This window comes from Pseudomonas protegens CHA0 (assembly GCF_000397205.1).
Lineage (GTDB): Bacteria > Pseudomonadota > Gammaproteobacteria > Pseudomonadales > Pseudomonadaceae > Aquipseudomonas > Aquipseudomonas protegens.
This window is the reverse complement of sequence record NC_021237.1, coordinates 813116-1039830: the sequence shown is the minus strand read 5'-3', so window position 1 is coordinate 1039830 and position 226715 is coordinate 813116. Positions and strand designations below refer to the sequence as shown.

Genomic DNA, 226715 nt, shown 5'->3' with positions numbered 1-226715 from the left:
TTGCCACTAGCGCCCTGCTCGCTCTGCTCACTGGCTGCGCCACCAGCCACGTCATCGACCCCCGGGGTTATGACGCAACCGGCACCGCCTCCTATTACGGCGCTCGGCACCACGGCAATCGCACTGCCAGTGGCGAGCCCTTCGACCAGAACGGCCTGACCGCCGCCCACCGCGAACTGCCATTCGGCACCCGGGTACAGGTCACCAACCTGGGCAACGACAAGAGCGTCGTGGTACGTATCAACGACCGAGGCCCGCACACCCGAGGCCGCCTGATCGACCTGTCCCGCGCCGCCGCCCAACAACTGCACATGCTGCGCAGCGGAACTGCCAAAGTCCGCGTCCAAGCCCTCAGCGACTGACCCCGGGAGCCCACGCCATTACCGCTTTTGCCGAACTGCCCCTGCTCAGCCTGATCCAGCTCATCAGCGGCCTGGTGATGCTGATCGCCGGCGCCGAACTGCTGGTGCGCGCGGCCATCCGCCTGGCTGCACGCCTGCACATGCGTCCACTGATCATTGGCCTGAGCATCGTCGCCTTCAGCAGCAGCGCGCCACAAATGGCCATCAGCCTGCAGGCGACCCTGGCCGACAACACCGACATTGCCGTGGGCAGCGTGATCGGCAGCAGCATTTTCAACATCCTGGTGACCCTCGGCCTGTCCGCGCTGATCATCCCGCTGCGGGTCTCGCGGCAACTGGTGCGCCTGGACATCCCGCTGATGATCGGCGCCAGCCTGCTGGTGTTCGTGCTGGCCTACAACGAACAACTCAGCCCCAGCGACGGCCTGATCCTGCTGGCAGCCCTGGTGCTGTACCTGGGCCTGCTGTTGCGCCAGTCCCGCCATTCGCACCGCCCCCACTCACCCGCACCAGCCGGCCAGCGCAGTTGGGCACCGCGCATCAGCAGCCTGCTGATGGTCCTGCTCGGCCTCGGCCTGCTGGTCTTCGCCGGGCACTTGCTACTGGGCGCCGCCGTCTCCGTGGCCGACGACCTGGGGCTTTCCGAGCGGGTCATGGGCCTGACCGTGATCGCCGTCAGCACCTCCCTGCCCCAACTCGCCACTTCGCTGCTGGCGGCCCTGCGCGGCCAGCGCGAGATTGCCGTGGGCAACATCATCGGCAGCAACCTGTTCAACCTGCTGGGAGTGCTGGGCTTCACCGCCCTGGTGGCACCGACACCTCTTTCGGTCTCGCCCAATGCCCTGGACTTCGACCTGCCGGTCATGCTCGGCGTGGCCGTGCTGTGCCTGCCGGTGTTCTATTCCGGATACCGCGTGACCCGGGCCGAAGGCCTGCTGTTTCTGGGCTTGTACCTGGCTTACGGGCTGCATGTGGTGTCCTTCACCACCGGCATGCCTCTGGCCGGCAAGCTGGAACACCTGATGCTGTTTTTCGTCCTGCCAGCGCTAGTGGCGTTCCTGCTGTTCAGTTCGCTGCGAGCCTGGCGCCGCCAACACAAGAAGGAAGCACCATGAGCGAGAACAAGAAAAGCGGGTTGCAGATGCGTCGCCAGGTCATGGGCGATGCGTTCGTCGATCGCGCCCTGGGCAACGCCACCGAATTCACCCAGCCCTTGCAGGACTTCGTCAACGAGCATGCCTGGGGCGGTGTATGGAACCGTGAGGGCCTGCCGCTCAAGACCCGCAGCCTGATCACCCTGGCGACCCTGACCGCACTCAAGTGCCCACAGGAACTCAAGGGCCACGTGCGCGGCGCACTGAACAACGGCTGCAGTGTCGAAGAGATTCGTGAAGCGCTGCTGCATTGCGCGGTGTATGCCGGAGTGCCGGCGGCCATCGATGCGTTTCGCGCGGCCCAGGAAGTGATAGACACCTATCAGCAACCGCAGTGAACCTGCTGCCGGCTCCTACGCAATAGCCGTGCAGGAGCCGGCTCGCGGCAAAGCCTAGATCCACCCACCCCACTGCAACAGGAAAATCCCGATATTGGTGGTCACCGCCGCCATCACCGTGGTGATGACGATGATCGCCGCCGCCAGTTCGTGGTTGCCATTGGCCGCCCGGGCCATGACAAAACTGGCCGCCGCGGTGGGGCTGCCAAAGTACAGGAACAGGATCCCCAACTCCGCCCCGCGAAACCCGCACAGCCAGGCCCCCAGGGTCGCCAGGGCCGGCAGGCTGACCATCTTCAGCAAACTGGAACTCATCGCCAGCTCGCCGCTGTTGCGCAAGGCTGCCAGGGACAAGGTGCCGCCAATGCAGATCAGCGCCAGGGGCAGGGTCATCTGCGCCAGGTAGCGCCCCGAAGTTTCCAGCCAGTTGGGAATGCCGATCTGCCAGTAGGCGAACGGTGCGGCCACCAGCACACTGACAATCAGCGGGTTGCTGACAACGCTCTTGAAGATGCTCCAGGGATCGGACTTGATCACCGGGCTGTAGACCGCCAGGACGATGGTCGAGAGGGTGTTGTAGAACAGGATCACCAGGGCTGCGAGCACTGCGCCCAGGGAAATTCCGTAATCGCCGTACATGCTGGCAGCCAGGGCCAGGCCGATGATCGCGTTATTGCCGCGAAACGCGCCCTGGGTATAGATCCCGCGGTCGGCCTTGGGGCAACGCCAGATCGCCCAGCCCCAGGCCAGGCCAAAGCACGCCAGGGTGGCCAAGGAGAAATAGATCAGCACCCCGGGTTTCAACGATGAATGCAGGTCGGCATGGACAATGCCGAGAAACAGCAGCGCCGGCATGGTGACGTTAAACACCAGGGCCGAGGCCGTATGAATGAAGTTGTCGTCGATCCATTCCACCCGTTTGAGCAACAGGCCGAGCAGCAACATGGCAAAGACCGGCGCCGTGATCGTCAGGGTTTCGAGAAAAATAGCCAGCATGGGCGGGTGGACCTTGAGCCTGTCGTTAGGGCGCTAATAATAATTCAATCCGCACGCTGGCGTCTGGAGCCTCGCTTCCATGGGATCTGCCTGCCCCACGCAGTACCCAGCCTGCGGCTCCATTGCGGGGCGAAAGAAAAAATGCTGCAGCGGTGCATTCGCTTCTTGACGGGAAAACGTTTTCCTCTATGCTCGATTTAACTGTATATGCATACAGTTAAATAAGGAAATATCCCCATGACATATCAAGGAGCTAGAAATGTCAGGACTCTCTGCACAGAAGCAGCAACAGCCACAACACGCGGGCAAGATCGTCGCCGACCTGGACCGCCTGTTCAGTGAACAAGGCATCGCCATTTCCGGCGATGGCGACACCCTGGTACTGGTCGCCGATGGCCACCACACCATCAAGTACCACCGCCCGGAAGACCTGCCTCGTTCTGCACAAAAAACCACCAAGGGCCAGCCACAGCTGCGTTTCGAGGGCGGCGAACACACAGCCATCGGCGACAGCACCCTGCTGCGCTTCGTCAAGGATGCACCGGCCATCCCGGCGTGGCAGGTCGAACTGCACCTGCCTAACGGCCTGGCGCTGACCTACGGCCAGGTGGTGGCCCTGGGGGGCGACTTCTATGGCATTCCCGAGCAGCCGATCTGCGAAGGCGCAACCCCCAGTGATCGAGTACAGCGCTTTATCGCGGCGTTCAACTCCCTTGCGGTACTGCCGGCGGCGAAAGACGAAGCCCGGCAGATCCTTGCGGTGATGCAAAAGGAAATCGTCGCCGCCAACCAGGCGATCCGCGACGGCAAGCAGCCCCATGAAGCCTATGACGCCCTGGGCGACACCCTGTCCGAGGAGTGGAACAAGATAACCGGGGGCGGCAGCGTGGTATCCGCCCTGTTCCCCCTGGGGCGCTACCTGAAGCTGGCGGCCAACAACGCCGATCACTTCGGCGAGTGGGCCCTGGCTGCCTACACCGCAGGCCATACCGCAGCGCTGCAGCAAGCGGTACTGGCGGGCAAGAGCGCGGACGACAAGCAACTGGAACTGGCTTACGCAATGAACGCCTTCGCCGACCATTTCCTCACCGATCTGTTCTCCTCCGGCCACGTACGGGTGCCGCGCAAACAGGTGGCGGCAGTCGTCACCCCCAGCGACCTGGGTTCGCTGATTACCCGCTTCATGCATGACGAGGACAGCAAGTTCGGCCTGAATGTCAGCAACGCCCAGGGCGATCGCTGGCACGCCTATGGCGACAAGCGCTACTTCGACAGCGTCGACCATCGCAATCGCCAGCAAGTGAAGATGGCTGTGCAGAGTTCGGCAGACGAAATCTTCGCCAGCTACCTCAGCGGCAACCTCCCCGCACCCGCCAGCTACGCAGCCCTGAAAACCCTGCCGGACCTGAATGCCGCGAAAACCGGCAACTTCTCGCCACTGTTCGTGATGAGTGGCGACAAGGTCCTGCGCCGCAGCGACGTCAACAACCTCAATGACAGCAAGACCATCGACAACTGGTGGGGCTGGAGCACCTACCTGCTGCTGCAGAACTACAGCCCGAACAAGCCGACCGGCTACCTGGAAACCCCCAGCGCGGTTCCGGTGATCCTCGCCGATGGCTGGCAGAGCCACAGCCCCAGCGAACCCAACTGGCTGCCAGGCCACGCGGTGCGCTACGCCCTCAGCGAAACCAACGGGTTGAACGAGTCCTACATCGGCCCCTGGTCGGCCTATGTGGAACTGAGCGACAGCTTCCAGCCAACCCTGAGCATTCCGGCCGGTACCAGCAACAGCAGCGCCACCGGGCGCAATGTGTTCCGCCAGTTCCGTGGTGGTTCACCGGAGCTGGTGGGCTCCATCGACAAGAACGCCAGCCACTTCATCGACAGCAACGCCTGATAAGGAGATCACCATGGCTATCAACCTGAAACTGCAACTGGCCTCCGGCCAGTCTCTCAAGGATGCACCACTGGAGCTGCTGCTCAACGGCGCCCCGATCGCCCGAGCCAGCGTGGATGAACATGGCAACGTGGCCTTCAACGCGAAGCCGGGCAGCGGCCAGTTGGCCGTACGTGTGGACCGTTCGATCCTGCACCAGGGCTGATCGCGGTCTGTAGGAACGGCTCGCTCGCGAAACGGCCCAGCGCCCTTGCACCGGCGGTGCAAGGGCGCTGGGCTTGAGGCTAGCGCTCGGCCCTCCGTCAGGCCGTAAGAGTCTGCTCTTGCAGATGCCCCTGCTCGATACGAACGAGCCGTGGATGGAAGCGCTTGAGGCTGCTGCGATGGCCGACGCTGACAATGCTCAGGCCCGGCAACTGATCGATCAGCGCCTGATACAAGGTGGCTTCGTCCTCTTCGTCCATGGCCGAAGTGGCCTCATCCATGTACAGCCACTGCGGTGCATAGAGCAGGGCCCGGGCAAAGGCCAGGCGCTGCTGCTCGCCCGGCGACAACATGCGCTGCCAGTGATTGCTCTCGTCCAGGCGCGCCACCAGATGGGGCAAGCGGCAGGTTTCCAGGACCTGTGCATAACGCTCCTGGGGGTAGCTGTCGCCAGACTGTGGATAACTCAAGGCTTCGCGCAGGCTGCCAATGGGCAGATAGGGCTTTTGCGGCAGGAACAGGTAACGCCGGTTCGGCAGCAGGATGCTCCCGTGCCCGGCCGGCCACAACCGGCCCATGGCCCGCAGCAAGGTACTCTTGCCGCTGCCGGAACGGCCGCTGAGCATGAGCCGCTCACCTGGATTCACGGTCATTTCGGCGCCGGCCAGCAGATGCCGGCCATCGGCCAGGTCCAGGCCCAGGTCACGTACGCACAATTGTTCGCCCTGATGCTGCACGTCGATAGCCGGGGGCCGTTCTTCGTTATCACTCATGGCCTGGCGGAAACTCAGCAGACGATCACAGGTGGCGCGCCAGGCCGCCAGGTCCGAATACGCACTGATGAACCAGCTGAAGTTCTCCTGAACGTTCCCGAATGCCGAGTTGATCTGCATCAGCTCACCCAGCTCGATCTTGCCGGAAAAGTACCGCGGGGCAGCCACGATAAAGGGGAAAATGATCGCAATCTGGCCATACCCGGCGGTGAAGAAGGTCAGGCGCTTGGAGACCTTCATGATGTCCCAGAAGTTGTGCCAGACCTTGCCGAAACGGCTGCTCAGACGCTGGTTCTCGTTCTTCTCGCCGTCATACAGGGCAATGCTCTCGGCATTCTCCCGTACCCGCACCATGGAAAAACGCAGGTCGGCTTCGAAGCGCTGTTGCTGGTTGTTGAGGCCGATCAGGCGGCGCCCGATCAAGTGGGTCAGCCAGCTGCCGACAGCGGCATAGACCAGCGCGCACCAGAACATGTAGCCGGGAATGGTGTAGCCGAACACCTCGATACTGCCGGACACCCCCCACAGGATGATCGAGAAGGACACCAGGCTGACAATGTTGCGGATCAGCCCCAGGCCCAGGGACAGCGTATTGCTGGTAAAGCTGTTGAGGTCTTCGGAAATCCGCTGGTCCGGGTTGTCGGTGTAGCCGCCCTGCTCCAGCTGGTAGTAGTTCTTGTGGCCCAGCCAGCGGGCAAAGTGCTTCTCGGTGAGCCAGGCCCGCCAGCGGATGGTCAGCATCTGGGTCAGGTACAGGCGGTACACCGCCCCCAGGATCGCCACCGCGGCAATCCCGCAGAAATACAGGATCAAGTGCCAGAACGCCGCTTCGTCCTTTTTCTGCAAGGCGTTGTAGAAGTCCTTGTACCAGCTGTTGATCCACACCGAGATGGCCACGCTGAACAGCGACAGGCCGATCACCGCAACCAGCAACAGCCAGGCCTTGCCCTTTTCCTCACTGCGCCAGTACGGCGTGATCATGGCCCAGACCCGGCGAAAGAATTGCCCGCGCACGGCATCGTTGACCGCGGAGTATTCAGCGTTCTGATTCATCGTTGAGGCTCGATAGGAAGAAGGGCAAGCGTTGAGCCGATCATAGTAGATCGGCTCGCTTTTTCACGACGCCCAGCGGACATTCGTTCAGTCGCGGTTCAGCGACGCACGGGACGCTTCTGCAATTTGCGCTGCAAGGTACGGCGGTGCATGCCCAGGGCCCGGGCAGTGGCGGAGATGTTGCCTTCGTGTTCGGTCAACACGCGCTGAATGTGTTCCCACTGCAAGCGGTCCACCGACATCGGGTTTTCCGGCACCAGGGTGTCGAGATCGGCGTGTTCGGAGAGCAGCGCGGCCAGTACATCGTCGGCATCCGCCGGCTTGCACAGGTAGTTGCAGGCGCCACGCTTGATCGCTTCCACCGCGGTGGCGATGCTCGAATAGCCGGTGAGAATCAGTACCCGCATCTCCGGGTCCAGCTCCAGCAGCTTGGGCAACAGCACCAGCCCGGAGTCGCCATCCATCTTCAAGTCCAGCGCGGCGTAGTCCGGCAGGTCCTGCTGGGCAATGACCAGGCCCTCCTCGGCGGAACCGGCGGTGCTCACGCGAAAACCGCGGCGGCTCATGGCACGGGCCATCACGCGGGTAAAGGTGGCGTCATCATCCACCAGCAACAGGTGCGGCAGTTCCTCGCCTTCGACTTGGATCTCTTCACTCATGGTCGTCTCCTCGGGCGGCACGGGGCAGGCGCAGCTCGGTGAGCGTTCCGCCTTCCTCATGACTGTAGAGTTTCACTGAGCCTCCAGCGCGGGTCACGCTGGCCTTGCTCAAAAACAGGCCCAGGCCGAAGCCTTTGCCCTTGGTGGTAAAAAACGGTTTGCCGATCTGTTCGGCGATGGCCAAGGGTACTCCGGCACCGTGGTCACGAATACTGATGGTGAGGTTTTCCGCGTCCCAGTCCAGGCGTACTTCCAGGCCTTCGGGGCAGGCATCGGCGGCATTGTTCAGCAGATTGAGCAGGGCCTGGGTCAGGTCCGGCGGCGGCGCCAGGCGCGGCACCGGCCCCTCGCCCAACAGATGGAAACGGTAGCTGGCTTCCGGGCGCATCAGGTGCCAACGGTTCAAGGCTTCGTCCAGCCACTGGGTGACTTCCTGCATGTCCACCGCCAGGCGGCGATTGGCCTCGGCCGCGCGCACCAGTTGCTGCAGGGTTTCCTTGCACAGCTTGACCTGGTCCTGGAGCACGCCGAGGTCATCCTGCAGCAGCGGGTCGGAATGGTCCTGGCGCATTTCCTTGAGCAGCACGCTCATGGTCGCCAGGGGCGTGCCCAATTCGTGGGCGGCACCGGCGGCCTGGGTCGCCACTGCCAGCAATTGCTGGTCGCGCAGCCCCTCTTCGCGCCGGATCGCCCGCAGTTCTTCCTGGCGGCGCAGCTCTTCTGCCATGCGTGCAGCGAAGAAGGTGATCACCGCCGCAGCCAGGGCAAAGCTCAGCCACATGCCGTAGACCTGGAGGTTCTCCCGGGCGATGGGGAAGGTCTGCAACGGGTAGAAACGCGCCAGCAACAGGGTATAGAGCGTCAGGGCGATACCCGACAGGACCACCGAGTAGCGCCACGGCAAGGTCACCGCGGCAATGGTCAGGGGCACCAGGTAATAGGAGACGAAGGGGTTGGTGGAACCACCGGAGAAGTACAGCAGGACACTGTGGATAAACAGGTCACAGGCCAGTTGCAGGGCGTATTCCAGCTCCGTCACCGGCCACGAGGTGCGCAGGCGGATCGCGGTGAAAGCGCACAACACCATGGAAAACATCAGGGTCACGCCCAGTTGCAACCAGGGCAGCGGCAGCAGGTCCAGCCAGTAGGCGAGCCCCACCGAACCGGCCTGAGCGGCCAGCACCAGGGTACGGATAAAGGTCAGGCGCCAGAGGTTCTGACGGGTTGCGGACAGCAATTTTACGGGGGCGAGCATGAGCTCTCCTGATGAGCGCTCCAGGGCAATCGCCGGGAGTATAACCAAGCAGCCCCTGGCACAGGCAAAACTGCGGCAAAGCGCCACACTGCCTTGAGCGGCCGCGGACGATCCATGGCGATCATGTGTATCAAAGTTGTAATTGGCCGCAACGAGGAATAAAAACCACAGTCTGAAGGTTTCACCCAGGCTCTGACCTTATCCTGCGGACCGCACTCAAGGAGTTTTCATGCAGCATTTCAGTCGCAGCGTCGCCCTTCTCGCTCTCAGCGCCGGCACCCTCACCAGCCTGCCCGCCCTGGCCGCCGATGAACTGCACTACAACCAGATTTCCCTGCGCGCCGAAGTCAGCCAGGAAGTGGCTCGGGATCTGATGATCGTGACCCTCTACAGCGAATCGCAGAACACCGACCCGGCCAAGCTCGCCGCAGAAATCACCACCACCATGAACAAGGCCCTGGACCAGGCGCGCCAGGTCAAGGACGTGACCCTGCGCCAGGGCAGCCGCAACAGCTACCCGATCTACGACGGCAAGGGCCAGAAGATCACAGGCTGGCGTGAGCGCGCCGAACTGCGCCTGGAAAGCTCCGACTTCGCCGCGCTGTCCAAGCTCACCGGTGAACTGCTGGGCGACCTGAAGATGGGTGGCATGGACTTCGCCATCGCCGACCCGACCCGCAAGGCCAGCGAAGACGCGTTGCTCAAGGATGCGGTCAAGGCCTTCAAGGCCCGTGCGCAACTGGCCACCGAGGCCCTGGGCGGCAAGGGCTACAAGATCGTCAACCTGAACCTCAACAGCAATGGTTATCCACAGCCTTACATGCGCGCGCCGATGATGATGAAGGCCGCCAGCATGGATTCGGCCCCAGTGACACCAGAAGTCGAGGCCGGCACCAGCCAGGTCAGCATGACCGCCGACGGCGCCATCGAAGTGCTGATGCCCTGACCTTTTCCCTCCGTCTTCCAACGGCGATAACCTTCGGCATCAAGGTTATCGCCGTTTTTCGTTACCGGCTATTTCAACCCGGACCCGGGGGAACCCGGCTTTGTGGTGTTAGAGTTATGCCCCCCGGTACGCAGCGGCTCAGATGTTGCTGACGTCCGCCGGGTATACTGCTTCTTTCCTATAAGAGTCTCTTCAATGACCGCAGATCGCATCGGCGAACGCCTGCGTCGCTATCGCCGCGCCGCCAAGAAAACCCTGCGCCAGATCGCCAGCGAATCCGGTCTGACCGCCAGCTTCCTCTCCCAGGCAGAGCGTAATCTCACGGGTGTATCGATCTCTTCCCTGGTCAATATCGCCAAGTCTCTGAACGTTCCGCTGAACGCCCTGTTCGACCAGCCGATCCAGGCGCAACCCGACTCCCACGACGGCAAGCGGGTGCGCTACACCATCGAAGGCCAGCCACTGGCCTACGAGCGCCTGTCCAGCTCCTTTCCCGGAAACCTGATCAACGCGGTCAAGATGAACATACCGGTGGGCTACCAGTCCGAGCTGATTTCCCATGACGGCTCGGAGTTCTCCTACGTGCTTTCAGGACAGATCGTCTACACCATCGAGGGCAGTCAATATCCCCTGAGTGCCGGTGACTCGGTGCACTTCGACGCCACCAAGACTCATTGCCTGGCCAACGTCGGCAATGGCCCGGCAGAAGTCCTGACCGTCACCACCATGGGCCTGTTCGACGACCATTCCGCGGCCTGAGCCCAGCGCACGGCCGTCAGTCGAACCCCTGGGACAAACCTGTGCACAAGGAGAAATGTTAGTCACGCTTAATTTTCGTTGACCACGATTTCAGCATGACTTAATTTCGGCATCGGCGAATCGACTATCAACAACACAACAAAGCGATCGCCGTCGCCGCACAGGGTCCATGGGGCTGCATCCACTCCCCATAAGAAGGCGAGTTTCCATGGCCCACAAGGCCAATCCTCAGATATGCCCTAGAAAAAGAAAAAATGAGGTTTGCATGGATAAGACCTTTCCGCTCCAGGTTTGGCAGACAACTGGTCTGATCCGCGGCACTACGCCGTCACAAACCCGCAGCGACCTCCACAGTGACAACCTCACTGCGAGCCCCGAATTCAGCACCTGCGACGATGTGCCGAGCACGCGCCATCGCCAGCAAAATTGCGGGCATCCGTTCTCCACGGCCTCCCTCACCCAGCCGCCCACCTCCATCCGGTCAGACAAGGCCGGGCGCCTGGGCCAAGCATCACCCGGCACACCAGCCAGCACCGCACCAAGAGTGGGCGCGATGGGCTTCGATTGCCCCGTGAAAAGGCAGCGCATGCACCACAAAACACCGGCGCAAACGATCAAATGCGTCAAGATTTATACAAATGCGTCATTCCTGTACGTTCGTTCCACTCTTTGAGACTTGTGGCAGCCCTGCATCTTGCATTGGGTATGAGGGCTGCATAAGTATCGGCGGGTCGACTCACAAGGTCGCCCTCTACACCAAAAATGACAACAAATCATGAGGCCACCATGTTCAAGAAAGCAGTCCTTCCGTTATTAGTCAGCGCCGGCTTGCTCGCCAGCGCACCCTTCGCCCAAGCGGCGACTAACCTGGTGTTCTGCTCTGAAGGGAGCCCGGCCGGTTTCGACCCTGGCCAGTACACCACCGGAACCGACTTCGACGCCTCAGCCGAAACCCTCTACAACCGCCTCAGCCAGTTCGAACGTGGCGGCACCGCGGTCATTCCGGGCCTGGCCACCAGTTGGGACATCTCGGACGACGGTCTGACCTACACCTTCCACCTGCGCGAAGGCGTCAAGTTCCACACCACGCCGTACTTCACCCCGACCCGTACTTTCAACGCCGACGACGTGCTGTTCACCTTCAACCGCATGATCGACAAGGACATGCCGTTCCGTAAGGCCTACCCCACCGAATACCCGTATTTCACCGACATGGGGATGGACACCAACATCACCAAGGTCGAGAAAGTCGACGACAAGACCGTCAAGTTCACCCTCAAGACCGTGGACGCAGCCTTCATCCAGAACCTGGCCATGAGCTTCGCCTCGATCCAGTCCGCCGAATACGCCGACAAGCTGCTCAAGGAAGGCAAGGCCAGCGACATCAACCAGAAGCCGATCGGCACTGGCCCCTTCGTGTTCAAGAGCTACCAGAAAGACTCGAACATCCGCTACACCGGCAACAAGGACTACTGGAAGCCTGAAGACGTGAAGATCGACAACCTGATCTTCGCCATCACCACCGACCCCTCGGTGCGTATCCAGAAGCTGAAGAAGAACGAATGCCAGGTCACCCTCTTCCCGCGTCCGGCCGACCTCAAGGCCCTCAAGGAAGACAAGACCCTGAAGATGCCTGAACAGGCAGGCTTCAACCTCGGCTACATCGCCTACAACGTGATGCCGGTCCTCAAGGGCCGTACCGATGCCAACCCGCTGGCCGACCTCAAGGTGCGCCAGGCTCTGGACATGGCGGTGAACAAGCCGCAGATCATCGATTCGGTGTACCAGGGCGCCGGCCAGCTGGCGGTCAACGCCATGCCTCCAACCCAGTGGTCCTATGACACCACCATCAAGGACGCCAAGTACGACCCCGAGAAAGCCAAGGAGCTGCTCAAGGAAGCCGGCATCAAGGAAGGCACCCAGATCACCCTGTGGGCCATGCCGGTACAGCGTCCCTACAACCCCAACGCCAAGCTGATGGCCGAAATGCTGCAGTCGGACTGGGCGAAGATCGGCCTGAAAGTGAACATCGTCAGCTACGAGTGGGGCGAGTACATCAAGCGCTCCAAGGGCGGCGAGAACCAGGCGATGATCATCGGCTGGAGCGGCGACAATGGTGACCCCGACAACTGGCTCGGCACCCTGTTCGGTTGCGATGCAATGAACGGCAATAACTTCTCGAAATGGTGCGACAAGCCTTACGACGCCCTGATCAAGCAAGCCAAGGCTACCTCTGATGTAGCCAAGCGCACCGAGCTGTACAAGCAGGCGCAACACATCCTCAAAGATGCAGTACCGATGACACCTATCGCTCACTCGACGGTGTTCCAACCCATGCGCGCCAACGTGCAGGATTTCAAAATCAGCCCCTTTGGCTTGAACTCCTTCTACGGCGTCAGCATCGGCAAATAGGGTTCTGCAACGGCGACGTCCATGACGTCGCCGTTGCTTTACCAGCCCGGCCCGCTGGAGCTCGGTCTCTACTGCGCAACGACCCGCCACTGGCGCACTGTCTTGCGAATTCAGAGCCGATTCCTACAGGCATTTCAGGTTCGACGCAGTTACCGCCCGGCCCTCGACCCTCAAGGTCGGTGCAAGGCGAAGCTGCGTCTGCCAACGGGCACCTGCCGCACGTAGTGGTTTGGCATCAATGGCCTGTACAGGCTCCAGGAAGGAGTCATGGCCCATTGTTCATCACAACAAAAATGGAGAAGTACGGTCATGCGTCATTCCTGGATTTTCCCGGCCCTGCTGGGCAGCGGCCTGTTGGCCGCCAGTTCGTTCGGCACCGCCGCCGAACGCAGCCTGGTGTTCTGTTCCGAAGGCAGCCCGGCGGGCTTTGACACCGCCCAATACACCACTGCTACCGACAACGATGCCGCCGAGCCGCTGTACAACCGCCTGGTGGAGTTCGAAAGAGGTGCCACCAACGTGCTGCCAGCGCTGGCCAAGAGCTGGGACATTTCCGAGGACGGCCTCACCTACAGCTTTCACCTGCGCGAAGGGGTGAAGTTCCATAGCACGCCCTATTTCAAGCCGAGCCGAGACCTCAACGCCGACGACGTACTGTTCACCTTCAACCGCATGCTCGACGCCGAACATCCGTTCCGCAAGGCTTACCCGACGGAGTTTCCCTACTTCAACGGCATGAGCCTGAACAAGAACATCGCCCGGGTCGAAAAGACCGACCCGCTGACCGTAGTCATGACCCTCAATACCGTGGACGCGGCCTTCATCCAGAACCTGGCCATGAGCTTCGCCGCGATCCTTTCCGCCGAATACGCCGAGCAACTGCTCCAGGCCGGCACCCCGAGCCAGATCAACCAGAAACCCATCGGCACCGGGCCCTTCGTGTTCCAGCGTTATCAGAAAGACTCGCAGATCCGCTACAGCGCCAACCCGCACTACTGGGACCCAAGCCGGGTCAAGCTCGACCGGCTGATCTTCGCCATCAACACCGACGCCTCGGTACGGGTACAAAAGCTGCGGGCCGGCGAATGCCAGGTGACCCTGCACCCGCGCCCCGCCGATATCGACACACTGAAAAACGACCCGAAACTGCAAGTCATCGAAAAGCCCGGGTTCAATCTGGGCTACATCGCCTACAACGTGCAGCACAAACCCTTCGACCAGCTCGAAGTGCGCCAGGCGCTGGACATGGCGGTGAACAAGCCAAGCATCCTCAACGCCGTGTACCAGGGTGCCGGGCAACTGGCAGTCAACGCCATGCCACCGACCCAGTGGTCCTACGACGAAACCATCAAGGACGCCGCCTACAACCCGGAAAAAGCCCGGGAGCTGCTCAAGGCCGCCGGGGTCAAGGAAGGCACGCAAATCACCCTCTGGGCCATGCCGGTACAACGCCCCTACAACCCCAACGCCAAGCTGATGGCCGAGATGCTGCAGTCCGACTGGGCGAAGATCGGCCTCAAGGTGAAGATCGTCAGCTACGAGTGGGGCGAGTACATCAAGCGCACCAAGAACGGCGAACACGACATCAGCCTGATCGGCTGGACCGGCGACAACGGTGACCCGGACAACTGGCTGGGCACGCTGTACAGCTGCGACGCCATTGGCGGCAACAACTACTCCATGTGGTGCAACCCGCAGTACGACAAGCTGATCAAGCAGGCCAAGGTCGTCACCGACCGTGAACAGCGCAGCCTGCTGTACAAACAGGCCCAGCAACTGCTCAAGCAACAGGTCCCTATCACACCCGTGGCCCACTCGACGATCAACCAGCCGCTGAGCGCGAAAGTCGAAGGTTTCAAGGTCAGTCCTTTCGGCCGCAACTCCTTTTCGGGTGTCAGCCTAGCCCCATAAGCGATGAGCCAAAACCCTGGGGGCGATTTTCGCCCTCACGCAGACGCTTTGCCTGAATTCGGCGATCAAGCCACATGCAAACGTTTGCGATGCCTTGAATGAGTTCCAAAAACCAGCCGGCCCAAAAAAACCGGCATTTAAAAAAGAAAACAAAGGAGCTTCACCCATGAAACTGAGCAGCAGCGCATTGTTAGCCTTGGCTATCAGTAGCATCACCGCCTCGGCCTATGCGGAGAACGTCAGCCAGGACTTCGTCCCGACTGAACTGAACGCCACCAGTGCCCAGGCTGAGACCAAGGGTTTTATCGAAGGGCAGAGCCTGTCGGGTACCACGCGCAACTGGTACGCCAACGAGCTGAAACGTCGTAACGACCGTTTTTCGTACAACCACAATGGTGTAGAGACCTCGACCCCGCGCCGTATCAACTGGGTCCAGGGCACCATCCTCAACTACACCTCGGGTTTCACTGAAGGCACCGTTGGCGTCAGCACGGAAGTCGCCGCCTACAACGCTATTGCTCTGGATCGTGACCGCAAGGACATCGCCGGCAAGAACAACCGCACCCTGACCCACTCCGACGGCGACGCCGTGGGCCAGTGGAGCAAGCTGGGCCTGGCCAACGTCAAGTTCCGCGTGTCCAACACCACCCTGACCGCCGGCCGGCAGAACTTCAGCACGCCGATCGTCGACGTCATCGGCAACCGTCCGCTGCCTTCGAGCTTTGAAGGGGTGAGCATCCACAGCGAAGAGTTCAACAACCTGTCGTTCGACGCCGGCAGCTTCGACCGGGTATCGCCACGGACCGAACAGAGCCTGTCCAAGTTCAGCTCCGAGTACAACAGCAACGGTGCCGAGACCGATCGCGTAAGCCTGGTCGGCGCCAACTACCAGCCGCTGAAAAGCCTGAAGACCAGCCTCTACGCCTCCAAGGTGGAAGACTTCTGGAACCAGTACTACTTCGGCGCCACCCACGAGCTGGGCGACAGCTCGGTGCTGAGCCTGACCACCGGCCTGAACTATTACAAGACCGTCGATACCGGCAAGAAGAAGATGGGCGAAATCGACAACGACACCTACTCGCTGTCGCTCGGCCTGACCCACCAGGCCCACAGCCTGACCTTCTCGTACCAGGAAATTAACGGTAACGAGTACTTCGACTACCTGCACGAAACCAACGGCATCTACCTGGCCAACTCCCTGCTCTCGGACTTCAACGGCCCGAACGAGAAGTCCTTCCAGATCGCCTACGGCCTGAACATGGCCGAGTACGGCGTGCCCGGCCTCAAGTTCAACATCTACCAGGCCCGTGGCTGGGGCATCGACGGTACCCACTACAACGGCACCGCCTACAGCGGCGTCAAGGCAGACGGTACGGTCTATGGCGTACGCACCATGGACGGCGAGCACCACTACGAATACGGCATCGGTGCTTCCTACGCCGTACAGAGCGGCCCGCTGAAAGCCACCGCGATCCGTGCCACCTACACCACGCACCGCGCCAGCGAGAACCAGGCCGACGGCAACATCAATGAATTCCGACTGGTTACCACCATCCCGTTCAATATTCTCTAACCCACCAGTTGAAGGGCGGATTCATGACGAATCCGCCATTCAAGCTAATCTGGTTCAATCGATTGCAGAGGGTTCCTGATGAAAATGCTTCCCCTGAAAGCGGCCGTTGGCGCCGCCCTGCTGAGCGTCGCCCTGGGCGCCACAGCCAAACCCTTGGTGGTCTGTACCGAAGCCAGCCCGGAAGGCTTCGATATGGTCCAGTACACGACTGCAGTCACGGCCGACGCAGTGGCGGAAACCATCTTCAACCGCCTGGTGGACTTCAAGCCCGGCACCACTGACATCGAGCCGGCCCTGGCCGAATCCTGGGACATCAGCCCCGACGGCCTGCAATACACCTTCCATCTGCGCAAGGGCGTCAAATTCCACAGCACCGACTACTTCACCCCGACGCGCGAGATGAACGCCGACGACGTGCTCTGGAGCTTCCAGCGCCAGCTTGACCCGAAGCACCCCTGGCATGACAAGTCCAGCGTGGGCTTCCCCTATTTCGAAAGCATGGGCTTCAAGGAACTGCTGAAAAGCGTCGAGAAGATCGACGACCACACCGTGGTCTTCACCCTGACCCGCCGCGAAGCCCCTTTCCTCGCCGACGTAGCCATGGCCTTCTCGTCGATCTTCCCGGCCGAATACGCCGACAAGCTGCTCAAGGAAGGCAAGACCTCTGAGCTCAACAGCAAGCCCATCGGCACCGGCCCGTTCATCTTCACCCGCTATGCCAAGGACGCCCAGGTACGCTTCAAGGCCAACCCGGACTACTTCCGCGGCAAGCCGCCGGCCGACCCGCTGGTGCTGGCGATCACCACCGATAACAACGTGCGCCTGCAGAAACTCAAGGCCAACGAATGCCAGATCGCCCTGTACCCCAAGCCCGATGACATTCCCAGCATCAAGGCCGACGCCAACCTCAAGGTCGACGAGCTGGCCGCCATGACCACCGGCTACATCGCCATGAACACCACGCGCAAGTACATGAGCGACGTGCGAGTGCGCAAGGCCATCGACATCGCCTTCGACAAGGAAGCCTACGTCAACAGCCTGTACGGCAAGGGCAACGCCCTGGTGGCCACCGGCCCGTATCCGCCGACCCTGCTGGGCTTCAACAACAGCCTGAAGAACCCGCCCCGGGATCTGGACAAGGCCCGCGCGCTGCTCAAGGAAGCCGGCGTACCGGAGGGTACGGTTATCACCCTGTTCACCCGCAACGGCGGCGGCCCGACCAACCCCAACCCGATGCTCGGCGCACAGATGATGCAGGCCGACCTGGCCAAGGTGGGCCTCAAGCTCGACATCCGCGTGATGGAGTGGGGCGAGATGCTCAAGCGTGCGAAAAACGGCGAACACGATATGGTGTCGGCGGGCTGGGCCGGGGACAACGGCGATCCGGACAACTTCCTGACCCCGAACCTGAGTTGTGACGCGGCGAAAAACGGCGAAAACTACGCCCGCTGGTGCAACAAGACGTTCCAGGATCTGATCGACGAAGCACGCTCCGACGCTGAACCCGCCAAACGCGCCGAGCTCTATGAAAAGGCCATGCTGGTTTTCGAACAGGATCAACCGTGGATCCCCATGGCCTATCCGAAAATGTTCACCGCCATGCGCAAGAACGTCGAGGGTTATCACATTAGCCCCCTGACCACTAACAACTTCGCTACCACCCAAGTGAAGTAATAAGAAACGCCCGCCGTCCTTGACCCCAAGGATGGCGGGAACGCCTAACCGGCTGATTGAGGTACTTCAGAAGATGTTTAGTTTTATTGCCCGCCGTGTGGGGTTGCTGATACCCACATTCTTCGGCATCACCTTGCTGACCTTCGCCTTGATACGCATGATTCCCGGCGACCCCGTGGAAGTCATGATGGGCGAGCGTCGGGTCGACCCTGAGATGCATGCCCAGGCAATGGAACGCCTTGGATTGAACAAGCCGCTGTACGCCCAGTACCTGGACTACATCGGCAAGCTGGCCCACGGCGACCTGGGCGAGTCCCTGCGCACCCGCACCAGCGTCTGGAGCGAATTCACCTCGCTGTTCCCCGCGACCCTGGAACTGTCCATGGCCGCCCTGCTGTTCGCCGGCGTGCTCGGCCTGCTGGCCGGGGTGATCGCCGCCTTGAAGCGAGGGTCGCTGTTCGACCATGGGGTAATGGGGATCTCGCTGGCGGGGTATTCGATGCCGATCTTCTGGTGGGGCCTGATCCTGATCATGTTCTTCTCGGTAAGCCTGGGCTGGACCCCGGTTTCCGGGCGTATCGACCTGCTCTACGACATCGAGCCGAAAACCGGCTTCATGCTCATCGACACCCTGCTGGCCAAAGACACCGACGCCTTCTTCGACGCCCTGCAACACCTGATCCTGCCCGCCATCGTGCTGGGCACCATTCCGCTGGCGGTGATCGCGCGGATGACCCGCTCCTCGATGCTCGAAGTGCTGCGTGAGGACTACATCCGTACCGCCAAGGCCAAGGGCCTGTCGCCGGCTCGGGTGGTGTTCGTCCACGGCCTGCGCAACGCGTTGATTCCGGTGCTGACCGTGGTCGGCCTGCAAGTCGGCACCCTGCTGGCCGGTGCGGTCCTGACCGAAACCATCTTTTCCTGGCCGGGCATCGGCAAGTGGCTGATCGAAGCCATCGGCGCCCGGGACTATCCCGTGGTGCAGAACGGCATCCTGCTGATCGCCTGCCTGGTGATCATGGTCAACTTCGTGGTGGACATCCTCTACGGCTTTGCCAACCCACGCATCCGTCATCAGCGCTGAGATCAAGACTAATGAGCACTTCAACTTCCTCAGTAGCAGTCGATCAAAGCCTGCTCTATCCGTCCGTCTACAAAGAATTCTGGCAGCACTTCTCCCGCAACAAGGGCGCGGTGGCCGGCCTGCTGTTCATGCTGCTGATCGTGTTCTGCGCACTGTTCGCGCCCTGGGTGGCGCCGCACAACCCCAGCGAGCAGTACCGCGACTTCCTGCTGACCCCTCCGGCCTGGCTCGAAGGCGGCCAGATGCAGTTCCTGCTGGGCACCGATGAACTGGGCCGCGACCTGCTCTCGCGCCTGATCCAGGGTTCGCGCCTGTCGCTGCTGATCGGCCTGTCGTCGGTGGTGATGTCGCTGATCCCGGGGATCCTCCTCGGGCTGTTCGCCGGCTTCTTCCCGCGTTTGCTGGGCCCGACCATCATGCGCCTGATGGACATCATGCTGGCCCTGCCCTCGCTGCTGCTGGCCGTGGCCATCGTCGCCATCCTCGGCCCAGGCCTGATCAATACCGTGATCGCCATTGCCGTGGTGTCCCTGCCGTCCTATGTACGCCTGACCCGCGCCGCAGTGATGGGCGAACTCAACCGCGACTACGTGACCGCCGCGCGCCTGGCCGGTGCCGGCCTGCCACGCCTGATGTTCATCACCGTGCTGCCCAACTGCATGGCACCGCTGATCGTCCAGGCCACCCTGAGCTTCTCCTCGGCGATCCTCGACGCCGCCGCCCTGGGCTTCCTCGGCCTGGGCGTGCAACCGCCGACTCCGGAGTGGGGCACCATGCTGGCCTCGGCCCGGGACTACATCGAACGCGCCTGGTGGGTCGTGAGCCTGCCGGGCCTGACCATTTTGCTCAGCGTGCTGGCAATCAACCTGATGGGCGACGGCCTGCGCGATGCGCTGGATCCGAAACTCAAGAACGCCGCCTGAGGAGATTCCCATGTCACTGCTAGAAATCAAGAATCTCAATGTCCGCTTCGGCGACGCCACTGCGGTGCCGGTGGTCGACGGCCTCGACCTCAAGGTCGACAAGGGCGAAGTGCTGGCCATCGTCGGCGAGTCCGGCTCCGGCAAATCGGTGACCATGATGGCCTTGATGGGCCTGATCGAGCACCCCGGCATCGTCACCGCCGATGCCCTAAGCTTCGACGGCCGCGACATGCTCAAGCTCAGCGCGCGCCAGCGCCGGCAGATCGTCGGCAAGGACCTGGCCATGGTCTTCCAGGACCCGATGACCGCGTTGAACCCCAGCTACACCGTGGGCTTCCAGATCGAGGAAGTGCTGCGCCTGCACCTGAAGATGTCCAGCAAGGCCGCACGCAAGCGCGCCATCGAACTGCTGGAAAAGGTCGAGATCCCCGGCGCCGCCAGCCGCATGGACGCCTACCCGCACCAACTGTCCGGCGGCATGAGCCAGCGGGTGGCAATCGCCATGGCGATCGCCGGCGAGCCCAAGCTGCTGATCGCCGACGAACCCACCACCGCCCTGGATGTGACCATCCAGGCGCAGATCATGGACCTGCTGCTGAACCTGCAGAAAGAGCAGAACATGGGCCTGGTGCTGATCACCCACGACCTCGCCGTGGTCGCCGAAACTGCCCAGCGGGTGTGCGTGATGTACGCCGGCCAGGCGGTTGAGGTGGGCCAGGTACCGGAGCTGTTCGACATCCCCGCGCACCCCTACAGCGAAGCGCTGCTGGCGGCGATTCCCGAGCACAGCCTCGGCGCCACTCGCTTGTCGACCCTGCCGGGCATCGTCCCCGGGCGCTACGACCGGCCTCAAGGCTGCCTGCTGTCGCCGCGCTGCCCCTACGTGCAAGACAACTGCCGCGCCCAGCGCCCCGGCCTCGAACCGAAAGCCGCCAGCCTGGTGCGCTGCTTCTACCCGCTGAATCAGGAGGTGGCGTAATGGCCGTCGTTCTTACCGCCCGCGACCTCACCCGTCACTACGAAGTGTCCCGTGGCCTGTTCAAGGGCCACGCCACCGTGCGCGCACTCAACGGCGTGTCCTTCGAGCTGGAAGCCGGCAAGACCCTGGCTGTGGTGGGTGAATCCGGCTGTGGCAAATCCACCCTGGCGCGGGCCCTGACCCTGATCGAGGAACCGTCTTCCGGCTCGCTGAAGATCGCCGGCCAGGAAGTCGCCGGTGCCGACAAGGCCCAGCGCAAGCAACTGCGCAAAGACGTGCAGATGGTGTTCCAGAGCCCTTATGCCTCGCTCAACCCGCGGCAGAAGATCGGTGACCAGCTGGCCGAGCCGCTGCTGATCAACACCAAGCTGTCGGCCGCCGAACGCCGGGAAAAAGTCCAGGCGATGATGAAGCAGGTAGGCCTGCGCCCCGAACATTACCAGCGCTACCCGCACATGTTCTCCGGGGGGCAGCGCCAGCGTATCGCCCTGGCCCGGGCAATGATGCTGCAGCCCAAGGTGCTGGTGGCGGACGAACCGACCTCGGCCCTGGACGTATCGATCCAGGCCCAGGTATTGAACCTGTTCATGGACCTGCAGCAGGAATTCAACACCGCCTACGTGTTCATTTCCCACAACCTGGCAGTGGTGCGCCACGTGGCCGACCAGGTGCTGGTGATGTACCTCGGCCGGCCGGTGGAAATGGGCCCCAAGGAGGACATCTACACCCGCCCCCTGCACCCCTACACCCAGGCCCTGCTGTCGGCGACACCAACCATCCACCCGAACCCGGACAAGCCGAAGATCAAGATCGTCGGCGAGCTGCCCAACCCGCTGAACCCACCACCGGGCTGCGCCTTCCACAAGCGCTGCCCTTATGCCACCGAGCGCTGCAGCACTGAAGAGCCGGCCCTGCGCCAGCTCGACAGCCGCCAGGTGGCCTGCCACTACGCCGAGCAATTCGTGCTGTAGCGGCCATGAAAAAGGCGCTCCCGGATGCCTCCGGGAGCGCCTGAACCTTGTTCGACCCGCCCCCGGCGACGGATTGCGCATCAGTCCGTCGTCGGGGGTTTCTTTTAGCCCTGGCTGTCGCCGTCATCCTCGTCGGTGGTCTGGTCGTCATCGCCGGAACTGCCACCCTGGCCCTCATCGCCCGGCTCCGATTCGGACTTGGCAAGCATCTGCACCGGTGCACTCTGGCTCGAGGAGTAACCCGGCTCGCTCACCTGCATCAGGTTGTGGGCCCAGGCCGCCGAGGTTCCGAGCGACAGCATCACCAGCACTTTGATCAACAGCACAACGCGTTGGAAAATTCTCATAGCCGATTCCATCCTTTCATAGGTGAATCATCAATGGCTGCGCGCCAGCCTTGCGGCGGCCACAGCACTGTCTGAAACCTAGTCGTGATATCCCGGCTTTTCCAGATAGCTCCCTATCGATTCCCGAGCCGCCAAAGCCCTTCCGACTAACGGCGCTCCCTTAAGAACACCACAACCCGTAGGAGCCGGCTTGCCGGCGAAGAAACCCGCAAGCCAGGCACAACAGCGTCCGCCGCCGTCGCTGGCAAGCCGGCGCCTACGAGGCGGCGGCAGGCCAGTCCTGCGCGCAAAAAAAGCCCCGCTGTCTGCACAGCGGGGCTCGGGGGTGGCCGACGAACTTAGTGGTGTTCGCGGGTGGCGCGGAATTTCACGTCCGGCCAGCGCTCTTCCATCAGCGCCAGGTTGACCCGGGTCGGCGCCAGGTAGGTCAGGTGACCGCCGCCGTCCAGGGCCAGGTTTTCCACCGCCTTGTTGGAAAACTCTTCGAGCTTCTTCTTGTCGCTGCATTCGATCCAGCGGGCGGACCACACGGTGATCGGCTCGTAGGAGCACTCAACCTTGTATTCCTCCTTCAGGCGGCTGGCCACCACGTCGAACTGCAGCACACCCACGGCGCCGAGGATGATGTCGTTGCTGCGCTCGGGGAAGAACACCTGGGTCGCGCCTTCTTCGGCCAGCTGTTGCAGGCCCTGGCGCAGTTGCTTGGACTTGAGCGGGTCCTTCAGACGCACACGGCGGAACAGCTCCGGGGCGAAGTGCGGGATACCGGTGAAGCCCAGCGCCTCGCCTTCGGTGAAGGTGTCGCCGATCTGGATGGTGCCGTGGTTGTGCAGGCCGATGATGTCGCCGGCATAGGCCTCTTCCAGTTGCTCACGCTCGGAGGAGAAGAAGGTCAGGGCGTCGCCGATGCGCACGTCCTTGCCAGTGCGCACGTGGCGCATCTTCATGCCTTTCTCGTACTTGCCCGAGCAGATGCGCATGAAGGCGATGCGGTCGCGGTGCTTGGGGTCCATGTTCGCCTGGATCTTGAAGATGAAGCCCGAGAACTTCTCTTCCTGGGGGGCCACGCTGCGCTCGTTGGCAACGCGGGCCAGCGGCAGCGGCGCCCAGTCCACCACGGCGTCGAGCACGTGGTCGACACCGAAGTTGCCCAGCGCGGTCCCGAAGAACACCGGCGTCAGCTGGCCGTCGAGGAACTCCTGCTGGTTGAACTCGTGGCAGGCGCCCTGCACCAGTTCCAGCTGCTCGATGAAGCGCTCGTACTCGTCACCCAGGTGGGCCCGGGCTTCGTCGGAGTCGAGTTTCTCGATGATCTTGGTTTCGGTGCGTTCGTGGCCGTGGCCCGGGGTGTAGACGATGATGTAGTCGCCCGCCAGGTGGTACACACCCTTGAAGTCGCGGTAGCAACCGATCGGCCAGGTGATAGGCGCGGCCTTGATCTTCAGGACCGCTTCGATTTCGTCCAGCAGTTCGATCGGGTCGCGAATGTCCCGGTCGAGTTTGTTGATGAAACTGACGATGGGCGTATCGCGCAGGCGGCAGACGTCCATCAGGGCGATGGTCCGTGGCTCTACGCCCTTACCGCCGTCGAGCACCATCAGCGCCGAGTCCACCGCGGTCAGGGTGCGGTAGGTGTCTTCCGAGAAGTCTTCGTGGCCGGGGGTGTCCAGCAGGTTGATCATGTGTTCGCGATAGGGGAACTGCATGACCGACGTGGTAATGGAAATACCCCGCTGCTTCTCCATCTCCATCCAGTCGGAAGTGGCGTGGCGGTCGGACTTGCGCGATTTGACGGTACCCGCCACCGCAATGGCCTTGCCCATCAGCAACAGCTTCTCGGTGATCGTGGTCTTACCCGCATCCGGGTGGGAAATAATGGCGAAAGTGCGGCGTTTCGCGACTTCGGCGGCCTGTTGGGTCATGGGAAATCGCCTGGCGGTGATCAAAAAAGGGCGCAGATTATAGCCCAGACATAGCCTTGCGGGCCACAGCTCCCCCCGTCGCCCGGGCGACCGGACGGCAGATTAACGGTGGCTAAATGCTGCCAATTATGGAACCTTTTAAAACGTGGAGACGTCCACTCCCCTGTCACGCACTGTCGTCAGGGGCTGAAATATCAGCAAGTTAGCTTGACGAAGCTGCGCTCATGGCCCGTTCACCCGCCGCTCTGCCGGCGCTCGACGAGCTGCTTTTCGCGCGTATTTTCCCGGCAGCCAGGAATGGCCCTGCCACACGGGAAAGTGCCCGCCGACCGACAAAAAGGAGTCCGCCTGTGGCTATTCGCTATGGCAAAGGGCTGATAGGAGGCGCTGCGGTAATCGCCCTCCTGGCCCTGCTGGTCCACTGGATCGGCATCACTACGATCGAACACTACCGCGACGATCTGTTGTTCTACCTGCAAGCTCATCTGTTCCTGGTCCTGGCTTCAATGCTAGCCGCGCTGGTGGTGGGGATCCCCGCCGGCATCGTCCTCAGCCGCCCGAGCATGGTCGGACGCGCCGAACGCTTCATGCAAGTGTTCAACATCGGTAACACCGTCCCTCCCCTGGCCGTCCTGGCCATCGCTCTGGGGATCCTCGGCATCGGCAGTGGCCCGGCCATTTTCGCGCTGTTCCTCGCCTCCCTGCTGCCCATCGTGCGCAACACCTATGAAGGCCTGAAGAACGTCCAGGGCTCCCTCAAGGAGGCCGCGGTCGGCATCGGCATGACGCCACGCCAGGTGCTGTGGAAAGTCGAATTGCCCAATGCCGTGCCGATCATCATCGGCGGCGTGCGGGTGGCCCTGGCGATCAACGTCGGCACCGCGCCCCTGGCCTTCCTGATCGGCGCCAACAGCCTGGGCAGCCTGATTTTCCCCGGCATCGCCCTGAACAATCAGCCGCAACTGCTGCTCGGCGCGGCCTGTACCGCGCTGCTGGCCTTGCTCCTCGATGGCCTGGTGACCCTGGCCAGCCGACTTTGGCTGGAACGTGGTCTGCGCCCGTCTTAAGCCCGTCAGAGCCAAGGAACCGACATGAAGAAATTAAGCCTGATACTCGGCTGCGCCCTGCTTTTCAGCACATTGGCCCACGCCGTGGAAAAACCGCTGATCCGCATCGGCGCCCGGGTCTTCACCGAACAGACCCTGCTGGCGGAGATCACCTCCCAGTACTTGCGCAGCAAGGGCTACGACACCCGCGTCACCGGGGGCCTGGGCAGCAACCTGGCCCGCAGTGCCCAGGAAAGTGGCCAGTTGGACCTGATCTGGGAGTACACCGGAGTCTCGCTGGTGGCCTACAACCACATCGACGAGAAACTCGACAGCGAACAGTCCTACGCCCGGGTGAAAGAACTGGATGCGAAAAAAGGCCTGGTCTGGCTGTCACCGTCCAAGTTCAGCAATACCTATGCCCTGGCGCTGCCAGAGAACGTGGCCAAGGAACATCCGCAGATCAATAGCATCAGCGACCTGACCCAGGCCCTGGCCGAAAACACCAAGGAAAACCGCCTGGTGGCCCTGGACACCGAGTTCGCCAACCGCTCCGACGGCATGGCCGGGATGGTCAAGCTCTATGACATGGCCCTGACCCGCAAGAACACCCGGCAGATGGACGCCGGCCTGGTCTACACCGCCCTGCGCAACGGCCAGGTGTTCGCCGGCCTGGTGTACACCACCGATGGGCGCCTCAATGCCTTCAAGCTCAAACTGCTGGAAGACGACAAGCACTACTTCCCGGACTACACCGCCGCGCCGGTGGTACGCCAGGCCTACCTCGACGCCCACCCGCAACTGGCCGCCGAGCTCAAGCCGCTGGCGGCGCTGTTCGACGACGAAACCATGCGCCAGCTGAACGCGCGGGTCGACGTCGACCATGAAAGCCCATCCGCCGTGGCCGCAGATTTCCTGCGCCAGCACCCGATCAACTAAAGAGGAGAAGACATGGAATTCCTGAACGCCTTTTCCCATCTCGATTGGGCCCAGGTCCTGCACCTGACCTGGCAGCACATCACCCTGGTGGGCATCGCCGTCACCCTGGCCATCGTCTTCGGCGTGCCCCTGGGCGTGCTGATGACCCGCTTCCCGACCCTTGCCGGCCCACTGCAGGCCAGCGCCACCGTGCTGCTGACCATTCCGTCCATCGCCCTGTTCGGCCTGCTGCTGCCGTTCTACTCCAAGTTCGGCCAGGGCCTGGGCCCGCTACCGGCTATCACCGCGGTGTTCCTCTATTCCCTGCTGCCGATCATGCGCAACACCTACCTGGCGCTGACCGGCGTCGAACCGGGCATTCGTGAAGCCGCCCGCGGCATCGGCATGACCTTCGGCCAGCGCCTGCGCATGGTCGAGTTGCCGATCGCGGTGCCGGTGATCCTCGCCGGGGTACGCACCGCCGTGGTGATGAACATCGGCGTCATGACCATCGCCGCCACCATCGGCGCCGGCGGCCTGGGCGTACTCATTCTTGCTTCCATCAGCCGCAGCGACATGTCGATGCTGATCGTCGGCGCCGTGCTGGTCAGTCTCCTGGCCATCTTCGCCGACCTGCTTCTGCAATGGCTGCAACGCTCGCTGACTCCAAAAGGACTCCTGAAATGATCGAACTTCAAAACCTGACCAAGACCTTTCGCAGCAACGGCAAGGATGTCAAAGCCGTCGACTCGGTAAGCCTGACCGTCAATGAAGGCGAGATCTGCGTGTTCCTCGGGCCCTCCGGCTGCGGCAAGAGCACCACGCTGAAAATGATCAACCGCCTGATCATGCCCACCTCGGGCAAGGTGCTGATCAATGGCGAGGACACCACCGATCTCGACGAAGTGACCCTGCGCCGCAACATCGGCTACGTGATCCAGCAGATCGGCCTGTTCCCCAACATGACCATCGAGGAAAACATCGTGGTGGTGCCACGCCTGCTGGGCTGGGACAAGCAGAAATGCCACGACCGGGCCCGCGAGCTGATGAGCATGATCAAGCTCGAACCCAAGCAGTACCTGCATCGCTACCCACGGGAACTGTCCGGTGGCCAGCAACAGCGCATCGGGGTGATCCGCGCCCTGGCGGCGGACGCTCCGCTGCTGCTGATGGACGAGCCCTTCGGCGCGGTGGACCCGATCAACCGCGAGATGATCCAGAACGAATTCTTCGAGATGCAGCGGGCGCTGAACAAGACCGTGATCATGGTCAGCCATGACATCGACGAAGCCATCAAGCTGGGGGACAAGATCGCCATCTTCCGTGCCGGCAAGCTGCTGCAGATCGATCACCCCGACACCCTGCTGGCGCACCCGGCGGACGACTTCGTCAGCAATTTCGTCGGCCAGGACAGCACCTTGAAACGCCTGTTGCTGGTCAAGGCCGAAGACGCCGCGGACAACGCCCCGTCGGTCAGCCCGGAAACCCCGGTAGCCGACGCCCTGGAACTGATGGACGAACACGACCGGCGCTACGTGGTGGTGACCTGTGCCGAGAACAAGGCTCTGGGTTATGTACGTCGTCGCGACCTGCACCGTCAGACCGGCACCTGCGCCCAGTTCCTGCGAGAGTTCAACGCTACAGCCGCCTACGACGAACACCTGCGGATTCTTCTGTCGCGCATGTACGAGTTCAACCGCTCGTGGCTGCCGGTGATGGATGCCGAGCGGGTATTCCTGGGCGAGGTGACTCAGGAATCCATCGCCGCCTACCTGAGCTCCGGGCGTTCGCGGGGGATGAAGACCAATATCGTCTCGCCGGCTGAAACAGTGGTCGCCTGATCAATAAATAGCCAATAACCAACCTGTGGCGAGGGCGCTTGCTCCCTCGGGACCGTGAAGCGGCCCCTCTTTGCAAAAAGAATGGGGCTGCTGCGCATCCGGCGCGAGCAAGCGCCCTCGCCACCAGGTGTTTTTGGCCCACCCACACGCCGGAAAAAAATATCAACAGCCGCCCCGGTCAGAGCTGTCCGGCGCCCTCCTCCGAAACAGCCAAAATCCCCCTCAAACCGCCCTCTCGCCGCTAACGTCGCCGATGTTGACGCTTTCATACTTCCCAGCTACTTGGCACGCAAAAGCGTCGAACGTGCAGGTATTTTTAACACTCGAGAATTCTTCGGGAACATCTGTCCGTCATCTGTGTCGGCTACAAAGAGAGGTGTCGATAACGCACGTCAGACAAGTGCAAAAACGCGACATTTTTTGTTGATCTCAGCCCCCTCACCGCCTAAAGTTCGCGCCGAACGTCCATGCTGGAAACGATCCATCCGGCTCAAGTACTGACGACGAGACAGCAAGGCCAAGGGCAGATTTCCCATGGCCTTTTTGCTTTCGGCGACATGCCTTGGGAAGTAGGCGAACCAAAGTGGGGATACGGAGGACGTTCACAAGGCACTGTCATCAATGACATGTCCTTAAACCCATTGATTACCAACGTTTGCCAGTAGGAGTTCCCAACGCATGTCGATTAACGTCGAAGACTATTTCGCGCGCGAAACCTTTCAGAAAATGAAGTCTTTCGCCGACCAGCAAGAAACCCCGTTCGTGGTCATCGACACCCAGATGATCTCCCAGGCCTACGACGACCTGCGCGCCGGTTTCGAATTCGCCAAGGTCTACTACGCGGTCAAGGCCAACCCGGCCGTCGAGATCATCGACCTGCTGCACGAAAAAGGCTCCAGCTTCGACATCGCTTCGATCTACGAGCTGGACAAGGTGCTGGGCCGCGGCGTCAACCCGGCCAACATCAGCTACGGCAACACCATCAAGAAGTCCAAGGACATCCGCTACTTCTATGACAAGGGCGTGCGCCTGTACGCCACCGACTCCGAGGCCGACCTGCGCAACATCGCCAAGGCCGCACCGGGTTCGAAAGTCTACGTGCGCATTCTCACCGAAGGCTCCACCACCGCCGACTGGCCGCTGTCGCGCAAGTTCGGCTGCCAGACCGACATGGCCATGGACCTGCTGATCCTCGCTCGCGACCTGGGCCTGGTGCCTTACGGTGTGTCGTTCCACGTGGGTTCGCAACAGCGCGACATCAGCGTCTGGGACGCCGCCATTGCCAAGGTCAAGGTGATCTTCGAGCGCCTCAAGGAAGAAGACGGTATCGAGCTGAAGCTGATCAACATGGGTGGCGGCTTCCCGGCCAACTACATCACCCGCACCAACAGCCTGGAAACCTATGCCGAGGAAATCATCCGCTTCCTCAAGGAAGACTTCGGCGACGACCTGCCGGAAATCATCCTCGAGCCAGGCCGTTCGCTGATCGCCAACGCCGGCATCCTGGTCAGCGAAGTAGTACTGGTGGCGCGCAAATCCCGCACCGCCGTCGAGCGCTGGGTGTACACCGACGTGGGCAAGTTCTCCGGCCTGATCGAAACCATGGACGAGTCCATCAAGTTCCCGATCTGGACCGAGAAGAAAGGTGAAGTGGAAGAAGTGGTGATCGCCGGCCCGACCTGCGACAGCGCCGACATCATGTACGAGAACTACAAGTACGGGCTGCCACTGAACCTGGCCATCGGCGACCGCCTGTACTGGCTGTCCACCGGCGCCTACACCACCAGCTACAGCGCGGTGGAATTCAACGGCTTCCCGCCGCTGAAGGCCTTCTACGTTTAAAGACTGCGCTTAGCTGCAAGAAAAAGCCCATGACCTGTCATGGGCTTTTTTGTACCTGAATCACACATCCTTCCTTGTAGGAGCGAGCTTGCTCGCGAAACGCAGACGACTCATTGCCCGGGTCTAGCCCCTTCGCTGGCAAGCCAGCTCCTACAGGTCATTGCGGTGCGTCGCCCAGTTCCACCGCCCGCCGCTGATAGGCCTGGGCCAGCTCGCGAATCTCGGGATGCGTGGCATTGAGCAGCGCGGCGCATGCCACCCGGAGGAAGTTCAGATTGCCGCCGGCCAGGGCGCGCTTCAGCCACTCCACGGCTTCGTCGATACGCCCGGCATCGGCCAGCACTGCCGCATGGCTGAACTGCCCGCGAAAATCCCCGCCTTCGGCCGAGCGCCGGTACCAGTCCCGAGCTGCTTCGAGGTCGGCCTGGCACACCAGCCCTTCTTCCAGGTAGCGCCCCAGCAGGTTCATCGATTTGGCATGGCCAAGGTCCGCCGCTCGACGGTAGCAGGCCAGGGCCAAGGCATGGTTCTGCACCACGCCGCGACCGGTGGCCAACAGGTTGGCGTAGTTGTACAGCCCCCAGTCCAGCCCCGCCTCGGCCGCCAGGCGATAGTGCCCGGCCGCGCGGGCGGCATCCGCCGGGCAACCCCAGCCGTGCTCATGGCAGCGCCCGAGCATGTTGCGCGCCATCAGGTGCCCGCGTTGTGCGGCGATCTCGAACCAGCGCACCGCCAGGGGTTGATCCTGCTGGATGCCGCGACCGTCGAGGAGGATCTGCCCCAGCAGCGCCTGGGCGTCCAGCAGCCCCTCGGAAGCAGCGGCCAGCACCGCCTGGGCGGCGCGGGCCGGGCTCTCCTCAAGCATGGCGCTCAGTTGCGCGCCGTCGAGGAGCTCCTCGCGACGAAGTTGAAAAGTCACGGCTTACACCTCGACCCAGCGACGCAAAAGGTTGTGGTAGGTGCCGGTCAGGCGGACCAGCGAAGGATGGTCGGGCACGTCCCGGGTCAGCTCCTGGATCGCGCCGTCCATCTCGAACAGCAAGGCGCGCTGGCTATCTTCGCGCACCAGGCTCTGGGTCCAGAAGAATGAGGCGTAGCGAGCGCCCCGGGTCACCGGGTTGACCTTGTGCAGGCTGGTGCCTGGATACAGCACCATGTCCCCCGCCGGCAGCTTGACCCGCTGCAGGCCGAAGGTGTCCTGGATCTCCAGCTCGCCGCCTTCGTAATCCTCGGGGTCGCTGAAGAACAGGGTCGACGACAGGTCCGTACGCACCCGCTCCGGGCTGCCCTTGGGCTGGCGCACCGCGTTGTCGATATGAAAATCGAAACTGCCGCCGGCGGTGTAGCAGTTGATCAGCGGCGGAAACACCTTGTGCGGCAAGGCGGCGGACATGAACAGCGGGTTCTGCCACAGGCGATCGAGCATCGCCGCGCCGATCTCCTGGGCCAGCGGGTGACCTTCCGGCAGTTGCAGGTTGTGCTTGGCCTTGGCCGACTGGTAACCGGCGGTGATCTTGCCGTCCGCCCAGTCCGCCTGTTCCAGGGCTTCACGGATGCGCCCGACCTCGTCACGGGTGAACACGCCAGGGATGTGCAGCAACATGGCCAGGTACCTGCAGAGCGAAAGGCCGTCAATGATATTGATTCTTATTGACTGTGTAAAACCCCGGGACGCATGAGAACGTAAAAACCGTAAAGGCAAATTGTAAAGAATGTAAATTAAGTGCGAATAGCAATATTTCGCAATTGATAACAAATGTTTCTTTCCCCTATATTCCGCCGCCTCAAATCCTTGGGGAGGGGAATCACCATGTCACGCCAACAACCACCATCCGCTGTCAGTTCACCACGCCTGCTGGCGTCTGCAATTGGCGTGGCGATCACCGCCGGCTCCGCAGGCCATATGGTCCAGGCGGCTGAAGAGACTCAGCAGAAGACTTCGGGCAAAGCCATTGCCCTGGAAGCCACCAGCATTACCGGTGAGGCCCAGGACAACACCTCCTACCAAGTGGAAAAAGCTTCCTCGCAGAAATACACCGCGCCACTGGTGGATACCCCACGCTCGGTCACGGTGATTCCCCAGCAGGTACTCAAGGACACCGCAGCAACGTCCCTGCAAGACGCGCTGCGCACGGTGCCAGGCATCACCTTCGGCGCTGGCGAAGGCGGCAACCCCCAGGGCGATCGCCCGTTCATCCGTGGTTTTGACGCCCAGGGCGACACTTACCTGGATGGTGTACGCGATACCGGCGGCCAAAGCCGCGAAATCTTCGACATCGAATCGGTCGAGGTCAGCAAAGGCCCGAACTCCTCCTTCGGCGGGCGCGGCTCGGCGGGCGGCAGCCTGAACCTGGTCAGCAAGCAGCCGAAACAGCAGGACTTCCTCAACGGTGGCTTCACCTACGGTTCCGACCAGACCCGTCGCTACACCCTGGACGTCAACCGCCAGTTCCTCGAAGGTGCAGCTTTTCGCCTGAACCTGATGAGCCACGAGCAGAACGTGGCCGGACGCGACGCCGTCAATTACGACCGCTGGGGCGTAGCGCCGTCGCTGACCTTCGGCATGGGCACTCCGACCCGGGTCAACGTCAGCTACTACCACATGGAAAGCGACGACCTGCCGGATTCGGGCATCCCCTATGGCTACAGTTCGAACGGCGCTAAAGCCGCGCACATCCATGACAAACCCACCGACGGTGGCGACAGCAACAACTTCTATGGCCTGAAGGACCGCGACTTCCGCAAGACCCGGGCGGACATCAGCACCTTCTCCGTCGAACATGACCTGAATGACAATATGACGCTGAAAAACACCCTGCGTCATGGCAACACCGGCCAGGACTACATCCTTACCCAGCCGGACGACAGCCAGCACAACGTCAACCAGTTCGGCACCGTGTGGCGTCGGGCCAACTCGCGAGTGTCCACCACCGAGACCACCACCAACCAGACCGATCTGTTTGGCGAGTTCCACGCATTGGGCTTCAAGAACAACTACTCCACCGGCCTTGAGTTCACCGGTGAAGAGACCCGGGTCAGCAGCTACACCGTCACGCCTAACAGCAACCCGACCTGCACCGTTGGCAAGGTCGGCAACAGCGGTGGCAGCTGCACATCCCTGGGCAATCCGACCCCGGACGATGCCTGGACCGGTAGCGCCGTACGCAACTACTACGGCACCAACACCAAAGCCACGACCCGTGCCGCCTACGCCTTCGACACCATCGAACTGGATCCAAAATGGCTGTTGAACCTCGGGGTGCGCTACGACACCTTCGATACCGTGGCCAATACCAACGCCGCCACTGGCCGTTCCAAACTCAAGAGCGACAGCCAGTTCTGGAACTGGCAGGCCGGCCTGGTCTGGAAGCCGGCCGAGAACGGCAGCATCTACGCCTCCTATGCGACATCGGCCAACCCCGCGGGCGGCGTGCTGGATGGTGCTGCCGACAACCCATTGTCGGCAGGCCTGGCCACCAGCGACCTGAAACCGGAGGAAACCGTCAACTACGAGCTGGGCACCAAGTGGGACGTGTTCAACAACCGCCTGTCGCTGACCGGAGCCGTGTTCCGCACCGAGAAGAAGAACACCCGCATTCTGGTTGACTCGCTGACCTACCAGAACGCTGGTGAATCTCGGGTCGACGGGATCGAATTGGGCGCCAGCGGCAAGATCACCGACAAATGGCAAGTCTTCGCCGGTTACAGCTACCTGAAAAGCGAACTGGTGGACGCGGGCCTCAACGGTCGCAATGGCGTAGTCAGCGCCGGCTCCAACAAAGGCAACCAGATGCCGAACACACCGAAAAACACCTTCAGCCTGTGGAGCACCTACGACATCACCTCGAAGCTGACCGTAGGTGGCGGAGCGTTCTACGTTGACGAAGTCTATGGCGATGCGGCCAACACCGTGTACGTGCCGTCCTACACCCGCTACGACGCCATGGCCAGCTACAAGCTGACCAAGAACGTCGACCTGCAGTTGAACGTGCAGAACCTGACCGACAAGACCTACTACGACAAGGCCTACGCGGCGCACTTCGCCAACCAGGCGGCCGGTCGTACCGCGCTGATGAGTGCCAACTTCCACTTCTGATCCAGCGCAAGACCTTCCTGTGGCCACGGCCACAGGCGCCCAAGCCCCACGCATTTCAATGCCTGGGGCTTTTGCATGTAAAAACGAATGCTTCTCGACAACACACGGCATAATGCGCGCCGTGTTTCCTCTCTCTGGACGAACAAGGCGAGTGACGTGTTGAAGAAAACCCTGTTCCAGCTGCACTGGTTCTTCGGCATCAGCGCGGGGCTGATCCTGGCCCTGATGGGCATCACCGGGGCGACCGTGTCGTTCCAGGACGAAATCCTGCGCGCCCTCAATCCATCGGTGCTGCAAGTCGACAAGCTCCCCGCCGGGGTGCTGCCGCCCGCCGAACTGGTGGAAAAAATCCAGGCCGCCGAAGGCAAGACGGTGTCCATGCTCTGGGTCGAGACCGACAGCGGCAACGCCGCGCGGGTGTTCTTCACCCCGCCGCCGGGGGAACGCCGTGGCCAGATGCGCTACTTCGACCCCTATACCGGCGAGTTCATGGGCGACGCCGTCGGCCAGGACTTCTTCGGCTTCATGCTGCAATTGCACCGCTTCCTGGCCATCGGCGACACCGGCCGGCAGATCACTGGCGCCTGCACCCTGATCCTGATCTTCTTCTGCCTGTCCGGGCTGTACCTGCGCTGGCCGCGCCAGGTCGGCAACTGGCGGGTGTGGCTGACCCTGGACTGGGCCAAGAAAGGCCGCGGCTTCAACTGGGACCTGCACGCCGTGTTCGGCACCTGGTGCCTGCTGTTCTACCTGCTGTTCGCCCTCACCGGCCTGTACTGGTCCTACGATTGGTACCGGGAGGGCCTGACCAAGCTGCTCTCCGATGCGCCACACAGCGAACGCCAGCGTGGCGGCCGCGGTGGCCCGCCGCCCAAGGGCCCGGCCCCGGTGACGGACTACAACGCCATGTGGAGCAGCATCTACAGCGCCGCCGGCAAGGACCTCAATGCCTACAACATCCGTATGCCTGCCGTGGCCGGGCAGCCGGCGACCGTGTTCTACCTGCTCAAGAGCTCCCCCCACGAACGGGCGCTGAACCAACTGACCCTGGACCCGGCCACCGGGGTGATCAGCCGTCATGACCGCTACGCCGACAAGAGCCTCAAGTCGCAGTTGCTCACCAGCGTCTACGCACTGCACGTGGGCAGCTACTTCGGCCTGGTGGGGCGCATCCTGCTGACCCTGGCCTCCTTGACCATGCCGCTGTTCTTCGTCACCGGCTGGCTGCTGTACCTGGATCGCCGACGCAAGAAGCGCCAGATCAAGCAGGCCCGCCAGGGCCTGGAAAGTACCGCCCCCGACGGCTCGGCGTGGCTGATCGGCTTCGCCAGCCAGAGCGGCTTTGCCGAGCAGCTGGCCTGGCAGACCGCCGGGCAATTGCAGGCTGCCGGGGTGGCGACCAAGGTCCAGCCGCTGAGCAATCTCAGCGAACAGGACCTGCGTGACGCCCAGCGCGCGCTGTTCGTGGTCAGCACCTTTGGCGACGGCGAAGCACCGGACAGCGCCCGCGGCTTCGAGCGCAAGCTGCTGGGCCGCGAGCTGTCGCTGCAAGGCCTGCAATACGCCGTGCTCGGCCTGGGCGACCGCCAGTACCAGCACTTCTGCGGCTTTGCCCGACGCCTGCACGACTGGCTGTCGAACCAGGGCGGCAGCACCCTGTTCGCCCCCATCGAGGTGGACAGCGGCGACAGCTACGCCCTGCGCCACTGGCAGCAGCAACTGGGCCAGCTCACCGGCCATGCCCCGGTAGACCTGTGGCAGGCCCCGGCCTTCGACAACTGGACCCTGAAGAGCCGTACCCTGCTCAACCCCGACAGCAGCGGCTCCGGGGTCTACCTGCTGCAACTGCTGGCCCCCAGCGCCAGCAGCTGGCTGGCTGGCGACCTGGTGGAAGTCATGCCGCGCAACAGCTCGTGGATGGTCGAATACTTCCTCGACGGCCTGGGGCTTTCCGGCGAGGCCAGGGTCCAGCTCGACGGCCTGGAAGAGAGCCTGGAACAGGCCCTGGGCAGCCGCCAACTACCAGAAAACCGCACCCACCTGGTGGGCCTGCACGCCCAGGCCCTGGTGGATGCCCTGGTGCCCCTGAGCATGCGCGAATACTCCATCGCCTCGATTGCCGCCGACGGTTGCCTGGAGCTGCTGGTACGCCAGGAGCGCCACGCCGACGGCAGCCTGGGGATCGGTTCCGGCTGGCTCACCGAGCATGCTGCGGTGGGTTCGAGCATCAGCCTGCGGGTACGGCGCAACAGCGGCTTCCACCTGCCGGCCGAACCTTGCCCGCTGATTCTGCTGGGCAACGGCACCGGGCTGGCGGGCTTGCGCAGCCTGCTCAAGGCGCGGATCGCCGAGGGCCAGCAACGCAACTGGCTGATCTTTGGCGAGCGCAATGCCGAGCATGATTTCTACTTCAAGGATGAACTGCAGGAATGGCGCACCCGGGGCGACCTGAGCCGCCTGGACCTGGCGTTCTCCCGGGACCAGGCCGAGAAGATCTACGTCCAGGACCGCCTGCGCCAGGCGGCGGACGAGCTGAAAAAATGGCTGGACGATGGCGCCGCGCTCTACATCTGCGGCAGCTTGCAGGGCATGGCGTCGGGGGTGGATCAGGTGCTCATCGAGGTACTGGGCGCAGACCACGTCGAACGCCTGATTGAGCAGGGTCGCTACCGCCGCGACGTTTACTGAGGCGTCAGACGCTTCGCCGGCAAGCCGGCTCCTACATCAATCGTGCTGCACCCTCCGTAGGAGCTGGCTTGCCAGCGAAGGCGCCCGTCAGAACGGCGCAAGGCTCAAGGGCCTCTTCGCCGGCAAGCCGGCTCCTACACCAATCCTGCTACCCCCTCCGTAGGAGCTGGCTTGCCAGCGAAGGCGCCCTTCAGAACAGCGCAAGGCTCAAGGGCCTCTTCGCCGGCAAGCCGGCTCCTACGGGACGGGGCGTTGGCGGGGAGGGTTACGCCGGTTGCAGGTTGTGCTCGTACACCGCCACGCCATCCAGGTCCCGCAGGATCACCTTCAGCTCCGCCGTTTGCCCATCGATCTGCACTTCGCCAAAGAACTGGAAGCCGGCAAAGGGTGAAGTGTTCTGCGCTGGCGGCGCCTTCTGGAACACCACTTCCGGGCCGAAGGTCTTGTCCAGCACATTGGGCCCGAAACTCCCGGCGTTCAGGGGGCCGGCGACAAACTCCCAGAACGGCTCGAAATCCTGGAACGCCGCCCGATCCGGGTGGTAGTGGTGGGCCGCGCAGTAGTGCACGTCCGCCGTCAGCCACACATGGTTGCGCACCTGATGCTTGCGCAAATACGCCAGCAGCTCGGCAATCTCCAGCTCGCGGCCCTGGGCCGGGCCCGGGTCGCCGTTGGCGATCGCCTCCCAGCGCGCCACCCCGGGGCTGACTTCGCCATCGGGCACGCCCAGGCCAATGGGCATGTCCGCCGCCACCACTTTCCACTGGGCCGAGGAGTCCTTGAGCTCACGCTTCAGCCAATCCAGTTGCTCGCGGCCGAGGAAAGGTTTCTCGCCGCCGAGGTTGTCATCGTTGGGGCCGCGATAGCTGCGCATGTCCAGCACGAACACATCCAGCAACGGCCCATAGCTGAGCTTGCGATAGATGCGCCCGCCGCCATCGGCGCTCTGCCGGCGCATGGGCGAATACTCCAGCCAGGCCTGGCGCGCGCGGCCCACCAGGGTCTGGATGTCCTTGACCACGTAACGTTCGTCCAGCTGCTTGCTCGGCGACCAGTTATTGACCACCTCGTGGTCGTCCCACTGCCAGATCTGCGGCACCTCGGCGTTGAAGCGGCGCAGGTTTTCGTCCATCAGGTTGTAGCGGTAGTTGCCCCGGTATTCGTCGAGGGTCTCGGCCACTTTGCTCTTGGCCTCGGTGGTGAGGTTGCGCCAGATGCGCCCGTCTTCCACGGTCAACTGCGCCGGCACCGGGCCGTCGGCGTAGATGGTGTCGCCGCTGTGGATAAAGAAGTCCGGCAGGCGCAGGCGCATTGCCTCGTAGATGCGCATGCCGCCGATATCCGGGTTGATGCCGAAGCCCTGCCCTACCGTGTCGCCGCTCCAGACAAAACGGATGTCCCGGCGTTGCGAAGGCGCACTGCGCAAGTGGCCGAACCAGGGTTCGCTGGCCACGCCGGACTGGGCGTCCTCGAAGGTCACCCGATAGAAGATCGCCTGGTTGGCCGGCAGCCCGGTCAACTCCACCCGCGCCGTGAAGTCGGTGCGGGCATCGGCCAGGGGCGAAACAGAGCGCCGGGGGTTGCTGAACATGCTTCGCGTGTCCCACTCCACCACCATCCGCGCCGGACGATCGCTGCGGCTCCAGATCATCGCCTTATCCCCCAGCAGATCCCCGGACTGCACCCCGTCGGTGAGCTGCGGCCGATCCTTGACCGAAGCGATCACCGCCGGCGCCAGGCTCGGCAGCAACAGCCCCGCCCCGGCGATTTGCATGATCCGACGACGGCCGAGGTTGAACTCGCTCATGGTGACTCCCTGACAATGGTCAAAAAGCACACCTTAGACAGTGGGGATGAAGGGGGTGTGACAAGGAGCTGAAGGCCGTAATGCAGATAGGTCGTTCTCAACCTGCGGCAGCGGCTACACGAAGCCAGGTAATCCCTGTAGCCGCTGCTGAGCCTGCGAAGCTGCGAAAAGGACCGAAGGGCCTTGCTTGGCGATTTCCCGACGAACCTCGGGCAGGTTTGGAATCGCTGCGTCTCCTGCGAGGGAGTGCCGCCCAGAGCGTTCGCAGCCTGCGGCAGCGGCTACAACGGGTGCCGTTGCGGGATTGCGCCGCAACGGATGTGCCGTGGAGGTCAGGCCGCCTTGGCCGGTTCCAGGGCCAGTTCGACGGTCTCTGGTCGTTTCACCAGCGCATAGACCACCGCCGTCAGCAGGCTGCCCGCGACAATCGCCAGCAGGTACAGCAGGGCGTGGTTGATGGCATTCGGGATCAGCATGACGAACAGGCCGCCGTGGGGCGCCATCAGTTTGCAGCCGAAGTACATCGACAAGGCCCCGGTCAGGGCGCCGCCGGCGATGCTCGCCGGGATCACTCGCAACGGGTCCTTGGCGGCAAACGGAATCGCGCCTTCGGAGATAAAGCACAGGCCCAATACCAGGGCGGCCTTGCCGGCTTCGCGTTCGGTCTGGGCAAATTTGCGTCGGGCAATGAAGGTAGCAATGCCCAGGCCAATGGGCGGTACCATGCCCGCCGCCATGGTCGCGGCCATCGGTGCATAGCTCTGGGACGCCAGCAGCCCTACCGAGAACGCATAGGCCGCCTTGTTGATCGGCCCGCCCAGGTCGACGCACATCATGCCGCCCAGCAGTACCCCGAGCAGAATCGCGTTGGTGGTACCCATGCTGTCGAGGAAGTGGGTCAGGGCTTCGAGCATGCCCGCCACGGGTTTGCCCACCACGTAGATCATCACCAGCCCGGTGAACAGGCTGGCCAGCAGCGGGATGATCAGGATAGGTTTCAGCGCCTCCAGGCTTTGCGGCAAGCGCGCATATTTATTGATCGCCTTGGCCGCATAACCGGCGAGGAAGCCGGCGACGATGCCGCCGATAAAACCCGCACCCAGGGTGCTGGCGAGCATGCCACCGATCATTCCCGGCGCCAGGCCTGGGCGGTCGGCGATGGAGTAGGCGATGTAACCCGCCAGCAGCGGCACCATCAGCTTGAAGGCGGTCTCGCCGCCGATCTGCATCAAGGCCGCGGCCAGGGTGCCCTCCTCCTTGAAGGCGGTGATGCCGAAGACGAAGGACAGGGCAATCATCAAACCGCCCGCCACCACCATCGGCAGCATGAACGACACCCCGGTCAGCAGGTGTTTGTAGACCCCGGTCTTCTCCTGCTTGGCCGGTGCCTGGGCGCCTGCTACGGAGGACTCCAGCCGGCCCTCGGCCAGGGCCTTGTTCAGGGTCGCCTCGGACTGTTTCAGGGCCACGCCGGTGCCGCAGCGATAAATGCGCTTGCCGGCAAAACGCTCGGTGGGCACTTCGATGTCCGCCGCCAGCAGCACCACGTCGGCCTCGGCAATGGCTTGGGCGCTCAGCGGATTGCGCGCGCCCACCGAGCCCTGGGTTTCCACTTGCAGGTCGTAGCCCAGGCGCTTGGCGGTTTGCTGCAGGGCCTCGGCGGCCATGAAGGTGTGAGCCACCCCAGTCGGGCAGGCAGTGATCGCTACCAGCCGCGGGGCGCGTTTGCCTGTTTCGAGCACCGGCTCGGCACTGGCCTCGGTGGCGACATGGACCTGGGCCTCTTCGGCACCGCGACGCAGCACTGCATCGACATCCTGCAGGGCCTGGGACGGGCTGCTGCGGTACACCCGCTTGCCGACAAAACGCGACATATCCACAGGCCCGGTGCTGACCACCAGCACCCACTCGGCGGCCTCAATGGTGGCCGCCGAGAGTTGGCGTTCCGGGTGCGCTTCATCGTGCACTTCGACGCTGGTGCTCCAGCCCTGGCGCTGCGCCGCGGCGTCCAGCAGGCGGGCGCAGAGCACGCTGGTGACCATGCCGTTGGGGCAGGCGGTAACTATGGCTAACTTCATGGGCAACCCTCTTATTGTTCTAGGAGGGGATGCACGCGCACCCCCTGCTCCAGCCGGGCCAGTTGCACCCTGTCGCTGATGCCGAAACCGATCTGGGTCACGGCCATGGCGGCAATCGCCGTGGCGGTGCGCAGGGTCTGTTCAAACGGCTGGGCGCTGAGCAGGCCGTGGAGCATGCCCGCCAGCAGCGAGTCGCCGGCGCCTACGGTGCTGACCACACGGACCTTGGGCGGCAAGGCCTGCAGGGACGGCGCGGCGCTGAACCAGTTGACCCCCTCGGCGCCGTGGGAAATCACCACATGCTCGACGCCCTGGGCGTGCAACTGGCGCGCAGCCTCGGCCTGCCCGGCCACTGAAACCACCGGGCTGCCCAGGGCGTCCGCCAGCTCTTCGGTGTTGGGCTTGACCAGCCAGGGGCCTGCCGCCAGACCGGCGCGCAAGGCGGCGCCGCTGGTGTCGAGGGCGACTTTAAGACCGAGGTTTTTCAAACGCAGCAGCAGGGCCTGGAACCATTCGGGGCTGACCCCACGCGGCAGGCTGCCGGCTACCACCACCGCGTCATGCCCGGGAGCGATCTGTTCCAGGCGTTCAAGCAGGGCCTGTTGCGCAGCTTCGCTAACCTCGGGCCCAGGGCCGTTGATGTCGGTAATGCGCCCGTCGCTTTCGGCCAGCTTGATGTTGCTGCGGGTGTCCCCGGGCACACGGATAAAGGCGTCGACAAACCCGCGCTGGGCAAACAACGCGTCAAACGCCTGTGGATTGTTTTCCCCGAGAAAGCCGCTGACGGTCAGTTGATGGCCGAGGTCAGCCAGCACCTGGGCCACATTCACGCCCTTGCCGGCGGCGTGGGTGTACATGGCGTCGCTGCGGTTGACCTGCCCTGTGTCCAGGCGCGCCAGCTGCACCGTCAGGTCCAGCGCCGGGTTGAGGGTCAGGGTAAGAATCTTCGCCATTACATGGCCTCCACTAGGGCGCGCACTTCGTTGGCGCTGCCGACGGCCAGGGCCTGTTGAGCAAGGGTTTGTGCCTGGGCCAGGCGCAGTTCGCGGATCCGCGCCTTGACCTCGGCGATGCTGCGTCCGGAGACGCTGAGTTCATCCACCCCCAGGCCCACCAGCACCGGCACCGCCAGCGGGTCGGCCGCCAGCTCGCCGCAGACCCCGACCCACTTGCCATGGGCGTGGGCGGCACGCACGGTGATGTCGATCAGTTGCAACACTGCCGGGTGCAGGCCATCGGCCTGGGCGGAAAGGGTCGGGTGGCCACGATCGATGGCCAGGGTGTATTGGGTCAGGTCGTTGGTGCCGATGCTGAAGAAGTCCACTTCCTTGGCCAGCACCGGCGCCAGCAGGGCGGCGGACGGCACTTCGATCATGATCCCCAGTTGCAGGTCGGCGACAGGGATTTCCCGGCGCAGGCGCTCGGTCATGTCCCGGGCCTGGCGCCACTCTTCGACGCTGCCGACCATGGGGAACATGATCCGCAGCGGGCGATTGTCCGCCGAGCGCAGCAAGGCGCGCAATTGCGCTTCCATGATCAGTGGCCGCTGCAGGGTCAGGCGGATGCCGCGCACGCCGAGGAAGGGGTTTTCCTCCTTGGCAATGGGCCAGTAAGGCAGCGGTTTGTCGCCGCCCACATCCAGGGTGCGCACCACCAGCGGACGCCCGGCGAGGCCGTCGAGTACACGGCGGTATTCGGCTTCCTGGGTGGCTTCGTCCGGGGCCTGGGGATGGGCCATGAAGATCAGTTCGGTGCGCAGCAGGCCGATGCCCTCGGCGCCGTTTTCCACGGCGGCGGCGACACCGGCGCTTTCGCCGATATTGGCGAACACCTCGACCGCGTGACCATCGGCGGTATGGGCCAGTTGATGGCGTTGTTCGGCGGCCGCCTTGAGCCGTTGCTCGCGGTTGTCGCGCTCTTCGGCCGCCCGTTGCAAGGTCGTGCTATCAGCGTCGACATGCAGGCGACCGCGCTGGCCGTCCAGCAGCAAGGACGTGCCGGACTTGATCAGCAGCACGCTGGCCCCCGCGCCCACCAGGGCCGGAATCCCCAGGGCCCGGGCGACGATGGCGCTGTGGGCGGTGGCGCCGCCGCGGGCGGTGAGAATACCGGCGACCCGGGTCGGATCGAGGCGCGCGACGTCCGAAGGGCCGACTTCATCCATCACCAGGATGTAGGGCTGGTCCGGCTCGGCCGGGGTTTCAATGCCGCACAGTTGCGCCAGCACCCGGCGGCCGATGTCCCGCAGGTCGGCGGCGCGCTCGGCGAGCAAGGCGTCCTGCAGGGCTTCCTGCTGTTTGGCGGCGCTTTCGATCACGGTCATCCACGCCGCTTCGGCGCTTTCGCCCTGCTTGAGGCGGGTGTCCACTTCATCGCTCAGTTCGGGGTCGTCGAGCATTTCCTGGTGGGTGATGAAGATTTCGCGGATGGCCTTGGCCTGGCTGCGCTGGATCAGCCCCTGGATGTCCTCGCGGACCTCGGCCAGGGCCTGCTGCAAGCGCTGGCGCTCGATGGCGGTGGACTCGCCCCGCAGTGGGTAATCGATACTTTGCTGGACCTGGATATGGGCCGGGCCGATGGCGATGCCGGGCGCAGCGGCGATGGCCTGGATCAGGCTGCCGGAGGCCGGGGCGCTGAGCGGCTCGACGACCTCTTGTGGCGCTTGCCGAGGCGTGCTGACAGCCGGCAATGGCTCGACCTCTTCGCCCAGGCCCTCTTCGATGGCTGCCAGTAACGCGGGCAAGGCATCGGCGGCAATGCTGGGTTCAGCGATCAGTTCCAGTACCTGGCCACGCCGGGCCCCGAGGCTCAGCAACTTGCTCAAGCTTTTGACCGAGACCGCAGAATCCTTGCCATCGACGATGCGGATGCGGATCTCGCCTTCAAAGTTTTTTGCCAGTTGCGCCAGCACCTTGGCCGGGCGCGCATGCAGGCCGTGGGCGTTGGCCAGGGCGATGCGGGCGCTGGGCCAGTCCGCAGGCAACTCGCCGCCAAGCACTTCCAGGACTGCGCGGCTGCTGGTGGCGCGGCCCAATTCCTGGCCACGGCCTTCGATCAGCAGCGCACACAGGCGCTCCAGCAGGGCCTGGTGGGCTTCCCCCAGGCTGGCCAGGCAGAACAGGCCGCTGAGGGGCTGGCCCAGGTAGCGGATGGGTTTGTCCGGGGTGACGAACGCCAGCCCCGGGCGCAACACCGTCTGCTCGCTGTGCAGCCACCACAGGCCGTCACCCAGGGGCAGCGCCTCCACCTGTTGCAGCACCGCGGCAAAGCCGTTGCTCACGCACTCGGCCTGGCGCAGCAGGCGAGCACCGCGCCAGACCAGTTCTTCGAAATCTTCCGCCGCCACACCGAGGCCGATCATCTGTGCGTCCAGCGCCAGTTCCTGGGGTGCGCCCTGCAACAACTTGAGCAGGGCCTGGGGAGAGCTGGCGCGGCGCAGGGCCTGGCCCAAGTCGGTTTCACCCAGGGCGCGGGTCAGGAGTTGCAGGAGTCGCAAGTGCTCGTCGGATTTAGCCGCGATGCCGATGGCCAGGTAGACGATCTGCCCGTCTCCCCAATCCACGCCGTCGGGAAACTGCAGCAGGCGCACGCCGGTGGCAAAGACCTGGTCGCGGGTTTCCGGGGTGCCATGGGGAATGGCGATGCCTTGGCCAAGAAAGGTCGAGCCCTGGGCTTCGCGGGCCTGGAGGCCAGCCAGGTAACCCTCGGCCACCAGGCCGTCCGCCACCAGTTTGTCGGCCAGCAAGTGCAGCGCCGCGGACTTATCCACAGCCGACTGGCCCATGGATATCTGCTCTACAGTGAGCTCGAGCATGGCTTCTCCTATTTAGCGCGGCAGGGGGCGGCGCTAGGTATTGTTTTAAGTAAGCAGCGTAGGCGTCTTTACTGCCACAAACGGGACTCGGTACCTGGCAGGGGCGTTTTCCGTTCGGGCTTGGGCCTAGAAAATACGCTTGCTGAAACGTTTAATCTAGCAAGTTTGGTACGTTACTCCATAATCTCGAGCGCTTGAAGTCCTTCTGGTCGATTGCCGGTTCCGACGTTGGTCGCCTGCCCAGATCAGGTAGGATTGGCGAAAATATCGGGGCAAGCACCAAAAACAAGGAAATCCCGGGTTGAAACTCAGTGATATCGCTCGCCTGGCCGGTGTGTCTGTGACCACCGCCAGTTACGTCATCAACGGCAAGGCCGAACAACAACGCATCAGCAACGCCACCGTGGAACGGGTGCGGGCGGTGGTGGAAGAACACGGCTTTACTCCCAACCCCCAGGCGGCCGGCTTGCGCAGCCGGCACACCCGTACCTTGGGTTTCATTCTCCCGGACCTGGAGAACCCCAGCTACGCACGCATCGCCAAGCTGCTGGAGCAAGGCGCCCGGGCCCGAGGGTATCAGCTGCTGATCGCCAGTTCCGACGACGCTCCGGACAGCGAGCGGCAATTGCTCCAGCTGTTCCGCGCCCGGCGTTGCGACGCGCTGTTCGTCGCCAGCTGCCTGCCGCCGGAAGACGACAGCTACCAGCAGTTGCAGGCCCAGGGCCTGCCGATCATCGCCATCGACCGGGTGATGCCGCCCGAGCTGTTCTGCTCGGTGATCAGCGATGACCTGCAAGCCAGCCTGCACCTGACCCAGAGCCTGCTTGAGCCTGAGCCCAAGCAGATCGTGCTGATCGGTGCGCGCCCGGAACTGAGCATCAGCCAGGAGCGCGCCGCCGGTTTCCGCCAGGCCCTCGAGGGTTTCGGCGGCGAGGTGCTGATCGAGCACGGCGAAGCCTTCAGTCGTGATTGCGGCCGCCAGCTGATGGAGGAATTGCTGCAGCGCCTGGGCCATCTGCCAGACGCCCTGGTGACCACCTCCTATGTACTGCTGCAAGGGGTATTCGATGCCTTGCACGACTTCCCGCTGAAATCCCGGCCTCTGCGCCTGGGCACCTTTGGCGATACCCAGTTGCTGGATTTCCTGCCGCTGCCGGTCAATGCCATGGCCCAGCAGCATCAACTGATCGCCGAAAAAGCCCTGCAACTGGCCCTGGCTGCCATTGAAGAGGCGCATTACCAGCCCGGCGTGCAGGCCATCGCGCGGACCTTCAAACAGCGCATCCAACAGGGCTGAACCGTGGAGCTGATCGACAGCCACACCCACCTGGATTTCGCGGATTTCGATGCCGATCGCGGGGCGCTGCTGGCAGACAGCCGCGCCCTGGGCGTCTCGCGAATGGTGGTGCTGGGGGTCTATCAGGCCAATTGGCAGCGGCTCTGGGATCTGGTGCAAAGCGACTCGCAGCTGTACGCGGCCTTTGGCCTGCACCCGGTGTACCTGGACGATCACCGCCCGGAACATATCCAGCAACTGGGTGACTGGCTGACCCGGCTGGCAGGGCACCCGCAAGTGTGCGCGGTGGGCGAGATCGGCCTGGACTACTTTCTTGCGCACCTGGATCGCGAGCGCCAACAGGCACTCTTCGAAGCGCAATTGCAGCTGGCGGCAGATTTCCAGTTGCCCGCCCTGCTTCATGTCCGGCGCAGCCACGCGGCGGTGATCGCCAGCCTGAAGCACTTCAAGCTCAAGCGTGGCGGCATTATCCACGCCTTCGCCGGCAGCCGCGAGGAAGCCCGGGAATACCTCAAGCTGGGGTTCAAGCTGGGTCTGGGGGGCGCCGCGACCTGGCCCCAGGCCCTGCGCCTGCGCAAGGTGATCGCCGAGCTGCCGCTGCACGCCCTGGTGCTGGAAACCGACTCGCCGGACATGGCGCCTGCCATGTTTCCCGGCCAGCGCAACAGCCCGCAGCACCTGCCGGCCATCTGCGCCGCCCTGGCGCAGATCATCGGCATCACGCCCGAGCAACTGGCCAGCGCCAGCACCCGCAACGCCTGCGAGCTGTTCGGCTGGCCTTCAGCCGGCCTGTAGCTGCAACGGTCGGCGCTGGCGCCTGCGGGCAGCCATCATCACCAACAGGTAGCTCACCAGCATCAATGCCGAAACGCTCAGTTGCTGAGCCAGGCTTACCAGCCCGACCCACTCCAGCACCAGCGTCACCAATATCACCATGGCACACAGCACGATCATGGTCGCGCGCAGGGTGGCCAGCGAACCCAGGGACCTGAGGCGCTTGATCTGTTCGGGGCAACTGAGCTTCAGCGGTTTGTGGCAATGGTTGCAGTTGAAGGCTTCCTGCAACGCCATGGCATTGAGTTGCCAGGGTTCGAGTTCAAGGAGGGTCTGGCAATGGGCGCAACGGCCCTGGATTCCAGAAGTGGCAGTCATCAACGTATTTCCTCAGGACCATGCAAGGCACATGGCCAACTGGTCGAACAGCCTGCGGGATCACCGGGGCTGAAAAATCAGACGCGCAGGAAAACAGGAAACACGCGACAAACAAAGCATTCATTTACTACCGATTGTATGCAAAGCAGCGAAGCCCCTGGTTTCCGGGGCCTCGCCGAGAGCCGGTGCACGTTGCTCAGACGCGGAAAGCGCCGATCAATTGCTTCAGTTGCACCACCTGGGCCGACAACTGCCGGCTGGCATCTTCGGTCTGGTGCGCGCCCTCGGCAGTGCGCTCACCGGCACGATTGATCTCGACGATGTTCTGGTCGATGTCGTGGGCCACCGCGGTCTGCTGCTCCACGGCCGCGGCGATTTGCTGGTTCTGGTCGACGATCATGCCTACCGCCCCAAGGATATTTTCCAGCGCCTGCTGGACCTTTTCCGACTGGTCCACCGTACCGTTGGCCATGGCGTGGCTGCTGCCCATGGCCTTGACCGCCGCGCTGACGCCACCGTGGAGCTTGCCGATCATGTCCTCGATCTCCTCGGTGGACTGCTGGGTGCGTTTGGCCAGGGTCCGCACTTCATCGGCCACCACCGCAAAGCCCCGGCCCTGCTCACCGGCGCGCGCCGCCTCGATGGCCGCGTTGAGGGCCAGCAGGTTGGTCTGCTCGGCGATGCTCTTGATCACCTCCAGGACCCGGCTGATGGACTGGCTGTCGCTGGCCAGCTGGTTGATCACCAGCACCGACTGGTCGATCTCGCTGGCCAGCCGGGCGATGCTGCCCTGCTGGGATTCCACCAGCCCGCGGCCGCTGATGGTTTCGTCATTCACGCTGTGGGCGCTGCTGACCGCCGCCGCGGCGCTGCGAGCCACTTCCTGGGAGGTGGCGGACATCTGGTTCATCGCCGTGGCCACTTGCTCGATCTGGGTGCGCTGGCCAGCCACGGCCTGATTGCTCTGGGCCGATACACTCTGCACTTGCCCGGCCTGGCGCTCCACCTCACTGACGGTGTGGCCAACCCGCTCGATCAGGTCGTGGATTTTCAGCACGGTGCCGTTGAACACACTGCCCAGTTCCCCCAGTTCGTCGCGGCTGTGGGCGGTGAAGCTGACGGTCATGTCCCCCGCCGCTACCTTGTCCATCATCGCGCCCAGGCGCCGCAGAGTGGTGCGGGTGGAAGCGTAGAAACCGCCGTACAGGTAGACGATGGAGAGAAACACCAGGGCCAGGGCCGCCACCAGCAGCACCATGTGGCGACGGTTCTGCTCCAGGCGCTTTTGCAACTCGACATCCAGGAATTTCAAGGTGCCTTCATTGAGCTGGTAGGTCTGCGCCATCAGCCCGCTGACCTGGTCGTAGAAGGCCTGCCAGGGCGCATCCAGGGTATCGGCCATCACCACCTGCTCCTCGAACAGCTCGCTGGCCTGCTTGAGGCTGCCCTTGCTGGTCGTGGCCAGCGTGTCGAGAGCATCGTGGGCAGCGCGGCTGGACCCCAGGGCATCCTGCAACTTGAGCCCGTATTCGGCCTGGAGCTTTTCGATCTGCACCAGCAATTCGTCGAAACGCGTGCTGGACGAGGAATTGAGGAACCCCTGGCCCAGGGAGTAGGCGCCCATGGCCCGGCCTTCACCGAGGATCTGGGTAACCTGCGGGGTGACGCTGGTGATCAGCTCGCTGAGCTGGCGAATGTCACCCTGGCCATCGCGGCTCAGGCCCGACTGGCTGGCGATGATCTGGCTGAACAACTGCGCGCTGCCCAGCAACTTGCCGATCAGGCCGCTTTTGTTCAGCAGCGAGCTTTCCACTTGCTGGGTCTTGAAGGCGGCAATCAGTTCATCGCGCTTGGCGTTGAAGACCTCCACCTGCTGTGGGTCCGTGGTTACCGCCTGCAAGGCCTGCAGGCGTTCCAGCACGGATTTCTCCAGGGCCACGATCTTGCCTTCCAGGTCCCCTGCCTTGCCGGACTGACCGAGGCTGGCGTTGATCTGCACCAGGTTATTGAGGGTTTCCAGGTCTCGGCGCAGGGCCAGGCTGCTGCCCAGCAGGTCGAGGCTTTGCAGTTCGACCCGGGTGCCCTGGAATTCGCGGTAGGAGTCGCGCACCAGATAGAAGTTGGTCACCAGCATGGGTAGAAAGAACAGCACGCTGATCAGGCTGAACTTCATGCCGAAGCTCAGGCGGTTCATCAGCGCGACAGCGGGATAGAGCAAGCTCTTCACAAAGAAGTCTCCCTTTTCTTTTATTGTTATTGGCAGGCAGGCGAAGGCAGCAGATAGCCACTATTCGGCGCTCCGTCTGTATAGCTCAATTTCGTGGGAGGTTTTGTAACTTAAAGTTAACCGCCAGCGCGGCATCCAGGGGACGCTCGCGGGCTGTGGCGAGGGAGCTTGCTCCCGATCGACGGCGCAGCCTGCGCTGCGCCAGAAAACCCTCGGTGGGCGGTTGGGGCCAGCCCTTGCTCACCTCAGGCCAGGACGGCCCACAGGGCAAAGCCGGCGTACCAGAGCACCGCCGCCCGCAACAACAGCTCCCAGATACGATCCAGGCTGTTGATACCTTCGGGCCCGACTTCCGGCGGCGGGATTTCCGCGGCCACCAGGCCGACCTTTTCCACCAACTGCGCGGCACCGATATGCCAGTTGAGCAACTCGTGGAGCATCACCCGGCCGACTGCGACAAAGTTGCCCACCAGGGCAAAACTCGCCGCCAGCAGGCGCACCGGCAACCAGTCGAAGGCATGTCGCAACTGCCCCGCGCGTTCGACCAGGGCGGGGTTTTTGCCATGTTCGGCGGCGAGAGCCAACAGGCGATAGCTCAGGGCCGCTACCGGCCCCAGCAGGAAGTACCAGAAGATCACCGCGAAGAAACTCTGGAAGGCCTGCCACAGCAGGTGGCCCTGCACTCGCTCCAGCAGTTGTTCGCCATTTTCGGCGCAGATGCCCAGGTCACGTTCTGCGACATGGGCTGCCGCTTGCAGATCCTCACGCCGCCAGGCGTCACGGAACGGGCCCAGTTCACCCAGCAGGTCGCCGCGACCCAGGGCGTAGATCACCACCAGCAGGTGCACCGGCAGCGCCAGCAAGCCATAGGCGATGGGCTCCAGCACCAGCAGCAACAGCCCGAGCAGCGCCACCGGCAGCAACACCATGACGATCAGCAGCCACCACGGATGCCCGGCCATACGCGGGCTCGACTCCAGACGCGCCAATTCCCCCAGCCACCAGTCATCACGCTGTACCCGCTGGCGCAGGGCCGAGAACTTCTCGATCCACACCGCCAACAGCAACACCAGAAAACTCATTGTCCTTCCCCCTTCTCCAAGGCGGCACGAAAGCGTGCCCAGTCGAATCCCGGGCCCGGGTCGGTCTTGCGCCCGGGCGCGATGTCGCTATGCCCGCAGATCCTTTGTGGCGTGATGTCGCTGAAGGCCCGCCGCAGTTGCCTGCTCAGGCTGATCAACGAGTGATATTGAGCATCGCTGAAAGGCTGATCATCGGTGCCTTCCAGTTCGATGCCCAGGGAAAAGTCGTTGCACGTCTCACGCCCCTGGAAACTCGAGACACCGGCATGCCACGCTCGATCCAGGCAGGAAACGAATTGGGTGACGGCGCCGTCACGCTCGATCAGAAAATGCGCAGAAACACGCAGATCGGCGATCCCGGCAAAATAGGGATGCTCTGTGACATCAAGGCGATTCTGGAAGAGTTCCTGCACCTTGCCGGTGCCGAACTGCCCCGGCGGCAGGCTGATGTTGTGAATCACCAGCAGGGAAATCTCGCCCGCCGGACGTTCATTGAAATTGGGTGACGGGCAATGCCGTACGCCATGACACCACCCCGTGGCAGGGTCCAGCCGCATACCGATTCCTTCAACTAAAGCCTTGGGTGGCCCAGTATGCCGCGTTATCCCCTCGGGTTGCGATCACTTGCCGTGATTGAGTCGCTGCAGGTTGCCGATCACCGATTCCAGGGCGCGGTCGAACAGCAGGGTGTCATCCAGGGCGCGCACTGCGCCGCGCTGGAACTCCAGGGCCAGGCCCATGCGCGTACGCTCCAGCACCTTCATGCCGGTGCGGTTGACGAACACGTATTTGGCCACCGGATGGGGAACAATCGCCGCCAGTTTGCAGCGCAGGGTGTTGTCCTCGTCCTCCAGGAATTCGACCCAGGCCCCAAGCCGCAGTTGGTCCACCCATTGCACGCTGGGGTCGTTGGCCGGCAACGCCAGCGGCGCGACTTCCAGCGGGCCCTCTTCAGCACTGGGCAGGACAATCTCTTCGGCCACCACGATCATGTGTGCAGGGTCTGCTTCCAGGACGGCACCCTGCAGTTGCGGGGCCTGAGCCTCGCGCTCGAATGCCTGCAAGTGCAGGAGCTCCAGCTGGCTGAAGAACTCGCTGGTAGCGAAAGGATCGAAAGCCGCCGCGCTCAAACCCTCGCGCAGGCCCTTGAGCAACCCCGGCACCAGCGCCAGCAAGCGCATGGCAGTATCCGGCTGTTCATGGCGCTGCACGCTCCAGATCAGCTCCAGCAGGGTCTGCTCCGCAGTTTGCCACTCTGGCGAGTCGTCGCCGTGCTTGAGGCAACTGAGCAGCATCACCTGGCTCCAGGCTTCGCGGACAAAATCCACCACCTTCTGCGGCAACACCTTGCCCAGCAGGGCGTCATTCAGGGCCTGCTCTACCCGGCGCCGGGCCAGCTCGGCCCTGGCCCGCCCTTCCTCGGCGTCACGGGTACGCTGCTCCAGCAACTCGGCGCGACGCCGCTCGTCGGCAGTGAAGGCCAGGAAGTCCGCCAGCAGCTCGGAGAAGATCGCCGGGTCATCGCTGAACTCGCTGAGCAGGCGTTGCACCACTTGCTCGATCCGCAGGTACAGACTGTCGCGCTGGTGGTCATCGCAACCGCCCCAGCCCATGGCTGCAGCGGCGATCTCATTGAGCAGGCGCCGAGCCGGGTGATTGCCGCGGCTGAAGAAACTCTTGTCCAGCACCGCCACCTTGAGCATGGGAATCTGCAGGCGGCCAATCAGCGCCTTGAGCGAGTCCGGCAGGTTGCGGTCATCGAGAATGCATTCGAAGAGCATGGCGATCAGGTTGATCACGTCTTCATCGGCCACATCCACCACCCGGGATTTGCCGCTCTTGACGCTGACCCGGGTGAGCAATTGTTCCAACTGGTTGCGCAGGTCGAAATCGTCCTGGGCGCTGGGCGCCGGCACGTATTGCTGCAGGTGCGACAGCAGGCGCATGAGGTCGCGGGTGGAAATCGGCTGGGTTTCGGCACTGGCTTCCAGGGTCGGCGCCACGCTGCCACGCACATGAAACAGCAGGGTCTGCAGGGCGGCGAAAACTTCCTGCACGCTCTCGTCGAGCTGCGACTGGCTGGATTTCGCCGTGCCCCCCTCGGTCGCTGACGCACGGGCCTCGGCCTGGGCTCGATCGGCCGCCCGGCGGGCCGGAGCAGGCATCAGTTCCGGCAGGATCCCGGTGGCGATCAGCAGTTGGTTGGCTTCGGCATAGAGTTGTTCGGCATCGCTGAGCACATAACGCTCGAACAACTTGAGGATGATCAGCTTGACCTTGATTTCCACCCCCAGGCTGCGCCCGGCCTGGAGGAAATACTCGCAGAGCAGCGCCGGCCCCAGGGGGTTGTCCCCATCCACCAGGCGCCGTCCCAGCAGCACACTCAGGCGCTCCGTCAACTGCCCCAGGGCGAAGCCATCACGGTTGAGCACCTTGGCCACCATGGCATCCACCGCGACGGTCTTTTCCAGGTCATCGTGGGACGGATCCAGTGATGGGTCGTAGACCACGGCATGGGGAATGGCCAGGGCCGGGTCATACTGCACCAGGCAGGCAAAAGCCTGGAAGAACGCCTCCAGGAAACCGCGCTCGATGCTCTTGCGCTTCAGCCGCAGGTCGCGCATGGCTTCGAAGAGGGTGTTTTGCTCGACGTTGTTGCGGGCCCGATCGGCCATTTCGAACAGGGTGTCATCAGCGTTATCGAACAGTTCCTGCAAGCCGTGGCGCAATTGCTGGGCGACCTTGTCTCGGACCTGAAGCAGAATCACAGGCAGGCGGGCAAGCGGCGAAGCGGTCGCCTGATCTGTAGCGGCCTTGTGCAAAGGCACTACATTCCCGTCGTTGTGCATCCAAGCCTCCTGGAAAGGTGTTTCTTCGGTTCGAGATCAAGATTCAGTCAAGCCGACGACGCTCACAGCCGGCTCTCAGCGGAGGCGCATGCACTCCACTGCACTTCATTTAGGGGGAAGCCAAAGACACGTCAAAGCTATGACGTCAATTACAAGTCATATTATCTTGTAAAAGTCCCCTCTTGCGCCAGCAGACTCTGTGGCCTCCTCCGAAATAACCCCTAGCGACTCAAGAAAAGTCACTCCTATTCATCAGACAAAGCCATCCAGGACAGGTTCGCCAATGCCTTGCAGGCATTTGCCACCTTGGGTTCGCTGATCCCCTGGCCCTATAATCGGCGCACTTTGTTTGTGGAGCCCGTTATGCCGAATCTACGCCTCGCCGACCTGACCGCCGAAATCGAAGCCAACGTGCGCCGTGCGTTGCTGGAAGACATCGGCAGCGGCGACATCACCGCGCAACTGATCCCGGCCGAACGTCTGGCCAAGGCCACCATCATTACCCGCGAAGCCGCAGTAGTCGCCGGCACCGCCTGGGTCGATGCGGTCTTTCGCCAGCTGGACCCGCGGGTCGCTGTGCACTGGCAAGTGGCCGACGGTGAGCGGGTGGTGCCCAACCAGGTGCTTTTCCACCTCGAAGGCCCAGCCCGCTCGCTGCTCACCGGCGAGCGCAGTGCCCTGAACTTTCTGCAACTGCTGTCCGGCGTGGCCACCCGCGCGCGGTACCTGGCGGACTTTGTCGCCGATACCCAGGTCAAGCTGCTGGATACCCGCAAGACCCTGCCGGGGCTGCGCCTGGCACAGAAGTACGCGGTCACCTGCGGCGGTTGCCACAACCACCGCATCGGCCTGTATGACGCCTTCCTGATCAAGGAAAACCATATCGCTGCCTGCGGCGGTATCGCCCAGGCCATCAGCGCCGCCCACAGGATCGCCCCGGGCAAGCCGGTGGAAGTGGAAGTGGAAAGCCTGGAGGAACTGAAGGAGGCCCTGGCCGCCGGGGCCGACATCATCATGCTCGACGAACTGAGCCTGGACGACATGCGCGAGGCCGTGCGCCTGAACGCCGGCAAGGCCAAGCTGGAAGCCAGTGGCGGGATCAACGAAAGCACCTTGCGCCCGATCGCCGAGACCGGGGTGGATTACATTTCCATCGGTGCCATGACCAAGGACGTGAAAGCGCTGGACCTGTCCATGCGCTTGAGCCTCTGAGCCATGAAAAACGCCAGCCTGGTTCAGGCTGGCGTCGTGCTCAACCGTCGATCTCGTTGAGCTGCAGATAGTCCTCCAGGTCCATGCCCAGCGCTTCAGCAACTTCCTGATGCACCTCCAGGCGCATGGCCTTCAGTTCCTCCGGTGTTTCTGCCACCAGATCGAGCACCAGTTCCCATGGCTCTATGCCGCGGGACTCCGCCTCGTCCTCGAACGCCCATTGCGCCTGCTGCTTCTGCTCTTCCGGGCTCAGGGCGCTGATTTCCTCTTGCAAGGAAGGCGTGGCAGCCAGGTACCTTTCAAGCGCTACGTCGATTCTTGCCTCTTTAGGAATCATCTCGTTCTCTCTGATCGTGGGAATGGAAGATGGATCTGGATCGTTGGGATCTCTCTGCCGCAAAAAACCGTTGTGAACTTCGATTTATCTGGCCTTCAGAACCATTCTGGATCATCTGAAAACAGCATGCTGGTACTCAGACAGGGACCGAATATAGGACCTTTGGTCCACGATTTATATGACCTGATGCACCCATTGGAGAAAAACTCCGGGTTTTCCAAGCCATCGGCAGACGCCAGCCCGGCAGAACCCTCAGAGAACGAGATTTCGCAAATGCAGCCGCAGCGATATTTCATGCCGGTGTTTCACCAGGTTACGGAGCTAGGACCCCACAGCCGTAGCTGTTCCTTTTCTCAAGCAAGCTCCTGTCTGCCCGACATCGATAAGCCTTCTTAGATTATCGAGAATATCGAACTCCTTTACTTCTCCATCCTTGGCTATGAGGATCCCGGCTCTAGTCAGCCATAGATACCCTTCCTTGCTTTGATTAGGGATGACAGTAACTACGAAATTCAATGTCGGACTCTCTGGACGACTCTCCGGCACCTTGGTCTCAGTGAAATTGAAAGTCAGTTCATTATCATCGCCTGGTGAAACGCTTTGCGCGCTGACAACAGGCAGCCGAGCCCTTGAAGCAGCAGGAAACTCAGCGGAATACAACACACTTCCTCCCTGTACCTGCTTGGTTATTCTTAAGAAATATTGCTCCAGGTCTTTGGTATTCGTTGGCGTCGTGCAGTCTTCGCCTTCAGCGGCAAAATATTCCCCCTCAAACTCATAAGAGGGTCCTTTCTCACAGGCTGCAAGGGACAGCGACACTATGCCGGCCAAAGCCAGCTTCCACTTCTTCACACCGGTCACTCCATGATTTGCGGGCGTCATTATGCGCAATGCCCCTGGCTGCTACCAACCGGTTCATGACCCGCACAGGTGTGAACAACTGGGCACTAACCTCGTCCAGACACAAAAACACCGACACCAGATAACCCCGAGCAAACCGCTTAAAACTCGGTACAGGATGCTGAGTACAGGCGCGGAAAGTCTTCGTTGATACAAGTCTCTCTGGCTGCTAAATCCGCATAAACAATGAGGCGCACGTCCACAAACAACTATAGGAGCGTTCAATTGAATAGCACCGGGAACCTCTGAAACTTCCAGGGCACACTTTTGCGGGTGCCTCGTAGTTTCCCGCCTTTCAAGGGTGCTCATTCAAAGCCTGGCGAACTTTGTTGGGAGGGTGGGTTTAGACAGCCATAAACTGCTCTCAACCCGAAATGTGGTGCCGGAGACAGGAATCGAACCTGCGACCTTCGCGTTACGAGTGCGCTGCTCTACCGACTGAGCTACACCGGCGTGGGCTAAAACCTAGCACCAGCGCCCCGGGCCGGCAACCGAGCGGCTTTTATCGCAGATAGCAAAACGCCCCGAACCAGTCGGGGCGTCTGCTTGTTCAGCGTAAGGCTAAAGGGTGATTAAACGCCCGAAGCCTTGGCTGCTGCCACGTCTTTGATGGACAGCTTGATACGGCCGCGGTTGTCCACGTCCAGTACCAGCACTTCCACTTCCTGGCCTTCTTTCAGGATGTCGGTGACTTTCTCAACGCGAGCGTCGCTCAGCATGGAGATGTGCACCAGACCATCCTTGCCCGGCAGGATGTTGACGAAGGCGCCGAAGTCGACGATGCGCTCAACCTTGCCGACGTAGATCTTGCCGATCTCGGCTTCCGCGGTGATGCCCAGAACGCGCTGACGCGCGGCCTCTGCAGCTTCCTTGGTTTCGCCGAAGATCTTGATCGAGCCGTCGTCTTCGATGTCGATCGAAGCCTTGGTTTCTTCACAGATCGCGCGGATGGTGGCGCCGCCTTTACCGATGACGTCACGGATCTTGTCGGTGTCGATCTTCATCGCGATCATGGTCGGAGCGTTGGCCGACAGCTCGGTACGGGACTGACCGATGATCTGGTTCATCTGACCGAGGATGTTCAGGCGAGCTTCCAGGGCCTGGCCCAGGGCGATCTCCATGATCTCTTCGGTGATGCCCTTGATCTTGATGTCCATCTGCAGCGCGGTGACGCCTTTGGCGGTACCGGCTACCTTGAAGTCCATGTCGCCCAGGTGGTCTTCGTCACCCAGGATGTCGGTCAGGACTGCGAACTTCTCGCCTTCCTTGACCAGGCCCATGGCGATACCGGCAACCGGCGCCTTCATTGGTACACCAGCGTCCATCAGCGCCAGTGAAGCACCGCACACGGAAGCCATGGAGCTGGAACCGTTGGACTCGGTGATTTCCGATACTACGCGGATGGTGTAAGGGAACACGTCGGCGGCTGGCAGCATGGCCTGGACCGAACGACGGGCCAGACGGCCGTGACCGATTTCACGACGACCAGCGCCGCCCATGCGACCACACTCGCCCACCGAGAACGGAGGGAAGTTGTAGTGCAGCATGAAGGGGTCTTTCTTTTCGCCTTCCAGGGTGTCCAGCAGCTGTGCGTCACGGGCAGTACCCAGGGTCGCAACCACCAGGGCCTGGGTTTCGCCACGGGTGAACAGGGCCGAACCGTGAGTCTTGGGCAGTACGCCGACTTCGATGTTCAGCGGACGTACGGTGCGGGTGTCGCGGCCGTCGATACGCGGCTTGCCGTTGACGATGTTTTCGCGAACGGTGCGGTATTCGATCTCGCCGAAAGCGGCTTTGACGTCGGACGCCGAAGGCTGGCCTTCTTCACCGGAGAGCTTGGCGACGACCTGGTCTTTCAGCTCGCCCAGGCGAGCGTAACGGTCGGCCTTGACGGTGATGGTGTAAGCCTGGGAGATGGCTTCGCCGAACTCGGCACGGATAGCGCCCAGCAGTTCGGTGGCTTCTGGGGCAGCAGCCCAGTCCCAGGTAGGCTTGGCAGCTTCGGCGGCCAGCTCTTTGACAGCCTTGATCACCGACTGGAATTCGTCGTGGGCGAACAGTACAGCGCCCAGCATCTGGTCTTCGGTCAGCTCTTTGGCTTCCGATTCAACCATCAGTACAGCTTCTTCGGTACCGGCCACGACCATGTCCAGGCTCGAAGCAGCCAGTTGCTCGTAGGTCGGGTTCAGCAGGTAGCCGGTGCTTTCGTGGAATGCCACGCGAGCGGCGCCGATCGGGCCGTCGAAAGGAATGCCGGAAATGGCCAGGGCAGCCGAGGTACCGATCATCGCAGCGATGTCCGGATCGGTCTTCTTGCTGGTGGAAACCACGGTGCAGACTACCTGCACTTCGTTCATGAAGCCTTCTGGGAACAGAGGGCGGATCGGACGGTCGATCAGACGCGAGGTCAGGGTTTCTTTCTCGGAAGGACGGCCTTCGCGCTTGAAGAAACCGCCAGGGATCTTACCGGCAGCGTAAGTCTTTTCCTGGTAGTGAACAGACAGAGGGAAGAAGCCCTTGCCTGGATCGGCTTGCTTGGCGCCAACCACGGTCACCAATACGCTGACGTCGTCGTCAACGGTGACCAATACTGCGCCGGAGGCCTGACGGGCGATACGGCCAGTCTCGAGGGTTACGGTCGACTGACCGAACTGGAATTTTTTGATTACCGGGTTCACGGTGTCCTACCTTCTTTGTGGCTCTTGGGGAAACTTGCTTCTTGCGAAATTCTTGGGCAATGCGGGGAATCGGCCCAGCCTTTATTGTCCAGGTAAAACAGTGCAGCAGATAAAACTTGAGGCTGGAAGCCTGCCATACGCCGGCGGAAAAACCGCTGACGCATGGCAAACAACCAACCTCATAGCGCAATCGCTGATTAGCGACGCAGACCCAGACGACCGATCAGGGTGCTGTAACGGCTCAGGTCCTTGCCTTTCAGGTAGTCCAGCAGCTTACGACGCTGGTTTACCATGCGGATCAGGCCACGACGGGAGTGGTGGTCTTTACCGTTGGCTTTGAAGTGACCTTGCAGTTTGTTGATGTTGGCGGTCAGCAGTGCAACTTGCACTTCTGGCGAACCAGTGTCACCAACAGCTTGCTGGTAGTCGGTTACGATCTGAGCTTTTTCTTCAACGCTGAGTGCCATGTGGGCAATCCTTATATCAGGAAACTGTTCAAGAACAGTTTCAACAGGCCAGGGACAAATCCCTGTATCTATAAATGAGTAGTGACCGTGCCTGTTAACAGCCACCCTCGTCCGGTCATTCTGACCGAATCAGTCGACGCGGCGCGATGCGCCCGTCTTCGCTCACTTCACCGATACCGATGAAGCGACCGTTGTGATCCTGTACCCGCACCATGCCGAACTTCGGTGCATCCGGGGCACGTACCGGCTGGCCGTTGAGCCAGTAGAACGCGCTGTGCTCCGAGAACTGCAGCAGCGGCCAATCCAGCAGACCGCTGTCCGATGGCATCAGGAAGCGGTCTACCGCTTCGTTGCCGCCTTCGGCGTGCACCGCTTCAAGCTCTTCCAGGGTGACCGTCTGGGCCAGGCTGAAAGGTCCGGCCTGGGTCCGTCGCAGTTCTGCAACGTAGGCACCACAGCCGAGCTTTTCACCGATATCTTCCACCAGGGTGCGGATATAGGTGCCTTTGCTGCAGTCCACCGCCAGGCGAGCAGTGTCACCTTCGAAGGCGAGCAATTCCAAGCGCGCAATAGTAACAGAACGCGGTTCGCGCTCCACCACTTCCCCTGCACGAGCCAGTTTGTAGAGTGGCTGGCCATCGCGTTTGAGGGCCGAGTACATCGGCGGTATCTGCTTGATTTCGCCACGAAATTCCGGCAATACCGCCTCGATATCGGCACGACCAACGGTCACTTCGCGGGTCTGCAAAACTTCGCCTTCAGCGTCCGCGGTGGTGGTGGTCTTGCCCAACTGAGCCAGGGTTTCGTAACCCTTGTCGGAATCGAGCAGGTATTGCGAGAACTTGGTGGCCTCGCCAAAGCACAGCGGCAAAACGCCGGTGGCCAGGGGGTCGAGGCTACCGGTGTGGCCGGCCTTCTCGGCATTGAGCAGCCAACGGACCTTCTGCAGCGCCGCGTTGGAGGTGAAGCCCAGCGGCTTGTCCAGGAGGATGATGCCGCTGACGTTACGACGGATACGCTTGACCTGAGCCACCGCTTACTCCTTGGCGTCTTCAGGGGCAGGCGCGTCGCCATGCTGGCTGTCTTCAGCCACGGCACGCTCGATCAGGGCCGACAGGTGCGCCCCGCGGGCCACGCTCTCGTCGTAATGGAAGTGCAGTTGCGGCACGCTGCGCAGCTTCATTTCCTTGGCCAATTGCATGCGCAGGAAACCTGCCGCCGAGTTCAGCACCTTGATGCTCTGGGCGATTTGTTCGGCGTTTTCCTGGCCCATCACGGTGATGAAGATCTTCGCGTGGCCGACGTCGCGGCTGACTTCCACGGCGGTGATGGTCACCAGGCCGACGCGTGGATCCTTGACTTCACGACGGATCAGTTGCGCCAGTTCGCGCTGCATCTGATCACCGATACGTTGGGTACGGCTGTATTCTTTTGCCATGTCTTGTTACCTGTTACTGCCTCACGGTGAAACCCGTGTGGTCTGAAAGCGGCAAACGCCCGGCCTGGCAGAAGCCAGACCGGGCGTTGCGTTTAGAGGCCGCCGAGGGCGCCGTGCATTTGCATGCAAGCGGCCATCAGGGCTCTTGAAGTGCGCGAGTTAGAGGCTGCGAGCAACCTGGACCTTCTCGAAGACTTCGATCTTGTCGCCGACTTTGACGTCGTTGTAGCTCTTCACGCCGATACCGCATTCCATACCGGCACGTACTTCAGAGGCGTCATCCTTGAAGCGGCGCAGGGATTCCAGCTCGCCTTCGAAGATAACGATGTCTTCACGCAGTACGCGGATTGGACGGTTACGGTGCACGACACCTTCGATGACCATGCAACCGGCGATCGCACCAAACTTCGGCGAGCGGAACACGTCGCGAACTTCGGCAACACCCAGGATGTTCTCCCGAACGTCGCTGCCCAGCATACCGGTCAGGGCTTTCTTGACGTCTTCGATGATGTCGTAGATCACGTTGTAGTAACGCATATCCAGACCTTCCTGCTCGACGATCTTCCGTGCGCCGGCATCGGCACGCACGTTGAAGCCGAACAGTACAGCGTTGGAGGCCAGTGCCAGGTTGGCGTCGCTTTCGGTGATACCACCGACGCCGCCGCCCACTACGCGCACTTGCACTTCGTCGTTGCCCAGGCCGTTCAGAGCGCCTTGCAGAGCTTCCAGCGAACCACGGACGTCGGATTTGAGGACGATGTTGAGCGTCTTCTTCTCTTCCTGGCCCATGCTTTCGAAGATGTTTTCCAGCTTGCCGGCGTGAGCACGGGCCAGCTTGACCTCGCGGAACTTGCCTTGACGGAACAAAGCCACTTCACGGGCTTTCTTCTCGTCGGCAACCACGCTCATCTCGTCGCCAGCGTCCGGAGTACCGTCCAGGCCGAGGATCTCGACCGGAATGGAAGGACCGGCTTCCTTGATTGGCTTGCCGTTCTCGTCGAGCATGGCGCGCACGCGGCCATAGTTCGAACCGACCAGCACCATGTCGCCTTGACGCAGCGTACCGTCCTGAACAAGCACGGTAGCTACCGGGCCGCGGCCCTTGTCGAGGCGGGACTCGACCACGACACCGCGGCCCGGGGCCGAAGGAGTCGCCTTGAGTTCCAGGACTTCGGCCTGCAGCAGAACAGCTTCCAGCAGGTCGTCGACACCGGTACCCATTTTCGCGGAGACCGGTACGAATGGAGTATCACCACCCCAGTCTTCCGACGTCACGCCGTGAACCGAAAGCTCACTGCGGATACGGTCCAGGTCTGCGCCCGGCTTGTCGATCTTGTTCACCGCAACCACCAGCGGAACGCCGGCAGCTTGTGCGTGCTGAACGGCTTCAACGGTCTGCGGCATCACACCGTCGTCCGCTGCAACCACCAGGATCACAATGTCGGTGGCCTTGGCACCACGGGCACGCATGGCGGTAAACGCGGCGTGACCAGGGGTGTCGAGGAAAGTGACCATGCCGCGCTCGGTTTCTACGTGGTAGGCACCGATGTGCTGGGTGATGCCGCCGGCCTCGCCCGCGGCCACTTTGGCGCGACGGATGTAGTCCAGCAACGAGGTCTTACCGTGGTCAACGTGGCCCATTACGGTCACGACCGGCGCACGGGCAACCGCTTCACCTTCGAACTTCAGGGACTCGGCCAGGGAATCTTCCAGGGCGGTGTCGCTGACCAGGGTCACTTTGTGGCCCAGTTCTTCAGCAACCAACTGGGCAGTTTCCTGGTCCAGAACCTGGTTGATAGTGGCTGGAGTACCCAGCTTGAACATGAACTTGATGACTTCGGCAGCCTTGACCGACATCTGCTGGGCCAGTTCGCCCACAGTGATGGTCTCGCCGATCTGCACGTCACGTACCACTGGCCCGGTTGGGCTCTGGAAACCGTGAGCATTGCGCTTCTTCAGCTTGGCCTTGCCGCGACCACCACGACGGAAGCCATCGCTTTCTTCGTCGGTGGTACGTGGGGCAACGCGCGGAGCTGGCGCCTTTTCCTTGACCGAAGCACGATGCGGAGCATTTTTGCGCTCGCCATCGCCGCCACGACGGTTGTCGTCGTTGCGGGTCTTGTCCGGACGGCGCTGTTCGTCTTTCTTGCGCGCGTCAGCTGCTGGAGCCGCAGTGGCCACCGGAGCTTCCTGCACAGGCTCGACTACAGGCGCTGGAGCAGGAGCTGCTGCTTGCGCAGCAACCGGCTCGGCAACCGGAGCAGGCTGGCGACGCGCTTCTTCTTCGGCGCGACGCTTGGCTTCTTCTTCAGCCTTCTGACGAGCAGCATTTTCTACTGCGCGACGTTCTTCCAGTTCGCGTTGACGCTCGGCTTCGATTTCTTCCGGGCTGCGCTGTACGAAGACTTTCTTCTTGCGCACTTCAACGCTGATGCTCTTGCTGCCAGCAACCCGCAGGGTGCTGGTGGTCTTGCGCTGCAAAGTAATTTTGCGTGGTTCTTCCACTTTCGCCTTGTGGCTGCTTTTCAGGTGAGTCAGCAACGACTGCTTCTCACTGTCGCTCACATGTTCCTCGGCGGCGGTGTGCGGCAGACCTGCCTCACGCATCTGCTGCAGCAGGCGCTCTACCGGTGTTTTGACCTCATCGGCCAGTTGTTTCACCGTGACTTGCGTCATGCACTTCTCTCCTCAGGCCGCGCCTAATTACTCGAACCAGTGGGCTCGGGCGGCCATGATCAACTTGCCGGCACGATCATCGTCAATGCCGTCGATGTCGAGCAGGTCGTCAATAGACTGCTCGGCCAGGTCTTCGCGGGTAATTACGCCGCGCACCGCCAGTTCCATCGCCAAATCCTTGTCCATACCCTCAAGCGAGAGCAGGTCTTCGGCCGGATGGGCGTCTGCCAGCTTTTCCTCAGTAGCGATGGCTTTAGTCAACAAGCGATCCTTGGCCCGAGCGCGAAGCTCGTTGACGATGTCTTCGTCAAAGCCGTCGATGTTGAGCATTTCTTCCAGCGGTACGTAGGCAATCTCTTCCAGGCTGGTGAAGCCTTCATCAACCAGAACCTGTGCCAGTTCTTCATCGACTTCCAGCTCGTCGATGAAATTGCGCAGGATGTCGCCGGTTTCTGCTTGCTGCTTGGCCTGGATGTCCGATTCGGTCATCACGTTCAGGGTCCAGCCAGTCAGTTGGCTGGCCAGACGCACGTTCTGACCACCACGACCGATGGCTTGAGCCAGATTGTCTGCGCCAACGGCGATGTCCATGGCATGGGCATCTTCGTCGACGATAATTGCCGCGACTTCGGCCGGCGACATGGCGTTGATCACGAACTGCGCCGGGTTCTCATCCCACAGGACGATATCCACACGCTCGCCACCCAACTCACCGGAAACGGCCTGGACGCGCGAACCGCGCATACCAATGCACGCGCCCTGCGGGTCGATGCGCTTGTCCTTGGAGCGAACTGCGATCTTGGCCCGCGAACCCGGATCACGGGAGGCGGCCATTACTTCGATCAGGCCTTCGGCAATTTCCGGCACTTCGATACGGAACAGCTCGATCAGCATTTCCGGCGCGGTACGCGACAGGATCAGCTGCGGGCCGCGGTTCTCGGTGCGGATTTCCTTGAGCAGCGCGCGCAGACGCACGCCAACCCGGAAAGTCTCACGGGAGATGATGTCTTCACGGGCCAGCAACGCCTCGGCGTTGTTACCCAAGTCGACGATCACGTTGTCACGTGTCACTTTTTTCACGGTGCCGGAGATGATTTCCCCCAGGCGCTCGCGATAGGCATCAACTACCTGTGCGCGCTCGGCTTCGCGAACCTTCTGCACGATGACCTGCTTGGCGGTCTGGGCAGCGATGCGGCCGAACTCGATGGATTCGATCTTTTCTTCGATCACATCACCGACTTTGGCGTCGGGATGGGTTTCGCGAGCCTTGCTCAACCAGGTCTCGACCGCTGGATCATCCAGGTCGGCTTCTTCGACCACCGTCCAGCGACGGAAAGTTTCGTAGGAACCGGTGTGGCGATTGATTTCCACACGCAGGTCTACTTCGTCCTCAAAACGCTTCTTGGTAGCAGTGGCCAGAGCCAGCTCCAGCGCTTCAAAAATTACGCTTGCCGGTACACCCTTTTCATTGGATACCGACTCAACAACCAGCAGTACTTCTTTGCTCATCGTACGCCTCGCCTTTCGCAAGCCATTGGATCCGCGGGATCCGCGTCTCAGTCAAAACTGGGAATTATGTTGGCCTTGTCGATCATATCGATCGGCAACAGGAACTCATGGTCATCCACTTGCACCACGACATCCTGTTCCTCCACCCCGCGGAGAAGGCCCTGAAAATTACGCCGACCTTCGAAGGGCGAGCGCAGTTTGATCTTCACTTGCTCACCGACATACTTGGCAAACTGTTCAAGAGTGAACAGTGGGCGTTCCATGCCAGGAGAGGAAACTTCAAGGGTGTATTCAACGGAGATCGGATCTTCTACGTCGAGAACACCACTGATCTGACGGCTGACGATGGCGCAATCGTCCACCAGCACGCCGCCTTCTTTATCGATATAAACGCGCAACAATGAGTGGCGACCCTGAGCCGAAAACTCAATACCCCAGCATTCATAGCCAAGGGCCACGACCACCGGGGCCAACAAGGCCTGCAACTGTTCTAGCTTGCTCGACACCTGAACCCCCTCGTGCATGCTTGTGCAAATAAAAAATGGGCGAAGCGCCCATCCCGGAAACGCCGTTGAATAGCGGCGTTGTAAAGTGTCCAGCTAACAAAAAGCCCCTGAAAAGGGGCTCCGCTAAAACTGGTTGCGGGGGCCGGATTTGAACCGACGACCTTCGGGTTATGAGCCCGACGAGCTACCAGACTGCTCCACCCCGCGACAAAGCTGGGGCGGAAGTATACGACTGATCCCTTTTTGGGTCAATGTAACCTTCCACCTACAAGAAAGCCCGCAACAGCGGGCTCTCCTGATAATTGGTACCGAGAAGGGGACTCGAACCCCTACACCCTATGGGCACAACCACCTCAAGGTTGCGTGTCTACCAATTCCACCACCTCGGCATAGACTACGTTACTGCGTGAAACTCTTCTTACTTCTGCTCTGGAGCTGGAGGTACGTCAGTCGCGCTGTTGGCCGACTTTTGCTCTTGGAGCACCGGGACATCATCAGAAGCCGGTTTTTGCTTTGGTACTTCAAGCACTGCTGGATCTGGCAAACCTACTTGAGTCAGCTGGTGAGCTTTCTCTTTAGCAAAGTAACCTAACCCCAAGCTGGTTATGAAGAAACCGGCGGCAAGTATAGCAGTAAACTTACTAAGAAAGGTAGAGGAACCTTGGCTTCCGAACACAGTATTTGAAGCACCTGCACCGAAAGACGCGCCAGCATCCGCACCTTTACCCTGCTGCAGCAAAACCAGAGCAACTACGCCCAGGGCACCCAGCAGATGAAAAACGACTACGACTGTTTCCAGCATTTTTTCAGTTTCCCGCGGCGCGACAGATCGCACCGAACTCATCTGCATTCAGGGAAGCTCCACCAATGAGCCCCCCATCGATATCCGGCATGCCGAACAGTTCGACCGCATTGGCCGCCTTCACGCTGCCGCCGTATAGAAGCCGCACACCTCGTGCCACTTCAGAATTTTCTGCCGCCAACTGCGCGCGGATAGCTGCGTGCACATCCTGCGCCTGTTGCGGTGTCGCAGTCAGCCCGGTACCAATGGCCCAGACCGGCTCGTAAGCGATAACAGCATTGGCGAACGCACCAACACCCAACTCTTCGATGATGCTGCCCAGCTGACGCCCGACAACCTCTAGAGTCTTCCCGGCTTCGCGCTGCTCGAGGGTCTCCCCTACACACAGAACCGGCTTCAAGCCACAGGCCTGCGCCGCTGCGAACTTACGATTGAGAGTCGCGTCACGCTCACCCATGATCAGGCGGCGCTCGGAGTGCCCAACCAGCACCAGGGAACAACCTGCATCCACCAACTGACTCGGGGCGATCTCGCCCGTCAATGCACCTTGCATGGACTCCACCGCAGAGTTCTGCGCGCCGACCTGAATCGACTTACCCTTCAAGCCATCAATCACTTGATTGATATGCAAGCAAGGCGGGAATACCGCGACATCAACACCGCTTGGCAAGGCCAGATGACGAAGGCCGTTGATCAGCTCAGCGACGCTGGCGCGGGTACCGTGCATCTTCCAGTTACCAGCTACCATAGGGCGACGCATGCTGTACCTCGTCGGTCAAAGTGGGCGCAGATGTTACCCAACCAAAACAACACTGGCAAGCCGAAATCAGGCAGAAACTTCAGCAACCAGTTTCGCCAGCTCTTCGGCGTAAGCGCGAACCTGAGCTTCGTCGTCGCCTTCAACCATCACGCGCACCAGAGGCTCGGTACCCGACTTGCGCAACAGAACCCGACCACGCCCAGCCATAGCGGCCGTGACACGCTCGCAAGCCTCTTTCACCGCAGGATGCTCGACCGGGTTCTCACCGCCGCCAAAGCGCACATTGACCAGCACCTGAGGACACTTGCGCAACCCCTGACGGGACTGGGCCAGGCTTTCACCACGAGCCTTGAGCGCCATCAGCACCTGCAGCGCGGCAATGATCGCATCCCCGGTAGTAGCATGACGGAAGCACACGATGTGCCCGGAGTTTTCGCCACCTACCAGCCAATTGCGCTCCAGCAGCTCGGCGATCACATAACGGTCACCGACGTTGGCCCGGACAAAGGGGATACCCAAGTCCGTCAGGGCCAGCTCCAGCCCCAGGTTGCTCATGAGCGTTCCGACCACGCCGCCTTGCAGCTTGTCACGCTCATGCAGGTCGCGAGCGATGATGAACAGCAGCTCATCACCATCCACGATCGCACCAGTCTGATCGACCATCAGCACCCGGTCACCATCGCCATCAAAGGCGATCCCCAGGTCCGCATGCTCGGCCAGGACAGCCGCCTGCAATTGGCCCATGTGGGTCGAGCCGCAGTTCTCGTTGATGTTCAAGCCATTGGGTTGCGCGGACAGCACAGTGACCTGCGCCCCCAACTCGCGGAACACGCTTGGCGCCACCTTGTAGGTCGCACCATGAGCGCAGTCGAGAACAACTTTCAAACCAGCGAAGCTGGTGCTGGAAGGCACGCTGCTTTTGCAGAATTCGATGTAACGCCCTGAAGCGTCGTTGATCCGCGAAACCTTGCCGAGCTTGCTCGACTCCACCACGGTCATCGGCGCATCCAGCAACTCTTCGATCATCAACTCCACCTCGTCAGGCAACTTGGTGCCCTCACCCGAGAAGAACTTGATGCCGTTGTCATCATGAGGATTGTGCGAGGCACTGATAACGATGCCCGCCTCCGCATGGAAGGTACGCGTCAGGTAAGCAATGGCCGGAGTCGGCATCGGCCCCAGGAGCATCACATCGGCACCGGCTGCAGACAACCCTGCCTCCAGTGCAGACTCGAACATGTACCCGGAGATACGCGTGTCCTTGCCCACCAGCACGCGGCAGGCGCCCATGCTGCGAAATGCCATGCCGGCGGCCCAGCCGAGCTTGAGCATGAAATCAGGAGTGATAGGGAATTCGCCTACACGGCCGCGGATGCCGTCGGTGCCAAAGTATTTTTTAGTCATAAGTACTCCATCATTCTTATTCGGCGGATTCCACTGCCGCAATCATTCGCACCACATCCACGGTCTCGGCGACATCATGGACACGGATAATTTTCGCGCCCTTGGCCACTGCCAGGGCCGCTAGCGCCAGACTGCCGTGCAATCGCTCACCTACGGGACGATTCAAGGCCTGGCCAATCATGCTCTTGCGCGACACCCCAACCAACAACGGGCGCCCAAGGGCATGCAAGGCATCCATATGCTTGAACAGGCTCAGGTTGTGTTGCAGGGTCTTGGCAAAGCCAAAGCCCGGATCGAGCACAATCCGCTCTGGACCGATGCCCACTGACGCACACTGGGCCATGCGCTCAACCAGGAACTCGGCAACCTCTCGGGTCACGTCCTGATAATGCGGGTTGTCCTGCATATCACCAGGCTCACCCAGCATGTGCATCAGACACACCGGCAAGCCAGTGGCCGCCGCCGCATCCAGGGCACCCTCCCGGCGCAATGAACGAACGTCATTGATCAGCCCTGCGCCGAGGCGAGCGGTTTCACGCATCACCGCCGGTGTCGAGGTATCAACAGAAATGATCACATCCAACTCACGGTGGATGCGCTCGACCACAGGCGCGACTCGCTCCAACTCCTCCAGCGGCGATACCGCACGGGCACCCGGGCGAGTGGATTCGCCACCGACATCAATCAGCGTAGCACCGGCCGCAACCATGGCCTCGGCATGCTGCAAAGCCAGATCAAGCTGGCTGAAGCGGCCACCATCAGAGAAGGAGTCGGGAGTTACATTCAAGATGCCCATGACATGCGCACGGGCCAAATCAAGAACCCGGTTGCCGCAAGGCAACCGGGTGGAGGAAGGAACAGAAGTCATTTAAAACCTTAGTGGTCGGCTGCTGGGCCGCCAATGGGTGTTTCCGGACGCTCATTCTGCACTACTGGAGGAGGAGTACCCGAGCCGCCCTCCCAATCACGAGGTTCGCGTGGAGTACGCCCTGCCATGATGTCGTCGATCTGATCGGCGTCGATGGTTTCGTACTTCATCAGGGCGTCTGCCATGGCATCCAGCTTGTCGCGGTTGTCCGTCAGGATCTGCTTGGCGGTGCCGTAGCACTGATCGATGATGCTGCGCACCTCGGAGTCGATCAGTTTCGCCGTTTCCGCAGACAGGCTCGCATGCTGGCTACCCGCGCTGCGCCCCAGGAACACCTCACCCTCTTCTTCGGCATACATCAGCGGACCAAGCTTCTCGGAAAGACCCCATTTGGTCACCATGTTCCGCGCGATCTGGCTGGCACGCATGATGTCGTTGGAGGCGCCGGTGGTCACGCCGTCGAAGCCAAGGGTCATTTCTTCAGCGATACGACCGCCGTAGAGCGAGCAGATCTGGCTGATCAAGGCACGCTTGGAGAGGCTGTAACGATCTTCTTCCGGCAGGAACATGGTGACACCCAAGGCCCGGCCGCGAGGAATGATCGACACCTTGTAGACCGGGTCGTGCTCCGGCACGACACGACCAACAATGGCGTGGCCTGCTTCGTGATAAGCCGTGTTCTGCTTCTCTTTTTCGGACATGACCATGGATTTGCGCTCCGCGCCCATCATGATCTTGTCCTTGGCCAGTTCGAATTCCTTCATCTCAACGATGCGCTTGCCGGTACGCGCCGCAAACAGCGAGGCCTCGTTGACCAGATTCGCCAGGTCGGCACCGGAGAAACCCGGGGTACCGCGGGCGATTACCGCAGGTGCGACGTCGTCGCCCATTGGCACTTTACGCATGTGCACCTTGAGAATCTGTTCGCGACCACGAATGTCCGGCAGGCCAACCACGACCTGACGGTCGAAACGGCCCGGACGCAGCAAGGCCGGGTCCAGTACGTCAGGACGGTTGGTCGCGGCGATCACGATGATGCCGTCGTTCATTTCGAAACCATCCATCTCAACCAGCAACTGGTTGAGGGTCTGCTCACGCTCATCATGACCGCCGCCCATGCCGGCGCCACGGTGACGACCGACGGCGTCGATCTCGTCGATGAAGATGATGCAAGGAGCATGCTTCTTGGCTTGCTCGAACATGTCACGGACGCGGCTGGCACCCACACCGACGAACATCTCGACGAAGTCGGAACCGGAAATGGTGAAGAAAGGCACTTTGGCTTCACCAGCGATGGCTTTGGCCAGCAACGTCTTACCGGTACCTGGTGGGCCCACCATCAACACGCCGCGAGGAATACGACCGCCCAGACGCTGGAACTTGCCTGGGTCACGGAGGAATTCAACCAACTCACCTACTTCTTCCTTGGCCTCGTCGCAACCGGCAACGTCAGCCAAGGTAGTTTTCACCTGATCTTCAGACAGCAAGCGCGCCTTGCTCTTGCCAAAACTCATCGGCCCGCCCTTGCCTCCGGCGCCACCCTGCATCTGGCGCATGAAGAACATGAACACCGCGATGATCACCAGGATCGGGAAGCTGGCCACCAGCAGTTGAGTCCAGATGCTTTGCTGTTCAGGCTGCTTGCCTTCGACCACCACGTGGTTGTCCACCAAGTCGCCGATCAGGCCATTGTCCTGAATGGCAGGACGAATGGTCTTGAAGCTGTCGCCATCGTTGCGCTTGCCGGTAATCACGTAGCCATCAACCGCTACGCGCTCGACCTTGCCATCCTTAACTTGCTGGATGAAGTCGGAATAGTTGAGGGTCTGCGGCTCGTTAGGGCTGGAGAAGTTGTTCATCACCGTCACCAAGACGGCGGCGATGATCAACCACAGGATCAGATTCTTTGCCATGTCGTTCAATTAACTACCCTCTGAAGCAAGCTCCGCTACTGGCGCGCGCTTCGCATGATATTCACCGGCCTAACTTACTACATTACCTACAGCTCTGGCAGGCGCTGTCTGTAACCCTATGTGAAACTTAGACTACACAATATGCGCTTAATCTGACGGGGCGAAATACGAAAATCCTATCACCCCAGTCAAAACTCTTACTTACTCACTACGACCACGGAAGCCGCGCCCCAGCAAGTATTGCTCCCGAGAACGGTCACGGGATGATGACGGTTTGCGCATCTGCACTTTCTCGAACATCTGCCGCACGCTCTTGTGGTACTCATCGAAGCCTTCACCCTGGAAGATCTTGATCAGAAAATCACCACCTGGACGCAAGACCCGGCCAGCAAGATCCAGCGCCAACTCGCACAGGAACATCGCTCGCGGCATATCCACGGCTGCTAACCCACTCATATTGGGGGCCATATCGGAAATCACAAGGTCAACTTCAGAATTTCCAACCGCCTCGAGGATCTGCGCCAGTACTGCATCCTCAGTGAAGTCCCCTTGAATAAAGGTCACATCGGGAATGCTGTCCATTTCCAGGATGTCCGAGGCAATCAGGCGCCCCTGGCCACCAATCAGACGACTGGTCACCTGCGACCAGCCACCCGGGGCGGCCCCCAGGTCGATAACACTCATGCCAGGACGGATAAGGCGGTCCTTTTCCTGAATCTCCAGCAGTTTGTAGCTGGCACGGGAACGGTACCCATCTTTTTGCGCCATTTTGACGAATGGGTCGTTGAAGTGCTCTTTCAGCCAGTTATGGCTAGTTTTGGAACGGGCCACGGGCCACCTCAAAATAAAACGGGTCGTGATTAACTGGGCGGTCCCGGACTCGCTCGGGTAAACTGGCCGCCGCTTTTTACAAGATCAGACGCAGGGGTCAGATTATGCCGCTCACTCAAGAGCAGAAGAAACAGTACAAATCCATTGGCCACCATCTGAAACCAGTATTGACTGTGGCTGACAACGGTTTGACCGAAGGTGTATTAGCCGAACTTGAACGCGCCTTGAGCGATCACGAGCTGATCAAGATCAAGCTCAACATCCTCGAGCGCGAGTCGCGCCTGGAGGCCATTGCCCAATTGTGCAAGGCCGGCAAAGCGGATCTGGTGCAGGTCATCGGCAAGATGGCGCTGATCTACCGCAAGAACGCCAAGGTAAACAAGCAATTGTCGAACGTCCATCGTTTCCACTGACGTCGACTCGGGTCAAGGGTGTGTCTGGCGCACCCTGCCACCCCATCCCGGCACTGGCTGCAACACCAGTACCAGCCCGGAAAAACCCAGGACCAGATAGCTGAACAACTGCCAGCGCTGAGCTTCCGGCAACAAGATGCGTACGACGAAATACATCGCACACGCATACATCGCCATCAATAGCAGTTGCCCCCGAATATCCCGCCACAAGCTCCTCAGCCCTTCGGACTGGATCAATACCAGTATCTGCAGGACCAGGCACGCCGCTGAAAAACCTACCAGCAACGCACTGAGCAGTGACGAGATTTCTTCGATCAGCAAGGGGGCAAGGCCAATCTGCCCCAGGGCGGGCAGCAAGCCGAGATGCAACAACCACAAGCCGCCGACCCACAACATCTGGGCCAGCTGCCAAAGCATGGCGCCCGCGTGCAGCGGGCGCCTTCTTTCAGATGTGACGGACTTCGACAATCTCGTACTCGATAACGCCACCAGGCGTTTTGACCGCCACCACATCCCCCTCTTCCTTGGCAATCAAGGCGCGAGCGATCGGCGAGCCGACGGAAATTTTACCGAGTTTGATGTCAGCCTCGTCCTCACCCACGATCTGGTAGGTGACGCTTTCGTCAGTTTCGACGTTGGCGATTTCTACCGTGGTGCCAAAGATCACCTTGCCGGTATGGGGAATGGTCGTGACATCGATGACCACCGAGTTCTGCAGGCGGCCTTCAATATCGCGGATCCGCGCTTCTACCATGCCCTGCTGTTCGCGAGCGGCATGGTATTCGGCGTTTTCCTTCAGGTCACCCAACTCGCGGGCCGTACCGATGTCCTGGCTGAGCTTCGGACGCACGACCTTGGTCAGGTGAGCATGCTCTTCTTCCAGGGCGCGCGCGCCCTGGACGGTCATTGGGTATTTATTCATGCCTTCAATCCTGCGTGTAGATCCTGCAAGCGACGCACGGTCTTTTCCGGACCGAACTTCAACGCTTCACAGATAGCTTCGCCAGCAGCAATGGTGGTGGTGCAGTAGATCTTGTGCTGCAAGGCGTTACGACGAATGGAATAAGAGTCAGCAATCGACTGACGGCCTTCAGTGGTGTTGATGATCAGAGTGACTTCGTCGTTCTTGATCATATCGACCACATGCGGACGACCTTCAGTCACCTTGTTCACACGACGCACCTTCAGGCCGGCCGCCTCGATCAGCTTGGCGGTGCCCGCAGTAGCGACCACTTCGAAGCCCAAGTTGATCAGATCACGGGCCACGCCTGCAACCAGAGGCTTGTCATCGTCGCGCACGCTGATGAACGCAGTACCGCCGGTCGGCAGCACTTCGCTGGCACCCATCTGGGCCTTGGCAAAGGCTTCGCCGAAGGTGTCGCCCACGCCCATCACTTCACCGGTGGACTTCATCTCTGGGCCGAGGATCGGGTCGACGCCCGGGAACTTGGCAAACGGGAATACCGCTTCCTTGACGCTGTAGAAGTTCGGAATGATTTCCTTGGTGAAGCCCAGCTCTTTCAGGGTCTTACCGGCCATCACACGAGCAGCGATCATCGCCAGGGAGACACCGATGCACTTGGAAACGAACGGCACGGTCCGGGAAGCGCGCGGGTTCACTTCGATGACGTAGATCTGATCGCCTTGCAGGGCCAGCTGCACGTTCATCAGGCCAACCACACCCAGTTCCAGGGCCATTTTCTTGACCTGTTCGCGCATCTCGTCCTGGATGTGCGCCGGCAGCGAGTACGGCGGCAGCGAGCACGCAGAGTCACCGGAGTGAACGCCAGCCTGCTCGATGTGCTGCATGATGGCGCCGATCACTACGTCGGTGCCGTCGCAGACCGCATCCACGTCCATTTCAATGGCGCAGTTGAGGAAGTGGTCCAGCAGCACCGGGCTGTCGTTGGACACTTGCACTGCTTCTCGCAGGTAGCGCTTGAGCTCATCTTCCTCGTAGACGATTTCCATCGCCCGGCCGCCCAGCACGTAGGACGGACGCACCACCAGCGGGTAACCGATCTTGGCGGCGGCACGAATCGCTTCGTCTTCGCTGCGCACGGTAGCGTTTGGTGGTTGACGCAGGTTCAGGCGTTCGACCATCTGCTGGAAGCGCTCACGGTCTTCGGCGCGGTCGATAGCGTCTGGGCTGGTGCCGATGATCGGCACGCCGGCGGCTTCCAGGGCACGAGCCAGTTTCAGCGGAGTCTGGCCGCCGTACTGCACGATCACGCCTTTTGGCTTCTCGACACGGACAATTTCCAGCACGTCTTCCAGGGTCACCGGTTCGAAGTACAGGCGATCCGAAGTGTCGTAGTCGGTAGAAACGGTTTCCGGGTTGCAGTTGACCATGATGGTTTCGTAACCATCGTCGCGCAGCGCCAGGGCGGCGTGTACGCAGCAGTAGTCGAACTCGATGCCCTGGCCGATACGGTTTGGACCACCGCCCAGAATCATGATCTTGTCACGGGTCGAAGGTGCGGCTTCGCACTCTTCTTCATAAGTCGAGTACAGGTACGCGGTGTCGGTGGCGAACTCGGCGGCGCAGGTGTCGACGCGCTTGTAGACCGGGAACACTTCCAGCTTCTGACGATGTGTGCGCAGGTTCTTCTCGGTCACGCCCAGCAGCTTGGCCAGACGCTGGTCGGAGAAGCCTTTGCGCTTGAGGCGGAACATCAGGTCGCGGTCGATGGCCGACAGGCCCAGGGTCTTGACCTTCTCTTCTTCCTTGATCAGGTCTTCGATCTGCACCAGGAACCAAGGATCGATCATGTTCATGCCGAAGATCTGCTCGACGGTCATGCCGGCACGGAAGGCATCAGCCACGTACCAGATACGCTCGGCGCCGGGCACGGTCAGCTCGCGCTTGAGCACGTTCATGCTTTCCGGATTGCTCAGGTCGAGCTTGGGATCCAGGCCGCAAACGCCCACTTCCAGACCGCGCAGGGCTTTCTGCAGGGATTCCTGGAAGGTCCGACCGATGGCCATGACCTCACCCACCGACTTCATCTGGGTGGTCAGGCGCGCGTCGGCCTTGGAGAACTTCTCGAAGGCGAAGCGTGGCAGCTTGGTCACGACGTAGTCGATGGACGGCTCGAAGGACGCCGGGGTCTTGCCGCCGGTAATATCGTTGGACAGCTCGTCCAGGGTGTAGCCGACAGCCAGCTTGGCCGCGACCTTGGCGATCGGGAAACCGGTGGCTTTCGAAGCCAGCGCCGAGGAACGGGATACCCGCGGGTTCATCTCGATCACGACCATGCGGCCTGTGTTCGGGCAGATACCGAACTGCACGTTGGAACCGCCAGTTTCCACACCGATCTCGCGCAGCACCGCCAGGGAGGCGTTACGCAGGATCTGGTATTCCTTGTCGGTCAGGGTCTGTGCCGGAGCCACGGTGATGGAGTCACCGGTGTGCACGCCCATCGGGTCGAAGTTCTCGATGGAGCAGACGATGATGCAGTTGTCCTTCTTATCGCGGACCACCTCCATCTCGTACTCTTTCCAGCCGATCAGGGATTCGTCGATCAGCAGTTCCTTGGTCGGCGACAGGTCCAGACCGCGGGCGCAGATTTCTTCGAACTCTTCGCGGTTGTAGGCGATGCCACCACCGGTGCCACCCATGGTGAAGGATGGACGGATGATGCAAGGGAAGCCCAGCTTGTCGAGGACCGCATTGGCCTCTTCCATGCTGTGGGCAATACCGGAACGCGGGCACGCCAGGCCGATGGACTTCATGGCAGCGTCGAAGCGCGAACGGTCTTCAGCCTTGTCGATGGTGTCGGCGTTGGCGCCGATCATCTCTACGCCGAACTTCTCCAGGACGCCTTCACGCTCCAGGTCCAGGGCGCAGTTCAGCGCAGTCTGGCCGCCCATGGTCGGCAGCAGCGCGTCCGGACGCTCTTTCTCGATGATCTTGGCAACGGTCTGCCACTTGATCGGCTCGATGTAGGTGGCGTCGGCCATGGCCGGGTCGGTCATGATGGTGGCCGGGTTGGAGTTCACCAGGATGACCCGGTAACCCTCTTCGCGCAGGGCCTTGCAAGCCTGGGCGCCGGAGTAGTCGAATTCGCAGGCTTGGCCGATCACGATCGGGCCAGCGCCAAGAATCAGGATGCTTTTAATGTCTGTACGTTTTGGCATGGGTTGTCACTCAAATCCGCAGGTCAGTCGGCAAGCCGTCTTGAACATTCTCTGAGGCGCCCGAGGGGTTCCGCCGGATTTGCCGGGGCCGCCCTCAAGCGCTGCTCGCTACACTTTCAAGGCGAGCGTTTAGCGTCGCTTGGCCATCTCGTTGATGAAGCGGTCGAACAGCGGCGCGACATCGTTCGGGCCCGGGCTGGCTTCCGGGTGGCCCTGGAAGCTGAACGCGCTCTTGTCGGTACGCTCGATACCCTGCAGGGTGCCGTCGAACAGCGACTTGTGGATCGCCCGGACGTTGCCCGGCAGCGTAGCCTCATCCACCGCAAAACCGTGGTTCTGGCTGGTGATCATGACCACGCCGCTGTCCAGATCCTGCACCGGGTGGTTGGCACCGTGGTGGCCGTGGCCCATTTTCAGGGTCTTGGCACCAGAGGCCAGGGCCAGCAGTTGGTGACCCAGGCAGATGCCGAACACCGGAATCTCGGTTTCGAGGATTTCCTTGATCGCCTTGATGGCGTAGTCGCAAGGCTCGGGGTCACCTGGGCCGTTGGACAGGAACACACCGTCAGGCTTGAGAGCCAGCACATCGCTCGCTGGGGTCTGGGCAGGCACCACGGTGACGCGGCAACCGCGCTCCACCAGCATGCGCAGGATATTCAGCTTGACCCCGTAGTCGTAGGCAACCACGTGATACGGCAGCTCGGAAGCCTCGATGGTGGCGTGGCTGTCGGTCTTCAGATCCCAGACAGTCGAACGCCACTCGTAGCTTTCCTTGGTGCTGACGACTTTCGCCAGGTCCATGCCTTTGAGGCCAGGGAAGCCGCGCGCTGCAGCGATCGCCGCTTCTTCGGAAATGTTGTCACCGGCCATGATGCAGCCGTTCTGTGCACCTTTCTCACGCAGGATGCGGGTCAGGCGACGGGTGTCGATACCAGCGATCGCCACCACGTTGTTGGCTTTCAGGTAATCGGACAGGGACAGAGTGTTACGCCAGTTGCTGGCTACCAGCGGCAGGTCACGGATGACCAGGCCGGCCGACCAGACGCGGTCGGACTCGGCATCTTCCGGCGTGGTGCCGGTGTTGCCGATGTGAGGGTAAGTCAGGGTAACGATCTGTTGGGCGTAGGAAGGATCGGTAAGGATTTCCTGATAGCCGGTCATTGCGGTGTTGAACACCACCTCACCAACGGTTTGACCGTCGGCTCCAATGGCTTCGCCACGAAAAATGCTGCCATCAGCAAGGGCGAGTATGGCTGGCTTAGTCAAGAAGACCTCCCGTAAATAGAGCCTGAAAGGGCGATCGCAGGTTGCAAAAAAGCGGAATGACGTATAGACACGTCACCCCGCTTCTTCGTCGAATTATCTGCGCGCTTTTAGTGGACACACTAAAGCTGTAGCTTACAGAAAAAGGCTTTTTCGGTCCACCGCTAATGAGCCCTAAAGGCAGAGGAATGCGACAGAACATCGCCTAGCGGTACGAAGTGGGGTTGAAGGACAGCCTCAACCCCACTTCAGATGCATCTCAACGCAGATCCAGCACATCCTGCATGTCGTATAGGCCGGCCTCGCGCCCGTCCAGCCACAGCGCGGCACGCACCGCGCCCTTGGCGAAGGTCATGCGACTGGAGGCCTTGTGGGTAATCTCCAGGCGCTCGCCCTCAGTGGCAAACAGCACGGTGTGATCCCCCACCACATCGCCACCACGAACCGTGGCGAAGCCGATGGTTTCACGCTCACGGGCGCCGGTATGGCCTTCACGACCATACACCGCGACCTGCTGCAGATCGCGCCCCAGAGCGCTGGCGATCACCTCACCCATGCGCAGGGCGGTGCCCGATGGCGCATCGATCTTGTGTCGGTGATGCGCCTCGATGATCTCGATATCCGCATCATCACCCAGCACCCGAGCCGCCATATCCAGCAGCTTCAGCGACAGGTTGACCCCAACACTGAAGTTGGCAGCGAAGACGATCGGAATCTCCTTGCCCGCCTCGGCCAGCAATTGCTTTTCCTTGGCACCCAAACCCGTAGTACCAATCACCATGGCCTTGCCCGCCTTACGGCAGAAGGCCAGGTTCTTGAGCATCACTTCCGGCAAGGTGAAATCGATCAGCACATCAAACTCATCGACAACCTTCTCCAGGCTATCGGACATCGACACGCCAAGACGCCCCAGGGATGCCAGCTCACCTGCATCCGCGCCCACCAGCGAACTGCCAGGCCGAACGATGGCTGCCGTCAGCCCGGAGAGCGGCGAGCGCAGCTGCACAGCCTCGACCAGGGTCTTGCCCATGCGCCCGGCGGCGCCCATCACTGCTATACGTCGCATGCGTTACTCCTTACAGGTCGCCGAAGAAGCGCTTGACGCCCTCGAACCAGCCGGTAGTTTTCGGCGAGTGAGAATTGTCGTCGTCCAGCGAACCACGCAACTCTTCCAGCAGCTCGCGCTGACGACGACTCAGGTTCACTGGCGTCTCCACCGCAACCCGGCACATCAGGTCGCCGGCACCGCCGCCACGCACGGGAGCAACGCCCTTGCCACGAATCCGGAACTGCTTGCCGGTCTGTGTTCCCTCTGGGATCTTCAGCTTGACCCGACCGTCCAGGGTCGGAATCTCCAGCTCGCCACCCAACGCCGCATCTACGAAGCTGATGGGCACTTCACAGAACAGGTGCTTGCCGTCGCGCTGGAAGATCGCGTGCTCACGCACATTGATCACCACATACAGGTCGCCAGTCGGGCCACCCTGGGTCCCCGCCTCGCCTTCGCCGGACAGGCGAATACGGTCGCCGGTATCGACACCTGCCGGCACTTTCACCGACAGCGTCTTGTACTCTTCGACCCGACCTTCGCCGTGGCACGAATCGCACGGATCGGAAATGATCTTGCCCTGGCCATGGCAGCGCGGGCAGGTCTGCTGCACCGAGAAGAAACCCTGCTGCATGCGCACCTGACCAATACCGCCACAGGTCGGACAAGTGACAGGGGAAGACCCCTTCTTGGCGCCCGAACCATCGCATGGCTTGCAGTTGACCAGTGTCGGCACACGGATATTCACCGTGGTGCCACGCACCGCCTCTTCCAGGTTCAACTCCAGGGTGTAACGCAGGTCGCTGCCGCGTTGCGCACCGCCACGGGAACCGCCGCGACCGCCACCGAAGAAATCACTGAACACGTCACCGAAGATATCGGAGAAGTTCTGCCCGCCGAAGCCGGCACCCCCGCCACCCATGCTCGGGTCGACACCAGCGTGGCCGTACTGGTCATACGCGGCACGCTTGCTGGAATCGGACAGTACTTCGTAGGCCTCGTTGGCCTCCTTGAACATGTCTTCCGACGCTTTGTCGCCGGGATTACGGTCCGGGTGATGCTTCATCGCCAAACGACGGTAAGCCTTTTTCAGCTCCGCATCGCTGGAGCCACGCTCCACACCCAACACTTCGTAATAGTCACGCTTTGCCATAAGTCTTTGCACTCTTAAGGACGTCCGGCAAACCCTCCTGAGCTCTGCCAAACTCGCTGAGCCCCAATACAGGCCCGGACCCAACTCACGTCAATTCAACGATCCTGGTCTTGGAAAGCCAACCCGGTTGCGGGCCGACCATTGCGGTCATCACAGCCGGAAAGCAGGAGCTTCTCCGACCCGACCGCCAGCGCACAAACGGAGCTTGTACGCCGTCAAAATTTCGCTGACTCCAGACACGCCAACGCGGGAGCAAGCTCCCGCGCGGCGACATCCTACCAGTCACCGCCCGAAGGCAGTCAACCGGCCGACCAACAAGCCATTACTTGTGGTCTTTTACTTCTTCGAACTCGGCGTCGACGACATCGTCGGCTTTTTCAGCAGACTCGGCGTGCGGTGCCGCGCCTTCTGCAGGCTGGGCCTGTTCGGCGTACATCTTCTGGGCAACCGGGGCCGAGACTTTCGACAGCTCTTCGACCTTGGCGTCGATGGCAGCCTTGTCGTCGCCCTTGACGGCAGCTTCCAGGGCAACCACGGCGGCTTCGATTGCGGTTTTCTCTTCCGCGGTCACTTTGTCACCGGCGTCAGCCACCATCTTGCGAGTCGAGTGCACCAGCGCATCACCCTGGTTACGGGCGGTGGCCAGTTCTTCGAACTTGCGATCCTCTTCCGAGTTGGCTTCAGCGTCACGGATCATCTGCTGGATCTCTTCATCCGACAGACCCGAGTTGGCCTTGATCACGATCGACTGAGTCTTGCCGGTAGCCTTGTCCTTCGCACCTACGTGCAGGATGCCGTTGGCGTCGATGTCGAAGGTCACTTCGATCTGCGGCACGCCACGTGGAGCTGGTGGAATGTCGGCCAGGTCGAACTTGCCCAGGGACTTGTTCTGCGCGGCCTGCTTGCGCTCGCCCTGCAGTACGTGAATGGTCACTGCGCCCTGGTTGTCGTCGGCAGTCGAGAACACTTGGGATTTCTTGGTAGGAATCGTGGTGTTTTTCTCGATCAGCGCGGTCATCACGCCACCCATGGTTTCGATACCCAGGGTCAGCGGGCTGACGTCCAGCAGCAGTACGTCTTTCACGTCGCCGGCCAGTACCGCACCCTGGATGGCAGCACCCATGGCAACAGCTTCGTCCGGGTTGACGTCCTTGCGGGCTTCCTTACCGAAGAAGTCGGTTACGGTCTTCTGTACCAGCGGCATACGGGTCTGGCCGCCGACCAGGATCACGTCGTTGATCGAACCCACGTCGATACCGGCGTCTTTGAGCGCGATACGGCAAGGCTCGATGGTGCGCTGAACCAGGTCTTCAACCAGCGACTCCAGCTTGGCGCGGGAAATCTTCACGTTCAGGTGCTTAGGACCGGTGGCATCTGCAGTGATGTACGGCAGGTTGACGTCGGTCTGCTGGCTCGAGGACAGCTCGATCTTGGCTTTCTCGGCAGCTTCTTTCAGGCGCTGCATGGCCAGTGGGTCACCCTTGAGGTTCATGCCGCTTTCTTTCTTGAACTCATCAACCAGGTAGTCGATCAAGCGGATGTCGAAGTCTTCACCACCGAGGAAGGTGTCACCGTTGGTGGCCAGCACTTCGAACTGGTGCTCGCCATCGACTTCAGCGATTTCGATCACCGAAACGTCGAAAGTACCACCGCCCAGGTCGTAAACGATCACGGTGTGATCGCCCTTGGCCTTGTCCATACCGTAGGCCAGAGCGGCTGCGGTTGGTTCGTTGATGATACGTTTGACGTCCAGGCCTGCGATGCGGCCGGCGTCTTTGGTCGCCTGGCGCTGGCTGTCGTTGAAGTAGGCCGGAACAGTGATGACCGCTTCGGTCACGGCTTCGCCGAGGTAGTCTTCGGCGGTCTTCTTCATTTTCTTGAGGATTTCAGCCGAGATTTGTGGCGGAGCCATTTTCTGGCCGTTCACTTCAACCCAGGCGTCGTTGTTGTCAGCCTTGACGATCTTGTAAGGGACCATCTGGATGTCTTTCTGCACAACTTCTTCGTCGAAGCGACGACCGATCAGACGCTTTACTGCGTACAGGGTGTTGTGCGGGTTGGTGACAGCCTGACGCTTGGCCGACTGACCTACCAGGATTTCGCCATCGTTGGCGTACGCGATGATCGACGGCGTGGTACGCGCGCCTTCAGCGTTTTCGATAACTTTTACGTTGCCGTTTTCAAGAATGGAGACGCACGAGTTGGTGGTCCCCAAGTCAATACCGATAATCTTGCCCATGTTAACTCTCCCGAAACTTTGGATTTGGATGCCGCAGCTGTGGTGGCAAACTGCGGTAGCACTTAAACGCTTGACTGATAAATGGGGGCTCTACAGCCGTTTTCAAGCCTTTTCGTCAATCGAAGGCGAAACCGGTGCAGGAGCCTTGCTGACCACGACCATGGCCGGGCGCAGCAGGCGACCGTTGAGCTGGTAGCCCTTCTGGAACACTTTCAGAACACTGTTCGGCTCGACATCCGCGCTTTCCTGCATGGCCATGGCCTGATGCTGTTCAGCGTTGAAGGGTTCGCCGTGTGGATCGATGGCTTCCAGCTGATAACGCTTGAGGGTGTCGTGGAACATCTTCAAGGTCAGCTCGATGCCTTCACGCATCGGGCGGATGCTTTCGTCGTCCGGGTTGGACAGCTCCAGGCCACGTTCCAGGCTGTCGATCACCGGCAGCAGGTCGCCGGCAAACTTCTCCAGCGCGAATTTGTGAGCTTTCTCCACGTCCTGCTCAGCGCGGCGGCGGACGTTCTGCAGATCGGCAGCAACACGCAAAGCCTGATCCTGCGCGCCAGCCAGTTGCTCTTCGAGCACTTGTACACGAGCCGCCAGGTCATCACCCGATGCCTCGGGAGCCTGATTGGCGTCTAGATTTTGCGTATCCAGCGTCTGTTCGTCAGCCATGAAATTCTCCTTTCAATATCGTCTGTGAGCCGGGCTCACTCTTCTGCCCAGCTATATGGGGTCGCATTTTCAAGGTTCAAGTCCGCAGCCACAGCAAAAGTCGTTCCGACCCGATAAATCCTGTATGTGGACATTACCGAGCGCACTAAAAAGCCAGAACGACCAAGCAAATCGAGCTAAGGGAAAGCATTGTCAGCTCGAAACAAAACACTGTATAAATAACCAGACATCTAGTTTGGGAGCGGCCTTAATGCTGGTGCACCTGTCCGTACACAATTACGCCATCGTCGAACACCTGGATCTGGAACTCGATCGCGGGATGAGCGTCATTACCGGCGAGACCGGTGCCGGCAAGTCGATCATGCTCGACGCGCTCGGCCTGACCCTGGGTGATCGTGCCGACAGCGGCGTGGTACGCCCCGGAGCCGACAAGGCCGATATCCTCGCCACCTTCGATCTGGCGGATATCCCCGAGGCCCACGCCTGGCTGGCCGAGCGTGACCTGGACACTGACGGCCCGTGCATCCTGCGTCGGGTCATCACGGCAGAAGGACGTTCCCGCGGCTATATCAACGGTACGCCCTGCCCGCTCGGAGACTTGAAAGCCCTGGGCGAACTGCTGATCGATATCCACAGCCAGCATGAACACCAGTCGCTGCTCAAGACCGATACCCATAGGCGCCTACTGGATGAGTACGCCGGCGCAACCGACCTGGCGCGCCAGGTGCAACTGGCTGCGCAGCGCTGGCGCCAGACCCGCCTGGAGCTGGAGCGCCTGTCCAACTCCGGCGACGAGCAGCGCGCTCGCCATCAACTGCTCAGCTACCAGCTCGAAGAACTGGAAAACCTGGGGCTCGGGGAAAATGAACTCGAACAGCTGGAGCAGGAGCACAAGAACCTGACCAATGCCGAAACCCTGCTGGGCATCTGCCGCCAGGTGGTGGAGCAATGCAGCGAAAGTGATTCAGGCAATGTCCTGAACGCCCTGACTGTCAGCCTCAACCGCCTGTCGAGCATCGGCAACTCCTCGGATTCCCTGGGCGAGGCCACCAACCTGCTGGCCAGCGCGCAGATCCAGGTCGAAGAAGCCGTGGGCGAGTTGAATCGTTTCCTTGACCACTTCGACGCTGATCCGGCACGCCTGCAACAACTCGAAGAACGCCTCGACGCCATCTATACCCTGGCGCGCAAGCATCGCATCCAGCCCTTCGAACTCGCTGCCATGCAGCAAACCCTGCTGGATGAAATAGAGACTCTGGACGCCAATGACGAATCCATCGAACGGCTGGGCGAAGAGCTGCAATCCTTCGCTCGTCATTATCAGGAGAAAGCCCAGGAACTGAGTCAGTTGCGCCAGCAGGCCGCGACCAGCCTGGCCAGCGCAGTGGAGCAGGAGATCCAGCGCCTGGGCATGCCCGGAGGGCGCTTCACCATCGAGCTGCGCGCCAACAGCAGCGATGAACTGCTGCCCAACGGCCTGGAGCAGGTGGAACTGCTGGTCAGTGCCAACCCCGGGCAACCCCTCAAGGCCCTGGCGAAAGTCGCGTCCGGCGGTGAGCTGTCACGTATCAGCCTGGCGATCCAAGTCATCACCGCGCAGACCTCGCGGGTTCCCACATTGGTATTCGACGAAGTCGACGTGGGGATTGGCGGCCCGACAGCCGAGATCGTCGGCCAGCTGCTGCGCCGCCTCGGCGAACGCGGCCAGGTATTGACCGTGACACACCTGCCGCAAGTCGCCGCCCAGGGGCATCAGCATCTGTTCGTGCACAAGGTGCGCGGCAGCGATGCCACTCATACCGCAGTATCCAAGCTGGGCAAGAATGAGAGGGTCGAGGAGGTGGCGCGGATGCTCGGCGGCATCGACCTGACCAAGGAGTCTCTGGCCCACGCCAAGAAAATGGTGGTGACCGCCAAGGCCTGAACCTTCAGCGCTTCTTTTATATAGGCACAAAACACGAAGGCGACCCTAGGGTCGCCTTCGATCGTTTCACGACGATAAACGCCGCGTGAGGGGCTTACTTCTTCTTGCGCACGTACAGCACAAGATTGTGATCCACCAACTCGAAACCGTGCTTTTCGACAATCGCCTTCTGAAGCTTTTCGATTTCTTCGTCGAAGAATTCGATCACTTCACCAGACTCCACGTTGACCATATGGTCGTGGTGACCGCCATCCGCCAGCTCGAATACAGCGTGACCGCCATCAAAATTATGGCGTACCACCAGTCCGGCTGCTTCGAATTGAGTCAGTACACGGTAAACCGTGGCCAGACCCACATCCTCACCAGCTTCCATCAGCGCCTTGTAGACATCCTCGGCGCTCATGTGCCGCTGCTCGGTGGAATCGAGCATTTGTAGAATTTTGACTCGTGGCAGAGTCACTTTGAGGCCGGCTTTACGTAGTTCGCTATTTTCAACCATGGTCAGCTTTCTCGCCGATGCTGCTTCGCAGCTTCTCTTAATGCGGGTATGATCGGGGTTTACGTTGTCCCAGCCAAGATAGTGGAAGTCGCCCACCGATGCAAAACACCAAGCTCTTGCTAACCAGTTTCACCTTCGTGGGACTGCTCGCACTCGCCGGTTGTTCATTCCCCGGGGTTTACAAAATCGACATCCAGCAGGGCAATGTCGTCACGCAGGACATGATAGACCAGTTGCGCCCCGGAATGACCCGACGGCAAGTGCGGTTTATCATGGGCAACCCTCTGTTGACCGACACGTTCCATGCCGATCGCTGGGATTATCTCTACAGCCTGCAGCCTGGTGGTGGTGAACGCCAACAGGAACGCGTGAGCCTGATCTTCAACGGCAACGACCAGTTGGTCAGCTTGGCCGGTGACTTCATGCCGGGTGTAAGCCGCGACGAAGCCCTGCTGGGCAAGGACAGCGCCAACACCGTGACAGCGCCTGCCGAGAACGTCGAGAAACCAAAAGCCGAGAAACCAGCCAAGCCTGGCTCGCTGCTCGACCAGATCCAGAAGGACGTAGATGGCGTGAAAACCGTGCCAGTTCCTACGCCTGAACCACTGGATACTTCGCCGGAATAATTTGTGGCGAAATAAAAAAGCCCGGGCATGCCCGGGCTTTTTATTGCCTGTCACCATCAATCACGATTCGCGCTTGCGTGCCTCGGCCGCTTTCGCCGCCCGCAGACGCCGAACCTCTTTCGGATCGGCCAGCAATGGGCGATAGACCTCGATCCGATCCCCCGCCTGAATCACATGCTGTTCAGGGTCACTGACCTGCTTGCCGAAGATCCCCACCGGACAAGCCGCCAGATCCAGTTCGGGAAATTGCTGCCCGATGGCTGAAGCCTGCAAGGCTGCACGCAGCGTCGACCCCTGGGGCACCTGCACACTGATCAACGCCTGGCGATCGACAGCCGCGTAGGCCACCTCAATCGAAATCATCGACTCAGCCATGCAACTGCTTGGCCCGCTGGCAGAAAGCGTCCACCAGAGTATTCGCCGCCTGGTTGAACAGCGGCCCCAAGGTCGCTCGAACCAAGGGCCCCGCATAATCGAAAGACAGATCAAGGCTGATCTTGCAGGCCTTCTCGCCCAGCGGCTTGAACACCCACACGCCATGCAACTGATTGAATGGCCCCTCCTCCAGATTCATCTCGATCGACTGCCCCGGCACCAGATTGTTGCAGGTCACGAAGCGCTGACTCATGCCGCCCTTGGCCACCGCCAGGCTCGCGCGCATCCGCTCTTCGCTGCTTTCCAGCACCTCGGCCGACGAGCACCAGGGCAGAAACTCCGGGTACCGGGCCACGTCATTGACCAGATCGTAAAGGAACTGCGCCGGATAGGGCAGAAGGGCCGAACGTTGAATATGGGTCGTCATGTGAGCTTCATTTCCACAACTGGGCGGCAAACACCACAAGAATGCCGACGGGCGCCACATAGCGCATCAAAAACAAGGCCAGAGCGAACAACAGCGGGCTACGTAACGACAGCTCATCACGAACTGCCTCACGGCCCATCACCCAACCTGCAAATACCACGAAGCACAAACCGCCAAGAGGCAACATGATCCGCGAGGTGAAAAAGTCGATCACACCAAAGAAGTCCAGACCGCCGGCCGCGCCCCATTGGTAGAGATGAAAAACGCCGCCTTCGTTCACGAAAAATTTGGCCTGTTGCCAGATGTTGAAAGAGAACACCGTTCCCAATCCCACGAACCAGCAACTGAACGCCAGCCAGAATGTCACCCAGCCGCGGCGGATTTTAGTCCTCTCGACGAGATAAGCCACCATCGGCTCCAACAAGGAAATGGCCGAACTCCAGGCAGCGATCGCCACCAGGATAAAGAACACTACGCCCATAAGCTGGCCGAACGCCACATTCCCGAAGGCAAACGGCAGGCTGATGAACATCAGCCCCGGCCCTTCGCTGGGGTTCAGCCCGGCGGCAAATACAATGGGGAACAGGGCCATACCAGCCACCAGCGAAACGAAGGTATCCAGCAGCGCCACCCCGACCACGGTGCCAGCCAGGGACGAATGCTTGGGCATGTAGGCGCCGTAGATCATGATCGAGCCCACTCCCACGCTGAGGGAAAAGAACGCGTGCCCCATGGCTGGCAACAGCCCGTCGAGCAAACGCTCCAGGCTGAAGTCGAACATGAAGTGCAGGCCCTGCATGAAATGCCCGGTGGTCATGCTGTAGCCCAGCAGCACCAGCAACATCACGAACAGCAGCGGCATCATGACCCGCAGGCTGCGCTCAAGCCCGGCCACCACACCCTTGGCAATCACCAGCGCCGACAGCAGCATGAACAGCGTGTGCCACAAGGTCAGGCGCCAGGGATCGGCAGTCACTGCAGCGAAATATGCCCCGACCTGGTCCGCCGCAACCCCTTGGAAGTCGCCACGCCCCATATCGATGATGTAGTCCAGGGACCAACCACCCACCACGCTGTAGAAGGAGAGAATCAGCAACGCCGTGATCATTCCGGCAAAGGCGCCCCAGGACCACTTGGCCGAATGCCCGGCCTCCAGGGCCAGCACCTTCAGGGCATTCGCCGGGCTTTGACGCGCACGACGGCCAATCAGGGTTTCCGCCAGCATCACCGGCAACCCGATCAGCGCAATACACGCCAGAAACACCAGAACAAAGGCACCACCACCATAGACGCCGACCATGTAGGGGAATTTCCAGATGCTCCCCAGGCCCACGGCCGAACCAGTTGCAGCGAGTATAAAGACCCAGCGGCTTGCCCAGCCGCCGTGGACAGAGACCCTGTCTGTCGACATCGTTAACGCGCCCAACCGAAAAAAAAGAGGCAGCATTGTCCGGGATTCAATCAACCTGCTCAAGCACGCTGCGTCACCGTAGCCGACGCGCGCGCAACTCCCTATAATGCCGCCCCTATGGCTAAACAGAAGAAACACCCAACAGGGACCATCGCGCAAAATAAAAAGGCGCGTCACGATTACTTCATCGAACATCGGTTCGAGGCTGGCATGGTCCTGGCCGGCTGGGAAGTAAAGAGTCTGCGTGCAGGCAAGGCACAGCTGGTGGACAGTTATGTGCTGCTCAAGGATGGTGAAGCCTGGTTGCTCGGCAGCCACTTCACACCATTGACCACCGCCAGCACCCACGTCATCGCCGACCCGACGCGCTCGCGCAAGCTGCTGCTCAACCAGCGCGAGCTGGAAAAGCTGTTTGCCGCCGTGCAGCAGAAGGGTTACGCCTGCGTGTGCCTTTCGCTCTACTGGAGCAAGCACCTGATCAAGTGTGAAATCGCACTGGGCAAGGGCAAGAAGGAATACGACAAGCGACATACCGAACGCGAGCGCGACTCCGATCGCGAGCTGCAGCGCGCGGTGCGGACCAAGGGCAAGGAAGACTGATCTTCCTGCCTTGAGGTCGCTTTCGCCGGTAAGCCGGCTCCTACAACACCCAGGTAGGAGCCGGCTTGCCGGCGATTTGCATTACATGCCCTTGCGCCGTTCGGCCCGGGCCACTCGCTGCACTTCCTGACGCACTTCTTCGAGCACTTCCTGCACATAGAGAATGTGACGGCTGGAGATTTCCCGCGCCTCTTCGGCCCGCCCTTCGATAATTGCCTGGTACAGGTCGCGGTGCTGGCTGATCAGCATGTCGCGGGTTTCCGTGCGCTGCTTGTACATGCCACCGATGTTGGTCACCACGTTGCGTTTGAGCAGGTCGAACAGCCCGCGGATGGTGTGCAGCAGCACGGCGTTGTGGCTGGCCTCGGCAATCGCCAAGTGGAACTTGGCATCCGCCGCACCCTCCTCGATACGACTGACATCGTCGGAACGGGAATAACAATCCTGCAACTCCTCGAAGGCTTGAGTCAGTCGCTCACGATCCACTGCCGTCGCCCGCAGCGCCGCGTAATAGGCGCAGGACGCTTCCAGCGTATGCCGGAACTCCAGCAGGTCGCGCTGGGCATCGGTGTTGTTTTCCAGCAGGTGCAGCAGTGGATCGCTGAAGGTCGAGCCCAGGGATTCCACCACATAGTTGCCACCGCCCTGACGACTGATCAGCAACCCCTTGGCCGTGAGTTTCTGGATCGCCTCGCGCAGTGAGGGCCGAGAGACACCGAACTGCTCGGCCAGTGCCCGCTCGGCTGGCAGCCGCTCGCCGGCCGTCAAGGTGCCTTCAAGAATCATCCCTTCCAGACGCTCGACGATATCGTCGGACAAACGGCGCTGGCGTATCTGATCAAACCCCATAACTCACTCTCCACCCTCCCGACCCTTCGCCGGGGGGCTCTATTCTGGCCTATTCATGGCGCGCCAACACCTGTCAGAACACGGCCATTTGCACCGATCAGATGCCCGCGCCATAGCGCATTCGACAAAAGTTTTAGGGCGGCAAATTGACACACCGAGCACAAGGCTTTTACCCTAGCCAACAGCGATTGTAAATTGGTCTTACCAATTAACCAAGACGCTAGCAGTGCCTGACCAACAACAATTAGGGGCCACCCCATTATGCAAACCTGGCAACAGCTCTATAGCCCGCTTGGCAGCCTCGGCCTGTCCGCCCTCGCCGCCGTCATCCCGATCGTGTTTTTCTTCCTGGCTCTGGCCGTGTTCCGTCTCAAAGGACACGTCGCCGGGAGTATCACCCTGGCCTTGTCGATCCTGGTGGCGATCTTCGCCTTCCAGATGCCCGCCGACATGGCCCTCGCTGCCGCTGGCTATGGATTTGCCTACGGTCTGTGGCCCATCGCCTGGATCATTGTCGCCGCCGTTTTCCTCTACAAGCTGACCGTGAAGAGCGGCCAGTTCGAAATCATCCGCAGCTCGGTGCTGTCGATCACCGACGACCAGCGCCTGCAGGTGCTGCTGATCGGTTTCTGCTTCGGCGCCTTCCTTGAAGGGGCTGCCGGCTTTGGCGCGCCAGTGGCGATCACCGCCGCCCTGCTGGTGGGCCTGGGCTTCAACCCGCTGTACGCCGCCGGCCTGTGCCTGATCGCCAACACCGCGCCCGTGGCCTTCGGCGCCCTGGGGATTCCGATCATCGTCGCCGGCCAGGTGACGGGCATCGACGCCTTCAAGATCGGCGCCATGACCGGCCGCCAACTGCCGCTGCTGTCGCTGTTCGTGCCGTTCTGGCTGGTGTTCATGATGGACGGTATGCGCGGCGTCAAAGAGACCTGGCCCGCCGCCCTGGTGGCTGGCCTGAGCTTTGCCATTACCCAGTACTTCACCTCGAACTTCATCGGCCCGGAACTGCCGGACATCACCTCGGCCCTGGCCAGCCTGATCTCCCTGACCCTGTTCCTGAAAATCTGGCAACCCAAGCGCACCGCCGGTGCACAGATCGCCGGTGCCACCTCCAGCGCGGCCATCACCGCCAGTGCCGGTGGCTTCGGCCAGCCACGCCAAACCCAGGCCTCGCCCTACAGCCTGGGCCAGATCTTCAAGGCCTGGTCGCCGTTCCTGATCCTCACCGTGCTGGTGACCATCTGGACCCTCAAGCCCTTCAAGGCGATGTTCGCCGCCGGCGGCTCGATGTACGGCTGGGTGTTCAACTTCGCCATCCCGCATCTGGATCAGCTGGTGATCAAGATGGCGCCGATCGTGACCACGCCAACGGCCATCCCGGCGGTGTTCAAGCTCGACCCGATCTCCGCCACTGGCACGGCGATTTTCTTCTCCGCGCTGATCTCCATGCTGGTGCTGAAGATCAACTTCAAAACTGGTCTGACCACTTTGAAAGAGACCTTCTACGAGCTGCGCTGGCCGATCCTATCCATCGGCATGGTGCTGGCGTTCGCCTTCGTCACCAACTACTCGGGCATGTCTTCGACCATGGCCCTGGTCCTGGCGGCGACGGGGGCAGCATTCCCGTTCTTCTCGCCGTTCCTGGGCTGGCTCGGGGTGTTCCTCACCGGTTCCGATACCTCGTCCAACGCTCTGTTCAGCTCGCTGCAAGCCACCACCGCGCACCAGATCGGGGTCAATGACACCCTGCTGGTCGCGGCCAACACCAGCGGCGGCGTGACCGGCAAAATGATCTCGCCGCAATCGATCGCCGTGGCCTGCGCCGCCACCGGCCTGGTGGGCAAGGAATCGGACCTGTTCCGCTTCACCCTCAAGCACAGTCTGTTCTTTGCCACTATTGTCGGTCTGATCACCCTGGCCCAGGCCTACTGGTTCACCGGCATGCTGGTGCACTAAGCAACACCTGCGACACCGATGGAACCGACGCCGCCCTCACCCGCGGCGTCAGTCATTCACCACCCGGTCTGCAAGGCTGCTGAAAGCTTGCTGGTTTATCTTTCAGCCGCCTCGACGGACGAATAACCGGGACCACCCGGAGACACGCCTGATGAGCGAGCTTTTCTACAACGCCGTGCCCAATGCGACCCGTGTCGCACCGCCGCTGGCCGAACCCCGGCAGTACCCCAGCGCGAAACCGTCGCGGGTCTACCTGTTCGGCACTTGTGTGGTCGACCTGTTCTATCCCGAAGCCGGGATGGACGCGATTCACCTGCTGGAGCGCGAAGGCATTCGCGTGGAGTACCCGCAAGGGCAAAGCTGCTGCGGACAACCGGCCTACACCTCGGGTTACACCGAGCAGGCGCGCACCGTGGCCCGCTCGCAACTGGCGCTGTTTGCCGGCGACTATCCGGTGGTGGTGCCGTCGGGTTCCTGCGCGGGCATGCTGCGCGAGCATTACGCGGACTTGTTCAAGGACGAGCCCGAGACGTTGCAACAAGTGCAGGCCCTGGCCGCCCGCACCTATGAACTGGCCGAGTTCCTCCTGCACGTGTGCAAGGTGCAGCTCAAGGACAGTGGCGCTCCGGTCAAGGTGGCCTTGCACACCTCGTGCTCGGCACGCCGGGAAATGAACACCCACCTGCACGGCCGTGAGTTGCTGTCACAGCTGAGCAATGTGGAACGGGTAGAACACAGCCACGAAAGCGAATGCTGTGGCTTTGGCGGGACTTTCAGCGTCCGAATGCCGGACATCTCCGGCGCCATGGTCGCGGACAAGACCCGCGCGCTGAAGGAATCCGGCGCACATCAGGTGCTGAGTGCCGACTGCGGCTGCTTGATGAACATCAACGGCGCGCTGGAGAAACAGCAAGAGGCATTGCGCGGCCAGCACCTGGCGAGCTTCCTCTGGCAACGTACTGGAGGTGCACAATGAGCACCCCAGAGCTGATTCCGACCACGACGCTGGCGGACGATTTTCGCACCCGGGCCCACCAGGCCCTGGGTGACCAACAACTGCGAAACAACTTTCGCAGTGCCATGGATTCACTCATGGCCAAGCGTGCGGCTTCGTTCAGCGATGCCCACGAAAGAGAACACCTGCGCGCCCTGGGCAACGCGATTCGCGCCCGGGCGTTGTCCAAGCTGCCCGACCTGCTCGAGCGCCTGGAACAGAACCTGACCCGCAACGGTGTGACAGTGCACTGGGCGGAAACGGTGGACGAAGCCAATGGCATCGTCCTCTCGATCATCCGCGCTCACGAGGCGCGGCAAGTGATCAAGGGCAAATCGATGGTCAGCGAAGAGATGGAAATGAACCATGTCCTCGCTGAACAAGGCATTGAATGCCTTGAGTCGGACATGGGCGAGTTCATCGTCCAGCTCGACCACGAGAAGCCTTCACACATCATTATGCCGGCGATCCACAAGAATGCCGGTCAGGTCGCGTCCTTGTTCCACGACAAACTCGGCGTGGAGTACACCAAGGACGTTGACCAACTCATTCAGATCGGTCGCAAGGTCTTGCGGCAGAAATTCTTCGAAGCCGATATCGGCGTCTCCGGCGTCAACTTCGCCGTGGCCGAGACCGGCACCCTGCTGCTGGTGGAAAACGAAGGCAACGGGCGCATGTCCACCACCGTGCCGCCAGTGCACATCGCCGTCACCGGGATCGAGAAAGTCGTCGAGAACCTGCGGGACGTGGTGCCGCTGCTTTCACTGCTGACCCGCTCGGCCCTGGGCCAGCCCATCACTACATACGTCAACATGATCTCCGGCCCGCGCAAAGAGCATGAGCTCGACGGCCCCCAGGAAGTGCACTTGGTGCTGCTGGACAACGGCCGCAGCCAGGCGTTTGCCGACAGCGAACTGCGCCAGACCCTGAACTGCATCCGCTGCGGCGCCTGCATGAACCACTGCCCGGTCTACACCCGGGTCGGCGGCCACACTTATGGCGAGGTCTACCCGGGGCCGATCGGCAAGATCATCACCCCGCACATGGTCGGTCTGGCCAAGGTGCCGGATCACCCCAGCGCCTCGTCACTGTGCGGCGCCTGTGGCGAAGTCTGCCCGGTGAAGATCCCGATCCCGGCGCTGCTGCGCCGACTGCGGGAAGAAAACGTCAAGGCCCCCGACAGCCCCCATCAAGTAATGCGCGGCCAGGGCAGCAAGTACTCGCGCAAGGAACGTTTCATCTGGAACGCCTGGGCCCGTCTCAACAGCTCACCGCGCCTGTATCGCCTGTTCACCCTGGCCGCCACCCGGCTGCGCGCCCTCACCCCGAGCAAGGTCGGCCCCTGGACGCAGAACCACAGTGCGCCAAAACCCGCCGCCCGGTCGCTGCATGATCTGGCCCGTGAGCACCTGGACACGCAGGGAGACCGCTGATGAGCGCGAAACACAACATCCTCGCCAAGCTGCGCAACAGCCTGAGCGGCACCACGCCGATTGTGGATAACTTCGACGAGGCGCTGGTCACCGAGCCTTACACCTACAGCGCGGAACAACGCATCCCGCAACTGCGCAAACAGATGGAAGCGGTGCACACCGAGATTCACCTGAGCAACGGCGCCGACTGGCCGGAGCTGCTGGCCCGCCTGCTACAGGAACGCCAGTTGCCCAGCCTGCTGATCGCCCCGAGCACGCCCCACGGCCAGCGGGTCACCCAGTACTGGGCCGAGCAGCCGCAACTGCCGGCGCTCAAGGCCTACGACCGCCCGGTGGAAGAATGGAAAGCCGAGCTGTTCAACGACACCCCGGCCAGCCTCACTACCACCCTGGGCGCCATCGCCGCCACCGGCAGCCTGATCCTCTGGCCGACCCGGGAAGAGCCGCGGCTGATGAGCCTGGTGCCGCCGGTGCATTTCGCCCTGCTCAAGGCCAGCGAGATCCGCGACAACTTCTATCAGGTGCAGCAACAGATGAACTGGGCCGCCGGCATGCCGACCAACGCGCTGCTGGTATCCGGCCCGTCGAAGACCGCTGATATCGAGCAAGTCCTGGCTTACGGCGCCCACGGCCCGAAAGACCTGGTGGTGCTGATCCTGGAGGACCAATGAGCCTACCGACCGCTTTTCTGCGTGACGCCCAGCAACTGATCCCCCCGGAGCGGCGCTTCGACGACCCGCTCTCGACCCTGGCCTTCGGCACCGACGCCAGCTTCTACCGACTGATCCCCAAGCTGGTGATCCGCGTCGAATCCGAAGATGAAGTGGTGACCCTGCTCCAGCTGGCCCAGCGCGACCGGGTGCCGGTGACCTTCCGCGCGGCGGGCACCAGCCTTTCCGGGCAAGCCATCAGCGACTCGGTGCTGATCGTTCTGGGGGATAACTGGAACGGCAAGGAGATTCGCCACCAGGGTACGCAGATTCGTCTGCAGCCTGGTGTGATTGGCGCCCAGGCCAATGCCTGGCTGGCACCTTTCGGGCGCAAGATCGGCCCCGATCCGGCCTCGATCAACGCCTGCAAGATCGGTGGCATCGTCGCCAACAACGCCAGCGGCATGTGCTGCGGCACCGCGCAGAACACCTATCACACCCTGGCCGGCATTCGCCTGGTACTGGCCGATGGCACGCGTCTGGATACCGAGGATGAGGTCAGCATCGCCGCCTTCCGCGCCAGCCATGGTCCGTTGCTGGAGCGCCTGGCCGAACTGGGCCGCAGCACCCGTGCCAACAGTGAACTGGCCGCGAAAATCCGCCACAAATACCGGCTGAAAAACACCACCGGCCTGTCCCTCAATGCCCTGGTGGATTTCGACGAGCCGCTGGACATCCTCAGCCACCTGCTGGTGGGCTCCGAGGGCACCCTGGGCTTTATCAGCGCGGTGACCTACGACACGGTGATCGACCACCCGAACAAGGCGTCGGCGCTGATCGTCTTTCCCGATGTGGAAACCTGCTGCAACGCGGTGACCGTGCTCAAGAGCCAGCCGGTGTCGGCGGTGGAACTGCTGGACCGCCGCAGCCTGCGCTCGGTGCAGGACAAGCCCGGCATGCCGGCCTTCGTCCAGCAACTCTCGGCCAACGCCTGCGCGCTGCTGATCGAGTCCCGCGCCGCGTCCTCATCACTGCTGCATGAGCAACTGGCGCAGATCATGAATTCCCTGGCCGCCTTCCCGGTGGAAAAGCAGGTGGACTTCACTGAAGACCCGCAGGAAAACGCCAAGCTCTGGGCGATCCGCAAGGACACCTTCCCGGCGGTAGGCGCGGTGCGCAAGACCGGCACCACAGTGATCATCGAAGACGTGACCTTCCCCGTGGAACAGCTGGCCATCGGCGTCAACCGCCTGATCGAGCTGTTCGACAAGCACCACTACGACGAAGCGATCCTGTTCGGCCACGCCCTGGAGGGCAACCTGCACTTCGTCTTCACCCAGGGCTTCAACAGCAGCGAGGAAGTGAACCGCTACCAGGCGTTCATGGACGACGTGGCGCAACTGGTGGCGGTGGAATTCGGCGGTTCGCTGAAGGCCGAGCACGGCACCGGGCGCAACATGGCACCTTTCGTCGAGCTGGAATGGGGCAGCGATGCCTACCAGCTGATGTGGCAGCTCAAGCGCCTGCTGGACCCCAACGGCATCCTCAACCCGGACGTGGTGCTCAGCGAAGATCCGCAGATCCACCTCAAGCACCTCAAGCCACTGCCGGCGGCCGACGAGATTGTGGATAAGTGCATCGAGTGCGGCTTCTGCGAGCCGGTGTGCCCGTCCAAGGGGCTGACCCTGAGCCCGCGCCAGCGCATCGTCATCTGGCGTGATATCCAGGCACGCAAACGGGCCGGCATCGACACCACGGAACTGGAAGCGGCCTATCAGTACCAGGGCATCGACACCTGCGCCGCCACCGGCCTGTGCGCCCAGCGCTGCCCGGTGGGTATCAACACCGGCGAGCTGGTGAAGAAACTGCGCAGTGAACACGCCACCCATAACGGCACCGCCGACTGGCTCGGCTCGCACTTCGCCACCACCTTGCAGGGCGCCCGCTTCACCCTGCACGTGGCCAACGGTGCGCGCATGCTCCTGGGCGCGCCGCGCCTGAGCAAGCTGTCGGCGAGCCTGACGCGTCTGTCCAAAGGCCAGGTGCCGCAGTGGAGCAGCGCCATGCCCCAGCCGGAAAAGGCCATCCGCTTCAGCCCGAGCGTCAGCGACGCGCGTCCGCGGGTGGTTTACCTGGCAGCCTGTGTGTCCCGGGTCATGGGGCCAGCGGCGGGCGACAAGGAGCAAAGCTCACTCTACGAGAAAACCCGCGGCCTGCTGGAAAAGGCCGGCTATCAAGTGGTGCTGCCGGACAACCTGGACAACCTGTGCTGCGGCCAGCCGTTCGCCTCCAAGGGCTACGCCACCCAGGCCGAGGACAAGCGCCAGGAACTGATCGGCGCCCTGCTCCACGCCAGCCGGGGCGGCCTCGACCCGATCTACTGCGACACCAGCCCTTGCACCCTGCGCCTGGTGCAGGACCTGGGGGACGTGCGCCTGGACCTCTACGACCCGGTGCGCTTCATCCGCACCCACCTGCTGGAGCGCCTGGAGTTCACGCCGCAGGAAGCGCCGATCGCGGTGCACGTCACCTGCAGCACCCAGCACCTGGGCGAGAGCCAGGCGCTGATCGAACTGGCCCGGCGTTGCAGCAACAACGTGGTGATCCCCGAAGGCATCCATTGCTGTGGTTTCGCCGGCGACAAGGGTTTCACCACCCCGGAACTCAATGCCCACTCCCTACGCAGCCTCAAGGACGCGGTGCAGTATTGCAGCGAAGGCATCTCCACCAGCCGCACCTGTGAAATCGGCCTCAGCCAGCATGGCGGGATCGACTATCACGGGCTGGTCTACCTGGTGGATCGGGTCACCCGGGCCAAGGCGGTCTGAGCCATCGAATCGCGCAACCAAGGGGCGTTTTCGCCCCTTTTTTGTGCCTGGCGGAAGACGCCCCTGGCTTTTTCATTTCTTCGAAAAAAAAACAGAACCCCAGAGCGCGGCTACAGTCCATTTTCTAGGCCCGCAAAAAAGGGCTTAGCCCACTCGGCAGCCGGCCCTGTTGACCGGCAACACCGAGCCCCTGCGATCAAGGAGATAACCATGAAGCGTTCCGCACTGGCTGGACTGTTCATTACCGCCGCGATGCTGGCCTCCCCGGTGTTTGCCGCCGGGCAAGAGGACCTGTGCCAGATCAACCTGCAAAAAATCAAGGATGCCAAGGTCAGCACCGAAGCCATGAGCTCGGACCTGAGCAGCGACATCGACGCCAAGGTCCAGCAAGCCACCGCCGAACACGCCAAAGGCACCGAGGAAGGCACCAAGAACTGCATCTCCCTGACCACCCAGGCCATCCAGCAATTGCAGAACAACACCAAGGGCGATCAGTAGGCCGATGCATTGGGCCAACCTTCGGGTTGGCCTTCTGGCCTCGGTTAGCGTAGAATCCGCCCACCTGTTGGTAATGCACAACAGGTTCGGGGCCGTTTAGGATTCGACGCCGGTTGCGAAACTTTAGGTGCATGCCGAGTTGGTAACAGAACTCGTAAATCCACTGTTGCAACTTCCTATAGTTGCCAATGACGAAACCTACGGGGATTACGCTCTCGCTGCGTAAGCAGCCTTAGCCCTTCCCCCCTGGTACCTTCGGGTCCAGCAATCATCAGGGGATGTCTGTAAACCCAAAATGATTGTCATATAGAACAGAATCGCCGTGCAGTACGTTGTGGACGAAGCGGCTAAAACTTACACAACTCGCCCAAAGCACCCTGCCCGTCGGGTCGCTGAGGGTTAACTCAATAGACACGGCTAAGCATGTAGTACCGACAGCGGAGTACTGGCGGACGGGGGTTCAAATCCCCCCGGCTCCACCAAATGATCAAAAAAAGACGTCCACGGACGTCTTTTTTTGTGCCTGAAACTCAGTGAGTGCCATGATCGGGCGCGTATCCAGGCCCACAGACGCCCAGCACGCTCCACGCCACCTGACGCCATACGCTCGTTCAAGAGCGCGCACTCCCAGCATTCAATCGTCGCCCCTTTCAACCTCCAGAACGTCGAGCATGACCTGCTCCAATATCTCAAAGAAGCCTCGGATGTGCGCCTGCTTCAACGCCTGAGGCCGGGTGACCAGGTAGACCTCCATATCTGGAAGTTCAAGCTCCGGGAACACCTCGGTCAGGTCCTTCGCCAGAATGCGCGGCAGTACCGCCACGCCCAGGCCTCGCCTCACCGACTCCAGTTGCACGGCGAACGAGTCCACGCTGATTTGCCCACGGTCCAGGCCTGCTGCCTTGGCGGCACGCATTTGCGGCAACATATCCAGCGGCGGAAGCAAGGCGATGTTGGCCGCAGTCGCCAAGGTCACCTCCGGGAACCGCTGCAGATAGCCAGCCTGGGCGAAGACGCCGTAGGCGAGCTTGCCCAGGGGCCGATAGATCAGCGAGGGCTCGCCCAGGTGCGCGGTGCGTACTGCAATATCGGCCACGCCGCGGACGATCTTGTGAAAGTCGGCGGTGACCAGCAACTCCACGGAACAACGCGGATGCAGGGCCGTAAAACGACTCGCGGCCTCCAGCACACAAGGAGAAAACCCCTCTCCGGCACTCACCAGGACACTGCCACAGAGCTCCGTCTGCACCCCGGACAGATCCGTCGCCGCTTGGCGCCGCAAGCCGGCTTCCGCCGCCAGTGCCACTTCCACCAGGGACTGGCCCCGTGCGGTCAGCCAACAGCCTTCAACGCCTCGTTCAACCAGCGGCTCACCCAAGGCCACTTCCAGTTGGGTCAGGCGACGGGACACAGTAGACGCCGCGATACCCAACAGCTGGCCCGCCTGAAGAAAACTGCCACGCCGCGAGACGGCCAGCAGCAGCCGAAGATCGTCCCAATTTGCCTGCAACGCCATACCTCCCATCCCCCCTGGTTTGCATTAATGCAAAGCCATTATGCAGTAGTCGCTGTTTTTCAAGCACGGTCTCGCCGGTATATCTACAGGCCTTCGAAACCACTGGAATGCACTGTATGACGACGGGCCCCCACGACTACGCAGAACGCGCCGCTCGTGCCTTCAACCACCGTGACCTGGAGTCGATGCTCGCGCTGGTGTGCGAAGACTTCATCTACCTCGACGGCATGGGCATGCAAAGCGGCCGTGAATCCATGCGCAAACGGGAGACCGCCCTGTTCGAGGCGTTCCCTGATGCCCACGTGACCATGACGCCCTTTATCGTCACTGAAGACCGACTGGCGCTGACCGCCCTACTGACCGGTACCTTCACCGCCCCTCTGGTGCTGGCGGGCCGGCTGATCCCGCCTCATGGCCGCCCGATTGCCGTGCACTACAGCGCGCACTTCACCTTCAGAGACGGCTTGGCCTGCCGCGAAGAAGTGTTCTTCGACAGCGCGGCGTTGATGCCCTCAGCCGAACAGCAGGAGAGTTGAGCCATGGGTAACGCATTCGTGACGGGCGCAACCGGCCTGCTGGGTAACAACCTGGTGCGCGAGCTGGTCGCCCGTGGCTACACCGTCAAAGCCCTGGTCCGCTCAAGAGCCAAAGGTGAAGAGCAGTTCAACGATCTGCCCAGTGTGGAACTGGTCGTGGGCGACATGGCCGATATCGACGCCTTCGCACCTTCGCTGCAAGGCTGCGATACGGTGTTTCATACCGCGGCGTTCTTTCGCGATAACTACAAGGGCGGCAGCCACTGGGCAGCCCTGGAAAAGATCAATGTCACCGGTACGCGAGACCTGCTGCACCACGCCTACCGCGCGGGCATACGCCGCTTTGTCCACACCTCTTCGATTGCCGTGCTCGACGGCGCCCCCGGCACCTCCATCGATGAGAGCTGCCTGCGCGCCGAAGCCGATGCGGATGACTACTACCGCAGCAAGATCCTCGCCGACCGCGAGGTCTTGAGCTTCCTCGACACCCACCCGCAGATGCATGCCTGCATGGTGCTGCCCGGCTGGATGTGGGGCCCGGGCGACAGGGGTCCGACCTCCTCGGGGCAATTGGTCAAGGATGTGGTCAACGGCAAGCTGCCCGGGCTGATTCCTGGCACCTTCTCCGTGGTCGATGCCCGTGATGTGGCCTGGGCTCAGATCTCTGCCGCGAAAAATGGCCGCCGTGGCGAGCGCTACCTCGCCGCCGGTCAGAGCTTGAACATGCTCCAGTTGGTGCCGCTCCTGGGGCGAATAGCGGGCGTCAAAACCCCTGCCCGGCAACTGCCAGTGCCCGCGCTGTACCTGTTGGCGGCGGTGCAGGAGGTGTACGCGCGCCTGACCGGCAAGCCGATTTTGCTGAGCATGGCGACGGTGCGCCTGTTGATACGCGAAGAGAACCGGACCAGCTTTAACCACCGCAAGAGCGAACAAGAGCTTGGCGTGAATTTTCGAGCGCTGGAGCAGACTATTTCTGACACCGTGGCCTGGTATCGGCAACATGGCGGGTTCACGAAAACCAAGGACGACAACCAACGGTGAGCAGGACAATCATCCTGATGCGTCACGGCCAGCCAAAGATCGCCGCGGCGGAAAAGATCTCAATGCTTGAGATGAAGGACTGGATCGCGCAATACAACCGCTCCGAAATCATCCGCGATCCTGCGCCGCAGGCCAGCCTGCAACTTGCCGCAACCGCCAGCACCGTTGTTTCAAGCAGCGCGCCTCGGGCCCTGACCTCCGTCGAGGTACTCGGGCTGAAACCTGCCGTGGTTGACGCGACGTTCTGCGAAGCTCAACTGCCCCATGGTGGCTGGCGATTTCCCCGGTTATCGCCGTTTACCTGGGCTTTCATCTTTCGCGTCCTGTGGCTGTGCGGCTATTCGAGCGGCGTCGAATCCTTCGGTGCGGCGAAGCAACGTGCCAGTGCCGCCGCTCAGCGGCTGCAGGCCCTTGCCGGCGAAGAGCCGGTGCTGCTGCTCGGTCATGGCGTCATGAATCGGATGATTGCCAAGCAACTGCTGGCAAGCGGGTGGACTCGCCAACAGCGGAGTGGCAGCCGCTATTGGAGCGCGTCGGTGTATCACCACGCAGGTGTCTAAACGGTGGTCGGCGCAGAGTACGCAAGCGGTTGGGCAGCGACACGTCAATCGCCGATGTCACTGGCGATAACACTAAAGCCCATGCCCCATCGCTTGTGACTCGAAGAGGTACAGAGTCTCTTTCTTTTGTGCGAAACGTCCTAGTTACACCGAACCACTTGAATCGGGAGTTCCTGCTAACTAGCCTCGACCTGTCACCGAACATTCGATGGCCGGGTTTAGCAGCTCGATGTTGACTAGGCGCACGGAGTTACGCCATGAAAAAGCTCGTTCCCGATCAGCCCAAAGCCCCCCAGCGCCACGGTAGAAACCCTGAACTAGACCAGGCCAACAAACAGATCCTTCAGAAACTGGCACTTCGACCTACCGGTGCGCCTCTGGCCAAGTCCATCAAACACACCTCAGGCGTCCCGGTTAGCAGCGACTCATTGTTTTCCATCCGAGAGGGCATCAACGCTGAAAAAGCCCTGCTCCACGTCTCTCTGCTGCTGAAAAGCGCCGAAGAAGTCTCCGATGAAATCACCGAGCGCGGCAGCGGCATTGAACGCGGCCTGATCTGGTCCCTGGTGCACTCGGTGGAGATGGCCCGGGCCGTGGTGGATGCCTTGCTCGACGGCAGTCGCCACAGGCCAACGCTGAAGTAGAACTTCCCGCGACAACACGACGCGGCAGCACAGTCTGTCGTGCTGTCGCTTGATGAGTGGGGGCTTCAGCGCTCCGACATAACCACCATCACCTCCGCATCCTTCTGCCCTTCCGCTAGGTAGACATGGCCAATGCTGCTGTTGAAGTAGGCCGTTTCCTGCGGGCCAATGCTCACCGCTTCCCCGGTCTCGAACTGAATCCGCACACGCCCCGACAGCACCAGGGCAAATTCCTGCCCCGGGTGGCGGATGTAATCCTCGAACTGCTGCAGCTCGCGGGCAAAGATCCGCGCGTACATGGGGGTCATGCTGCGCTCGGGAAAGTCCGCGGCCATGGGGTGGTAGTCGTAGTTGCCGGTGCTGTAGCCGGGGGCGTCGGCGATGGTGGTGCTGACCACGGTCGGTTGCACCTGGGCGCTGCAGGTCTGGATCAGGTTCGGCGCCGGGCTAAACAGTTGGGCAATGTCGACGCCCAGGGCGCGGGCCGCGGCGGCGAGTTTTTCGTAGCTGACCGAGACCTGGGCCAGCTCCATTTTCGACAGGGTCGACAGTGCGACGCCGGAGCGTTCCGAGAGCTGTTTTAGGGTCAGCTCGTCCTATGGACAACCGATCGCGCGCTGGAATCAGTGTTGTATCTAGGAGGGAAACGTTTTCCATAGTGCGCCTTCCCTCCTCCATTTCGACCGCAGGTCAGTCCTGCTCCCTCTCCTCTCTCTTGTGCTTACGATAACGGGAGAGCGAAATTCCCGTTTGGCGCTTGAAGTAGCGACACAAGTAAGACGCGTCGACGAAGTTCAATTCGTCGGCCACACGGCCAATAGCCAAGTCACTGTATGAAAGAAGAGCCTTGATCTCCAAGGTTACCTGCCGATCGATCAGGCCCTTGGGAGTGTCATTGAAAAACGCTTTGGTCAACTGCGACAGGTAGAACGGCGTGATATTCAGTGCGTCGGCGTAGAACTTCACATCTCTGTGGCGCACACAATGTTTGCCTATCAATTCCCAGAAGCGCCAACTAAGCATTTCCTTCCGGCTGAATCCCCTGTTTTCTATCTGGTTGGCTGGAAGTTGCTCGGCTATTTTCAAAAAGAGGTTCTGCAGCTGATTGCGCAACATGATGCGTTGGTAGGTGGGACAGGTCTGCGCAATGTTCCGCATCTGCGTCACCCAGCCCTCTATCAGCGGCATGTCGTCCTTGGATGGAACGCAATGAGGATGGTCATGCAGAAATACGAACAAGGTATTGGGTAGCGGGTAGGCAACCTCTGCGGCAAAACTTTTCGGCATAAGGCAGAAAAACACCTTGAAGCGGCGCGAGCGACGTTTGAGCAAGGCAATAGTGTCCTCAGCCAGCAGCATCACACCACCGCGCCTAACCGCATGCTCTTTGAAGTTAAGTGTGAAGTGGGCACTACCGCAGAGGCATACCAGTAGCGTCAAGTAAGCGTGACCGAAGGAGAGCGGTAAACCGAGCCCTTCCGCTAGCGTGGTTTCTCCCATCCGCATCGAGTCGTCAGGAGCGGAAAGTTTCGGAATGTGATGCATAGTGCCCCAGCGCTACAACAAACAAGAGCTAAAAGCCTATCACCGCTTGGCGCAGCTGTTTCGAAAAGTACCGAAAAAGCCGAGGTACTGGCGTGTACCGATGATCTGTCTCCCAATACTCTGTCCCGAACGAACCAATCCATTCGGGTACAGGACATGACACTTGAAACAGAACGACTCTTGCTTCGCCCCTGGCAGGCCACAGACGCCGCCGATCTATACGAATATGCCAAAGACGCCCGAGTCGGTCCCATCGCTGGCTGGCCCCCCCATACCAGTGTGGAGAACAGTGCCGACATCATCCGTACGGTCTTCAATCACCCCGAGGTGTACGCGGTCGAACTGAAGGAAAATCGCCGTGCTGTTGGTTGTGTGGGCATTCTCATAGGCAGCAACAGCAATTTTGAAATCAGTGAGCAGGAAGGTGAAATCGCCTACTGGATCGGCGTGCCGTACTGGGGCAAAGGCCTGACTCCGGAAGCAGTACGTGAAGTGATGCGACACGCCTTTGAAAACCTGAATCTCAAAGCACTTTGGTGTGGTTACTTCGCCAACAACATCCAGTCCTATGCTGCTCAATCCAAGTGTGGCTTTCGCTTTCATCACACGGAAGAAAACAAATACAACCAGTTCCTCCAAGACTATCGGACAGAACACATTAGCCGTATCACCTACCAAGAATGGCTGGACCATACGAAAGAGTAAGGGCACAAACCGAAGATCCCGGTGTACGGCGGCAACGACCGACGGACGCAGTCTGGTGACGACGTATACCGCACGAACGCCGCAGAGGAGTTCAAACCTTACTTGGAACTGCACGGAGAGCTAACCGGAATCCCACGCCGCCCCAGCACTGCCGCGAACTGCAACAGCTAGAGTGCGAAGCCTGCCGCAGGACAGCGCCGAACTGTTCGTGGCGCTGCTGGCGAAGGCGCAGGAGGAACTGAATGCCCGTGAAAGTTAATTGAGCCTTATCCACACCCCAGTTCAGGAGACTTATGAAAATCTCGCTTACCCAAGTAACGCAAAAAAACTATGAAGCGATTTGTGAACTGGAGGTTACTGAAGAACAGGAAGACTACGTGGCAAGTAATACCTGGTCGCTCGTTGAGGCTGCGTACAACCCAGGTTACTTCACACGCGCCATCATCGCGGATGGAGAGCCCGTAGGCTTCTTTATGTGGGTGCAAGAGTCAAAAGGCAAAGTTTCTATCTGGCGCTTTATGGTGGACAAACAACATCAGCGAAAATCCATCGGTAGAGTAGCGCTGGGCCTCGCCCTACATGAAATAAAACAGATCGCGGATTTGGAAGAAATTGAAATCTGCTACAACCCCAACAACATCGTAGCTAAAGGGTTCTACTCCAGTTTCGGGTTTGTCGAGGTTGGTATGGATGCAGACGGCGAAGATATGCTGGCGAGGATCAGGATTTGAACTGCGCCAAATACAATTCGAGCGTTGCACAACAGTTCTAATTACCTTCAACTCCAACCGCTTATGGCTCAGGAGGGCGCAGAGGATGATCAGGGGCTTCAGCGCTCCGACATCACCACCATCACTTCCGCATCCTCATCCCCTTCCGCCAGGTAGATATGGCCAATGCTGCTGTTGAAGTAGGCAGTCTCCTGCGGGCCAATGCTCACGGCTTCTCCGGTCTCGAACTGGATTCGCACACGCCCCGACAGCACCAGGGCAAATTCCTGCCCGGGGTGGCGGATGTAATCCTCGAACTGCTGCAGCTCGCGGGCAAAGATCCGCGCGTACATGGGGGTCATGCTGCGCCCGGGAAAGTCGCCGGCCATGGGGTGGTAGTCGTAGTTGCCGGTGCTGTAGCCGGGGGCGTCGGCGATGGTGGTGCTGACCACGGTCGGTTGCACCTGGGCGCCGCCGGTCTGGATCAGGTTCGGCGCGGGGGTGAACAGCCGGGCGATGTCGACGCCCAGGGCGCGGGCTGCTGCGGCGAGTTTTTCGTAGCTGACCGAGACCTGGGCCAGCTCCATTTTCGACAGGGTCGACAGCGCCACGCCGGAGCGTTCCGAGAGCTGTTTGAGGGTCAGCTTCTGGTTTTTACGAATGGTCCGCAGGCGTGCGCCGACCTGGGTCCGGTCGATCAGTGGATGGGCGTGGGAGCTCGAGGCGGGCTGGGCTCGGTCGGAACTCATTGAGGCTCTCTGTCTGGCAAATAAGGGCAACCGCGACGCTAGCCGGGGCACGTGGCGAAATATTAACCCATGACCCCGGGTTGACTGGAAAATTCTCATATCTTACATTTCTCGTATGTGAGAATTTTGACCCCTGTCATTTCCCAGCGATTCAGGAACCCCGGCATGCACGCGAACCAATGCTTCGACTTCGTCATCATCGGCGCCGGTATTGCCGGTGCTTCCCTGGCCTATCGCCTGGCCGGGCAGGCCAGCGTGCTGGTGCTGGAACGTGAATCGCAGCCGGGCTATCACGCCACCGGGCGCTCGGCGGCGATGTTCATGGAGGCCTACGGCACCCCGCAGATCCAGGCCCTGACCCGCGCCAGCCGGTCTTTCTACCAGCGGCCGCCGCAGGGTTTCTGCGATCACCCGTTGATGGAACCCCGTGGCTGCCTGTACGTGGCCAGCGAGGAACAGCTGGAACAGTTGCAGCAGACCTACGATGAAACCCGCGCCCGTTCCGCCAATGTGCGCCTGATCACGGCCGAGCAGGCCCGGGCCCTGGTGCCCTGCCTGCGCCCCGAGGCCGTCGCCGGGGCGATGCTGGAAACCGCCGCCCAGGACCTGGACGTGCACGCCCTGCACCAGGGATTCCTGCGGGCCATGCGCCGCGCCGGTGGGCTGCTGGAGTGCGACATACAGATCGTCGAGGCCAGCCGCGAAGACCGCCACTGGAACCTCACACTCAGTGATGGCCGCGCACTGCAGGCGCGCAATCTGGTGAACGCTGCCGGCGCCTGGGTCGATGACGTGGCCCAGCTGTGCGGCGTGGCCCCCATCGGCCTGCAACCCTGCCGGCGCAGCGCCTTCACCTTCGATGGCCCACCGGATGAAGACTTCAGCTGCTGGCCGGCGGTGATCGGCATCGACGAAAGCTTCTACTTCAAGCCCGACGCCGGCCAGTTGCTCGGCTCCCCGGCCAATGCCGACCCGGTGCCGCCCCAGGACGTGATGCCTGAAGAACTGGACATCGCCACCGGCATCTACCACATCGAGAACGTCACCTCCCTGAGCATCCGCCGCCCGCGCCACAGCTGGGCCGGCCTGCGCTCCTTCGTCGCCGACGGCGATCTGGTGGTGGGCTGGGACGACAGCTGCGAAGGCTTTTTCTGGCTCGCCGCCCAGGGCGGCTACGGCATCCAGTCGGCGGCCGGCGTCTCGCAACTGGCCTGCGCCCTGCTGCTGGGGCAACCGGTCCCCGAAGAACTGCTGAGCCAGGGCGTCGATGCCCAGGCCCTGGCCCCCGCTCGCTTGCGTTAACCCACCCAGCCCACGAGGCCCTTGCCATGTCCAATGACATCCAGCGTTATCCCAGCCACCTGCCCTACCCCTTCTCCCGGGCGATCCGGGTCGGCGGCTTTCTGTTCCTCTCCGGCCAGGTGCCCATGAGCGCCGAAGGCGAAGTGGTGCACGGCGACATCCGCGTGCAGACCGAAGCCGCCCTGGCGCGCATCGGCGAGACCCTGGCCGAATGCGGTGCCAGCTTCGACCAGGTGGTGAAGAGCACTGTCTGGCTCACCGACATGCAGCACTTCGCCGGCTTCAACGAGGTCTACCAGCGCCACTTCAAGAACGGTTTCCCGGTGCGTTCCACCGTCAGCGCCCAACTGGCGCTGGGGGTCGATGTCGAGATCGAAGTCCAGGCCTGGGTCGGCGAAAACTGAGTCACCCGCCCCAGCCCTCAAGTGCGATGCCCAGGGCCGCCACAGCCATGAATGTGGTGGTCCACCCCACATAACAACAAAAAATCGAGGCTAATCGTCATGAAAGAAAGTCTGAAGATCGCCGGCGCCTTCGTCGGTGTGATTGTCGGCGCGGGGTTCGCCTCCGGTCGTGAACTGCTGTTGATGTTCGTCGACTTCGGCGCCTGGGGCCTGGCGGGTGCGGTGGTCAGCGCGGCGCTGTTCACCTTCCTCGGCATGGCCCTGGCCAGCATGGGCAGCCGCCTGCGAGCGGCGTCGCACAAGGACGTGGTGCAGGCCCTGTGCGGCAAGCACCTGGGGGCCCTGGTGGACCTGATGATCACCTTCTTCATGTTCGCCGTGACCGTGGTGATGCTGGCCGGCGGCGGTGCCCTGCTGGAGCAGCAGTTCGGTATTCCGGCCATCGCCGGCAGCGTGCTGGTGACGCTGATCGTGGTCGCCATCGTGTGCCTGGACGTGCACAAGGTCATCGGCATGATCGGCGCGGTGACGCCCTTCCTGATCATCACCGCGGTCGGCGTGGCACTGTATGGCGCCGCGACCCGCGACCTGAGCTTCGGCGAACTCAACCAACTGGCGGCCAAACAAGAAGCCGGTGCCAGCCACTGGCTGCTGGGCGCCTTGCTCTACGTGTCCTACAACATCGTGGCCGGGGTGCCGATCCTGGCGATCATGGGCGGCGCGGCCAAGGGTGAAAAACAGGCGATGTGGGGCGGCATCCTCGGCGGCGCGCTGCTGGGCGTGCTGATGCTGGTGATGAGCCTCGGCCTGCTGTCGCGCCTGGACAGCGTGGCGGACCTGCCGATGCCCATGCTGTCGATCGCCAGCGAAGTCTCCCCTGCCCTGGGGCTGCTGATGGCGCTGATCATCTTCTGCATGATCCTCAACACCGCCGTGGGCACCCTGTACTCCTTTTCTGCGCGGCTGTTTCCAGCGGGCACCCGACAGTTCCGCCTCGGTTCGATAGCCGCCGGCGCCCTGGCGTTTGTCGGCAGCCTGGTGGGCTTTATCAGCCTGGTGGGGCAGGTCTATCCGTTCTTCGGCTACCTGGGGTTCCTGCTGATTGCCGCGGTGGTGATCGGCTGGCTGCGACCACGACGGGTGGTGGTGGCGTAGGCGTCGCTCGATGGGGCAGGCACCCGGGAGTCATCCCAGGTGCCTTGAGTCAAGCCCGGTGCCGTAGGAGCGAGCTTGCTCGCGAAAATCCCAAGAGCGCCGCCTTTCCCAGCGAACGCGCGTTATCGCTAACGTCCATCGCGAGCAAGCTCGCTCCTGCAAGGTGGCAGCCCGCTCAAGCAAACCGGCTCCCTTTGAGCGCCTTCAAAAAGGTATAGGACGCATGGTTCAACGTCTCTCGCGGGGCGGTGATCACGCTCACCGAGCGCACGATGCGCTGGTCTTCCAGGCGCAGGAAATTCAGCTGATCCCCCGCCGCCGAACGGCTGAGCAGTTCCGGTAGCAAGGTCACGCCCATGCCCTGGGCCACCAGTGCCAGCAAGGAGGTGGTGTTTCTGACGCTGAGGGTCGAGTGGTCGCGGATGTGCCGGAACTCGGCGGCGTTGATCTCGGCGCCCAGGCCGCTGTTGATGAAGTTCTGCCCGTCCAGGTCGCTCCAGCGCAGCGGGCGCGCCAGGCGGTTGAGGGGGTTGTCGCTGGCGCAGACCACGCAGAAGGCGTCGGAGAACAGGAAGTCCTGGTCGATGTTGGGGATGCTCGCCGGTACGGTGCCGATGCCGATATCCACGTCGCCGCTGAGCACCGCTTGCACCACTCGCTCGGAATCCATGTCGCGGATATCCAGGTGGAACTGCGGGTGCTGTTCATGGAATTGCTTGAGCAGCGGCGGCAGCAGGGTGATGGCGAAGGACGGCACCGCCGCCACCCGCACCAGGCCGGTCTCGGCCTTGGCGTAGGTCTTGATGGTGCTGATGGTGCGGTCGAAATGCGCCAGTTCGCGCTGGGCTTCCAGCAGCACGAAACGCCCCAGAGGGCTGAGCTGGTTCTTGCGCTCGCCTTCGAACAAGGCGCCGCCCAGTTCCTCTTCCAGTTGCTTGAGCGAGAGCGACACCGCTGCCGGTGTGCGGTGCAGGCGCTGGGCAGCCTGGGTCAGGCTCTGGCTGGTGGCCACCGCGACGAAAAACTGCAAATTGGAGATCTTGATGCTCATGGCGGCGCGTCCTGCTGGCAAAGGCATAGCTTAAATTTTACTTAAACAACCTTAAAATTTATTAGATTTACTTAATACAAGGCCGACTCATAATCCTCCCAGAACCGCACAAAGGCAACGCCCCGCCTGGCGTGCCGCCCTGGAGGATTTCATGAGCGACAACCATCACAACTACATCGCCGGCCAATGGCTCAAGGGCGCCAGCGAGATCGAGAACCGCAACCCGTCCGACACCCGCGACCTGATCGGCCTCTACGCCCAGGCCTCGCGGGCGCAGTTGGACAGTGCCCTTGCCGCCGCCAGCGAGGCCCAGCGAATCTGGGCCCGCAGCGGCCTCGAGCAACGCTACAAGGTGCTGATGGCCATCGGTCAGGAGCTGATGCAGCGTTCTGCGGAAATCGGCAGGACCCTGTCCCGGGAAGAAGGCAAGCCCATGGCCGAAGGTGCTGGCGAGGTGTACCGCGCCGGGCAGTTCTTCACCTACTACGCTGCGGAAACCCTGCGCCAGTTGGGGCAGACCGCCGACTCGGTGCGCGACGGCATCGAGATCGATATCCGCCGTGAACCCATCGGCGTGGTGGCGATCATTTCGCCATGGAATTTCCCCATGGCCACCGCCTGCTGGAAGATCGCCCCGGCCCTGGCCTTCGGCAACGCCGTGGTGTGGAAGCCGGCCAACCTGACCCCGGCCAGCGCAGTGATTCTCAGCGAGATCATCGCCCGCCAGGACTTGCCCGCGGGCCTGTTCAACCTGGTGATGGGCGCCGGTTCCGAGATCGGCCAGGCGCTGATCGAGCACCCGGGCATCAACGCCATATCCTTCACCGGCTCGGTGGACGTGGGCAAGGGCATCGCCGCCTCGGCCGCCGCCAACCTGACCAAGGTGCAACTGGAAATGGGCTCGAAAAACGCCCTGGCAGTGATGGACGACGCCGACCTCGACCTGGCGGTGAGCTGCGCGGTGAATGGCGCCTTTGGCGGCACCGGGCAGAAGTGCACCGCCTCCTCGCGGTTGATCGTGCATGAAGGCATCCACGATGCCTTCGTGGAAAAACTGCTGGCGGCAACCCAGGCGCTCAAGGTCGGCCACGCCCTGGAAGCCGGCACCCAGATCGGCCCAGTAGCCAGCGCCGCACAGCTGGAGGCCAACCTGGCGAACCTGCAACTGGGCCAGCAGGAAGGCGCCGAACTGCTCACCGGCGGCCAGCGCCTGGAGCTGGAAAGCCCCGGTTACTACCAGGCACCGGCGCTGTTCATTGGCGGCAGCAATGCCATGCGCATCAACCGCGAAGAGCTGTTCGCACCCATCGCCTGCGTGATCAAGGCCGGCAGCTACGAAGAGGCCCTGAGCCTGGTCAACGACACCCGCTTCGGCCTTACCGCCGGCATCATGACCCGCTCCCTGGCCCGCGCCAGCCACTTTCGCCGCAATGCCCGGGTCGGCTGCGTGATGGTCAACCTGCCCACCGCCGGCACCGACTACCACGTGCCTTTCGGCGGCCGTGGCGACTCCAGCTACGGCCCGCGCGAGCAGGGGCGCTCGGCGGTGGAGTTCTACACCCATGTGAAGACCGGCTACATCGCCGCGGGGGCGCCACTATGAGCCTGCCCCAGACCTTCGCCAGCCGCGGCCCGCGCATCGATGCCATGCAGTACGACAACTGGTCGGAAAAGATCTTCCAGCAGATGCGCGAAGGCGGCGTCGATGCGGTCCACGTGACCATCGCCTACCACGAGACCTTCCGCGAAATGGTGGCCAATATCGAAGCCTGGAACCGCAGGTTCCAGCGCTACTCGCACCTGATCCTGCACGGCAAGTGGGCCAGCGACATCGCCCTGGCACGGCAGACCGGGCGCACGGCGATCTTCTTCGGTTTCCAGAACCCCTCGCCCATCGAGGACGACATCGGCCTGGTGGAAGTGGTACACAGCCTCGGCGCACGCTTCATGCAGCTGACCTACAACAACCAGTCGCTGCTGGCCACCGGTTGCTATGAACAGGAAGACCCGGGCCTGACCCGCATGGGCAAGCAGGTGGTACGGGAGATGAACCGGGTCGGCCTGGTGGTGGACATGTCCCACTCCGCCGAACGCTCGACCCTGCAAGCCATCGAGCACTCCGAGCGCCCGATCGCCATCACCCACGCCAACCCGGCGTTCTGGCACGCGGCGCTGCGCAACAAGTCCGACACCGTGCTCAAGGCCCTGGGCCAGAGCGGTGGCATGTTCGGTTTCTCGTTGTACCCGCACCACCTCAAGGACAAGAGCGCCTGCAGCGTGCAGAGCTTCTGCGAAATGATCGCGCGCACCGCCGAGCTGATGGGCGTCGAGCACCTGGGCCTGGGTTCCGACCTGTGCCAGGACCAGCCCAACAGCGTGGTGGACTGGATGCGCGTCGGCCGCTGGACCCTGGATGTCGACTACGGCGAAGGCTCCAAGGCGCAACCGGGCTTCCCCGACCAGCCGGCCTGGTTCCGCGACAACCGCGACTTCCACAACATCGAGGCGGGCCTGCACGGCGTGGGTTTCGGCGCCCAGGAGGTCGCCGCGATCATGGGCGGCAACTGGCTGCGCTTCTTCGAGAACAATTTTGTTCCGGCCAAGGCCCAGGCAGGTGCCGCCGTCCACCCTCACGAGATCGCGGTCTGAGGCCCCCGACTGTTTCCCGATTGTCCTGACGTCCGGCCTGAACAGGGTCATCGCCAAGCACTAACAACAACAAATGCGCCCATAACAATTATTAGCGATCGACAACGCAACACGGAGGCACCATGGAAATTCCAGGCGAAATCAAAGCGGGGATCGACACCCGCTCGCTGCACAGCCGCGCCGCTGGAACCCTCGACTGGTCGATTTTCTGGATCAGCGGAGGTTTCTTCCTGCTGTTCCTGGTCATTGCCCTGATAGACCTGAACACCCTTTCCAGCCTGATCGGCCACGCCTTCACCTGGAGCACCCACTACTTCGGCCTGTACTGGCAGGTGCTGATGCTGGCGACCTTCGGCGCCAGCCTGTACATCGGCTTCACCCGCCTGGGCCGGGTGCGCCTGGGCGGCGTCGGGCACAAGCCCAGCATCAGCACCTTCAACTGGGTATCGATGATCATGTGCGCCCTGCTGGCCGGCGGCGGCGCCTTCTGGGCCGCTGCCGAACCCATGATGCATTTCATCGCCCCACCGCCGTACTTCGGCGCCGTGGCCAAGAGCGACGCCGCCGGCGTGGCCGCGCTCTCCCAGTCGTTCCTGCACTGGGGTTTCATGGCCTGGGCGGTGCTCGGCAGCCTGCTGACCGTGGTCTACATGTACCTGCACCACGAAAAGAACCTGCCGCTGATGCCGCGCACCCTGCTCTATCCACTGCTGGGCGAGCGTGCCCTGAAGGGCCCGATCGCCGTGTTCGCCGATGCCTCGGCGATCATCGCGGTGGTGGCCGGCACCATCGGCCCGGTGGGCTTTCTCGGCCTGCAGATCGCCTTCGTCCTGCACTCGGTGTGGGGCGTGCCGAACACCATCATGGTCCAGGCCATGGTGATTCTCTCGGTGACGGTGATCTACACCCTGTCCTGTGTGGTGGGCCTGGGCGGCCTGCGGCTGGTAAGCAAGGTCCACGTGTGGCTGATGCTGGGCCTGGCAGCGTTCCTGTTCATCTTCGGCCCCACCCTGTTCCTCAGCGAAACCCTGGCCCAGAGCCTGGCGCTGCACGTCACCAGCTTCTTCCAGACCGCCCTGTACCGCGATGACAACGCCTGGCTCAACAGCTGGACCCTGTTCTACTGGGGCTGGTTCATCGGCTACGCGCCGATGATGGGTATCTACGTGGCCAAGGTCTCCCGCGGGCGCAGCATCCGTGAGGTGATCACCCTGATGTCGGTGGCCGCCCCGCTGATCACCATGCTCTGGTTCACCCTGGTGGGCGGCACCGGGATCGGTATCGAACTGCAGTCGCCGGGCCGCGTGATCAGCCACGGCGTGCAACCTGAGGCGCTGCTGCTCGGGGTGGCCCAGTCGATGCCGCTGCCCAACCTGATTTCGGCGCTGTTCCTGTTCCTCAGTTTCTTCTCGGTGGTCACCAGCGCCGGCTCCATGTCCTATACCGTGGCCATGGCCATCAGCAGCAACCACGCCGAATCCCCGGCCTGGCTGCGGGTGTTCTGGGGCGCCGGCATGGGCCTGGTGGGGGCTACCCTGATCACCCTCGGTGAGGGCGGCATCAGTGCCTTGCAGTCGTTCATCGTGATCACTGCGGTGCCGGTGTCGCTGCTGATCCTCCCGGCGGTCTGGGACGCGATCCGCATTGCCCGGCAAATGGCCCGTGAACAGGGGGTGCTCTGAATGAACCTGCGACCACCCGCCAGCGTCATGAAGGCGGCGCGCCTGGGGGCCTTCCACCAATCCCGGCTGTCGTTCATGCGCCAGTTGCTGCGCCGCCTCAAGGCTGAAAACTGGCAGTTCCAGCGCCCGCTGTGGACCCTCGACAGCCAGGGCGTGGGCCGTGCGGTGTACACCGCCACCGGCCCGCAGCGCAGCTACAGCCTGGTGGCCTTCGCCCATGACCTGGACCCGGCACTGCGCTCGGACCGGGTCATCGCCACCGCCTGGGATGCCACCTTCGCCCTGTTCGACGGCATCCCCGATGCCGCCGACCTGGACCGCCTGGAGGCCAATGTGCCGAAGCAGGAAGCCGGGCGCATTTCCTCCCGCGAGCTGTGCATGGCCCGGGCCAACCGTTCGGTGCGGCTGTTCGACCATGTGATCGAGGCCCTGGCTGCCGGCCGCCAGCCGCAGCGCGAGTTCATCGATGAAGTCGGCTACCTGATGCGCACCACCGCGGTCTACGGCAGCGGCAAGTTCGGCGCGGCCGACCGTGAAAGCATCGCCCAGCGGCCGGAGCTGGCGGCACCCTTCCAGGCGGAAATGCTCACCGTGTTCCTGATCCGCGCCTTCACCCTGGACCTGGTGGAACACCTGGCCCAGGCCCGGGCGCCCCGGCAGGCGGTGACCCTGGAGCCGCAACTGCGCCGGCGCCTGGGCATCGGCAACTCCACGGGGCTGGGCATGGCGCCGTTCCTGCTGAACCATCCGGTGCTCTTGAACAACTGGGTACAGGCCCGTGAAACCGCCCTGCAACGGGTACGCGCCGTGCGCCAGCCATCGGCTGCGGAGCGCCAGCGGTTCGTCGAATTCCTCACCCGGGCCCAGGCCGGCATCGGCCACTGGCACTCCGAGCACGAACTGCAACACGGCCGCATCCTGCAACTGCAAGGTGACCTGCAGCGCCTGGAGCACCATCTCGCCAGTGGCATCCTGGAGCAGGATTCCCCCTGGGACGAACTCTATCGCTGGGCCGAAGGCGCGCTGTCGCTGGAAGCCCAGGAATGCCTGGTGTCGCTGCTGCTGGAGCCCTACGGCCACCTGGTGGATGAGCTGGGCGCCGGTATGCAGGCCGATGAGCAGGCCAGCTTCAGCGTCGACGGCAGCATGAGCATCGGCCGCCTGCGGCAGATACTCGACGAGCATTATTCCTGGGTCGCGGCCATCGACTTTTCCAGCCAAGCCAGCCGCGCGCTGTTCTGGTACGTCTCCGAGGAAAAACTCGAACCGCGGATCGGCCAGCGCTTTGCCGAGCCCGGGCAAGACCTGGAGCAGCCCCTGGCAGTGGCCCGGGACATCGCCCAGTTGCAAGCCGCCCTGCCCGGCTGGAGCGACGCGCAAAGCGTCGCCAGCTTCCTGCTGCGGCACCCGGAACATCGCCACAGCCTGCGCCGGGTGCAACTGGCGCCAGCGTTCCCCTACGCCGACATCCAGGACAACCTGATCGACCAGGCGCTGCTGCCCATCGACCTGCTGCGCTGCAAGCTGTCGTTCTTCGGCGCCACCCACTTCGACCCGCGCTCGGATCGCTGGGTACGCATCACCCTCTACCAGAACGCGCCCTTCCCCCATGAGCTGGGGCAGATGGCCGCGGACGACTGGTCCTACCCCAACCTCGACAGCCAGGAGCAGCGCCGTGCATGCCTCGTTGAATGAAATCGAAAGCCTGTGCAAGAAAGCCGCCCGCGGTGCCGGGCTGTCCTGGGGCCTGGCGGAGGAAGCCGGCAAGGCCGCGCGCTGGCTCTCGGCCCACGGCCTCGACGGGCCCGGCGTGCTGGCCACGCAACTGCGACAGAATGACGGCTGTGCCTACCAGCAACTGGCCCCGGATGTCAGCGCCGAGCCCTGGCAGGTGCCAGGGCATGCCCTGTGCCCGCTGATTGCCGGGGCGACCCTGAGCGACCACGCCTACCTGCTGCGCAGCAACGGCCGCATCGAGCTCCGGCAGGTGGCGCACCCGCAACTGCTGCTGCCCTTTGCCAGCGCCACCGCGCGCCAGCTCGGCCTGTGGCTGGAGCTGTCCTGGAACGGCTGCTGCCTGAAGTTTTCCCCCTCGGGCGAAGCCTGGCTGGTACGTGCGCAGAATCTCGGCGCCGCCACAGCCGCCCAGGTGCGCTGCGCTTGCACAGATCCTGCCGGCACCCTCGGCAAGCCTCTGGCGGGCAGCATTCCGGACCTGGGCGACAGCCCCCAGCACGACCTCGATCACCTGGCCGCCCGCACCTACGTGCCGGCCTCCGAAGCCTCGCGCCTGCTGGGCGCCGGGGCCGGCCTGAGCGACAACAACTGACCTTTCCACCCTTGAACCAATGGACGAACCAATGGACCTCGACATGACCTCATCCCTCCAGCGAATCGGCACCACCGCGCGCTTCAGCCAGGCCGTGATCCACAACCGGACCGTCTACCTGGCAGGCCAGGTTTCGCAATTGACCGAAGGGGACATCCGCGCCCAGACGCAGGATGTGCTGCAACAGATCGACGCCCTGCTGGCCAGGGCCGGCACCGACAAGGGCCACCTGCTCAGCGCGCAGATCTGGCTCAAGGACATGGCTGACTACCCGGCCATGAACCTGCTCTGGGATGCCTGGCTCGAAGGTGTCCAGGCACCGGTGCGGGCTTGCGTGCAGGCGCCCATGGCCAAGCCGCACTACCGCATCGAAGTGTTGGTGATTGCTGCGCAACCGGCCTGAATCAGCCCAGCCCTGGCCCGGTCTCAGTGGCCACCAGGGCCCGCTCCATGATCAGCGTCAGCTCCTCGCCCTCGTAATGCTCGCGTACCCGGACAAAGCCCAGGCGGGCATAAAAGCCTTCAGCGGTGACCGACGAGGGCACCACCAGCGAGGTCTGGCCCGAATCCAGCGCCGCCTGCTCGACCGCGGCCATCAGTTGCCGCCCCAGGCCCTGGCCGTGGTAGGCCGGGTCGACAAACACCGAACGCACCGCACGCCCGTCGAGGCTGGCGGTGCCCCGCAATTCCCCGTGCATCAGGGCGACAAACATCTGCCGGCGCTGCATCAGTTGGCGCACTGCATCGGGGGTGAAGCTGGCCTGGACCCGCTCGATCACACTGGCGGGGTAGTCCTGGGCATTGCTGGCGAGCAAGGCCGCCAGGATCACCTGGCTGACCTGTGGAGCATCGGCCGGTACGGCCGGACGAACCTGATATTGCATGACCACTCCCTGGTTATCCCGCGGATGACAGTGGCCAAAATACGGCCCGCCCCAGGCCCTGCCAAGCACTTATTGCAACTGGAACACCAGGCAGGGGTTGTCGTTGAGCCGCCCCTCGAACACCGGCAACTGATTCTCCAGGGAGGTGTTATCCAGCAGCCCCCGGTCCTTGCGCGCGATGATCACCCAGGAGTCATGGGGCAGCGAGTCCAAGTGCCCGGGGTCGTCGCCGCTGACGAACAGCGGCTGTTCGTCGTGGTCCAGGTTCATCATGTAGCGCACCGCCCAGGTGTCCTGGCCCAGGTTGAAGAACACCAGCGGCCCGGGGCTGGCCTGGCGCAACTGCTCCACCTGGGAAACGAAGGCCTTAGTGTCGAACTGCAGATCCTTGGCCGGGTCCACCACCGCCACCAGCAGCGTCCATTGCGCCGCCAGGGCCAAGCCGCTGAGCAGCACCAGACGCCGCCCGAAACTGCCCAGGGTCTTGCGCCAGCCATACAGCGCCAGCAGCTGCAACACGACGAAGATCGCGATCAGCAGCGGCATGGACACCGGCGGCCAGTAACCGTGCTTGTGCCAGCTGTGGCGCAAGACGAACAGCACCAGGATGCACAGCCCCGGCAGCAGCCCCACCAGCCACAGGTAGCCGCTGCGCACCTTGCCCAGCCAGCCCCGGGCCGTGAGCAGGCCGTAGGCCGCCACCGCAGCGAACATCGGCACCATGGGCAGGATGTAATAGGCGCGCTTGAAGTGCGGCACCGACAGGCCCAGCAGGATCATCAGGCCACAGGCCCCCAACCGAAGTACCAGGCGCAGCTGCGGGTTCACATGGCGCTGCGACCATTGCCGGCGCAATACCCAGAGCGTCGCCAGGGCCAGGGGCACCACCGGGAAGTAGCGGTACAGCGCCAGCTGGAAGTAGAAGTAGAACGGCTCGCCGCTTTCATCCAGGCGCCCGACCACCTGCATGTTGTAGACCTGACGGACGAAATCTTCGCCACCAGCGAGATAGGCCAGTTGCATCAGCAGCCACCAGCAGCCGGCCAGCAACAGGAGGCCACTGACGCCATAGGCGAGCACCCGTTTGATCAGCGTCAGGCGCGCCTCGCGGGTGCGGCTGTCCCCCAGCAGCCAGTAGGTGCAGGCCACCCCGCAGACTTCCACCAGCCCCAGGGGCCCGCGAATGGCAAAGGCCAGCACCAGCAGCGGCAGCACCGCCCACAACCGCAGCCGGGAGCCCAGTTGCTCGCCGCTGTGCAGCAGGTAGAAGGTGCCCAGGCACAGCAGGGAAACCATCTGGTCCAGGCACACCGAGCGGGACTTGTCCAACAGCTGGCTGGTCAGCGCCGTGAGCAGCACCGCGAGCAGTGCCCAGGTGCGCCCCGAAGGCGCCAGCAAGCGATACAGCAGCGCCAGCACCCCGGCCGAGGCCAGCGCGGTGGGCAGGATATTGGCCAGGTGGTTGGGGGCGCCGAAAGCCTGGGCGAACAGGTAGCTGAAGAAGGTCGCGGTGCCCGGGTAGTCCGGGTATGGCTGGCCGTAGGTAGTGGGGAACAGGCTGGCGCCGTGGCGGAACATTTCCTGCAGGAACAGCGCCCAACGGCCGTCGAAACCCTGGGGCTGCTGGTCCCAGATGCCAAAGGTGAACAGCAGCAGGGCCACCAGGTAAATACCCCAGACCTCAATACTCAAACGCGTTTCTCGAACCATCTTCGCCCCACCAGAAAGCGCCGCACCCAAAGCGAGGCATAAGGCTGGACATGTTGCTCGCGCAGCCCCTGAACGGTGCCTGAACAAGGATAAAAAACCCGCTCCGCACAGCCGACTGTCACCGACTGTAGCCGCTGCCGAGCCCGCGAGGCTGCGAAAAGGCCCGCAGGGCCTTGCCTGGCGATCTTCAGGCAAACCTCTGATGGCCTCAGGGTCCCTGCGCTTCCTGCGACAGTGCCGCCCGGAGCGTTCGCAGCCTGCGGCAGCGGCTACAGGGAACGGCGACCCAGGGTGAAAAACCGGCGCCAGTCGAACTGCCCCACCGCCAGCGCCAGCAGGATCAGGCCCATGGAAATGCCCTCCTCGACCCCAAGCCGCTGCCCCAGGATCAACACCGAACCGGCCATGCCGAACACCGGGATCAGCAGCGACAAGGGCGCCACCCGGGAGACCGGATACTCGCGCAGCAACAGGTTCCAGCCCCAGTAACAAAAGTGCGTTGCAGCATAGACCTGAAACATCAGCGACAAGGCCGCGCCGGCGGACACTTGCCCGGCCAGTTGCAGAAACGGCGCCGCACCATGGCTTATCCAGGTCAATGCCAGCAGCGGCAATGGCGCAAACAGGCTCGCCCAGACCACGAAAGCGAACACCTCACGCACCCCGCAGCGCTTGATGATGACGTTGCCCACGCTCCAGCTGAATGCACTCACCAGCAGCAGGGCATAACCCAGGCTGGTGGCATGCCCGGGGCTGTCGCCAATGATCCGCAGCAGCCCCCACAGGGCAATGGCCGTGGCCAGCACCTGTTGCAGGCGCAGGCGCTCGCCGAACAGCAGCACGCCCCAGCCCAGGGAGAAAAAGGCACTGAACTGGATCAACAGTGCAGCCGTGCCCGGCGCCACGCCGTGATCGATCCCCAGGTTGATCAGCGCCCACATGGCGACGCCGAAAATCAGCCCGTAGGCCGCCAGCCAGGCGAATGCCACCGGCGGACGCGGCACCAGGAACACCCAGGGCAGCGCCGCCAGGGTGAAACGCAGGGCGGTAAGCAGCAACGGATCGATACTGGCCAGGCCCAGTTTGGTGATGGGAAAATTCAGGCCCCACAAGGCCGTCACCAACAGGGCCAGGAACAGGTGTTTTTTCTGCATGTCGCGCGGTCCAGGACAGGCGGCCGCAGGTCATTCCCCGGCCGGGGCCGAACTATCGCCCCCGCGCGCCATGGCCCGCTTGCAGTATCAGGTCAATTATCAGTAGATTCGGGCCATGCAACCCATCGATATCGACCCTTACGAAAATACCCCGCGGGATGTGGTGGTCACCGCCATCGACTACCCCGACGGCCTGTACTTCGCCGAGCACCAGCACCGGCGCGGGCAGTTCGCCTATGCGGCTACGGGGGTGATCAGCGTCTTCAGCGACCAGGGCAACTGGGTGGTGCCGCCGCAGCGGGCCATCTGGGTGCCGGCCGGCGTGCCCCACGCCATGCACATGAGCGGGCCGGTGACCATGCTCAACACCTATATACGGCCCCGGGCAGCCAAGCGCCTGGGCCTGCCGGAGCAATGCCAGGTGCGGGAGGTGTCCGAGCTGCTGCGCCAGTTGCTGCTGCGGGCCACGGCCATTCCCCCGCGCTACGCCGTGGGCAGCGTGCAGGGCCAGGTGATGAACCTGCTGCTGCATGAAGTCGCGACCATGCCGGCCCTTGCCCTCAATGCTCCGCTTCCCCGCGAGCCACGGCTGGCCAGGGCCTGCCGCGAGGCGCTGGAGCAACCTTCGCTGGAGTTGGGGATCGATGAAATGGCCGAGCGCGCCGGCATGAGCCGCCGCACCTTCACCCGGCTGTTCCGCCAGCACACCGGCATCAGCTTCGTCGAGTGGCGCCAGCAGGCCTGCCTGCTGGCTGCCGTGGTGCGCCTGGGCCAGGGCGAAGCCGTGACCCGGGTCGCCAGCGACCTGGGCTACAGCAGCCCGAGTGCGTTCAGCGGTGTGTTTCGCAAGGTATTGGGCGAGACGCCCAGCCGCTATTTTGCCCGGGCCCGGGCCTGAAGGACCCGAGCCGGAGCGAGGCCGTGCTAGAGGAACACGGCGGACAACATCCCCAGCGCACCGAGGCAGAAGCCGATCAAGGCACCGCGGCCGGGCGCCTGCTGGAACAGCGCCCAGATCACCAGCGGTTCCAGGAGCAGCAGCGACGTTACCGAGACCACGGTGATGATCCAGATGTCGCCAACCGCCACATAGCCCAGCCAGTAGGCCGCCAGCAGGCAGATACCGCCCAGGCACATGATCAGCACCGGCAACGCCAGTTCGGCACCGGAGGTGTTGCCGGAATGGGCCAGCCGCGCCACCACCACTTCACTGTAGATGGCACAGAACTCGCCCAGCACCATCAGCCCTACAGCAGAAACTCCGAGTAATTCTTTGGACATGTAACAAACCCCTTCGTATTGAGAGCCCGATTTTTCAGCTCCCAGGCATTGATCGCTCCGCTGACGGAGCCTGTATCTCGATGCGCAGGGGTACGAGGCAACTCGGTAATATCCAGGAACTTGAACATGTCCATCTCCTTCTGGGTGGGGGTACAAACCGGGCCCGTGCACGACCGACGGGCCGCTGCCTGTATAAGGGATTTTCTGCCCCGGCGTCATCCACCAGAGCGCGTCGACCGCGAAAAAACCACGCAAACTCCACAAACAGACAGGCTCGCTGCCGATAGCCTTGCTCCGGTCATTCTCAGCCTGAAGCCACTGCCACCATGCCCCAGCCGTCCACATCCCTTCGCACCGTTGAGCCCTCTGATTGGGTTGCCACCTATTTCATCAGCGTCGCGACGCTGGCCCTGGTCCTGACATTGCTGGTCAACCTGGTCGTGCAGTTCAGCAGCCGAGACCCGTGGAGCAATCTGCTCGACGTCCTGTCTTTCAGCGTGGTGGCGCTGCTGGTGAGCGTGGCGGTGATAGGCGCCGTCGCCGCCCTGCCCTGCATCCTGTTCTTCTGGCTGGCCCAGCGTTTCACCTGGCGCCATCTGTGGATCTACCTGTTGGGCGGAGCCCTGGCGGCGCTGCCCGCCATTCCCATGGTGGTGGGCCTGTCTCCCGGCTTTTTCAACCTCCCGCACGGCGTCAACATCCTTGAGCGCTATGCGCCGTTGGCACACTTGTTCGGCGCTTGCGGGGCCTTTCTGGGAGCGATGTCCTGGTGGCTCAGCGGGCGTCATCTGCGCTGACTAATTCCTGCAGGAGCCGGCTTGCCGGCAAAGAAAGCTCCCACGGCCCCGGCCTTGTCACTCACCTCAAGAAGCGATATTTCCCATGCCCGCAAAAACGCCAACCCTTCGTACCGTGCAGCCTGAAGACTGGTTCGCCGCCTACTTCATCGGCGTCACGGCCCTGGCCACGCTCGTGGCCGTGCTGATGATGCTGGGGATGCTGGCCAGTGCCGGCGCGTTGAACACGGACATCATTCTCCAGACGCTGTTCGTGGGCCTGCTGACCCTGGTATTGAGCGGTGTGCTGATCGGCATTTTCACGGTCCTGCCCTGTGTGCTGTTCTTCTGGCTGGCCCAGCGCTTTGCCTGGCGCAATGTGCTGATCTATCTGTTCTGCGGTGCACTGGCGGCGATGCCGACCATTCCGCTGGTGATGAGCCTGGCCCCGTCGAGCTTCTACACCGACTCGCCGGATGAAGAACCCGAGCCCGAAGGGCTGGCGCGCTACCTGCCGGTGGCGCCGCTGTTCGGCTGTTCTGGGGCCTTCCTCGGCGGCATCTTCTGGTGGCGCAGCGGGCGCCACCTGCGCCGATCAGCCCTCCCCGACACTCCACTTCCATAGGAGCCGGCTCGCCGGCGAAGAGGCCCTGCGGCCCTGCGCCAGAGGTGGTGCCGCCTTCGCTGGCAAGCCAGCACCCAATCAGCGCCTACAAGGAGGCGATGGCCTGGGCGTCGCGGGCCACTACCACCTTGCCCGGCAGGCCGCCCTGCTCCACGCGCTCATGGGCCCGGCGCAGGCTGTCGGCGTTGAACGGGCTGAAGACTTCATTCAGGGTGCAGCGGATCAGCCCCTGGTCCAGCAGTTGCGCCAGCCGGTTGAGGATGCGGTGCTGCTCGATCATGTCCGGGGTCTGGAACAGGGCACGGGTGAACACCATCTCCCAGTGCAGGGACACGCTCTTGGCCTTGAGCGGCACCGCATCGAAGAAGTCGTGATCGTCAATCAGCGCGATATGGCCATGGGGCACGATGATCCGGGCCAGCTCGGCATAGTGCCGCTGGGTATGGGTCAGGGCGGCAATATGGGTCACGGGTGGCAGGTCCAGGGCCGCCAGTTGCTCCACCAGCGAACGGGAATGGTCCAGCACCTGATGGGCCCCCAGGTCCAGGCACCACTGGCGGCTGTCCGGCCGCGAAGCCGTGGCGATGACGGTCATTGCGGTCAGCCGGCGCGCCAGCTGGATCAGCACCGAGCCAACGCCACCGGCACCGCCGACAATCAACAGCGTGCCCTGTTCAGCGAGGTCGCCGGGCACCCGGCCCAGGCGCTCGAAGAGCAATTGCCAGGCGGTCAGCGAGGTCAGCGGCATGGCGGCCGCCTGGGCGAAGGACAGGCTGGCCGGCTTGTGCCCCACCAGGCGCTCGTCCACCCGGTGCAGCTCGGCATTGGCGCCATCGCGGGTGAAGGTGCCGGCATAGAACACCGCATCCCCAGGGGCGAACAGGGTCACCGCGCTACCCACCGCGCGGACCACGCCACTGGCGTCCCAGCCCAGGGTCCGCACCTCGTCGGGCACCGCCACCTGGCCGGCGCGGACCTTCGTGTCCAAAGGGTTGACCGATACCGCCTCGACCGCCACCAGCAGGTCATGAGGTTCCAGTGGCGGCGGGTCCAGTTGCACCTCGCAGAACGCGTGGGGGTCAGACAGGTGCGAGCCTTTGAGGTAGGCGATGGCCTTCATTGCAGAGCTTCCTTGGCGATTGAAAGCGCACACTTAAATCCCTCATGCCCTGCCCGCACAAGTAGGGTACTTTTGCGTACCAGCTACGCAAAAGGGTCGTCAGGCAATGAAACACAAACACTATCAGGACATTCCAGGCTGCCCGGTGGAGGTCACCCTGGACCTGATCGACGGCCGCTGGAAAGGCGTGGTCCTGCACCAGTTGCTGGCCAACGAGTTCCTGCGTTTCAACGAACTGCAACGGCGCCTGCCGGGGATCTCCCAACGTCTTTTGACCAAGCAGTTGCGGGACCTGGAAGCCGCCGGCCTGGTGGCGCGCACGGTGTACGCCGAGGTGCCGCCGCGGGTGGAATACCGCCTGACCGACGAGGGGCAATCGCTGCAGCCGGTGATCGAGGCGCTGTCGGCCTGGGGCCGCGGGCGCATCAGCCGGCAACAGCAGGAAAGCGCCCTCACCTGATCCCTCACCAGAGCCCCCCATGCCCACCCACCTGGATGCTCCAGCAAGGTTCAAGGTCTACCAGGGCTCGACCCTGCTCGGCTGGTCGGCCCTGGAGTCGGCCGACCCGCCCATGGGTGTGGCCTTCGGCCAATTCATCGCCGCCCCGGCCTATGCCGGCCTCCAGCAGCAGGTACGCGCGCTGGCAGGAGCGAGCCAGAGCGGGCTGCACCTGGTAGTACACCACCTCGACCAACCCGTGCCGGCCCTGGGCGTGAGCATTCAGGACTACTCCGCCGAATGTGGCGCCGATGCCATCGAGATCACCGTGCTGGGCATCGCCTACCCCCTCTACGAACAGCTGTTCCCGCAAGCCGTGGCCGCCTACCAGCAGGCCATGGGCTAACCCGCGCACAGCCGGCGAACATCCGCACGTTTTACCCCTACTTGTTCACAATTCGTTAAGACTTGCCTACGTATACTTTCGGGCTTGCCCGCGGCCTTCCGGCTGCGCCCCTCGATCTGTCGGCGCACAACTCATGTCACGACCCGCTCCGCTACTGTTTCTGCTGGCCTGCCTGCTGTTCTTCTTCGCCCTGGGCAACCACCAGTTGCAAGGTTCCACCGAAGCCCGGGTGGCCGGGATCGCCATGGAAATGCACCTGGACGATGACTGGGTCACACCGCGCCTGTTCGGCACGCCATTCCTGGAAAAACCGCCGCTGAGCCTGTGGCTCGATGCCGGGGCCATCCGCGCCTTCGGCGGCACGCCCCTGGCGGTGCGCCTGGCCTCGGCCTTCGCCGGGCTGTTCAGCGTGATGCTGCTGTACGCCATGCTGCGCCGCTTTGGCCGGCCGGCAGCCCTGGCGGCCATGGCCGGGCTGATGCTGGCGACCATGGCCAGTTACTGGAGCAACGTGCGCGGCGTGGGCGAGGATGCCCTGCTCAGCCTCGGGGTAACCCTGGCCCTGCTGGCGTTTTTCCAGGCCCATCGACGCCAGGCCGCGCAGCAGCCGGCGCTGCTCTCCTGGCTGGCGTTCGCCGGCGGGATCGCCATCGCCACCCTGAGCAAGGGCGTGCTCGGCCTGGCCATGCCCGGGGTGGTGATCTTCGCCTACCTGCTGGCCGACAGCCTGATCGACAAGCGCTTCACCTTCAGCCACTGGCTGCGCCCGGGCCTGCTGACCCTGCTGGGGCTGGTGCCGCTGATGATCTGGCTGTACATGCTCTACCAGCGCGGCGGCCTGCAGGCCCTGGGGGAAGTGCTGTGGACCAACAGCGTCGGGCGCTTCGACGGCTCCTTCGAGGAGGCCGGGCACTACGAGCCCTTCTACTACTACCTGGCCAAGCTGCCCCAGGCCTTCCTGCCGTGGAACATCCTGGTTTACCTGGGCCTGTGGCATTTCCGTAAAACCCTGGTGCAGAACCGCTACCTGCTGTTTTTCAGCCTCTGGCTACTGGCGCAGTTCGCCTTGCTGTGCCTGGCTTCGAGCAAGCGCACGGTGTACCTGATGTCCCTGACCCCGGCCGCGGCGGTGCTGGCGGCGGAATATGGCGCAGTGCTCTACCAGCGCCTGGCCAAGCGGGCCCCGGGCACGGGTTTCTGGAGTACCGTGGGGCGCCAGCGCAGGGGGTGCCTGATAGCGCTCATGGCCCTGGTGATCGGCGGCTATCTGGTCAACGCCCAATGGGCCGCGCCCAGGGCCGACCGCGAACTGTCGTTCGTTCCAGTGACCGACCGGATCATGGCGTTGCAGGATAGCGGGCACCAGCTGGCGCTGTACCAGGCCAACGAACGCATCGCCGGCGCCAGCGTGTTCTACACCCAGAGCCTGCTCAAGGACCTGCAGAACGAGGCGCAACTGCTGGCCTTCTTGCGCGAGTCGCCGCAGCACATGGCGGTACTGGGTGGCGCCGAGGCGCCCAAGCCGCCGCTGCAGATCCAGCAGACCCTCATGGTGGGCCGCCAGGCCTACTACTTCGTCAACCTGGCGCCGGCCGGCTGAACGCAAAAAAAACGGCACCTGAATCAGGTGCCGTTTGCCCATCCCTGCCGCCCATGCCCCTTGAACCCTTTCCCGCTGATACCCGCCCGCCGCCCTTGAAACCATGACTCCTGCCCAACGACGGGCTTTCCCCGAAAAGGAGTCAGACATGAGCATCACCGTTATCAGTAGCACCCTGAGCCGGGCCGTTGCCCAGAAGGCCGGGTTGCGCCAGCAACTGGCGGCGCAAAACATCCTTGGGGTGGAAAACATCAACGACAACGCCATCGGGAACACCGTGGCCAAGGAACTGATCGCCAAGAGCAGCAAGGAAGGCCTGCGTCGGGACTACCTCGACGCCCGCTGAGCCTTGCCCCCGGCGATACCCTAGTTGCCGGGATCTTCCCTATGTTCGTGTCGGGCCGTTACGGCCTGGAAAAGGAGATATTCCCATGTTGATTCTGCGTTCACTGATCCTCGGCCTGAGCCTGTTGGCCAGCGCTGCCCACGCCCTGGAAACCACCAATCTCCCACCCGCCACCCTCAAGGCCTACGCCGCCACCCTGAGCACCGCCGCCGGCAACAGCCAGTGGCAGCAGCTGTGGAAACGCTCTCGGGACCAGGGCGCGTTCACCCAACAGGGTGAACAACCGCGCTTCACCATCACCCAGGACAAACTGCCGGACATGGCTCGCAGCACCTTGATCAATGCCAGCAGCGTAACCCCGCAGAACACCACCCAGGCGCTGTACCGCTATGAGTTTTCCAACCCCATCGGCCAGGCCAAGGGCATTTCCCTCAAGGCCATGTGCCTGTTGGTGGACTGGCGCTCGCTGCCCAGCGGCACACAACCCGACGACACCAGCCACATGGGCAACGCCAGCCTGCTGCAAACCTACCCCTGCCCTTGAAACCGACAAGCCGCCCAGGCCTTGAGCCTGGGCGGCGAGCACTTACGAGGTTAGCTGCGAGCCCAGCAGATCAGCCTCCTTGCGCCGGCGAGTGCCGTAGCTGTCGCCAAAGTTGCGCAGGTTGGCCAGGGCACTCTTCCAGTCGCGGGCCACCACCTGGGCCCAGAAGTTCGGTGTGCGACTGGCCAGGTTGCCGTACTGAAAGGCCACCGAGGCGATAACGGTCTGCATCGGTGCCGGCAGTTGGGCGAAGTCCACTCCGCTGGCCTTGGTGTAGTTCGCTGCCAGAAGATCGACGAAGGGCGCCTTGAATGCCTCGTCCACCAAAAGCGCCTCGTCACTGCTGATGTTCAAGGGCTGGCCGTCGAGAAACGCCTTGGCCTTGAGCCCCTTCAGCCCCAGGTAGGGGGTCAGTCGCCGGATCAGGTCCGCCGGCAGATTGAGCGCCTGCAGGTCCTCTACGTTCCGTTGCCCCAGATCGAAGCCTGTGCCCACCGTGACGCCACTCTTGCTCTTGTCCGGATCGGGCACATAACCGCGGGTAATGGCAGCTCCCTCCAGAGCGGCGATAAAACTGAAATCAATCGCGTAGCGTGACATGGATTTTTCCTCATCCAGTTTAGGAAAATCCAGTGCACCACCAGCGACCGATACAACATCAGAATGTAATAGTTCCCCTTAATAGGGGGGAAATTTCCCACTGAACAGAGGACGAGACACCTCCTTAGGATCAAACCAGCCTTATCCATAATTCCAAGGAGGTACCAAATGGACGTGAAAGACCTCGTACTCATCGATGTTCGCCAGCTCCCTCACTCGCTCCAGGCCCTCATCGACTGCATCGGACTGGAAAATGCCTACCGCCTGACCCGTGAATACGGCGGCCGCCCCAAGTACATCCCCAAGCACGCCGAACGTACCTCCCTGGCTTTGATCCTGCCGCCCGACGCCCTCAACGCGCTGATCGAGCGTTTCGCCGGCCTGGCCCTGGAGATCCCCAAGGCCGACCACTTCTGCCGGCAGATCCGCAACCAGCACATTCAACTGGAAAGCCTGGGCGGTATTTCCCGCAGTGTGCTGGCGGACAAGTACGGCCTGAGCCTGCGGCAGATCGGCAACATCCGCCGCCTGGATGCCAACACTCACCGGTAATCGATTCCTGCTGAATCGGCCTTCACGGCTTTCTTAACCTGCAAGGGCGCATTTCGCGCAACAAAGAACAAGGAGCTAGACCATGGCAGATATCGATAAGGGCCTGATTGGCGGCGTGATCGCCGCCCTGCCCCTGGACAAGATGATCACCGGTCCACTGATGGCGATGATTCAGGCGCAGGTCGCCGCGAGCAAAGCCTATGCGGACTTCCTGATGGGCGTGTGCATTCAGAACGGCCAGGCGGTTTCGGTGCAGTTCGACTATGACGAAACCCTGGTGGATGAGCAGGGGGTGTACAAGGGCACCGTGAAGAAGTCGATGCGCATCCCGTTGCTGGCGGCCATCAGTCACCCCAACATCACCATCGAGGAAGGCTCCATCGAGTTCGAGCTGACCATCAGCCAGATGGCCGAGGACACCAGCAGCACCGAAGCCTCCGGCAGTTTCGAGGCGAAGATGGGCTGGGGCCCGTTCAGCGTTTCGGTCAAGGGCGCGGCGAGCCACAAATCGACCCAGACCCGCAAGACCGACACCCGTGCCCGCTACGCCATCAGCACCAAGATCGTCCGCCAGGACCCACCGGAAGCCCTGATGCGGGTCATCGACTTCCTCACCGACGCAGCCACCAAGCCTGTGCGGCTGCCTAGCACTCAACCGACCGACACCGACAAGCTGCCCACCGCCAACGCGCTGAAAATGCCCGATGCCGCGGACGAGAAGAAAACCGGCACCGGCGGTTGATCCACACCGCGCCTTCGCCCCAGTAACCCGCCCCGCCTTCATGGCGGGGCACTTCAGCCACCGAACAAGGAGCGTGATCCATGGCGTTTTTTTCTCGCAGCAAGGAGCCCATGTCCGCCAGCGACCTGAGCCATATCACCCGCGGCATGCATCAGGCTGCAGCCGCCACCCACAACCTGATCGCCCAGCAGTACATCAAGTTGTTCGACCAGTTCTTCGACTACAACGTCGACGACCTGGGCACGCCGATGAAGGCCAAGATGGTCGAGGTGGCGCTCAACGAAGACCACATCATCAATGTGCCGCTGATTGCCCTGGTCTCGCCCAAGGGCCTGGCCCTGCACAAGATGACTGTCGACCTGTCGGTGCGCATGCAGGCCACCGAGCTGCAGAAGGCCAGCCACGACCTGGAGAACGGCGAGCTGCAGAGCGAGAAGTTTTTCGTCACCTTCGGCAGCGGCAAGCGTGACGGCCAGGAACGCGACCCGGACGAGGTACAGATCAGCATGGAGTTTCGCGACTGCCAGCCGCCGGAAGCGATCCAGCGCCTGATCGAGGAGTTCACCAACCTGATCAGCCCGCAGCGCATCAACGACGGCCTGCCAGCCACCCCGCCAGCGGCTGGCACGCCACCGGCCGAGCCGGACCTGCTGGCACCTTGAGCCGCTTCCTATGCCCCTGAAGGCCAGCCAGACGGAGCGGCCGCCTGCGGTCAGGGCTTGAGGTTCACCGAGCGCCAGTCACTGGCCTCGATCAGGCCGAGCATCTTCGGCGCGCCATTGAGGGTATCGGTGGAGACGAACAGGGAAGCGCCGTACCCCAGGGTCGGGGTCGCCCGTTTGAGGTCCTGCTCCATCTGCGCCATGCATTCGCTGTGGGTCACCAGCACCAGGTTGCGCCCGGCGACCTTGTGCGCCATGACATCGCGCAACATGGTGTTCTTGCAGTTGAACAGCCAGCCATCGCCACTGCTGACCTTGCTGAACATGTAGCTCGCGGTCTGCGCGGTGCGCGTCAACGGGCTGTTGTAGATATCGGTACGCTCCAGGCCCAGGTGCTCGAACTGCGCGCCGAGCCCCACCGCCACCTCGCGGGCCCGGTCGGTAATGCCATCGGCCGGGCCCAGGCACGCGGCATTGGAGCGGTCGCAGCGCTCCATGTGGCGCACCAGCACAATCATTTCGCCCTTGTCCCAGGCGGCCGTCAGGGCCTGGAGCCCGGCCCCGTTGCCGTGGCTCAGGTCGGGCACCGAGGCCGGCCGGAGCAGGAACAGCCCCAGGGGAATCACCAGGCAGGCGCCCAGCAGCAGCGCCAGCAGGTTCTTGTAACGGACCAGGACGCGCCCCAGGAAGGGCCGCTTGCTCGCCGGCAACACCAGTCTTGTAGTCAATTCCCAGCCGCCCTTACGAGAATGTTCCGATGTGTTGAGCAGCGCACAGCAAGGCTACGAAAGCCTGATGACAATTGAACGCTGGCCGATGCCTGTGGCATCGACCGCCCAGACTCTAGGGCGCCGGGCGTGGGGCCCGAGTGAAATCAATGTGAAAAAAAGCTCAACGGACCGGCGACACATCCCGCAAAATAGCCGTCCATCGCCTAAAACATTGTCTTGGGACAATGCCGACGAAATCGTTTCAGCTATGGCACATCCCGCCGATACACCCCCTACAAAACACCTTGCTGGTCACCAACAACAACAATCTTCCAGCCAACTCAAGATCAAGAAGAGCTACGTTCCTGGAGGAATTCAATGAGTAGTTGGTTTGCCAACATCAGCGTCAACCTTAAGCTGGGCCTGGGTTTCGGCCTGGTCCTGGCCCTGACCACCGTCCTTGCACTGACCGGCTGGACCAGCCTGGGCAGCCTGATCGACCGCAGCAACTGGATGAGCGACATCACTCAGCTCAACAGCGGCCTGACCAAGCTGCGGGTCACCCGCCTGCAGTACATGCTGGCCAACGGCGACGAAACCGCCGCCCAAGGCGTGCAGAACACCCTGGACGATTTCAGCGCCCAGCAGAAAAAACTCCTGGCCTCGTTCCAGAGCCCGGAAAACATCAAGCTCCTGCAAGGCCTGGGCGCGACCATCAGTGCCTATCAGGATTCGCTGAACAAGATGCGCAACGCCTACCGCAGCGGCGACGCCGCACGCCTGGCGATGAACCAGAACGCCGAACGCGCCAATGACCTGATCAACGGGATCAACTCCTGGGTCAAGCAGTTGCCCCTGAGCGACGAGCGCTTTACGCAGTTCCAGGCCATCACCCAGGCCAAGGAAGCCTTCCAGCTGGCGCGCTATGAAGTGCGCGGCTACGTCACCACCAACAACCCGGACACCGAACAGAAAGCCGTCACCCAGCTCAACGCTGCGATTGCCGAAATGGATCAGCTCAAGTCCCATTTCAGCAGCACCCAGCGCGATGCCCTGCAACAGCTCGAAACCGCCCTGAGCGGCTACCGCAGCTCGCTGCAGGCCTTCAAGGTCGCCTTCACCAACGCCGTAGAGGCGCGCAAGGAAATGACCGACCAGGGCGCCGACATCGTCAGCCGCAGCGACGCCCTGTACCAGATCCAGCTGGACCGCCGCGACATCGAGAGCGCCCAGGCCCGCAGCCTGCAGCTGATCAGCACCCTGCTGGCGCTGCTGGTCGGTGTACTGGCCGCCGTGATCATCACCCGGCAGATCACCCGCCCACTGCAGGAAACCCTGGCCGTGGTCGAGCGCATCGCCTCCGGCGACCTGACCGAGAACCTGCGGGTCACCCGCCGCGACGAACTGGGCGTGCTGCAACAAGGCATCGTGCGCATGGGCGTGACCCTGCGCGAGCTGATCAGCGGCATCCGCGACGGCGTGACCCAGATCGCCAGCGCCGCCGAAGAACTGTCCGCGGTGACCGAAGAAACCAGCGCCGGGGTCAACAGCCAGAAAGTCGAGACCGACCAGGTGGCCACCGCCATGCACGAGATGACCGCCACCGTGCAGGAAGTCGCGCGCAATGCCGAAGAAGCCTCCCAGGCCGCGGCCGCCGCCGACGGCGAAGCCCGCCAGGGCGACAAGGTGGTGGCCCAGGCCATCGAGCAGATCGAGCGCCTGGCCAGCGAAGTGGTGCGCTCCACCGACGCCATGACCGTGCTGCAACAGGAAAGCGACAAGATCGGCAGCGTCATGGACGTGATCAAGGCCGTGGCCGAACAGACCAACCTGCTGGCACTGAACGCCGCCATCGAAGCCGCCCGTGCCGGTGAAGCCGGCCGTGGTTTTGCCGTGGTCGCCGACGAAGTGCGGGCCCTGGCCCAGCGCACCCAGAAGTCCACCGAAGAGATCGAGGAACTGGTGGCCGGCCTGCAGAACGGCACCCAGCAAGTGGCTACCGTGATGAACAACAGCCGCAGCCTGACCGACAGCAGTGTCGAACTGACCCGCAAGGCCGGCGCCTCGCTGGAAAGCATCACCCGCACCGTGTCCAACATCCAGTCGATGAACCAGCAGATCGCCGCCGCTGCCGAGCAACAGAGCGCCGTGGCCGAAGAGATCAGCCGCAGCATCATCAACGTGCGCGACGTGTCCGAACAGACCGCCGCCGCCAGCGATGAAACCGCAGCCGCAAGTGTTGAACTGGCGCGCCTGGGCGGTCAGTTGCAGATGATGGTCAGCCACTTCCGCGTCTGATTCGCCGCGCGCCCTTCGCCGGCAAGCCGGCTCCTACACCCTCCGTAGGAGCTGGCTTGCCGGCGAAAGGCGCCAATCCCCGGACCCGAGCATTTACACCCATCAGGGTTTGCCCTTACCTTTCCCGGTCTGCGTCCTGCTGTCCTAGGGATTAGTCACCAGGAACCCGTTCATGCCCAGCCTCGGTTTTACTTCGGTCCCGCCCCTGCTGAAATACCTGCTCTATGCGGAGCAATTGGGTATTGCCACCGAGCCGGCGCTGGCGGCGGCCGGGCTTAGCGCCGCGCAGTTGAACGACACCAGCCTGCGCCTGCCGATGGAGGTGCATGAGCGGTTGCTGGACTACTTCTGCCAGCACTCCGGCGATCCGCTGTTCGGGCTCAATTCGGCGCGCTTCGTCAAACCCAGCTCGTGGAATGTGCTGGGCTACATCACCATGAACTGCGCGACCCTCGGCGAAGCCATGGGCCGCATCATGCCGTTCGAAAAACTGGTGGGGGACATGGGCACCAGCCGGGCCGAGGTGGCGGGCGATCAGGTGCGGCTGATCTGGAGTTGCCGCCATCAGCGCCCGGACATCCGCCGGCACCTGGTGGAAAACGTCCTGGCGTCCTGGCTGTTGTATGCGCGCTGGATCGCCGATTCGCAGTTGTCGCCCAGCGCGGTGTGGTTCGAACATGCCCTGCCGGAACCCGCCGAGGCGGCGCAGTACGAGGCGTTGTTCGGCTGCCCGGTGCTGTTCCAGCAACCCTGCTCGGCGCTGGTGGCGCCGCTGGAGTACCTGCAGATGCCCCTGCGCCAGGCCGACGCGCGCCTGCTCAAGACCCTGGAAGAACATGCCCAGGCGATGATGGCTTCCCTGGGCGATGCGCCCCTGGCCTTGCAGGTGCACAACGTGCTGCGCCAGTTGCTCAAGGACGGCCTGCCGCGCAAGGAGCAGGTGGCGCAGCACCTGCACCTGTCGGTACGCACCCTGCAGCGCCAACTGCAACAGGCTGGCACTTCATACCAGCAGATTCTCGACGACCTGCGCCAGGAGCTGGCCGAGCACTATCTGCGCCACAGCGAGCTGTCGATCCAGGGCATCTCCGATTGCCTGGGTTTCACCGAACCGCGCTCGTTCCACCGCAGTTTCAAGACCCGCACCGGGCTGACCCCGGGGCAGTTCCGCCTGAGCGCGCAGAGCTCCGGCAAGGCCTGAAACCCGTTACACGCTGATGGCGTTGGTGAACACCAGGCGATTGCCGAACGGGTCGCTGATGGTCATGTCCTGACTGCCCCAGGGCATGGCCTGGATCTGCGGATGGGAGAAGCGGTACTGCTTGGCCAGCAACTGCTGCTGGAAGGTTTCCAGTTCATCGGTCTCGATCCGCAGGGCCGCACCCGGCGAGCAGTCGCCATGGTGCTCGGTAAGGTGCAGCACGCACTCGCCCCGCGAGACCTGCAGGTACAGCGGAAAATCGGCTTCGAAGCGGTGTTCCCAATCCAGGGAGAAACCCAGGAAATCGAGGTAAAACTCCCGGGCCTTGGCTTCATCGAAGATCCGCAGGATGGGGGTGGTTTTGCCAAAGCTCATTGCGCGACTCCCTGACTGAAATGAGCCGACTATACAGACGGCGATTATCAGCAGTTCGGCGCCGCTCGGGGATTCTTTAATAGCACAGCGCCATCATTGTGATGGAAGTCAACAAATCAGCCAGCGGATATAAATCCCGGGCGCAGGTCACCTTCCCGGGGCAGGAAGCGCCCCTGGCGTTCACCGTTGGCCCGGCCCTGGGCAAAACTGCACACGCCATTGACCCAGACCCCATCGATGCCTTGCGCGGCGCGCTGCGGCTCCTTGAAATCCGCCACGTCGCGCACCCGCGCCGGGTCGAACAGCACCAGGTCGGCCCAGTGCCCTTCGCGGATCTCGCCACGCTGGTGCAGGCCGAAGCGCGCCGCGGACAGCCCGGTCATCTTGTGCACCGCAGTGTGCAGCGGGAACAGGCCCAGGTCGCGGCTGAAGTGCCCCAGTACCCGGGGGAAGGCGCCCCACAACCTTGGATGGGGGAAAGGATCTTCTGGCAGGCCGTCGGAGCCGACCATCGACAGCGGATGGGCGAGGATGCGCCGCACATCGTTTTCATCCATGCCGTAGTACACCGCCCCCGCCGGTTGCAGGCGCTCGGCGGCGGCCAGCAGGCTGACGCCCCAGTCGGCGGCGATCTCGCTCAAGTCGCGACCGCCCTGCTCGGGGTGCGGTGTGGACCAGGTGATGGTGATGCGGTAGGCATCGGTGACCTGCTTGAGGTCCAGGGTCGAGGAGCTGGCGGCGTAGGGATAGCAGTCGCAGCCCACCGGGTGTTCCCGGGCGGCGTTTTCCAGGGCTGCCAGCAGTTGCGGGCTGCGCCCCCAGTTGCCGGCGCCGGCGCACTTGAGGTGCGAGACGATCACCGGTGCCCTGGCCGCGCGACCAATCAGAAAAGCTTCGTCCATGGCCTCCAGCACCGGCTCGAACTCGCTGCGCAAATGGGTGGTGTACACCGCACCGAACGCCGTCAATTCCTGGGCCAGTTGCAGCACTTCATCGGTCTCGGCGCAAAACGCGCTGGCGTAGGCCAGCCCGCTGGACAGGCCCAGGGCGCCGTCCTCCAGGCTTTCGCGCAGTTGCCCGCGCATGGCGCTGATTTCATCGGCCGTGGCCGTGCGAAACAGGTCCGGCAGATGGTTGCTGCGCAGCGCGGTGTGCCCCACCAGCGCCGCCACGTTGATCGCCGGGCGCGCGGCATCCACCGCCGCGCGGTAGTCACGAAAACGCGGGTAGACGAACATCGAGCGCTCGCCCAGCAGGTTCATCGGGTCCGGCGGGTCGCCCTTGAGGGTCACCGGCGCGGCGCTGATCCCGCAGTTGCCGACGATCACCGTGGTCACCCCCTGGCTGAGCTTGGGCAGCATCTGCGGCTGGCGGATCACCACCGTGTCGTCATGGGTGTGCACATCGATGAAACCCGGGGCCAGCACCCGCCCGGCGGCGTCGATCTCTTGCTCGGCGCTGGCCGCGGACAGATCGCCGATGCGCGCGATGCGCCCGTCGAGGATGGCCAGGTCGGCGGGGTAACCGGGACGGTCGCTGCCGTCGATGATCAGGGCGTTGCGGATCAGCGTGTGGTAGCGCATGTCAGTCTCCCAGGGGCAGGCAATCGTCGCCACCACGGTAATGGTCCAGGGCCAGCTTGATCCGTCGCAGGCGTTCCTGGTTGTCATCGGGCAGGGCCAGGGCCAGCTCGGTGGCCAGCACATCAATGGCCAACAGCATGCCGTAGCGGGCCGCGGTGGGTTTGTAGATGAACGAGGTCTCGGCGCTGTGCAGCGGCAGCAGCACATCCGCCAATTGCGCCAGGGGCGAGTCGGGCAAGGTAATGGCCAGGATCCCGGCGCCGTAGGTACGGGCCAGGGCCACCGCCTCCAGCAGCTCGGGGGTGATGCCGGTCAGCGAACAGGCGATCACCGCGTGCTGCGGCCCCAGGGCGGCGGCGGTGACGCGCATCATCACCGGGTCGTGGCAGGCGGCAATGGGATAGCCCAGGCGTACCAGGCGCACTTGCAACTCGCTGCTGCACAGGGTCGAGCAGCCGCCCATGCCGAAGGCGTGGATCATCCGCGCGCGCCCCAGCAGGCGCACCGCATCGGCGAATTGGGCCTCCTCGAAACCGGCCAGATGCTGGTGCAGCGCAGCTTCGATATCGCCAACGATCTGCCGGTAGAACCCGGACTGTTCCGGGGTGCCGGCAGGGTCCAGGAAGCGGCTGCCCACCCCACTGGCCTGGGCCAGCTGCAGGCGCAACTGGCGCAAGTCGCGGCAGCCGACGCTGCGGGCAAAGCGCGACAGGGTGGCGGCGCTGACTTCAGCGCGGCGGGCCAGTTCGTCGAGGCTGGCAGAGGCGGCAAAGCCCACATCGTCGAGCATCAGCCGGGCGATCCGCCCTTCCCCGGCGCTGAGAAAATCCAGGCGCGAGCGGATCTGGTAAAGGATGTCCATCTACAAAAACTCCGCGAGGACCAGGGTCAGGCCGAAGGCGATCACCGAGATCAGGGTCTCCAGCACGGTCCAGGTCTTGAAGGTCTGGATGACGGTCATATTGAAGTATTCCTTCACCAGCCAGAAGCCGCCGTCGTTGACGTGGGAAAGAATCACCGAGCCGGCGCCGGTGGCGATCACCAGCAGTTCCGGGTGCGGGTAGCCCAGGCCGACGGCCACCGGCGCCACCACCCCGGAAGCGGTGGTCAGGGCCACGGTGGCCGAACCGGTGGCGACCCGCATCAGCACCGCGAACAGCCAGCCCATCCACAGCGGCGAGAGCTGGAACTCATGGGCCAGGCCGACGATCTGCTCGGTCACCCCGGAGTCGATGAGAATGCGGTTGAGGCCGCCGCCGGCCCCCACCAACAGGGTGATGCTGGCGGTGGGCGCCAGGCATTCGTTGGTGAACTTGAGGATCGATTCGCGGTTCATGCCCTGGGCCAGCCCCAGGGTCCAGAAACTCACCAGGGTGGCCACCAGCAGGGCGATCACCGAGTTGCCGATAAACAGCAGGAACTGGTTGAGGCCGGTGCCGGGCTCGGCCAGCAGGTTGGCCCAGCCGCCGAGAAGCATCAGCACCACCGGCAGCAGGATGGTGGCCAAGGTCAGGCGGAAACTCGGCAGGCGCAGGCGCGGCTCGCGGGCGATGAACTGGCGCTCCAGGGGGTTCTGCGCCGGCAGGTGGATGTGCGGCACGATGAACCGCGCGTACAGCGGCCCCGCGATGATCGCCGTGGGCACACCGATCAGCAGCGCATACACCAGGGTCTGCCCCACCGACGCCTGATAGGCCTGCACCGCCAGCATCGCTCCCGGGTGCGGCGGCACCAGGGCGTGCACCACCGAGAGCCCGGCGACCATGGGCAAGCCCACCATCAGCAGCGACACCCCGACCCGCCGCGCCACGGTGAAGGCAATTGGCACCAGCAGTACGAAACCCACTTCGAAGAACAGCGGCAGCCCCACCAGGAAGGCGATGCAGACCATGGCCCAGTGGGCGTTGCGTTCGCCAAAGCGGTCGATCAGGGTGCGCGCCACCTGCTCGGCACCACCGGATTCGGCCATCAGCTTGCCGAGCATGGTGCCCAGTGCCACCACCAGGGCGATATGCCCCAGGGTCTTGCCAACCCCGGCCTCGTAGGCGCTCACCACTCCGGAAGGCGGCATGCCGGCCATCAGCGCCAGGCCCACCGACACCAGGGTGATGACGATAAAGGGGTTGAGTCGGTAGCGGGCGATCAACACGATCAGCGCAATGATGGCGACTGCGGCGTAGCCCAGCAGCCAAGAACCCGTAGCGGGAGCCATGGCGTCCTCCTTGAAAACAGCGTCACTTTCGAATGGTTGTGAAATTCATTAATCACTTAGAAAGGTGAACTTCAAACCGAGTGAAACTTATTTTCGTAAAGAGGCAGGCTTTGTCGCGAACAGCTAAGTGAAAGGCCGGCTTATGAAAATCGGCAGTGGGTATTTTCATCCACTGCCGCGGTGGCCGATCTCAGTCGTGATGCTCTCGGGCACGCTTGAGCAGCTTCTTGCAGCGCTCGGACAGGTGCAGCACCCGCAACTGCTTGCCGGCCTTGGCATAACGCTCGCGCAGGGTTTTCAGCGCGGCGATGGCCGAGTAGTCGACAAAACTCAGGTGGCGACAGTCGACAGTCACGTGCCGAGGATCGCCCGCCGGATCGAACTGGTTGAGAAACGCCGTGGTGGAGGCGAAGAACAGGGTGCCATGCAGTTGGTAGTGCTTGCTGCCGTCGGCTTCCAGGTGGCTGTCGGCGTACAGCTCGCGGGCCTGCTGCCAGGCGAAGTTGAGGGCGGCAATGACGATGCCGCAGAACACCGCCATGGCCAGGTCGGTGAACACGGTGATCACGGTCACCGCGAGGATCACCAGCACATCGTTGAGCGGCACCTTGTTGATCACCCGCAGGGACGCCCAGGCGAAGGTCTGCTGCGACACCACGAACATCACCCCCACCAGCGCCGCCAGGGGGATGCGCTCGATCAGCGGTGAGAGAAACAGCACGAACAGCAGGATCAGAGCGCCCGCCACCACGCCCGACAAACGCCCGCGGCCACCGGAACTGAGGTTGATCACGGTCTGGCCGATCATCGCGCAGCCACCCATGCCGCCGAACATTCCCGAGACCACATTGGCCGCGCCCAGGGCCACGCATTCACGGTCCGGGTAGCCGCGGCTTTCGGTGATTTCGTCGGTGAGGTTGAGGGTCAGCAGGGTTTCCAGCAGGCCGACCATGGCCATCAGGAACGCATAGGGTGCGATGATGCCCAGGGTTTCAAGGTTCCACGGCACCTGGGGCAGCGCCAGGCTCGGCAGGCCGCCGGCGATGTGGGCCATGTCCCCCAGGGTGCGGGTCGGCAGGCCCATCAGGTACACCAACGCGCCGACCCCGAGGATCGCCACCAGGGCCGGTGGCACCGCCCGGGTCAGGCGCGGCAGCAGATAGACGATGGCCATGGTCAATGCCACCAGCCCGGCCATCAGGTACAGCGGCTGGCCGCTGAGCCAGTGTTCGCCGCTCTTGAAATGTTCCAGCTGGGCCAGGGCGATGACGATCGCCAAGCCGTTGACGAAGCCCAGCATCACCGGGTGCGGCACCATGCGCACCAGCTTGCCCAGGCGCAGCAGGCCGAAGGCGACCATCACCAGCCCGCCCAGCAGCACCGTGGCCAACAGGTACTGCACACCGTGCTGCACTACCAGGGCGACGATCACCACCGCCATGGAGCCGGCCGCGCCGGAGACCATGCCCGGCCGCCCGCCGAACAGCGCCGTCAGGGTGCAGATGAAGAAGGCGCCATACAGACCCATCAACGGGTTGAGGTGGGCCACCAGGGCGAAGGCGATGCATTCGGGCAGCAAGGCAAAGGAGGTGGTGAGTCCGGCCAGGACATCGGCACGCAGACGTTTTGCTTTCATGATTGACCTGATAGACGGACCGGCAGGCGCGGCCCTGGGAAGTGCGGAAAGAAGGCGGGGAATGTTACGGAATTGAGCCGCCTCCGACCAGCCGGCCGTCGGCGCCTGCACAACGAAGGTAGGAGCTGGCTTGCCAGCGAAGAGGCCGCTCGACCTGGCGCCAGGCTTGCGGGCCCTTTCGCCGGCAAGCGGAACGCCGCCCGGCCAGCTCCTACAGGGGGTCAGCGGTTATTTGACGACCTTGCCGACACCGCGGCCACGTGGGTCGGAAGCGGTTTCAAGCGCAGTGCCATTGACCCGGATCGCCTGGATATCGCCCATCTCCCAGCCCTGGTCTTCCAGGGTGTAGCCCATGGCCTTGAGCTCGTCGGCCACCTTGCCGGTGAGCGGCGCATAGGCGTCGTAGTAGATCGTGTCCTTGGGCAGCAGTTGGTGATGCACGCGCTGCGCGGCCACGGCCTTTTCCAGGGGCAGGTGGTAGTCGTAGAGGTTGTTCAGCACCTGGAAGATCGAGGTGAATATCCGCGAACCTCCGGGGGTGCCCAGCACCAGGGTGACCTTGCCATCGCGGGTCACCAGGCTCGGGCTCATGGAGGACAGCATGCGCTTGCCCGGGGCGATGGCGTTGGCGTCGCCGCCCACTACACCGAAGGCGTTGGCCACGCCCGGCTTGGCGCTGAAGTCGTCCATTTCGTCGTTGAGCAAAAAGCCCGCGCCCTTGACCACCACGCCGCTGCCATAGTCCCAGTTCAGGGTGTAGGTGTTGCTAACCGCGTTGCCCTGGGCATCGACGATGGAGAAGTGGGTGGTCTGGTGCGGCTCAAGCCCGGGGCGCACTTTCTCGGTAGCCGAGATGGCGTTGGGGTTGACCTCGGCGGCGCGTTTTTTCAGATACGCCGGGTCGGTCAGTTGCTTGACCGGAACATCGGAAAACGCCGGGTCGCCCAGGTAGTCGGCGCGATCGGCGAACACCCGCTTTTCGATTTCCGCCAGCAGGTGAATGTACTTGGCCGAATTGAGCTCCACACCCTTGAAGTCCGCCGCGCGCTCTTCCTTGATGCTGATCAACTGCGCCAGGGCCACCCCGCCAGAGCTGGGCGGCGGCGCGGTGTACAGGGTGTTGCCACGGAAGGTCACCTGCAGCGGCTGGCGCCACTGGACCTTGTAGTCCTGCAGGTCCTGCTTGGTGATCAGGCCCTTGTCGGCCTGCATCTGCGCCACCAGCAAGTCGGCGGTCTTGCCGCTGTAGAACTCCTTGGCGCCCTGGTCGGCGATGCGCTCCAGGGTCGCGGCCAGTTCCGGCTGACGGAAGGTCTCGCCCGGTTTCATGCTGCCGAAGTAGTCGCCGAAGTTGGTGGTGCCGTTGAACAGCTTCAACGCATCCTCGCGGTACTGGTACTGCTTGTCCGCCACCTTGAAGCCGTTCTTCGCATAACCCACGGCCGGAGTGATCAGCTCGCTCCACGGCAACTTGCCGAACTTCTGGTGAGCTTCCCACAGGCCCATCACCGTGCCCGGCACCCCGGCGGCGCGGGCGCCCACCAGGCTCAGGTTCTCGATCACCTCGCCCTTTTCATTCAGGTACATGTTCCGGGTCGCGGCCTTGGGCGCGGTTTCCCGGTAGTCGAGGAAGTACGGCTTGCCGTCGATGTACATCGTCATGAACCCGCCGCCCCCGATGTTGCCGGCCTCGGGGTAGGTCACGGCCAGGGCGAAGGCCGTGGCCACCGCGGCATCCACCGCGTTGCCGCCCTTCTTGAGGATCTGCGCCGCGACATCGGCGCCGTACTGGTTGGGCGCGGCCACCGCGCCGCCTTCCAGGGTCACGGCGAAGGCCGAGCTGCTGGCGGCGATGGCGGCCGTCAGGGCCAGGGTCTTGAACAACAGAATGCGCATAGGTCCTTCCTTTTCTTGTTATTGAACGGCAAGAACCTTAGGCCCGAGACGGGGGGTTGAGCAATCGCCAATCGTGGCACGAACGTCCCAAGCCTCAGCCATGGATAACCGTAGGAGCTGGCTTGCCAGCGAATGCAACTTCAAGAGTTGCGCAAAACCCGGGGGCCCCTTCGCCGGCAAGCCGGCTCCTACGGGGGATAGGCGGGGAATGGGGGGAGCCTTCAGCCCTGGAACTCGGGGTTGGCGTAATCGGCCAGCTTGCCCTGGATGAAATCCAGGAAGCACTGGATGCGCAGGGCCAGTTGCGAGTTGCGGTAGTACACGGCGTTGATCGGCTGGCGATAGCCGCTGTTGAACGAGGCCAGCACCGGTTGCAGGCGCCCGGCGCGGATGTCGTCGATGGTCATGAAGTGCGACAGGCAGGCAATGCCCTGCCCTTCCAGCGCCAGGTGGCGCAGGGTCTCGCCACTGGAGGCGCTGATGCCCGGCTGGATCTGCCAGCGGTCGCCATGCACATGGCGCAGCGGCCAGTGGTTGAGGGTCTCGGTCTGGGTGAAGCCCAGCAGGGTGTGCCCGGCCAGTTCGGCCACGCTCTGCGGCGTACCGTGGCGGGCCAGGTAGTCAGGGCTGGCGAGGATGTGCAGCGGGCTGCAGCCCAGGGAGCGGGCATGCAGGGTGGAATCCGCCAGCACGCCGATGCGGATGGCGATGTCGGTGCTCTGCTCCAGCAGGTCGATGATCAGGTCGTTGCTGTTGAGCTCCAGCTGGATATCCGGGTACAGGCTGCGGAACTCGGCCACGTAGGGAACGATGGCATGCAGCATGAAGGGCGATGCGGCGTTGATCCGCAGGCGCCCGGACGGGTTGCGCTGGCGCGAGGACAGGCGCTCTTCGAGCTCGTCCATCTGATCGAGGATCAGCTTGGCCTGTTCGAAGAAGTAGCGCCCTTCCTCGGTCAGGTCCATGCGTCGCGTGGTGCGGTTGATCAGCGTGGTGTCGAGCTTGGCCTCCAGCCGCGACAAGCTGCGGCTGACCGCCGAAGGGGTCTGGGCCAACTGCTCGGCGGCGGCGGAAATCGAGCCGCACTCGATGACACAGACGAAGACTTGCAACTCGTCGGATCGGGCTTTCACATGAGTCCTCTGGCGGCAGCGGGGCGACAACGCCCCTGAATTTCAAGGCACTCAATAGTAGCCGGATTCAGCCCGGCAGATTGAACACTGCCTTGAGGTGTTCCTCGTAACGCTGCACATCGCCTTCGATGTTCGGGCGTTTCATCACGTCCACACAGAGGAAGGTTGGCAGGGCGCTCATGCCCAGGAACTGGTTGGCCTTGTGGAACGGGAAGTAGACCGCGTCCACGCCCTTGGCCTCGAAGAAGTCGGTGGGATCGTCGAAGGCTTGCTGCGGGGCGTTCCAGGTCAGCGAAAGCATGTACTGCTTGCCCTGGATCAGGCCACCGCTGCCGTACTTCTGCGAGGCATCGGAGCGGGTCCGGCCGTCGCTGGCGTAGAGGCTGCCGTGGCCTTCGGTGAAGACTTCGTCGATGTATTTCTTGACGATCCACGGCGCGCCCATCCACCAGCCGGGCATCTGGTAGACGATCACGTCGGCCCAGAGAAACTTCGCCACTTCTTCCTGGATGTCGTAGCCCTCGTCGATGTGGGTGACCTTGACCTCCAGGCCGCCCCGGTCGAGCACCGCCAGGGCGGTGTCGTGCAGGGTGGCGTTATAGCGGCCATCGGAGTGGGCGAATTGTTTGGCGCCATTGAGCAGCAGTACTTTTTTCATGATCCAGCCTCATCGGGAACAACCCGTTGCGCATCGATGGCGGCGGGCTGTAAAGATTGAAAACGATGGCGGCAGGTTAATCAGGCCAGGGCCGGAGAATAAGCCCGGGTTGTTCAAAATACATTTGACTCAAACGCACGAATCAATAGTGGATTGTTGCCTTAGAATTTTTGCCGACCTCCCCATCAGCAAGAGTGCTCCTTATGCCCACACCCCAGGCCTTCATCCTTCACGCCAAGACCCGCCCGGAACGGGCTGATGCCTTCGAGGCGTTCTTTCTCGGCCATGTAGCCGCCAGCCGCGCTGAAGCCGGCTGCATCGAATACCACATGCTGCGGGACCGACAGGACCCGAGCCTGTTCATTTTCTACGAGGTCTGGGCTTCCCAGGAGGCGCTTGATAGCCACTCCAGCCTGCCGCACATGCAGCAGTTCCTCGACACGCGCATGGACTACCTGGAGCGCGACTTCGAGATCCGCGCCATCGACATGCTCAGCCCGGCCGCGGCTGGCCGCTGAGCAAAAGGTCTAGCCGCTGATCAGCAAGTGCCCGCCCAAGAGGCCCATGCCGACAAAGAACACCCGCTTGAACAACTGGGCGCTGATGCGCTGGCGCAACCACTGCCCCAGCCACATGCCCAGCAGCGCCGGGGCCAGGGTCAGCAGCGAGGCCCCCAGCTCGGCGCCGCCCAGGGCGCCGCGCCACAGCAGGCCGCCGGCCAGGGCCAGGGTCGAGACGGTGAACGACAGGCCCAGGGCCTGCACCAGCAGATCCTTGTTCAGCCCCAGGGCTTGCAGGTAGGGCACCGCCGGAATCACGAACACCCCGGTGGCCGAGGTGATGACCCCGGTGACCAGCCCGCACAGCGGCCCCAGCCAGCGCTCCTGGGCCGCCGACACTCGCAGGGTCGGCAACAGCAAGCCGCTCAGGGCATATAGCAGTAGCGCCGCCCCCAAGCCCCGCACCACCCAATGCCCGGCGTCGATTCCCAGCCACAGGGAGCCGGCGGCGGTGCCGGCAAAGATCGCCAGCAGCATCGGCCACAGGCGCTTGAGCAAGGCCGGCAGATGCCCGCCAAAGGCCAGTTGCCAGAGATTGGTCAGGGTCGCCGGGATAATCAGCAGGGCCGCAGCCTGCGCCGGTGCCATAGCCAACCCCAAGAGGCCCATGGCAACGGTGGGCAGGCCAAGACCGATCACCCCCTTGACCATGCCGGCCAGCACAAAAGTGCCGATCACCAACAGGGAAAGGGCCATTCCGAGATTCTGATAAAACGCGAGCGAGCTGTTCATGGGCCTATCCTGCGCCCTGCCCGCCCTGCTGAAAATCTGCCATATACTGAGCCAGCCTCTTGCCCGGCAATAGGCACATACAAAAACCTATGGCCCGTACCGCCGTAGGAGCTGGCTTGCCAGCGAAAGCGATTTCGAGATTTGCGCAAAACCCAGCGGCCTCTTCGCCGGCAAGCCGGCTCCTACAAAAATGACGCTCCCCGAGAGATGCCCCATGCACTTCGACCTGATCGACCTGCGCCTGTACCTGAACATTCTGGAGGCCGGCAACATCACCGCCGGTGCCGCTCGCAGCCACTTGTCGCTGGCCGCCGCCAGCGCTCGAATCCGCGCCATGGAGGCCTCGCTGGGCATCGAGTTTCTCGAACGCGGGCGTCGTGGCATCCGCCCGACAGCCGCCGGCAAGGCCCTGGCCCAGCACGCGCGAACGCTGCTGCTGTACGCCGAGCACCTGCAGCAGGACCTTGGCGAATACGCCAGGGGGGTCAAGGGCCAGGTGCGCCTGTTGTGCAACACCACCGCACTCAGCGAGTACCTGCCAGAGCTGCTGGCAGACTTCCTGCACAGCCAGCCCCATGTCGATATCGAGCTGCAGGAGCTGCCCAGCCAGCGCATCACCCACGCCCTGCGCCAGGGCGCGGCGGACCTGGGGATCGTCTCCGACGCGGTGGACACCCAGGGCCTGATGACCCGGGCCTTTCGCGACGACCCACTGGTGCTGGTGATGCCCCCGGACCACCCTTTGAGTAGCCTGCCGGCCCCCAGCTTCAGCGACAGCCTGGCCCACGACTATGTCGGCCTGGCCAGCCACAGCGCCCTGGCGGTGTACCTGGAGGAACAGGCCCTGCACCTTGGCCGGCGCATGCAGTTGCGCATCCGCGCCGAAGGCTTCGACGCCGTGCTGCGCATGGTGGCCCGCGGCGCCGGGCTGGCCCTGGTGCCCCTGGCGGCCCTGCAACGCAACCTGCACCTGGCTCTGCAAAGCCGCCCCTTGAACGAGGCCTGGGCACGCCGCCGCTTGCTGCTGTGCGCCCGCGACTTCGACGCCCTGCCCCTGTATGCCCAGGGCTTGTGCCGTGCGCTGCTAGAGCCTTGACTCTCCCCTTAGGGGCAGACTTTAGCCTTGGGGTTTATTCCTCAAGGACCACGGCAATGAGCAAACGCATCCTGGTGATTCTCGGCCACCCTTCGCGCCACAGCCTGTGCGCGGCATTGAGCGAGCGCTACGTGAAGGCGGCGCAGGAAGCCGGCCATGAAGTGCGCCAGCTCAGGCTCGGCGACCTGCATTTCGACCCGGTGCTGCGCGAAGGTTATCGCCAGATCCAGCCCCTGGAAGAAGACCTGCAGCAGGCCCAGGCCGACATCCTCTGGGCCGAACACCTGACCTGGGTCTTCCCCATCTGGTGGGGCGGCATTCCGGCGCTGATGAAGGGCTTTCTCGATCGCGTGCTGCTGCCGGGCTTCGCCTTCAAGTACCGCCCCGGCAAAGCCTTTCCGGAGCAACTGCTAAAGGGCCGCAGCGCCCACCTGCTGGTGACCATGGATACACCGCCCTGGTACTTCCGCTGGTTCTACCGCATGCCCGGCTTGCAGCAGATGCGCCGCACCACCCTGGCCTTCTGCGGCATCAAGCCCTTGCGCACCCTGACCTTCGGCCCGGTGCTGGACGCCAGCCAGGAACGCCGGGCCGACTGGCTGCTGCAAGTGGAGCACCTTGCCAGGCAGTGAATCTGCCCGATAATGCGCGACACCAGCGCCCATTGGCTGGCCCTGGAATCCGGAAGTGAAAAGGAACCTGCATGTACATCGGCCAAGCCGCGCAACTGTCCGGAACCACGATCAAGAGCATCCGCCATTACGAAGCCATCGGCCTCTTGCCCGAGCCGGCGCGCCAGGGCCGCTACCGCCTGTATGACGCGCAGAGCGTCGAGCAACTGATATTCATCAAGTGCGCCCAGCAGTTGGGCTTCAAGCTCAAGGAACTGCAGCAGGTGTTCGCCACCCACCAGGGGCAAGCCTTCCCCTGGGACCGGGCCCAGGCGGCCCTGGCGCAGAAAAAGCGCGAGCTGCAACAGCAGATCGAGGATTTGCAGCAGTTGCAGAGCCGGCTCGAGCTGTTCGAGACCAGCCTGCAACAGGCGCGAGAGGAATGCCCCCTGGGCAGCCGCTAGGACCGCCCGGGCGGCCTTGCTTCAGACCTCCGACAAGCCGGCGACCACCCGCGGCTTACGAAAGCACAGGTAATAGACCAGGGTCAGCAACAGCAGGAACGGCACCCCGAACACCAGGGTCATCTTGAACGCCTCGGTGAAGAAGGTGGTGATCATCACCGCCCCCATCAGCACCAGCCCCAGCAGGGTGCTATAGGGAAACAGGCGCATGCGGAACGACAACTGCTGCTCACCGTGGCGCTGGTGATAGCGGCGGAAGCAGTAGTGGGTGAGGAAGATCATGAACCAGGTAAAGATCGCGCCGAACATCGAGATCGCCATCATCAGGGTGAACGAACTCTCGGGGTACAGCACGTTGACCAGGGTCGCCAGGGCGATGCCGGAGCTGGACAGCAGCAGGGCATTGAGCGGAATCCCGTTCTTGCTCAGGGCCCCCATGGACTTGGGCGCATAGCCGGCGCGGGACAGGCTGAACATCATCCGTGTGGTGATGTAGAGCTGGCTGTTCATCGCCGATAGCGCGGCGATCAGGATCACGAAATTCATCACCCCGGTGGCCCCGGGAATACCGATGGTCTGCATCACCGTGACGAACGGGCTCTGGGCCTTGCCGGCCTGGGCCCAGGGCACGATGGCCAGCATCAGCGCCAGGGTCAGCAGATAGAACACCACCAGGCGCACGATAGTGGCGCGAAAGGCCTGTTTCACCGCGCGTTGCGGGTCCTTGGCCTCCCCCGCCGCCACCGCGATCATCTCCACGCTCAGGTAGCTGAAGATCGACACGATCACGGCAATCCACATGCCTTCGAAACCGTTGGGAAAGAAGCCGCCGTGAGCGCTGTAGTTGTGCAGCCCGTAGTCGGGGTTGCCAGAGCCGAACACCACGTACACCGCCAGGATGATGAAGCCGACGATGGCGGCGATCTTGATGGTGGAAAACCAGTATTCGAAGTTGCCGAAGGTCTTCACGCTGATGCCATTGAGCACGACCAGCACGCTGGAGAAGGAGATGATCCACACCCACTCCGGAACGTTGGCGAACCAGTACTTCATGTACATGGCGATGGCCGTGACTTCGGCACCCACCGCCAGCACGATGGCCGCCCAGTAGGCATAGCGCACCAGGAAGCCGGCCAGCGGGCTGACGTAGAACTCGGCGTAGGCACCGAAGGAGCCGGAGGTGGAATGGGCCACGGTCATTTCCGCCAGGCAGCCCATCAGGATCAGGGTGATCAACGCGCCGATGGCGTAGCTCAGCAGCACGCTGGGGCCGGCATAACCGATGGCGTAGGCGCTGCCCATGAAGAGCCCGGTGCCAATGGCCCCGCCGATGGCGATCATGCTCATCTGGCCGGCGGTCAACTGCCGCCTGAGGCCGTGCTCGCGATTGGATATCGCTTCGAAACCCTTGTTGGAGGTGGTCACTTTGAGTGCCTCTTTATTGTTGTGTGCACGTATAAATCGTTGTGACGGCCCGTCCTTGTGCCGCTGGCCTGGTCGCCGCACAGGGCGGCAACCAGGGGGTGAAACACGCCTCAGGTCACGCTGTGGCGCACCTGGAATTGCGCCTGGGCCCAGGTTTTCTGGTCGAGGACTTCACCGAGGATCTGCACCGCGTCCCATACCTCGCTGAAGCGGGTGTACAGCGGAGTGAAGCCGAAACGCATGATCCGCGGCTCGCGGTAATCGCCGATCACGCCCCGGGCGATCAGGGCCTGGATCACCGCGTAGCCTTCGGGGTGCTCGAAGCTCACGTGGCTGCCACGCTTGGCATGCTCACGCGGGGTCACCAGCTTCAGCTCGTGACCGACGCAGCGCTGCTCCACCAGTTCGATGAACAGGTCGGTCAGCGCCAGGGACTTGCGCCGCAGGCTCTGCATGTCGGTCCGTTCGAAGACTTCCAGGCCGCATTCGACCATGGCCAGAGAGGTAATCGGCTGGGTGCCGCACAGGTAGCGGGCAATGCCGCTGGAAGGCTCGTAGCGGGTAGCCATGTCGAACTGCCGGGCATGGCCGAACCAGCCGGACAGCGGCTGGGTAACCAGGTCGCAGAGCGCCGGAGCGACCCAGGCGAAGGCCTGGGAGCCGGGGCCGCCATTGAGGTACTTGTAGGTGCAGCCGATGGCGTAGTCGGCGCCGCTGCGGCCCAGGTCCACCGGCACCGCGCCGGCCGAGTGGGCCAGGTCCCAGATGCTCAGGGCGCCCGCCTCGTGGATCAACCTGGTGGTCGCCTGCATGTCGTGCATGTAGCCGGTCTTGTAGTTGACGTGGGTCAGCAGCACCACCGCGGTGTCCTGGTCGATGGCCGCCGGCAGTTGTTCCGGGCTGTCCACCAGGCGCAGGGAGTACCCCTGCTGCAGCAGCTGCGTCAGGCCTTCGACTATGTACAGGTCGGTAGGAAAGTTGCTGCTTTCGGAGACGATCACCCGCCGCTGGGGCGCACGTCCGGCCTGGACCTGCAGGGCGGCACTGAGGACCTTGAACAGGTTGATGGAAGTGGTATCGGTGATGACCACCTCACCAGCACCCGCACCGATCAGCGGCGCCAGCCGATCCCCCAGGCGCTGGGACAGGTCACGCCAGCCGGCCGTGTTCCAGCTGCGGATCAGGCCCTCGCCCCACTCTTGCTCGATCACCTGCCGGGCCCGCTCGGCAGCCGCCACGGGGCGGGCACCAAGGGAGTTGCCATCGAGGTAGATCACCCCTTCGGGCAGGCTGAACTGTTGGCGCAGCGGCGCCAGGGGGTCCTGTTCATCGAGACGCAGGCAGTGGTTTTTATCGATCATTGGCAGTCCTGTCTTGGTCAATGTCATGCCCACCGGAAGGGGCCGGGCACGGGGTCCTGGAAAACCGAAAACTTGAGAAATAATGGACGAAGACCGGGAGAATTTTCGTGCAAAGTGCAGCGCGCTGTCGTACTAATCTCGAATAAAATTCTAATCCTCCAATAAAAAACGCGGATTTATGCCAACCATGACCCTCGACTCCACGGACCTGCGCATCCTCTACTTCCTGCAACAGGACGGGCGTATCAGCAATCAGGAACTGGCGGAGAAAGTCGCCCTCTCGCCCTCGGCCTGCCTGCGCCGCCTGCGCCTGCTGGAAACGGAGGGGATCATCAGCGGCTATCGCGCCCAGCTCAATGCCGAGCGCCTGGGCATCGAGCTGGAGGCGATCGTCCACGTATCCCTGCGCCAGGACGTGGAAGGCTGGCACGAGACCTTTATCGGCAAGGTCCAGCAGTGGCCGGAAGTGGTGGCCGCCTACGTGATCACCGGCGCCAGCAACTACGTGCTGCGCATCCAGGCGCGCAACCTCAAGCACTTCTCGGATTTCATCGTCAACCATCTGAACCGCGCCTCGGGCGTGACCGACATCCGCTCGGAAATCGTCCTGCAGAAGATCAAGGAACAGAACAGCCTGCTGGACCTGGTGCAGCGCAAGTAAGCCGTCCTAGAACCCGGCCGGTCGCCGCGCGGGGTGACGCTGGGCAGTGACGCTCGGGGTTTCGTCGAACAGCTTGCGGTACTCGGCGGAGAACCGCCCCAGGTGGGTGAAGCCCCAGCCCAGGGCAATCTCCGAGATGTTGCGCGCCGAGCCGTGCTCGAGAATTTCCTGGCGCACGCCATTGAGCCGGTGGCGCTTGAGGTAGGCCATGGGCGACAGGGCGAAGTACTTGCGAAAGGCCTCGAACAGCTTGAAGCGCGAGACGCCGGCGGCGGCCTCCAGGTCTTCCAGGTGCACGGTCTCGCGGGCATGTTCATGCAAGTGCTGGCGGGCCCGTACCAGATAGTGGGGCAGCTTGACCCCGAGCATTGCCCGCAACTCGCTGGAGTAGTTGTTGGGCTGGGCCAGGATCAGGCCCTTGATCAATGAGCTTTCGATTTCCCGGGTGAAGGCCAGCTGTTCATAGAGCTCGTTGCCCTGGGCCAGTTCGCCGATGAAATGCTGCGCCATGCGCCACCAGGCCGCGGCGGCACCGTGCAGCGCATCCATGCCGGGCTCGAAACGCAGCGGCTCCAGCACCGGGCGCTGCAACAGGCCCTCCAGGGCCTCGCTCATGGCCGGCCGGGAAATCACCACCTGCAGCTTGCGACAGTCTCCGGAGATGGCCAGCACCTGGCTTTCGTTGGGGGCGATGATCACCCCCTGGCCGCGGTCCGAGCGCAACAGGCGCCCGTCCTTGCTCAGTTCCTGCTCGCCGCACAACGGCAGGCTCAGGCTATAGCTGCTGAAGCGCTCGGTGTCCTGGATATCCACCACCACATCGGTGCCGTATTCGATGATGCCCAGGGTCGTGGAACGGGACCTGAGCACATTGGCACTGTGGTGGAAACGAATGCGTTCGGGGTTGGCGGTTTCCAGGCGGTGAGGCCCACAGATTCCCGCCATCCAGTTCCTGGCCCCTTCAAGGTCAAAGCGATCGATACGAATCTCGCGAAACTGCCCATCAGCCTTGCTATTCATCACGGCGCACCCACGGCAATTTTTATTCAGCGCGCTCTGACGGCGCGTCTTGTATGACAGGGCAAGTTTTGCGCCAGCCGACGGCGCTGCCAACCCAGTGGATAGCAATCGTCGACTAAGTGGATAACCGGGCCCCATCACCCTCATTGGCTGCGCTCACAGTAGCCGATCAGCGCACCAACAGGCAGCCATCCATCGCTTGCCTGCACGATGCTGGGTAGATGCTACCCAGGGGCCTGCTGCTCCATGCCTTGCCGGGAACGGGCAATTTTGTGGATGACCTTGGCCGACTAAGCGGATAGCCGCAGGCCCCCTCCCCTCTCTCTAATGACTGCACCCGATTGGCCTGAATAAAAAAGGTACCGACTCATGAGTGGTGCAAGAAACGTCGAGCAGTGGCAAGACTTCATCGGCAGCTGCCTGGATTTTCGTCCCGCGGACGGGGTATTCCGTATCGCCCGGGACATGTTCACCGAACCCGAGCTGTTCGACCTGGAGATGGAGCTGATCTTCGAGAAGAACTGGATCTACGCCTGTCACGAAAGCGAGCTGCCCAACAACCACGACTTCATCACGATGCGCGCCGGGCGCCAGCCGATGATCATCACCCGCGACGGCGAGGGCCGGCTCAATGCCCTGGTCAACGCCTGCCAGCACCGCGGCACCACCCTGACCCGGGTCGGCAAGGGCAACCAGTCCACCTTTACCTGCCCCTTCCATGCCTGGTGCTACAAGAGCGACGGGCGCCTGGTGAAGGTCAAGGCGCCAGGGGAATACGACGAGGGCTTCGACAAGGCCACCCGCGGCCTGAAGAAGGCCCGCATCGAGAGCTACAAGGGCTTCGTCTTCATCAGCCTGGACGTAGCCGCCGACAATTCCCTGGAAGACTTCCTCGGCGACGCCAGGATCTTCTTCGACATGATGGTCGCCCAGTCCCCCGATGGTGAGCTGGAGGTGCTGCCGGGCAAGTCCGCCTACACCTACGACGGCAACTGGAAGCTGCAGAACGAGAACGGCCTGGACGGTTATCACGTCAGCACCGTGCACTACAACTACGTGGCCACGGTGCAGCACCGCCAGCAGGTCAACGCCGACAACGGCGCCGGCAGCAGCGCCACCCTGGACTACAGCAAGCTCGGCGCCGGCGACGCCAGCACCGACGATGGCTGGTTCGCCTTCGAGAACGGCCACAGCGTGCTGTTCAGCGAAATGCCCAACCCGGCGGTGCGCTCCGGCTACGCCAGCATCATGCCGCGCCTGGTGGCCGAGCACGGCCAGGCCAAGGCCGAGTGGATGATGCACCGCCTGCGCAACCTGAACATCTACCCCAGCCTGTTCTTCCTCGACCAGATCAGTTCCCAGTTGCGGATCATCCGCCCCATCGCCTGGAACAAGACCGAGATCATCAGCCAGTGCATCGGGGTCAAGGGCGAGAGCGACGCCGACCGGGAAAACCGCATCCGCCAGTTCGAGGATTTCTTCAACGTCTCGGGCATGGGCACGCCGGACGACCTGGTGGAGTTCCGCGAGGCCCAGCGCGGCTTCCAGGGGCGCCTGGAGCGCTGGAGCGACATCTCCCGCGGGCGCCAGCATTGGGTCAGCGGGCCCACCGCTAACAGCCAGAACCTGGGCATCCAGCCGGCCATGACCGGCACCGAGATCACCCATGAGGGGCTGTACGTCAACCAGCACCAGAACTGGCAGAAATTCCTCCTCGACGGCCTGCAGCGCCGGCCCCTGAAACTGCGTGAGGTGTGATCATGAATGCGCAACTGCAGTACCAGATCGAGCAATTCTTCTACCGCAAGTCCGAGCTTTGCGATGCCCAGGACTGGGACGCCTACCTGCAACTGTTTGCCGTGGACAGCGAGTTCCACCTGCCCCAGTGGGACTCGGAACACGTCTACACCCGGGACCCGAAACGCGAGATGTCGCTGATCTACTACGCCAACCGTTCGGGGCTGGAGGACCGGGTGTTCCGCCTGCACACCGGCAAGGCGGCCTCGACCATCCCTATGCCGCGCACCCTGCACATGGTCAGCAACCTGCGCATTGCCGAGGGCGACAACGGCCTGCTGCGGGTACGCCTGAACTGGCACACGCTGTTCTATCGCCTGGCCACTTCCGAGGAGTTCTACGGCCACGCCACCTACGACCTCAAGCCCCAGGGCGACAGTTGGCTGATCCAGCGCAAGCACGTGCTGCTGCTCAACGACACGATCAACTCGGTGCTCGATTTCTATCACCTCTGACCCACGGAAGTTCTCCCATGACGCACAAGGTCGCGTTCAGCTTTGCCGACGGCAAGACCCTGTTCTTCCCGGTCAAGGCCAATGAAATCCTGCTCGACGCCGCCCTGCGCAACGGCATCAAGATCCCCCTGGACTGCCGCGAAGGGGTGTGCGGCACCTGCCAGGGCCGTTGCGAGTCGGGCCAGTACAGCCAGGACTATGTGGACGAAGAAGCCCTCAGCGCCCAGGACCTGGAACAGCGCAAGATGCTCAGTTGCCAGACCCGGGTGCAGTCCGACGCAGCGTTCTATTTCGATTTCGACTCCAGCCTGTGCCACAGCGCCGACCCGGTGCAGTTGCAGGGCTCGGTGATCGACGTGCGCCAGGTGTCCGAAAGCACCGCCATCCTCCACCTGGACCTGGGCGGCCATCAAGCGCCACTGGATTTCCTCCCGGGCCAGTACGCGCGCCTGAGCATCCCCGGTACCGGCACTAGCCGGGCCTACTCCTTCGCCAACCGGCCGGCGGCGGACAACCAGTTGCAGTTCCTGATCCGCCTGCTGCCCGACGGGGTGATGAGCAACTACATCCGCGAGCGTTGCCTGGTGGGCGACAGTATTGCGCTGGAGGCGCCGCTGGGGGCCTTTTACCTGCGCCAGATCAGCCGTCCGCTGGTGCTGGTGGCCGGCGGCACCGGACTGTCGGCGCTATTGGCGATGCTCGAACAGATCGTCGAGCAGGGCTGCCAGCAACCACTGCATCTGTACTACGGCGTGCGCCACAGTGCCGATCTGTGCGAACTGGAGCGTATCCAGGCACTGGGCGAGCGCTTGCCAGCGTTTCGCTTCACCCCGGTAATCAGCGACACCGACCCGGATTGGTCGGGCAAGCGCGGCTACATCAGCGAACACTTCGACAGCAGCGAACTGCGCGACCAGGACACCGACATGTATGTGTGCGGGCCGCCGCCAATGGTCGATTCGATCCGAATCTGGCTGCAAGAACAGCAACTTAACCGCGTTCAGCTGTATTACGAGCGGTTTACCGAGAGTAATATCTGATTCCGTCAGCATTCGCCGTGATCGACCCCGATCGATCCTGATAACAACTAGAAGAGAGCGCACATTAGTGGATCAAACCTTGAAGCAGGGTGAACTCAAGCGTGGCTTGAAGAACCGCCATATTCAGCTGATCGCCCTGGGCGGGGCGATCGGCACCGGACTGTTCCTCGGCTCGGCCGGGGTTCTCAAATCCGCCGGACCTTCGATGATCCTGGGCTACGCGATTGCCGGGTTCATTGCCTTCCTGATCATGCGCCAGCTGGGGGAAATGATTGTCGAGGAGCCGGTGGCCGGTTCCTTCAGCCACTTCGCGCACAAGTACTGGGGCGGCTATTTCGGCTTTCTCGCGGGCTGGAACTACTGGGTGCTGTATGTCCTGGTGGGCATGGCCGAGCTCACTGCGGTGGGCAAGTACGTGCAGTTCTGGTGGCCGGAGATCCCCACTTGGGTCAGCGCCGCGGTGTTCTTCGTGCTGGTCAACCTGATCAACATGATGAACGTGAAGTTCTTCGGCGAGGCCGAGTTCTGGTTCGCCATTATCAAGGTAGTGGCCATCGTCGGCATGATCGTCCTCGGCTGCTACATGCTGTTCAGCGGCAGCGGCGGCAGCCAGGCCTCGGTGAGCAACCTGTGGTCACACGGCGGCTTCTTCCCCAACGGCGGCACCGGCCTGCTGATGGCCATGGCCTTCATCATGTTCTCCTTCGGCGGCCTGGAACTGGTGGGCATCACTGCCGCCGAAGCCGCCGAACCGCGCAAGGTCATTCCCAAGGCCATCAACCAGGTGGTCTACCGGGTGCTGATCTTCTACGTCGGCGCCCTGGCGGTGCTGCTGTCGCTGTACCCGTGGGACGAACTGCTGGTGAGCCTCAACGCTGGCGGCGACGCCTACAGCAGCAGCCCGTTCGTGAAGATCTTCTCGCTGATCGGCAGTGATGCCGCAGCGCAGATCCTCAACTTCGTGGTCCTGACTGCGGCGCTGTCGGTGTACAACAGCGGCGTGTACTGCAACAGCCGCATGCTCTATGGCCTGGCCGAACAGGGTGACGCACCCAAGGCGCTGATGAAGCTCAACAAGCAGGGCGTGCCGATCCTGGCCCTGGGCATTTCCGCGCTGATCACCCTGCTCTGCGTGCTGGTCAACTACCTGGCGCCCCATGAAGCGCTGGAGTTGCTGTTCGCCCTGGTGGTGGCCGCATTGATGATCAACTGGGCGCTGATCAGCCTGACCCACCTGCGCTTTCGCAAGGCCATGGCCGAGCAGGGCGTGGTGCCTTCGTTCAAGGCCTTCTGGTCGCCGCTGAGCAACTACCTGTGCCTGGCCTTCATGGTGATGATCGTCGGCGTGATGTGGATGATCCCCGGCATCCGTGCCTCGGTGTACGCGATCCCGGTGTGGGTCCTGGTGATCTGGGGCTTCTACCTCCTGAGCCGGGCGAAAAAAGCTTCGCAACCCGCCCTGCGCTAAGCCCACAGGTTCACGCCACACCCCCGAGCCCGGCCTTATCCAAGGCCGGGCTTTTTTGTCGGCGCCGCCAAAGTGGTCTGCCAGCAAACAAGAATGTGGCTCGAAACGATAGTCCATCCGTTACCTAGAATCGGGCCTCTCCCGGCGTTTGGGCCAGGGAGCCTGTTCCTTGACGGAGAGTGGCTTATGAACAGAACCGCGACAGGCCTTAGACCGGCCGATATCTTCTCTCCCACCGTGGCGGCACTGATCTCAGTGCTGGTGAACTATGGCGGGACCTTCATCCTGGTGTTCCAGGCCGCTGAACTGGCCCGGCTGACACCCGCCCAGACCACCTCCTGGGTCTGGGCCGTGTCCCTGGGCGTGGGCCTGAGCGGCATGTGGCTGAGCCTGCGCTACAAGGCGCCGATCATTACCGCCTGGTCTACCCCCGGGGCGGCCTTCTTGGCCACGGTGATGCCCTTCACGCCCTATGCCGAGGTGATCGGCGCTTACCTGGTTTGCGCCCTGGGGTTCATCGTCCTGGGCGGGTCCGGGGCTTTCGACAAGCTGGTGCGCCTGATTCCCAAGGGCATCGCGGCTGGCTTGCTGGCAGGCATCCTGCTGCAGTTCGGGATCAACGCCTTTGGCGGCGCGAGTGCCGATCCACTGCTGGTGATCGTGCTGGTACTGTCCTATGCGGTGCTGCGGCGCTTCACTTCACGCTTTGCCGTGGTGGGCATCCTGTTCATCGGCCTGGCGTTGCTGATCGTCCAGGAGCGGGTCGACTTCGCCAGCGTGCACCTGAGCTTCGCCGCTCCCCTCTTCACTGCGCCACAGTTCTCCGTGTCAGCCTTGCTCGGCGTGGCCCTGCCACTGTTCGTCATCACCCTGACCGGCCAGTACATGCCGGGCATGCTGGTGTTGCGCAATGACGGCTTCCAGACCAGCGCCAACCCGCTGCTCACGGTCACCGGTTTGGGCTCGCTGATCATGGCGCCGTTCGGCGCTCACGCATTCAACGTGGCGGCGATCACGGCGGCGATCTGTACCGGCGAGGATGCCCACCCGGACCCGGGCAAACGCTATATCGCCGGTATCGCCTGCGGCGTTTTCTACATCCTGGTGGGGACCTTCGGGGTCACCCTGGCGACCCTGTTCATGGTCTTGCCCAAGGCCTTTATCACCACCCTGGCCGGCCTGGCATTGCTGGGGGCAATCGGCGGCAGCCTGGCCAACGCCATGGCCGATACGGCCACCCGGGAAACCGCGCTGATCACCTTCCTTGCCACTGCCGCCAACGTCACTCTGCTGGGGATCGGTGGTGCCTTCTGGGGGCTGGTTGCCGGGCTGACCGTGCACCTGTTGATCCTGGGCCCGCGCAGCGCCCTGGCACTGGAACGCGCCAAGCCCTGACCGCCGGCGCTGGAAAAAGGCCGCTGGCTAGGCCTTTCCCAGGGCCTGGGCCAGACGCGCCATCGCCGCCTCGATCTCATGGGCGCTCAGGGACGCATAGCCCAATAGCCAGCCCTGCTGCTTCTGCTCGCCCGCATAAAGCCGGCTGAGCCCCGGCAACTGGATGCCAGCCCTGGCCGCACGTTGCTGGGTCAGCTCTTCGCTCCAGCCGGGTTCCAGAAGACACGGGACCTGCAAACCGCCGGGTGGCGGCAAGGCCCTGGCAATGCCCGGCAAGTGCCGCCCTATGGCCTCGAGCATGGCCTGCCGGCGCCCGGCGTAGAGCTTGCGCATGGCCCGTACATGGGCGTTGTAGTGCCCCTCCTCCATGAACCGCGCCAGGGTCAACTGGAGGATCTGCGGCGTGTGCCCGTCCATGATGCTGCGAGCACTGCTGAAGGCCCCCACCAGTTCGGCGGGCAGGATCATGTAGCCCATGCGCAGGCCCGGATAGAGAGTCTTGCTGAAGGTGCCGATGTACAGGGTGCGCCGAAACGGGTCCAGGCCCTGGACGCAGGCGGTGGGCAGGCCCTCGTAGTGGAACTCGCTGTCGTAGTCGTCCTCGATGATCCATCGGTCGTGCTCGGCGGCCCAGCGGGTCAGCTCCAGGCGGCGCTCCAGGGACAGGGTGGCACCCGTGGGGTACTGGTGCGAGGGCGTCACATAGACACAGCGGGCGCCGCTGCGGTCGGCTCGCAACAGGTCGGTGCGGATGCCCTGGCCATCCACATCAATGGGCACGATCCGCGCCTCGGCCGCCTCGAAGGCCTTGCGCGCGCCGAAGTAGCCTGGGTTCTCCATCAGGATCGGCTTGCCGGCGTCCACCAGCAGTTGCGCACACAGGAACAGCGCCTGGCGAGTGCTGCTCAGCACCAGGATCTGCTCGGGCTGCACCTTGGCCCCGCGTTCCAGGTTGAGGTAGGCGGCAATCGCCTTGCGCAGGGGCAGCGCGCCCTGGGGATCGCCATGCAGCAGCACGCTGGCACGGTAATCCTTCAATGCCTGGCGTTGCAGGCGCTCCCAGACCTCCAGCGGGAAGCTGCGGGTTTCCGGCAAACCGGTAGCGAAGGCCGTGACCGCCTGCTGATCGCTGACCCCACCCCGCGCCAACAGTGCCGCGCCGCGCCGGCTCAGGCCCGCTCCCGGTTCCGGGCTGTGGGCCGGCAACCCTTGCTGGAGCTGGCGCCGGCGGGACGGGCCACGCAATTGGGCACCGATGGTTTCGCAGACATAGCTCCCCGAGCCTTTGCGCCGCAGGACAAAACCGTCGCGCTGCAACTGCACATAGGCGTTTTCCACGGTGTCACGCGATACCGCCAGCGACTTGGCCAGGGCCCGGGTCGCCGGCAGCTTCACGCCGGGGCCCAGGGCGCCGTCGAGGATCAGCCCGCGCAAGGCGCGCTGGATGCGCTGGTGCAGGTCCAGAGGGCGGAACTCAGGATCGCTGAGCCGCATCTTGAGGGTTTCAAGCTCGAAGGTCCGGGACATGTGGTCTGCCTTAGAGAGTAAAAATGGTGCACCGAAGGCGGCCACCTTATCCCCCGAGCGCAACTGCCGCCAGCGCCCGCTGCTCTCTAACGACCTCTGTAGCCGCTGCCGCAGGCTGCGATAAGGTCCGGAGGACCTTCCAGACCTCAAGAACGCGTCTGCTGCGCTGCCGATCGCAGTCTGCGGCAGCGGCCGCACTCTGGGAGTCAGTCACCGGCAGGCACATGAAAACGCCCCGGCAGGCGGGGCGTTTTCGGGTCAGAGCGAGGAGCGCACTCGCCACAGTTCGGGAAACAGCACGGTGTCGAGCATCTTGCGCAGGTAGCCCACGCCTTCGGTGCCGCCGGTGCCGGGCTGGAAGCCGATGATGCGCTCCACCGTGGTCACATGGCGAAAGCGCCACTGGCGGAAGGAGTCTTCCAGGTCGATGAACTTCTCCGCCAACTGGTACAGGTCCCAATAGGCCGAAGGGTTGGCGTAGACCTCGCGCCAGGCCGCTTCCACCGACGGGTCATGCTGAGTCGTGGTGGTGCTGTCCAGTGCCAGGCGCGCAGGGTCGATGCTCAAGCCGCTGCGGGCCATCAGGGCAATCGCCTCGTCATACATGGACGGGGTGGCAATCGACGCTTCCAGCGATTGCAACAGTTCGGGACGATGGGCATGGGGCCGCAGCAGGGCCGCGCTCTTGTTGCCGAGGATGAATTCGATCTCCCGATACTGGAACGACTGGAAGCCCGAGGACTGGCCCAGGTAAGGCCGGATCGACTTGTACTCGGACGGCGTCATGGTGGCCAGCACCGCCCAGGCGTGCACCAGTTGATCGAAAATCCGCGAAACCCGCGCCAGCATCTTGAACGCCGGCGGCAACTGGCCCTGGCGCACATGCTCGCGGGCCGCCTTGAGCTCGTGCAGCATCAGCTTCATCCATAGCTCCGAGGTCTGGTGCTGGATGATGAAGAGCATCTCGTTGTGGTCCGGCGACAGGGGATGCTGGGCGCTGAGGATGCGCCCCAGGTCCAGGTAGTCGCCGTAGCTCATGGAGTCGGAAAAATTCAGCTCGGCGTTATGCCACTCAGCCGGCGGATTGCTTGAAAAGGGACATTGGCTCATCGCGTGGGCTCCTCGCCTCAGGCAGCGGTTGCCCATCGCTGGCTGCGCACCCCGGATCGGGATGCACAACGGCGCGAAGGGCCAGCTGTGTATTTATTGTAGGAATGAATCGGCCAGGGGGCGCAGGATCGCCCGCACCGGACTGGCGTCCAGGTGAGCGAAGCGCAGTGGCAGGGCAATCAGTTCGTAGTCGCCTTCGGCAACCTCATCGAGAACCACGCCTTCGAGGATCGCCATGCCATGGCGGGCCACGGTGTTGTGGGCGTCCATGGTCTTGGACTGCTGGGGGTCGAGGGACGGGGTGTCGATGCCGATCAGGCGCACGCCGAGGCTGGCCAGCAGCTCGACAGTGGCTGGAGCAACGGCAGTAAAGTCCGGGTCCCAGGCACTCAGCGGAGCCTGTGGATAAGTACGCAGCAACACTCGCGCAGGCAAGTTTTCGAGGCGCCCGAGCAACGCCTCGGGCTGCACCAGAGCACCGCTGTCCAGGCAGTGCAGGACCCGGCACGGGCCCATGTAGACATCCAGCGGCACTTCACCGATGGGCAGGCCGTCCGGCCGGTAATGCAGGGGCGCATCGACATGGGCACCGGTGTGGGGCGACAGGGTCACCCGCCCGACATTCACCGGGCACTCGGGGCCGAACTGCCAGACGCGCTCCTCCTGGAACGGCGTATCTCCCGGCCAGGTCGGGGTTGCGGTACTCAACGGCGGGCTGATATCCCACCAGCGTGGTGTATTTTCCATTCGTGCGGCTCTTAGGTCACTCCGAGCTGAATGATACGAGCGAAACCGGTAAAGATTCTTGCGAAATAACTCGGGCAGCCGCGGATATTTCGCAATTACTGCTAACAAAGCCCTGTTTGCCGAATGAATCTTGCAACCGCCACGCCTCTTCCCGGCCCTGCGCCCAGCCACCTCGACTCGGGGCCGCGCTGCGCTTCTGGATACCCCGAGGTCGAGTACAGACAACCCCCTGCCCGCCAGGCGCTATAGGGTGCGGCTTCAGTTCTCTGCCTGCTAGGAGCACAGCATGTCCCAACCCATCACCGTTCTTCGCGACACTCATCCGCTGCCGGTGCTCGACGCCTGCAAGTGGGAAAAACTCCAGGGCGATCCGCACACCGTCAACCTCAACGCCTACACCAGCGAGGATGGCAGCAAGATCATGGGCACCTGGATCTGCACCCCGGGCAAATGGCGGGTGACCTATGAAAAGTGGGAGTACTGCCATTTCCAGGAAGGCTATTGCGTGATCACCCCGGACGGCCGCGACCCCATCCACCTGCGCGCCGGCGATATCTTCGTGGTGGAGCCCGGGATGAAAGGCACCTGGGAAGTGGTGGAAACCGTGCGCAAGTACTTCGTCTTCGCCTGAGTCCTCCCTCGATACCGGGAGCCCGCGCCAGCCGGGCTCCCCTGGCCGTGTTGCGATTCAAGCCAGCGCCTTTTGCCAAATGTCTATATAATCACTGCCAAATGGCAAAAGGCAGGAGCAGCACTCATGGTCGCGCTGACAGGCACCGGCCTCGTTCCCAAGCGGCGAGGCAAACTGGTATTGAAAGAGCAGTCCTCGGACATCCTTCTGGGTGGCCGGGCACGCTTTGACGATCGTATCTCGATCTATCGCCTGACCGAGGAGGGCATCCCGCTGACGGCGATCATCAAGTTCGTCTCCTCGGTGCCCATGCTCAAGGACGAACAGGTCCTGGCCAAGATCATCGGCCTTTCCGAACGCACCCTGCACCGGCGCCTGAAAACCCCGGACGAGCCGCTGAACCCGGAACAGAGCGCCCGTGCGGTGCGCTTCGCCCAGGTGCTGGCCAAGGCCGAGGACATCTTCGGCAGCAGTGAAGAGGCCCAGGAGTGGATGGCCAAGCCGGTGATGGGCCTGGACGGCCACAAACCGGTGGACCTGCTGACCAACCCCATCGGTTTCGAACTGGTGGACGAGTTCCTCACCCGCCTGGAATACGGGGTCTATCAGTGATCAGTGTGCCGGGCAGCAGCACCCTTCACTTCTGGCGGCTGGACGCCGCCCGGCACGCCGACAGCTGGGACAGCGGCATTGGCGCCGAACTGTGTGGCGGCCGCTGGAACTCCAAGGGCGTGAAGGCGGTGTACGCCAGCGCCGACCCGGCCACGGCGATTCTGGAAGTGGCGGTGCACAAGGGTTTTGCCGCCCTGGACAGCGTGCCCCATGTACTCACCGGCGCCCTGATCCAGGACCCGACCGCCATCTACCGAGTCGATGAAAACCGTATTCCCAACCCCAACTGGCTGGTGCCGGGGATTCCCAGCGCCGGCCAGCAGAAGTTCGCCGATCAGTTGCTGGCGGACCACCCTTTCGTGCTGGTGCCCTCGTCGGTTTCCCGGCACAGCTGGAATATCCTGATCAATCCGCTGCTGGCCAAGGGGCTGTACCAGGTGGTGATCCAGGAACGCTTCGGCCTCGACACCCGCCTCAACCCTCCCTCCGGCACCGTTGCCAGCCGGCCGAACTGAGCCGGGCAAAAAAAGCGGGAACCTGCCCGACGCAGGTTCCCGCAAATGCCCCGGCTGAAGGGGCTGCATTCAATGACGCGTGGAGCCGCTGCTGAGCCCGCGAAGCTGCGAAAAGGACCGAAGGGCCTTGCCTGGCGATACCCAGACAAACCTCTGCCGGGTTTGAGACCGCTGCGTCTCCTGCGGAGCCGTTCGCAGCCTGCGGCAGCGGCTACACCGCCCCTTGTAGCCGCTGCTGAGCCGCAGGACCTGGTTTGACGATACCCAGAGAGACCACTGGCGGCGTCGAGATTGCCGCGCAAACCCGCCAGCGCCCCCTCCCGACTAGCGACGCCTTACTGCGGCTTGCGGTAGCTGTTGACGATGGCCGAGAAGTCCTTGCCACCTTCCCCACGCTGGCTCATGGCCTGGTACAGCTGCTGGGCCACGGCACCGAGCACCACCGGCTGGTGGGCCTGGCGCGCGGCTTCGGTGGCCAGCCCCAGGTCCTTGAGCATCAGCTCGGCACCAAAGCCGCCGGTGTAGCCGCGGGACGCCGGGGCGGTTTCAATCACGCCCGGCCACGGGTTGTAGGTGTCGGAACTCCAGCACCGACCGGTGGAGCTGTTGATGATCCCCGCCAGCACTTGGGTGTCGATGCCCAGGGCATCCCCCAGGGCCATGGCCTCGCTGACGCCGATCATCGAAATCCCCAGCAGCAAGTTGTTGCAGATCTTGGCGATCTGCCCGGTGCCCACTTCACCGCAGTGCACGATGTTGCGGCCCATCTGCGCCAGCACCGGTTGCAGGGTGGCGAACAGTTCGGCGCTGGCGCCGACCATGAAGGTCAGGGTCCCGGCCTGGGCGCCGCCGGTGCCACCGGATACCGGTGCATCGGCCATGGCCACGCCCTGCTTGGCGGCGGCTGCGGCCACTTCACGGGCGGTCTGTGGGTCGATGGTACTGCAATCCACCGCCGGAATGCCGCGGCCAATACCCGCCAGCACCCCATCCTCGCCCAGCCAGACGCTGCGCACATGGGCCGCCGCGGGGAGCATGGTGATCACCAGTTCGGCGCCTTCGGCAGCGGCCTTGGGCGAAGCAGCGACGCGCCCGCCCAGTTGCGCCAGCTCTGCCAGCACGCTCTGGTTGAGATCGAACAGGTTCAACTGATGGCCGGCCTTGATCAGGTTGCGGGCCATGGGTGCGCCCATGTTGCCCAGGCCGATAAATGCAATGTTCATGTCAGGCTCCTCAACGCAGGCTGATGGTGGTGTTCACACCGTCATTGACGCTGTCATCGTCGAACCAGCGGCTGGTGACGGTCTTGGTCTGAGTGTAGAACTGCACCACTTGCTTGCCGTAGGGGCCCAGGTCGCCGAGCTTGGAACCACGGGAACCGGTGAAGCTGAAGAACGGCACCGGCACCGGAATCGGGATGTTGATGCCCACCTGGCCGACGTCGATTTCGCTCTGGAACTTGCGCGCCGCCGCCCCGCTCTGGGTGAACAGGCCGGTGCCGTTGCCGAAGGGGTTGGCATTGACCAGGGCAATGGCCTGATCCAGGGTGTCGACCTCCAGCACCACCAGCACCGGGCCGAAGATTTCCTGGGTGTAGATCTGCATATCGGTGGTTACCCCGGAGAACAGGGTCGGGCCGATGAAGTTGCCCTGCTCGTAGCCCGGAACCTTGATGTCGCGGCCATCGAGCTCCAGCTTGGCGCCTTCTTTCACGCCGCTTTCGATCAGCTCCAGAATCCGCGCCTTGGCGCGCTTGGACACGACCGGGCCCACATCGGTGCCCGGCTCGCTGCCGGCGTTGACCTTGAGCTTCTGCGCCAGGGCCTTGAGGTCTGGCAGCCATTGTTTCGAAGCGCCCACCAGCACCACCACCGAGGTGGCCATGCACCGCTGGCCGGCCGCGCCGAAGCCGGCACCCACCAGGGCATTGAGGGTCTGTTCGCGGTTGGCGTCGGGCAGGACCACAGCGTGGTTCTTGGCGCCCATCATCGATTGCACGCGCTTGCCGTGCTTGCCCGCCAGGTCATAGACGTGGGTGCCGACCGCAGTCGAACCGACGAAGGACACCGCCTTGATGTCCTTGTGGGTGCATAGCGCATCCACCACGTCCTTGCCGCCGTGCACCACGTTGAGCACACCGGCCGGCACCCCGGCTTCCACCGCCAGCTCCACCAGCAGCATGGTGGACAGCGGGTCCTGCTCGGAAGGCTTGAGGACGAAGGTGTTGCCGCAGGCGATGGCCATCGGGAACATCCACAGCGGAATCATTGCCGGGAAATTGAACGGGGTGATCCCGGCGCACACGCCGATCGGCTGGCGCAGGGTGTAAGTGTCCACGCCGCCGGCGACGTTTTCGGCGAATTCGCCCATCTGCAGGGTGCCGATGGAGCAGGCATGCTCCACCACTTCCAGGCCGCGGAAGATGTCGCCCTCGGCGTCGGCGATGGTCTTGCCCTGCTCAGCGCTGAGGACCAGGGCAATGCGTTTGGAGTGCTCGCGGATCAGGGCCTGGAGCTTGAGCATGATGCGCATCCGCGCGCCGATCGGGGTCAGTTTCCAGGTCTGGAAGGCGCGCTGGGCAGCGGCGATCGCGGCGTCGACTTCAGCGGCAGTGGCAAAGGGCACCTTGGCCAGTACTTCCTGGGTCGCCGGGTTGACGATGTCATGCCATTCCTGGCTCTGGGACTGGACCCATTCACCGTCGATCAGCAGTTTGACCTGTTGCAGGGTGGTGCCGTCGGGCTTGAGGGATGCGTTCATGGGGTCTCCTGACTTCTTGAGTTCTTATGCAGGGAAACCAAGGCGGGCAAGCGCCTTGAAAGAGGGGCTGTCGCGAGTTGGTATCGGACGGTTTTTGGAGTATAGATGTGCAAACTTCTAATAAGAACGCACATAAAATCCGGTCCATCATGCAAAAAAACATCACCTCGTTAAGCACCCTGAACTGGGACGACCTGAAGTTTTTCCTCGAAGTGGCGCGCACTCGCAAGGCCAGCAGCGCGGCCAAGCGCCTGGCGGTGGACTACACCACGGTGTCGCGGCGCATCGGGTCCCTGGAAACCGCCCTGGGCACCTTGCTGTTCGAAAAATCCCGCACCAACGGCTTTGTCCTCACCGCCGAGGGTCAGCGCCTGCTGGGTTATGCGGAGTCCATCGAAAGCACCCTGCACATGGCGTGCGAGCAGGTCTCGGGCTCCGGAGTGGCGTTGTCCGGCCATGTGCGCATGGGCTGCACCGAGGGCTTCGGCAGCTTCTTCGTCACCCCGCAACTGAGCCATTTCCTCGACGCCTACCCGGCGATCTCGGTGGATATCCTGCCGCTGCCGCACTTCATCAGCCTGTCCAAGCGTGAGGCGGATATCGTCATCGCCCTGGAACGCCCGGAGCACGGCCCCTATGTGTGCTGCAAGCTGTGCGACTACCGCCTGCAGCTGTACGCCACCCAGGAATACCTCGACCGCCACCCGCCGATCCGCCGCCCCGGCGACCTGAGCGAGCATCAATTCATCAGCTATGTGGATGACCTGGCCTTCAGTTCCGAGCTGCTGTACCTGGCCAATGTGGTGCCCGGTGCCAGCGCCAACCTGCGCAGCACCAGCGTGATTGCCCAGTACGTGGCAGCGCAGCAGGGCCGCTCGCTGGCGATCCTGCCGTGCTTCCTGGCGGCCCAGGACCCGCGCCTGCTGCCAGTGCTGCCCAAGGAAATCAACCTGACCCGGCAATTCTGGATGTACTGCCGGGAGGATCTCAGGAAGTTGAAGCGGATCACCCTGTTATGGGATTACATCCGCGAGGTGACCGAGCAGAATCGGCCGCTGCTCATGGGCGAGAGTCGCAGCATGCGCTTCGCCGCCCCCTGACCCTTAGCGGCCGCAAGGCTGCAGCCGCAACCCGGCAGGTCGTCGATCAGTCGGCGATCACCACGATCGACACCCGACGGTTCTCGGTACGCCCGGCCACGGTGCTGTTGGAGGCCACCGGCTCGCTGCTGCCCAGGCCGCGCAGCTGGATGTTTTCTTCACGCATGCCAACCTGGGTCAACACCTTGACCACGCTCTTGGCCCGGCGCACGGACAGTTGCACGTTGTAGGCCTCCTTGCCCGACGCGTCGGTGTGACCGTCGACCCGGACCTTCTGGATATCGACGCTGAGCAGCGCCTTGCCGATGCGCTGGACGATCTCGGTGCTGGCCTGGTTCAGGGTTTCCACATCGCTGCCAAACAGCACCTTGCCCGACAGGCCAAAGGCCCAGCCTTCATCCGTCAGTTCGAAGCCCTCCTGTTTCAGAACCGCGATCTGTTTCGGGGTCAGACCTTTGGGCGGCACGCTCTGACAGCCGGCCAGGGCCAGCAGGGCCATGAACACCAGAGTGCTGAACAGTCGAACCGAACGTTGCGTCATCGAGAACAAGGGAATTAGCTCCTGTTTTGAACCTGAACGATAGGGAGCTCCGCCCCCACTGTGTGTTGCCCGCCTCGCGAACCGCGCTTGGCTTGGTACATGGCCGCGTCGGCGGCATTCAACAGACTGCCCGGTGTCGCGCCATGATCCGGGTACACGGCAATACCGATACTCAGCGATGTCAGGATCGACAGGCTGCCGGGCAGTTGAATCGGTACTTCCATGCTGCTGATGATCTTGTCGGCGATGCGCTGGGCATCCTCGACCCGGTGCAGCGGGGTCAGCAGCACGGCAAATTCGTCCCCGCCCAGGCGCGCCACCAGGTCGTCCTCGCGCAACTGCGCGCGAATCCGCGTGGCCACAGCCACCAGCACCGCATCGCCGGCGGCGTGGCCGAAGTTATCGTTGATCTCCTTGAACCGGTCGCTGTCGAGAAACAGCACCGCCATGCGCTCGTTGAGCTTGTTGGCGCTGCGCAGGGCACGGATCAGCCGGCCTTCGAAGAACGCCCGGTTGGGCAGGCCGGTCAGGCTGTCGTGGCTGGCCTGGTGGGCCAGGGTTTCATTCTCGCTTTGCAGATGGGTCTGCCAGGCCTCCAGCTCATCGAGCAGGGCGTTGAAGTCGTTGCCCAGGTTGTCCAGTTCGGCGATTTCCGCAGGCGGCACCCGCTGATCGAAGGCCCGCTCGCGCCGGGCCGCGTGCGCCACATCGGCGAGGCTGCGCAACGGCCCGGTGATGCCCCGCAGCTGGCGGCGCGCCAGGTACAGCGCCAACCAGGCGCTGAGGGCGATGCACAGCACGATGCCCACCAGGCCACTGAGGAGAAACCGCAACAGGCTGCCGCCATGGCCGGTGACATTGATGGTGCCGATTTCCCGCCCCTGGTGCAGGATCGGCAGGCTGATGGGCTTTTCCAGAAAGGCGCTGGCGACGTGCATTTCCAGATTGGTCAGAAAGCCGCTTTCCGGGCGCTGCCAGCTGGCCAGCAACTGGCCCTGGCTGTCATACACCTTGGCGTCGGCCACCTCTTCGGTGGAGGCGATCAGGGCCAGGGCCTCGGTGGCCACCACACTGTCGTTGAACACCACTGCAGCTTCCACGGTGTAGCTGATGGAGCGGGCGATCAGGTGCAGGTTGTGATCGGCGTACACACGCAGGGCCAACACCCCGAGAAAGGTCAGGGACAGGCTGGCCATGGAGATCGCCAGCAGAGCGACGATCAGGTGGCCGCGACCGATGACCGACCGCAGTGTAGGGCGGGCGTTGGGCTTGAACAGTTTCATGGGGCCGCCGGACGACGACGGGAAAGCTGCAGCACGCTGGGATGAATCTTCACCCCACTGCGCGCCACGGAATCCAGGTTGACCTCGAACGACACCTGGCTGTCGCCGACCCGCAGGCAGAACAGGCTGCCCACGGTGCACTGGTCGCCCCCCTCGCTGATGCTCAGCACCGGTTGCCCGATCAGCGAGTTGAACAGGCGGGTACGCTCATCATTGGACAATTTGCCGACATAGACCGAATCGCACTCACTGGCCAACGACGGGTTGTTGGCCAGCAGACGCCGCACCAGCACCGGGCGGCCGGTGGCCTGGGTCGCGCCCTTGAGCAGGTCATCGGTGTATTCGGTGGGGCCAACCACGCACAGACGCAGTTGCGCAGGCTCCACGGGCCAGCGAGCGTAGCTGAGAATGCCCAGCACCACTTGGGTTACAGCCTTGGCCCGTTGCTCGGCCAGGCTCGCGGACGCCGGTGGCTCCGACTGCGCGATGGCCAACAGGCTGAACAGGCAGAGAATGGTCGACAGCACACACTGTCTCCACCCCAAAATGCGCTCTGTCCTCAAGACAGCCACGTCCATGCAGGGATTCTCTTTGATTTTCACGGAAATGATGCCGCAACGATAGCACAGCCCGGGAAAATGCAGCGAGACCAGCGCCCGAGCACGATGCCTGAGAAAAGCCGGAAACATGGGCGTCAGTCCAACTCCAGCATCAACCCGCTCAGACGCTTGACCTTGCGCCGAACAGCCTCTTCGAACACTCCGGCACGGGGCTCGATCAGGCTGAACCAGTCCTTGGCCCGGGTGATACCGGTGTAGATCAGCTCCTTGGTCAGCACCGGGTTCAAAGCGTCGGGCAGGATCAACGCGGTGTGGGCGAACTCCGAGCCCTGGGACTTATGCACAGTCATGGCGTAAACGGTTTCCACGTCATTGAGCCGGCTTGGCAGCACCAACCGCACCCCGCCCTGGCCATCGTTGCGCGGAAAGGCGACGCGCAGCACCTGACGCCCCGCCTCCGAGCCTTCCTGCTCCGGCAGTTTCAGGGCGATGCCGATATCACCGTTCATCAGGCCCAGGCCGTAATCGTTGCGGGTCATCAGCACCGGGCGGCCCTCGTACCATTGCTGGTCACTGTCGATCAGCCGGGCCTTGAACAGCGCCTGGGTGATCCGCAGGTTCAGGCCTTCGACACCCCAGGGGCCCTTGCGCACCGCGCACAGCAATTGGAAGCGATCAAAGGCCTGCAGGACATGGCGCGCCCAGTCGGTCCAGCGCCGATCCTCCAGAGGCGTACCCGGCGGCGGGCGCTGGCTGCGCAGTACATTCAGGTAGTGGCGGTAGCCTTGCGGCCCCTCGCCATGGCCCTCCAGCAGCAGCCGCTCCAGGGCCCGATCCTGCTCGCCCTTGAGGCTCAGGCCATACAGGTCGGCATGGCTGCGAGCCGCCAGCAGGCGCCGGGCTTCATCGGCCTGCTGCTGGTTGACCCAACGCGCCAGCTGGCCGATGCCGCTGCCTTCGCCGAAACGCCGGGAATGGCGCAGCATCACCACCTGCTGCGCCAGGGGATGCTGGTGGGCGCTGTCTTCCTGCAGGCCGCTGGCTCCCAGGTTCTCGCCACTGACCGCCTCCAGCCAGGCCCGGGTCTGCGGGTTGTACCAACCGGCCTCGGCGTCACGGCACAGGTCGCCGAGCACGGCGCCGGCTTCCACCGAGGCCAGTTGGTCCTTGTCCCCCAGCAACACCAGGCGTGCATGGATGGGCAAGGCGTCCAGCAGGTTGGCCATCATTTCCAGGTCGATCATCGAGGCTTCGTCCACCACCAGGACATCCAGGGGCAAGCGGTTGCCGGCGTGATGGCGGAAATGCCGGGTGCCCGGGCGATTGCCCAGCAAGCGGTGCACGGTGGTCACCTCGCTGGGGATCATTTCCCGCACCTCATCGGGCACCGCGAGGGAACGCACCTGCAAGCTGATGGACTCGGTCAGGCGCGCCGCGGCCTTGCCGGTAGGCGCCGCCAGGCGAATGCGCAGCGGCTTGCGTGCTTCCACCGCCGGGCCCTGGAGCAAGGCCAGCAGGCGCACCACGGTGGTGGTCTTGCCGGTGCCGGGGCCGCCGGTGATGATGCTGAAGGCGCCCCGGGTGGCCAGGGCACAGGCGAGTTTCTGCCAGTCGACGGGCCCCGCCGCCTTGGCCGGGCCGAACAGCCCGTCGAGGCGCGCCGCGAGGTTTTCCGGGGTGGCCTCGGCCAAGGCCAGGCGCTGGTGCAAGGCGTTGTCGATACGCCGCTCATAGGCCCAGTAGCGGCGCAGGTACAGGCGCTTGCCGGACAGCACCAGCGGCCGCTGCCGGGAAGACTCGGCATGATCCGCCGCCAGGGCCACCAGGCGGCTGCCGGCCAGGACCTTGCACCAGTGCGCCCCTTCAAGCCCCATCAACACCTGGGACGGCAGCGCCGGTGCGCCGTTTTGTGCGTCGCCTTCGGGCGGCAGCGACAGGGCGAAGTCCGGCTCCTTGAGGGTTTCGAACAGGTCCAGGCAGACATGCCCGTGCCCCAGCTGATGGCTGGTCAGGGCCGCGGCCATCAGTACCAGCGGATCACAGCCCGGGTCCAGCTCATGCAGGAAGCCGACAAAGGCCCGGTCCAGGGAACGCAGCCAGCCGCGCTCGACCCAGCGTTCAAGCAACAGCAGCAAGTCGTCGGCGCGGCTCAGGGGCGCCAGGTCGAAGGCCGGTTGCGGCGCCTGGTCCAGTGCATCGAACAGGTCCTGGGTCATAGCAGCACTCCCTGCTCCCAGGCGGGCTCGGCCTTGGGTGGCTCGGGCTGGCCCTGGAACATGCGGTCCAGTTGCTCGATCAACTGTCGAGGCGGCCGGGCGAAGTAGGCCCCCTGGCTGGCGGCACGGGTGCCCCGCAGGAACAGGTACAAGGCGCCGCCCACATGGCGATCGTAGTCGTAGTCCGCCAGCCGGGCCTTCAATTGCCGGTGCAGGGCCAGCAGGTACAGCACGTATTGCAGGTCGTAACGGTTGTCGAGAATCGATTGTTCCATGGCCTGCTCGGTGTAGGCCGCGTCGTCCGCGCCCAGCCAGTTGGATTTGTAGTCGGCCACGTAATAGCGGCCCTGGTGCTCGAAGGTCAGGTCGATAAAGCCCTTGAACATGCCGTTGAGCAATACCGGCTCGGCCGTGACTCGGGGCGCGCCCTGATGGGTTTGCTGGCGTACCCGCTCATCGAGCTTGAGCACATCGACCTTGTGGCTGGCGAACCAGAACTCCATCTCGACCCGGTACTGGGTCAACTGCCCGAGCACCACCGGTGCCTGGCCCTCGCCCAGGGGCAAGGGCGCTTGCAGCAGGTGCTGCAGCCAGTCGCTCAGGGTCGGGATCCAGCCTTGCCAGCCGCGGCGATTGCAGCGCCGGGCCACGGCGTCCTCGATCGCCTCGGGGGCAGCGGCAAAAGCCTCCTCCCCGGCCCACTCCAGCAGGCCATGAAGGAAGGTCCCGGGGTTCGGGCCGCGGGGGAAGCGGTGGATATCGCCGCCGCTGGCCAGGGTTTCCCGAGGAGCTTCGGGGTCCAGGCGTTCGTCGTCGAAGAGTTTCTGCGCCTGGGGGTTTTCCGGCGCCTCGGTGCTGCCCGCCCCCAGGATGTCGCTGATGCGCAAGGCACTGTAGGAGGCAATCCACCAGTTTTCCGCGGCGCGACGGCTGGGCGTCAGCGGCGCCAGCAGGGTGGCCTCGTTGCGCGGTGGCTGATAGCGCTGGTCATCGACGACGGGCAGCTCGGACACGCCAATCGCAGCGCAGCCCTGCTGCAGGTCCAGCAGCCAGCGCAACAAGGCGCTGGATTCGCCCAGGACATCGCCGCCGCCCAGCAGGTAACCCAGGGCCGAAAGGTGCAACACCGAGCTGCTGTGATTGCCCCGCTTGAGATCGGCCACCCCCAGCCAGCAGGCATGCTGGGCCCGGGTCAGGGCCACATAGAGCAGCCGCAGGTCTTCCGCCAGGCGCTCTTCATCGGCCAGGGCAATCAGCTCCGGGGTGGGCCGTAGGCTGACCTGGGGCTTGCCGGCAGCATCGTGGTAATGCAGCGGCAAGCGGCTGCCATCCACCGGCTTGGTGGAACAGATGAAGGGCAGGAGCACCAAGGGGTATTCCAGGCCCTTGGACTTGTGGATGGTCACCACCTTGACCAGTTGCTCATCGCTTTCCAGGCGCAGGATCTGCTCCTCCCCTGCCTGCCCGGACAGCGCCAGGTGCTCGGCCAGATGGCGGATCAGGGCCTGCTCGCCGTCGAGTTCGGCGGCGCTTTGTTGCAGCAGCTCGGACAGGTGCAGAAGGTTGGTCAGCACCCGCTCGCCATCACTGCGGGCCATCAGCGCCTGGGGCAGCTGGAAGTCATGCAGCAGGCGCCGCAACATCGGCAGCACGCCCTGGCTGCGCCAGATCGCCCGGTAGCCACGGAACTGCATGACCCGCGCTTCCCAGGCCAGTTCATCCTGGTTAAGCCGCTCCAGCTCCAGCAGCGGCAGGTTCAGGGTCAGGGACGCCAGGGCCGCGCGCAGCGGCCGCTCCACGTCCGGCTCGGCGCAAGCCTTGAGCCACACCAGCACATCCCGGGCTTCCTGGGCGGCGAACACCGAGTCCTTGTCCGACAGGTACACACTGCGCACCCCGCGGGCGGCCAGCTCGCCGCGCACGGCCTGGGCCTCCTTGCCATCGCGCACCAGGATCGCGATATCCGCCGGCAGCAAGCCTTTCAGCGCTTGCTGCTCACGGACAAACCCACTGCGCCCCTGCTGGCCGCCATTGAGCAGGCCGACAATCGCAGTGGCGCAAGCCGCCGCCTGATGCTGGCGATACTGGGCCCCGGACAGCGGCTGTTCCGAAGGCAATTGCCAGAAGTTAAGTGCCGGCACCGGCTGGCCGTCGACCAGCAGTTGCTCCTTGCGCCCCTGGGCGGCCACCGCCAGGAATGGCACCGGGTTCTCGCCATCCGCTTCGCGAAACAGGAAGGCTCCCTGTCCCTGCGGCCGCTGTTCGGCTTGCAGGAACACATGGTTGACCGCGCTGACCATGGCCTGGCTGGAGCGGAAGTTGGTACCCAGGGTGTGCAGGCGCCCGCTGGTGGCCTGGCGTGCCCGCAGGTAGGTGTAGATATCGGCGCCACGGAAGGCGTAGATCGCCTGCTTGGGATCGCCGATCAGGAACAGGCCGGTCTCGGGGTCGTTGGCCTCGATCCGGTAGATGCTTTCGAAGATCCGGTACTGCACCGGGTCGGTGTCCTGGAATTCGTCGATCAGGGCCACCGGGAACTGCTCGCGGATCAGGGTCGCCAGGCGCTCGCCGCCATCGCTCTGCAGGGCGCTGTCCAGGCGCAGCAGCATGTCGTCGAAGCCCATCTCGGCGCGCCGCCGCTTCTCTTCTTCGAAACGTGCCCCCACCCATTGCGCGGCGTGTTGCAGGACCGCCGCATCCGGGCTGGGCAAGGCATCGAGGCTGGCCTTGAGCACGGCCATGGCGTCGAGCCCGGGGTGATCGGGGGCCGCGCCTTTCCAGGCCTCGCTCATACCTTCGGGGGTCAGGCGGGTGAAGCCGGTGCCGATGTCCAGTTGCTCGACGGATTCGTCCTCGGCCCAGGCACTGATCTTTTCGAACCAGGGCTCGAAGAACCGGGCCTGCATCTTGCGCCCGTCGACGCTCTTGCTGGCCACGCCTTGCAGGCAGATCTCCCGCAGTTGCGCGGCCCACTCGCGCCAGGGCGCCTTGATCTGCACCAGGGCTTCACGACGTTCTTGCAGGCAGGCTTCGATCAACTCGCTCGGCGTCTGCTCGGGTGGGTCCCGACGCTCGTTGCCGAACATTGCCCGCACCCGGGGCATGAGTTCGGCCGGCCCGACCCAATGGCTGCGCACCCAGTTCAGGGCATCACCCTGCATCGGGTAGCAGAACAGCCGCCAGTAATCGCGCAGAACCTGGCCCAGCAGGTCGCTGTGGTCGGTTTCCAGGGTCTGGGTGAACAGGCTGCCGCTGTCGAACGCATGTTCGCGCAACATGCGCTGGCACCAACTGTGGATGGTCGAGACCGCGGCCTCATCCATCCATTGCGCGGCGATGTCCAGGCGATTGGCACAGGCGGCCCACTGCTCGACGGGGTATTGCTCACGCAACTCGACGATCAGGCCATCGGGGGCGCTGGTTTCATCGCGAAAGAAGCGCGCGGCCTCCGCCAGGCGCGTGCGAATGCGCTCGCGCAATTCCTTGGTGGCGGCATCGGTAAAGGTCACCACCAGTATCTGCGGCGGCAGCAATTCACGCCCGAAACCCGCCGCCTCACCGCCATGGCCCAGCACCAGGCGCAAGTAGAGCGCGGAGATGGTGAAGGTCTTGCCGGTACCGGCACTGGCCTCGATCAACTGGCTGCCGCGCAGAGGAAATGCCAGGGCCAGGGGAGCTTGTGCAGTCATGCGCCTGCCTCCTCGCCGAGCGCCGAACGCCAGGGAGCATTCAACAGGGGTCGATAAAGGGTCTCGGCCCAACCGCTGAAGGTTTCATCGGCGATCAGTGCGTTGTAGTCGGCGAATTGGCGGGCCAGGGCCGGGCTTTGCCGGCGTTCGCCCTCGCTGTTCTGGCCGTCGCCATCGTAGGTCTTGCGTGCAGCGGCCGCGGCTTTGTCCGGGTCGCTCTGGCCCAGCCAGGCGAAGGCGGTCTTGATCGCCACCGGCAGCGGCTGGCGCATGCCGGCCTGCCAGGCCTGCAGCAGGTTGCCGAGAATCTGCCGGGCCACCTCCTGCTCCAGCGGCGGCAACAACAGGCTGTCATCGCTGGCCACCAGCGCGGTGGTCAAGGAGTAACCACTGGCGCAGGCCAGCAGATGATTGACCCAAGGCTTGATCAGCCGATGCCATTTACGGGTCTTGGTCGAGCCGATGCCGTTGGGGATGGCGCTCACAGCCAACAACCCGCCATCAGCTCGCTGGTGCAGGCTGCTGAGCCAACCTTCCAGGCGCACGCCTTGCAGTTCCAGGCTCACAGGCAGCGCACTGGTTACCGGGGTCGGCCACAGGTCGAGCAGTTGCCGATAACGCTGCAACAGGTCCGGCAGGGGCTCCAGCAGTTCGCGCTGCAGGCATTCGCCAAAACCGGCCATGGGCAACAGGCCACTGGCTTGCAGCCTCTGGGCCTGGGCCTGCAAGGCTTGCTCGGGCTGCGCGGCGTCGCCCAGCGCCGCTTCCAGCAGGCTGTCGCTGAGGCTGTAGCGCTGTAGAGCATCGAGCACGAAGGGCTCTTCATCGGCCAGCGGTGCTTCCATGGCTTCAAAGAACACCTTGAGCCTTTGGCTGAAGAAATGCCGCACCGGGTTGCGCAGGAAATCCTGCAACTGGGCAAGGCTCAGGGGCTCGTCCTGGACATAGGGTTCCAGGCGTTCGACTGCGCCCAGTTCCTCTCGGACCTGATGCAGCACTTGCCACTCCCGGGCGTAGCTGAACAGCGTGTCGCTGTCGTGGAAATAGCGGGCACTGAAGGGTTGCAGGGGATGCTCCTGGGTCAGGGCCTCCAGCAGGGAGTCCTGCTCATTGGGCAGCCGCCAGCCGCTGGCCAGGTGATCGCGCAACTGGCCGATCAGGACCGAGGCCGGGCGCTCGCTGTTGTCGCGAATGCTGCGGCCAACCCAACTGACATAAAGTTGGTCACGAGCCGAGAGCAGCGCTTCAAGCAGCAGGTAACGGTCGTCTTCGCGCCGTGATCGGTCGCCGGGGCGGTAGTCGCTCCCCATCAGGTCGAAGTCCAGAGGCGGCTGCGCCCTGGGGTAATCGCCATCGTTCATGCCCAGCAGGCACACCAGCTTGAAGGGGATGGCGCGCATTGGCATCAGGGTGCAGAAGTTCACCGCTCCGGCGAGGAAACGCTGGGACAGGCGCCCCTGGTCCAGGCCGGCCAGCCAGGCTTCGCGGACCACCGTCAGCGGCAACTGATCTTGCAGGCCCACAGACTCGCAGGTTTCCAGCCAGGTTTCCCGCAGGTCGTCGAGCTGTCCCAGCAGGTAATCATCGTGCTCGTTGCTGGCAAGGAAGAACTGTTCCAACAGGTTGTGCAGGCGCTCGCCCCACTCCGCCGGAACCGCCGGCTGGGTGAGTTGCTGGTAGGCGATCTGCAGGGCGTCAAGAAGGGCGACCAGGGGACCGATCAGCGCCGCATCCAGGCCACCGATCTCGTCATAAGGCTCGATACCGTCACAGGCGTCGGAGCGGCCGACGGCATAACCCAGGAGCATGCGCCGCAAGCCGAAACGCCAGCTGTTCTGCTCCAGTTCCGGGGGCAGCCCCAGTTCTGCGCGCTGCTCGGCATTCATTCCCCAACGGATGCCGGCACCTTCAATCCAGCGGTGCAGGGTCGGCAGGTCGGCTTCGTCGACGCCAAAACGCGCACGCAGGGCTGGAACGTCCAGCAAGTCGAGAATCTCACTGACCGGAAAACGACTGTCCGGCAGCTTCAATAGATGTTCGACGGCGATCAGCAGCGGGTCACGGCCACGCTGGCCCTGGTCAGTGAGGGTAAAGGGAATGAAGCGCCGGTCATCCCGCTCCAGCTGGCCGAACACGGCGCGGATATGCGGGGCGTAGCTGTCGATGTCCGGGACCATGACGATCACATCCCGGGGCCGCAGATCGGGCTCTGCACTGAAGCGCGCCAGGAGCTGGTCGTGAAGGATTTCCACTTCTCGCTGGGCGCTGTGGGCAATGTGAAAGCGGATCGATTGATCGTGCTGGATATCGACCTGCGGCCACAACTCACGTGTTTCGTTCAGCGGGCGCAGTTCGAGAATGTCGTCCTGCAATTGCTGGAGCATGCTGGCCGGCTGGCTGTCACTGAACAGATCGATCCGGCCATCGCGAAAAGCGCTTCGATAGCTGTTGGGATCGTCATAGCTGTCCAGCAGGTTGATGTAGTCACGGCCTTGCTTGCCCCAGGCGGCCAGCAGCGGGTGGGCGTGCTGGTGCAGGGTTTGCGGATCCAGGGCCTGAGGCATGCCGGCCTTGCGCGCCTGGCGTTTGTATTGGTGGCGCAGCAGGTCCTTGTCGGCAACGATATCGGCCCAGTGATGGCGACAAGGGTTGTGCACACACAGCAGCACCTGACTGAAGCGGGCCAACCCGGCCAGTGCCTCCAGGGCCTGGGCCGGCAGCGAAGAGATACCGAAAACGATCACTCGGGACGGCAAGCCCCTGGGCGCCACCTCCAGTTGGTTGATCCGCTCGATAAAGCGCTGGTGAACGCCTGCGCGACTCTGGGCCATCCCCTCGGTGCCGACATCCAACAGCAGCGCGCGCCATAGCTCGGCCTGCCAGCAGTTGGCAGGCGTCAGGGCCTTGGTTTCACCACGACCATTGCGCAGTTGGTGGCGGCCGGCGGCCCAATCCTCCAGCCAGTCGGCTCGATATACCTGGTATTGGTCGAACAGATCGGCCAGACGCTCGGCCAATTGATAGCGCTTGCGCAGGTCACTGTCGTGGGTCAGGAAGCGTTGCAGGGGTTCGAAATGCGGCTCATCGATCAACTCCGGCAACAGGCGCATCAGCCGCCAGGTCAGGGGAGCTTTATCCAGCAGGGATTTGGGCGGGATTTCGTCTCGCCCCAGGACCAGGCGGTACAACTGCCACATGAAACTGCCCGGCAATTGCACATCAATGGCAGCGGCAATACCGCAGCCACCGCCGTCATCCACTTCGGGGTCTTCGGCCAGGGCCAGTTTCAGCCATTGGGCGATACCGTTGCTCTGTACCAGGGCAATTTCATTTTCCAGGGGCGCCAGGGGATAACGCCGCATCCAGCTGACCACCAGGCTGCGCAACTCGTCCAGGCGGTTACCGTGAACCACCATGAAACCAGGGTTGAGGGACGAGGCGTCCGGCATAAAGGCTTCCTTGGAGAATGCAAAAAGCTAGGGCGGAACCTTAGCACTGTCACCGGGCAGTGGCAGCCAGGTCGAGCAAACAGTGACAGAGAAAGCGCCAGGCTTTTATGTCGCGCAAAAACAAAACCCCAACTGCATGTGCAGTTGGGGTTTCGGAATTTAATCTTGACGATGACCTACTCTCACATGGGGAAACCCCACACTACCATCGGCGATGCATCGTTTCACTTCTGAGTTCGGGATGGGATCAGGTGGTTCCAACGCTCTATGGTCGTCAAGAAATTCGGTAGCCAGTCCGTTGCTTGTGCAACGTGCCAGCGAATGGGTATGTAATAGATTTGTGTGTTCGCAAACTTTCGGTTTGTATCGTCTTCACACACCGCAACTCGCTTCTTAAGCAAATTGCTTGGGTGTTATATGGTCAAGCCTCACGGGCAATTAGTATTGGTTAGCTCAACGCCTCACAGCGCTTACACACCCAACCTATCAACGTCGTAGTCTTCGACGGCCCTTTAGGGAACTCAAGGTTCCAGTGAGATCTCATCTTGAGGCAAGTTTCCCGCTTAGATGCTTTCAGCGGTTATCTTTTCCGAACATAGCTACCCGGCAATGCCACTGGCGTGACAACCGGAACACCAGAGGTTCGTCCACTCCGGTCCTCTCGTACTAGGAGCAGCCCCTCTCAAATCTCAAACGTCCACGGCAGATAGGGACCGAACTGTCTCACGACGTTCTAAACCCAGCTCGCGTACCACTTTAAATGGCGAACAGCCATACCCTTGGGACCGGCTTCAGCCCCAGGATGTGATGAGCCGACATCGAGGTGCCAAACACCGCCGTCGATATGAACTCTTGGGCGGTATCAGCCTGTTATCCCCGGAGTACCTTTTATCCGTTGAGCGATGGCCCTTCCATACAGAACCACCGGATCACTAAGACCTACTTTCGTACCTGCTCGACGTGTCTGTCTCGCAGTCAAGCGCGCTTTTGCCTTTATACTCTACGACCGATTTCCGACCGGTCTGAGCGCACCTTCGTACTCCTCCGTTACTCTTTAGGAGGAGACCGCCCCAGTCAAACTACCCACCATACACTGTCCTCGATCCGGATAACGGACCTGAGTTAGAACCTCAAAGTTGCCAGGGTGGTATTTCAAGGATGGCTCCACGCAAACTGGCGTTCACGCTTCAAAGCCTCCCACCTATCCTACACAAGCAAATTCAAAGTCCAGTGCAAAGCTATAGTAAAGGTTCACGGGGTCTTTCCGTCTAGCCGCGGATACACTGCATCTTCACAGCGATTTCAATTTCACTGAGTCTCGGGTGGAGACAGCGCCGCCATCGTTACGCCATTCGTGCAGGTCGGAACTTACCCGACAAGGAATTTCGCTACCTTAGGACCGTTATAGTTACGGCCGCCGTTTACCGGGGCTTCGATCAAGAGCTTCGCGTTAGCTAACCCCATCAATTAACCTTCCGGCACCGGGCAGGCGTCACACCCTATACGTCCACTTTCGTGTTTGCAGAGTGCTGTGTTTTTAATAAACAGTCGCAGCGGCCTGGTATCTTCGACCGGCATGAGCTTACGGAGCAAGTCCTTCACCCTCACCGGCGCACCTTCTCCCGAAGTTACGGTGCCATTTTGCCTAGTTCCTTCACCCGAGTTCTCTCAAGCGCCTTGGTATTCTCTACCCAACCACCTGTGTCGGTTTGGGGTACGGTTCCTAGTTATCTGAAGCTTAGAAGCTTTTCTTGGAAGCATGGCATCAACCACTTCGTCACCTAAAAGGTAACTCGTCATCAGCTCTCGGCCTTAGAACCCCGGATTTACCTAAGATTCCAGCCTACCACCTTAAACTTGGACAACCAACGCCAAGCTGGCCTAGCCTTCTCCGTCCCTCCATCGCAATAACTAGAAGTACAGGAATATTAACCTGTTTTCCATCGACTACGCTTTTCAGCCTCGCCTTAGGGACCGACTAACCCTGCGTCGATTAACGTTGCGCAGGAAACCTTGGTCTTTCGGCGTGGGTGTTTTTCACACCCATTGTCGTTACTCATGTCAGCATTCGCACTTCTGATACCTCCAGCAAGCTTCTCAACTCACCTTCACAGGCTTACAGAACGCTCCTCTACCGCATCACTTACGTGATACCCGTAGCTTCGGTGTATGGTTTGAGCCCCGTTACATCTTCCGCGCAGGCCGACTCGACTAGTGAGCTATTACGCTTTCTTTAAAGGGTGGCTGCTTCTAAGCCAACCTCCTAGCTGTCTAAGCCTTCCCACATCGTTTCCCACTTAACCATAACTTTGGGACCTTAGCTGACGGTCTGGGTTGTTTCCCTTTTCACGACGGACGTTAGCACCCGCCGTGTGTCTCCCATGCTCGGCACTTGTAGGTATTCGGAGTTTGCATCGGTTTGGTAAGTCGGGATGACCCCCTAGCCGAAACAGTGCTCTACCCCCTACAGTGATACATGAGGCGCTACCTAAATAGCTTTCGAGGAGAACCAGCTATCTCCGAGCTTGATTAGCCTTTCACTCCGATCCACAGGTCATCCGCTAACTTTTCAACGGTAGTCGGTTCGGTCCTCCAGTCAGTGTTACCTAACCTTCAACCTGCCCATGGATAGATCGCCCGGTTTCGGGTCTATTCCCAGCGACTAGACGCCCTATTAAGACTCGCTTTCGCTACGCCTCCCCTATTCGGTTAAGCTTGCCACTGAAAATAAGTCGCTGACCCATTATACAAAAGGTACGCAGTCACAGAACAAAGTCTGCTCCCACTGCTTGTACGCATACGGTTTCAGGATCTATTTCACTCCCCTCTCCGGGGTTCTTTTCGCCTTTCCCTCACGGTACTAGTTCACTATCGGTCAGTCAGTAGTATTTAGCCTTGGAGGATGGTCCCCCCATATTCAGACAAGGTTTCTCGTGCCCCGTCCTACTCGATTTCATGACTAAGAGATTTTCGCGTACAGGGCTATCACCCACTATGGCCGCACTTTCCAGAGCGTTCCGCTAATCTCAAAGCCACTTAAGGGCTAGTCCCCGTTCGCTCGCCACTACTAAGGGAATCTCGGTTGATTTCTTTTCCTCAGGGTACTTAGATGTTTCAGTTCCCCTGGTTCGCCTCTTGCACCTATGTATTCAGTACAAGATAACCATCTTATGATGGCTGGGTTCCCCCATTCAGAGATCTCCGGATCAAAGTCTGTTTGCCGACTCCCCGAAGCTTATCGCAGGCTACCACGTCTTTCATCGCCTCTGACTGCCAAGGCATCCACCGTATGCGCTTCTTCACTTGACCATATAACCCCAAGCAATCTGGTTATACTATGAAGACGACATTCGCCGAAAATTTGCATTCTTAATTAAAAGAGAACTCACAAATTTTACCTTAGCCTGATCCGTTACCAGTGAAAGTAACGTTCAGTCTATCTTTCTATCACATACCCAAATTTTTAAAGAACGATCTAATCAAAAGACTAGAAATCAACATTCAAAGTGAATGCTCATTTCTAAGCTTTCAGAAGCAGTTTATGGTGGAGCCAAGCGGGATCGAACCGCTGACCTCCTGCGTGCAAGGCAGGCGCTCTCCCAGCTGAGCTATGGCCCCATAACAAAATTGGTGGGTCTGGGCAGATTCGAACTGCCGACCTCACCCTTATCAGGGGTGCGCTCTAACCAACTGAGCTACAGACCCAATTTCGAGCTTGTAACTGTTAGCTTGGAGCTATCAGCTTGGAGCTTAAAGCTGCTTCTATCGTCTTCTTCAATGAATCAAGCAATTCGTGTGGGAGCTTATGAAGCAGCTGATGTCGTCGATTAAGGAGGTGATCCAGCCGCAGGTTCCCCTACGGCTACCTTGTTACGACTTCACCCCAGTCATGAATCACACCGTGGTAACCGTCCTCCCGAAGGTTAGACTAGCTACTTCTGGTGCAACCCACTCCCATGGTGTGACGGGCGGTGTGTACAAGGCCCGGGAACGTATTCACCGCGACATTCTGATTCGCGATTACTAGCGATTCCGACTTCACGCAGTCGAGTTGCAGACTGCGATCCGGACTACGATCGGTTTTATGGGATTAGCTCCACCTCGCGGCTTGGCAACCCTTTGTACCGACCATTGTAGCACGTGTGTAGCCCAGGCCGTAAGGGCCATGATGACTTGACGTCATCCCCACCTTCCTCCGGTTTGTCACCGGCAGTCTCCTTAGAGTGCCCACCATAACGTGCTGGTAACTAAGGACAAGGGTTGCGCTCGTTACGGGACTTAACCCAACATCTCACGACACGAGCTGACGACAGCCATGCAGCACCTGTCTCAATGTTCCCGAAGGCACCAATCTATCTCTAGAAAGTTCATTGGATGTCAAGGCCTGGTAAGGTTCTTCGCGTTGCTTCGAATTAAACCACATGCTCCACCGCTTGTGCGGGCCCCCGTCAATTCATTTGAGTTTTAACCTTGCGGCCGTACTCCCCAGGCGGTCAACTTAATGCGTTAGCTGCGCCACTAAGAGCTCAAGGCTCCCAACGGCTAGTTGACATCGTTTACGGCGTGGACTACCAGGGTATCTAATCCTGTTTGCTCCCCACGCTTTCGCACCTCAGTGTCAGTATCAGTCCAGGTGGTCGCCTTCGCCACTGGTGTTCCTTCCTATATCTACGCATTTCACCGCTACACAGGAAATTCCACCACCCTCTACCATACTCTAGCTTGCCAGTTTTGGATGCAGTTCCCAGGTTGAGCCCGGGGCTTTCACATCCAACTTAACAAACCACCTACGCGCGCTTTACGCCCAGTAATTCCGATTAACGCTTGCACCCTCTGTATTACCGCGGCTGCTGGCACAGAGTTAGCCGGTGCTTATTCTGTCGGTAACGTCAAAACAATCACGTATTAGGTAACTGCCCTTCCTCCCAACTTAAAGTGCTTTACAATCCGAAGACCTTCTTCACACACGCGGCATGGCTGGATCAGGCTTTCGCCCATTGTCCAATATTCCCCACTGCTGCCTCCCGTAGGAGTCTGGACCGTGTCTCAGTTCCAGTGTGACTGATCATCCTCTCAGACCAGTTACGGATCGTCGCCTTGGTGAGCCATTACCTCACCAACTAGCTAATCCGACCTAGGCTCATCTAATAGCGTGAGGTCCGAAGATCCCCCACTTTCTCCCGTAGGACGTATGCGGTATTAGCGCCCGTTTCCGGACGTTATCCCCCACTACTAGGCAGATTCCTAGGCATTACTCACCCGTCCGCCGCTCGCCACCAGGTACAAGTACCCGTGCTGCCGCTCGACTTGCATGTGTTAGGCCTGCCGCCAGCGTTCAATCTGAGCCATGATCAAACTCTTCAGTTCAAACATCTTTGGGTTTTGAGAAAACCCTAAACTTGGCTCAGCAATCGTTGGTTACATCTTTGATTTCTCGCGGAGTAACTTGTGATGCTGATAATCTTTTTGACTATCAGTCTGACTCCACAAGCACCCACACGAATTGCTTGATTCAGTTGTTAAAGAGCGGTTGGTTAAGATCTTTCGTCTCAACCGAGGCGCGCATTCTACAGCAGCCTCATTTGCTGTCAAGTGATTTTTTTAAGAAGTTTTCAAAGTTTCCTTTTTAACTTCAACCACTTGCGCTTCCGATCTCTCGTTAGCGGGAGGCGAATTCTACAGCGTTACACGCTGCTGTCAACACCTCTTTTCAACCGCTTTCGACCGAGAGGATCGAATCGTTAATAAGGCGAAAACTGACTGCCTTACCAACTGCTTCTGGCTTCGATGAACTGAAGCGTAACCGCTGTCGAAAACTGCGTAACTCATTGAATCTCAAGGAGTTTTCCGTTTCGACTGCGCCGGAAGTGGGGCGAATTATAGACCTGTAGAATCTGCCGTCAACAGTTATTTTCATAAATCTGTCATATCGGTCAGAAAAGCCCATAAAAGCAAAGGCCGGCCCCAAGGGGCCGGCCTTTATTGCTTCACTCTTACAGGCTAGGGAAGGCGAACTGCGAGGCTTCGTGGCTGGCACGTTGCGGCCAGCGCTGGGTGATCGCCTTGCGACGGGTATAGAAACGCACACCATCGGGACCGTAGGCATGCAGGTCACCGAACAGTGAACGCTTCCAGCCACCGAAGCTGTGATAGGCCACAGGTACCGGCAGCGGCACGTTGACGCCCACCATGCCCACTTCGATCTCGTCGCAGAACAGACGTGCCGCTTCACCGTCACGGGTAAAGATGCAGGTACCGTTGCCGTACTCGTGATCGTTGATCAGTTGCATGGCCTCCTCCAGGCTGTTGACCCGGACGATGCACAGCACTGGCCCGAAGATCTCTTCCTTATAGATGCGCATCTGCGGGGTAACGCGGTCGAACAGGCAGCCACCGAGGAAGAAGCCGTCTTCATGACCGGCCACGCTCAGGCCACGACCGTCCACCACCAGTTGCGCACCTGCGGCCACGCCGTCTTCTACATAACCACTGACCTTGTCACGCGCCTGGGCGGTAACCAGCGGCCCCATGTCCAGGCCACAGGAAGTACCGGCACCAATCTTCAGCGCCTTGATCTGTGGCACCAGCTTGGCCACCAGGGCATCGGCCACCTGGTCGCCCACGCACACGGCTACCGAGATCGCCATGCAACGCTCACCACATGAACCGTAGGCCGCGCCCATCAACGCGCTGACGGCGTTATCCAGATCGGCATCCGGCATCAACACCGCGTGGTTCTTCGCCCCACCCAGAGCCTGAACGCGCTTGCCGCGCTTGGTGCCTTCGGCATAGATGTACTCGGCAATCGGCGTCGAACCGACAAAACTCAGCGCCTTGACTTCCGGTGCCTCGATCAGCGCGTCCACCGCAGTTTTGTCACCGTGCACCACGTTCAGCACGCCCTTGGGCAGGCCGGCCTCATGTAGCAGTTCGGCAATCAGCAGGGTCGAGCTTGGGTCACGCTCAGAAGGCTTGAGGATGAAGCAGTTGCCACAGGCGATCGCCAGCGGATACATCCACAGCGGCACCATGGCCGGGAAGTTGAACGGGGTAATGCCGGCCACTACGCCCAGCGGCTGGAAGTCGGACCAGGCGTCGATGTTCGGGCCCACGTTACGGCTGTACTCGCCCTTGAGGATTTCCGGTGCGGCGCAGGCGTATTCGACGTTCTCGATACCGCGCTTCAATTCGCCAGCAGCATCTTCCAGGGTCTTGCCGTGCTCTTCACTGATCAGCTTGGCAATACGGGCTTCGTTCTGCTCCAGCAATTGCTTGAAGCGGAACATCACCTGGGCGCGCTTGGCCGGTGGCGTATTGCGCCAGGCCGGGAATGCCGACTTGGCCGAGTCGATGGCTTGCTGGATGGTTTCACGGCTGGCCAGCGGCACTTTATGGATCGCCTGACCGGTGGATGGGTTGAACACGTCAGCGCTGCGACCGTTGTCGCTTACCAGCTCACCGTGGATCAGGTGTTGAATCAGACTCATGCGGGGACTCCTGAAAGAGGGAAAGCGCAGGCGCGAAACACTTCGCGCCTGCTTCTATATAAGAGGGATCGAATCAGTCGAGCTTGCTCAGCACTTCGCCAACCGCGTCGAACAGACGATCGAGGTCTTGCGGCTTACTGTTGAAGGTTGGGCCGAACTGCAGGGTGTCGCCGCCGAAGCGCACATAGAAACCGGCTTTCCACAACGCCATGCCAGCCTCGAACGGACGCACGATGGCATCGCCATCACGGGGTGCAATCTGGATCGCGCCAGCCAGGCCGAAGTTACGGATGTCGATCACGTTCTTCGTGCCCTTGATGCCGTGCAGTGCATTCTCGAAATGCGGGGCAACCTCGGCCACGCTCTGGACCAGGTTTTCCTTCTGCAGCAGGTCCAGTGCCGCCAGGCCCGCAGCGCACGCCACCGGGTGAGCCGAGTAGGTGTAGCCGTGGGGGAATTCCACTGCGTACTCGGGTGTCGCCTGGTTCATGAAGGTCTGATAGATCTCGGAGCTGGCAATCACCGCGCCCATGGGGATCGCGCCGTTGGTGACCTGCTTGGCCACGCACATCAGATCCGGCGTCACGCCGAAGCTGTCAGCGCCGAACATGGCACCGGTACGGCCGAAGCCAGTGATCACTTCGTCGAACACCAGCAGGATGTTGTGCTGGTCGCAGATTTCCCGCAGGCGCTTGAGGTAACCCTGTGGCGGCACCAGCACGCCAGCCGAGCCGGCCATCGGCTCGACGAAGACTGCAGCGATATTGGAAGCATCGTGCAACTCGATCAGCTTCAGCAGCTCATCGGCCAGGGCAATACCGCCCTGCTCCGGCATGCCACGGGAAAACGCGTTACTGGCCAGCAACGTATGCGGCAGGTGGTCCACATCCATCATTGCCTGGCCGAACAGCTTACGGTTGCCGTTGACACCGCCCAGGCTGGTGCCGGCGATGTTCACCCCGTGATAGCCACGGGCACGGCCGATCATCTTGGTCTTGGTCGACTGGCCTTTCAGGCGCCAGTAGGCACGCACCATCTTCACTGCGGTATCGGCGCACTCGGAGCCGGAGTCGGTGAAGAACACGTGGTTCAGGTTGCCCGGGGTCAGGTCGGTGATTTTCTCTGCCAGTTGAAACGACAGCGGGTGACCGTATTGGAAGCCAGGGGAGTAATCCAGGGTGCCCAACTGCTTGGCGACCGCTTCCTGGATCTCCTTGCGCGAGTGACCGGCGCCGCAGGTCCACAGACCCGACAGCGAGTCATAGATCTTGCGGCCCTTGTCATCCACCAGCCAGCTGCCTTCGGCGCCGACGATCAGGCGCGGGTCACGCTGGAAGTTACGGTTGGCGGTGTAGGGCATCCAGTGAGCGTCGAGCTTGAGCTGGCTGGCCAGGGACTGAGGGGCGGTTTCCGGCATGTTCATGAGCAAAACCTCGCAAGGCAATGAAGCGGCGTAGGAATGAAAAGCGTTGTTGCAGCTAAGTTGCCACGGCTATAAAGTCGGTGAAATCCAACTTTAATAACCTTCAGTCTGGCATCCACTAAACTATGAGCAGCCGTCGAGCCGACCCGCTGGCGCAAGTCAGCGACTTTGATATCCGCCTGCTGCGGATCTTTCGCAGCGTGGTGGAGTGCGGTGGTTTCTCCGCCGCGGAAACCGTGCTCGGCATCGGCCGCTCGGCCATCAGCCAGCAGATGAGCGACCTGGAGCAACGGGTCGGCCTGCGCCTGTGCCAGCGCGGGCGCGCCGGGTTCTCCCTGACCGAGGAGGGCCGCGAGGTCTATCAGTCGACCCTGCAGCTGCTCAGTGCCCTGGAAAGCTTCCGTACCGAGGTCAACGGCCTGCACCGCCACCTGCGCGGCGAATTGATCATCGGCCTCACAGACAACCTGGTGACCCTGCCCCACATGCGCATCACCCACGCCCTGGCGCAATTGAAGGAGCGTGGCCCGGACGTGCAGATCCAGATCCGCATGATCGCCCCCAACGAAGTCGAGCAAGGGGTGCTCGACGGCCGCCTGCATGTCGGCGTGGTGCCCCAGGCCAGTGCCCTGCCCGGCCTGGAATACCAGCCGCTGTATGACGAGCGCTCGCTGCTGTACTGCGCAGTGGGCCACCCGCTGTTCTATGTGGATGACCGGCAACTGGACGACCAGCGCCTCAACGACCAGGACGCCATCGCCCCGACCTTTCGCCTGCCGGCCGAGATCCAGGCCCACTACCAGGCGCTGAATTGCACCGCCAGCGCATCCGACCGGGAAGGCATGGCCTTCCTGATTCTCACCGGCCGCTACATCGGCTACCTGCCGGACCACTACGCCAGCCTCTGGGTGCAGCAGGGCCGGTTGCGTGCCCTCAAGCCCAAGTCACGCTTCTACGACCTCAGCCTGGCATCGGTCACGCGCAAGGGTCGGCGCCCTCATTTGGTGCTCGAAAGCTTTCTGGAGAGCCTGGCGGCAACCCGCTAGAGCGTCTCCACTCACCAGCAAGGCCCGGTATTCAAAGGCCCGCACCGCAAAACAGAAAAAATAACCTGAGCACCTGGACAGCTTTTTGCAAAGACCTCGGCACCTTGAACCCTAGCCCGAGCTCCACGCCATGCAGCCAGATGCTTCCCGCCCCAGCGAACTGATCTACGGCCTCGACGACCGCCCGCAACCGCTGCCCGCGCTGCTGGCGGCCCTGCAGCATGTGCTGGCCAGCTTTGTCGGCATCATCACCCCACCACTGGTGATTGGTTCGGCCCTGGGCCTTTCGGCGTACCTGCCGTACCTGATCAGCATGGCGCTGATGGTCTCCGGGGTCGGCACCTTTATCCAGGCCCGGCGCCCCTGGGGCATCGGGGCCGGCATGATCTGCCTGCAAGGCACCAGCTTCGCCTTCCTCGGCGCCGTACTGTCGGCGGGGTTCCTGGTCAAGCAACGGGGCGGCAGCCCGGAAGACATCCTGGCGATGATCTTCGGCGTGTGTTTCTTCGGCGCGCTGGTGCAGATCGTCCTTAGCCGCTTTATCGGGCGACTGCGCCGGGTGATCACCCCGTTGGTGACCGGCATCGTCATTACCCTGATCGGCATCAGCCTGATCAAGGTCGGCATCACCGACCTGGGCGGCGGCTTCAATGCCGCGGACTTCGGCGCCCCGGGCAATCTCGGCCTGGGCCTGCTGGTGCTGCTGACCATCATTCTGCTCAACCGCAGCAACACCCCGTGGGTGCGCCTCAGCGCCATCATCATCGGCCTGGCCCTGGGCAGCCTGGCGGCCTGGTTCAGCGGCAAGCTGGTGCCCCAGCCGCTGCCGGACCTGCCGTTGATCAGCCTGCCCCTGCCCTTCAGGTACGGCTTCAGTTTCGACTGGAGCGCCTTTATTCCCGTAGCCCTGATCTACCTGATCAGCACCCTGGAAACCGTGGGAGATCTGACCGCCAACTGCATGCTGGCGCGCCAGCCCATTAGCGGCCCTTCCTATATAAGCCGGCTCAAGGGCGGGGTCCTGGGGGACGGCGTCAGTTGCATGATCGCCGCCACCTTCAGCGCCTTCCCCAACACCACCTTCGCCCAGAACAACGGGGTGATTCAGTTGACCGGTGTGGCCAGCCGCTTCGTCGGCCTGTACATCGGCCTGATCCTGTTCTGCCTGGGCCTGTTCCCGCTGATCGGCGCGCTGCTGCAACAGATCCCCAAGCCGGTACTCGGCGGTGCCACCCTGGTGATGTTTGGCAGCGTCGCCGCAGCCGGGGTACGGATCCTCGCCCAGGCCCCGCTGGACCGGCGCAGCATGCTGATCATCGCCACTTCGTTCGGCGTCGGCCTGGGCATCGCCGCGCAACCGAACCTGCTGCACCTGCTGCCCAAGGTGGTGCAGAACCTGTTCGATTCGGCGATCACCAGCGGCGGCCTCACCGCCTTGCTGATGAGCCTGCTGTTGCCGGAAAGCAAGGGCGCGGCGAATGACGCAAATCCGATTCCGGAAAACGACACCCTGAGGGCCCACTGAGGCTTTTGTAGCGCCAAGGCTTGTCTGATCCACGTGGGTGCGCTATCAACGCACAGGTTGCACCCACAGACTTGCTCGGAAACCTCCATGACCTTTGAAGTCCCCGCCCACAGCGCTCCTCACCCCGGCAAACCCGCCAGCCGCATTCGGCAGAAGAATGAAGAGGCCATCCTCCAGGCCGCCGAGGACGAGTTCGCCCGTCACGGTTTCAAAGGCACCAGCATGAACACCATCGCGCAGAAGGCCGGCCTGCCCAAAGCCAACCTGCACTACTACTTCACCAACAAGCTGGGGCTGTACATCGCGGTGCTGAGCAACATCCTCGAACTCTGGGACAGCACCTTCAACACCCTCACCGCCGAAGATGATCCGGCCGAAGCCCTGACCCGCTACATCCGCGCCAAGATGGAATTCTCCCGCCGCCAGCCGCAAGCCTCGCGGATCTTCGCCATGGAGATCATCAGCGGTGGCGAGTGCCTGAGCGAGTATTTCAGCCAGGACTACCGCGCCTGGTTCCAGGGCCGCGCCGCGGTGTTCCAGGCCTGGATCGACGCCGGCAAGATGGACCCGGTAGACCCGGTGCACCTGATCTTCCTGCTGTGGGGCAGCACCCAGCACTATGCCGATTTCGCCACCCAGATCTGCCGCGTCACCGGGCGCACCCGGCTGACCAAGCAGGACATGGAAGACGCCGGCAACAACCTGATCCGCATCATCCTCAAAGGCTGTGGCCTGACACCTGCACTGAAAGACTGACCCCCATGCCCTTTACCCTGGCCGGCCTCTGCGAATACCGCGAGGAAATTCGCAAAAGCCGCTTCATCACCTTTGCCGCGCCCATCTGCAGCGCGGCCGAGGCCCAAGCCTTCATCCAGCAGTACAGCGACCTCAACGCTTCGCATAACTGCTGGGCGTGGAAACTCGCCGACCAGTACCGCAGCAACGACGACGGTGAACCCGGCGGCACCGCCGGGCGACCGATCCTCGCGGCCATCGAGGCCCAGGACTGCGACCAGGTGGCGGTGCTGGTGATCCGCTGGTACGGCGGCATCCAGCTGGGCACCGGCGGCCTGGCCCGGGCCTATGGCGGCGGCGCCAACAAGTGCCTGCAAGGCGCCGAGCGCATCGCCCTGGTCAACCGCGTACCGCTGCGTTGCGCCTGCAGCTTCAGCGAACTGGCGCTGGTCAAGCTGCGGGTTGCCGAACTGGGCGGGCTGCTGGTCCAGGAAGACTTCACCGCCAACGGCGTAGAGCTGCAACTGGCCCTGGGCGAAGAGCAGATCGATACCCTGCAGCAACAGCTGGCGGACCTCAGCCGCGGGCGCATCCTTTTGCAGCGCTGAAAGCACCAACCCGGCCCGGACCACCCTGTGCATAACCCGCAAGGGCCCCGGGCACTTGCCCACATCTACTGTGCACCCGACTGTGGATAAGCTGAGCACATAGCGCTGTAACCCTTCTGCAACGTGGCTTTGCGGGCTTTGTTCATTTTTTGTCCAAAGCGTCCCCAGGAAGCTTTTTTCCACAGCGAAACAGCCACTTAAGCCGGTTTATCGCAGTTCACGGGCAAGCCAGTGGTGCTGATGCCCAAGCGCCGCTCTTGCACACAATTACTGTGGAGCAAGCTGTGGATAACCCGTGCAAGGCTGCTCCAGCCCCTGATTGCGCAGGGTCTGCAGGCAACTGATCATTTTCTGCGCAACGGCCTGGGGACAAAAACAGCGCCTTTTCAAACACCTTGCCCCGAAGTGGTGCCAGGACCCTGGTCCTGTCAGCCAGGCAGGATGCCGCCCGGGAGCGCTTCACCGGCTTTCCTGACCCACTGGCCAGGAAATTGCTTTATCCACAGGCACAACTCCCAGAAGCCGAGCCTGTCATGTCCAATCACCCTGCACCCAGCAGCCAGGCACCACGCCTGCAACTGCGCCGGATCAGCAAACGCTATCCCGGCTGCCTGGCCAACGACGCCATCGACCTGAACATCGCTGCGGGTGAAATCCATGCGTTGCTGGGCGAAAACGGCGCCGGCAAAAGCACCTTGATGAAGATCATCTACGGGGTGGTCCAGGCCGATTCGGGGGAGCTGCTCTGGCAAGGACGACGCCAGCTCATCGACAACCCGGCCCAGGCACGCAGCCTGGGGATCGGCATGGTGTTCCAGCATTTCTCGCTGTTCGAAACCCTCAGCGTGGCGCAGAACATTGCCCTGGCCATGGGCGCCGGCGCCGGTACGCCGAGCCAGCTGGAAGGCAGAATCCGCGAGGTTTCCCAGCGTTACGGCATGGCCCTCGAACCCCAGCGCCTGGTGCACAGCCTGTCCATCGGCGAACGCCAGCGGGTGGAAATCGTCCGCTGCCTGATGCAGGACATCCGCCTGCTGATCCTCGACGAGCCGACCTCGGTCCTGACCCCGCAGGAGGCCGACGACCTGTTCGTCACCCTGCGTCGGCTGGCCGACGAAGGCTGCAGCATCCTGTTCATCAGCCACAAGCTCGCCGAGGTGCGCGCCCTGTGCCACAGCGCCACGGTGCTGCGCGCGGGCCGGGTGGCCGGGCACTGCAGGCCGGCGCAGTGCTCGGATCGCGAGCTGGCACGGCTGATGGTAGGGGACGCGGCGGCGATGATCACCGACTACCCGAAAGCCCGCGGCACGAACGACTTCCTGCGCCTGGACAACCTCAGCTGGGACAACCCCGATCCTTTCGGCTGCTCACTGAAGAACATCGACCTGCGCCTGCGCAGCGGCGAGATCGTCGGCATCGCCGGAGTCGCCGGCAATGGCCAGGACGAACTGCTGGCCCTGCTCAGCGGTGAACAGCGCCTGCCCCGTGGCGAAGCCGAACGTATCTGTTTCGCCGGCCAGGGCGTGGCTCATCTGTATCCCGACGCCCGACGCCAGCGCCGCCTGGCTTTCGTTCCCGCCGAACGCCTGGGCCACGGTGCGGTGCCGGAACTGAGCCTGGAGGACAACGCCCTGCTCAGCGCCTTTCAACAGGGCCTGGTGCGCCACGGGCTGATCCAGCGACGCAAAGTGCGGGAACTGGCCGAGCGCATCATCCAGCGTTTCGGGGTCAAGAGCGCCGGTTCCCAGAGCCCGGCCCGCAGCCTGTCCGGCGGCAACCTGCAGAAATTCATCCTGGGCCGCGAGATTCTCCAGCAGCCTCGCCTGCTGATCGCCGCGCACCCGACCTGGGGCGTGGATGTAGGGGCCGCCGCCACTATCCACCGCGCACTGATCGCCTTGCGCGATGCCGGCGCGGCGATCCTGGTGATCTCCGAAGACCTGGACGAGCTGTTCCAGATCAGCGACCGCCTCGCGGCCCTGTGCGCTGGACGCCTTTCGCCCCTCAAGGCCTGCGCCGACACCTCGCTGGTGGAGGTTGGCGGCTGGATGGCCGGCCACGCCGATTCCCTGCCCTCACCCGCTGCCCTGGCGATTTAACGGAGCTGTCCATGCTGCTTTCACTCGAACCCCGTGGCCGCCAGTCGCGGCTGATGCTCTGGTGCTCGCCACTGCTGGCGGCGCTGCTGACCCTGGGCTGCGGTTCCCTGCTGTTCATGACACTGGGGCATGACCCCTGGCTGACCTTGCACACCCTGCTGATCGCCCCGGTCAGCGACTTGTATGGCGTGTCCGAACTGCTGGTCAAGGCGCTACCTATCCTGCTCTGTGCCCTGGGCCTGGCGGTGGCCTACCAGGCGCGGGTGTGGAACATCGGCGCCGAGGGCCAATTGCTGCTCGGGGCCCTGGTCGGTAGCGCCCTGGCGGTCAATCTCATCGAACTGCAAAGCCGCTGGGCGCTGGTGCTGATCCTGCTTGCCGGAACCCTGGCCGGGGCCGCCTGGGCCGGGCTCACCGCCTGGTTGCGCACCCGCTTCAACGCCAATGAAATCCTCACCAGCATCATGCTCAACTACATCGCCCTGAACCTGTTGCTGTACTGCGTGCATGGACCGTTGAAAGACCCCGCCGGGTTCAACTTTCCCGAGTCGGCGATGTTCGGCGACGCCAGCCGCCTGCCGCTGCTGATGGAAGACGGCCGGGTCCACGCCGGGGTGTACTTCGCCCTGCTGGCCCTGGTGGCGGTCTGGGTGCTGCTGCAGAAAAGCTTTGTCGGCTTCCAGATCAGGGTGCTCGGCCTGGACCAGCGTGCCGCCGGCTTCGTCGGCTTTCGCCAGAAGCGCCTGGTCTGGCTGGCGCTGTTGACCAGCGGTGCGCTGGCAGGGCTGGCCGGGGTCTGCGAAGTCGCCGGCCCCATCGGCCAACTGGTGCCCCAGGTGTCTCCCGGCTACGGCTACGCGGCCATTACCGTGGCTTTTCTCGGCCGCCTGAACCCCATCGGCATTGTGTTTTCCAGCCTGCTGATGGCGTTGCTGTACATCGGTGGCGAGAGCGCGCAGATGAGCCTCAACCTGCCCCAGGCCATCACCCAGCTGTTCCAGGGAATGATGCTGTTCTTCCTCCTGGCCAGCGACGTGTTGATTCTCTATCGCCCGCGCCTGAACCTGCGTTGGGTGCGCCGTAACGCCAGCGCCACTGCTACCGCCGGAGCCCTGTGATGGATATCGATCTGCTGAGCAATATTCTCTACGCCATGGTCCGCTGCGGCACCCCGCTGCTGCTGGTGGCCCTGGGGGAACTGATCTGTGAAAAGAGCGGCGTCCTCAACCTGGGGCAGGAAGGCATGATGCTGTTCGGCGCGGTGATAGGTTTTATCGTCGCCCTCAACAGCGGCCATTTGTGGCTCGGGGTGCTGCTGGCGATGGCCGCCGGAATGCTGCTGGCGGCGCTGTTCGCCCTGGTGGCCCTGGTGTTCACCGCCAACCAGGTGGCTACCGGGCTGGCGCTGACGATCTTCGGGGTCGGCCTGTCGAGCTTTGTCGGCGCGGCCTGGGTCGGCAAGCCCCTGGCCGGCTTCGAACCGCTGGCGCTGCCGCTGCTGAGCGAGATCCCGCTGATCGGCCGCATGCTGTTCGCCCAGGATTTGCTGGTGTACCTGTCCTTCACCCTGTTCGCCCTGGTGGCCTGGGTGGTTCTCAAAAGCCGGGTCGGCCTGATCATCCAGGCTGTCGGCGAGAACCCCGACGCCGCCAGCGCCATGGGCCTGCCGGTACTGCGGGTGCGCGCGCTCGCGGTGCTGTTCGGCGGCGCCATGGCGGGGCTGGCCGGGGCCTACCTGTCCCTGGCCTACACCCCGATGTGGGCCGAGAACATGAGCGCCGGACGCGGCTGGATCGCCCTGGCGCTGGTGGTGTTCGCCAGCTGGCGGGTGTGGCGGCTGCTACTCGGCGCCTACCTGTTCGGCCTGGCGAGCATCCTGCACCTGGTGGCCCAGGGCCTGGGCCTGGCGATTCCTTCCAACCTGCTGGCGATGCTGCCCTATGCCGCGACCATCCTGGTGCTGGTGCTGTTGTCCCGAGACGCCTTGCGCACCCGCCTGTACGCACCGGTGTCCCTGGGCCAGCCGTGGCAGGCGGGGCACTAAATGACCGCCACGGCCCCCGCAGGCACCGGCTTGCCGGAGAAGTCTTTCACCGGCCACAACTGCGCCACGCACCAGGCAAGCTCGAAAAACAGAATCACCCCGATCAACGCCGTAGCGCCGTGCATCAAGGCATACACCTGCCAGGTGGCAAACAGGATGCGCCCCACTGCGTCATAACGACCAAACGCCTGCTGCGGATCACGAATCCGCAGCACCGACCACACACAGACAATCGAGCCCATCAGGTTGGCCATCAGCAGGTGCATCGGCTCGAACGGCGGCAGGCTCCCCGGCAGGTGCAGGGCCCAGCCCTGCATCAGCCCGTGCAAAGCCATGAAACTCCAGGGGGTGACGAAGGCCAACGTCACCAGCAAGTCGTACCAGCCGCTGGCCCGGACCAATGTTCGATACTGTTCGCTCGTCCACATAAATGCTGCTCCATAGATTCAAGGAGCGCGCAGGCTAAAGCCTCGAGTATGCTCCAGGGTCAAGCCCTTTCAAGGCCCGCACATGCGCATTGGAGAACAGGCCGAAGCCTGGGCGGAATGGCAGCAGTGTCGGCGCTCTGTGGCAGAGTGCCGATACGGTTCAGGCCGTAACCCGGCTGCTGCAAGACAAACTGACCCTGATCGAAACCCGCATCACTGAATTGGGCCACTTGCGCCAGGAGCTGCAACAACGGCTCGGGCAAGCCTGTCCATTGAATCCGTGATCCTCACTTATCAAGGAACCTCATCATGTCCACGGCAAAAACCGCACTGATCATCGGCGCCTCCCGGGGCCTGGGCCTCGGCCTGGTCCAGCGCCTGCTGGAAGACGGCTGGCAGGTCACCGCCACCGTGCGCAACCCGCACAAGGCCGAGGCGCTGCAAGCCCTGGGCAAGGTGCAGATCGAGCAACTGGACATGGACGATCAGCAAGCGGTGATCGCCCTGAGCCAGAAGCTCAAGGACCAGGTGTTCGACCTGCTGTTCGTCAATGCCGGGGTCAAGGGCCCGGACAACCAGCTGCCGGGCCACGCGACCCAGGCCGAAGTCGGCCAGTTGTTCTTCACCAACGCGGTGGCGCCGATCAACCTGGCCCAGCGCTTTGTCGGGCAGATCCGCAAGGACAGCGGCGTGCTGGCGTTCATGAGTTCGGTGCTGGGCAGCGTGACCATGCCCGACGCGCCGGAGCTGGCCCTGTACAAGGCCAGCAAGGCCGCGCTGAACTCCATGACCAACAGCTTCGTGACCCAGTTGGGGCAGAAGCTCACCGTGCTTTCGCTGCACCCGGGCTGGGTGAAGACCGACATGGGCGGCGAAGGCGCCGATATCGATGTGCAGACCAGCACCCGCGGGCTGATCGCCCAGGTCAATGCCTACACCGGCAAGGGCGGTCATCACTTCGTCAACTACAAAGGCGAAACCATCCCCTGGTAAGGCCGCGGCTGCCCCGGGCAGCCCTTGCACAGGCCAGCGAAGGCTCTGGAACGGGGGGCAAAATGCAAGTTTTGTCCCCCGGCAAATCTTTCGCTAGACTGCGCACCTCGCCCCTTGCGGCGACCCTGGATCAGCAGACAGGGCATCACTGAGCTGGCTAACCTGAACCCACTTTCAGAGGAGCCGGCAACCATGCCTGCGACCCGTACCTGGTTAAAAAATCCCCTGGCCATCTTCACCGGCAATGCCCTCGACGCCCGTGGCGGCCTGGTGCTGCAAGACGGCCTGATCGTTGAAGTGCTGGGCCTCGGCCAGCAACCTGCAAGCCCCTGCCAGCAGGTCTTCGATGCCCGCGAGCACGTGCTGCTGCCGGGCCTGATCAACACCCACCATCACTTCTATCAAACCCTGACCCGCGCCTGGGCGCCGGTGGTCAACCAGCCGCTGTTTCCCTGGCTCAAGACCCTGTACCCGGTCTGGGCCCGGCTGACTCCGGAAAAACTCGCCCTGGCGACCAAAGTGGCACTGGCCGAACTGCTGCTCTCCGGCTGCACCACCGCCGCCGACCATCACTATCTGTTCCCGGACGGCCTGGAAAACGCCATCGACGTGCAAGTCGAAACCGTGCGTGAACTGGGCATGCGCGCCATGCTCACCCGCGGCTCGATGAGCCTTGGCGAAAAGGACGGCGGCCTGCCACCGCAACAGACCGTGCAGGAAGGCCAGGTGATTCTCGACGACAGTCAGCGCCTGATTCACGAGTACCACGAGCGTGGCGACGGCGCGCAAATCCAGATCGCCCTGGCGCCGTGCTCGCCGTTCTCGGTGACCCCGGAAATCATGTCGGCCAGCGCCGAACTGGCCAACGGGCTCGATGTGCGCCTGCACACTCACCTCGCCGAGACCCTCGACGAAGAAGATTTCTGCCTGCAGCGCTTCGGCCTGCGTACCGTGGATTATCTGGACAGCGTCGGCTGGCTCGGTCCGCGTACCTGGCTGGCCCACGGCATCCACTTCAACCCGGATGAAATTGCCCGCCTGGGCGCCGCCGGCACCGGCATCTGCCATTGTCCGAGTTCGAACATGCGCCTGGCCTCCGGCATCTGCCCCAGCATCGAGCTGACCGATGCAGGGGCGCTGTTCGGCTTGGGCGTGGACGGTTCGGCGTCCAATGACGCCTCGAACATGATCCTCGAAGCGCGGCAGGCGCTGTACATCCAGCGCCTGCGTTACGGCGCCGAAAAGATCACCCCGGAGCGTGTACTGGGCTGGGCGACCCAGGGGTCGGCAAGCCTGTTGGGCCGTACCGACATCGGCGAACTGGCGGTAGGCAAGCAGGCAGACCTGGCGTTGTTCAAGCTCGATGAACTGCGTTTTTCGGGTAGCCATGATCCGGTTTCAGCGCTGCTGTTGTGCGCTGCGGATCGAGCGGACCGGGTCATGATTGGCGGCAAGTGGCGGGTGATTGATGGCCAGGTAGAAGGGCTGGATCTGAAAAACCTGATCGCCGATCACAGCCAGGCGGCCCGGCAACTGATCGCCGGCACCTGATCTTTGGCGCCCACGGCGAGGGAGCGTATCCCTCGCCTGTGCGTTGAACGGTATCAGAGGGAGGAAACATGTTAGTTTGCCGCCCTCATCCGAACCGTTATAGGGACATTACGTGAAACAAAAGCACGGACTGGCGCTCTGCGTCGCACTGCTGATTTCGGGCTGTGGGAAACAGGAGGTTGCAGGCCCCGCCAGCAAAGTGCTGTCACCTGAAAAAGTTGCAGACATTGCTTCGACCATCAGCCGCAGATACCCGGACCTATCCCCGCAAGTCCGCGATGCGGTGCTCAACACCGTCGTGCGTTCGATGGACAACATGGTGCTGATTGAAGGTGGCGAATTCCAGATGGGGGATTTCGGCTGGCCCCGTGGCTTCGACCCACAGGCCTTGTGCCAATGGCCCTGTGGCGTGGACCCGGCAAACATGGAACGGATCAGCCTCGACATCGATGACGACTTCGTTCACCCGGTCAAGTTGAGCAGCTACTACCTGTCCTCGCTGCAAACCACCTTGGGCGATTTCGATCTGTTCTTCCTGGCGCAAGGCCGGCCGCAATTCGACGCGGCACTGCGCAACCGCGCCGACATGAAACACCTCTACCAGGAAAACCTGCCCGCCCCGGCGTCTCGAAAATGGCAAGAGGCCAAGGATTACTGTGGCTGGCTGGCAGACCTCAGCGGCTATGCCGTGGATCTTCCGACCGAGGCCCAATGGGAATATGCGGCGCGCAACCGTGGCCAGCCGGTGATGTTCGCGACCGACAACGGCAATCTGGACTATGGCCGCAACTTTCCGGCGCCTGACGACAACGAAACCTTCGCCGTGGACAGGTTTGTGCCTAACCCGCTGGGCCTCTACAACCTCACCGGCAATGCCAGTGAATGGGTCAACGACTGGTACGACAAACACTACTACCGCGAATCTCCCGTGGAGAACCCGCAAGGGCCTGAAACAGGCATTTATCGAGCGCAACGGGGCGCCAACAACAAGTTTGCCAACGACCCGACCTTTTCTCCTTCGGCCAGCACCGTCCGCCGTTGGCGTTGGGGCGCACTCGCGGCCTGGAATGCCCCCGGGGTCAGCTTTCGCTGCGCTATCCAGTCGGCGCAACCCCTTTAAAGACCGAGCAGCGACAGCATGATGAAGGTCGCAAACAGCACGAAGTGAGTCATGCCTTCTATGGCATTGGTTTCACCATCGTTGAGGTTGATCGCGCTGACGATCAGGGTGATGAACACCATCACCGTCTGCACCGGAGTCATGGCCATCTGGAAGGGCTGGCCGGTGTACAAGGCCATGGCCTCCATCACCGGCACCGTGAGGATCACCGTCGACAGGGAAGCGCCCAGGGCCACGTTGACCACCGACTGCATGCGGTTGGCCAGGGCGGCGCGCAGGGCGGTCAGGATTTCCGGCGCGGCGGAAATCGCCGCCACCAGGATCGCCGTGATCACCGGCGGTGCGCCCGTGCCTTCCAGGCCCAGGTCCAGGGTCTTGGACATCACCTCGGCCAGGGCGCCGATTACCACCACCCCGAACACCAGGATGCCGATGCTCCAGGCCAGGTTGATGGCATGGGGCTGTTCCTGGGCCTCTTTATTGCGGCGTTTTTCCGGGTAGCTGTAGCTGAAGAAATAGCTGTGCGGCCCGACCTGCATGCGCAGGAACAGGGTATAGAGCACCACCATGGCGCCGATGGTGAAGGCCGAGTAGACCTTCCAGTCGGCCTCGGGGATGAACTCCGGCACCACCATCGACACGCCCATGGCGGTGAGGATCATCACGCTGTAGGTACGCGCCGAGTCGTCGTTGTAGGGCTGCTCGCCATGCTTGATGCCGCCCATCAGTGCGGCCAGGCCGAGGATGCCGTTGATGTCCAGCATCACCGCCGAGTAGATGGTGTCGCGCACCAGGGTCGGCGAGGCTTCGTTGCTCATCATGATCGCCAGGATCACCACTTCCACCAGCACCGCGGCCAGGGTCAGGATCATGGTGCCGTAGGGGTCGCCGACCTTTTCCGCCAGCAGTTCAGCGTGGTGGGCGACGCGCATCGAAGCCATGACGATAAAGCCGATCAGCACCAGCCCGGCGCTCAGGGCGATGCCCTGGCCACTGCCCAGCAACAGGTGTTCAAGCGGATAGGCAGCCACGGCGGCCAGCAGCGCAAGCAGTAGAAACTTTTCTTGCTTGAGGGAATTGAGCATTGCAGTCCTTTGACGGGAATAAAAACGAGTACAGGAGATGACTGAAAGACTGCACCAAGTCACTAACGTTTCGTTACATGTTAGTGCACCAGCCCCAGGCGCCGCGCACCGGGTTGGTTCTTGAACAGCCCTTCGCCGGCAAGCGGCCTCCTGCATTCCAGCCCCGTAGGAGCTGGCTTGCCAGCGAAAAGCGCGCCCCAAAGCCCCCGTAGAAACCGCCTCGCCGGCGCAACGGCCATCTTTGTTGTCCTGTTGGTCAGCTATTTGCATTGCCCTCCAGTGCTTGCCGCCCCAGCCCCCCACAACAAGATGGAGCTCCCATTCATGCATACACGCCCGTTGCACAAGTTGCTCTGCACCCTGGCCGCCGCCATCGGCCTGAGTGCCAGCCTTTCCGCCAGCGCCGCCGATCCGCTGAAGGTCGGTTTCGTCTACATCGGCCCCATAGGCGATCACGGCTGGACCTATCAGCATGAACAGGGGCGCAAGGCCCTGGTGGAAAAATTCGGCGACCAGATCAAGACCAACTACGTGGAGAACGTAGCCGAAGGCGCCGACGCCGAGCGGGTGATCCGCAACATGGCCAAGGACAACTACGACCTGATCTTCACCACCTCCTTCGGCTACATGAACCCCACGCTGAAGGTCGCCAGGCAGTTCCCCAAGGTGACCTTCGAACACGCCACCGGCTACAAGCAGGACAAGAACCTCGGCACCTACCTGGCGCGCACCTACGAGGGCCGCTATGTGGGTGGTTTCCTCGCGGCGAAGATGACCAAGAGCAAGAAGATCGGCTACGTCGCCTCCTTCCCCATTCCGGAGGTGATCCGCGACATCAACGCCATCCAGCTGGCCTTGAACAAATACAACCCGGGCACCGAGATCAAGGTGGTGTGGGTCAACTCCTGGTTCGATCCGGGCAAGGAAGCCGACGCCGCCAATGCCCTGATCGACCAGGGCGCCGACGTGATCTTCCAGCACACCGACAGCCCGGCGCCGATCCAGGCCGCGCAGCGGCGTGGCGTGTACGCGGTGGGCTATGCCTCGGACATGGCCCACTTCGGCCCCAAGGCGGTGCTGACCTCCATCGTCAACAACTGGGGCCCGCACTACATCCAGGCCACCCAGGGGGTGATGGACCACAGTTGGAAACCCCAGGACTACTGGGGTGGGCTGAAAGAGGGTACGGTTGAACTACCCCTCAGCGACCTGCTGCCGGCCCCGGTGAAAACCGAGGCCGAACAGATCATCGCCAGCATCAAGAGCGGCGAGTTCCACCCGTTCACCGGCCCGATCAAGGACCAGGCCGGGGTCGAAAAAATCGCCGCGGGGGTCAGCGCCAGCACTGCCGAACTGGCCTCGATGAACTACTACGTCGAAGGCCTGAAGGCGGACATCCCCAAATAATCTGGCCGTCGCTGTCGGAGCATCCGCCAGCGACGACGGACCGCCAACAGGATGGGAGCACTTTCATGAATCAACTGCCGATCATCGATATCAGCCCGCTGTATCAGGATGAGCAGCAAGGCTGGGACAGTGTCGCCAAGCAGATCGACCGCGCCTGTCGCGAATGGGGCTTCTTCTACATCAAGGGTCACCCGATCAGCGCACAACGCATCGAGCAATTGCTGAGCACGGCCAAGCACTTCTTCGCCCTGCCCAGTGTTGAAAAACTCAAGATCGATATCACCCAGAGCCGTCACCATCGCGGCTACGGCGCCATCGCCACCGAGCAGCTGGACCCAAGCAAGCCCAGCGACCTCAAGGAAACTTTCGACATGGGCCTGCACCTGCCGGCCGAGCACCCGGACGTGCTGGCGGAAAAACCCCTGCGCGGGCCCAACCGCCACCCTGACCTGCCCGGCTGGCAAGCCCTGATGGAGCAGCACTACCAGGACATGCAGGCCCTGGCCCAGACCCTGCTGCGGGCCATGACCCTGGCCCTGGGCATCGAACGTGATTTCTTCGACCGCCGCTTCCAGGACCCGGTGAGCGTGCTGCGGATGATCCACTATCCGCCGCGCCACACCGCCAGCAGCGCAGAGCAGCAAGGCGCCGGCGCCCACACCGACTACGGCTGCATCACCCTGCTCTACCAGGACGCCGCTGGCGGCTTGCAGGTGCGCAACGTCAAGGGCCAGTGGATCGACGCCCCGCCCATCGACGGCAGCTTCGTGGTCAACCTCGGCGACATGATGGCGCGCTGGAGCAACGACCGTTACCTGTCGACCCCGCACCGGGTCATCAGCCCGCTGGGGGTGGACCGCTACTCGATGCCGTTCTTCGCCGAGCCGCACCCGGACACCCGCATCGAATGCCTGCCCGGCTGCCAGGACGCGGAGCACCCGGCCAAGTACCCGGTGACCACCTGCGCCCAATTCCTGCTCTCGCGCTTTGCCGATACCTACGCCTACCGCCGGGAGCTGGAGCAGGCCTGACCGCCCCCCCCGGTCAGGTTTTGCCGAACATTTGCGCCGCCAGATGTAGAATGGCGGCTTTTTCGGGCCCGGTGAAAACCTGGCGAAAGCCGCAAGCCACAGCCAGTTCCCCACAGAAGGGCACGGCCCCGGCAGCGCATCACTCTCGCAGCGCCCGCCTGCACCTGATGAGACGACACCATGTATGACTGGCTGAACGCCTTGCCCAAGGCCGAGTTGCACCTGCACCTGGAAGGTTCCCTGGAACCGGAACTGCTGTTCGCCCTGGCCGAACGCAACAAGATCGCCCTGCCCTGGAGCGACGTCGAGACCCTGCGCAAGGCCTACGCCTTCAACAACCTGCAGGAATTCCTCGACCTGTACTACCAGGGCGCCGACGTGCTGCGCACCTCCCAGGACTTCTACGACCTGACCTGGGCCTACCTGCTGCGCTGCAAAGAACAGAACGTGATCCACACCGAACCCTTCTTCGACCCGCAGACCCACACCGACCGTGGCGTGCCGTTCGAAGTGGTGCTCAACGGCATCGCCAGCGCACTCAAAGATGGCGAGCAGCAACTGGGCATCACCAGCGGCCTGATCCTCAGTTTCCTGCGCCACTTGAGCGAAGAAGAGGCGCAGAAAACCCTCGACCAGGCGCTGCCGTTTCGCGATGCATTCGTCGCCGTGGGCCTGGACAGTTCGGAAATGGGCCACCCGCCGAGCAAGTTCCAGCGGGTATTCGACCGCGCGCGCAGCGAAGGCTTCCTGACCGTCGCCCACGCCGGTGAAGAAGGCCCGCCGGAGTACATCTGGGAAGCCCTGGACCTGTTGAAGATCCAGCGCATCGACCACGGTGTACGTGCCTTCGAAGACGAGCGGCTGATGCAGCGGATCATCGACGAGCAGATCCCGCTGACTGTGTGCCCGCTGTCCAACACCAAGCTCTGCGTGTTCGACCACATGTCCCAGCACAACATCCTGCAAATGCTGGAGCGCGGAGTGAAGGTCACGGTCAACTCCGATGACCCGGCCTACTTCGGCGGCTACGTCACCGAGAACTTCCACGCCCTGCACACCGACCTGGGCATGACCCAGGACCAGGCCCGGCGCCTGGCGCAGAACAGCCTGGATGCACGGCTGGTCAAGCCGTAACGGCCTTCGCCGGCCAGCCGGCTCCTACACGAACCTGTAGGAGCCGGCTGGCCGGCGAACAGGTCCCCCCCGTCTCTATCAGCTCCCCGCCTCGCTCAACTCCTCCAGGGTCTTGCCCCGGGTTTCCATCCCGAACAGCCAGACCACCCCCGCGGCAATCACGAAGCACGCCGCCCCCAGGGCGAATACGCCGCCCTGCCCGGTCAACGGAAACACCAGCCCGGTCACCAGCGGCCCCAACAGCGAACCGATGCGCCCCACCGCCGAAGCGAACCCCGAGCCCGTAGCCCGGGCCGACGTCGGGTACAACTCAGGGGTATAGGTGTAGAGCACCGCCCACATGCCGAACAGGAAAAACTGCATCAGCAGCCCGGTGCCGATCAGCAGGCTGACGTTGCCGCCAAAGACCGCACTCTGCCCGTAGAAGAAGGCCATGACCCCGCCGCCGAGCAAGGTCACGATGCACACCGGCTTGCGCCCCCAGCGCTCCACCAGCCAGGCCGCCATGAGGAACCCGGGAATCCCGCCCAGGGAAATCAGCACCGTGTAGTACACCGACTGGGTCACCGCAAAACCGGACTGCTGGAGCAAGGCGCTGAGCCAGGACGTCAGGCCGTAGAAGCCCAGCAGGGCGAAGAACCACAGGCTCCAGATCATCATCGTGCGCTGGCGATAGAGCGGCGACCAGATCTGCTTCAGTGCCGAGAAAAAGTGCCCCGGCGCACTGTCGATACGCGGCAGGTGCAGCGGCTCCGGCAATTGCGCCGTGCCCAGGGAAGCGCGCACCTTGTCTTCGATGCCACACAGCACCCGATCCGCATCGGCGTGGCGCCCGGCCTGTTCCAGCCAGCGCGGTGACTCGGGAATGAAGAAGCGGATCACCAGCACGAACACCGCCGGTACTGCCAGCACCAGGAAGATGTCACGCCAGCCGATCAGCGGCAGGAGGAAATACGAGAGCACCCCGGCGGCGACGAAACCCAGGGGCCAGAAGCCGTCCATCAGGGCGATGTAGCGCCCGCGACGCTGGGCCGGAATCATCTCCGAGAGCATCGACTGGGCGATGGGAAACTCCATGCCCATGCCGATCCCCAACAACACCCGGAACAGGGTCAGGCTGTCCACGCTCTGGGCGGTGGAACACAGGTAACTGGCCACGCCCCAGAGCACGATGCTCCACTGGAACACCGGCTTGCGCCCATAGCGGTCGGCAAGCATGCCCGACAGCGAGGCGCCCAGCACCATGCCGAAGAAACTGGAGCTGGCCAGCAGGCCGGCCTGGGCCGAACTCAGGCCAAACTCGGTTTTGATCGAGCCGAGGAGGAAAGTCATCATCGCCAGGTCCATGGAGTCGAAGAAAAACGCCAGGGCGATGATGATGAAGATCACCCGGTGATAGCCGCTGATGGGTAGCCGTTCCAGGCGCTCTGCGGCGCTGTATTCCTGTATGCCCATGCCCGTTCCCCCGGTTGAATGCTTGACCGCCCGAGTGTGCGGGATCGAGGCTGGGGCTGATTGCCGAGGGCGACCTGTTCGCGTCCACCAGCGACGCCGAGGGCACGGTGCCCAGGCTCGCCGGCAAGCCGGCTCCTATCGCGGGCGTTGCGCGCTGATCTGCGCGCAACGCTCCTGGAGCAGGTCACGCAGTAGTTTCACCGGTTTGCTCAGGTGCGCCCGGTGGGTGCACAGCAGGTTCAGCGACGCGCCTTCGCAGCGCAGTTCCGGCAGCAGTATCTGCAGGCGGCCGGCCAGCACATCGGCGGCCACATCCAGCCAGGACTTGTAGGCAATCCCCTCACCGGCCACTGCCCAGCGCCGCACCACATCGGCGTCGTCGCTCAGGCGGTCACCACTGACGGTGAGGCTCACCTCGCGCTTGCCGTCATGAAAGCTCCAGAGGTCATGAGCCCGGCTGTCGAGCATGTACAACAGGCAGTTGTGCTGGGCCAGTTGCTCCAGCTGGCGCGGCTCGCCGTAGCGAGCCAGATAACTGGGGGCGGCGCACAGCACCCGGCGGTTGTCCGGAGCCACTGGCAGCGCCACCAGGCTGGAGTCCTCCGGTTCGCCGTAACGCAGGGCAATGTCCACCGGCTGGCGGAACAGGTCGGCAATCCGGTCCCCCAGCAGCAGGCGCACGCTGAGCTTGGGATGTTCACGCTGGAACTCGTCGAGCCAGGGCAACAGCAGATTGCGGCCAAAATCCGAAGGGGCAGAAAGCTGCAACACGCCACTGACCTGATCCTGACCGCTGGCCAGCAGGCGCCGGCCTTCATCCAGGTTGCTCAAGGCCGCCCGGGCGTATTCGAGAAAGCCCTCGCCCTCCGCGGTGAGCCGCAGGCTGCGGGTGGAACGGGCCAGCAGCCGTGCGCCCAGGTGTTCCTCGATGCGCTTGAGGGCAGCACTGGCCACCGCAGGCGAAAGGTCCATGACCCGGGCCGCCGCCGACAGGCTGCCCAGGTCTGCGGCACGCACGAACAACTGCAGGTCATCGAATCGCAGCATGAGGCTTTCCTGGATTATCAAAAAAATATTGAAAGAGCCTGCTCTTTTAGCCGGTTTTATCCTCGGGAGAAATAGCCAATCATCCCTCCCATCGCCTAGCACCTGAGGAAGCCCACATGTCCCAAGCCTTCACCGCGATTGCCACCCTGATCGCCAAGCCCCAGCAGCAAGACGTTCTCAAGCGCGAGCTCAGCGCCCTGGTCTCGCCCAGCCGTGAGGAAAGCGGTTGCCAGTACTACGAGCTGCACCAGGATGCCGAGCAACCGGGCACCTTCTACGTGCTGGAGCGCTGGGACGATGAAGCAGCCCTTGAGTTTCACAACAACACCGCGCACTTCCGGCATTTCCTCCATCAGACCCGCGAGGCGATCGAGCACTTCGAGCTCAAGCGCCTGCAGTTGATTGTCTGAGCCTTTTTTCCCTACTCATCATCAGGAACTCAACATGAAAGCCATCGCCTATTACGCTTCCCTGCCCATCGACGATCCCAAGTCCCTGCAAGACATCGAGCTGCCCGAGCCCGTGGCCGGCCCTCGCGATCTGCTGGTGGAAGTCAGGGCCATCTCGGTCAACCCGGTGGACACCAAGGTGCGCCAGAACGTCCAGCCCGAAGGTGGCGCGGCCAAGGTGCTGGGCTGGGACGTGGCCGGGGTGGTCAAGGCCGTGGGCAGCGACGTCAGCCTGTTCAAGGTCGGTGACCGGGTGTTCTACGCCGGCTCCATCGCCCGGGCCGGCGGTAACAGTGAGCTGCACACTGTGGATGAACGGATCGTCGGCCACATGCCCAAGAGCCTGGACTTCGCCGCGGCCGCCGCCCTGCCGCTGACCGCGATCACCGCCTGGGAGCTGCTGTTCGAACGCCTGCAGATCAGCCAGGAGCCGGCTGACAAAGGCCAGAGCCTGCTGATCGTCGGCGCTGCCGGCGGGGTCGGTTCGATCCTCACCCAACTGGCCCGTCAGCTCACCGGCCTCAAGGTGATCGGCAGTGCCTCCCGCGAACAGACCCAGGCCTGGGTCCGCGAGCTGGGCGCCCATGCGGTGGTGGACCACAGCCAGCCACTGAGCGCCGAACTCCAGCGCATTGGCGCAGGCCAGGTGACCCACGTCGCCAGCCTGACCCAGACCGATGCCCACCTCGACCAACTGGTGGAAGCCCTGGCACCCCAGGGCAAGCTGGCGCTGATCGACGATCCGAAAAGCCTCGACGTGACCAAGCTCAAGCGCAAGAGCCTGTCGTTGCACTGGGAGTTCATGTACACCCGCTCGCTGTTCGAAACCGCCGACATGCAAGAGCAGCACGTGCTGCTCAACCGGGTCGCCGAACTGATTGACGCCGGCACCTTGAAGACCACGGTGGGTGAGCACTTCGGCCAGATCAACGCAGCCAACCTGCGCCGCGCCCACGCCCTGCTGGAGAGCGGCAAGGCTCGCGGCAAGATCGTCCTCGAAGGTTTCTGAGGCGTTAACGAACGGCAGCCGGCACCGGTAAAAGGTGCTGGCTGCCGTCAGTCCGAGAGTTGATTCCGGTCATATTTGTGACCGTATTCGGGTCTACACTGGGGGCCCTTGCAGCGCAGTCTTTTACCGTTAGGAGGTCAGCAATGAAGATCCTGATAAAAGAATTGGCACACCCCCAGGGCTCTCAATGGCAGGTGCGGCTCGACCAGCATGTGGTGACGTTCCGCAGCGAGGCCGAAGCCCGGGCCTTCACCCAGACCCTGCAAAGCCGCCTGCAAGCCCCCCACCCGATTCCCCAGAGCCAGCGCGCCACCGGCTGACTCAGAGCTCGGCAGCCTTCAGCGCCCGGGCATTCTGCAAGCGCCGGGTCATGACCGCCATGCTCACCGCCAGCACACCGCACAGGCTGATGACCATGGCCATCGGCATGGCGCTGCCGTCATGCAGCACACCCACCAGGTACGCCGCCCCTGCAGCCACGCTGAATTGCAGGCAACCGAGCATCGCCGAGGCGCTGCCGGCCCGTGCGCCCTGACCATTCATGGCGCAGGCTGCGGCATTGGGAATGATGCAGCCCAGGCTGGCGATACACACGAACAGCGGCAGCAGCAGCGGCCAGAGCGCACTGGTGTGCAAGGCACTGACGCCGAGCAGGGTCAGGCCCGCTGCCAGGTAGATCCACACGGTGCGCGCCAGCAGGAACGCCGGGCCACGCTTGGCCAGCAGGCGCGCATTGATCTGCGCCACCAGGATGAAGCCCCCGGCATTGATCCCGAAGAACCAGCCGAAGTGCTCCGCTGGCACGCCATAGAGCTTGATGAAGACAAAGGGCGAACCGGCAATATAGGAAAACATCCCGGCAATGGCGATCCCGCCGGTCAAGGCATGGCCGAGAAATACCCGGTCCGACAGCAGCAGGCCATATTGGCGCAGCGCCCCGGACAGAGGCAGGCGCGGGCGGGTGGCCGGCATGCTTTCCGGCAGGCCCAGGGCCACTGCCAGCCCGGACAGTGCACTGAACACCGTGAGCATGATGAAGATCGACTGCCAGCCGTAGAGGTTGACCAGCAGGCCGCCCAGCATTGGCGCCAGGATCGGGGCCAGGCCCATCACCAGCATCAGTTGGGAGAAGACCTTGGCCGAACCCACCGCATCGCACTTGTCGCTGACCACGGCCCGGGAAATCACAATCCCGGCGCATCCGCCCAGGGCCTGGACAAAGCGTGCGCCGATCAGCCATTCCAGGTTCGGCGCATAGGCGCAGGCCAGGGAGGCCAGCGTGAACAGGCCCACCCCCGCCAGCAGCGGCAGGCGCCGGCCAAAACGATCGGCCACCGGGCCATAGGCCAACTGGCCGATGGACAGGCCGAGGAAGTAGGCGGCCAGGGTCAGCTGAACGTGTTTTTCATCGGTGCCGAAAGCCAGGGCCATCGAGGGGAAGGCCGGCAAGTAGAAGTCGATGGCCAGCGGGCCGAAAGCGCTCAGAGCGCCGAGAATCAGGATTGTGCGGAGGTTCATGGCATCCAAACGAGCGTTGGTCAGCGGTCGCACAGTCTAGCCGCGCTTGGACGCCTTGAACATTCCGATAGGTCGCTAACTATATAAAAAGGCTCAGGCAACCTTGACCGCGTAGCCTTCCTCGCTGATCAGGCTGATCACCTCATCGCTGGACAGGCGGCTCTCGACTCCGACTTCCTTGGCCGCCAGATCCACCCGCACGGTGGCCGCCGGGTCCTTGCTTTGCAGCGCCTGGGTGATGGCACGCACACAGTGACCGCAGGACATGCCTTGAACGTTGAATACTTGCATTGCGCTTCTCCTGTATTGGGTTGGAGCAAGTCTTGTCCTTGCCACCGTGGCAAGGTCAAGTTCCGGATTGATCTGCCGGGCTGGAAATCGGCGGCGCGCTCGGCCAAGCTGCACGTCTTACGACATAACAGCGGGAGATTCAGCCATGCGCTGGTCAACTTTCAGCCTCGTCGGCCTCCTGGGCCTGTTCGCGGCAACCCCATCGGCGCTGGCCGCCGGAGAGGACTACGGCGTGCTGATCATTTCCAGGGAGCGGCTGGAAGTCGCCACGTCCTGCGAGATCGGCCTGTACATCCAGGACCAGCTTGCCGGTCGGCTGTTCCAGGAACAGAGCGCCTCGTTCAACCTGCCGCCGGGCAAGGTTTCTCTGCGCCTGAAACTGCTGCCAGGCCAGGCCCCGGGCTGCAATGCCGGGCTGCTTGCCCCGAGTTCCCAGGACATCAGCCTGCGGGCTGGCGATGTGCTGAAGTTCCGCATCGCCATGAACGCCTCGGGCATGTACCTCAAGCCCGCCGCCCTGGAATACTGACACCCCGCCCCCTGCCGAGCTCCCGGGCCTGCTGTTCGCGCACTGCGAGCAGCCCCTGGGACAAAATGAAGCACCCGTGCAATGCCCCCTTGACCTTGCCTGCGTGGCAAGGTTGATCCTGTAGGCAACATTCACAGGGAGCGTCGCCATGCCTGAATCAACCACTTTCGACCTGCCGATTGCCGGCATGACCTGCGCCAGTTGCGCCGGGCGCGTAGAGCGTGCCCTGGGCAAGGTCGCCGGCATTCGCACGGTCAGCGTCAACCTGGCCACGGAACAGGCTCGGGTCGAAGCACCGCAAGACAGCCTGCCGGCCCTGCTGGAAGCCGTGGAAAACGCCGGCTACAGCGTGCCGGTGCAAGCCGTCGAACTGAGCATCGGCGGCATGACCTGCGCCACCTGCGCCGGGCGAGTCGAACGCGCCTTGAACAAACTCCCCGGCGTCCGCAGCGCCAGCGTCAACCTGGCCACCGAGCGTGCCCATGTCGAACTGCTGGGCCAGGTCGACCCGACGCTGCTGGTCAATGCCGTGACCCAGGCCGGCTACTCCGCCAGCCTGTGGCAGGCCGAGCAGAAACAGGGCGACGAGCAACAGCAGAACCTGCGACGCGAGCGCTGGAGCCTGGTGCTGGCCATCCTCCTGGCCCTGCCCCTGGTGCTGCCGATGCTGGTGCAGCCGTTCGGCCTGCACTGGATGCTTCCGGCCTGGGCCCAGTTCGCCCTGGCCACCCCGGTGCAGTTCATCTTCGGTGCACGCTTTTATGTCGCGGCCTGGAAGGCCGTGCGCGCCGGCAGCGGCAACATGGACCTGCTGGTGGCCCTGGGCACCAGCGCCGGCTATGGCCTGAGCCTGTACGAATGGGCCACCGCCGCCGCGGGCAGCATGCCGCACCTGTACTTCGAGGCCTCGGCGGTGGTAATCGCCCTGGTGCTGCTGGGCAAATACCTGGAAAGCCGCGCCAAGCGCCAGACCGCCAGTGCCATCCGCGCCCTGGAAGCCCTGCGTCCGGAGCGGGCGATCCAGGTCATCGACGGCCGCGAACAGGAAGTGGCGATCAGCGCCTTGCGCCTGGGTGACCTGGTGCTGGTCAAGCCCGGCGAGCGCTTTCCGGTGGACGGCGAAGTCATCGAAGGCCAGAGCCATGCCGATGAAGCGCTGATCAGCGGCGAGAGCCTGCCCGTGCCCAAGCAACCCGGCGACAAGGTCACCGGTGGCGCCATCAACGGCGAAGGCCGGCTGCTGGTGCGCACCCTGGCCCTGGGGGCGGAAACCGTGCTGGCGCGGATCATTCGCCTGGTGGAAGACGCCCAGGCCGGCAAGGCACCGATCCAGAAACTGGTGGATAAAGTCAGCCAGGTGTTCGTGCCCACTGTCCTGGTGCTGGCGCTGATCACGCTGGTGGGCTGGTGGCTGTACGGCGCACCGCTGGAAACCGCGGTGATCAACGCCGTGGCGGTGCTGGTGATCGCCTGCCCTTGCGCCCTGGGGCTGGCCACACCCACGGCGATCATGGCCGGCACCGGCGTGGCGGCCCGCCACGGCATCCTGATCAAGGATGCCGAAGCCCTGGAGCGGGCCCACGAAGTCAGTTCGGTGGTCTTCGACAAGACCGGCACCCTGACCTCCGGCACCCCGCGCATCGCCCATATGCAGGCGGTGGAAGGCGATGAAAACAGCGTGCTGCAACTGGCCGGTGCCCTGCAGCGCGGCAGTGAGCACCCTCTGGCCAAGGCCGTGCTGGACCTGTGCCAGGAACGCCAACTGCCGGTGGCTGACGTCAGCGCCAGCCAGTCCCTCACCGGGCGAGGCATCGCCGGCACCCTGGAGGGCCGCCAACTGGCCCTGGGCAACCGCCGCCTGCTGGAAGAAAGCGGCCTCAACCCCGGCGACCTGGCCCAGGCGGCCAGGGACTGGGAACACGAAGGCCGGACCCTGTCCTGGCTGATCGAGCAGAGCCCGCAATCCCGGGTGCTGGGCCTGTTCGCCTTTGGCGACACCCTCAAGCCCGGCGCGTTGCAGGCGGTGCAGCAACTCAATGCACGGCATATCAGCAGCCATTTGCTGACCGGCGACAACCGCGGCAGCGCCAAGGTGGTGGCCGACGCCCTGGGCATCACCGACGTGCACGCCGAAGTGCTGCCGGCGGATAAGGCGGCCACGGTGGCCGAGCTGAAAAAGACCGGCGTGGTGGCCATGGTCGGGGATGGTATCAACGACGCCCCGGCCCTCGCGGCGGCGGACATCGGCATCGCCATGGGCGGCGGCACCGACGTGGCCATGCATGCGGCCGGCATCACCCTGATGCGCGGCGATCCACGGTTGATCCCGGCGGCCCTGGAAATCAGCCGCAAGACCTACGCGAAGATTCGCCAGAACCTGTTCTGGGCCTTCGTCTACAACCTGATCGGCATCCCGCTGGCGGCCTTCGGCCTGCTCAACCCGGTGCTCGCCGGGGCGGCCATGGCGCTGTCCAGCGTCAGCGTGGTCAGCAATGCGCTACTGTTGAAAACCTGGAAACCCAAAGACCTGGAGAACGCCGAATGAACATCGGCCAAGCAGCCCGAAAGAGCGGCCTGAGCGCCAAGATGATCCGTTACTACGAGTCCATCGGCCTGCTCAAGCCCGCCCATCGCAGTGACAGCGGCTATCGCCTGTATGGCGATGACGACCTGCACAGCCTGGCCTTCATCAAGCGCTCCCGGGACCTGGGGTTTTCCCTGGAGGAGGTGGGCAAGCTGCTGACCCTGTGGCAGGACCGGCAGCGGGCCAGCGCCGATGTGAAGGCCCTGGCCCGCCAGCATATCGACGAGTTGAACCAGAAGATCCGCGAGCTGGCAGGGCTGCGCGACACCCTGCAGGACCTGGTGGAGCACTGCCAGGGCGACCACCGCCCGGACTGCCCGATCCTCAAGGAACTGGCCTCGGGCAGTTGCTGCGGATCCTGAGCCTGCGACCTGCCGCCCCATGTAGCCGCTGCCGAGCCCTGGGCGAGGCTGCGAAAAGGCCCGCAGGACCTTGCTTGGCGATCTCCCGCCAGACCTCAGCGCCCTCAAGATCCCTGCGTCCCTTCGGGCCGTGCGCAGCCTTCGGCAGCGGCTACAAGGTGCAAGGGGCCAAGGGGCCGGGTAGTTTGCGGGAATGAAAAATCCGGCCAAGGCCGGATTTTTTTATGGCATCACTGCATCCAGGGCGGAGGCGGTGGTTCTTCGGATTTGCCCGGCGGCGCATCATCCGCCGCGCGCACAGCCTGGCGACGCTCCTCGTCCAGGCGCGCCGCCTCGATCTCGCGGATCACGCTGCCGACATCCGCCAGTTCTTCGGGGTCGTCGAACTCGCCGGTCAGCACGCTGCCCGGATGCAAGGTGCCAGCCTCGTACAGGGCCCACATTTCCTTGGCATACCGAGTGCCCTTGAGTTCCGGGGCAAAACGCCCGAAATAGGACGCCATGTTGCCGACGTCACGCTCCAGCATGCTGAAGGCATGGTTGTTGCCGGCAGCATCCACCGCCTGGGGCAGGTCGATGATCACCGGGCCATCCGGAGTCAGCAGCACGTTGAACTCGGAAAGGTCACCGTGCACCAGGCCGGTACACAACATCAGCACGATCTGGGAAATCAGGAAGGCGTGATATTCACGGGCCTGGTCCGGTTCCAGCACCACATCGTTGAGCCGCGGTGCCGCATCGCCGTACTCGTCGGCCACCAACTCCATCAACAGCACACCTTCGAGGAAGTCGAACGGCTTGGGCACCCGCACCCCGGCATTGGCCAGGCGGAACAACGCCGCCACTTCGGCGTTCTGCCAGGCGTCCTCGGTTTCCTTGCGCCCGAACTTCGAGCCCTTGGCCATGGCCCGCGCCTGACGGCTGTTACGAACCTTGCGCCCCTCCTGATACTCCGCCGCCTGACGGAAACTGCGTTTGTTCGCCTCCTTGTAGACCTTGGCGCAACGTAGCTCGTTGCCGCAGCGCACCACATACACAGCTGCCTCTTTACCACTCATGAGTGGGCGCAGCACCTCGTCTACCAGACCGTCTTCGATCAGCGGTTCAATGCGTTTTGGAGTCTTCATCAGCTTTTATTGTGGGTCCCTTGTTACCAAACACGCGAAAGTCACTCGTTATACGGCAATCCTCCCACGACGGGAAAGGGCTGCCGACCACCGAGCGACAGCAATGCACTCAATGTGCCAGATCAATCCATCGACGCCGCCAAGGATCATAGCCGAGACGGCGTCCGCAACCGTCCATCAGTGGCACTCAGGCCAGCCCCTTCGCGGGCCTGCCCGCGGAAGTTTTTTTCTGCCTGCGGCTCAATATTGCCCGGCGCCAGCCGAAGCCCTCAGAGAGACAGGGAGTTTGTCCGACAATCCAATAAAGACGTCAGCCACCGGCCAAGGTTCGATCGCCGCGGGCTCGACTTCACCCCAGGGATGCAATCAGCGTCATCTTTCAAGCTGCCGATAAATCCGCGAGTCGCCTGCACTTCGTGGTCTTACAAAAAACTGGAGCGCGGATGAACATCAAACAGAAATTGACCTGGGCCTTTGCCGTCATCGCCAGCCTGCCCGTGGTGCTGGTAGCCACGCTGGTGGTGATCAACCTGCGCAGCGAGGCCGAAAACACCTTCGTCGACGGCAGCGGCCGCGAGATCCGCCAAGTGGCCAACGCCATGCAGCTGTTCTTCGAAGGCATCAGCCAGAACATCGATTACCTGGCCGCTCAACCCTTGATCACCCAGGCCGGCGACAACCTCAAGACCTGGATGAGCGCCGATGCCGCGAAGGCCCCGGAAGGCGAGCAGGACAAACGAATCTTCGAGCTGTTCGCCGCCATGGCCGCCAGCCATCCTGCCTATTCCTATGTGTCCTATGGCGTGAGCAACGGCGGATACGTCTCCTGGCCCGCCGACCTGAAGCTGGCCAACTACGACCCCCGCGTACGCCCCTGGTACAAGACCGCCCAGGCCAACCCGGGCAAGACCCTGCGCACCGAGGCCTATTACTGGGCCAGCGACGATGCGGTGCTGGTCAGCACCGTGCGCTCGCTGGCCAACCAGTTGGGCCCCCAGGGCGGCGTGGTCGCAGTCGACGTGTCGCTCAAGCAGCTCACCGAGATCGTCAAACAGATCAAGCTGGGCGAATCGGGCTACCTGATGCTGATGGAAAACAACGGCACGGTGCTGGTGGACCCCAAGCAGCCGGAGCACAACTTCAAGGCCCTGGGCAGCCTCGGCGAGGGGTACGCGCAACTGGCCAAGGCCGGCAAAGGCCTGGTGCAGGTGGAACTGGGCGGCGAGCACTACATGGCCAACGTCTGGCCTTCGGAGCAACTGGGCTGGACCTTCATCGGCCTGATCAAGCAGAACGAAGTCATGGGCGCGGCCACCCAGCTGACCTGGATCATCGCCGGTATTGCCGCGATCCTGGCGGTGCTGTTCGCAGTGCTCGGGGCGAGTTTCGCCAGCCTCATCGTGCGGCCGATCCGCGGCGTGGCCAGTGGCCTGGAAGGCATTGCCCAAGGCGAAGGCGATCTGACCCGCAGTCTGAATATCCGTGGCAGCGACGAAACCGCGCAGTTAGCCAACTGGTTCAACCAGTTCCTGGCGGCAATCCGCAACCTGATCCAGAGCATCGGCCAGGCCGCGCAGAAGATCCTCGCCACTTCCCACAGTTCGACCCAGGTCTCCAGCGACATGGCCGAAGCCGCCGGGCGCCAGCGCGAAGCGGTGGACATGGTGTCCACCGCCTTCCACGAAATGGTCGCCACCGCCAACGAAGTGGCCCGCTCCTGCAGCCAGGCCGCCGAGTCGGCGGACAGTGGCCAGCGCCAGGCCCGGGAAGGCCAGCAGCAGATCGATGACGCGGTGCACAGCGTCGATCGCCTGAGCCAGGAGATCGAACAGTCGGCGCAGTCGATGCAGCAACTGGAACGCGACAGCACCGACATCCAGTCGATCCTCGGCACCATCCGCTCGATCGCCGAACAGACCAACCTGCTGGCGCTGAACGCGGCCATCGAGGCCGCCCGGGCCGGGGAGCAGGGTCGCGGTTTTGCCGTGGTGGCCGACGAGGTGCGGGCCCTGGCCAAGCGTACCGCCGACTCCACTGCCGAGATCGACGGGCTGCTGGGCAACCTGGCCAAACGCACCAGCGCCGTGACCCAGCAGATGCACGCCAGCCTGGAAGTGTCCCAGCAGTCGGTGAACCGCATCGGCCTGGCGCGCAACAGCTTCGGGCAGATCCGCGAATCGGTGGACGTGATCCGCGACATGAACACCCAGATCGCCACCGCCGCCGAAGAGCAGCATCAGGTGGCGGAAGACATCAATCGGCACATCAGCCAGATCCATGGCGATGCGCAACTGGTGGCGGAACTGGCGAACTCGGCGCGCCTGGACTCCCAGAGCCTGGCGGGGCTGTCCAATGAGCTGGACGCCCTGGTACGGCGCTTCAAGACCTGAAGACGCTTTCGCCGGCAAGCCGGCTCCTACGAATGGGCGGCATTTCTGTGTAGGAGCCTGCGTGCCGGGGAAGGCCACGAACCTCAGCGCTCGATGATCGCCGTCACACCCTGGCCGCCCGCGGCACAGATGGAAATCAGCCCGCGCCCCTGCCCCGCCACACTCAGCAGCTTCGCCAGGTTGGCGACGATGCGCCCGCCGGTGGCGGCAAACGGGTGCCCTGCCGCCAGGGAACTGCCTTTGACGTTGAGCCGGGCGCGATCGATGCTGCCCAGAGGTGCCTCCAGGCCCAGCCTGGCCTTGCAGTATTCGGGGTCTTCCCAGGCCTTGAGAGTGCACAGCACCTGGGCGGCGAAGGCTTCGTGGATCTCGTAGTAGTCGAAGTCCTGCAGGCTCAGGCCATTGCGCGCCAGCAAGCGCGGCACGGCGTATGCCGGGGCCATCAGCAGGCCCTCGGCGCCGTTGACGAAGTCCACCGCCGCGGCCTCGCCGTCGCGCAGGTAGGCAAGAACCGGCAGGCCCCGCTCCCTGGCCCACGCTTCACTGCCCAACAGCACCAGCGAGGCGCCATCGGTCAGGGGCGTGGAGTTGCCCGCCGTCAGCGTGCCGCTGGCGCTACGGTCGAAGGCCGGCTTGAGGCTGGCGAGCTTTTCCAGGGTCAGGTCCGGGCGCAGGTTGTTGTCCCGGGTCAGGCCGAGGAAGGGAGTGATCAGGTCGTCCTGCCAGCCTTCGGCGTAGGCGGCGGCCATTTTCTGATGGCTTTCCAGGGCCAGTTGATCCTGATCGGCGCGGGCAATGTTCCAGGTCTTGGCCATCTGCTCGCAGTGCTCGCCCATGGACAAGCCGGTGCGCGGCTCGCCATTGCGCGGCAGTTCCGGCTTGAGGTGATGGGGCCGCAGTTGCAGCAGGGTCTTGAGCTTGTCGCCGGTGCTCTTGGCGCGGTTGGCCTGCAACAGGATCTTGCGCAGGCCTTCGTTGACCCCGATCGGCGCATCCGAAGTGGTATCCACCCCGCCGGCGATGCCGCAGTCGATCTGCCCCAGGGCGATCTTGTTGGCCACCAGCAGCGCCGCTTCCAGGCCCGTGCCGCAGGCCTGCTGGATATCGTAGGCCGGGGTGGTGGGCGAAAGCCGTGAGCCGAGCACGCATTCGCGGGTCAGGTTGAAGTCCCGGGAATGCTTGAGCACGGCACCGGCGGCCACCTCGCCAAGGCGCAGGCCGTGCAGGTTGTAGCGCTCGATCAGGCCCTCCAGGGCGGCGGTGAGCATCGCCTGGTTGCTGGCGGTGGCATAGGGGCCGTTGGAACGGGCGAAGGGGATGCGGTTGCCGCCGATAATCGCGACGCGACGCAGCTGTGTCATGGAAAGCTCCCTATTCTGTGAGTGCGACTGCGGTGGGTACCTCCTCCAGCGTAGGAGGGATCTGGCCGATCGAACGACCCCGGGCCATTCATGGTCCACACTTTGAACCCCAACCTTCGGAGTGCGTTCCATGTCTGACCGTTATATCGACTTCGCCAACTCGTCCATCGGCCAGCGCCTGGTCGGGGCTCTTGGCCTGCCGTCGCCGGTACGCCTGGAGCGCTGGCAAGCCGGTCGCCTGCGGCCTATCGAAGGTGCGCTGTTGCTCGGCGGCGGCGCGCTGGCACAACAGGTGGCCGCCCTGGCGCCGCGCCTGACCGATGGCATCTACAGCTATGGCGCCGACCCGTCCCTGGCCACCCCCTGGATTCCGGGCCACGGGCCCAGGCTCAAGGCCGTGGTGTTCGACGCCAGCGAGCTGCTGCACACCGACCAGCTCAAGCAATTGCGGGAATTCTTCCAGCCACTGCTGAGAAACCTCGAGCCCAGCGCCCACCTGGTCATCCTCGGGCGCGCCCCGGAAACCCTTGACGAGCCCTTCGCCGCCAGCGCCCAGCGCGCCCTGGAAGGCTTCAGCCGCTCCCTGGCCAAGGAACTGCGCAACGGCGCCACCCTGCAATTGCTGTATGTGGCAGCCGGAGCAGAAGAACAGCTGGAAGGCGCCTTGCGCTTCTTTCTCTCGCCCAAGAGCGCCTACGTTTCCGGGCAGGTGATCCGCTTGCAGCCCTGCGCGACCCAGGTCCAGGACTGGAGCCGCCCGCTGGCCGGGCGCAAGGCCCTGGTCACCGGCGCCGCCCGCGGCATTGGTGCGGCCATCGCCGAAACCCTGGCCCGGGACGGCGCCCAGGTCCTGCTGCTGGACGTGCCCCAGGTCAAGGCCGATCTGGAAGCCCTGGCGGCCCGTCTCGGCGGCCGCGCCATCTGCCTGGACATCTGCGCCGAAGACGCTCCGGCACAGTTGATCGAGCAACTGCCGGAGGGCATCGACATCCTGGTGCACAACGCCGGCATCACCCGGGACAAGACCCTGGCCAACATGACCCCGGAATACTGGGACGCGGTGCTGGCGGTGAACCTCAATGCGCCCCAGGTGCTGACCCAGGCCCTGCTGGACAGCGCACGCCTGCACGACCATGGCCGGGTGATCCTGCTGGCCTCCATCAGCGGCATCGCCGGCAACCGCGGGCAAACCAACTACGCCGCCAGCAAGGCCGGGCTGATTGGTCTGGCCCAGGCCTGGGCGCCGCTGCTGCACGCCCGGGATATCAGCATCAATGCCGTGGCGCCGGGCTTCATCGAGACCCAGATGACCGCCAAGGTGCCCTTCGCCCTGCGCGAAGCTGGAAGGCGCATGAGTTCCCTGGGCCAGGGCGGCCTGCCCCAGGACGTTGCCGAAGCGGTGGCCTGGCTCGGCCAGCCGGGCAGCGGCGCCGTCAGCGGGCAGGCCCTGCGGGTCTGCGGACAAAGTCTATTGGGGGCCTGAAAATGACTGCACACTGGCACGAACTGAACCTGCCCGCGTCCCTGCCGCCGCTGTTTCTCAAAGCGGCAATGCGCCGACGGATCAACGGCACGCAGTTACCCGAATACGGCCTGCGCTGCTGGATCAGCCTGGCCCCCGGGCAACTGGCGGGCTACCGCAAGGTCTGCGGCTTTGCCGATAACGGCCTGCTGCCCGCGACCTACCCCCATGTACTGGCGTTTCCCTTGCAGATGCAGCTGCTCACTGCCCGGGACTTTCCATTTCCGCTACTGGGGCTGATTCACCTGGGCAACAGGATTCGTGTGTTGCGCCCCATGGGCAATGTCAGCAGCGTTCGAATCGGGGTCCAGGTGTGCAACCTGCAACCCCACGCCAAAGGCGCAACATTCGACCTGGTGACCACAGTGGACGATTTGCTGGGCCCCCTCTGGGAAGCGCAAAGCCGCATGCTCTGCCGTGGAGTCAAGTTGGCGGGAGAACCTTCCAGCCAACACTTGCCCAACGCCGACAACCTCGGCGAAGTCGCCTGCTGGCGCGCCGAGCGCGATATCGGCCGGCGCTACGCCAGGGTTTCCGGCGACTACAACCCGATCCACCTGAGCGCCTGGAGCGCCCGGCTGTTCGGCTTTCCCCAGGCCATCGCCCATGGCCTGTGGAACAAGGCGCGCACCCTGGCAGCCCTGAGCGAGCATCTGCCAGCAGCGAACATCGAAGTGACGGTGCAGTTCATGAAGCCCGTGCTGCTGCCCGGCGACGTACGCCTGCTAGCCAGTGCCGGGGGTTCAAGCGGAGAACTGCAGTTGCTGGGCAGCGGCGAGTTGCAGCATATGCTGGGCAACTGGCAGCCCATCGCCTGAGGGGCCTCAGCCCCGGCGGATCAGCACCACCCCGACGACGATCAGCAGCAATCCGGCAATCTTGCCGAGGCTGACCGGCGCTTCCCGAAACCCTACCCAGCCAAAGTGGTCCAGCGCCAGAGCCATGCTCAACTGGCCGGCCAGCACCAGCGACATGAACAGCAGGGCGCCGACCCGCGGCCCGGCAAAGGCGGCCGTGGTAATGAAGAACGCCCCCAGCAGGCCGCCGCACCAATGCCACCAGGTCAGGCCCTTGAGGGCACCCAGGGTCGGCATTTCGCGCTGCAACACCACCAGCACCAGCAGCGCCGCGGTGCCGACGAAAAAAGAGATCAGGGCCGCAGCCAGCACCCCGCCGACCTGCTTGGCCAGTTGACCGTTGATTCCGGCTTGCAGGGCGAGAAAGGCTCCGGCAACAAACGGCAGGCACAGCAGCCACCAGACGGGCGTCAGCATATTGAGCTCCAGAGAGTTTTGGGCGGCGCAGTATAAACCAGGCCACCATCCCATCCCCCTGCCAGCCATTAAACGCCAGCGAAAAAGTGCAAGTACCGCGAGCTCAGCACAAAAACTGCCTATTAATTGTGTATATATAACTTTAGTTGAACGAGCACTTTTCAAGGACACTACAAAACATCAAGTCATTGTTTTAAAACAATTCATCACACACTAGGAGCGCCAACCAATACTTTGAGACTAGCTACTTGTAAATCAATTAACCGAACAAAATAAGTCATTAATACCAAGTTCATAATTGTTCAATTTATTCCCTGCGCCTTTTATGTAGACAACGGACGAAGGTATCTCCAGCGCAAGAACTGGAGAGCTATCGAAAACAACGAACGTTGTAACAGGTGCAAGGAATACCAGACATGAAAACTCAATTCGGATGGAAAGCGTTAACGGCAATAACCATGATCCTGACCCTCAGCCTGGCAGGCTGCAGCGGCGGTGGTGGCGGTCATAAAAGTGGTGGCAGCAGTTCGCCAGCCAGTGCCAGCGGCGGTACTGACGGCACTGGTGGCACTGGTGGCGGCACCGGCGGAACAGGAGGCACTGGAGGTGGCACTGGTGGTACCGGTGGAGGCACAGGTGGTACCGGCGGCACTGGCGGAGGCACAGGTGGCACAGGTGGAACTGGCGGCACCGGAGGAACTGGCGGTACCACCACTCCCCTGACGACCAGCAGCCTGGTCTCGGATCTGGGTACCACCCTCAGTGGCGTCGGTACCGGTGTCAGCGGCCTGGGCACTTCCCTGGCCACCGTACCCGTGGTTGGAGGCGTGGTACAAAGCGCCGTCAACACCACCGGCAACGTGGTGGACACCGTCGGTGACGGCCTGACCAACGGCCTCGGCACTTTGGGCACCGATCCCAAGGCCCTGAGCAAGACCACCGCCACCGTCGGCAACGTGGTCAGCGATGTGGGTACCGGGGTCACCGACCTCAGCGGCAAACTGGCAACCACCACCCAGAGCGTTCCGGTAGTGGGTGGCCTGGTGACCAGGGTGGCTCCGGTAGTCGGCGGCGTAGGCACCCGGGTGACCATGCTCGGTAATACCCTGAGCACCGTCACCAGCAGCGGACCTCTGGGAACACTGACCGACAATGTCGGCGATAAGGTACTGGTTCCAGTGGTCAGCCTGGCGGAAGACGTGACCGGCAATATCGGCGGCGCCACCGGTCTTGGCTCCCCTGTAAAAGGCCTGCTCAATGGCGTAGCTCAGGCCGTGGACAGCACCGGTAACAAGATCACTGACGCTGGCAACGGCAACCCTGTAACAAATCTGTTGGGCAACACCCTGAGCAACGCAAGTACGGCCGTGGGCACTGCCGGCGGTTATGTGAGCAACTCGGGTAGCGGAACCGGGAATGGCAGTGGCCTCGGCGGCAACAACGGCCTGCTGGAAACTGTCGGCGGTGCAGTGGCCAACTTGAGCAACGGCCTGAATGCCGGCAATACCAACGGTACCGTTAGCGCAGGCGGGGTCACCGGAGCGGCAGCCGGCAACCTGATCGCCTCGGTAGGCGGCGCTCTGGGCGGCAGCGGTACCCCTAACCTGGTAGTCACTGCACCATTGGCCAGCGTCGGAGTGAGCCTGGGTTCGGCATTGAACCCCGTCACCAGTTCGGTTGCCGGCCTGACTCAGCAAGTAGGTGCAGCTACCGGCCTGGGTAGCCCGACCAGCAGTCTTCTGGGCCAGGTGGGCGGCGCAGTCAGCAACGTAGGCGCGGGCGTGGCCAGCAATAGTGGCGCCAATCCGATAGGTACCGCCTTGGGCAGCACCCTTGGAGCCGTGGGCAACACCGTGGCTTCGGTTGGCGGCCTGGTCAACGGCAGCACAGCGCCCAGTGGCGGCTTGCTCGGTGGCCTTGGCGCCAACGCCAGCGCCAGTGGCAGTGCCTCTGCCGGTGCGGGCCTCAATGGCGGCCTGGGTGGCGTGCTCGGCGGCCTGACCGGCGCCCTGGGCGGCAACAAGAAATAATTTGCACCTGGCCGATTCGACGGCCTCACCTGCAGCGCCTACGCTTGGTTGAGGGCGAGAGATTCCCATGAGTCTCTCGCCTTTTTGTTTATCCAGAGACAAGCATCCAGAGCCAGATCGTGGCCAAGACCCGAGCGGCAACTGGAGCCAGGAACTTTCTACACCGCTGCGGCTCGACCATGGAGTGTCCTATGCGCACGTTGGCCAGTTTGTTGTTAGTTGGATGCTGTACCTCCGTTTACGCCGACTCCCTTCCGCGCTTTCTCAACAGCAATGACAGCATCAACAACCTGCCCCAACCCAACCTGCCGGTGGATGCCTACCGCCCGGCAACTCCGCAACCGCAACTGCCCGAGCAACCCACTGCGCCGCAAGGCCAGCAGCCGCTGATGATGGGCACCAAGGTCACGGTGCGCCAGGTGCAGATCGAGGGCGGCACGGTCTACCCCCTGGAAGAACTGGCAGCGATCTACCAGCCACTGATCGGCCACGAAGCCAGCTTCGGCCAGTTGATCGAAGCCACGCGCAGCATTACCCGGCGCTATCAGAAGGACGGCTACCTGCTGTCCTACGCCTTCATGCCACAGCAGAACTTCGACCAGGGCGTGCTGCGGGTAGTGCTGGTGGAAGGCTACATCCGGGACTACCAGCTGCAGGGCGACATCGGCCCGGTATCCGCCTACCTGGACAAACTGGTGAGCAAACTCAAGGCCGAGCGCCCGCTGACCCGCAAGACCTTCGAACGCTACACCACACTGATGAGCAAGGTTCCCGGGGTCACCCTGCAGGCGGTAGTGCCGCCACCGGGCACTACCGACGGCGCGACCCAACTGGTGGCCGTGGCCAGCCGCAAGGCCATCGCCACCACCCTCAACAGCACCGACGACAACCGCAACGGCCTGCAGGCCCTGGTGGGCATCACCAGCAACTCGCAGACCGCCTGGGGCGAACAGCTCAGCCTCAGCGGGCTGTTCCCGCCGGGCCACGACAAGGAACACTACTACCGCCTGGACTACAGCCAGTTGCTGGGTTCGGAAGGCACGCAACTGAGCCTCTACGGCGCCCGCTACCGCGCCGACCCACGGAGCAACGTGCAGCTGGACAACGGGATCGAGCTGGAGCCCCATCGGGAGAACGACCGCTTTTCCATCGGCGTCAGCCACCCTTTCATCGCCTCGCCCAATGAAATGCTCACCGCCGGCACACGCCTGTATGCAGTAAATGACAAGACCCGTTACCGGGTCAGCAACAGCCCGCTGACCCTGGAAGAAAAAACCGACATCCGCGCCCTGGCGCTTGAGGCGGACTGGAGCAAGTCCGATCCGCGCCAACTGCGGATTCTCAGCGCCGGCCTGTATCGGGGCCTGGACAGCATGGGCGCCGAGACCAACAACAGCCTCTATGATCTGGATTTCTTCCGCCTGCGCCTGGCCGGGGTACAGAGCGATCGTTTCCTGGACAATTGGCAAGGCGTGCTTTCCGCCGCCTGGTACTGGAGCAACGACAACCTGCCCGACAGCGAGCGGGCGTCCTTTGGCGGGCAGAACTTCGCTCGCGGCTACCCCGATGACCAGGCGACCGGGGACAAGGGCTGGGGCGTGGCCTACGAAGTGAACTACAGTTTCAACCGCGAGGGGCCCTGGGTGCGTGTGCTGCAGCCCTATGTGGTGCTGGACCGCTCCAAGACCTGGTTCAACCAGTTGCCGGTCAGGGGCAGCAGCCTGTCATCCGCCGCGGTCGGTTTGCGTTTCGGTGATGCCAAGCACTACAACATCGCCCTGGAAGCGGCCAAGCCGATGTCCGATGAAGCCCTCGACACCTACAACCGCAAGCCACGCTATACCTTGAGCTTCAGCTATCAACTTTGAACATCCGGATGACTGAGACCCGCTTTCGAGCGGGTCTTTTTTTGCCGCCAGGACAGCACCGGCCAAACCCTGGGGTCAGGGGCCAACGACATGCAGCCGGGGTTCGGGAAACAGATTGTTGAGGGTTTCCAGCAGGCGCACGTGGTAGATCGGCTTGCGAAACAGGTCCAGGACCTGCAGCCGCAGCAGGTCGCTGACGTCATCCATGTCGGCATGCCCCGACATGACGATCACCGGCAGGTGCTGGCGCGCGGTGTGCTCACGCAGGCGCTTGATCAGCGACAGGCCGCTTTCCTCGGGCATGCGCAGGTCAGTGATTACCAGGGCGATATCCGGATGCCGGGTGAGGTGGTCCAGGGCCAGCTTCACCGAGGTGGCAGTGAAACAGCAGAAGCCCTCGCCTTCGAGCAGTTCGGCAAGTTCCAGCAATGCATCCTCTTCGTCATCGACCAGAAGAAGTTGCTGACGTGAGGATGGGGAAGTCATGGACGGTACCCTGGTGTGAACTTCATGCAAGTGGGTGAGCGCAGCCAATGCACAGCAGGCCGGGCGGAACCCAACCACCGGCAGGCCTTTGGTTAGGCAAACCGCAGGCCTGCACGAGACCCGGATGGCTGGAAAGTCGGGCGATCACAACCCAGCGGCTGCTCAGCTGGGCCACTCCATGCTCAAGGGTTAGGACGGGTGACGGTGCCGCCTCCAAGGTTAGTCAGGATGTTGTTGAAAATGGCCAGAACACGATCACCCAGGGGGGTGACGAACGCCACGACCACAACGGCCACCATGGCCACGACAATGGCGTACTCGATGGCGGATGCGCCTTCGGTGCGGTCAAAAAACTGGCGCGCCCTGAGCAACAAGTATTGAAAAATCATCCTAGCTCTCCTTGCGCCGCAAGGCGCCGTTGGAACAGCACCGGGCAAATTCCCCGGTGCCACCTGAGCATTGTCAACAAAGGCCGGCCCAGCAACTGTAAGAACTGATTAGTCATTAAGTATTAATTGGAAGGTAGGCGCCAAAAAACCTGCCCATGTGGACAGACTCATACCTTTGTTAGCTATTTTTGGGTGAGTTAATGGCATTTCGTCCTAGCTCTACTACCTTCACATAGCGAAATAGTTGCATGTTCATAGCTGCCTGATTGCGAAATTAACTCGTTTGGAATCACGGGCTGGTAGTGCAGCAGGAAAGGGAGAGCCTTCATGAACAGTCGCCTCACCATGGGTCTGGCCGGACTTCTTCTGGTAGGTGCGGTGTTTTTCGGTTACTGGGGCCTGGTACTCAGTCGTAAACCCGAACCAGCACCACCGGTTCAACCCGTGGCGCCCAGTGTCGTCGAACCAGCCACCACCAGCGCAGAAGACCAGACCCGCCAACCAGTGGTCGTGCTGGTGCGCGATGTGCCGCCCTTCGTGCCCCTCGCCGCCACCGATCTGGCGCTGGAAAAACTGCGTACCGCGCCGGCCGGCAGCCTCAGCGCCATCAGCCAGGCGGTGGGCCGCACACCCTGGCGGCAGTTGAATGCCGGCACCTGGCTCAATGAGCAGAGCTTCAGTACCGGCGGCGCCCTGGCGCGGATGATTCACAGCGACGAACGAGCCCTGGCGGTCGCGGTCGACGAAGTGATCGGCGCCGCCGGACAACTGAGCCCAGGGGACTATGTCGATGTCGTGCTGTTCCTACGCCAGGACACCAGCAACCCGCAGCAGTCGGCACAGATCGCCGTGCCCGCCATGCGCGTGCTGGCTGTCGGCGAACAGCTGGGCCTGGCCAATGACGGGCAGCCCGCCTCCCCCGGGTTGAGCAACGAAGAAAAGCTCAAGCAGGACCAGCGCCGGCTGAATGCGCGCACGGTGGTCCTGGCCGTCCCCGAACAGCTCTTGAGCCGGCTGATGCTTGCCACCCAGGTCGGAGTGCTGCGCCTGGCCGTGCGCAGCAGCGAGGAACAGCGCCTGGCCCATTACTGGGCCGGCAACGAAGAAGCCCGCGAGCACCTCGATGCCACCAACAGCAACCTGTTCCAGTTCACTCAACTTGCCCTGGGCAGCGCCCCGCGCGCACCGGCCACCCAAGGTGGCGCCGCACGGTCGGCGGTGGAAGTGATCCGGGGCAACCAAGTCACTCAACAAACTCCCTGATTGAGCAAGGATGCACTACATGCGCAGTCGTTCCATGCCACTGTTCTCCGCACTGCTGACCCTGAGCCTGGGCCCGCTGCTCTGCACCCAGGCCCTGGCTGCGGCGGTGGCAGGCTGTTCGAACCTGGGACCGCTGCCCGCCGTGCTGGAGATCGGCGAAGGCTTGCAGCAGGAACTGCAATCTCCGGTGGCAATCACCCGCCTGGCGGTGGGCGACCCCAAGATCGCGGACGTCCAGACCACCGGCAACAAAGCCTTCCTGCTCACCGGC

General features: G+C 62.8%; 198 protein-coding genes, 5 tRNA genes, 3 rRNA genes, 1 other RNA gene and 3 pseudogenes (2 of these 210 running past the window's edge). 109 read left to right on the top strand and 101 right to left on the bottom strand.

Annotation, left to right across the window (positions count from 1 at the left end):
- The 3 genes in view from PFLCHA0_RS04545 to PFLCHA0_RS04535 are tightly spaced (at most 50 nt apart) and all read left to right on the top strand, a layout consistent with a single transcriptional unit that may run on beyond the window.
- Positions 1-362, top strand: partial view of a septal ring lytic transglycosylase RlpA family protein gene (locus PFLCHA0_RS04545; protein ID WP_015634153.1) — the 3' portion only. It extends 13 nt beyond the left edge of the window; 362 of the gene's 375 nt are visible here — the last part of the coding sequence; its start codon lies off the left edge, out of view; its stop codon occupies positions 360-362.
- Positions 363-412: 50 nt separating this feature from the next.
- Positions 413-1477 (top strand): calcium/sodium antiporter, encoded by a 1065-nt coding sequence (locus PFLCHA0_RS04540; RefSeq protein WP_026020272.1) that lies wholly within the window; start codon positions 413-415, stop codon positions 1475-1477.
- Positions 1474-1854, top strand: a complete 381-nt coding sequence (locus tag PFLCHA0_RS04535) for a carboxymuconolactone decarboxylase family protein (RefSeq protein WP_011059245.1) — start codon at positions 1474-1476, stop codon at positions 1852-1854. The genes PFLCHA0_RS04540 and PFLCHA0_RS04535 overlap by 4 nt, the downstream gene beginning before the upstream one ends.
- A 54-nt stretch (positions 1855-1908) precedes the next feature.
- Here the strand turns inward: PFLCHA0_RS04535 and PFLCHA0_RS04530 are convergent, their stop codons facing one another.
- Positions 1909-2850 (bottom strand): AEC family transporter, encoded by a 942-nt coding sequence (locus PFLCHA0_RS04530; protein ID WP_011059244.1) that lies wholly within the window; start codon positions 2848-2850, stop codon positions 1909-1911.
- Between the two features lie 259 nt (positions 2851-3109).
- Here PFLCHA0_RS04530 and PFLCHA0_RS04525 point away from each other — a divergent pair, with 259 nt between their 5' ends.
- Positions 3110-4750: a hypothetical protein gene (locus PFLCHA0_RS04525; RefSeq protein ID WP_015634152.1), complete on the top strand. Its 1641-nt coding sequence runs from the start codon at positions 3110-3112 to the stop codon at positions 4748-4750.
- 13 nt (positions 4751-4763) lie between these two features.
- Positions 4764-4955, top strand: a complete 192-nt coding sequence (locus PFLCHA0_RS04520) for a hypothetical protein (RefSeq protein WP_015634151.1) — start codon at positions 4764-4766, stop codon at positions 4953-4955.
- 97 nt (positions 4956-5052) lie between these two features.
- Here PFLCHA0_RS04520 and PFLCHA0_RS04515 read toward each other — a convergent pair whose 3' ends face one another.
- The 3 genes from PFLCHA0_RS04515 to PFLCHA0_RS04505 all read right to left on the bottom strand — a co-directional run bounded on the left by PFLCHA0_RS04515 (position 5053) and on the right by PFLCHA0_RS04505 (position 8694).
- Positions 5053-6780 (bottom strand): ABC transporter ATP-binding protein/permease, encoded by a 1728-nt coding sequence (locus PFLCHA0_RS04515; RefSeq protein WP_015634150.1) that lies wholly within the window; start codon positions 6778-6780, stop codon positions 5053-5055.
- Between the two features lie 98 nt (positions 6781-6878).
- Positions 6879-7439: a response regulator transcription factor gene (locus PFLCHA0_RS04510; protein ID WP_011059240.1), complete on the bottom strand. Its 561-nt coding sequence runs from the start codon at positions 7437-7439 to the stop codon at positions 6879-6881.
- The gene (locus tag PFLCHA0_RS04505; protein WP_015634149.1) at positions 7432-8694 is read right to left on the bottom strand and encodes an ATP-binding protein; all 1263 of its coding nucleotides are present in this window, start codon (positions 8692-8694) and stop codon (positions 7432-7434) included. Before PFLCHA0_RS04505 ends, PFLCHA0_RS04510 begins: the two co-directional genes overlap by 8 nt.
- A 229-nt stretch (positions 8695-8923) precedes the next feature.
- Between PFLCHA0_RS04505 and PFLCHA0_RS04500 the strand changes: the two genes are divergently transcribed.
- From PFLCHA0_RS04500 to PFLCHA0_RS04450, 11 genes are all read left to right on the top strand, one after another.
- Positions 8924-9640, top strand: a complete 717-nt coding sequence (locus tag PFLCHA0_RS04500; protein WP_011059238.1) for an SIMPL domain-containing protein — start codon at positions 8924-8926, stop codon at positions 9638-9640.
- A 195-nt stretch (positions 9641-9835) separates the two neighbouring features.
- Entirely contained in the window at positions 9836-10399 is a 564-nt protein-coding gene (locus tag PFLCHA0_RS04495) for a helix-turn-helix domain-containing protein (RefSeq protein ID WP_015634148.1), read from the top strand.
- Between the two features lie 265 nt (positions 10400-10664).
- Positions 10665-11072 carry a hypothetical protein gene (locus tag PFLCHA0_RS04490; RefSeq protein WP_041751953.1) on the top strand — a complete coding sequence of 136 codons (408 nt, stop codon included), beginning with the start codon at positions 10665-10667 and terminating at the stop codon, positions 11070-11072.
- A gap of 113 nt (positions 11073-11185) precedes the next feature.
- A complete protein-coding gene (locus PFLCHA0_RS04485; RefSeq protein ID WP_015634147.1) occupies positions 11186-12811 on the top strand; it encodes an ABC transporter substrate-binding protein in 1626 nt (541 codons plus the stop codon).
- A gap of 309 nt (positions 12812-13120) precedes the next feature.
- Complete coding sequence (locus PFLCHA0_RS04480) at positions 13121-14722, top strand: ABC transporter substrate-binding protein (protein WP_015634146.1); 1602 nt, start codon at positions 13121-13123, stop codon at positions 14720-14722.
- 166 nt (positions 14723-14888) lie between these two features.
- Complete coding sequence (locus PFLCHA0_RS04475; RefSeq protein ID WP_011059235.1) at positions 14889-16295, top strand: OprD family porin; 1407 nt, start codon at positions 14889-14891, stop codon at positions 16293-16295.
- 78 nt (positions 16296-16373) lie between these two features.
- Complete coding sequence (locus PFLCHA0_RS04470; protein ID WP_011059234.1) at positions 16374-17969, top strand: ABC transporter substrate-binding protein; 1596 nt, start codon at positions 16374-16376, stop codon at positions 17967-17969.
- 73 nt (positions 17970-18042) lie between these two features.
- The gene (locus PFLCHA0_RS04465; RefSeq protein ID WP_011059233.1) at positions 18043-19053 is read left to right on the top strand and encodes an ABC transporter permease subunit; all 1011 of its coding nucleotides are present in this window, start codon (positions 18043-18045) and stop codon (positions 19051-19053) included.
- 11 nt (positions 19054-19064) lie between these two features.
- Entirely contained in the window at positions 19065-19976 is a 912-nt protein-coding gene (locus PFLCHA0_RS04460) for an ABC transporter permease subunit (RefSeq protein WP_015634145.1), read from the top strand.
- Between the two features lie 10 nt (positions 19977-19986).
- A complete protein-coding gene (locus tag PFLCHA0_RS04455) occupies positions 19987-20955 on the top strand; it encodes an ABC transporter ATP-binding protein (protein ID WP_015634144.1) in 969 nt (322 codons plus the stop codon).
- Positions 20955-21926: a peptide ABC transporter ATP-binding protein gene (locus tag PFLCHA0_RS04450; RefSeq protein WP_015634143.1), complete on the top strand. Its 972-nt coding sequence runs from the start codon at positions 20955-20957 to the stop codon at positions 21924-21926. The genes PFLCHA0_RS04455 and PFLCHA0_RS04450 overlap by 1 nt, the downstream gene beginning before the upstream one ends.
- Before the next feature lie 104 nt (positions 21927-22030).
- On the opposite strand, the gene PFLCHA0_RS04445 is transcribed toward PFLCHA0_RS04450, so the two are convergent.
- Together PFLCHA0_RS04445 and PFLCHA0_RS04440 are read right to left on the bottom strand one after the other, a co-directional pair.
- Entirely contained in the window at positions 22031-22273 is a 243-nt protein-coding gene (locus tag PFLCHA0_RS04445) for a hypothetical protein (RefSeq protein WP_015634142.1), read from the bottom strand.
- 338 nt (positions 22274-22611) lie between these two features.
- The gene (locus tag PFLCHA0_RS04440) at positions 22612-24195 is read right to left on the bottom strand and encodes a peptide chain release factor 3 (protein ID WP_015634141.1); all 1584 of its coding nucleotides are present in this window, start codon (positions 24193-24195) and stop codon (positions 22612-22614) included.
- 350 nt (positions 24196-24545) lie between these two features.
- Here PFLCHA0_RS04440 and PFLCHA0_RS04435 point away from each other — a divergent pair, with 350 nt between their 5' ends.
- The 5 genes from PFLCHA0_RS04435 to PFLCHA0_RS04415 all read left to right on the top strand — a co-directional run bounded on the left by PFLCHA0_RS04435 (position 24546) and on the right by PFLCHA0_RS04415 (position 29842).
- Positions 24546-25262 (top strand): ABC transporter permease, encoded by a 717-nt coding sequence (locus tag PFLCHA0_RS04435; RefSeq protein WP_011059227.1) that lies wholly within the window; start codon positions 24546-24548, stop codon positions 25260-25262.
- 24 nt (positions 25263-25286) lie between these two features.
- Positions 25287-26180 (top strand): glycine betaine ABC transporter substrate-binding protein, encoded by an 894-nt coding sequence (locus PFLCHA0_RS04430; protein WP_015634139.1) that lies wholly within the window; start codon positions 25287-25289, stop codon positions 26178-26180.
- A gap of 12 nt (positions 26181-26192) precedes the next feature.
- Positions 26193-26846, top strand: a complete 654-nt coding sequence (locus PFLCHA0_RS04425) for an ABC transporter permease (RefSeq protein ID WP_011059225.1) — start codon at positions 26193-26195, stop codon at positions 26844-26846.
- Complete coding sequence (locus PFLCHA0_RS04420; protein WP_015634138.1) at positions 26843-28000, top strand: osmoprotectant ABC transporter ATP-binding protein OsmV; 1158 nt, start codon at positions 26843-26845, stop codon at positions 27998-28000. The genes PFLCHA0_RS04425 and PFLCHA0_RS04420 overlap by 4 nt, the downstream gene beginning before the upstream one ends.
- Before the next feature lie 678 nt (positions 28001-28678).
- Positions 28679-29842 (top strand): type III PLP-dependent enzyme, encoded by a 1164-nt coding sequence (locus PFLCHA0_RS04415; RefSeq protein WP_015634137.1) that lies wholly within the window; start codon positions 28679-28681, stop codon positions 29840-29842.
- A 157-nt stretch (positions 29843-29999) separates the two neighbouring features.
- Here the strand turns inward: PFLCHA0_RS04415 and PFLCHA0_RS04410 are convergent, their stop codons facing one another.
- Both PFLCHA0_RS04410 and PFLCHA0_RS04405 read right to left on the bottom strand, forming a co-directional pair.
- Positions 30000-30761 carry a tetratricopeptide repeat protein gene (locus PFLCHA0_RS04410; RefSeq protein WP_015634136.1) on the bottom strand — a complete coding sequence of 254 codons (762 nt, stop codon included), beginning with the start codon at positions 30759-30761 and terminating at the stop codon, positions 30000-30002.
- Positions 30762-30764: 3 nt separating this feature from the next.
- Positions 30765-31445, bottom strand: a complete 681-nt coding sequence (locus tag PFLCHA0_RS04405; RefSeq protein WP_011059221.1) for a Fe2+-dependent dioxygenase — start codon at positions 31443-31445, stop codon at positions 30765-30767.
- 207 nt (positions 31446-31652) lie between these two features.
- On the opposite strand from PFLCHA0_RS04405, the gene PFLCHA0_RS04400 reads away from it, so the two are divergent.
- The gene (locus PFLCHA0_RS04400; RefSeq protein ID WP_015634135.1) at positions 31653-33938 is read left to right on the top strand and encodes a TonB-dependent receptor; all 2286 of its coding nucleotides are present in this window, start codon (positions 31653-31655) and stop codon (positions 33936-33938) included.
- A 156-nt stretch (positions 33939-34094) separates the two neighbouring features.
- Positions 34095-36626, top strand: a complete 2532-nt coding sequence (locus PFLCHA0_RS04395) for a PepSY domain-containing protein (RefSeq protein ID WP_041751951.1) — start codon at positions 34095-34097, stop codon at positions 36624-36626.
- 265 nt (positions 36627-36891) lie between these two features.
- On the opposite strand, the gene PFLCHA0_RS04390 is transcribed toward PFLCHA0_RS04395, so the two are convergent.
- The 4 genes from PFLCHA0_RS04390 to ptsP all read right to left on the bottom strand — a co-directional run bounded on the left by PFLCHA0_RS04390 (position 36892) and on the right by ptsP (position 44325).
- On the bottom strand, positions 36892-38433 hold the full coding sequence (locus PFLCHA0_RS04390; RefSeq protein ID WP_015634133.1) for an alkaline phosphatase D family protein: 1542 nt from the start codon (positions 38431-38433) through the stop codon (positions 36892-36894).
- 332 nt (positions 38434-38765) lie between these two features.
- Positions 38766-40511: a PTS fructose-like transporter subunit IIB gene (locus PFLCHA0_RS04385; protein ID WP_015634132.1), complete on the bottom strand. Its 1746-nt coding sequence runs from the start codon at positions 40509-40511 to the stop codon at positions 38766-38768.
- 11 nt (positions 40512-40522) lie between these two features.
- Positions 40523-41464 (bottom strand): 1-phosphofructokinase, encoded by a 942-nt coding sequence (gene pfkB, locus PFLCHA0_RS04380; protein WP_011059216.1) that lies wholly within the window; start codon positions 41462-41464, stop codon positions 40523-40525.
- Positions 41464-44325 carry a phosphoenolpyruvate--protein phosphotransferase gene (ptsP, locus tag PFLCHA0_RS04375; protein WP_015634131.1) on the bottom strand — a complete coding sequence of 954 codons (2862 nt, stop codon included), beginning with the start codon at positions 44323-44325 and terminating at the stop codon, positions 41464-41466. Before ptsP ends, pfkB begins: the two co-directional genes overlap by 1 nt.
- A 301-nt stretch (positions 44326-44626) precedes the next feature.
- Between ptsP and cra the strand changes: the two genes are divergently transcribed.
- Positions 44627-45622 (top strand): catabolite repressor/activator, encoded by a 996-nt coding sequence (gene cra, locus PFLCHA0_RS04370; RefSeq protein WP_011059214.1) that lies wholly within the window; start codon positions 44627-44629, stop codon positions 45620-45622.
- Between the two features lie 3 nt (positions 45623-45625).
- Positions 45626-46417 (top strand): TatD family hydrolase, encoded by a 792-nt coding sequence (locus tag PFLCHA0_RS04365; protein WP_015634130.1) that lies wholly within the window; start codon positions 45626-45628, stop codon positions 46415-46417.
- Here the strand turns inward: PFLCHA0_RS04365 and PFLCHA0_RS04360 are convergent.
- The 5 genes from PFLCHA0_RS04360 to PFLCHA0_RS04340 form a co-directional block, all read right to left on the bottom strand.
- The gene (locus tag PFLCHA0_RS04360; protein WP_015634129.1) at positions 46403-46774 is read right to left on the bottom strand and encodes a hypothetical protein; all 372 of its coding nucleotides are present in this window, start codon (positions 46772-46774) and stop codon (positions 46403-46405) included. The two genes, PFLCHA0_RS04365 and PFLCHA0_RS04360, sit on opposite strands and share 15 nt — an antisense overlap.
- 196 nt (positions 46775-46970) lie before the next feature.
- Positions 46971-47675 carry a methyl-accepting chemotaxis protein gene (locus PFLCHA0_RS32255; protein WP_404940408.1) on the bottom strand — a complete coding sequence of 235 codons (705 nt, stop codon included), beginning with the start codon at positions 47673-47675 and terminating at the stop codon, positions 46971-46973.
- Positions 47676-49246: 1571 nt separating this feature from the next.
- A complete protein-coding gene (ampE, locus tag PFLCHA0_RS04350) occupies positions 49247-50083 on the bottom strand; it encodes a regulatory signaling modulator protein AmpE (protein ID WP_015634127.1) in 837 nt (278 codons plus the stop codon).
- On the bottom strand, positions 50080-50640 hold the full coding sequence (gene ampD / locus PFLCHA0_RS04345; RefSeq protein ID WP_015634126.1) for a 1,6-anhydro-N-acetylmuramyl-L-alanine amidase AmpD: 561 nt from the start codon (positions 50638-50640) through the stop codon (positions 50080-50082). The genes ampE and ampD overlap by 4 nt, the downstream gene beginning before the upstream one ends.
- A gap of 63 nt (positions 50641-50703) precedes the next feature.
- Positions 50704-52932 carry a DUF1631 domain-containing protein gene (locus PFLCHA0_RS04340; protein WP_015634125.1) on the bottom strand — a complete coding sequence of 743 codons (2229 nt, stop codon included), beginning with the start codon at positions 52930-52932 and terminating at the stop codon, positions 50704-50706.
- 363 nt (positions 52933-53295) lie between these two features.
- Between PFLCHA0_RS04340 and nadC the strand changes: the two genes are divergently transcribed.
- Entirely contained in the window at positions 53296-54144 is an 849-nt protein-coding gene (gene nadC / locus PFLCHA0_RS04335; protein ID WP_015634124.1) for a carboxylating nicotinate-nucleotide diphosphorylase, read from the top strand.
- Between the two features lie 40 nt (positions 54145-54184).
- Here the strand turns inward: nadC and PFLCHA0_RS04330 are convergent, their stop codons facing one another.
- The 18 genes from PFLCHA0_RS04330 to rlmE all read right to left on the bottom strand — a co-directional run bounded on the left by PFLCHA0_RS04330 (position 54185) and on the right by rlmE (position 71233).
- The gene (locus tag PFLCHA0_RS04330; protein WP_015634123.1) at positions 54185-54481 is read right to left on the bottom strand and encodes a DUF6388 family protein; all 297 of its coding nucleotides are present in this window, start codon (positions 54479-54481) and stop codon (positions 54185-54187) included.
- A 321-nt stretch (positions 54482-54802) separates the two neighbouring features.
- Positions 54803-55333 carry a hypothetical protein gene (locus PFLCHA0_RS04325; protein ID WP_041751950.1) on the bottom strand — a complete coding sequence of 177 codons (531 nt, stop codon included), beginning with the start codon at positions 55331-55333 and terminating at the stop codon, positions 54803-54805.
- Positions 55334-55758: 425 nt separating this feature from the next.
- Positions 55759-55834 (bottom strand) — tRNA-Thr (locus tag PFLCHA0_RS04320).
- Positions 55835-55953: 119 nt separating this feature from the next.
- On the bottom strand, positions 55954-58059 hold the full coding sequence (pnp, locus tag PFLCHA0_RS04315; protein ID WP_015634122.1) for a polyribonucleotide nucleotidyltransferase: 2106 nt from the start codon (positions 58057-58059) through the stop codon (positions 55954-55956).
- A gap of 197 nt (positions 58060-58256) precedes the next feature.
- A complete protein-coding gene (gene rpsO, locus PFLCHA0_RS04310; protein ID WP_011059205.1) occupies positions 58257-58526 on the bottom strand; it encodes a 30S ribosomal protein S15 in 270 nt (89 codons plus the stop codon).
- A 115-nt stretch (positions 58527-58641) separates the two neighbouring features.
- A complete protein-coding gene (gene truB, locus PFLCHA0_RS04305; protein ID WP_011059204.1) occupies positions 58642-59559 on the bottom strand; it encodes a tRNA pseudouridine(55) synthase TruB in 918 nt (305 codons plus the stop codon).
- Between the two features lie 3 nt (positions 59560-59562).
- Positions 59563-59964 (bottom strand): 30S ribosome-binding factor RbfA, encoded by a 402-nt coding sequence (rbfA, locus tag PFLCHA0_RS04300; protein WP_011059203.1) that lies wholly within the window; start codon positions 59962-59964, stop codon positions 59563-59565.
- Between the two features lie 159 nt (positions 59965-60123).
- The gene (gene infB / locus PFLCHA0_RS04295; protein ID WP_011059202.1) at positions 60124-62640 is read right to left on the bottom strand and encodes a translation initiation factor IF-2; all 2517 of its coding nucleotides are present in this window, start codon (positions 62638-62640) and stop codon (positions 60124-60126) included.
- A gap of 27 nt (positions 62641-62667) precedes the next feature.
- Complete coding sequence (gene nusA, locus PFLCHA0_RS04290; protein ID WP_011059201.1) at positions 62668-64149, bottom strand: transcription termination factor NusA; 1482 nt, start codon at positions 64147-64149, stop codon at positions 62668-62670.
- 47 nt (positions 64150-64196) lie between these two features.
- On the bottom strand, positions 64197-64655 hold the full coding sequence (rimP, locus tag PFLCHA0_RS04285; RefSeq protein ID WP_041120545.1) for a ribosome maturation factor RimP: 459 nt from the start codon (positions 64653-64655) through the stop codon (positions 64197-64199).
- A 130-nt stretch (positions 64656-64785) separates the two neighbouring features.
- Positions 64786-64862 (bottom strand) — tRNA-Met (locus tag PFLCHA0_RS04280).
- Between the two features lie 96 nt (positions 64863-64958).
- Positions 64959-65044: transfer RNA gene (locus PFLCHA0_RS04275), tRNA-Leu, on the bottom strand.
- A gap of 29 nt (positions 65045-65073) precedes the next feature.
- Positions 65074-65457 (bottom strand): preprotein translocase subunit SecG, encoded by a 384-nt coding sequence (gene secG, locus PFLCHA0_RS31040; RefSeq protein WP_015634120.1) that lies wholly within the window; start codon positions 65455-65457, stop codon positions 65074-65076.
- 4 nt (positions 65458-65461) lie between these two features.
- Positions 65462-66217, bottom strand: a complete 756-nt coding sequence (tpiA, locus tag PFLCHA0_RS04265; RefSeq protein ID WP_015634119.1) for a triose-phosphate isomerase — start codon at positions 66215-66217, stop codon at positions 65462-65464.
- Positions 66218-66283: 66 nt separating this feature from the next.
- Entirely contained in the window at positions 66284-67621 is a 1338-nt protein-coding gene (gene glmM / locus PFLCHA0_RS04260) for a phosphoglucosamine mutase (protein WP_015634118.1), read from the bottom strand.
- Positions 67622-67637: 16 nt separating this feature from the next.
- Complete coding sequence (gene folP / locus PFLCHA0_RS04255) at positions 67638-68489, bottom strand: dihydropteroate synthase (RefSeq protein WP_015634117.1); 852 nt, start codon at positions 68487-68489, stop codon at positions 67638-67640.
- Between the two features lie 8 nt (positions 68490-68497).
- A complete protein-coding gene (gene ftsH / locus PFLCHA0_RS04250) occupies positions 68498-70402 on the bottom strand; it encodes an ATP-dependent zinc metalloprotease FtsH (protein WP_011059197.1) in 1905 nt (634 codons plus the stop codon).
- Positions 70403-70603: 201 nt separating this feature from the next.
- Positions 70604-71233 carry a 23S rRNA (uridine(2552)-2'-O)-methyltransferase RlmE gene (gene rlmE / locus PFLCHA0_RS04245; RefSeq protein WP_011059196.1) on the bottom strand — a complete coding sequence of 210 codons (630 nt, stop codon included), beginning with the start codon at positions 71231-71233 and terminating at the stop codon, positions 70604-70606.
- Positions 71234-71337: 104 nt separating this feature from the next.
- On the opposite strand from rlmE, the gene PFLCHA0_RS04240 reads away from it, so the two are divergent.
- Positions 71338-71646, top strand: coding sequence for a YhbY family RNA-binding protein (locus tag PFLCHA0_RS04240; protein WP_015634115.1), 309 nt, complete (start codon positions 71338-71340; stop codon positions 71644-71646).
- Between the two features lie 12 nt (positions 71647-71658).
- On the opposite strand, the gene PFLCHA0_RS04235 is transcribed toward PFLCHA0_RS04240, so the two are convergent.
- The 8 genes from PFLCHA0_RS04235 to grpE form a co-directional block, all read right to left on the bottom strand.
- On the bottom strand, positions 71659-72063 hold the full coding sequence (locus PFLCHA0_RS04235) for a hypothetical protein (RefSeq protein ID WP_015634114.1): 405 nt from the start codon (positions 72061-72063) through the stop codon (positions 71659-71661).
- A 28-nt stretch (positions 72064-72091) separates the two neighbouring features.
- Positions 72092-72568 (bottom strand): transcription elongation factor GreA, encoded by a 477-nt coding sequence (gene greA / locus PFLCHA0_RS04230; protein ID WP_011059193.1) that lies wholly within the window; start codon positions 72566-72568, stop codon positions 72092-72094.
- The gene (carB, locus tag PFLCHA0_RS04225) at positions 72565-75786 is read right to left on the bottom strand and encodes a carbamoyl-phosphate synthase large subunit (protein ID WP_011059192.1); all 3222 of its coding nucleotides are present in this window, start codon (positions 75784-75786) and stop codon (positions 72565-72567) included. The genes greA and carB overlap by 4 nt, the downstream gene beginning before the upstream one ends.
- Before the next feature lie 129 nt (positions 75787-75915).
- Complete coding sequence (gene carA / locus PFLCHA0_RS04220; protein ID WP_011059191.1) at positions 75916-77052, bottom strand: glutamine-hydrolyzing carbamoyl-phosphate synthase small subunit; 1137 nt, start codon at positions 77050-77052, stop codon at positions 75916-75918.
- A gap of 256 nt (positions 77053-77308) precedes the next feature.
- Entirely contained in the window at positions 77309-78115 is an 807-nt protein-coding gene (gene dapB / locus PFLCHA0_RS04215) for a 4-hydroxy-tetrahydrodipicolinate reductase (RefSeq protein ID WP_015634113.1), read from the bottom strand.
- Between the two features lie 10 nt (positions 78116-78125).
- Positions 78126-79250 carry a molecular chaperone DnaJ gene (gene dnaJ / locus PFLCHA0_RS04210; protein WP_015634112.1) on the bottom strand — a complete coding sequence of 375 codons (1125 nt, stop codon included), beginning with the start codon at positions 79248-79250 and terminating at the stop codon, positions 78126-78128.
- 322 nt (positions 79251-79572) lie between these two features.
- Positions 79573-81489, bottom strand: coding sequence for a molecular chaperone DnaK (dnaK, locus tag PFLCHA0_RS04205; protein ID WP_011059188.1), 1917 nt, complete (start codon positions 81487-81489; stop codon positions 79573-79575).
- 102 nt (positions 81490-81591) lie between these two features.
- Complete coding sequence (gene grpE, locus PFLCHA0_RS04200) at positions 81592-82158, bottom strand: nucleotide exchange factor GrpE (protein WP_011059187.1); 567 nt, start codon at positions 82156-82158, stop codon at positions 81592-81594.
- Between the two features lie 250 nt (positions 82159-82408).
- Between grpE and recN the strand changes: the two genes are divergently transcribed.
- Positions 82409-84082, top strand: a complete 1674-nt coding sequence (gene recN, locus PFLCHA0_RS04195; RefSeq protein WP_015634111.1) for a DNA repair protein RecN — start codon at positions 82409-82411, stop codon at positions 84080-84082.
- Positions 84083-84176: 94 nt separating this feature from the next.
- Here the strand turns inward: recN and fur are convergent, their stop codons facing one another.
- A complete protein-coding gene (fur, locus tag PFLCHA0_RS04190; RefSeq protein WP_011059185.1) occupies positions 84177-84581 on the bottom strand; it encodes a ferric iron uptake transcriptional regulator in 405 nt (134 codons plus the stop codon).
- Positions 84582-84679: 98 nt separating this feature from the next.
- Between fur and PFLCHA0_RS04185 the strand changes: the two genes are divergently transcribed.
- Entirely contained in the window at positions 84680-85207 is a 528-nt protein-coding gene (locus PFLCHA0_RS04185) for an outer membrane protein assembly factor BamE (RefSeq protein WP_011059184.1), read from the top strand.
- Positions 85208-85267: 60 nt separating this feature from the next.
- Here PFLCHA0_RS04185 and PFLCHA0_RS04180 read toward each other — a convergent pair whose 3' ends face one another.
- From PFLCHA0_RS04180 to PFLCHA0_RS04170, 3 genes are read right to left on the bottom strand one after another with little or no spacing between them, the layout of a single operon-like run.
- Positions 85268-85582: an RnfH family protein gene (locus tag PFLCHA0_RS04180; protein ID WP_015634110.1), complete on the bottom strand. Its 315-nt coding sequence runs from the start codon at positions 85580-85582 to the stop codon at positions 85268-85270.
- Positions 85575-86009, bottom strand: coding sequence for a type II toxin-antitoxin system RatA family toxin (locus PFLCHA0_RS04175; RefSeq protein ID WP_011059182.1), 435 nt, complete (start codon positions 86007-86009; stop codon positions 85575-85577). Before PFLCHA0_RS04175 ends, PFLCHA0_RS04180 begins: the two co-directional genes overlap by 8 nt.
- Before the next feature lie 7 nt (positions 86010-86016).
- Positions 86017-87420, bottom strand: a complete 1404-nt coding sequence (locus PFLCHA0_RS04170) for a sodium-dependent transporter (protein ID WP_041751945.1) — start codon at positions 87418-87420, stop codon at positions 86017-86019.
- Positions 87421-87537: 117 nt separating this feature from the next.
- Here PFLCHA0_RS04170 and smpB point away from each other — a divergent pair, with 117 nt between their 5' ends.
- Positions 87538-88020, top strand: coding sequence for an SsrA-binding protein SmpB (gene smpB / locus PFLCHA0_RS04165; RefSeq protein WP_025131431.1), 483 nt, complete (start codon positions 87538-87540; stop codon positions 88018-88020).
- Between the two features lie 81 nt (positions 88021-88101).
- Here smpB and PFLCHA0_RS04160 read toward each other — a convergent pair whose 3' ends face one another.
- Positions 88102-88869: an FCD domain-containing protein gene (locus tag PFLCHA0_RS04160; RefSeq protein ID WP_015634108.1), complete on the bottom strand. Its 768-nt coding sequence runs from the start codon at positions 88867-88869 to the stop codon at positions 88102-88104.
- A gap of 261 nt (positions 88870-89130) precedes the next feature.
- On the opposite strand from PFLCHA0_RS04160, the gene PFLCHA0_RS04155 reads away from it, so the two are divergent.
- From PFLCHA0_RS04155 to ssrA, 7 genes are all read left to right on the top strand, one after another.
- Positions 89131-90825 carry a lactate permease LctP family transporter gene (locus PFLCHA0_RS04155; RefSeq protein WP_015634107.1) on the top strand — a complete coding sequence of 565 codons (1695 nt, stop codon included), beginning with the start codon at positions 89131-89133 and terminating at the stop codon, positions 90823-90825.
- 151 nt (positions 90826-90976) lie between these two features.
- The gene (locus PFLCHA0_RS04150) at positions 90977-91801 is read left to right on the top strand and encodes a (Fe-S)-binding protein (RefSeq protein WP_015634106.1); all 825 of its coding nucleotides are present in this window, start codon (positions 90977-90979) and stop codon (positions 91799-91801) included.
- Entirely contained in the window at positions 91798-93252 is a 1455-nt protein-coding gene (locus PFLCHA0_RS04145) for a LutB/LldF family L-lactate oxidation iron-sulfur protein (RefSeq protein WP_015634105.1), read from the top strand. The genes PFLCHA0_RS04150 and PFLCHA0_RS04145 overlap by 4 nt, the downstream gene beginning before the upstream one ends.
- A complete protein-coding gene (locus PFLCHA0_RS04140; protein WP_015634104.1) occupies positions 93252-93923 on the top strand; it encodes a LutC/YkgG family protein in 672 nt (223 codons plus the stop codon). Before PFLCHA0_RS04145 ends, PFLCHA0_RS04140 begins: the two co-directional genes overlap by 1 nt.
- Entirely contained in the window at positions 93920-96730 is a 2811-nt protein-coding gene (locus PFLCHA0_RS04135; RefSeq protein WP_015634103.1) for an FAD-binding and (Fe-S)-binding domain-containing protein, read from the top strand. The genes PFLCHA0_RS04140 and PFLCHA0_RS04135 overlap by 4 nt, the downstream gene beginning before the upstream one ends.
- 210 nt (positions 96731-96940) lie before the next feature.
- Positions 96941-97228, top strand: a complete 288-nt coding sequence (locus PFLCHA0_RS04130) for a hypothetical protein (protein ID WP_015634102.1) — start codon at positions 96941-96943, stop codon at positions 97226-97228.
- Positions 97229-97316: 88 nt separating this feature from the next.
- Positions 97317-97710, top strand: a transfer-messenger RNA (tmRNA) gene (gene ssrA, locus PFLCHA0_RS31035).
- A gap of 152 nt (positions 97711-97862) precedes the next feature.
- On the opposite strand, the gene PFLCHA0_RS04125 is transcribed toward ssrA, so the two are convergent.
- Complete coding sequence (locus PFLCHA0_RS04125; protein WP_015634101.1) at positions 97863-98744, bottom strand: LysR family transcriptional regulator; 882 nt, start codon at positions 98742-98744, stop codon at positions 97863-97865.
- 116 nt (positions 98745-98860) lie between these two features.
- Between PFLCHA0_RS04125 and PFLCHA0_RS04120 the strand changes: the two genes are divergently transcribed.
- The 4 genes from PFLCHA0_RS04120 (at position 98861) to PFLCHA0_RS04105 (ending at position 101525) form a co-directional block, all read left to right on the top strand.
- Complete coding sequence (locus PFLCHA0_RS04120) at positions 98861-99280, top strand: ester cyclase (RefSeq protein WP_041751943.1); 420 nt, start codon at positions 98861-98863, stop codon at positions 99278-99280.
- Between the two features lie 3 nt (positions 99281-99283).
- Entirely contained in the window at positions 99284-100321 is a 1038-nt protein-coding gene (locus PFLCHA0_RS04115) for an SDR family oxidoreductase (protein ID WP_015634099.1), read from the top strand.
- A 17-nt stretch (positions 100322-100338) separates the two neighbouring features.
- Positions 100339-100881 carry a histidine phosphatase family protein gene (locus PFLCHA0_RS04110; protein WP_015634098.1) on the top strand — a complete coding sequence of 181 codons (543 nt, stop codon included), beginning with the start codon at positions 100339-100341 and terminating at the stop codon, positions 100879-100881.
- Positions 100882-101138: 257 nt separating this feature from the next.
- Positions 101139-101525 carry a DUF6124 family protein gene (locus PFLCHA0_RS04105; protein WP_015634097.1) on the top strand — a complete coding sequence of 129 codons (387 nt, stop codon included), beginning with the start codon at positions 101139-101141 and terminating at the stop codon, positions 101523-101525.
- A 65-nt stretch (positions 101526-101590) separates the two neighbouring features.
- Here the strand turns inward: PFLCHA0_RS04105 and PFLCHA0_RS04100 are convergent, their stop codons facing one another.
- On the bottom strand, positions 101591-102115 hold the full coding sequence (locus PFLCHA0_RS04100) for a helix-turn-helix domain-containing protein (RefSeq protein WP_051167101.1): 525 nt from the start codon (positions 102113-102115) through the stop codon (positions 101591-101593).
- 100 nt (positions 102116-102215) lie between these two features.
- Positions 102216-103070 carry a helix-turn-helix domain-containing protein gene (locus tag PFLCHA0_RS04095; RefSeq protein ID WP_015634095.1) on the bottom strand — a complete coding sequence of 285 codons (855 nt, stop codon included), beginning with the start codon at positions 103068-103070 and terminating at the stop codon, positions 102216-102218.
- Positions 103071-103226: 156 nt separating this feature from the next.
- Between PFLCHA0_RS04095 and PFLCHA0_RS04090 the strand changes: the two genes are divergently transcribed.
- Positions 103227-103775: a GNAT family N-acetyltransferase gene (locus tag PFLCHA0_RS04090; protein ID WP_015634094.1), complete on the top strand. Its 549-nt coding sequence runs from the start codon at positions 103227-103229 to the stop codon at positions 103773-103775.
- Positions 103776-104068: 293 nt separating this feature from the next.
- The gene (locus PFLCHA0_RS04085; RefSeq protein ID WP_041751940.1) at positions 104069-104506 is read left to right on the top strand and encodes a GNAT family N-acetyltransferase; all 438 of its coding nucleotides are present in this window, start codon (positions 104069-104071) and stop codon (positions 104504-104506) included.
- Between the two features lie 98 nt (positions 104507-104604).
- Here PFLCHA0_RS04085 and PFLCHA0_RS04080 read toward each other — a convergent pair whose 3' ends face one another.
- Positions 104605-105234 (bottom strand): helix-turn-helix domain-containing protein, encoded by a 630-nt coding sequence (locus PFLCHA0_RS04080; RefSeq protein WP_011059170.1) that lies wholly within the window; start codon positions 105232-105234, stop codon positions 104605-104607.
- A 165-nt stretch (positions 105235-105399) separates the two neighbouring features.
- Here PFLCHA0_RS04080 and PFLCHA0_RS04075 point away from each other — a divergent pair, with 165 nt between their 5' ends.
- From PFLCHA0_RS04075 to PFLCHA0_RS04065, 3 genes are all read left to right on the top strand, one after another.
- Positions 105400-106536 carry an NAD(P)/FAD-dependent oxidoreductase gene (locus PFLCHA0_RS04075; protein ID WP_015634091.1) on the top strand — a complete coding sequence of 379 codons (1137 nt, stop codon included), beginning with the start codon at positions 105400-105402 and terminating at the stop codon, positions 106534-106536.
- A gap of 26 nt (positions 106537-106562) precedes the next feature.
- Complete coding sequence (locus tag PFLCHA0_RS04070; protein WP_015634090.1) at positions 106563-106940, top strand: RidA family protein; 378 nt, start codon at positions 106563-106565, stop codon at positions 106938-106940.
- Between the two features lie 99 nt (positions 106941-107039).
- Positions 107040-108095: a YkvI family membrane protein gene (locus tag PFLCHA0_RS04065; protein WP_015634089.1), complete on the top strand. Its 1056-nt coding sequence runs from the start codon at positions 107040-107042 to the stop codon at positions 108093-108095.
- A 175-nt stretch (positions 108096-108270) separates the two neighbouring features.
- Here the strand turns inward: PFLCHA0_RS04065 and PFLCHA0_RS04060 are convergent, their stop codons facing one another.
- On the bottom strand, positions 108271-109146 hold the full coding sequence (locus PFLCHA0_RS04060; protein ID WP_011059166.1) for a LysR family transcriptional regulator: 876 nt from the start codon (positions 109144-109146) through the stop codon (positions 108271-108273).
- A gap of 151 nt (positions 109147-109297) precedes the next feature.
- On the opposite strand from PFLCHA0_RS04060, the gene PFLCHA0_RS04055 reads away from it, so the two are divergent.
- From PFLCHA0_RS04055 to PFLCHA0_RS04030, 6 genes are all read left to right on the top strand, one after another.
- Positions 109298-110749: an aldehyde dehydrogenase family protein gene (locus PFLCHA0_RS04055; protein ID WP_015634088.1), complete on the top strand. Its 1452-nt coding sequence runs from the start codon at positions 109298-109300 to the stop codon at positions 110747-110749.
- Positions 110746-111795: a membrane dipeptidase gene (locus tag PFLCHA0_RS04050; protein ID WP_015634087.1), complete on the top strand. Its 1050-nt coding sequence runs from the start codon at positions 110746-110748 to the stop codon at positions 111793-111795. Before PFLCHA0_RS04055 ends, PFLCHA0_RS04050 begins: the two co-directional genes overlap by 4 nt.
- 122 nt (positions 111796-111917) lie before the next feature.
- Positions 111918-113477, top strand: a complete 1560-nt coding sequence (locus PFLCHA0_RS04045; RefSeq protein ID WP_015634086.1) for a BCCT family transporter — start codon at positions 111918-111920, stop codon at positions 113475-113477.
- Complete coding sequence (locus tag PFLCHA0_RS04040; protein ID WP_015634085.1) at positions 113478-115172, top strand: hypothetical protein; 1695 nt, start codon at positions 113478-113480, stop codon at positions 115170-115172.
- Entirely contained in the window at positions 115153-115806 is a 654-nt protein-coding gene (locus tag PFLCHA0_RS04035; protein ID WP_011059161.1) for a DUF3726 domain-containing protein, read from the top strand. Before PFLCHA0_RS04040 ends, PFLCHA0_RS04035 begins: the two co-directional genes overlap by 20 nt.
- Before the next feature lie 43 nt (positions 115807-115849).
- Positions 115850-116209: a RidA family protein gene (locus PFLCHA0_RS04030; protein ID WP_175456899.1), complete on the top strand. Its 360-nt coding sequence runs from the start codon at positions 115850-115852 to the stop codon at positions 116207-116209.
- Between the two features lies 1 nt (position 116210).
- On the opposite strand, the gene PFLCHA0_RS04025 is transcribed toward PFLCHA0_RS04030, so the two are convergent.
- From PFLCHA0_RS04025 to PFLCHA0_RS04015, 3 genes are all read right to left on the bottom strand, one after another.
- Positions 116211-116690, bottom strand: coding sequence for a GNAT family N-acetyltransferase (locus PFLCHA0_RS04025; RefSeq protein ID WP_015634083.1), 480 nt, complete (start codon positions 116688-116690; stop codon positions 116211-116213).
- A 69-nt stretch (positions 116691-116759) separates the two neighbouring features.
- Entirely contained in the window at positions 116760-118400 is a 1641-nt protein-coding gene (locus PFLCHA0_RS04020; protein WP_015634082.1) for an ArnT family glycosyltransferase, read from the bottom strand.
- Positions 118401-118669: 269 nt separating this feature from the next.
- On the bottom strand, positions 118670-119554 hold the full coding sequence (locus PFLCHA0_RS04015; protein ID WP_015634081.1) for an EamA family transporter: 885 nt from the start codon (positions 119552-119554) through the stop codon (positions 118670-118672).
- Between the two features lie 115 nt (positions 119555-119669).
- Between PFLCHA0_RS04015 and PFLCHA0_RS04010 the strand changes: the two genes are divergently transcribed.
- Complete coding sequence (locus PFLCHA0_RS04010) at positions 119670-120452, top strand: AraC family transcriptional regulator (RefSeq protein WP_015634080.1); 783 nt, start codon at positions 119670-119672, stop codon at positions 120450-120452.
- Between the two features lie 26 nt (positions 120453-120478).
- On the opposite strand, the gene PFLCHA0_RS04005 is transcribed toward PFLCHA0_RS04010, so the two are convergent.
- A complete protein-coding gene (locus tag PFLCHA0_RS04005) occupies positions 120479-120796 on the bottom strand; it encodes a hypothetical protein (protein ID WP_011059155.1) in 318 nt (105 codons plus the stop codon).
- A gap of 365 nt (positions 120797-121161) precedes the next feature.
- Here PFLCHA0_RS04005 and PFLCHA0_RS04000 point away from each other — a divergent pair, with 365 nt between their 5' ends.
- Together PFLCHA0_RS04000 and PFLCHA0_RS03995 are read left to right on the top strand one after the other, a co-directional pair.
- Complete coding sequence (locus tag PFLCHA0_RS04000) at positions 121162-121632, top strand: hypothetical protein (RefSeq protein WP_015634078.1); 471 nt, start codon at positions 121162-121164, stop codon at positions 121630-121632.
- 85 nt (positions 121633-121717) lie between these two features.
- Positions 121718-122236, top strand: coding sequence for a hypothetical protein (locus PFLCHA0_RS03995; protein ID WP_015634077.1), 519 nt, complete (start codon positions 121718-121720; stop codon positions 122234-122236).
- 85 nt (positions 122237-122321) lie between these two features.
- Here PFLCHA0_RS03995 and PFLCHA0_RS03990 read toward each other — a convergent pair whose 3' ends face one another.
- Complete coding sequence (locus PFLCHA0_RS03990) at positions 122322-123356, bottom strand: zinc-binding alcohol dehydrogenase family protein (protein ID WP_015634076.1); 1035 nt, start codon at positions 123354-123356, stop codon at positions 122322-122324.
- Between the two features lie 106 nt (positions 123357-123462).
- Here PFLCHA0_RS03990 and PFLCHA0_RS03985 point away from each other — a divergent pair, with 106 nt between their 5' ends.
- The 5 genes from PFLCHA0_RS03985 (at position 123463) to PFLCHA0_RS03965 (ending at position 126691) form a co-directional block, all read left to right on the top strand.
- Complete coding sequence (locus PFLCHA0_RS03985) at positions 123463-123816, top strand: winged helix-turn-helix transcriptional regulator (protein WP_015634075.1); 354 nt, start codon at positions 123463-123465, stop codon at positions 123814-123816.
- Positions 123817-123835: 19 nt separating this feature from the next.
- Complete coding sequence (locus PFLCHA0_RS03980; protein ID WP_172621739.1) at positions 123836-124201, top strand: hypothetical protein; 366 nt, start codon at positions 123836-123838, stop codon at positions 124199-124201.
- Between the two features lie 133 nt (positions 124202-124334).
- A complete protein-coding gene (locus PFLCHA0_RS03975) occupies positions 124335-125801 on the top strand; it encodes an ArnT family glycosyltransferase (protein ID WP_041751939.1) in 1467 nt (488 codons plus the stop codon).
- Between the two features lie 148 nt (positions 125802-125949).
- Entirely contained in the window at positions 125950-126147 is a 198-nt protein-coding gene (locus PFLCHA0_RS03970) for a hypothetical protein (protein WP_015634073.1), read from the top strand.
- Between the two features lie 85 nt (positions 126148-126232).
- Positions 126233-126691, top strand: a complete 459-nt coding sequence (locus tag PFLCHA0_RS03965; protein WP_015634072.1) for a hypothetical protein — start codon at positions 126233-126235, stop codon at positions 126689-126691.
- Positions 126692-126733: 42 nt separating this feature from the next.
- Here the strand turns inward: PFLCHA0_RS03965 and PFLCHA0_RS03960 are convergent, their stop codons facing one another.
- A complete protein-coding gene (locus tag PFLCHA0_RS03960; RefSeq protein WP_015634071.1) occupies positions 126734-127291 on the bottom strand; it encodes a pesticin C-terminus-like muramidase in 558 nt (185 codons plus the stop codon).
- A 168-nt stretch (positions 127292-127459) separates the two neighbouring features.
- On the opposite strand from PFLCHA0_RS03960, the gene PFLCHA0_RS03955 reads away from it, so the two are divergent.
- The 3 genes from PFLCHA0_RS03955 to PFLCHA0_RS03945 all read left to right on the top strand — a co-directional run bounded on the left by PFLCHA0_RS03955 (position 127460) and on the right by PFLCHA0_RS03945 (position 129247).
- Entirely contained in the window at positions 127460-127843 is a 384-nt protein-coding gene (locus PFLCHA0_RS03955) for a hypothetical protein (RefSeq protein WP_011059146.1), read from the top strand.
- A gap of 82 nt (positions 127844-127925) precedes the next feature.
- Positions 127926-128585 (top strand): DUF2589 domain-containing protein, encoded by a 660-nt coding sequence (locus PFLCHA0_RS03950; RefSeq protein WP_011059145.1) that lies wholly within the window; start codon positions 127926-127928, stop codon positions 128583-128585.
- A gap of 80 nt (positions 128586-128665) precedes the next feature.
- Positions 128666-129247 carry a DUF2589 domain-containing protein gene (locus tag PFLCHA0_RS03945; protein WP_015634070.1) on the top strand — a complete coding sequence of 194 codons (582 nt, stop codon included), beginning with the start codon at positions 128666-128668 and terminating at the stop codon, positions 129245-129247.
- 50 nt (positions 129248-129297) lie between these two features.
- Here the strand turns inward: PFLCHA0_RS03945 and pmrG are convergent, their stop codons facing one another.
- Positions 129298-129975, bottom strand: a complete 678-nt coding sequence (pmrG, locus tag PFLCHA0_RS03940) for a lipopolysaccharide core heptose(II)-phosphate phosphatase PmrG (protein WP_011059143.1) — start codon at positions 129973-129975, stop codon at positions 129298-129300.
- A 67-nt stretch (positions 129976-130042) separates the two neighbouring features.
- On the opposite strand from pmrG, the gene PFLCHA0_RS31620 reads away from it, so the two are divergent.
- The 4 genes and pseudogenes from PFLCHA0_RS31620 (at position 130043) to gliR (ending at position 133456) form a co-directional block, all read left to right on the top strand.
- Positions 130043-130339 (top strand): hypothetical protein, encoded by a 297-nt coding sequence (locus PFLCHA0_RS31620; protein WP_134532545.1) that lies wholly within the window; start codon positions 130043-130045, stop codon positions 130337-130339.
- Positions 130336-131397: pseudogene (locus PFLCHA0_RS32250) on the top strand (methyl-accepting chemotaxis protein); the annotation flags it as partial. The gene PFLCHA0_RS31620 and the pseudogene PFLCHA0_RS32250, both read left to right, overlap by 4 nt.
- Complete coding sequence (locus PFLCHA0_RS32245) at positions 131392-132255, top strand: methyl-accepting chemotaxis protein (RefSeq protein WP_370059467.1); 864 nt, start codon at positions 131392-131394, stop codon at positions 132253-132255. The pseudogene PFLCHA0_RS32250 and the gene PFLCHA0_RS32245, both read left to right, overlap by 6 nt.
- 172 nt (positions 132256-132427) lie before the next feature.
- A complete protein-coding gene (gene gliR, locus PFLCHA0_RS03930) occupies positions 132428-133456 on the top strand; it encodes an AraC family transcriptional regulator GliR (RefSeq protein ID WP_015634069.1) in 1029 nt (342 codons plus the stop codon).
- A gap of 6 nt (positions 133457-133462) precedes the next feature.
- On the opposite strand, the gene PFLCHA0_RS03925 is transcribed toward gliR, so the two are convergent.
- From PFLCHA0_RS03925 to PFLCHA0_RS03890, 8 genes are all read right to left on the bottom strand, one after another.
- Positions 133463-133831: a glyoxalase superfamily protein gene (locus PFLCHA0_RS03925; protein ID WP_015634068.1), complete on the bottom strand. Its 369-nt coding sequence runs from the start codon at positions 133829-133831 to the stop codon at positions 133463-133465.
- Positions 133832-133947: 116 nt separating this feature from the next.
- The gene (locus tag PFLCHA0_RS03920) at positions 133948-135414 is read right to left on the bottom strand and encodes an N-acyl-D-amino-acid deacylase family protein (RefSeq protein ID WP_015634067.1); all 1467 of its coding nucleotides are present in this window, start codon (positions 135412-135414) and stop codon (positions 133948-133950) included.
- A 1-nt stretch (position 135415) separates the two neighbouring features.
- Positions 135416-136276, bottom strand: a complete 861-nt coding sequence (locus tag PFLCHA0_RS03915) for a MurR/RpiR family transcriptional regulator (protein ID WP_011059138.1) — start codon at positions 136274-136276, stop codon at positions 135416-135418.
- On the bottom strand, positions 136277-137626 hold the full coding sequence (locus tag PFLCHA0_RS03910) for a GntT/GntP/DsdX family permease (RefSeq protein WP_011059137.1): 1350 nt from the start codon (positions 137624-137626) through the stop codon (positions 136277-136279). It lies immediately after the preceding gene.
- A gap of 190 nt (positions 137627-137816) precedes the next feature.
- Positions 137817-139262, bottom strand: a complete 1446-nt coding sequence (locus PFLCHA0_RS03905) for a SulP family inorganic anion transporter (RefSeq protein WP_015634066.1) — start codon at positions 139260-139262, stop codon at positions 137817-137819.
- 228 nt (positions 139263-139490) lie between these two features.
- Positions 139491-141158, bottom strand: a complete 1668-nt coding sequence (ggt, locus tag PFLCHA0_RS03900) for a gamma-glutamyltransferase (RefSeq protein WP_011059135.1) — start codon at positions 141156-141158, stop codon at positions 139491-139493.
- A 221-nt stretch (positions 141159-141379) separates the two neighbouring features.
- A complete protein-coding gene (locus tag PFLCHA0_RS03895; RefSeq protein WP_011059134.1) occupies positions 141380-142291 on the bottom strand; it encodes a LysR family transcriptional regulator in 912 nt (303 codons plus the stop codon).
- Between the two features lie 67 nt (positions 142292-142358).
- The gene (locus PFLCHA0_RS03890; RefSeq protein ID WP_015634065.1) at positions 142359-142949 is read right to left on the bottom strand and encodes an NADPH:quinone oxidoreductase MdaB; all 591 of its coding nucleotides are present in this window, start codon (positions 142947-142949) and stop codon (positions 142359-142361) included.
- A 203-nt stretch (positions 142950-143152) separates the two neighbouring features.
- Here PFLCHA0_RS03890 and PFLCHA0_RS03885 point away from each other — a divergent pair, with 203 nt between their 5' ends.
- Entirely contained in the window at positions 143153-143467 is a 315-nt protein-coding gene (locus PFLCHA0_RS03885) for a putative quinol monooxygenase (RefSeq protein WP_015634064.1), read from the top strand.
- A gap of 9 nt (positions 143468-143476) precedes the next feature.
- Here the strand turns inward: PFLCHA0_RS03885 and PFLCHA0_RS03880 are convergent, their stop codons facing one another.
- Complete coding sequence (locus tag PFLCHA0_RS03880) at positions 143477-144241, bottom strand: sulfite exporter TauE/SafE family protein (RefSeq protein ID WP_015634063.1); 765 nt, start codon at positions 144239-144241, stop codon at positions 143477-143479.
- Between the two features lie 214 nt (positions 144242-144455).
- Here PFLCHA0_RS03880 and PFLCHA0_RS03875 point away from each other — a divergent pair, with 214 nt between their 5' ends.
- The 3 genes from PFLCHA0_RS03875 to PFLCHA0_RS03865 all read left to right on the top strand — a co-directional run bounded on the left by PFLCHA0_RS03875 (position 144456) and on the right by PFLCHA0_RS03865 (position 146412).
- Positions 144456-145337, top strand: coding sequence for a LysR family transcriptional regulator (locus PFLCHA0_RS03875; RefSeq protein WP_011059130.1), 882 nt, complete (start codon positions 144456-144458; stop codon positions 145335-145337).
- A 56-nt stretch (positions 145338-145393) separates the two neighbouring features.
- The gene (locus tag PFLCHA0_RS03870) at positions 145394-145969 is read left to right on the top strand and encodes an NAD(P)H-dependent oxidoreductase (RefSeq protein ID WP_015634061.1); all 576 of its coding nucleotides are present in this window, start codon (positions 145394-145396) and stop codon (positions 145967-145969) included.
- 71 nt (positions 145970-146040) lie between these two features.
- Entirely contained in the window at positions 146041-146412 is a 372-nt protein-coding gene (locus PFLCHA0_RS03865; protein WP_015634060.1) for a MerR family transcriptional regulator, read from the top strand.
- A 21-nt stretch (positions 146413-146433) separates the two neighbouring features.
- Here PFLCHA0_RS03865 and PFLCHA0_RS03860 read toward each other — a convergent pair whose 3' ends face one another.
- Positions 146434-147837, bottom strand: a complete 1404-nt coding sequence (locus PFLCHA0_RS03860; RefSeq protein ID WP_041751938.1) for an amino acid permease — start codon at positions 147835-147837, stop codon at positions 146434-146436.
- A 110-nt stretch (positions 147838-147947) separates the two neighbouring features.
- The gene (gene kynU / locus PFLCHA0_RS03855; protein WP_015634058.1) at positions 147948-149198 is read right to left on the bottom strand and encodes a kynureninase; all 1251 of its coding nucleotides are present in this window, start codon (positions 149196-149198) and stop codon (positions 147948-147950) included.
- A 187-nt stretch (positions 149199-149385) separates the two neighbouring features.
- Between kynU and PFLCHA0_RS03850 the strand changes: the two genes are divergently transcribed.
- The gene (locus tag PFLCHA0_RS03850) at positions 149386-149859 is read left to right on the top strand and encodes an Lrp/AsnC family transcriptional regulator (protein ID WP_011059125.1); all 474 of its coding nucleotides are present in this window, start codon (positions 149386-149388) and stop codon (positions 149857-149859) included.
- A 6-nt stretch (positions 149860-149865) separates the two neighbouring features.
- Here the strand turns inward: PFLCHA0_RS03850 and PFLCHA0_RS03845 are convergent, their stop codons facing one another.
- Positions 149866-150879, bottom strand: a complete 1014-nt coding sequence (locus PFLCHA0_RS03845; protein ID WP_011059124.1) for an AraC family transcriptional regulator — start codon at positions 150877-150879, stop codon at positions 149866-149868.
- Positions 150880-151248: 369 nt separating this feature from the next.
- On the opposite strand from PFLCHA0_RS03845, the gene antA reads away from it, so the two are divergent.
- The 5 genes from antA (at position 151249) to PFLCHA0_RS03820 (ending at position 157034) form a co-directional block, all read left to right on the top strand.
- A complete protein-coding gene (antA, locus tag PFLCHA0_RS03840; protein ID WP_015634055.1) occupies positions 151249-152637 on the top strand; it encodes an anthranilate 1,2-dioxygenase large subunit in 1389 nt (462 codons plus the stop codon).
- A gap of 2 nt (positions 152638-152639) precedes the next feature.
- Complete coding sequence (gene antB, locus PFLCHA0_RS03835; RefSeq protein ID WP_015634054.1) at positions 152640-153131, top strand: anthranilate 1,2-dioxygenase small subunit; 492 nt, start codon at positions 152640-152642, stop codon at positions 153129-153131.
- A 17-nt stretch (positions 153132-153148) separates the two neighbouring features.
- Complete coding sequence (antC, locus tag PFLCHA0_RS03830) at positions 153149-154171, top strand: anthranilate 1,2-dioxygenase electron transfer component AntC (protein WP_015634053.1); 1023 nt, start codon at positions 153149-153151, stop codon at positions 154169-154171.
- Positions 154172-154238: 67 nt separating this feature from the next.
- Positions 154239-155639 carry an amino acid permease gene (locus PFLCHA0_RS03825; protein ID WP_011059120.1) on the top strand — a complete coding sequence of 467 codons (1401 nt, stop codon included), beginning with the start codon at positions 154239-154241 and terminating at the stop codon, positions 155637-155639.
- Positions 155640-155825: 186 nt separating this feature from the next.
- Complete coding sequence (locus tag PFLCHA0_RS03820; protein WP_015634051.1) at positions 155826-157034, top strand: benzoate/H(+) symporter BenE family transporter; 1209 nt, start codon at positions 155826-155828, stop codon at positions 157032-157034.
- Positions 157035-157061: 27 nt separating this feature from the next.
- Here the strand turns inward: PFLCHA0_RS03820 and pdxR are convergent, their stop codons facing one another.
- The 3 genes from pdxR to kynB all read right to left on the bottom strand — a co-directional run bounded on the left by pdxR (position 157062) and on the right by kynB (position 160418).
- Positions 157062-158561, bottom strand: coding sequence for a MocR-like pyridoxine biosynthesis transcription factor PdxR (gene pdxR, locus PFLCHA0_RS03815; RefSeq protein WP_011059118.1), 1500 nt, complete (start codon positions 158559-158561; stop codon positions 157062-157064).
- Between the two features lie 258 nt (positions 158562-158819).
- Complete coding sequence (kynA, locus tag PFLCHA0_RS03810) at positions 158820-159671, bottom strand: tryptophan 2,3-dioxygenase (RefSeq protein ID WP_011059117.1); 852 nt, start codon at positions 159669-159671, stop codon at positions 158820-158822.
- A gap of 93 nt (positions 159672-159764) precedes the next feature.
- Positions 159765-160418 (bottom strand): arylformamidase, encoded by a 654-nt coding sequence (gene kynB / locus PFLCHA0_RS03805; RefSeq protein WP_015634049.1) that lies wholly within the window; start codon positions 160416-160418, stop codon positions 159765-159767.
- 286 nt (positions 160419-160704) lie between these two features.
- Between kynB and PFLCHA0_RS03800 the strand changes: the two genes are divergently transcribed.
- The 3 genes from PFLCHA0_RS03800 (at position 160705) to PFLCHA0_RS03790 (ending at position 162176) form a co-directional block, all read left to right on the top strand.
- A complete protein-coding gene (locus tag PFLCHA0_RS03800; RefSeq protein ID WP_015634048.1) occupies positions 160705-161049 on the top strand; it encodes a cupin domain-containing protein in 345 nt (114 codons plus the stop codon).
- Positions 161050-161175: 126 nt separating this feature from the next.
- Positions 161176-161661 carry a type II RES/Xre toxin-antitoxin system antitoxin gene (parS, locus tag PFLCHA0_RS03795; protein ID WP_015634047.1) on the top strand — a complete coding sequence of 162 codons (486 nt, stop codon included), beginning with the start codon at positions 161176-161178 and terminating at the stop codon, positions 161659-161661.
- On the top strand, positions 161658-162176 hold the full coding sequence (locus PFLCHA0_RS03790; protein WP_011059113.1) for an RES family NAD+ phosphorylase: 519 nt from the start codon (positions 161658-161660) through the stop codon (positions 162174-162176). Before parS ends, PFLCHA0_RS03790 begins: the two co-directional genes overlap by 4 nt.
- 335 nt (positions 162177-162511) lie before the next feature.
- On the opposite strand, the gene mmsB is transcribed toward PFLCHA0_RS03790, so the two are convergent.
- Together mmsB and PFLCHA0_RS03780 are read right to left on the bottom strand one after the other, a co-directional pair.
- A complete protein-coding gene (gene mmsB, locus PFLCHA0_RS03785) occupies positions 162512-163399 on the bottom strand; it encodes a 3-hydroxyisobutyrate dehydrogenase (RefSeq protein WP_015634046.1) in 888 nt (295 codons plus the stop codon).
- 10 nt (positions 163400-163409) lie between these two features.
- A complete protein-coding gene (locus PFLCHA0_RS03780; protein WP_015634045.1) occupies positions 163410-164936 on the bottom strand; it encodes a CoA-acylating methylmalonate-semialdehyde dehydrogenase in 1527 nt (508 codons plus the stop codon).
- A gap of 149 nt (positions 164937-165085) precedes the next feature.
- On the opposite strand from PFLCHA0_RS03780, the gene PFLCHA0_RS03775 reads away from it, so the two are divergent.
- Positions 165086-166036 (top strand): LysR family transcriptional regulator, encoded by a 951-nt coding sequence (locus PFLCHA0_RS03775; protein ID WP_041751937.1) that lies wholly within the window; start codon positions 165086-165088, stop codon positions 166034-166036.
- A gap of 46 nt (positions 166037-166082) precedes the next feature.
- On the opposite strand, the gene PFLCHA0_RS03770 is transcribed toward PFLCHA0_RS03775, so the two are convergent.
- The 13 genes from PFLCHA0_RS03770 to aptA all read right to left on the bottom strand — a co-directional run bounded on the left by PFLCHA0_RS03770 (position 166083) and on the right by aptA (position 186684).
- Positions 166083-166577, bottom strand: coding sequence for an OmpA family protein (locus PFLCHA0_RS03770; protein ID WP_015634043.1), 495 nt, complete (start codon positions 166575-166577; stop codon positions 166083-166085).
- Between the two features lie 14 nt (positions 166578-166591).
- Positions 166592-167860: a diguanylate cyclase domain-containing protein gene (locus PFLCHA0_RS03765; RefSeq protein WP_041115800.1), complete on the bottom strand. Its 1269-nt coding sequence runs from the start codon at positions 167858-167860 to the stop codon at positions 166592-166594.
- On the bottom strand, positions 167857-168438 hold the full coding sequence (locus PFLCHA0_RS03760) for a YfiR family protein (protein WP_026020227.1): 582 nt from the start codon (positions 168436-168438) through the stop codon (positions 167857-167859). Before PFLCHA0_RS03760 ends, PFLCHA0_RS03765 begins: the two co-directional genes overlap by 4 nt.
- 116 nt (positions 168439-168554) lie before the next feature.
- Positions 168555-170636 carry an exodeoxyribonuclease V subunit alpha gene (gene recD / locus PFLCHA0_RS03755; RefSeq protein ID WP_015634041.1) on the bottom strand — a complete coding sequence of 694 codons (2082 nt, stop codon included), beginning with the start codon at positions 170634-170636 and terminating at the stop codon, positions 168555-168557.
- Complete coding sequence (gene recB / locus PFLCHA0_RS03750; protein WP_015634040.1) at positions 170633-174325, bottom strand: exodeoxyribonuclease V subunit beta; 3693 nt, start codon at positions 174323-174325, stop codon at positions 170633-170635. The genes recD and recB overlap by 4 nt, the downstream gene beginning before the upstream one ends.
- Positions 174322-177774 carry an exodeoxyribonuclease V subunit gamma gene (gene recC, locus PFLCHA0_RS03745; protein ID WP_015634039.1) on the bottom strand — a complete coding sequence of 1151 codons (3453 nt, stop codon included), beginning with the start codon at positions 177772-177774 and terminating at the stop codon, positions 174322-174324. Before recC ends, recB begins: the two co-directional genes overlap by 4 nt.
- 163 nt (positions 177775-177937) lie before the next feature.
- Positions 177938-178053, bottom strand: a 5S ribosomal RNA gene (gene rrf / locus PFLCHA0_RS03740).
- Between the two features lie 138 nt (positions 178054-178191).
- Positions 178192-181083: ribosomal RNA gene (locus tag PFLCHA0_RS03735) — 23S ribosomal RNA — on the bottom strand.
- Positions 181084-181316: 233 nt separating this feature from the next.
- Positions 181317-181392: transfer RNA gene (locus tag PFLCHA0_RS03730), tRNA-Ala, on the bottom strand.
- 10 nt (positions 181393-181402) lie between these two features.
- Positions 181403-181479, bottom strand: a tRNA-Ile gene (locus tag PFLCHA0_RS03725).
- Between the two features lie 123 nt (positions 181480-181602).
- Positions 181603-183141, bottom strand: a 16S ribosomal RNA gene (locus tag PFLCHA0_RS03720).
- The 16S, 23S and 5S rRNA genes sit together here with 2 tRNA genes alongside, the layout of an rRNA operon.
- Before the next feature lie 626 nt (positions 183142-183767).
- Positions 183768-185261, bottom strand: a complete 1494-nt coding sequence (locus PFLCHA0_RS03715; RefSeq protein ID WP_011059103.1) for a CoA-acylating methylmalonate-semialdehyde dehydrogenase — start codon at positions 185259-185261, stop codon at positions 183768-183770.
- A gap of 73 nt (positions 185262-185334) precedes the next feature.
- Entirely contained in the window at positions 185335-186684 is a 1350-nt protein-coding gene (gene aptA, locus PFLCHA0_RS03710) for an omega-aminotransferase AptA (protein WP_015634038.1), read from the bottom strand.
- Positions 186685-186809: 125 nt separating this feature from the next.
- Between aptA and PFLCHA0_RS03705 the strand changes: the two genes are divergently transcribed.
- The 7 genes from PFLCHA0_RS03705 (at position 186810) to PFLCHA0_RS03675 (ending at position 194741) form a co-directional block, all read left to right on the top strand.
- Positions 186810-187730, top strand: a complete 921-nt coding sequence (locus PFLCHA0_RS03705) for a LysR family transcriptional regulator (protein WP_011059101.1) — start codon at positions 186810-186812, stop codon at positions 187728-187730.
- Between the two features lie 130 nt (positions 187731-187860).
- Entirely contained in the window at positions 187861-189255 is a 1395-nt protein-coding gene (locus PFLCHA0_RS03700; protein WP_015634037.1) for a uracil-xanthine permease family protein, read from the top strand.
- 87 nt (positions 189256-189342) lie between these two features.
- On the top strand, positions 189343-190011 hold the full coding sequence (locus PFLCHA0_RS03695) for a TetR/AcrR family transcriptional regulator (protein WP_011059099.1): 669 nt from the start codon (positions 189343-189345) through the stop codon (positions 190009-190011).
- A gap of 5 nt (positions 190012-190016) precedes the next feature.
- The gene (locus tag PFLCHA0_RS03690) at positions 190017-190598 is read left to right on the top strand and encodes an IMPACT family protein (protein WP_015634036.1); all 582 of its coding nucleotides are present in this window, start codon (positions 190017-190019) and stop codon (positions 190596-190598) included.
- Positions 190599-191131: 533 nt separating this feature from the next.
- Positions 191132-192697: an ABC transporter ATP-binding protein gene (locus PFLCHA0_RS03685; protein ID WP_015634035.1), complete on the top strand. Its 1566-nt coding sequence runs from the start codon at positions 191132-191134 to the stop codon at positions 192695-192697.
- An 11-nt stretch (positions 192698-192708) separates the two neighbouring features.
- Positions 192709-193815 (top strand): ABC transporter permease, encoded by a 1107-nt coding sequence (locus PFLCHA0_RS03680; protein ID WP_011059096.1) that lies wholly within the window; start codon positions 192709-192711, stop codon positions 193813-193815.
- Positions 193815-194741, top strand: coding sequence for an ABC transporter permease (locus PFLCHA0_RS03675; protein WP_011059095.1), 927 nt, complete (start codon positions 193815-193817; stop codon positions 194739-194741). Before PFLCHA0_RS03680 ends, PFLCHA0_RS03675 begins: the two co-directional genes overlap by 1 nt.
- Here the strand turns inward: PFLCHA0_RS03675 and PFLCHA0_RS03670 are convergent.
- Positions 194738-195169, bottom strand: coding sequence for a hypothetical protein (locus PFLCHA0_RS03670; RefSeq protein ID WP_015634034.1), 432 nt, complete (start codon positions 195167-195169; stop codon positions 194738-194740). The two genes, PFLCHA0_RS03675 and PFLCHA0_RS03670, sit on opposite strands and share 4 nt — an antisense overlap.
- Positions 195170-195279: 110 nt before the next feature.
- Between PFLCHA0_RS03670 and PFLCHA0_RS31025 the strand changes: the two are divergent.
- From PFLCHA0_RS31025 to PFLCHA0_RS03655, 4 genes and pseudogenes are all read left to right on the top strand, one after another.
- Positions 195280-195453 (top strand): annotated as a pseudogene (locus PFLCHA0_RS31025) (MerR family transcriptional regulator); the annotation flags it as partial.
- Between the two features lie 25 nt (positions 195454-195478).
- Positions 195479-196162 (top strand): SDR family oxidoreductase, encoded by a 684-nt coding sequence (locus PFLCHA0_RS03665; RefSeq protein WP_015634032.1) that lies wholly within the window; start codon positions 195479-195481, stop codon positions 196160-196162.
- Positions 196163-196354: 192 nt separating this feature from the next.
- On the top strand, positions 196355-197713 hold the full coding sequence (locus PFLCHA0_RS03660) for an 8-oxoguanine deaminase (protein ID WP_015634031.1): 1359 nt from the start codon (positions 196355-196357) through the stop codon (positions 197711-197713).
- A 283-nt stretch (positions 197714-197996) separates the two neighbouring features.
- Positions 197997-198833, top strand: coding sequence for a formylglycine-generating enzyme family protein (locus tag PFLCHA0_RS03655; protein ID WP_230493585.1), 837 nt, complete (start codon positions 197997-197999; stop codon positions 198831-198833).
- On the opposite strand, the gene PFLCHA0_RS03650 is transcribed toward PFLCHA0_RS03655, so the two are convergent.
- The gene (locus PFLCHA0_RS03650) at positions 198830-199918 is read right to left on the bottom strand and encodes a calcium:cation antiporter (RefSeq protein ID WP_019092793.1); all 1089 of its coding nucleotides are present in this window, start codon (positions 199916-199918) and stop codon (positions 198830-198832) included. The genes PFLCHA0_RS03655 and PFLCHA0_RS03650 overlap by 4 nt on opposite strands.
- A 324-nt stretch (positions 199919-200242) precedes the next feature.
- On the opposite strand from PFLCHA0_RS03650, the gene PFLCHA0_RS03645 reads away from it, so the two are divergent.
- The 3 genes from PFLCHA0_RS03645 (at position 200243) to PFLCHA0_RS03635 (ending at position 203490) form a co-directional block, all read left to right on the top strand.
- Positions 200243-201325 (top strand): BMP family ABC transporter substrate-binding protein, encoded by a 1083-nt coding sequence (locus PFLCHA0_RS03645; protein ID WP_015634028.1) that lies wholly within the window; start codon positions 200243-200245, stop codon positions 201323-201325.
- A gap of 65 nt (positions 201326-201390) precedes the next feature.
- Complete coding sequence (locus PFLCHA0_RS03640; protein WP_015634027.1) at positions 201391-202356, top strand: 2-oxoglutarate and iron-dependent oxygenase domain-containing protein; 966 nt, start codon at positions 201391-201393, stop codon at positions 202354-202356.
- Between the two features lie 180 nt (positions 202357-202536).
- Positions 202537-203490 (top strand): adenosine deaminase, encoded by a 954-nt coding sequence (locus PFLCHA0_RS03635; RefSeq protein ID WP_011059088.1) that lies wholly within the window; start codon positions 202537-202539, stop codon positions 203488-203490.
- 78 nt (positions 203491-203568) lie between these two features.
- Here PFLCHA0_RS03635 and PFLCHA0_RS03630 read toward each other — a convergent pair whose 3' ends face one another.
- A complete protein-coding gene (locus tag PFLCHA0_RS03630; RefSeq protein WP_011059087.1) occupies positions 203569-204945 on the bottom strand; it encodes an MFS transporter in 1377 nt (458 codons plus the stop codon).
- 135 nt (positions 204946-205080) lie between these two features.
- On the bottom strand, positions 205081-205992 hold the full coding sequence (locus PFLCHA0_RS03625; protein WP_015634026.1) for a LysR family transcriptional regulator: 912 nt from the start codon (positions 205990-205992) through the stop codon (positions 205081-205083).
- A 116-nt stretch (positions 205993-206108) separates the two neighbouring features.
- On the opposite strand from PFLCHA0_RS03625, the gene PFLCHA0_RS03620 reads away from it, so the two are divergent.
- From PFLCHA0_RS03620 to PFLCHA0_RS31800, 3 genes are all read left to right on the top strand, one after another.
- Positions 206109-206402, top strand: a complete 294-nt coding sequence (locus PFLCHA0_RS03620; RefSeq protein ID WP_015634025.1) for a putative quinol monooxygenase — start codon at positions 206109-206111, stop codon at positions 206400-206402.
- A gap of 34 nt (positions 206403-206436) precedes the next feature.
- Positions 206437-207450, top strand: coding sequence for a zinc-binding alcohol dehydrogenase family protein (locus tag PFLCHA0_RS03615; protein WP_011059084.1), 1014 nt, complete (start codon positions 206437-206439; stop codon positions 207448-207450).
- Between the two features lie 143 nt (positions 207451-207593).
- Positions 207594-207770: a hypothetical protein gene (locus PFLCHA0_RS31800; RefSeq protein ID WP_015634024.1), complete on the top strand. Its 177-nt coding sequence runs from the start codon at positions 207594-207596 to the stop codon at positions 207768-207770.
- Between the two features lies 1 nt (position 207771).
- On the opposite strand, the gene PFLCHA0_RS03610 is transcribed toward PFLCHA0_RS31800, so the two are convergent.
- Complete coding sequence (locus PFLCHA0_RS03610) at positions 207772-208968, bottom strand: multidrug effflux MFS transporter (protein ID WP_041751934.1); 1197 nt, start codon at positions 208966-208968, stop codon at positions 207772-207774.
- 93 nt (positions 208969-209061) lie between these two features.
- Positions 209062-209259 (bottom strand): heavy-metal-associated domain-containing protein, encoded by a 198-nt coding sequence (locus PFLCHA0_RS03605; RefSeq protein WP_011059081.1) that lies wholly within the window; start codon positions 209257-209259, stop codon positions 209062-209064.
- Between the two features lie 145 nt (positions 209260-209404).
- On the opposite strand from PFLCHA0_RS03605, the gene PFLCHA0_RS03600 reads away from it, so the two are divergent.
- The 3 genes from PFLCHA0_RS03600 to cueR all read left to right on the top strand — a co-directional run bounded on the left by PFLCHA0_RS03600 (position 209405) and on the right by cueR (position 212734).
- The gene (locus PFLCHA0_RS03600; RefSeq protein ID WP_011059080.1) at positions 209405-209788 is read left to right on the top strand and encodes a hypothetical protein; all 384 of its coding nucleotides are present in this window, start codon (positions 209405-209407) and stop codon (positions 209786-209788) included.
- A 148-nt stretch (positions 209789-209936) separates the two neighbouring features.
- Entirely contained in the window at positions 209937-212333 is a 2397-nt protein-coding gene (locus PFLCHA0_RS03595) for a heavy metal translocating P-type ATPase (protein ID WP_015634022.1), read from the top strand.
- The gene (gene cueR, locus PFLCHA0_RS03590; protein ID WP_011059078.1) at positions 212330-212734 is read left to right on the top strand and encodes a Cu(I)-responsive transcriptional regulator; all 405 of its coding nucleotides are present in this window, start codon (positions 212330-212332) and stop codon (positions 212732-212734) included. Before PFLCHA0_RS03595 ends, cueR begins: the two co-directional genes overlap by 4 nt.
- Before the next feature lie 230 nt (positions 212735-212964).
- Here the strand turns inward: cueR and PFLCHA0_RS03585 are convergent, their stop codons facing one another.
- A complete protein-coding gene (locus PFLCHA0_RS03585) occupies positions 212965-213861 on the bottom strand; it encodes a PA4780 family RIO1-like protein kinase (RefSeq protein WP_011059077.1) in 897 nt (298 codons plus the stop codon).
- 443 nt (positions 213862-214304) lie between these two features.
- Here PFLCHA0_RS03585 and PFLCHA0_RS32240 point away from each other — a divergent pair.
- Together PFLCHA0_RS32240 and PFLCHA0_RS32235 are read left to right on the top strand one after the other, a co-directional pair.
- Positions 214305-215393, top strand: a pseudogene (locus PFLCHA0_RS32240) (cache domain-containing protein); the annotation flags it as partial.
- 90 nt (positions 215394-215483) lie between these two features.
- Complete coding sequence (locus PFLCHA0_RS32235) at positions 215484-216251, top strand: methyl-accepting chemotaxis protein (protein WP_370059466.1); 768 nt, start codon at positions 215484-215486, stop codon at positions 216249-216251.
- A gap of 83 nt (positions 216252-216334) precedes the next feature.
- On the opposite strand, the gene PFLCHA0_RS03575 is transcribed toward PFLCHA0_RS32235, so the two are convergent.
- Positions 216335-217612, bottom strand: coding sequence for an acetyl-CoA C-acetyltransferase (locus PFLCHA0_RS03575; RefSeq protein ID WP_015634021.1), 1278 nt, complete (start codon positions 217610-217612; stop codon positions 216335-216337).
- Positions 217613-217742: 130 nt separating this feature from the next.
- Here PFLCHA0_RS03575 and PFLCHA0_RS03570 point away from each other — a divergent pair, with 130 nt between their 5' ends.
- Both PFLCHA0_RS03570 and PFLCHA0_RS03565 read left to right on the top strand, forming a co-directional pair.
- A complete protein-coding gene (locus PFLCHA0_RS03570; protein WP_015634020.1) occupies positions 217743-219095 on the top strand; it encodes a 3-oxoacyl-ACP reductase in 1353 nt (450 codons plus the stop codon).
- A 2-nt stretch (positions 219096-219097) separates the two neighbouring features.
- Positions 219098-219952, top strand: a complete 855-nt coding sequence (locus tag PFLCHA0_RS03565; protein ID WP_015634019.1) for a MaoC family dehydratase — start codon at positions 219098-219100, stop codon at positions 219950-219952.
- A 6-nt stretch (positions 219953-219958) separates the two neighbouring features.
- Here PFLCHA0_RS03565 and PFLCHA0_RS03560 read toward each other — a convergent pair whose 3' ends face one another.
- A complete protein-coding gene (locus PFLCHA0_RS03560) occupies positions 219959-220408 on the bottom strand; it encodes a DMT family transporter (protein WP_011059072.1) in 450 nt (149 codons plus the stop codon).
- Positions 220409-220824: 416 nt separating this feature from the next.
- Here PFLCHA0_RS03560 and PFLCHA0_RS03555 point away from each other — a divergent pair, with 416 nt between their 5' ends.
- Both PFLCHA0_RS03555 and PFLCHA0_RS03550 read left to right on the top strand, forming a co-directional pair.
- Positions 220825-222438 (top strand): collagen-like triple helix repeat-containing protein, encoded by a 1614-nt coding sequence (locus tag PFLCHA0_RS03555; protein ID WP_015634017.1) that lies wholly within the window; start codon positions 220825-220827, stop codon positions 222436-222438.
- Positions 222439-222629: 191 nt separating this feature from the next.
- Positions 222630-224306 (top strand): ShlB/FhaC/HecB family hemolysin secretion/activation protein, encoded by a 1677-nt coding sequence (locus tag PFLCHA0_RS03550; RefSeq protein ID WP_011059070.1) that lies wholly within the window; start codon positions 222630-222632, stop codon positions 224304-224306.
- Positions 224307-224381: 75 nt separating this feature from the next.
- Here the strand turns inward: PFLCHA0_RS03550 and PFLCHA0_RS03545 are convergent, their stop codons facing one another.
- Both PFLCHA0_RS03545 and PFLCHA0_RS03540 read right to left on the bottom strand, forming a co-directional pair.
- Entirely contained in the window at positions 224382-224792 is a 411-nt protein-coding gene (locus tag PFLCHA0_RS03545) for a response regulator (protein WP_015634016.1), read from the bottom strand.
- A 182-nt stretch (positions 224793-224974) separates the two neighbouring features.
- Positions 224975-225181, bottom strand: coding sequence for a Flp family type IVb pilin (locus tag PFLCHA0_RS03540; RefSeq protein ID WP_041115747.1), 207 nt, complete (start codon positions 225179-225181; stop codon positions 224975-224977).
- A gap of 327 nt (positions 225182-225508) precedes the next feature.
- Between PFLCHA0_RS03540 and cpaB the strand changes: the two genes are divergently transcribed.
- Together cpaB and PFLCHA0_RS03530 are read left to right on the top strand one after the other, a co-directional pair.
- Positions 225509-226444, top strand: a complete 936-nt coding sequence (gene cpaB / locus PFLCHA0_RS03535) for a Flp pilus assembly protein CpaB (protein WP_015634015.1) — start codon at positions 225509-225511, stop codon at positions 226442-226444.
- A 19-nt stretch (positions 226445-226463) separates the two neighbouring features.
- On the top strand, positions 226464-226715 hold the 5' end (the start) of the coding sequence (locus PFLCHA0_RS03530; protein WP_015634014.1) for a type II and III secretion system protein family protein. The gene runs 1002 nt beyond the window's last position; the window shows 252 of its 1254 coding nt (coding positions 1-252); the start codon lies at positions 226464-226466; the stop codon falls past the right edge of the window.

Excerpts from the sequence above, each read along its gene's own strand:
- PFLCHA0_RS04535 (WP_011059245.1), top strand. The coding sequence starts at position 1,474 with ATGAGCGAGAACAAGAAAAGCGGGTTGCAGATGCGTCGCCAGGTCATG.
- PFLCHA0_RS04530 (WP_011059244.1), bottom strand. The coding sequence starts at position 2,850 with ATGCTGGCTATTTTTCTCGAAACCCTGACGATCACGGCGCCGGTCTTT.
- PFLCHA0_RS04525 (WP_015634152.1), top strand. The coding sequence starts at position 3,110 with ATGTCAGGACTCTCTGCACAGAAGCAGCAACAGCCACAACACGCGGGC.
- PFLCHA0_RS04520 (WP_015634151.1), top strand. The coding sequence starts at position 4,764 with ATGGCTATCAACCTGAAACTGCAACTGGCCTCCGGCCAGTCTCTCAAG.
- PFLCHA0_RS04515 (WP_015634150.1), bottom strand. The coding sequence starts at position 6,780 with ATGAATCAGAACGCTGAATACTCCGCGGTCAACGATGCCGTGCGCGGG.
- PFLCHA0_RS04510 (WP_011059240.1), bottom strand. The coding sequence starts at position 7,439 with ATGAGTGAAGAGATCCAAGTCGAAGGCGAGGAACTGCCGCACCTGTTG.
- PFLCHA0_RS04505 (WP_015634149.1), bottom strand. The coding sequence starts at position 8,694 with ATGCTCGCCCCCGTAAAATTGCTGTCCGCAACCCGTCAGAACCTCTGG.
- PFLCHA0_RS04500 (WP_011059238.1), top strand. The coding sequence starts at position 8,924 with ATGCAGCATTTCAGTCGCAGCGTCGCCCTTCTCGCTCTCAGCGCCGGC.
- PFLCHA0_RS04495 (WP_015634148.1), top strand. The coding sequence starts at position 9,836 with ATGACCGCAGATCGCATCGGCGAACGCCTGCGTCGCTATCGCCGCGCC.
- PFLCHA0_RS04490 (WP_041751953.1), top strand. The coding sequence starts at position 10,665 with ATGGATAAGACCTTTCCGCTCCAGGTTTGGCAGACAACTGGTCTGATC.
- PFLCHA0_RS04485 (WP_015634147.1), top strand. The coding sequence starts at position 11,186 with ATGTTCAAGAAAGCAGTCCTTCCGTTATTAGTCAGCGCCGGCTTGCTC.
- PFLCHA0_RS04480 (WP_015634146.1), top strand. The coding sequence starts at position 13,121 with ATGCGTCATTCCTGGATTTTCCCGGCCCTGCTGGGCAGCGGCCTGTTG.
- PFLCHA0_RS04475 (WP_011059235.1), top strand. The coding sequence starts at position 14,889 with ATGAAACTGAGCAGCAGCGCATTGTTAGCCTTGGCTATCAGTAGCATC.
- PFLCHA0_RS04470 (WP_011059234.1), top strand. The coding sequence starts at position 16,374 with ATGAAAATGCTTCCCCTGAAAGCGGCCGTTGGCGCCGCCCTGCTGAGC.
- PFLCHA0_RS04465 (WP_011059233.1), top strand. The coding sequence starts at position 18,043 with ATGTTTAGTTTTATTGCCCGCCGTGTGGGGTTGCTGATACCCACATTC.
- PFLCHA0_RS04460 (WP_015634145.1), top strand. The coding sequence starts at position 19,065 with ATGAGCACTTCAACTTCCTCAGTAGCAGTCGATCAAAGCCTGCTCTAT.
- PFLCHA0_RS04455 (WP_015634144.1), top strand. The coding sequence starts at position 19,987 with ATGTCACTGCTAGAAATCAAGAATCTCAATGTCCGCTTCGGCGACGCC.
- PFLCHA0_RS04450 (WP_015634143.1), top strand. The coding sequence starts at position 20,955 with ATGGCCGTCGTTCTTACCGCCCGCGACCTCACCCGTCACTACGAAGTG.
- PFLCHA0_RS04445 (WP_015634142.1), bottom strand. The coding sequence starts at position 22,273 with ATGAGAATTTTCCAACGCGTTGTGCTGTTGATCAAAGTGCTGGTGATG.
- PFLCHA0_RS04440 (WP_015634141.1), bottom strand. The coding sequence starts at position 24,195 with ATGACCCAACAGGCCGCCGAAGTCGCGAAACGCCGCACTTTCGCCATT.
- PFLCHA0_RS04430 (WP_015634139.1), top strand. The coding sequence starts at position 25,287 with ATGAAGAAATTAAGCCTGATACTCGGCTGCGCCCTGCTTTTCAGCACA.
- PFLCHA0_RS04425 (WP_011059225.1), top strand. The coding sequence starts at position 26,193 with ATGGAATTCCTGAACGCCTTTTCCCATCTCGATTGGGCCCAGGTCCTG.
- PFLCHA0_RS04420 (WP_015634138.1), top strand. The coding sequence starts at position 26,843 with ATGATCGAACTTCAAAACCTGACCAAGACCTTTCGCAGCAACGGCAAG.
- PFLCHA0_RS04415 (WP_015634137.1), top strand. The coding sequence starts at position 28,679 with ATGTCGATTAACGTCGAAGACTATTTCGCGCGCGAAACCTTTCAGAAA.
- PFLCHA0_RS04405 (WP_011059221.1), bottom strand. The coding sequence starts at position 31,445 with ATGTTGCTGCACATCCCTGGCGTGTTCACCCGTGACGAGGTCGGGCGC.
- PFLCHA0_RS04400 (WP_015634135.1), top strand. The coding sequence starts at position 31,653 with ATGTCACGCCAACAACCACCATCCGCTGTCAGTTCACCACGCCTGCTG.
- PFLCHA0_RS04390 (WP_015634133.1), bottom strand. The coding sequence starts at position 38,433 with ATGAGCGAGTTCAACCTCGGCCGTCGTCGGATCATGCAAATCGCCGGG.
- PFLCHA0_RS04385 (WP_015634132.1), bottom strand. The coding sequence starts at position 40,511 with ATGAAGTTAGCCATAGTTACCGCCTGCCCCAACGGCATGGTCACCAGC.
- pfkB (WP_011059216.1), bottom strand. The coding sequence starts at position 41,464 with ATGGCGAAGATTCTTACCCTGACCCTCAACCCGGCGCTGGACCTGACG.
- ptsP (WP_015634131.1), bottom strand. The coding sequence starts at position 44,325 with ATGCTCGAGCTCACTGTAGAGCAGATATCCATGGGCCAGTCGGCTGTG.
- PFLCHA0_RS04360 (WP_015634129.1), bottom strand. The coding sequence starts at position 46,774 with ATGACTGCCACTTCTGGAATCCAGGGCCGTTGCGCCCATTGCCAGACC.
- PFLCHA0_RS32255 (WP_404940408.1), bottom strand. The coding sequence starts at position 47,675 with ATGTCCGCCACCTCCCAGGAAGTGGCTCGCAGCGCCGCGGCGGCGGTC.
- ampE (WP_015634127.1), bottom strand. The coding sequence starts at position 50,083 with ATGAGTTTTCTGGTGTTGCTGTTGGCGGTGTGGATCGAGAAGTTCTCG.
- ampD (WP_015634126.1), bottom strand. The coding sequence starts at position 50,640 with ATGCGGCTGGACCCTGCCACGGGGTGGTGTCATGGCGTACGGCATTGC.
- PFLCHA0_RS04340 (WP_015634125.1), bottom strand. The coding sequence starts at position 52,932 with ATGCACAACGACGGGAATGTAGTGCCTTTGCACAAGGCCGCTACAGAT.
- nadC (WP_015634124.1), top strand. The coding sequence starts at position 53,296 with ATGCCGAATCTACGCCTCGCCGACCTGACCGCCGAAATCGAAGCCAAC.
- PFLCHA0_RS04330 (WP_015634123.1), bottom strand. The coding sequence starts at position 54,481 with ATGATTCCTAAAGAGGCAAGAATCGACGTAGCGCTTGAAAGGTACCTG.
- rpsO (WP_011059205.1), bottom strand. The coding sequence starts at position 58,526 with ATGGCACTCAGCGTTGAAGAAAAAGCTCAGATCGTAACCGACTACCAG.
- rbfA (WP_011059203.1), bottom strand. The coding sequence starts at position 59,964 with ATGGCAAAAGAATACAGCCGTACCCAACGTATCGGTGATCAGATGCAG.
- infB (WP_011059202.1), bottom strand. The coding sequence starts at position 62,640 with ATGACGCAAGTCACGGTGAAACAACTGGCCGATGAGGTCAAAACACCG.
- nusA (WP_011059201.1), bottom strand. The coding sequence starts at position 64,149 with ATGAGCAAAGAAGTACTGCTGGTTGTTGAGTCGGTATCCAATGAAAAG.
- secG (WP_015634120.1), bottom strand. The coding sequence starts at position 65,457 with ATGCTGGAAACAGTCGTAGTCGTTTTTCATCTGCTGGGTGCCCTGGGC.
- tpiA (WP_015634119.1), bottom strand. The coding sequence starts at position 66,217 with ATGCGTCGCCCTATGGTAGCTGGTAACTGGAAGATGCACGGTACCCGC.
- glmM (WP_015634118.1), bottom strand. The coding sequence starts at position 67,621 with ATGACTAAAAAATACTTTGGCACCGACGGCATCCGCGGCCGTGTAGGC.
- folP (WP_015634117.1), bottom strand. The coding sequence starts at position 68,489 with ATGACTTCTGTTCCTTCCTCCACCCGGTTGCCTTGCGGCAACCGGGTT.
- ftsH (WP_011059197.1), bottom strand. The coding sequence starts at position 70,402 with ATGGCAAAGAATCTGATCCTGTGGTTGATCATCGCCGCCGTCTTGGTG.
- PFLCHA0_RS04240 (WP_015634115.1), top strand. The coding sequence starts at position 71,338 with ATGCCGCTCACTCAAGAGCAGAAGAAACAGTACAAATCCATTGGCCAC.
- PFLCHA0_RS04235 (WP_015634114.1), bottom strand. The coding sequence starts at position 72,063 with ATGCTTTGGCAGCTGGCCCAGATGTTGTGGGTCGGCGGCTTGTGGTTG.
- greA (WP_011059193.1), bottom strand. The coding sequence starts at position 72,568 with ATGAATAAATACCCAATGACCGTCCAGGGCGCGCGCGCCCTGGAAGAA.
- carB (WP_011059192.1), bottom strand. The coding sequence starts at position 75,786 with ATGCCAAAACGTACAGACATTAAAAGCATCCTGATTCTTGGCGCTGGC.
- dapB (WP_015634113.1), bottom strand. The coding sequence starts at position 78,115 with ATGCGACGTATAGCAGTGATGGGCGCCGCCGGGCGCATGGGCAAGACC.
- dnaJ (WP_015634112.1), bottom strand. The coding sequence starts at position 79,250 with ATGGCAAAGCGTGACTATTACGAAGTGTTGGGTGTGGAGCGTGGCTCC.
- dnaK (WP_011059188.1), bottom strand. The coding sequence starts at position 81,489 with ATGGGCAAGATTATCGGTATTGACTTGGGGACCACCAACTCGTGCGTC.
- grpE (WP_011059187.1), bottom strand. The coding sequence starts at position 82,158 with ATGGCTGACGAACAGACGCTGGATACGCAAAATCTAGACGCCAATCAG.
- recN (WP_015634111.1), top strand. The coding sequence starts at position 82,409 with ATGCTGGTGCACCTGTCCGTACACAATTACGCCATCGTCGAACACCTG.
- fur (WP_011059185.1), bottom strand. The coding sequence starts at position 84,581 with ATGGTTGAAAATAGCGAACTACGTAAAGCCGGCCTCAAAGTGACTCTG.
- PFLCHA0_RS04185 (WP_011059184.1), top strand. The coding sequence starts at position 84,680 with ATGCAAAACACCAAGCTCTTGCTAACCAGTTTCACCTTCGTGGGACTG.
- PFLCHA0_RS04180 (WP_015634110.1), bottom strand. The coding sequence starts at position 85,582 with ATGGCTGAGTCGATGATTTCGATTGAGGTGGCCTACGCGGCTGTCGAT.
- PFLCHA0_RS04175 (WP_011059182.1), bottom strand. The coding sequence starts at position 86,009 with ATGACGACCCATATTCAACGTTCGGCCCTTCTGCCCTATCCGGCGCAG.
- PFLCHA0_RS04170 (WP_041751945.1), bottom strand. The coding sequence starts at position 87,420 with ATGTCGACAGACAGGGTCTCTGTCCACGGCGGCTGGGCAAGCCGCTGG.
- smpB (WP_025131431.1), top strand. The coding sequence starts at position 87,538 with ATGGCTAAACAGAAGAAACACCCAACAGGGACCATCGCGCAAAATAAA.
- PFLCHA0_RS04160 (WP_015634108.1), bottom strand. The coding sequence starts at position 88,869 with ATGGGGTTTGATCAGATACGCCAGCGCCGTTTGTCCGACGATATCGTC.
- PFLCHA0_RS04155 (WP_015634107.1), top strand. The coding sequence starts at position 89,131 with ATGCAAACCTGGCAACAGCTCTATAGCCCGCTTGGCAGCCTCGGCCTG.
- PFLCHA0_RS04150 (WP_015634106.1), top strand. The coding sequence starts at position 90,977 with ATGAGCGAGCTTTTCTACAACGCCGTGCCCAATGCGACCCGTGTCGCA.
- PFLCHA0_RS04145 (WP_015634105.1), top strand. The coding sequence starts at position 91,798 with ATGAGCACCCCAGAGCTGATTCCGACCACGACGCTGGCGGACGATTTT.
- PFLCHA0_RS04140 (WP_015634104.1), top strand. The coding sequence starts at position 93,252 with ATGAGCGCGAAACACAACATCCTCGCCAAGCTGCGCAACAGCCTGAGC.
- PFLCHA0_RS04135 (WP_015634103.1), top strand. The coding sequence starts at position 93,920 with ATGAGCCTACCGACCGCTTTTCTGCGTGACGCCCAGCAACTGATCCCC.
- PFLCHA0_RS04130 (WP_015634102.1), top strand. The coding sequence starts at position 96,941 with ATGAAGCGTTCCGCACTGGCTGGACTGTTCATTACCGCCGCGATGCTG.
- PFLCHA0_RS04125 (WP_015634101.1), bottom strand. The coding sequence starts at position 98,744 with ATGGCGTTGCAGGCAAATTGGGACGATCTTCGGCTGCTGCTGGCCGTC.
- PFLCHA0_RS04120 (WP_041751943.1), top strand. The coding sequence starts at position 98,861 with ATGACGACGGGCCCCCACGACTACGCAGAACGCGCCGCTCGTGCCTTC.
- PFLCHA0_RS04115 (WP_015634099.1), top strand. The coding sequence starts at position 99,284 with ATGGGTAACGCATTCGTGACGGGCGCAACCGGCCTGCTGGGTAACAAC.
- PFLCHA0_RS04110 (WP_015634098.1), top strand. The coding sequence starts at position 100,339 with ATGCGTCACGGCCAGCCAAAGATCGCCGCGGCGGAAAAGATCTCAATG.
- PFLCHA0_RS04105 (WP_015634097.1), top strand. The coding sequence starts at position 101,139 with ATGAAAAAGCTCGTTCCCGATCAGCCCAAAGCCCCCCAGCGCCACGGT.
- PFLCHA0_RS04095 (WP_015634095.1), bottom strand. The coding sequence starts at position 103,070 with ATGCATCACATTCCGAAACTTTCCGCTCCTGACGACTCGATGCGGATG.
- PFLCHA0_RS04090 (WP_015634094.1), top strand. The coding sequence starts at position 103,227 with ATGACACTTGAAACAGAACGACTCTTGCTTCGCCCCTGGCAGGCCACA.
- PFLCHA0_RS04085 (WP_041751940.1), top strand. The coding sequence starts at position 104,069 with ATGAAAATCTCGCTTACCCAAGTAACGCAAAAAAACTATGAAGCGATT.
- PFLCHA0_RS04080 (WP_011059170.1), bottom strand. The coding sequence starts at position 105,234 with ATGAGTTCCGACCGAGCCCAGCCCGCCTCGAGCTCCCACGCCCATCCA.
- PFLCHA0_RS04075 (WP_015634091.1), top strand. The coding sequence starts at position 105,400 with ATGCACGCGAACCAATGCTTCGACTTCGTCATCATCGGCGCCGGTATT.
- PFLCHA0_RS04070 (WP_015634090.1), top strand. The coding sequence starts at position 106,563 with ATGTCCAATGACATCCAGCGTTATCCCAGCCACCTGCCCTACCCCTTC.
- PFLCHA0_RS04065 (WP_015634089.1), top strand. The coding sequence starts at position 107,040 with ATGAAAGAAAGTCTGAAGATCGCCGGCGCCTTCGTCGGTGTGATTGTC.
- PFLCHA0_RS04060 (WP_011059166.1), bottom strand. The coding sequence starts at position 109,146 with ATGAGCATCAAGATCTCCAATTTGCAGTTTTTCGTCGCGGTGGCCACC.
- PFLCHA0_RS04055 (WP_015634088.1), top strand. The coding sequence starts at position 109,298 with ATGAGCGACAACCATCACAACTACATCGCCGGCCAATGGCTCAAGGGC.
- PFLCHA0_RS04050 (WP_015634087.1), top strand. The coding sequence starts at position 110,746 with ATGAGCCTGCCCCAGACCTTCGCCAGCCGCGGCCCGCGCATCGATGCC.
- PFLCHA0_RS04045 (WP_015634086.1), top strand. The coding sequence starts at position 111,918 with ATGGAAATTCCAGGCGAAATCAAAGCGGGGATCGACACCCGCTCGCTG.
- PFLCHA0_RS04040 (WP_015634085.1), top strand. The coding sequence starts at position 113,478 with ATGAACCTGCGACCACCCGCCAGCGTCATGAAGGCGGCGCGCCTGGGG.
- PFLCHA0_RS04030 (WP_175456899.1), top strand. The coding sequence starts at position 115,850 with ATGACCTCATCCCTCCAGCGAATCGGCACCACCGCGCGCTTCAGCCAG.
- PFLCHA0_RS04025 (WP_015634083.1), bottom strand. The coding sequence starts at position 116,690 with ATGCAATATCAGGTTCGTCCGGCCGTACCGGCCGATGCTCCACAGGTC.
- PFLCHA0_RS04020 (WP_015634082.1), bottom strand. The coding sequence starts at position 118,400 with ATGGTTCGAGAAACGCGTTTGAGTATTGAGGTCTGGGGTATTTACCTG.
- PFLCHA0_RS04015 (WP_015634081.1), bottom strand. The coding sequence starts at position 119,554 with ATGCAGAAAAAACACCTGTTCCTGGCCCTGTTGGTGACGGCCTTGTGG.
- PFLCHA0_RS04010 (WP_015634080.1), top strand. The coding sequence starts at position 119,670 with ATGCAACCCATCGATATCGACCCTTACGAAAATACCCCGCGGGATGTG.
- PFLCHA0_RS04005 (WP_011059155.1), bottom strand. The coding sequence starts at position 120,796 with ATGGTGCTGGGCGAGTTCTGTGCCATCTACAGTGAAGTGGTGGTGGCG.
- PFLCHA0_RS04000 (WP_015634078.1), top strand. The coding sequence starts at position 121,162 with ATGCCCCAGCCGTCCACATCCCTTCGCACCGTTGAGCCCTCTGATTGG.
- PFLCHA0_RS03995 (WP_015634077.1), top strand. The coding sequence starts at position 121,718 with ATGCCCGCAAAAACGCCAACCCTTCGTACCGTGCAGCCTGAAGACTGG.
- PFLCHA0_RS03990 (WP_015634076.1), bottom strand. The coding sequence starts at position 123,356 with ATGAAGGCCATCGCCTACCTCAAAGGCTCGCACCTGTCTGACCCCCAC.
- PFLCHA0_RS03985 (WP_015634075.1), top strand. The coding sequence starts at position 123,463 with ATGAAACACAAACACTATCAGGACATTCCAGGCTGCCCGGTGGAGGTC.
- PFLCHA0_RS03980 (WP_172621739.1), top strand. The coding sequence starts at position 123,836 with ATGCCCACCCACCTGGATGCTCCAGCAAGGTTCAAGGTCTACCAGGGC.
- PFLCHA0_RS03975 (WP_041751939.1), top strand. The coding sequence starts at position 124,335 with ATGTCACGACCCGCTCCGCTACTGTTTCTGCTGGCCTGCCTGCTGTTC.
- PFLCHA0_RS03970 (WP_015634073.1), top strand. The coding sequence starts at position 125,950 with ATGAGCATCACCGTTATCAGTAGCACCCTGAGCCGGGCCGTTGCCCAG.
- PFLCHA0_RS03965 (WP_015634072.1), top strand. The coding sequence starts at position 126,233 with ATGTTGATTCTGCGTTCACTGATCCTCGGCCTGAGCCTGTTGGCCAGC.
- PFLCHA0_RS03960 (WP_015634071.1), bottom strand. The coding sequence starts at position 127,291 with ATGTCACGCTACGCGATTGATTTCAGTTTTATCGCCGCTCTGGAGGGA.
- PFLCHA0_RS03955 (WP_011059146.1), top strand. The coding sequence starts at position 127,460 with ATGGACGTGAAAGACCTCGTACTCATCGATGTTCGCCAGCTCCCTCAC.
- PFLCHA0_RS03950 (WP_011059145.1), top strand. The coding sequence starts at position 127,926 with ATGGCAGATATCGATAAGGGCCTGATTGGCGGCGTGATCGCCGCCCTG.
- PFLCHA0_RS03945 (WP_015634070.1), top strand. The coding sequence starts at position 128,666 with ATGGCGTTTTTTTCTCGCAGCAAGGAGCCCATGTCCGCCAGCGACCTG.
- PFLCHA0_RS31620 (WP_134532545.1), top strand. The coding sequence starts at position 130,043 with ATGACAATTGAACGCTGGCCGATGCCTGTGGCATCGACCGCCCAGACT.
- PFLCHA0_RS32245 (WP_370059467.1), top strand. The coding sequence starts at position 131,392 with ATGGGCGTGACCCTGCGCGAGCTGATCAGCGGCATCCGCGACGGCGTG.
- gliR (WP_015634069.1), top strand. The coding sequence starts at position 132,428 with ATGCCCAGCCTCGGTTTTACTTCGGTCCCGCCCCTGCTGAAATACCTG.
- PFLCHA0_RS03925 (WP_015634068.1), bottom strand. The coding sequence starts at position 133,831 with ATGAGCTTTGGCAAAACCACCCCCATCCTGCGGATCTTCGATGAAGCC.
- PFLCHA0_RS03920 (WP_015634067.1), bottom strand. The coding sequence starts at position 135,414 with ATGCGCTACCACACGCTGATCCGCAACGCCCTGATCATCGACGGCAGC.
- PFLCHA0_RS03915 (WP_011059138.1), bottom strand. The coding sequence starts at position 136,276 with ATGGACATCCTTTACCAGATCCGCTCGCGCCTGGATTTTCTCAGCGCC.
- PFLCHA0_RS03910 (WP_011059137.1), bottom strand. The coding sequence starts at position 137,626 with ATGGCTCCCGCTACGGGTTCTTGGCTGCTGGGCTACGCCGCAGTCGCC.
- PFLCHA0_RS03905 (WP_015634066.1), bottom strand. The coding sequence starts at position 139,262 with ATGAAAGCAAAACGTCTGCGTGCCGATGTCCTGGCCGGACTCACCACC.
- ggt (WP_011059135.1), bottom strand. The coding sequence starts at position 141,158 with ATGCGCATTCTGTTGTTCAAGACCCTGGCCCTGACGGCCGCCATCGCC.
- PFLCHA0_RS03890 (WP_015634065.1), bottom strand. The coding sequence starts at position 142,949 with ATGAAAAAAGTACTGCTGCTCAATGGCGCCAAACAATTCGCCCACTCC.
- PFLCHA0_RS03885 (WP_015634064.1), top strand. The coding sequence starts at position 143,153 with ATGCCCACACCCCAGGCCTTCATCCTTCACGCCAAGACCCGCCCGGAA.
- PFLCHA0_RS03880 (WP_015634063.1), bottom strand. The coding sequence starts at position 144,241 with ATGAACAGCTCGCTCGCGTTTTATCAGAATCTCGGAATGGCCCTTTCC.
- PFLCHA0_RS03875 (WP_011059130.1), top strand. The coding sequence starts at position 144,456 with ATGCACTTCGACCTGATCGACCTGCGCCTGTACCTGAACATTCTGGAG.
- PFLCHA0_RS03870 (WP_015634061.1), top strand. The coding sequence starts at position 145,394 with ATGAGCAAACGCATCCTGGTGATTCTCGGCCACCCTTCGCGCCACAGC.
- PFLCHA0_RS03865 (WP_015634060.1), top strand. The coding sequence starts at position 146,041 with ATGTACATCGGCCAAGCCGCGCAACTGTCCGGAACCACGATCAAGAGC.
- kynU (WP_015634058.1), bottom strand. The coding sequence starts at position 149,198 with ATGATCGATAAAAACCACTGCCTGCGTCTCGATGAACAGGACCCCCTG.
- PFLCHA0_RS03850 (WP_011059125.1), top strand. The coding sequence starts at position 149,386 with ATGACCCTCGACTCCACGGACCTGCGCATCCTCTACTTCCTGCAACAG.
- PFLCHA0_RS03845 (WP_011059124.1), bottom strand. The coding sequence starts at position 150,879 with ATGAATAGCAAGGCTGATGGGCAGTTTCGCGAGATTCGTATCGATCGC.
- antA (WP_015634055.1), top strand. The coding sequence starts at position 151,249 with ATGAGTGGTGCAAGAAACGTCGAGCAGTGGCAAGACTTCATCGGCAGC.
- antB (WP_015634054.1), top strand. The coding sequence starts at position 152,640 with ATGAATGCGCAACTGCAGTACCAGATCGAGCAATTCTTCTACCGCAAG.
- antC (WP_015634053.1), top strand. The coding sequence starts at position 153,149 with ATGACGCACAAGGTCGCGTTCAGCTTTGCCGACGGCAAGACCCTGTTC.
- PFLCHA0_RS03820 (WP_015634051.1), top strand. The coding sequence starts at position 155,826 with ATGAACAGAACCGCGACAGGCCTTAGACCGGCCGATATCTTCTCTCCC.
- pdxR (WP_011059118.1), bottom strand. The coding sequence starts at position 158,561 with ATGTCCCGGACCTTCGAGCTTGAAACCCTCAAGATGCGGCTCAGCGAT.
- kynA (WP_011059117.1), bottom strand. The coding sequence starts at position 159,671 with ATGAGCCAATGTCCCTTTTCAAGCAATCCGCCGGCTGAGTGGCATAAC.
- kynB (WP_015634049.1), bottom strand. The coding sequence starts at position 160,418 with ATGGAAAATACACCACGCTGGTGGGATATCAGCCCGCCGTTGAGTACC.
- PFLCHA0_RS03800 (WP_015634048.1), top strand. The coding sequence starts at position 160,705 with ATGTCCCAACCCATCACCGTTCTTCGCGACACTCATCCGCTGCCGGTG.
- parS (WP_015634047.1), top strand. The coding sequence starts at position 161,176 with ATGGTCGCGCTGACAGGCACCGGCCTCGTTCCCAAGCGGCGAGGCAAA.
- mmsB (WP_015634046.1), bottom strand. The coding sequence starts at position 163,399 with ATGAACATTGCATTTATCGGCCTGGGCAACATGGGCGCACCCATGGCC.
- PFLCHA0_RS03780 (WP_015634045.1), bottom strand. The coding sequence starts at position 164,936 with ATGAACGCATCCCTCAAGCCCGACGGCACCACCCTGCAACAGGTCAAA.
- PFLCHA0_RS03775 (WP_041751937.1), top strand. The coding sequence starts at position 165,086 with ATGCAAAAAAACATCACCTCGTTAAGCACCCTGAACTGGGACGACCTG.
- PFLCHA0_RS03770 (WP_015634043.1), bottom strand. The coding sequence starts at position 166,577 with ATGACGCAACGTTCGGTTCGACTGTTCAGCACTCTGGTGTTCATGGCC.
- PFLCHA0_RS03765 (WP_041115800.1), bottom strand. The coding sequence starts at position 167,860 with ATGAAACTGTTCAAGCCCAACGCCCGCCCTACACTGCGGTCGGTCATC.
- PFLCHA0_RS03760 (WP_026020227.1), bottom strand. The coding sequence starts at position 168,438 with ATGGACGTGGCTGTCTTGAGGACAGAGCGCATTTTGGGGTGGAGACAG.
- recD (WP_015634041.1), bottom strand. The coding sequence starts at position 170,636 with ATGACCCAGGACCTGTTCGATGCACTGGACCAGGCGCCGCAACCGGCC.
- recB (WP_015634040.1), bottom strand. The coding sequence starts at position 174,325 with ATGACTGCACAAGCTCCCCTGGCCCTGGCATTTCCTCTGCGCGGCAGC.
- recC (WP_015634039.1), bottom strand. The coding sequence starts at position 177,774 with ATGCCGGACGCCTCGTCCCTCAACCCTGGTTTCATGGTGGTTCACGGT.
- PFLCHA0_RS03715 (WP_011059103.1), bottom strand. The coding sequence starts at position 185,261 with ATGAGTCTGATTCAACACCTGATCCACGGTGAGCTGGTAAGCGACAAC.
- aptA (WP_015634038.1), bottom strand. The coding sequence starts at position 186,684 with ATGAACATGCCGGAAACCGCCCCTCAGTCCCTGGCCAGCCAGCTCAAG.
- PFLCHA0_RS03705 (WP_011059101.1), top strand. The coding sequence starts at position 186,810 with ATGAGCAGCCGTCGAGCCGACCCGCTGGCGCAAGTCAGCGACTTTGAT.
- PFLCHA0_RS03700 (WP_015634037.1), top strand. The coding sequence starts at position 187,861 with ATGCAGCCAGATGCTTCCCGCCCCAGCGAACTGATCTACGGCCTCGAC.
- PFLCHA0_RS03695 (WP_011059099.1), top strand. The coding sequence starts at position 189,343 with ATGACCTTTGAAGTCCCCGCCCACAGCGCTCCTCACCCCGGCAAACCC.
- PFLCHA0_RS03690 (WP_015634036.1), top strand. The coding sequence starts at position 190,017 with ATGCCCTTTACCCTGGCCGGCCTCTGCGAATACCGCGAGGAAATTCGC.
- PFLCHA0_RS03685 (WP_015634035.1), top strand. The coding sequence starts at position 191,132 with ATGTCCAATCACCCTGCACCCAGCAGCCAGGCACCACGCCTGCAACTG.
- PFLCHA0_RS03680 (WP_011059096.1), top strand. The coding sequence starts at position 192,709 with ATGCTGCTTTCACTCGAACCCCGTGGCCGCCAGTCGCGGCTGATGCTC.
- PFLCHA0_RS03675 (WP_011059095.1), top strand. The coding sequence starts at position 193,815 with ATGGATATCGATCTGCTGAGCAATATTCTCTACGCCATGGTCCGCTGC.
- PFLCHA0_RS03670 (WP_015634034.1), bottom strand. The coding sequence starts at position 195,169 with ATGTGGACGAGCGAACAGTATCGAACATTGGTCCGGGCCAGCGGCTGG.
- PFLCHA0_RS03665 (WP_015634032.1), top strand. The coding sequence starts at position 195,479 with ATGTCCACGGCAAAAACCGCACTGATCATCGGCGCCTCCCGGGGCCTG.
- PFLCHA0_RS03660 (WP_015634031.1), top strand. The coding sequence starts at position 196,355 with ATGCCTGCGACCCGTACCTGGTTAAAAAATCCCCTGGCCATCTTCACC.
- PFLCHA0_RS03650 (WP_019092793.1), bottom strand. The coding sequence starts at position 199,918 with ATGCTCAATTCCCTCAAGCAAGAAAAGTTTCTACTGCTTGCGCTGCTG.
- PFLCHA0_RS03645 (WP_015634028.1), top strand. The coding sequence starts at position 200,243 with ATGCATACACGCCCGTTGCACAAGTTGCTCTGCACCCTGGCCGCCGCC.
- PFLCHA0_RS03640 (WP_015634027.1), top strand. The coding sequence starts at position 201,391 with ATGAATCAACTGCCGATCATCGATATCAGCCCGCTGTATCAGGATGAG.
- PFLCHA0_RS03635 (WP_011059088.1), top strand. The coding sequence starts at position 202,537 with ATGTATGACTGGCTGAACGCCTTGCCCAAGGCCGAGTTGCACCTGCAC.
- PFLCHA0_RS03630 (WP_011059087.1), bottom strand. The coding sequence starts at position 204,945 with ATGGGCATACAGGAATACAGCGCCGCAGAGCGCCTGGAACGGCTACCC.
- PFLCHA0_RS03625 (WP_015634026.1), bottom strand. The coding sequence starts at position 205,992 with ATGCTGCGATTCGATGACCTGCAGTTGTTCGTGCGTGCCGCAGACCTG.
- PFLCHA0_RS03620 (WP_015634025.1), top strand. The coding sequence starts at position 206,109 with ATGTCCCAAGCCTTCACCGCGATTGCCACCCTGATCGCCAAGCCCCAG.
- PFLCHA0_RS03615 (WP_011059084.1), top strand. The coding sequence starts at position 206,437 with ATGAAAGCCATCGCCTATTACGCTTCCCTGCCCATCGACGATCCCAAG.
- PFLCHA0_RS31800 (WP_015634024.1), top strand. The coding sequence starts at position 207,594 with ATGAAGATCCTGATAAAAGAATTGGCACACCCCCAGGGCTCTCAATGG.
- PFLCHA0_RS03610 (WP_041751934.1), bottom strand. The coding sequence starts at position 208,968 with ATGAACCTCCGCACAATCCTGATTCTCGGCGCTCTGAGCGCTTTCGGC.
- PFLCHA0_RS03605 (WP_011059081.1), bottom strand. The coding sequence starts at position 209,259 with ATGCAAGTATTCAACGTTCAAGGCATGTCCTGCGGTCACTGTGTGCGT.
- PFLCHA0_RS03600 (WP_011059080.1), top strand. The coding sequence starts at position 209,405 with ATGCGCTGGTCAACTTTCAGCCTCGTCGGCCTCCTGGGCCTGTTCGCG.
- PFLCHA0_RS03595 (WP_015634022.1), top strand. The coding sequence starts at position 209,937 with ATGCCTGAATCAACCACTTTCGACCTGCCGATTGCCGGCATGACCTGC.
- cueR (WP_011059078.1), top strand. The coding sequence starts at position 212,330 with ATGAACATCGGCCAAGCAGCCCGAAAGAGCGGCCTGAGCGCCAAGATG.
- PFLCHA0_RS03585 (WP_011059077.1), bottom strand. The coding sequence starts at position 213,861 with ATGAAGACTCCAAAACGCATTGAACCGCTGATCGAAGACGGTCTGGTA.
- PFLCHA0_RS32235 (WP_370059466.1), top strand. The coding sequence starts at position 215,484 with ATGGCCGAAGCCGCCGGGCGCCAGCGCGAAGCGGTGGACATGGTGTCC.
- PFLCHA0_RS03575 (WP_015634021.1), bottom strand. The coding sequence starts at position 217,612 with ATGACACAGCTGCGTCGCGTCGCGATTATCGGCGGCAACCGCATCCCC.
- PFLCHA0_RS03570 (WP_015634020.1), top strand. The coding sequence starts at position 217,743 with ATGTCTGACCGTTATATCGACTTCGCCAACTCGTCCATCGGCCAGCGC.
- PFLCHA0_RS03565 (WP_015634019.1), top strand. The coding sequence starts at position 219,098 with ATGACTGCACACTGGCACGAACTGAACCTGCCCGCGTCCCTGCCGCCG.
- PFLCHA0_RS03560 (WP_011059072.1), bottom strand. The coding sequence starts at position 220,408 with ATGCTGACGCCCGTCTGGTGGCTGCTGTGCCTGCCGTTTGTTGCCGGA.
- PFLCHA0_RS03555 (WP_015634017.1), top strand. The coding sequence starts at position 220,825 with ATGAAAACTCAATTCGGATGGAAAGCGTTAACGGCAATAACCATGATC.
- PFLCHA0_RS03550 (WP_011059070.1), top strand. The coding sequence starts at position 222,630 with ATGCGCACGTTGGCCAGTTTGTTGTTAGTTGGATGCTGTACCTCCGTT.
- PFLCHA0_RS03545 (WP_015634016.1), bottom strand. The coding sequence starts at position 224,792 with ATGACTTCCCCATCCTCACGTCAGCAACTTCTTCTGGTCGATGACGAA.
- PFLCHA0_RS03540 (WP_041115747.1), bottom strand. The coding sequence starts at position 225,181 with ATGATTTTTCAATACTTGTTGCTCAGGGCGCGCCAGTTTTTTGACCGC.
- cpaB (WP_015634015.1), top strand. The coding sequence starts at position 225,509 with ATGAACAGTCGCCTCACCATGGGTCTGGCCGGACTTCTTCTGGTAGGT.